This window comes from Oceanicella actignis, assembly GCF_900111545.1.
Classification (GTDB): domain Bacteria; phylum Pseudomonadota; class Alphaproteobacteria; order Rhodobacterales; family Rhodobacteraceae; genus Oceanicella; species Oceanicella actignis.
The window spans coordinates 111,150-294,313 of sequence record NZ_FOHL01000004.1; the positions used below are offsets into that span (position 1 = coordinate 111,150).

The following is a 183,164-nucleotide window of genomic DNA, read 5'->3' on the forward strand; positions in this document are numbered from 1 at the left end:
GCGGGCGTCGCCCTGGCGCGCGCCGCGTCGGCTTCGGCGCCGGACCTTCCGCCGCCTGCCTTGCGCGGGGAAGCAGCCGAGAGCTCGTCATCGCCATAGAGGCGCTCGGCGTCTTCGCGGATCAGGTCGCCGAACAGGGCGACGATGTCCACATCTTCTTCCTGCTGCTGGCGACGCCTGCGACGCATGGCCGATTCACGCTCCGAACACCGGGCCGGGGGTTCCGGTCACGACGCCACCATAACGCGAAGACGCCCGACCGGAAAAGCCCGCCGGGTCATCCGCCCGAGGCGCCGGCGGGCTTTCGCGGGCGGCGGGCGCGGGCGGGACGCGGCGGCTTGTCCGCGCCTTGGGGCTTGAAGGGCGCCATGCCCGCGCGCGCCAGCGCGTCGGCGCGCTCGTTCTCGGGGTGGCCGGCATGGCCCTTGACCCACTTCCAGGTCACGTCGTGGCGCGCCTGCGCCGCGTCGAGCCGGCGCCAGAGATCCTCGTTCTTGACCGGCTGGCGCGAGGCCGTCTTCCACCCGTTGCGCTTCCAGCCTTTCATCCAGCTGGTGATGCCGCCCTTCACATAGGCGCTGTCGGTGACGACGGTGACCTTGGCCGGACGCCCCAGCGCCTCGAGCGCCTGGATCGCGGCCATCAGCTCCATGCGGTTGTTGGTGGTGGCCGGCTCGCCGCCCGAAAGCTCGCGCTCCTTGACCCGCGCGCCGTCGCGCACGGCCACCAGCAGCGCGCCCCAGCCGCCCGGCCCCGGATTGCCCGAGCACGCGCCGTCGGTGTAGGCGAATATCTCGGTCATGCGCCGGTTTCCTCGCGGCTCTCCTGGCCGGCGGCCGCGTCGCGCAGGATGCGCGGCGGCTTGAAGCTGACGCGCTCGATCGCCGTCTCGACGGTGCGCAGATCCACCTCGTAGCGGTCGCGGAAGGCGTCCACCACCTCGTCCACCAGGATCTCGGGCGCCGAGGCGCCGGCCGTGATGCCCACCGCGCGCGCGCCCTCCAGCGCGCGCCAGTCGATCTCGGCCGCGCGCTGGACCAGCTGCGCATAGCCGCAGCCCGCGCGCCGGGCCACCTCGACCAGGCGGCGCGAGTTGGACGAGTTCGGCGCCCCGATCACAAGCAGCGCGTCCACCAGCGGCGCCACCGCTTTGACCGCCGCCTGGCGGTTGGTGGTGGCGTAGCAGATGTCCTCCTTGTGCGGGCCGACGATGTTCGGGAAGCGCGCGCGCAGGGCGGCGACGATCTCGGCCGTGTCATCGACGCTGAGCGTGGTCTGGGTGATGTAGGCCAGGCGCTCGGGATCGCGGGGCGTCAGGTGCGCGACGTCCTCGACGGTCTCGACCAGCAGAACCTCGCCCTCGGGCAGCTGGCCCATGGTGCCGATGGTCTCGGGGTGGCCCTGATGGCCGATCATGACCATCTGCAGGCCGTTCTGGTGGTGCCGCTCGGCCTCGATGTGCACCTTGGACACGAGCGGGCAGGTGGCGTCCACATACAGCATCCGGCGCCGCTCGGCCTCGGCCGGGACCGATTTCGGCACGCCATGCGCCGAGAACACAACGGGGCGGTCGGCGGGGCACTCGTCCAGCTCCTCGACGAAGACGGCGCCCTTGGCCCGCAGCGCGTCTACGACGTAACGGTTGTGCACGATCTCGTGACGCACATAGACCGGCGCGCCCCATTTTTCGATCGCCATCTCCACGATCCTGATGGCGCGGTCCACGCCGGCGCAAAAGCCGCGCGGGGCGGCCAGGTGAAGGGTGATGGGCGGTCGGCTCATGGCGCAGTCCTTCGTGCGCGCGCATGCGCCCGGCGGGGCGGCGCGTCTGACCCGATGGCATAGGGCGCGGGGGGCGCGATTTCAACCGGCGCCCGCGACGGCGCGGTGGGACGGGGGCGTCGACGGACGGGGGCGAATCGCGCGTAGAATGTGCGCGCGCGCCCGCTACGTTCGGGGACAGGTTCGCGACGGGCGCGCCCCGAATGCGGAAGGGAGGATTCATCGCGCGATGCGTTTCGTGATGCGAGCGGCGATCGGCGCCGCGCTGACGGCGGCGACGCTGGCGCTTCTGGCGCTGGCGGCGCTGCGCGTGGGCGACGCGCTCGAGGCGCGGCGCGAGGGCGGCGCGCGGCCGCAGGCGGCGGCCGAGCGCGCGCGCGTCGCCGCGGTCCTGACCCTGACCCCGACCCGGGTCCGGCCGGTCATCCGCGCCCATGGCCGCGTGCGCAGCGGGCGGACGCTGGAGCTGCGCGCCTCGGCGGCGGGCACGTTGGCCCAGCTGTCGCCCAACTTCGCCGATGGCGGCCATGTGGCGGCGGGCGAGCTGGTGTTCGCGCTGGACCCCGCGCCGCTGCAATCGGCCCTCGAGCGCGCGCGGATCGCCCGCGACGAGGCCAACGCCGCGCTGGCCGAGGCCGAGGACGAGGTGGCGCTGGCCGAAGCCGAGCTGGCCTCGGCGCGCGCGCAGGCCGATCTGCGCGCCGCCGCGCTCGAGCGGCAGCGGTCGTTGCGCGAGCGCGGCGTGGGTTCCGACGCCTCGGTCGAGGCGGCGCAGCTGGCCCTTGCGGCGGCGCGGCAGGCGGCGCTGGGCCGTCAGCAGGCGCTGGCCGCGGCGCGCGCGCGGGTGACGCGCGCGGGCATCGCCCTGGCCCGCGCACGCCTTCAGGTGGCCGACGCCGAACGCGAACTGCGCGAGGCGCGCGTGGCCGCGCCCTTCGACGGCATCCTTGCGAACGCCGCCGCGGCGCAGGGGCGGCGCGTGGCGGCGGGCGAGCGGCTGGCCGAGCTGATCGACCTGTCCGCGCTCGAGGCGGCCTTCGAGGTCTCGTCCGACGAGTTCGCCCGCCTGCTGGGCCCCGACGGCCGGCTGATCGACGCGCCCGTGCGCGTGCTGCTCGAGATGGACGGCCTGCCGCTGAGCGCCCCCGCCGTTCTGGCCCGCGCCGGAGCCGAGGTCGCGGCCGGCGGGGCGGGGCGCATGGTCTATGCGCGGCTCGATCCGTCGGCGGGCGCCTTCCTGCGGCCGGGCGACTTCGTCGCCGTCGAGGTCACCGAGCCCGAGCTGGCCGACGTCGCGGTCATACCCGCCGCGGCGGCGGATGCGGCCGGGCGCATCCTGATCGTCAACGCGCAGGGCCGGCTCGAGGAGCGCGCCGTGCGCATCCTGCGTCGCCAGGGCGATTCGCTGATCGTCGCCGACGCGCCCTTCGGCGCGCGCTACGCCGCCGCGCGGCTGCCCCAGCTTGCGCCCGGGGTCAGGGTGCGCCCCGTGTCGGCCGACGCGGCGACGGGGTCGGGCGCCGGGGCCGGGCCGGGCGCCGAGCCGGGCGCGGACACGCGCGCGGGCAAGGGCGCGGGAGGGGGCGCGGGAGGGGGCGCGGAGACGGGCGACGACACGGTGACGCTCGACCCCGCCCGCCGCGCGCGGCTGATAGCGCGCGTGCGCGCCGCGCCGCTGCCCGAGGACGAGCGCGCGCGCCTTCTCGCTGCGCTGTCGGCCGCGCGCGCGCCCCGCGCGCTGGTCGAGCGCCTCGAATCGCCCGAGGGGGGCTGAGCGATGCAGACGCGCGGCGCGGGCGCCTGGCGCGGCGGGCTTCTGGCCCATTTCGCGCGCCATCCGACGGCGGCCAACCTGCTGCTGGCGCTGATGGTGCTGCTGGGCGCATGGGGCGCCGGCGCGTTGCGCGCGCAGTTCCTGCCCGACGTGGTCATCGAGACGGTGATCGTCTCGGTCGCCTGGGAGGGCGCCGCGCCGCAAGAGATGGACGACGCGGTCGTGGCCCGCATCGAGCCCGCCGTGGCCGCGGTCGAGGGCGTGGCGCGCACGCGCTCCGACGCGCGCGAGGGCGGCGCCTGGATCACGGCCGAGTTCGAGCCCGGATGGAACATGGACCGCGCCGTGCAGGAGGTTCAAGCCGCCGTCGACGCCGTGACCGGCCTGCCCGACGCCGCCGATCCGCCCGAGGTGCGCCGCGGCGTCTGGCGCGACCGCGTGACCGACGTGGTCGTCCACGGCCCCCTGCCGCCCGAGCAGCTGACCCGCATCGCCGACGAGTTCGCGGCCCGCCTGGCCGAGCGCGGCATCTCGCGCGTCGAGGTGCTGGGCGCGCCGGCGCCGACCATCCGCGTCTCGGTCGAGGAGGCGTCGATGATCCGCCACGACCTGACGCTCGAGACCATCGCGCGCACGGTCGGCGCCGCGGTCAGCGCCTCGCCGGCCGGCGAGATGGAGTCGCGCGCCGCGCGCCTGCGCGCCGGGCTCGAGCGCCGCACCCCCGAGGCGCTGGCCGAGCTCGAGCTGCCCGTCTCGGGCCTGGGCGAGGCGCTGCGCCTGCGCGATGTGGCCCGCATCGAGCGCCTGGGCGTCGAAGAGGGCGTCGAGCTGCGCGTGGGCGCGAATCCGGCGGTGGCGCTGCGGGTCGACCGCTCGGCCGCGGGCGACGCGATCCAGATCCAGCGCCAGACCGCCGAGCTGGCCGCGCGCATGAACAAGGGCCTGCCCGAGGGCGTGCGCATCGAGCTGGTGCGCAGCCGCGCCGAGCGGATCGAGCAGCGCCTGGCGATGCTGCTGGACAACGCCGCAACGGGGCTGGCGCTGGTCGTCGCGCTGCTGTTCGTGTTCCTGAGCGCGCGCACCGCCTTCTGGGTGGCGGCGGGAATTCCGGCCTCGATGCTGGCGGCGGTCGGGCTGATGCACGCCTTCGGGCTGACGCTGAACATGGTGTCGCTGTTCGCGCTCATCATCACGCTGGGCATCGTGGTGGACGACGCCATCGTCGTGGGCGAGCACGCCGACCATCTGGCGCGCGCGCGCGGCACGCCGCCGGCGCGCGCCGCGCTTGCCGCCGCGCGACGCATGACGGCGCCGGTCTTCGCCGCCTCGGCCACGACGATCGTCGCCTTCGGCGGGCTGACGCTGGTGGGCGGGCGCTTCGGCGAGCTGATCGCCGACATCCCCTTCACCGTCGCCGCCGTGCTGGCCGCCTCGCTGGCCGAGTGTTTCCTGGTCCTGCCCGCGCACATGACCCATGCGCTGGCGGCCAAGACCCGCGCGCCCTGGTATGACGCTCCCTCGCGCGCCTTCAACCGCGCCTTCCGCGCCTTTCGCGAGCGCGCCTTCCGCCCGGTTCTGGCCGTGGCCATGCGCCTGCGCTACCCGCTGACGGCGGCCGCGGTGCTGCTGCTGGCGCTGTCGGTCGAGCAGATCCTGCGCGGCACGGTTCCGTGGCGTTTCTGGGCCCCGCCCGAGCGCGGCGCGCTGACCGTCAACGTGGTGATGCTGCCCGGCGCCTCGCGCGCCGACACCCGCGCCGCGGTGGACGAGGCGGCGCGCGCCGTCGCCGCCGCCGCCGCGCGCATGAAGGCCGAGCACGGCGTGGATCCCGTCGCCTTCGTCGAAACGCGCGTCGGCGCGCTGGCCGGGCGCGGCGTGCCCGGCGCCGAAACGCGCGACCCCGACGAGCTGGGCGCCGTCTCGGTCGAGCTGATCGACGCCGATCTGCGCCCCTTCTCGTCATTCGACTTCCTCGACGCGGTGCGCCGCGAAAGCCGCCCCCATCCCATGGCCGAGACGGTCAGCTTCCGCAGCATGCGCTCGGGCCCCGAGGCCGGGATCGAGGTGCAGCTGCACGGCGCCGACCCGCGCGCGCTCAAGGCCGCGGCCGAGGCGCTCAAGGCCCGCATGGCCGCGCTGGACGGCGTCGGCGCGATCGAGGACGACATGCCCTACGACAAGACCGAGCTGGTGATCGAGCCGACGCCGCTGGGGCGCGCGCTGGGCTTCACGGCGCAGTCGCTGGGGCGCGAGCTGTTCGCGCGGCTCGAGGGCATCGAGGCCGCCCGCTTCGCCGAAGGCAAGCGCACCGCGCGCATCGTGGTCCGGCAGGCCGAGGCGGAGACCGCCGCCGATTTCCTGACCCGCGCGCGCGTGCGCGCCCCCTCGGGCGCCTGGGCGCCGCTTTCGGCCGTGGCCGAGCTGCGCGAGGGGCAGGGCTTTGCGCGGCTGCGGCGCGAGAACGGGCTGCTGCGGGTCTCGGTCACCGCCGATCTGGACGACCAGGACGCCGCCCGCGCCGCGGCGCTGCGCGCCGAGCTGAGCGAGCGCATCGTGCCCGAAGTGGCCGACGCGCATGGCGTGGCCTACCGGCTGGCCGGGCTGGACGAGGACGAGCAGGCCTTCCTGTCCGACGCGCTCAAGGGGTTTCTGGCCTGCATCGCGGGGATCTGGCTGATCCTGGCCTGGGTGTTCGGCAGCTGGACGCGCCCGCTGGCGGTGCTGGTCGTGATCCCGCTGGGGCTGGTGGGCGCGGTGTGGGGGCACTGGCTGCACGACACGCCGCTGAGCATGTTCTCGGTGGTGGGGCTGATGGGCATGGCGGGCATCATCATCAACGATTCCATCGTGCTGATCGCCGCGATCGACGAGCACGCCCGCCGCCGCGCCCTGTTTCCCGCCGTGATCGACGCGGTGTGCGAGCGCCTTCGCCCGGTCCTGCTGACGACGCTGACCACGGTGCTCGGCCTTGCCCCGCTGCTGTTCGAGCGCAGCCAGCAGGCGCAGTTTCTCAAGCCCGCGGTCATCTCTCTGTGCTATGGGCTTGGCTTCGGGCTGCTTCTCGTGCTTGTGGTCACGCCGGCGCTGGCGCTGATGCAGCAGGATGTGGGGGCGGCGCTGCGGGCGATGCGCCGCATGGCGCGCAGGCCCGCGCGGCTGCGCGCGGCCGCCCGCCGGGGATGACGGCCGCGCGGCCGCGCGGCGATGCGGAGGACGGATGCGGCGCATCTACGCCATGGTGCTGGACATGCTCACCCCGGCCGAGCGCCGGCGCTTCGGGCTGCTCCTGGTCATGATCCTGGCGATGGGGATCATCGAGGCGGCGGGCGTGGCCTCGATCCTGCCCTTCCTGGCCGTCGTCTCGCGCCCAGAGCTGACGCGCGAGAACGCCGTGCTGCGCAGCCTATACGAGCTTGGCGGGTTCGAAAGCGACGAATCCTTCCTGGTCGCGCTGGGCGCGGCGGTGCTGGGCGTGATCCTGTTCAACCTGGCGGTCAAGACCGCCACCTTCTACGCCATGAACCGCTTTGCGCAGATGCGCGCCTACAGCATCGCCTCGCGCCTTCTGACGGGCTATCTGAGCCAGCCCTACGCCTGGTTCCTGAACCGCCATGGCGCGGATCTGGCCAAGAGCGTTCTGGCCGAGGTCGACGTGGTGGTGAACGGCGCCGTCCTGCCCGCGATCAAGGTCATCGCCTATGGCGCCATCGTGCTGTTTCTGGTGGCGCTGATCGTGGCGATCGATCCGTTCGTGGCGCTGACGGCGGCGGCGGCGGTGGGCGGCGCCTATGCGTTGGTCTACCTGGCCGCGCGGCGGCTGCTGGCGCGCATCGGCGCCGAGCGCGTGCGCATGAACCGCGCGCGTTTCCGCGCTGCGCACGAGACGCTTGGCGGCATCAAGGAGATCAAGGTGCTTGGCCTCGAGGCCCCCGCCGCGCGGCGCTTTCGCGCGCCGGCCGAGCGGCTGGCGCGCATCCGCACGCTGGTGGCCGTGATCGGGGAACTGCCGCGCCAGCTGCTCGAGGCGATCCTGTTCGGCGGCATGATGGCGCTGCTCTTGCACATGCTGCTGACGCGCGAAGGCGGCATCGCCCAGATCGTGCCCACGCTGGGCCTCTACGCCTTCGCCGGCGCGCGGCTGTTCCCCGCCATGCAGCAGCTCTATCGCGACCTGACGGCGCTGCGCTTCTCGCTGCCCACGCTCGAGGCCATGCACGCCGATCTGATGGCCACCGCGCCCCGCGGCGCGCCGCCGCCCCTGCCCGAGCCGCCCGAGCGCCCGCTGGGCCTGCGCCGCGCGCTCGAGCTGCGCGGGGTCTCCTACGTCTATCCCGAGGCGGGGCGCCCGGCGCTGCGCGGGCTTGACATGACCGTGCCCGCGCGCACCGCCGTCGGTCTGGTGGGCGGCACCGGCGCGGGCAAGACGACGGCGGTCGACGTGATCCTGGGCCTGCTCGAGCCGCAGGAGGGCGCGCTGATCGTCGACGGCGCGCGGATCGGACCCGAGCAGCTGCGGGCCTGGCGGCGCTCGATCGGCTATGTGCCCCAGCAGATCTACCTTGCCGACGACAGCGTGGCCGCCAACATCGCCTTCGGCGTTCCGCCCGAGCGGATCGACATGGAGGCGGTGCGCCGCGCCGCGCGCATCGCCGAGCTGCACGACTTCGTCGAGCGCGATCTGCCCGAGGGCTACGCCACCAATGTGGGCGAGCGCGGCGTGCGCCTGTCGGGCGGTCAGCGCCAGCGCATCGGGATCGCGCGCGCGCTCTATCACGACCCGGACGTGCTGGTGCTGGACGAGGCGACCTCGGCTCTCGACAACCTGACCGAACGCGCGGTGATGGACGCGGTGCGCAACCTTGGCCGCGCCAAGACCATCATCATGGTCGCCCACCGGCTGAGCACCGTGCGCGGCTGCGATCGCATCTACCTGCTCGAGGGCGGGCGCGTCGCGGCGTCGGGAACCTATGACGAGCTGATCGCGACAAGCCCCGCCTTCCGCGCCCTGGCCCGCGAGGGGGGCTGAGGCGGCGGCGGGGGCATTCGGACAGTTCTTGCTTCAGTTTTTCGGAGGCGCCGGACATATGGCTATTCAGATTCAGCATCATCCCGCCGACTACGACGGCCAGTTCATCCTGTCGACGCACGAGCTGCCCGCCGACCCCTGCGCCGGCGGACCCCATGGCGGAACGCGCGTGCCCATGCCCTCGCTTTTCCTGAGGGTGCACCCGGGCCTGCCCGCCCTGCCCGTCTCGGACTCGGCCGGGCGTCCGTTGGGCGCCTTGTTGGGGCATCCGATCGATCTGGAGGCGGGGCGCCTCCTGCGCGCGGAGCTGCGGCTGAACGCCGCCTGGCCCGATGGAGGCGACCCAGACGCCTTCGTCGACGCGCACATTCTGCGTCTGGGAGGCGGCTTTGCGTTCATCCTGGACGTTCCCGGCGCGCGGCGGCTCTACATGGACGCGGCCGGTTGCGTGCCGGCGGTGCATTGCCCCGAGCGCCGCATCGCCGCCAGCACGGCCCCGCTGGCGCTTGGGCCCGCCGCCCCCGAGTGTTTCGATTCCGAGCTGCACGCTGCGCTCGGGGTTCTGCATGAGGGCTGGTTTCCCGCCGGCTTGACGGCGCATCGCGGGGCCCAGCGCATTCTGGGCGGCCGCGTTCTGGACCTCGATGCGTGGCGGCTGCGCCGGGTCTGGCCCAAGGGTCCGATCGCGCCTGCGCCGCGCCCCGAAGATGCGGTGGCCCGCATCGCACGCAACGTGCGCGTCAGCGTCGACGCCGCGCGCCGAGCGGGGCCGACGGTGCTTTGCCTCACCGCCGGCGGAGAAACGCGCTTCATGCTCGCCGCCTGCCGCGAGATCGCGCAGGAGCTGGAATTCGTCACGATCGGCGCGCCGGGCGGCGAGATCGACCGCCTCATGTCGCGCCGGATCGCCGCGCGCCATGGCCTGAGCCATCGGTTTGCGCCCTACCGAGCGGCTTCGGCGGCCGAATCGGCCGATTGGCACGCGCGCGTGGGCCATTGCGTGGGCGGGGGCAACATGCACGGCTTTCCGACCGTCAGGGCGTTGTCGGAGTTCGCCTTCATGATCGGCGGCGCAGCCGGCGAGGTTGGCCGCGGCTTCTTCTGGCGCCCGGGCGACACGGCGAAGCTGCGGATCGACGCCGATGCGCTCACGCCCCGTCTCGGCCTGCCCGCGCATCCGCGCCTGCGGGCGGCGGTGGCAAGCTGGCTCGAGGGCGTGCCGGCGGGGATGGATGCGCTGCAGCTGCTGGACCTTGCCTATCTCGAGCTTCGCGTCAGCGCGTGGGGCATGGCGCAAAGAACGGCCGGCATGGGCTTGGCCCGCATCCACCCCATGGCCGCCCGCGATAGTCTCGAGGCGATGATGTCGCTGCCGGCCGAGTGGCGCGCCGAGGGGCGCATGATCCGCGAAGGGATCCGAATGCTCTGGCCCGAACTTCTGGAATTTCCGTTCAACCGCTACGGAGACTGGCGCGATCTGGCCCGCCCGGCAGTGCGCGCGCTGCGCGATCCGCGGCTGGTGGTCAAGAAGCTGCGCAAACGTTTCGGCTGAGCGACGTCGCCGCGCCGGCGTATCCGACGGCGCCCTGGCCGTCGCGGCGCCGGCGAGGCGGTTGCCCTCGGCGGCCCAATGGGCGTCGTTCGGTCGGCAGGCGTCGCGAACGCCCGCCCGCGCGGCCGCCGACAGCGGGCCGAGAAGGTCGATATGGGCCGGGCCGAGCGCCTTGCGCGCAAGGGCGAAAAGGTCGATCGCCCTGGGCGGCGGCGCATGAACCGTGCACTTGTCGGGCGCCGTCGCAAGGCGCGCCAGCTCGCCCCCCGGATCAGGTTGCGCGGGCCGCACAGCGCCTCGCGCCGGGCGCCTGGCGACGTGGCAGGCCGAAAAGAGGATCCGCCCGCTCTCGGGGCGGGCGAACAGGTCGCGCCGCGTCAGCGGTAGCTAGAGAACCTTGCCTTCCAGTCCCGCCGCCCGCGCGCGACCGATCCGACGATCTCGCGCTGCGGCGGCGCGTCGCGAAAGGCGGCCGAGCGCGGATTGGCCCGCGCGCGCCTGAAATCGGCGATGCGCACGAGAACGGCGCCAAGCCCGGCGCGCTGGGCCAGGCGGTCGATCCAGGTGGAGCTTTGGCGCGGGATCGTGAAAGAGTGGCCGAAGACCACGATCGGCGCCCGGACCTGCCCGCAGATCAGCTCCTTCAGCGTCGCGGTCCGGCATTGCCGCGAGGCGAAGACGTGCGACTCGGCCCGCCGGCCGCATTCCCGCTCGGATCAGCCCGAAATTCGCGTCAGATCGCCCACGGGCGGTCCCGGCCTTGCGGCCAGAAGGACGAAGCCGGGTCGCCGGCGCCGCCCCGAAGGTCCGGCGCGACGGGCGGGTGCGCGCGTGGAACGGAGCGCGCGACAGGAAGATCCGGTTCGTGTTCCGCGCGGCCCAGAGGATCGCGGCCGACAGCGCGATGATCGGCGCGCCCTTCAACGCCCAGCGTCCCGGCGAGATCTGCGCCTCATGGCCAGCCGACCTATGCAGCGTCTGGGCCCTCGCGCCTGGCGGCGCCGCGTGGTCGGCCGCCGGGACGGGCGCGTCCGGTCCCGCCATCGCGGCGACCATGGCGCGCGGCGTGGTTCGCGGCAAGCTGCGCAAAGAACGACACGAGCACGGCGTAGTCGCTCGGCCGGCGGCGCCTGCGCCTTCCGCGCCAGACGTCGACCAGACAGGCGCTCTGCCGGAAGGTTGAGAATGAAATCCCGAGGAAAGCGCCGGGCTCGCCAAGCGTCGATGCGCGACGCAATCGAACCGCGGGGGGCGCGCGGGCATGACAGAGCGCTGAGCCGAAGAGGGCGTCGGCGCGGCTTTCAGGCCCCGGGCGCTTCGGAGCGCTCGGCCCGCCGCCATGGCGCGGCCGCGCGGGGCAGGTTGCGCGGCAGGAACTCGTCCGGCATGGCGTGAGGCTGCCGCGCGATCATCGCGCCAAGGGCCTCGGCCGCCGCATGGGCGATGGCGACGCCGATCTTGAACCCGCCGGTGGCGGCGAACAGCCCCTGGGCGCCGGGGACCGGGCCGACCAGCGGCGCGCGCGAGGCGGCGCGGGGGCGCGCCGCGGCCCAGCGGCGGATGACGGGCGCGCCCTCCAGCGCCGGGCACAGGGCGCGGGCGCGCCCGATCACGGCCTCGAGCGCGGCGTCGGTGCGCCGATCCGCGCGCCTGCGCGTCGCGGTCGAGCCGACGGCGACGCCCCGCGCATGCGGCACGATCCACAGCCCGCGCGCCTGGATGGCGAAGGCCTCGGGCGGCGGGCGCATCGCCAGAAGGGCCGCCTGGCCGTGCTCGGGCTCGCCAGCGCCGGGCAGCCACGGCGCCAGCAGCGCGAAGCTGCGCCATCCGGCGGCGACCACCACGGCGCGCGCGCGCACGCGCCGCGCGCCGATCTGCGCCCATCCGGGCCCGACGCGCCGCGCTCGAAGCCCCGGCAAGATCCGCCCGCCTTCCTGCGCGACCGCGACGCTCAGCGCCGCGCACAGGGCGGCGGGATCGATGCGGGCGGTCAGGTCGTCGCGTTGCAGGCCCCAGGGCGCGGCGAGCGGCCATGCCTCGGGGGCGCGCTCTTCGATCCACATGCGCGCGCCCGGCCAGCGCCGGGCGGCGGCGGCGATGCGGGCCTCGGCCTGGGCGCGCTGGGCCGCGTCGGCGAGCGGCACGGCGCGTCCGATGCGGCGATAGCCGGTCGCAAGGCCCGTGCGGGCCTCGAGCGCGGCGATGCGTTCGGGCAGCGACACCAGCGCGCGCAGCTGGAAATCGGCCTTCGCGCTCCAGCGTTCGGGGGCATGGGGGGCAAGCGCGCCCACCGGCCCGCCCGAGGCGCCCGCGCCGGGCGCGCGCTCGTCGATCACGGTGACGCTCATGCCGCGCTCGAGGCAGGCCAGCGCCGTCCACAGGCCGAAGGCGCCCGCCCCGATCACAAGCACGTCGCTTGCCTGCATGCCGCGCCTCCGCCTACATTCCGGCCCGATGAGCGGGCACACAAGCACCCACCGCGCCCCGGCGCAAGACGATCTGGAATGGCGCGGCGACACGCCGACGTCGCGGCGCTTCGCCGATCCGTATTACTCGCCGCTCGACGGCCTGGCCGAGGCGCGCCACGTGTTTCTGGAGGGCGCGGACCTGACCGCGCGCATGGCGGCGGCGCCGGGCGGGCTGCATGTGGCCGAGCTGGGCTTCGGCGTGGGGTTGAACCTGTTGGCCGCATGGCGGCTGCACCTGCGGGCGGGCAAGGGGACGCTGCGCTTCACCTCGTTCGAGGCGCATCCCCTCCCGGCCGAGGTCATGGCCCGCGCGCACGCCCGCTGGCCCGAACTGGCCGATCTGTCGCGCGCGCTTTGCGCCGCCTGGCGGCCCGAGGGCGAAGCGGTTCGCGCCGCGCTGCCGGGCCTGGCGCTCGAGGTGCGGCTGGGCGATGCGCGGGCGCTGGTTCCGCGGGCCGGGTTCGAGGCCGATGTCTGGTTCCTCGACGGCTTCGCCCCGGCGCGCAATCCGCAGATGTGGGAGCCGGCCCTGATGCGGGCGGTTTTCGAGGCCTGCCGGCCGGGGGGCGCGGCGGTCACCTATTCGGCGGCCGGGGCCGTGCGGCGGGCGCTGGCGGCGGCCGGCTTCGAGGTGCGCAAGCGCCCCGGCTTCGCGCGCAAGCGCGAGATGCTGGTCGCCCTCAAGCCGCCCGCCGGCGCGCCGCAGCGATGACGGACGACGCCATCGCCCGGCTTGAGGCGCGTATCGCCGCCTGCGAGCTGTGCGCGCAGCGCTTCGCGGCGACCGCCACGGCCCATGAGCCGCGGCCGGTGACGCGCATGTCGGCGACGGCCCGCATCCTGATCGCCGGGCAGGCGCCGGGCGCGCGGGTGCATGCCTCGGGCCTGCCCTTCGACGATCGCTCGGGCGATCGGCTGCGCGACTGGATGGGCGTGGACCGCGCCGCCTTCTACGACCGCGCGCGCATCGCCATCCTGCCCATGGCGTTCTGCTTTCCCGGCTACGACGCGCGCGGCGCCGATCTGCCGCCGCCGCCGATCTGCGCGCGCACCTGGCGGCGCGAGGCGCTGGCGCTGATGCCGCAGATCGAATTGACGCTGCTGGTCGGCGGGCACGCGCAGGCCTGGGCGCTGGGCGCGCGCAACGTCACGCGCACGGTGGCCGAATGGCGGCGCCACGCGCCCGCCGTCCTGCCCCTGCCGCATCCTTCATGGCGCAACACCGCGTGGCTGCGCGCCAATCCGTGGTTCGAGGCCGAGGTCGTGCCCTGGCTGCGCGCGCGCGTCGCGCAGCTGCTGCGCTGAGGCGCTTGCACGCGGGCGCGGCGCGGCCCTATGACTTGGCGGCCCGCGCCGCGGCGCGCCGGGCCGTTCCGCCCTGGCCATTCGCAAGGAGCCGCCATGACCGATCCCCGGCCGACCGCGCTTGACGCGGCCTTCGCGCGCGCGGGGGGCGACCAGTCCGCCGGCGCCGTGTTCGATGCGCTGTTCAACTCGGAAATGCTGCTGATGCTGACCGAAGAGCCGCAGGGCGACTCGATCAGCCCGGTGTTGCTGGCGCTCGAGGCCGGCCCGACCGCGCTGGCCTTCGATCGGGTCGAAAGGCTGGCCGCCTTCGTCGATCGGCCCGCGCCCTATGCGGCGATGCCCGGAAGGGCGCTGGTCTCGCTGCTGGCGGCGCGCGCCGAAAGCGGCGCGCCGGTGAACCTTGCCGTCAATCCGGGCGTTGCGCCGTCCGAGCTGTTCTACGATGCCGAGGCGCTGCGCTGGGCGGCCGGGATCCTGGCCCAGGCGCCCGCCCGCGCCCAGGCGCAGAGGCTGACGGCGGTCGAGCCGCCGCGCGCCGCGCCGCGGGCGCTGCTCGAGGCGCTGGACGCCAAGCTGGCCGCGCTGTCGCCCGTTCTGGCCGAGGCGTGGCTTGTCGGCGTGCGCGAAGAGGGCGCGCCCGACGCCGCGCGCCTTGCGGTGGTGGCGCGGCTGCGCGCGCCGGGGGCCGAGGGGCCGGCCGCTCAGGCCATCGCCGAGACGGGGCTGCTGGCCGATCCGGGCGCGCCGCCGCTGGACGTCGCCTTCGCCGAAGAGGGCGATGCGCTCTTGTCGCGCGCGCGCGCCGCGGGGCTGGGCTTCGCCATCGCGCCGCCGCCCGAGCCGCGGCGCCCCGCCGCCCCCGGCGCCGACCCCGACCGCCCGCCGCGCTTGCGCTGAGGCTTGCGGCGCGGCTTCGCGTTTCGGATCATCCGTTGCGCGCGCGCAACGCGCCGCCGCCTTGCGCGGGGCGTCGGCGCGCACCCGTTGCCAAGGCGCGACGGGCCGGTTTGTGTTTGCGCCAAGGCATTTGAGGGAGCGGGATTTGTTTTCGGCGGGCGAGGCATGACCAACGGGCGCGAAGCCGGGGGCGAGGCCGCTTTCGCCCGGCGCCTCGGACCGGGCCGCGCGCATCTGCGCATTCTTGGCACCACGGATCTGCACGCGCATCTGGCGCCCTACGACTATTTCGCCGATCGCCCGGCGCCTCATCTGGGGCTGAGCCGCGCGGCGGCGCTGATCCGCAGTCTGCGCGCCCAGGCGCCCAACGCGCTGCTGTTCGACAACGGCGACTTCCTGCAGGGCAATCCGCTGGCCGATCTGGCGGCGCGCGAGCAGGCGCGCGACCCCGGCGCGACGCATCCGGTCATCGCGGCGATGAACGCCCTGGGCTACGATGCCGCGACGCTGGGCAACCACGAATTCGACTACGGGCTCGACACGCTGGCGGCGGCGCTGCGCCAGGCGCGCTTTCCGGTCGTTCTGGCGAATCTGGCGCGCAGGCGCGGCGCCGATCCGACGCGGGACGAGGGCTTCGTGCCGCCCTACGTCATCCTCGAACGCACGCTGCGCGACGGCGCCGGCGCCGCGGCGCCGATCCGCATCGGGGTGATCGGCTTCTGCCCGCCGCAGACGCTGCAATGGGACCACGGGCGCCTGGCCGGCCTGGTCGAGGCGCGCGGCATCGCCCAGAGCGCCCGCGCGCTGGTCCCGCTCATGAAGGCGCACGGCGCCGATCTGGTCGTGGCGCTGTGCCATGCGGGCATCGTGCCCATCGCCGCGCGCCCGGACGAGGAGGAAGGCGCGCAGGATCTGGCGTTGATCGAGGGGGTGGACGTCATCCTGGCCGGGCATCAGCACCTGACCTTTCCCGGCGCGCATCCCGCCGCCCCCGGCGTGGACCCGGCGCGCGGAACGGTTCACGGCAAGCCCGCGGCCATGGCCGGCTTCGGCGGCGCCCATGTGGCCGCGATCGACCTTCTGCTCGGGCGCGGCCGCGGCGGCTGGCGGGTGATGGCGCATGAGGTGCGTCTGGCCCGGACCGCCGCGCTGCCCGCCGAGGCCGCCGACCCCGCCGTTCAGGCCGCCGCCGACGCGGCCCACGCGCGCGCGCTGGCGCTTATCCGCCAGCCGGTCGGGCGGCTGCGCGCGCCGATCAGCACCTTCTTCGCGATGGCGGCGGACGACCCGTCGCTGCGGCTGGTCAACCGCGCCCAGAGCTGGCGCGTGGCGCAGGCCCTGCGCGGCACGCCGCTCGCGCGGCTGCCGCTTGTGTCGGCGGCCGCCCCTTTTCGCTGCGGCGGACGCGGAGGGCCCGACAACTATGCCTGCGCGCCCGCCGGCGCGATCACCATGCGCCATGTGGCCGAGCTTCATCCCTATCCCAACGAGCTGCGGGCGCTGCTCATCGACGGCGCGACGCTCAAGGAATGGCTCGAGCGCGCGGCCGCGGCCTTCAACCGCATCCTGCCCGGGCGCGAGGATCAGCCGCTGCTGGCGCCCGACTTTCCCAGCTTCAACTTCGACGTCGTCGATGGCGTGACCTACCGCATCGACCTGACGGCGCCGGCCCGCTACGACCTGTCGGGGCGGCTGATCGACCCCGGCGCCGAGCGGATCGTCGATCTGCGCCTTGGCGGCAGGCCGCTGGACCCCTGCGCCCGCCTGGTGCTGGCCACGAACAGCTATCGCGCGGGCGGCGGCGGCGCCTTTCCGGGCGTGCGCCCCGAGGCGATCGTGTTCGAGACCGCCGAGACCAACCGCGACGCCCTGCTGGCCTATCTGCGCGCGCATCCCGACATCGCGCCGCCGCGCGCGCCGGGCTGGAGTTTCGCGCCGGCGCCGGGCGCCTCGGCGCTGTTTCCCTCAAGCCCCCGCGCCGTCGCGCATCTGGACCAGCCCCACGCCGCCGGAATCGCGCCCGTCGGTCCCGGCCCCGGCGGCTTCATGCTCTACCGCCTGCGGCTGGACCCCGGCGCAAGGGAATAAGGCGGGCTTATCAAACGGTGGACTTCGCCGCGCCGCCCGCTAGGCTGGCGCGCAAGGCGGCCGCGCGGGCCGCGCAACCGGGTTCAGGGTGAGGAAACATGACGAAATTCGGCGTCTCGCAACCCGTCCGACGGGTCGAGGATCAGCGCTTTCTGACCGGCCACGGCCGCTACGTGGACGACATCGCCCCCGCCTCGGCGGCGCATGCGGCGTTCGTGCGCTCGCCGCACGCGCATGCGCGAATCCTTTCGGTGGACGTGTCCGAGGCACAGGCGGCGCCGGGCGTGCGGCTGGTGCTGACCGGCGCGGACATGGACGCGCACATGGACCATGACATCGACAGCGCCGTGGTGGTCAACCGCGACGGCACGCCCGGCGCCAAGCCGCGCCGCACCGTTCTGGCGGTGGACAGGGTGCGCTTCGTGGGCGACGCGGTGGCGATGGTCGTCGCCGACACGCCGGCCCAGGCGCGCGCTGCGGCCGAGCTGATCGCCGTCGAATACGAAGAGCTGCCCGCCGCCTTCGACACCGCCCGCGCCATGGAGCAGCCCGAGGTGCACCCCGACGTCGCGCCGCGCAACCTGGCCTTCGACTGGGCCTTCGGCGACGAGCAGGCCGCCGAGGACGCCTTCGCCCGCGCCGCCCATGTCGTCGAGCTGCCGCTGGTCAACAACCGCGTCATCGCCTGTCCGATCGAGCCGCGCGGCGCCTTCGCCGAGTGGGACCCCGAGGCCGAGCGGCTGCATCTTTGCTTCAACGGTCAGGGCGTCTGGGGCCTGAAGGAGCAGCTCGCCCGCCGCCTGCGCCTTGACCCGGGGCAGGTGCGCGTCACCAACCCCGACGTGGGCGGGGGCTTCGGCATGAAGGCCTTCCCGCATCCCGAGCATTTCGCCCTTGCGGTCGCGGCGCGGCTGCTGGGCGGCGCGGTGCGCTGGATGGCCGACCGCTCCGAGGCCATGATGGCCGACGTCCAGGGCCGCGACCACGTCACGCATGCCAGGGCCGCCTTCGACGAGAACCTGCGCCTGACGGCGCTGCGCGTGGACTGCGTGGCGAACATGGGCGCCTACAACTCGGCCTTCGCGCAGAACATCCCCTCGACGCTGGCGAAATACGTGCTGCCCGGCGTTTACGACTTCCAGACCGCCTTCTTCTCGGTCAAGGGCGTCTACACCAACACCACCCCCGTCGACGCCTATCGCGGCGCCGGCCGTCCTGAGGCGATCTACGTCATCGAGCGGCTCATGGAATGGTCCGCCCGCCGTCTGGGCGTCGATCCGGCCGAGCTGCGCCGGCGCAACTTCATCCCGCGCGAGGCCTTCCCCTACCGCACCCTGGCGGGCGAGCTTTACGACGTCGGCGATTTCGAGCGCGTGCTGGACCGCGCCATGCGAGAATCCGACTGGAACGGTTTCGAGGCCCGCCGCGCCGAGGCCGCCGCGCGCGGCATGCTGCGCGGCCGGGGCATGTGCTACTACATCGAGTCGATTCTGGGCGCGCCCAACGAGACCGCGCGGATCGAGTTCGCCGAGGATGGCGGCGTGAACCTCTATGTCGGCACCCAGTCGAACGGCCAGGGGCACGAGACCGTCTACGCACAGATCCTGTCCCAGCGCGCGGGGCTGCCCTTCGACCGCATCCGCGTCATCCAGGGCGACAGCGACCTGATCGCCAAGGGCGGCGGCACGGGCGGCTCGCGCTCGGTCACCACGCAGGGCACGGCCATCAACGCCGCCGCGGACGAGATGATCGAGAAGTTCCGCCCCCTGGCCGAGGAAGAGCTCGAGGCCGCCGCCGCCGACATCGTGTTCGAAGAGGGGGCCTTCCGCGTGGCTGGCACCGATCGGGCGGTCGAGATGATCGAGCTGGCCCGCATCGCGCGCGAAAAGGGCCGCGCCGACCTTCTGACGACCGAGCGCGAGGCGACGCTGCCGGGCCGCTCTTTCCCGAACGGCTGCCATGTGTGCGAGGTCGAGGTGGACCCCGACACCGGCGCGGCGCGCGTCGTGCGCTATGTCGTGGTCGACGATCTGGGCGTGCTGATGAACCCGCTTCTGGCCGAGGGGCAGGTCCATGGCGGCGTCGTCCAGGGCCTTGGCCAGGCGCTGAGCGAGCGCGTCGTGCATGACGAGAACGGCCAGCTTCTGACCGCCAGCTTCATGGACTACGCCCTGCCGCGCGCCGAGGACGTGCCGATGATCGAGTTCCACTCCGAGCCCACGCCCTCGACCGCCAATCCCCTTGGCATGAAGGGCTGCGGCGAGGCCGGCACCGTCGGCGCCCTGGCCGCCGCGGCCAATGCGGTGCTTGACGCGCTGGCGCCCGCGGGGGTGACGCATGTGGACATGCCCATGACGCCGCACCGGATCTGGACCTGGCTGCAGGAGGCCCGCGCGCGCCGCGCCTGACGGCGCGCCCCTGGCGACATGCGCCCGCGCGTCGGCCCGCGCATGGCCCTTCCGGCGGCGCCGCCTCGGCCCGCCGGCCGGCGGCGGCGGCGAATGGGCGGCGGCGAACGGGCGGCGGCGAACGGGCGGGGGCGAACGGGCGGGCCGGGGCCGGCCGGCGCGGCGCCGCCCATCCCCGGCCCGCGCCAGGGGCCGCATGGACCGGCGGCCCGCGTCGGTGTAGGACAGGGCCATGCTCGGACCGATCAAAAAGCTGCTGCGCCGCAGGGCCGCCTCGCCCGTTTTCGATGCGCCGATCGAGATCGACCGCCCCACCTACGCCATCGGCGACATCCATGGCCGGCACGATCTGCTGATCGCGCTGCTCGAGCGGATCGCCGACGACGCCGCGCGGCATGGCTTCGAGGACGCGCGGCTGGTGTTTCTGGGCGACTACGTCGATCGGGGCGAGGAGTCGGCGCAGGTTCTGGCCACGCTGGGCGCGCTGGCGCGCGACGGCGGCGATTCGGTGGCGCTGCTGCGCGGCAATCACGAACAGATGCTGCTCGACTTCATCGCCGATCCGGCGGCCGGCGGGCCGCGCTGGCTGTCGAACGGCGGTCTTCAGACGTTGATGAGCTATGGCGTGGGCGGGCTTGGCCCGGCCTCGGACCCGCAGGCGCTGACCGACGCCGCCGCGCGCCTGGCGCAGGCGATGGGCCCCGATCTGGACCTTCTGCGCCTGACGCCCGACAGCGCCCTGTTCGGGCGCGTGCTGTTCGCCCATGCCGGCGCGGACCCCGCCCTGCCGCCCGAACGGCAAGAGGCGCGCGCCCTGTTGTGGGGCGCGCCCGGCTTTCGCCGCACGCCGCGCGCCGACGGGCTGTGGGTGGCGCACGGCCATTGGGTGGTGGACGAGCCTTCGGCCGAGCAGGGGCGCATAGCCCTCGACACCGGCGCGTGGTTCTCGGGCCGCCTGACCGCCGCGCGCATCGCGCAGGGCGAGGTGGCGTTCCTGCAGACCTGAGGCCCGACCCGCCGGCCGGTCCGGGCGAGGGGTCGGGGGCCGGTCCCGCGGCCGATGCGGGGGCGCTCAGCCGCGGCCGGGCAGCTCGGTCGCGCCGCCATGGCGGGCCGACCATTCGAGCGGCGCGTGCAGGAAGGCCTCGACCTGATCCAGCGTCGCGGCGTCGAACGCCCCGCCCGCGCGCGCGGCGGCCAGAACGTCCCACCAGGTGGCCAGATGGTGCAGCCGCAATCCGTTGCGGGCCAGCACCTCGTGAGTGTCCTTGAAGATGTCGTAGTAGAACACGACCAGCGTATGGGCGCATTCGGCGCCGGCGTTGCGGATGGCCTGGGCGAATTTCAGCTTCGAGCCCCCATCCGTGGTCAGATCCTCGACCAGCAGCACGCGCTGTCCCTCGCGGATGTCGCCCTCGATCTGCGCGTCGCGGCCAAAGCCCTTGGGCTTCTTGCGCACGTATTGCATCGGCAGGCCCATGCGCTCGGCGATCCAGGCGGCGAAGGGAATGCCCGCCGTCTCGCCGCCCGCCACGGCGTCGAAGCGCTCGAAACCCGCCTCGCGCATCAGCGTCGAGACGGCGAAATCCATCAGCGCGCCGCGAATGCGCGGGTAGGAGATCAGCTTGCGGCAGTCGATGTAGACCGGGCTGGCCAGGCCCGAGGTGAAGCGGAAGGGCTCGTCGGCGCGGAAATGCACGGCCTCGATCTCGAGCAGCATCTTCGCGGCCAGCTCGGCCATCAGCGCCTTGTCGGGGAAGGTGGCGGCGGTCATGGTCATGTCCTTTCGTCGTCTGCCTGCGCGGCGACGTGCCAGTGCACGGGAAAGCCGGGGTCGAACACGGTCACCTCTTCGTCGCCGGCGCGGATCCTGGCGGGAAAGCGCGCGGGCTCGTCGCGCCGCTCGAGCGTGATCCGCCCGTCATTGGGGGCGAGCCTGTAAAAGGCCGGGCCGTTGAGCGAGACGAAGGCCTCGAGGCGGTCGAGCGCGCCTTCGTCCTCGAACACCTGCGCCAGGATCTGCAAGGCGTTGGGCGCGGTGAAGCAGCCGGCGCAGCCGCAGGCCGATTCCTTGGCCGAGTCGGGGTGCGGGGCGCTGTCGGTGCCCAGAAAGAACATGCGCTCGCCCGAGGTCGCGGCCTCGCGCAGCGCAAGGCGGTGGGTTTCGCGCTTGGCCACGGGCAGGCAGTAGTAGTGGGGCCGGATGCCGCCCGCCAGGATGTGGTTGCGGTTGATGACCAGGTGATGGACCGTGATCGTTGCGGCAAGGTCGGGGCCGCCCTGGCGCGCATAGGCGACGCCCTCGCGGGTGGTGACGTGCTCCATGACCACGCGCAGGCCCGGCGTCGCGCGGCGCAGCGGGTCGAGAACGCGGTCGATGAAGACGGCCTCGCGGTCGAAGATGTCGATGTCGGGGTCGGTCACCTCGCCATGCACGCACAGCGGCAGGCCGATCTGCGCCATGCGCTCGAGCGTCGGGCGCACCTTGTCGAAGTCGCGCACGCCCGAGGCCGAGTTCGTCGTCGCCCCGGCGGGATAGAGCTTGACCGCATGGACAAGCCCCGAGGCGGCCGCGGCGGCGACGTCGTCGGGGTCGGTCTCTTCGGTCAGGTAAAGCGTCATGAGCGGCGCGAAGCGCGCCCCTTCGGGCAGCGCGTCGAGGATGCGCGCGCGATAGGCGGCGGCCTGCGCGCCGGTCGCCACCGGCGGCACGAGGTTGGGCATGACGATGGCGCGCGCGAAATGCGCCGCCGAATGGGGCGCGACGGCCCGCAGCATCGCGCCGTCGCGCAGATGCAGGTGCCAGTCGTCGGGGCGGCGGATGGTCAGGCGCAAGGGATCGGGCATGGCGGCGGCTCCGGCGCTGGGACGGGTCGCCGCCTTCACTATCCGCTGGCGCGCCGCGGGGAAAGGCCGCCGTCGCCGCGGGGGGTCATTCCTCGGTCCCGCCGTCGCGCTCGGCGCGCCGGCGCGCCTCGCGGCGGGCGTCGAGGCGGGCGCGGTCGGTCATGATCTCGATGGCGCGGGTGCGGGCGAAGGCATGCGCGGCGCCCTGGCGCACGGCCTCGGCCTCGGCCTCGCGGCGGCGGGCCTCTTCGCGCAGGCGGGCCTCTTCGCGCTCGGCCCATTCGCGCCAGACGGCGGCGCGGGCCTGGGCGGCCAGGTCGGCCTCGGCCAGCTCGGCTTCTTCGCGCGCGCGCTCGGCGGCGACGCGCGCGGCCTCGGCCTCGGCGCGCTCGGCTTCGGCGCGGGCAGCGCGCAGGCGGGCGGCTTCGGCCTCGTAGACGCGCTCGGCCAGGTCGGCCAGCAGGCGCAGCTTGCGCAGATCGACGCTCATGCGCCGCCCCATCCCTGCTGGCGGGCGCGCGCGCGCATGGCCTCGGCGAAGCGGATTGCGGCGGCGACGGGGGCGTAGTGCTCGGGGGCGATCTCCTGCCCGATCTCGACCGTGGCGTGCAGCGCGCGGGCGGTGGGCGGGTCCGAGTGGATGGGAACGCCGGCCTCGACGGCCTTCTCGCGGATCATCAGCGCGACCTCGTCCACGCCCTTGGCCACGCATTCGGGCGCCGAGCCGGGCTTGCGCGACCATTTGAGCGCGACCGCGTAATGGGTCGGGTTCACGATCACCACGTCGGCCTTGGGCACCTCGAGCATCATGCGGTTGGTCGCGATGTCCTGCGCGCGGCGGCGGCGCTCGGACTTCACATGCGGGTCGCCCTCCGATTCCTTGTGCTCTTCCTTCAGCTCCTGAAAGCTCATGCGCAGCTTGCGCGCGTGGTTGAAGCGCTGCCAGACCACGTCGATGGCGGCGATGAAGACGGCGACGGCGGCGATGGCGCCCAGCAGGCCGACGCCGATGCGCATCAGCGCGGCGGGAACCGCGGCGGGAGCGGCGCGCGCAAGGCCGATCATCTCGTCGAGGCGGGCGCTCAGGAACAACCCCAGCACGGCCGAGACCGCGCACAGCTTGACCAGCGTCTTGGCGAACTCGGCCAGGCCCGTCAGGCCGAACTTGTTCTTCGCGTTCGAGATGATCGAGATGCGCGAGAGCTTCGGCGCCAGCTTGTCGGGCGCGAAGACGAAGGCCTGCTGCGCGACATACGAGGCCAGAACCAGCGCGAACGGGATCAGCAGCAGCGGCGCCAGGCCCGCCGCGGCGCGGCCGATCAGTGCCGCCGACAGCCCCGCGCCGCCCGGGCCGAGGATGCGGCCCTCGAGCCCGTCGGCGCGGTCCAGAAACGCGGCCAGCGCCGAGCCGGTCGTCTGCACGCTGACGGCGCCGAAGGCCGTGATGGCGGCCAGTAGGCCAAGATAGCCCGCCGCCGCGCCCATGTCGGTCGATTTGGGAACGTCGCCCTTGCGCCGCGCCTCTTCCAGCTTGCGCGGCGTCGGCTCGTGCGACTTCTCTGCGCCTTCGTCCTGCGCGCCGCTCATGGCAGGGCTCCGAACGGCGCGGCCAGCGTGGCGTCAAGCCGGCCCAGCCACAGGCGCAGGATCAGCGGCGCCGCAAGGGCCAGCAGCGCCAGCGCGCCGGCGGTGATGGCGGGGGCGCCGACGAAGGCGACCATCAGCTGCGGCATGGCCCGGTTGATGGCGCCAAGCGCGACGTTGTAGGCGAAGGCCGCCACCAGGAACGGCGCAGACAGCGAAAAGGCGAAGGCGAAGGCGTCGGCCGCGCGGCTCACCCCCCATTGCGCCAGGTCCTCGGCGCCCAGCGCCGCGCCGTAGGGCGCGACCTGATAGCTGAGCACGAGCGCCCGCGCCGCCTTCACATGCAGCCCCAGCGACATGGCCAGCGCAACGGCCGCGACGACCAGGATCGCGCCCATGGCCGGCATGGGGTCGGGCGTGGCGCCGGCGCCGAAGATCTGCGAGACCGACGTCGCCTGCGCCGCGATCGAGCCGGCCAGCTGCAGCGCCATCACGATCAGCCGCGCCGCGACGCCCAGAACCAGGCCGGCCAGCGCCTCGGACAACAGCGCGCGCGCCAGGCCCACGGCGCCTTCCTGCTGGGCGGCCAGCGCCTGGGGCGCCACGGCCGGCCAGACGACCAGCGTGAAGGCCACCGCCGCCGCCAGCTTGATGCGCATGGGCAGCGTGCGCTCGCCGAAGCCGGGCAGCAGCGCCACCGCCGCGCCCACGCGCGCGAACACGCCCGCCAGCGCGTAGATCGCCCCTTCGGACAGGCCCGCCAGCCCCGACAGCGCCGCGAAGAAGTCGGTCTCGTTCATCGCGCCGCCCGCTCAGGCCGTGCCGAGGAAGGCGGGCTTCACGTTGGGGCCGACCTCCTCGAAGCTGAGCACGGGGTTGCGGATGCCCTTGGCGGCCAGCACCACGCGCAGGAAGCGCCGCCGCCGGGCCGAGGTGATGATGGCCGGATAGCGCCCCTCGGACGCCGCGCGCGAGACCTTCTCGGCCACCGAGCGCGCAAGCCGGTTGATGTCCGAGGGCGGCAGCGCCACGTCCACGATGCCGTCGCCGACCTCGACCTCGTGCTTCTTGAACAGCGCCTCCCATTCGGGCCCCAGCTGGATCAGGGGCAGCGCGCCGTCGGGCTCCTGAAGCTCGGCCACCAGCTGAAAGCCCAGGCGGCGGCGCACATGCTCGGCGATCGCCTCGGTCGAGCTCATCGAGCCGCGGGCCTCGGAGATGGCCTCGAGGATCAGCGGCAGGTTGCGGATCGACACCCGCTCTTCCAGCAGCAGCCGCAGGACCGATTGCAGCAGATCCACGGGAACCTTGTCGGGAATGAACTCGTCCAGGATCTTGCGATTCGCCTGGGCGCGGGCGGGGTCCGAGACCGAGCCGAACTCCTCGAGCAGCTTGCGCAGCGCGCGGCGCGAGAAGAGCAGGGCGAAGTTCTCCTTGATCGTCTCGAGCAGATGCGTGGCCACGACCTCGGTCGGCGTGACGACGGGCAGCCCGCGCAGCGCGGCCTCCTCCTGCCGATCCTCGGGGATCCAGCGGGCCGGAGCGCCGTAGACCGGCTCGGACGTGTCCTCGCCCGCCGGCAGCTCGACCGACCCGTCGCCCTTGAGCGCCAGCGCCATGCCCACGCGCAGCTGTCCGCGCGCGCTCTCGACCCCCTGGATGCGGATCACATAGACCCCGTCGGGCAGCGACAGGTTGTCGGTCAGGCGGATCTCGGGGATGACCACGCCATAAACCGAGGCGATGTGGTTGCGCATGTTGTGGATGCGCGCGCCAAGGCCGGTCGCCTCGTCCATCACCACGGGCACCAGGTCGGCGGCGAACTCCAGATGGATCTCGTCCAGGTCCAGCACGTCGCCCACCGTCTTGCGGGCGGGCGCCTCTTCGATGACGTCGGCGGCCTCGGTCTTGCTGGCGCGTTCGGCCTGCGCGCGATGGGCCGCCCACGCCGCCGCCCCGAGCAGCGCCGAGCCCAGAACGAAGGGGACGAAGGGCAGGCCCGGGACCAGCGCGAACATGGCCATGAGCGCCGACACCGTGCCCAGCGCCGCCGGAAATCCGCCCAGCTGGCTGAGCAGCGCCTTGTCGGTCGAGCCCATCATGCCGCCCTTGGACAGCAGCAGCGCGGTGGCGATCGAGATGATGACCGCGGGGATCTGCGTCACCAGCCCGTCGCCGACGGTCAGGATGGCGTAGGTCTCGAACGCCTTGCCCAGCGGCATTCCATGCGCCAGCACGCCGATCGCCAACCCCATGAGCAGGTTGAGCAGCGTGATCAGCAGGCCCGCCACCGCGTCGCCCTTGACGAATTTCGACGCGCCGTCGAGCGAGCCGAAGAAGGTCGTCTCTTCCTGCTCGAGGCGCCGGCGCTCGCGCGCCTCGGCGTGCGAGATGGCGCCCGCGGCCATGTCGCTGTCGATGGCCAGCTGCTTGCCCGGCATGCCGTCCAGCGCAAAGCGCGCGCCGACCTCGGCCATGCGGCCCGCGCCCTTGGTGATGACGATGAAGTTCACGATCAGCAGCACGCCGAACACCACCAGCCCCAGATAGACCGAGCCGCCCATCACGAACATGGCGAAGCCCTCGATCACGTCGCCGGCGGCGTTCGTGCCCGTGTGCCCCTGGCCGATGATGAGCTTGGTCGAGCTGACGTTGAGCGACAGGCGCAGCATCAGCGAGGCCAGCAGGATCGTGGGGAAGGACGAGAAGTCCAGCGGCCGCTGGATGAACAGCGTGTTGGTGAAGATCAGGATCGCCAGCCCGAAGCTGGCCGCCAGGCCCAGATCCAGCACCCATGAGGGCATGGGCAGGATCATCATGACGATCACCGCCATCAGCGCCAGGGCGAGCAGGATGGTGGGGTGGTAAAGCTGCGCGGCCGAGAAGTTCAGGCCCAGCGTCGGCCGCGGCGTCTTGATGATGCGGTCCATCGGGGCTCCTCAGTCGAAAAGGGGGCGCGCGGGGCGCAGCAATCCGCCGCCGCGCAGGGCGCGCGCGGCAAGGCTGGGGCCGCCGAGCGGCGAGACCGGCATCAGGCTGGCCAGCCTGACCGGCGGCCGCGGCGCCGCCGAGGGCGCGGCGTCGGGCGCGCCGCCCTCGAGCGGGCCGAGCGCGGCCAGGGCGGCGTTGAAGGCCCGGCGATAGCGTTCGGCGTGCTTGGGCGTGCGCGAGTGATACCAGCCGGCCGCGGTCTCCCACGAGCCCGATTCGTCGTGCAGCGTCCTGATGAACTGCGCCGCGTAGCGGGCGTTGGCGGTCGGGTCGAACATGGCCTCGAGCGACTCGAACGCCTCGCCGTGCCAGCGCCGGTTGATCTGGAAGCAGCCCACGTCATAGCTGCGCGCGCCCTCGGCGTGGCGGGCGCGCACATAGGCCAGCGCCGCCTCGCGATCGGGGAACCAGCGGCCCTCGCCCTCCATGTTCACGGTCCAGGGCCAGGGACGGCGGCGCCCGTTCAGCGTGCGGCCGGTTTCGATCAAGGTCAGCGCGCGCATCACGCGCAGCGGAACGCCGAATTCGCGCGCGGCCTGCGCGGCGGCGCTTTCGCACAGCGCGGCGGGGTCGGCCGCGGGCGCCGGCGCGCCGGCGAAGCCGCCCAGCGCCGCCGCCGCGAAGGCGCGCGCCGCGCCCAGCATCGCCGCCGCCGCCAGGAACAGGGCGCGGGCGGCCATGCTCATTGCCCTCCGATCAGGGGAATCAGCCGGTCGCGCCAGAACGAGACGAAGGTCTCGGTCATCCATCCCATGGCGATCCAGTAGGTGATGAGGATGGCGCCCAGCTTCGGAACGAAGGTCAACGTCATCTCCTGCACCGAGGTCAGCGCCTGGAACAGGCCGATCGCCAGCCCCGTGATCAGCGCCACGCTCAGGATCGGAAGGGTGGCCAGAAAGGCGGCCCAGATCCCCTCGCGCAGCACGTCCATGATGACCGGCGCGTCCATGGCCGGTCAGACCGGCATCCGCAGGATTTCCTGATAGGCCTCGACGACCTTGTCGCGCATGGTCACCGCGGTCTGGATCGCCAGCTCGGACGAGGCCAGCGCGGCGACGACCGAATGCGCGTCCGCCCGTCCGGCCAGCCCGGCCTTGGCGGTCTCCTCGCCCTGGCGCAAGGTCTCGACGAACGAGGCGGCGGCCTTGGCGAAATCGTTCGCGCCGCCGCGCTCGGCGCGCAGGCCCGAGCGCTCTTCGCCCGGCTGCACGGCCGAGTGGATGTCGGCGTAAAGGCGCGATGCGAGACTGGAGTTGAGTTCCATGACGGTCTCCTTTCTGGAGGGAAGGGGGCGTTACTGGCGCAGCAGTCCCAGAAGGGACGAGGTCATCTGCCGCGCCTGGTCGAACATCTTGAGGTTGGCCTCGTAGCTGCGCTGGGCCTCGCGGGCGTTGGCGACCTCGGTGATCACGTCCACGGTCGAGCCCTCGTAATATCCATCGGCGTCGGCCAGCGGGTTGGCGGGGTCGTAGATCTTGCGCGGCTCGGCGGGGTCCAGATTGACGCGGCCGGCGCGCACGCCGCCGTCCTCGGTCGCCTCGAAGGGAATCAGCTTGCGCCGGTAGCCGGGCGTGTCGGCGTTGGCGATGTTCTCGGTGGTGATGCGCAGGCGCGAGCCCTGCGCGGCCATGCCGCTGGCGGCCACGGCCATGGATTTGAGCAGGTCGGTCATGGTCTCGTCATCTCCTGGCTAGGGCGATCAGCGCGCGCGGCCCAGCGCGGTGCGCAGCACGTCGAGCGACTTGCGCCAGACGCCCAGCGCAAGGTCGTGCTCGAGCCGCAGTTCGGCGGCGCGAATCATCTGATCCTCGAGGGAAACGTCGTTGCCGTTGGGCGAGGCCGCGCCGATCGCCGAGTCGCGGCGCGCGCGAAGGTCGGCGGGGTCGTCGCGCTCGACATAGCCGACATGGCCCGGCCGCGTGGCGCGCGGCGCGAAGGCGTCCTGGTCGTCCATCGCCGCGCGGGCGGCGTAGGTTTCGGAAAACGGCTTGAGATCCAGCGCCTTGTAGCCCGGCGTGTCGGCGTTCGCGATGTTGCGCGAGATCACGGTCTGCCTGGCGGCGGCGTGCCCGGCAAGCTTTTGCGCAAGGTCCAGAACCTTCAGTCCGGTCGGCATCGGGGCTTCTCCCTCGATCAGTTTCGAAAGCGAGAGTTAACCCTTGTTGGTTGATAACTCGTAACCGGCCGCCGAAGAGCGGCGCGAACCGCCGGAGAAGCCGATGACAGATCTGAGCAGCCTCGAGGCCGAGCTGGCCGCCATCGAACCCGTCCGCCGCGGGGGAACCGTGCGCCGCGTGGACACCGGCGCGCTGACGCTGCGCGGCCTCGCGCCGCGCGCGCGCCTTGGCGATCAGGTGGCGGTGACGCCCTCGCAGGTGGCGCGCGGCGCCGCACGGGACGAGATTCGCGGCGAGATCGTCGCGCTCGACGAAGGCGTGGCGACGGCCATGACCTATGGACCCACCGATGGAATCGGGCTGGGCGATCCGGTGTGGCTGGTGCGCGAAAGCGGTCTGCGGCCCTGCGACGAGTGGATCGGCCGCGTGGTGGACGCCTTCGGCAAGCCGCTCGACGGACGGCCCTTGCCCGTCGGCCCGCGCCCGGCGCCGCTGCGCCGCTCGCCGCCGCCGGCCACGCGCCGCCGCCGCCTGGGCGGGCGGCTGGCCACGGGGCTGTCGGCGCTGGACACGGTCCTGCCCCTGGCGCGCGGGCAGCGCGTGGGCGTGTTCGCCGGCTCGGGCGTGGGCAAGTCGACCCTGCTGGCCGACCTGGCGCGCGGCGTCGAGGCGGATGTGGTCGTGCTGGCCCTGATCGGCGAGCGCGGGCGCGAGGTGCGCGAGTTCATCGAGGGCGTGCTGGGCGAAGAGGGCATGCGCCGTTCGGTCGTCATCGCCGCCACCTCGGATCAGTCGCCCCTGGTCAAGCGCCGCGCGGCCTGGGCGGCCATGACGGTGGCCGAGCATTTCCGCGACGAGGGCAAGCATGTGCTGCTGCTGCTCGATTCGGTGACCCGATTCGCCGAGGCGCATCGCGAGGTCGCCCTGACTGCCGGCGAACCGCCCAGCCTGCGGGCCTATCCGCCCTCGACCGCCAACCTGATCGCCGGCCTTGCCGAGCGCGCCGGCCCCGGCCCCGAAGAGACGGGCGGCGACATCACCGCGGTGTTCACCGTTCTTGTGGCCGGCTCGGACATGGAGGAGCCGATCGCCGACATCACCCGCGGCATTCTGGACGGCCATCTGGTCCTGGACCGCGCGATCGCCGAGCGCGGGCGCTTTCCGGCCATCGACCTGCGGCGCTCGGTCTCGCGCTCGCTTCCGGGGGTGGCGGATGCGGACGAGAACGCGCTCATCGCCCAGGCGCGGCGCATGGTCGGGGTGTATGAAGAGGCCGCGCCCATGATCCAGGCGGGGCTTTACCGCGCGGGCGCGGATCCGCGCATCGACGCCGCCATAGCGGTCTATCCGGCGATCGACGAGTTCCTGGCCAGCCGCTCGCCGCAGGGCCCGGCCGAGGCCTTCGCGCGGCTGGCGCGGGCGCTGCACCCCGATTCGCCGGCCGATGACGGCCCCGAGGACCGCCGCGCGCCGCGGCGCGAAAACCCGGCGCCGGGCGGCTGAGGCCGCCCGCATGCGCTGGCCGCGAAAGCTGCGATGTTCGGAAAGGGCCGACTGGAGCGGGCGATGAGATTCGAACTCACGACCCCAACCTTGGCAAGGTTGTGCTCTACCCCTGAGCTACGCCCGCGATCTTCGTCGGATCGGCCAGTCGAATGTTGGAGCGGGCGATGAGATTCGAACTCACGACCCCAACCTTGGCAAGGTTGTGCTCTACCCCTGAGCTACGCCCGCATCCTGTGAGGCGGGGTTATAAGGATTCGCGGCGCTGGCGCAAGGGGCAAAATGCGCCCGGCGGCGCTGGATCGGCGCGCCCGCATGGGGTAGTGACGGGCCGGTCGACTTGACATGCAATGATCCGAGGTCCGCGATGCCCGCTCAAGCGCTTCTGCCAGGCTACCTTGCCGAACGTTTCGCCTCGTGGAAGGCGCTTCGCTTCGAGCCCGACCGCGCCTGGTATGCGCGCCTGGCCGAGGGCGGCCAGCATCCGCGCGCCATGCTGCTGAGCTGCTGCGACAGCCGGGTCGACGCCGTGGGCATGTTCGGCGCCGAGCCGGGCGACCTGTTCGTGGTGCGCAACGTGGCCAACCTGGTGCCGCCCTACCGGCCCGATCATCAGCACCACGGCACCTCGGCGGCGATCGAGTATGCGGTGACGGTGCTCAAGGTGGCGCATGTGGTCGTGATGGGGCATTCTCACTGCGGCGGCGTGGCGGCGTGTCACGACATGTGCGCGGGGCTCGCGCCCGAGCTGGACAAGCCCGGCAGCTTCGTCGGCCGCTGGATGGACATCCTGCGGCCGGCCTACGAGGCGGTCGCCGATCGCCTGCCCGAGGACCGGGAGGAGCGCCTGCGCGCCTTCGAGCGTCACGCGGTGCTCGCCTCGGTGCGCAATCTGGCGCAGTTCCCCTTCGTCGCCGACGCGGTCGCGCGCGGGGTGCTGACCCTTCACGGCGCCTGGATCGACATCGGCGCGGGCGAGCTGCACGGGCTGGATCTGAACAGCGAAACCTGGCGCCCGGTCGTCTGACCGCGGCGCGCGGCAAGAGGCGCCCTGACATGATCGAACAGCTTCCGCCCCCGGCCCCGCACGTATTGGCGCTGCGCTTTGCGGGCCGCATCGAGGCTCGCGACGTGGATGCGGCCGCCGAGATGCTGCGCGATCTGCTCGAGCGCGAAGAGCGGGTTTCGATGTTCTTCGAGATCGACCGCTACGAGGGCGTCTCGGCCGAGGCCCTGGCCCATGACCTGCGCGCGGGAATCGCGCTGCTGCCCGAGATCGGGCGCATCATGCGAATCGCGCTCGTCACCGATGTGGGCTGGATCGCGGCGGCTGCGCGGCTAGAGGATCGCATCCTGCCGCACGTGCATCTGCGCGTCTTCTCGCCCGCCGAGCGCGCCGAGGCGCTGGAATGGGTCGCGGTCCCGAGCGAGCCGCCGCGCCTTGCGCACGAGCCGACGGGCCCCGGGCTGCATCTGATCGAAACCGCCGATCCGAAGGTGGTGGCGTTCGAGATCGACGGCCGCCTGACCTTGGCCGACATCGATCATGTCGCCCCGATCCTGCAGGCCGCCTGGCAGGCCCATGACCGCATCCGTCTTCTGGGGCGCGTGCGCGACTGGCGCGGCTTCGACGCCGAGGTGCTGTTTTCGGCGCGCACGGCGGCGATGAAGCTGGGCGCGCTGCGTCATGTCGAACGCTACGCCTTGGTCGGCGGGCCTTCGTGGCTTGCGCGCTGGATCGAGCTGGCCGCGCCCTTCGCGCCCATGGAGCTGCGCTGGTTCCCCGCCGAGCGCGAGGACGAAGCCTGGGCATGGGTCGGAACCCGTCCCGCCTGACGCCAGCCGGAAAGGAGCGTTCATGCAGCCCGGCGCGCGGCACAAGCTCGAGAACCTGCTGCAGTCGGCTTTGCTGCTGGCCGCGATGGGTGCGTTGTCCTGGTTCAGCATCGAGGCCATCGCCGGGCCCGAGACGGCGCTGTGGGCGATGCTGGGCGTCATGGGCGGGCTGGCGCTGGCGCCGGGCGCGCCCATGCGGCTGCTGCTGCGCGCCTACGGCGCCCGCCCGCTGACCCGGCGCGAGGCGCCCGATCTGGTGGCGCTGGTCGAAGAGCTTGCCCGCCGCGCCGAGCTGCCTTCGGCGCCGAAGCTGTTCCGCATTCCCAGCGCCCTTCCCAATGCCTTTGCCATGGGACGGCCCGAGGACAGCGTGGTGTGCGTGACGGACGGCCTGCTGCGTCTTCTGACCCCGCGCGAGCTGGCCGCGGTTCTGGCGCATGAGGTCAGCCACGTGGCCCATCGCGATCTGTGGATCATGGGCCTGGCCGATTCGATGAGCCGCGCGGTGGCGCTGGTCGCGCAGCTTGGGCAGATCATGATCCTGCTCAACCTGCCGCTGCTGCTGACCGGCGCGGCCACGATCCCCTGGCGCGCGCCGCTGGTGATGATCTTCGCCCCCGTCGCGGTGTCGCTGCTGCAGCTGGCGCTGTCGCGCACGCGCGAATTCGACGCCGATCTGGGCGCCGCGCGGCTGACGGGCGATCCGCTGGCGCTGGCCTCGGCGCTCGAGAAGCTCGAGCGCGGGGTGGGCCGCATGTGGGAGGACATGTTCCTTGGCGGGCGCCGCGTGCCCGAGCCCTCGCTCTTGCGCACGCATCCGCCGACCGAGGAGCGCATCGCGCGCCTGCGCGAGGTCGCCCGGGAGATGCGCGCCTCGGCGCTGGATCTGCCGGCCGGCCTCGTCCCGCCGCCCCTTGCGCCGCCGCCCCCGCCGCCGCGCCGGCGCTGGACGGGTCTTTACTACTGAGCGCGCCCGCCTTCGCGCGGCAACGCCAGGTAGTTGAAGGCAAGGAACGGATAGCGGCGCATCGCGACGAAGGCCGACGCGTCGATCGCCTCGCGCCCATGGGCGTGGTGGAACACGGGCTTGACGTCGTAGCCCAGCTCCTGCGTCAGAAGCGCGTGCAGCGTCACGTATTTCTCGCCGGGCACGTCGGCGTCGTCATGGGGGCCGGCCTCGAACAGAACCACCGGCCGGTTCCGGGTCAGCAGCCGGCGCGCGCCGCGCACCGCTTCCAGCTCGAAGCCCTCGACGTCGATCTTGATGAAGTCGATCCGCATGTCGGGCGGCACGACATCGTCCAGCCGCACGCGCGGCACGCGGATGCGCCGCTCGCGCCCCGCGCTTGCGCGGCTGCCAAGCGAGCTGAAGCCTGGCTTGGTGAGGTTCTCGAAGAATTCCGCCTCGCCCGGCTCGTCCGAAACCGCCTCGGCCCGCACCTCGACATGCGGAAGGCGGCGGCGCAGCCAGGCGCTCTTGGTCGGGCTGGCCTCGAAGGCGATCACGCGGCCCTCGGGCGCGCGCCGCGCCAGCTCGCGCGTGATCGAGCCGATATGCGCGCCGACGTCGATGCAGTTCGAGTCGCGGCGCACGAAATCGTCGAGGCACCGGGTCATGAGCCGCTTTTCGCTCACCAACAGCCCCAGCTCGGGATGGGCGGCCAGCCTCGGCAGTTCCGCCAGCGCGCGCAGCCGTTCCAGAAGCGGGGCGGCGGCGGACGTCGCCAGCCAGTGTCGCGCCTTCAAGGGGATCACATGCGCCTCCTGCTCGTGGGCGGACCAGTGTGCGCCCTGATTGCGCCCAAGGCCAGCGCCGGTTTGGCATGATTCCTTAACTTCGCCGCGTTTGACTGAGCGCACACGGAACGATCGGTGAACGTCATGGCGCGCGAAGATTCTCCGCCTGCGCAACGGCAGGCCCCCTTGGTCGACGAGTATCGGCGGCTCTCCACGACGACGCTGCGCGACCGCGACGAGAAAGCGGTCGACGACGCCCTTGCGCCCGTCGAAGGCGCCCCCGATGAGCGGCTCGAGACGATTCAGCTTCTGCACCCCGAGGAGCCGGAGCCGGCGGCGCCGCGCTTCCGCCCCGAAGATGGCGGTCCGGCGACGCTCGACGCGCCCTCGACGCCGCAGCCGGCGCCGGCGCAGGAGCCTGTCGAGGCCTTCGTCCAGGCCGAACCGCCGGCGGCGCCCGCCGCCGAGGCGGCCGATCCCGGCGCGTCCGCGCGTCCGCGGCCCCTTCGCGCGTCCGACCCGCGGCCCGACGCCCCCGATCGGCCCGACGATCCGCCGCCGCTCGACGCCCCGGCGGCGGCCGAGGCGCCGCGCGCCGCCGCGTCCCATGTTCCGCCCCCGGACGCGCCGTCGCCGCCCACCGGCCCGGATGCGCCGACCGAGCCCGTGACGCCCGAGGCCCCGGACCAGCCCGACGATCCCGACGCGCCCGAGACCCCGGACGAGCCCGAGGATCACGAGCCGCCGCAGGATCCCGAGCCGCCCGAGCAGGTTGTCGCGCCGCTGCCGGATCTGGCCGCCGCGCCCGCGCTTGACGACCTTCCGCCGCTGCCGGATTTCGCCTTCGCGCCCCTGTCCTTCGCGTTCGAGCCGCCCGCGCCGGCCGATCCGGGCGAGCCCGTTCCGGTCGTCGCCCCGCCCGCCTATGCCCGGATCTCGCTCGCCGCGCCCGGCGGCGGGGTCGAGGCGCCGGCCGACGCGCCCGCCTGGACCGCACCCGCGCCGCTCGACATTCCGGCCGCGATCACGGGCGATTTCCCCGGCGCCGCGCGCCTGAGCGCCGATCTCGAGGCGCCGCGGCCCCCGTCCGCGCCCGTCGCGCCCGCCGAGCCCGATCTTCTGGAGGCGCCGGCCGCGCCCGAGCTTGCGCCCCTGCGCCCGACGCTGCAGGCGACCGGCGGCCTCGTCGTCTACGACGCGTCGGGAGAAGTTCTGAATCCTCCCGAGGAAACCGAGCCCTGGCGCTATCTCGACCCCTTCGGTTCGGAGGCCGTAAGACTGTCTCCCGAGCTGGTCAACGGCGCGGCGCGGATCAACTCGCTGACGCTCGAGAACGACTCGCCCGTCAGCGTCACCTTCATCGGAGAGGGCGCTGGCTACCGCAACACGCTCGGCTGGTACAAGATCGAGCCCGACGGAACGATCGGCGAGGTCAAGATCCTCTGGGCCAACGCCTCGGGGGCGAGCGAGAACGAGGTTCTGGCCGCCTGGCGCGAGGCCGGCGCGACGGATGAAGAGCTGAGCGCCATCGCCCGCGCCTATGGGCGCATCAACTCGGGCGGCGAGCTGGTCCCCGGCCAGTCGACGGTCGCGCTCGAAGGGCTTGAGGCCGGCGATTCGTTCGGCTTCTTCCTCATCCCGAACGGGTATGGCGACAGAAATCTGCGCGCGGCGCTGACCAGCGACGCCCATTTCGAATTCCGCGCCCTCGACGGCGGTCCCGCCGTCATCGAGCCCGGCATGACCGCCGCGCCGAAGCTGCACTACGCCTATGCGGACCCGGCCGGGTCGGTGCGCAGCGGCGTCGTTTCGCAGGACATCCACCACACCGCCGCTTATGGCGACACGCTCGGGCTGAACGACTCGGGCCAGCAGCAGGTCATCGCCGGCGTCGTAGGCGACGATCCGGGCGGCCTGGCCGACTGGGGCGTCGAACCGGGACAGCTCCTCATCGGGTTCGAGGACATCTCGCGCCCGCGCGGCGACGACGATTTCAACGACCTCGTCTTCCGTCTCGACGTCGAGCCCGCCTTCATCGAGAAGCTCGAAATCCAGACCGCCATGCCCGACGTCACCATCGGGCACGGCGATCCCACCGCCCTCATCGACGCGGCCTCGGTGACTTTCGAGGGCCTCGAAGGCGCGGCCTTCGCCTTTCCGGGCTGGGACGGCGAAAGCGCCGAGGGCGAGATATCGGCCGACGGCCAAACGCTGCGCTACCATGTCGAGGAGGACCCCGCCTCCGGGACCGCGCGCCTGCGCCTCGAGGCGCCCGAGGGCGCGCCGGCAGCGGCGTTCGAGGCGGTGCTGGACAACATTTCGTTCGTCAGCCGCGATCCGAACGATCAACGCCTGCCCGAGGGCGAGATCGCGATGACGATTCAGGTCGAATCGGGCGTCGCGGTCAGCGACATCGTCAGAACCGCGGTGCGCGTAGCCCATGATCCGGATCGGCCGCCGGTGGCCCCGTCGGCCGAGGTGATCGCGACCGGTCCGAGCAACGACGAGATCGCGGCCGCGAACGCGCAGCTTCTGGCCGATTGGCAGGAGCAGGTTGCGGCGGTCGAGGTCGCCAACGCCGAGATGACCGCGGCCTATCAAGAGGCGCTCGGGCGCTACGAGGCCGCCCTCGAGGCGTATTCCGCCCTGGTCGAGGCGCAGGAGGCGGCCGCCGACGCCGTGGCCGAGGCGCAGGCCCTTGTCGCGCGAGTCGAGGCTTCGGCCGACGCCGTCGACGCGGCGGGGCAGGCCGCCCGCGCCGCGACGGACGAGGCCGAGGTGGCGCGCGAGCAGCTCGCCTCCATCGCCCAGGCGCGCGAGGAAGCGGCGCAGCTTGCCGAAGACGCGCAAGGAGCGCTTGCCGACGCGACCGCGGCGGCGCAGGAGGCGGCGTCGGCCATCAACGCTCTGGCCGAACGGGTCGCGGCGACCCGGGCCGAAGCGGCCGCCGCCGTGCAGGCCTATGACGAGGCCCGCCTGAAGGTCGAATCGATCGAGGGCCGCCTGGACCAGGCCCACGACGCCGCGGTCCAGGCGCACGCCGTCGCCGACGCGGCGCGAGAGGCGGTGATCCGGCTGACCGAGCAGGCGCGCGCGTCCTTTGCGTCGCTCGAGACGGCCAACGCGGCGCGCGACGCGGCCGGCCAGGCTGCGGCCGACGCGCACCAGGCGCTGAGCGAGCGGCTCGAGGCCGCCGAGGCGGCGCGGGACGCGGCGCAGCAGGCCGCGCAGCGGGTCGAGGATGTGCGCGCCGAGGCCGAGGCGGCGCATGAGGCTTGGCTCGAGGCGCCGGACGACCCCGCCCTGGCCCTGGCCGTTCGCTCGGCCATCGCCGCCCATGCCGAAGCCCTCGAAGCCGCCGAAGCCGCCGCCGAGGTCTATCGACAGAGCCTAGATCAGGTCGCTGATGCGCGCGCCGAATATGAAAGGGCGGCGCAAGGGCTTGCGCAGGCCGACCAGGCGGTTGCCGAGGCCGAGGCGGTTCACGCGCAGGATGAGGAGCTCTTGTCGCAAGCCTCCGCCGAATTCGGCCAGGCGCTGGACGCCGCCGCCTTGGCCGATGACGCGCAGGCGCAGATCCAGTCCGAGCTTGACGAAGCGATCGCCGAGGCCGATGGCGCTCTTCAGACCGCGCAGGAACTGGCGGCTCAGCTCGATTCCGGCGCCGAAGCGCTTGAAGCGGCGCGCGCCATCTACGCCGACGCGCTTGCACCGCAGGTCGAGGCCGCCCAATCCGCCTTCGACGCCGCCGTCGATGAGCTGGCCCGGATCGACGCCGAGGCCGGGGACATGCTTGCGAGTCTGGAGGAGAAGCTTGAGGCGGCCGCCGAGGCCTCGGACGCATACGCCGATGCAGCCGCCGCGCATGCGACGATCCTTGACGAGGCGCAGTCCGCTCTCTCGGCCGCCGATCAGGCGATCGACGATCTGGCGCCCCTGCAGGAGGCGTGGGAGCAAGCGCTTGACGGCTATGAGGAGGCGCTGAGCGCCCATGATCTGGACCAGGTCGAAGCCGGCGCGGATTCCCTTGCTCAGTCGCTTGAGGCAACCGCGGATTCGGCGGACGGGCTCGAGGCGACGCTGTCCGCGGCCGATAACGAGTTGTTCGCCTTCGCGGCCGATGATGCTTCCGACGCTCAGGTCGATTCCGGGCCCATCGACATGGGATCAGACCCGGTCGAAGGCCTCGAGGCCTGGGTTTCGCCCGACGATCCCCAGGATCATGGCTCGTCGTCGGGGCTGATCTGAATACTGGCCGCCGCCAGCCATTGCCGAGGAGCGCAGGCGATGACCGTCGCTATTCCGAAGAGCGAAGTTCCGGGACTGGGTTCTCCGGGGGTCCTCCTCGCTTCGGCGGCGGCAAATCTGCTGTCGATGGCGATGCCGCTCGCCATCATGCAGATCTACGATCGCATCATACCCAACCGGGCGGTGGAGACTTTCGCGGCGCTGATGATCGGCGCGGGCGCGGCCGTTCTGCTCGAGGCCGCCCTGACGCGCGCGCGCGATTGCGCGCTGACCTGGCGCGCGGCCCGTTTCGAGCATGCGGCGTCGGTCGGACTGGCTCGGCGCCTCCTCAAGGCTGACCCCAAGGCGTTGGCCGGCATCGCGCCCGGCGTTCACACCGAACGTTTTTCCTCCGTCGCCAGGATTCGCGACGCCGAGTCGGGGCGCGCCCTCATCGCGTTGGCCGACGCGCCCTTCGTCGGATTGTTCCTGGCCATGGTCTATCTGATCGGCGGGGCCGTCGTGCTTGCGCCGGCGGCGGTCGTCGCCATAGCCATCGTGGGCGCCCTGATGGCGAACTTGCGCCTTGCGGCCAGGATGGACGCCGCCGATCGCCTGAGCCAGATGCAGGCCAATTTCGCGTCCGAGACGCTGGGCCGGTTCGCCGCCGTCAAGGCGCAGTCGCTCGAGGCGCCCATGCGGCGCCGGTATGAACGGCTGATGCGCGTTCGCGCGGCGCTCGAGCGTGCGGTAGATTCGACCGTCAACAGATCGGCGGCGTTATCCAGCGCCCTTGCCCCGGCCGCCATGGTGTCCGTGGCCGCCGCCGGAAGCGTGATGGTCATGGATGGGCGTCTGACCATCGGCGAACTGGCCGCCTGCATGCTTCTGTCCAACCGCGCGTTGCCGCCCGTGCAAAGGATCGTCGCGCAGTGGAGCGCGCTGGTTCGCGCGCGGGTCAGTCGCGAGGCCGTTCGGGAAGGCCTGTCATTGCCGCCGGCCGGCCTCCCGCGCCCCATTGCGCCGGCGGCTTTCCAGGGCGGGCTGCTGCTGCAACGCGTGGCGCTCGAGAACTGCAATTCGCCCGAACCCGTCCTCGAGGGGATCGACCTCCGGATCGAACCGGGCGAGCGGATCGCCATTCAAGGAGAAAGCGGCGCAGGCAAGACGCTGCTTCTGCAAGTCATGTGCGGCTACCTTGCGCCGGATCGCGGCCGCGTGCTTCTGGACGGGCGCACCGACATGCGGCGCGTCGATGAGGAATGGCTTCGCGCCAGGATCGCCTATGTCCCCGAGCGGGCGGCGCTCTTTTCAGGCTCCCTTGCGCAGAACCTGACCATGTTCGACGCCTGCGCCATGCCTGACGAGACGCGCGCCGAGCTTTGGCGGCGGATCGAGGCGGTTTCGGCCGAGCTTGGACTGCTCGATCTGGCCGGACGACTGCCCAACGGTTTCCATACGCGGCTCGGGCCGGGGTCCGGGCATTCCCTCCCGCAGGGCTTCATTCAGAGGATCGCCATCGCGCGGGCGTTCTTGCGACAGCCCAGGGCGATCCTGTTCGACGCCGCGAACGCAAGCCTCGACGCGCATGGAGATGTGTTGGTGCGCGAAGCCCTGGCCCGCTTCGAAGGAACGCTCGTGATCGTGTCGCAGCGGCCAAGCCTGGTCCGCATCTGCGACCGTCGTTTCCGCCTGAGCAAGGGAAAGCTGATCGAGGAGGCGGACTGCCATGAACTTGCGCGTTGACCGATCGGCGCAGGCGAAGTCCGTCGAAGCGGACGTTCTGGGCTCGGATCTGCGCATCGCCACAAGCGAAGCCGTCCGCCAGGCGCTGACCAGGATCGGCGCCGTCGGCGGGCTCGCGCCGTGCATCGGGCCTTTGCTCGAGGCGCTCGAATGGAACGGCGATCCGCGTCATGTGGTCGAGGCCGCGCCCTATCTCGAACCCGAGCTGGGCGTCGAGGATCTCAAGACCATGATGGCCGCCCTGGGCTTTCACATGCGGCTCGAGGCGCCGCGCGGCGCGTCGCGACGCGTCGCCTCGGCTCTGGCCGTTCCCGCCCTTCTGATCCCCGCCTCCGGCCCGCCTCTCGTGATCCTCGACGCGGATGAAGAAGGCGCGACGGTCTTCAACGCGGCGTCCGGCCGAACCGCGCGCATTCCGGCGCGTCTCCCGAGGGGCGAGATCTGGACGTTCGAGCGCCTCGAGGCGGAAGCCGACGAGGGCAGGCCGGCCGAAAGCGGCTCATGGATGGCGCGCGCCGCGGCGCACGCGGCGCCGATCTATGTGCGCGCGATGGCCATGACCGGAGTCGGGTTCGTCTTCGCCTTGGCGCCCGCGCTCTTCATCATGACGCTCTATGATCGGATCATTCCCGCGCACGGGCGCGACATGTTGCCCGCATTGGCCGCCGGGGCGTTGGGGGCCGTCGCGGGCGACGCCCTGCTGAGGGCGCTTCGGGGCAGGTTGATGGCCGACCAGGGCCAACGGCTGTTCCATGGGATCGGGACGGAACTGTTCGCCAGGCTGGTCCAGGCGCCGCCCGACATCGGCGCGCGCATGTCGGTCGCCGCACGTCTGCAAAAGCTTCGTCTGGCTTCGACGCTCAAGGACGCGCTGACCGGCCCGGGCGTCAACGCGTTGCTCGAGGTGCCGTTCGCCGCGGCCCTCGTCGTCGCGCTGTCGTTCCTGGCCGGATCCATGGCGATTCCGGTGATATGCGCCGCGCTGCTTTATGGAGGGCTGATCGCGGCGTTCTCCGGTGCGGGCGCCGCTCGCGCCGCCGAGGCCGCGCGCCAGGCCTTCGCGCGGCAAGAGTTCATTCACGAGATGGTCGACAACCTGAATGCGATCCGCCTCTCGGGGGGCGGCGACGTATGGATCGAACGATTCAGAAGGCTGTCGAACGACGCTGCGCTGGCCGGTTTCGCCGCGCGGCGCGCCAATGCGACGGCCGCGGCGGCGGGAAAGGCGGTCATGGCCATGGCCGGAATCGGCGCGATCACGGCGGGGGCGGTTCATGTCATGGATGGCGCGATGACGGCCGGCGTGCTGATCGCGGCCATGACGCTTGTGTGGCGCGCGCTGTCGTCGATGCAGGCCCTCTACCAGTTCGCCCTGAATGCGCGGCAGATCGCATCGTCCTGGCGCAGCGTGGACCAGGCCATGCTTACGCCTCTCGAAAGCGCCGGGGCCGAAATGATGAACGCCTTGCCGCCCGTTCGCCTCGGCCGGATCGAGCTGAACCGCGTGTCGTTCCGTCATTCGCCGCGCGCCGAACCGGCGCTGCTGGGCGTTTCGCTCGACATCGCGCCGGGCGAGATCGTCGCGGTGACCGGTCCGAACGGCGCGGGCAAGTCGACGTTCCTGCGGGTGATTCTGGGTCTGGACCAACCTCAGGCCGGCGGCGTGTTCATCGACGGGATGGACATCCGGCAGCTGCCGCCGATCGGACTTCGGCAGTCGATCGGCTATGCGCCGCAGTCCTTCGAGTTGTTCCATGGAACGCTGCTGCAGAATCTGCGGCTGTCCATGCCGACGGCCGGGATGGACGAGATCATCCGCGCAGCCCGGGCGTCCGGTCTCGACAAGCTGGTGTCGCAGCTTCCCGGCGGGTTCGAGCATCGCGTCGGAGACCATCGCACGCAGCGCCTGTCGGCCGGCTTCGTCAACGCCTTCGCCCTGGCGGCCGCATACCTGCGCAAGCCGCGCATCCTGCTGCTGGACGAGGTCGTCGACGGGCTCGACGACCATTGCAGCGCGCGTTTTCTGGAGCATCTGGAGCGGCTTCGCGGGCGCGTGACGGTCGTGATGGTCACGCAACGGCCATCGACGATGCGGCGCGCGGATCGGATCGTGATGCTCGATGGCGGCGCCGTCGCGCGCGTGCTCAAGCCGTCGGAGCTGTGACGTAGGGGGATCGCCATGCACCATTCAACCGTCGGACTTGGCCATGCGCCCCGTGCAGGCGTGAAGGCGCATCGCGGCGCCCAGCGCAAGCTCGAGCTTGAAGAGCGCCGCTCTCCGGGGGCGTTGGGGCGCGTGGCGTTGCTGCTGAGCGCCGCCATCGTCGCGTTCCTGATCTGGGCGGCCTACGCCCGGATGCCCGAGTTGGCGCGCGCCGAAGGCGAGGTCGCGCCGCTCGAGCCGATCCACCGGGTCCAGCACCTCGAAGGGGGCGTGCTTGCGGATCTGCGCGTGAAGGAAGGGCAGCGGGTGCGCAAGGGCGATGTGCTTGCGGTGATGGACGCCGACGCGGCGCGCGCCGAAATGGCTCAGCTCGAGGCGCGGCTGCTGTCGCTCGACCTTGCGCTCGAGCGGATCGCCGCGCATCTCGAGGGGCGCGCGCCGGATTTCAAGGGCATTGCGCAAAGGCATCCCGAAGGGGCCGACGCGGCCGCCGCTCAGCTCGCCCTCTTCGAGGGTGAGCGCGAGGCGCTGGCCAGGCGCCTTGCCATTCTGGACGAACAGGCGGCTGCCGGGCGCAGTCAGCTCGAGGCCGTGACGCGCCAGCAGGCGGCGGTCGCCGTTCGTCTGGGCCTTCTGGACGAGGAACTGGCCATGCGCGAAGAGCTGTTGCAGATGGGGCACGGCAGCCGCGCGCAGATCATCGAGGCCAGCGTTCGGCGAAATGTCGCGCAAAGCGAGGGGCACAGGCTTGAGGGCGAGCGCGAGCGCTTGTCGGGCGCGCTCGAGGAAACCGAGCGCCGGCGGGCCGAGTTGCTGGCCGCCGAGCGGGCCGCCTGGCTCGACCGCCGGGTTCAGACGCTGCGCGAGCGCGCCGAGGTGCGCGCCGCGCTCGACCTTGCGCGCAGCCGCGTCGAACAGGCCGTGATCCGCGCCCCGTCCGATGGCGTGGTCAGGGCCGTGTCGGTCCAGACGGTCGGCGGCGTCCTGGCCCCGGGGGCGGAGCTGGCGCAGATCGCCCCGCCGCCCGAGGGCCTGCGCATCGTGGCCCGCATCGCGCCGCGCGACATCGGGGCGGTGAAGGTCGGAGAGGAGGCCCTGATCCGTCTTCCCGCCTTCGACTACGCCAAGCCGGCCAAGATCGAGGGGCGCGTGACGCAGATCCTGCCGCAGCCCTTCGAGGATCCGCGCAAGGGGACCTACTTCAAGGCGTTCGTCGAGGTTCCGAACTGGGGCGCGCTGACCGATCTGGGGCTGGAGCCGGCGCCGGGCATGGCGGCGGGGGTCGACATCGTGACCGGCAGCAAGCCGCTGCTCGAATACCTGTTCAAGCCCCTGCGATATCTGCCCGACAGGCTCTTTTCGGAACGGTGACGGCGCGCGCCCGATTGCGCGCCGCCGCCCCGGCGGGTAGGGAGGGCGGGATCCGAACGCAAGGAGCCCGCAATGAGCGAACGCAAGCGCGCCCTCATCACCGGAGTCACGGGCCAGGACGGCGCGTATCTGGCCGAGCTGCTCTTGGAAAAGGGCTACGAGGTGCACGGCGTCAAGCGCCGCGCCTCGTCCTTCAACACGCAACGGATCGACCATCTGTATCAGGACCCGCATGAGCCCGACCTGCGCTTTCGTCTGCACTACGGCGACATGACCGATGCGACGAACCTGATCCGCATCGTGCAGGAGGTGCGTCCGCACGAGATCTACAATCTGGCCGCGCAGTCGCATGTGCAGGTCAGCTTCGACACGCCCGAATACACCGCCAATGCCGACGCGCTGGGCGCGCTTCGTCTGCTCGAGGCGATCAGGATCCTGGGGCTCGAGCGAGAGACGCGGTTCTATCAGGCGTCGACTTCCGAGCTTTATGGTCAGGTTGCGCAAACGCCCCAGTCCGAGAGCACGCCCTTCCGCCCCCGCAGCCCCTACGCCGCGGCCAAGCTTTACGCCTACTGGATCACGGTCAATTACCGCGAGGCCTACGGCCTGCATGCCTCGAACGGCATTCTCTTCAACCATGAAAGCCCGATCCGCGGCGAGACCTTCGTCACGCGCAAGATCACCCGCGCGGCGGCGGCGATCAGCCTGGGGCTGCAGCAGAAGCTGTGGCTCGGCAATCTGGACGCCCGGCGCGACTGGGGCCATGCGCGCGATTATGTCGAGGGCATGTGGCGCATGCTGCAGCAGGACGCGCCCGACGACTACGTTCTGGCGACCGGCCAGACGCACACGGTCCGCAGCTTTTGCGAGAAGGCGTTCGCCCAGGTCGGCATCCAGCTGTCCTGGCGCGGCTCCGGGGTCGAGGAGAAAGGCGTCGATCAGCACGGCGCGGTGCGGGTCGAGGTCGATCCGCGCTATTTCCGGCCGACCGAGGTGGATCTTCTGATCGGCGACGCCTCGAAGGCGCGCAGCGTTCTGGGCTGGGCGCCTCGCCGCACGCTGGACGAGCTGATCGCCGAGATGGTCGCTCATGACCTGCGGGTCGTGCGCGATGAGGCCGCGCGGCGCAACCGCGAGGGCTGAGAGGGATCAGGCGCCGGCGGCCTCGAGCAAGAGCCGTTCCATGCGCGCGCTCATCAGGCGCGAGTCGAACCGCGCGGCAACCTCGCGCGCGGCTTCCCCCATCTTGCGGCGCAAGGCTTCGTCGCGCGCCAGGATCAGCATGGCCTCGGCCTGCGCGGCCACGTCGCCGGGCGCGAACAGAAAGCCGTTGCGGCCGTGCTCGAGCTGATCGGGAATGCCGCCCAGCCGCGAGGCGACCAGCGGCAGCCCGGCGGCTCCCGCCTCGGTCAGGCTGACCCCGAAACCCTCGATGCTTCCGCCCGCCGGGGTCGAGTGCTGCACGAAGACATGCGCGCCGGCCAACAGGCGCGCCACCTCTTCCGCGCTGCGGCGGCCGGTGAGGCGCACCGCGGCGCGGGCGGGGCTGGCGGCCAGCGCGGCCTCGAGCCGGGCGCGCAGCGGCCCGTCGCCGACGCAGATCCATTCGCTGTCCGGCGCGGCGGCGTGCACGATCTCGAAGGCGCGCAGGGTTTCCATGACGCCCTTTTCCGCCGACAGCCTTCCGACCGAAATGAACCGCGCGCCTTGACCGGGGGCGCGCAGCGGCGCAGGCGCGGCCGAGAACAGCGCCACCGGCGCGCCGCAGGGGATGACCGCGCAGGGGGGCGGCGCGACCCCGGCCTCCCTGGCCATCGCGTGCAGAAGGTCGACCTGAAAGCGCCCCACGGCGACGGCCCGCGCGCACTGGCGCAGGGCCTGCCCGACGGCGCGCCGATAGGCCTTGCGGCGGGCCAGCGCCGAGACGTCGCGGCCATGGACCATGAGGACCATGGGCGGCGCCTCCGGCCAGTCGCGCAACGCGGCGGCAAGCGGTATGGCGTTCCATGCGAAGTGGCAAAGGATGACGCGCGGCCGGACCTGGGCGATGGCGTCGCGGATGGCGCGGGCCGCGTCGCGCGTGGGCGCAAGCGCGCGTGGGTCGCCCAGCCGCCCCGCCGCCCGGCGCAGCAGGCTGCGCGGCGGGGCGAAGGGCGCGTCGATCAGCCGGGCGGGGATGTCCTGCCCCCAGGCCGGCGCCGCGTTCCGCCGCCATGCGATCAGGGTCGCGGCAAGACCCGGCATCTCTCGTATCTGGCGCGCGATCCAGATTTCGGAGGGAATGCCGATCTCGGTCGTCACGACCGCGGCGGGCAGGGGGGCGGCGCCGGCGCGCGCGCTCATCCCTCAGCTCCCGGGGCCGCGGCCGAGCGCGCGCCGCACCGTCTTCCGGGCGACCATTGCGGCCAGCAGCGGCGGGTTCCGCGGGTCCTGCCGCAGCCAGCGCCAGTGGCGATCCCACGCGCCCTTGCGCAAGGTGTTCCAGCCATATTTCGCGTTCAGCTCCAGCGCCTTGGCGACGCGCAGCTCGAGCATCGCGCAGGCCTCGTCCAGGGGCAGATCGCCCAGCGGCCGCCCGGCCCTGCGCAGGGCCTCGATATGGCGGCGCGTGGCGCTGGCGATGGCGCGATAGTTGACCGGCGTCACGCTGCCCGGCGAGTATTCGCCCGTGACGCCGCCGATGCGGGTCGAGAAGGCGTAAAGCGCCTCGTGCAGCACGCCAAAGCGCACGCCGGCGGCCAACGCGCCCAGATACCCGAAGAAGTCGGCGCCGTGGCGTTCGTCGGCGGGATAGGTCATGCGGCCTGACGCGGCCAGGGCGCGACGGTAGATCGGCTTGAGCAGGCCATAGTCGAGGGGCGCGTCCGGGTCCACGGAGCGTTCGAGAAAGCGGCGGGGGGTGAGCAGCTCGAGCGCGCCGTCGGCCGGCAGCTGCCGCGGCGCGGGCTTGCCGGCCTTCAGGTCGTGGAAAAGCGGCAGGTCGGACAGCGCGTCGAACCCGTTCGCCTCGGCCATGCCGATCAGCCGCGCCAGGCGGCCGGGCAGAAAGGCGTCGTCGGCGTCCAGCAGCGCGATCCAGCGGCCGCGCGCGGCCGCGGCCCCGGCGTTGCGCGCCGGGGCGCAGCCAAGGTTGCGCGCGTGGCGCAGAACCCGCACCCGGGGGTCGCCGGCGGCCAGCGCCTGGGCGACGTCATGCGTCTCGTCGCTCGAGGCGTCGTCGATGATGATGAGCTCGACCGCGACGCCCTCTTGCGACAGGGCCGAGCGCGCGGCGCGCTCGAGAAAGGGCGCGACATTGTAGGCGGGCAGGATGACGCTCGCATCCGGGGCGTCGGTCTGGTGTGCCGGGTCGTCGGCGGCTCGGGGCACGGCGCCCTCCTGATCGTTGCGCGCGAAATCCTGCGCGGCCAGTTGTCCACAAGGCGGCGAGCGGATCAACCCGGGCTTCGGCCGCGCTGGCGGGCCAGCGCCCGCGCGGCGCGCCGGGCCAGCCGCCGCGCCGCGACCAGCGCCAGAAGCGGGGGGTTGCGCCAATCCTGCCGCAGCCAGCGCCAGTGCCGCCTCCATGCGCCCTTGCGCAGGGTGGTCCAGCCGTAGCGGGCGTTGAGCTCGGCGCATTTACGCAGGCGCTGGCGCAGCAGGGCCTCGGCCTCGGGCGCGGGCAGGCCGGGGATGTCGGCGCCCCTGGCGCGGATCTCGTCGATGATCCGCCGGGTCGAGGCGGCGACGCTGCGATAGTTCACATCCGTGACCGATCCGGGCGAGAACGCGCCGCTCAGCCCGCCGATCCGCGTTGAGAAGACATAGCCCCGCTCGTGCAGCACGCCCATGCGCGCGCCCGCGCAAAGGGCGTTCCACACGGCCAGGAAGTCTTCGCCATGGCGCGTGTTCTCGGCGAAGCGGAATGTTCCCTCGCGCGCCAGGCGCGCGCGCGTCAGCGGCTGCAGCAGCCCGTAGTCGATCGGCGCGTCGGGGCGCACGGACGCCTCGAGAAAGGCGCGCGCGTCCACATGCTCGAGCCGGCCGTCGGCGGGAATCTGCGTTGGGGCGGGCCTGTCGGCCGCCAGGTCGTAGAGCAGCGGCAGGTCGGCGATCATGTCCAGCCCGGCCTCGTCGCCCACCGCGGTCAGGCGCGCAAGGCGGCCCGGGGCGAAGGCGTCGTCCGCGTCCAGAAGCGCGATCCATTCGCCGCGGGCCGCCGCCATGCCCCGGTTGCGGCTGGCGCCGGGGCCAAGGTTGGCCTCGTTGCGCAAAAGGCGCACGCGCGAATCGCGGCGGGCCAGGGCGCCGGCGATCTCGGCCGTCTCATCGCCCGAGGCGTCGTCGATCACGATCACCTCGACGCTTGCGCCCTGGTCTTCGAGCGCCGAGCGCACCGCCCGCTCGAGGTATCGCGCGGCGTTGTAGGCCGGCACGATGACCGAAACGCGCGGCGTGCGGGGGGGCGCGGCGCTCATGCGCGGCTTTCGGCGCCTGCGGGCGCGCCGTAGCGGCGGCGGTAATAGGCCTTGTAGGCGGGCTCGAAGGCATAGCGCGCCCAATCGCGCAGCGGCCTTGACGAGCGCAGCCGCATGGCGGTCAGCGCGGCGCGCGGCGCCATGGCCGCCCGCCCGAGGGCGCCGGCCTCGGCCAGGTCCACGCGCAGGCTGCAGCGCAGGATCTCGGCCCGGCAGGCGGCTTCGACCTCATCCTTGCCCGGATAATCGAGGTCGGCGAAGCGCTCGAGGATGTGACGGCAGTTCTGCGCGCGCCAGCGGTCGAGGCGCAGGGGCGTTCCATACAGAAGCTCGCGCGGGTCGGGCGCGCCGCGTTTCCATGACAAACCGCCCGCGCGCCAACGCACGAGTTCGCGATCGACGTGAACGATTCGCCCAAGCAGCGCGGCGCGGAACGGCAGGATGGTGTCCTCGACTCCCAGCCCGGGCCCGAGGGGGCCGAAGCGTTCGTATATCGCGCGATCCCACGCGGCGGTCGCGCCCAGCACGCGCAGGCGCTCGCAAACGATGTTGCGCGGCGTCGGCTCCGAGATCAGCAGCGGTTCAGGCCGCCGGACGCCCAGTCTCCGCCCCTCGGCATCGACCACCGCCGCGGATGAATGCAGCAGCATCGCCGTTCCCTGCGAAGCATGCCAGGCGTCGATCAGCGTCTGGGCCCGGTCCGGCTCGGATATGTCGTCTCCGGCCGCCAGGATGATCAGCCTGCCGCGCGCCAGTTCCATGATGCGGTCGACATGGCCCGTCACCCCCAGATTTCGCGGGTTGCGGTTGAGCCTGACCTGGTGCGGGCCGCGATAGGCCTGCGCGATGCGGCGCATGGTTTCGAAGGTGCCGTCGTCCGAAGCGTCGTCCGAGAGGATGATCTCGAGCGGCCGCTCGGTGCGCTGACCAAGCAGCGCCGCCACGGCCTCGGCGACGGTGTGTTCCTGGCGAAAGGCCATCAGGAACAGCGTTGCTTCGGGGCCGGCGGTCATGATGGCGGCAACTCCTATGTTGGGGCGATCGGCCAGCCGATCCGCACGAAAAGGCGGTGGACCCTGCCGCCCAGCCTGCCCTGCGGGCCGATCCGGCGCCCGATTGTCCGCATGCCGGCCACGGTCGCGACGCAGGCCGCGGACAACCCGGCGATCGCGCCGGCCGACGGGCTCAGATGCGCCGCCGCCAAGGTCCCGGCGCCCAGCGCGCCGTTCAGGAGCAACAGTCTGACCGCGTCCGGCTCCCATGAGAAGCCATGAATCCGTCCGACCTGCCAGCGCGTGAAGACGACATGGACCAGCTGCGCCGCCGGAAAGGCGATTCCCGCCCCGGCAAGGCCGAAAAGGGCGATCACGCCCAGCATGATCGCCAGGAAGGACCCATTGAAGACGAGGTGAGTCGCGAAGAACAGTCGCCCGCGTTTTCGCGCGACCATGATGAAGCCCAGCGGCCAGGCGGTCAGCAGCAGCAGGTTGCCCAGCGCCTGCCATTGAAGGATCTCGATCGCGGGGGCGAAGCGCGGCGAATAGAGCAGGCTGACAAGCCACGGCGCCAGACCGATCACCCCCATGACCACCGGACCGGCAAGGCTGAGGGCCAGCGCCGTCTGATCGTTCGCCAGGCGGATCGAAGCGGGCTTGTCCTTGATGATGCTTGAAAGCTTCGGGAAGTAGTCCGCCCCCATCGCCGAGATCAGAAAAGCCACCTGATGCTGCGTCAGCGCCCAGGCGGCCTGGAACATGCCGGCGCCCTCGATGCCGAAAGAGCGGGTGAGGAGCGTGCGAATCGCCAGCAGCGTCGCCGTCGCCAGAAGCGCGCCGCCCATGAACGCCGCGCCAAGGCGCAGGAAGCGATTCCAGTGCCCCCAAAGCTGGAGCGCGCCGTCGATCGCGGCGGGCGCGGGCGCGCGGCGGGCGTAAAGAAAAGCCGCAAGCGCCGTCGCCGCCGGCGCCGCCAGCGGCAGGGCGACCAGCCCGCTTGCGCCCCAGATCCAGATTGCGCCCAGGCCCATGGCCGTGCCCGCCGTGCTGCCGAAGATCGCGACGCGCACCACGTCGCCGATCCGTTGCATTGCGCGCAGCAACGCGGTCTGCGCAGCGGTCAGAACCGCGGCGAGAACGCCGAGCCCAAGCAGCCCGGTCTCGAACGCATGAGAATCGTTCCCGAAGATCAGCTGGGACAGTTCCCCGCGGAACAGCCATATGAGGGCCATGCCCGCGGCGCCTTGGACGAGGCTGGCGATCGCCAGAGCCCGGCGCAGCCGCGCCATCCGGCGCGCATCGTCCCGGGCGGCGGCCAGCTCGCGCATGCCGCTCTGTCCGATGCCGACCCCGGCCAGTTCGGCGCCGGTCTCGACGATGTTCGCGTAGATGCCCAGCGTGCCCACGCCCGAGGGGCCAAGCATGACCGCGACGATCTTTACGCGGATCAGGCCCATCAGGATGTTGAATCCCTTGGCCCCGCCTATGAGGCCGATCGACCTCAGAAGCCCCGTCGCGGACATCCGTCAGACCCCGGCCTCGCGCCCGCCGCGGTCGCAGGCGCGCCGCGCGAAGTCCCCGGGCCGGCGCATCGTTGCTGATCTGGCTGAGTCGGGCACGGACGATCCTCGAATGGGCGGCGCGGGGGCGGCCGAGTCCGGGCCGCGCGCCGAGAACACGTCTTCCCATATCCGCCGGGCGCGCCATGTGCAAATGTCGCGCATCGCGTGGGCGGTTCAGGTCTTGCCGCCCGGTTTGCGCCCCTTCGCGCGCGGGTCTATCCTGCGCGCGCCGCCGCCTGGAGACTGCGCGCCATGAAGACGTTCATCCGCCTTGCGCTTGCGGGCGCCGTTCTGCTGCCGCTGGCGCTGGGCCTTGCGCTGATCGAGCGCGAGCCGCTCGTGGCCATGCCGCTGCGCGCCACGCCCGAGGGGGCCAAGGCCGTCAAGCGGCTGTTCCATCGCGTGCGCGCCGTCACCGTCGAGCCGGTCGCCGAGCCGACGGTCGAGGCGAGCGTGGCGGATCTTGAGCACGTCATGGCGTTCGGCGCGCGGGTCTATCCGGGCCTGCGCGGCGCAGCCGAGCGGGTGGCGCAGGGAATCCGCCTGCGGCTGTCGGCGCCGGTTCCCTTTGCGCCCGGTCTGGGCTGGATCAACGCCGAGGCCGTGATTCCCGCCTTCGACCAGGGCCCGCGCCTGGCCGCCGCCCGGCTTGGCCGGCTGGACCTGCCGCCCGAGCTGGCGCTGGGCGCCGCGCGGCTGGGCGCGAACCTGATCCTGGGCGAGCGCTTCGGCGACCGCCTTCTGGCGGCCGTGCCGCGGCTCGAGCTGACGCCCGAAGGGGGGCGCGCGACCCTGGCCATGAGCGACGCCGACCGCAAGCGCCTGTTCCGCCGCCTGGCCGGCACGTTGCGCGGGGGCGATCTGCCCTCGCCGCAGGCCGTCGCCGCCCATCTGCGCGCCTTGCAGGAGGCCGAGGCGCAGGGCGTTCTGGCGGGCCGGGGCTCGTTGACGCCCTATCTGCGCTTCATCGTCGAACAGGCCATGCGCCGAGCCCGCCCGGGCGAAGAGCGTCAGGAGCTGGCCGCCGCCATCTTCGCGCTGAACGCGGCCTGCGGCTCGCAGCCCTTCTCGGTGCTGATCGCCAAGATGTCGGGCAAGGACGCGCCGCCCCCGCCGCGCACGGCCGTTTGCCGCAAGGTCACCCTGGCCGGACAGGACGACAAGAAGCGGCACTTCGTGACCTCGGCCGCGATCGAGGTCGCCAGCACCATGCGCATCTCGCTGACCATGGGCGAATACAAGGAGCTGATGGACAGCATCGACCGCTGGGGGTTCGAGTTCGCCGACATCGCGGCGAACGTCTCGGGGCTGCGCTTCGTCGAGGCCTTCATGAACGCCGACCCGGCAAGATGGCCCGAGCTTCTGGCGCGCGTGAAGGACGAGGATTCGGTGCTGATCCGCTTCGACGATCTGCCGGGCAAGCTGTCGCGCGACGAGTTCGTGGCCCGCTTCGTCAACGCCGACAGCCCCGCCTATCGCGAGGTCATGCGCCGCATCGAGGCGCGCGCCGCCGCCTTGCCGGTGGCGCGGCCGTTGCCCGCGCCCGAGGGGTGAGGGCGCGGGCGGCGCCACGCGCGCGCCCGCCTTGGGGAAGGGCGGGCGCGCATTGCCGACCGGCCGCCGCTCCGCAGAACGCTGCGCGCGGAGGCGGCCGTGGAACGCAAGCATCGGGGGACGCGACGCATTCGGGCTGGGGAAGCGCCCGAGGCCTGCAACCTGGCGCGGGGCGAAGGCCAGGTCTTAACCATTTCAAGGCGATTGCATGGCGGCCGCGCTCGCCGAATGGGAATGTTCCCGCATGGCGAAGGGGCGCGTCGGGGCGCCCCTCAGGCGCCCCGCGCGGCGCCCGCGGCCGTTTCGGCCAGGAAGGCGCGGTAGGCGTCGGCCACGCCCTGGCGCAGGGGGCGGGCGTTGTTCCAGCCCAGAGCCCGAAGACGCGAACAGTCGGTCAGCTTGCGCGGCGTGCCGTCGGGGCGCGAGGCGTCGAAGACCGGCTGCGCCGTGCAGCCCACGGCCTCGGCGACGATCTGCGCCAGCTCGCGAATCGAGACCTCCTCGCCCGAGCCGACGTTGATCGGCAGCGGATCGGACCAGCGCCGCAGCAGGAACACCAGCGCATCGGCCAGGTCGTCGACGTGCAGGAACTCGCGCAGCGGCGCGCCGGTGCCCCACAGGGTCACGGTGCGCGCGCCGCTCTGGCGGGCCTCGTGGAACTTGCGGATCAGGGCCGGCAGCACATGCGAGCCCTCGGGGTCGTAATTGTCGCCCGGGCCGTAAAGATTGGTCGGCTGGGCCGAGATGAAGTCGGCCCCGTATTGCGCGCGATAGGCCTGGCACATCTTGATGCCGGCGATCTTGGCCACGGCGTAGGCCTCGTTGGTGTGCTCGAGCGGGCCGGCAAGCAGGCTTTCCTCGCGGATCGGCTGCGGCGCCTCGCGCGGGTAGATGCAGGTCGAGCCAAGGAACAGCAGCTTTTCGACCCCGCTTTCCCACGCGCTGTGGATGACGTTGGTCTGGATGGCCAGGTTGTCGCGGATGAACTCGGCCGGGCGCGTGGCGTTGGCCATGATCCCGCCAACCCGCGCCGCGGCCAGCACCACCACGTCGGGGCGGTTGGCGAAGAACCAGTCGCGCACGGCGCGCTGATCGGTCAGGTCCAGCGCCTCGCGCCCGGCGGTCAGCACCTCGACCGGCTCGGCCGCCAGGCGCCGGGTCACGGCCGCGCCGACCATGCCGCGATGCCCCGCGACGAAAACGCGCTTGCCGTCAAGCTGGTAGGGAATGGCCATGCCGCGCTCCTTCATGCCGCGCCCGCGACGCTTTCCTTGCGGGCCGGGGCCTGTATAACCGCTTGTCGGGCGCGCGCGAATGCATGGATGCGACGAAATCGGGGGGAAGCATGGCGCAGGACACGCCGGGGCGAGAGCCGCGCATCGCGGTGATCGTGCCACATCTCAACCAACCCGACCATCTCGAGCGCAGCCTGAGCGCGCTCGACGCCCAGAGCTTCGACCGCGCCGAGGTCGAGGTGGTGGTGGTGGACAACGGCTCGCGCGCGCTGCCGCGCGAGGTGGTGGCGCGCCATCCGGGCGTGCGCCTGATCGAAGAGCCCGAGCCCGGCCCCGGCCCCGCGCGCAATGCCGGCGTGGCGGCCACGCGCGCGCCGCTGCTGGCCTTCGTGGACGCCGATTGCGTGGCCGATCCGCGATGGCTCGAGGTCATCGCCGACGCCTTCCGCGACCCGCAGGCCGAGGCCATCGGGGGCGATGTGCGCATCCTGATGCGCGACCCCGCCCGCCCCGGTCCGATCGAGGCCTACGAGGCGATCTTCGCCTTCCGCCAGCGCGAATACATCCGCAAGATGGGCTTTTCGGGCACCGGCAATCTGGCCATGCGCCGCGAGGTCTTCGCCCGTGTCGGCCCCTTTGCGGGCATCGGCGCGGCCGAGGATGCCGAGTGGGGCCGGCGCGCGCGCGCCAGGGGCGTGGTCACGCGCTACGAGCCGCGCATGATCGTCCATCACCCCGCCCGCGAATCGCTGCGCGAGCTGCAGCTCAAATGGGACCGGCACATCAGCCACCAGTTCGCCGAGGCCGCGGCCCAGGGGCGGCGCGGGCTGGCGAAATGGGCGCTCAAGACGGCGGCGATGGCCCTGTCGCCGGCGGCCGAGATCCCGCGCATCCTGGCCTCGGACCGCGTGCCCGACATGCGCGCGCGCCTTCTGGCCTTTGGGGTTCTGACGCGGATTCGCGCCTATCGCGCGCGCCGGATGCTCGAGGCGCTGCTGGGCGGGGCGGCGCGCGGCGCAAGCGGGCGCTGGAACCGCGACTAGGGCGCGGCGCGGCGCGCGATATCGTTAACGCATTGAAAAACAGTCTTAACGCGGGGCTGCGCGGGTTGATCGGCGCGGCCATGCGTCCTTTAATGGTCGGTGAACGTGGGGCGGCGCGGAGGGGCGCCGCGGCAAAGGGGGGCGAGCGATGCGGCTGGCGGATGGCATGCGGGGCGTTGGCGGCGCCGGGCGGCGCGCGTGCGCCGCGGCGGCCGCCGTCCTGCTGCTGGCCGCTTCGGCGGAGCCGGGGCGCTCGGCGGCCATCTTCTCTCCCACCGACGCCGCGCTGCGCGGCGCAAGTACGATCGACTTCGACTCGCTCGAGGCCGGGCGCAAGCGCCGCTACGTCTTCGAGGACGAAGGCGTGGTCTTTCGCGCCAAGAAGGGGCGCCTGGCGATATCGCCGGCCACCTTCGGCGGAGTCTATGGCGGCTCGGGCATGGAGCTGTCGACCCTGTTCGTCGGCCCGCCCTACCGCTTCAACATCCGTTTCCGCCGGCCCGTCGATGCCTTCGCCATGAGCTGGGGCGCCGCCAATCCCGACTGGATCGTCAAGGCGCGCGATGCGACGGGCAAGGTGATCGCCAAGACGATCTTCGCCGGCGCGGACGGGCCGCATGCGGGGCTGGTGTCGTATTACGGGCTGGCGGCCGAGGGCATCGCATCGGTCTCGCTGCGCAGCCTCGGGGGGCAGGACTGGGTGAAGATCGACGACTTCAGCTTCGCGCGCCGGCAATACGCCCCCGAAGGCGCAACCGAATCAGCCGTTTCCGCGCCAAGCGCGGTTCCCCTTCCCGGCGCGCTGCCGCTGCTCATCGGCGCGCTTGGCGGGCTGGCCTTGCGGCGTCGGCGCTGACGCGTCGGCGCCGCGGGCCGGACGGGTCCGCGCCGGACAGAAGGTCCGGCCGGACTTGACGCTTCCAGACCTTCAATCGCCGCGCCGAATGCGCCGCCAGGCGGCGTCGACGGGCAGCACCTCGGCCCCCGAGGTCAGCGCCGCGTCCAGCGTCGCCGCCAGAAGGTCGGGGGTTGCGTCGTATGGCCCCGGGGCGGCCGAGACGCCATGCGTGAAGAAGATCAGCCACCCCTTGCGCCGCCGGTTCTCCTCGATCAGGCGCAGCGGGCGCGCGGGGTCGTTGCAGGCGTAAAGCTCGTTCGCCCGCAGCCAGTGGGTCGAGGCCAACCCGGCATTGATCCCCGGCACGCAGGAACGGGCCGTGGGGGCAAGGCGGCTCACGATCCATTCGACCCGCGTGTCGCCCGCGCCGAAGGGATAGGCGAAATGGCGCGTGGCGCCGGGGGGCAGCGCCTCCTGATTGCGGCGCAGCTGCTCGACGATCCTGGCCGAGGGCAGGTCGCGCAGATTGGGATGGGTGAAGGTGTGGTTGGCCACCTCGTGCCCGCGCGCGATCGCTTCGACCAACATCGGCGGCGTGGCCAGTTTCGGGCGCGCGCCCGACGCCATCAGCCCGGCGCAGGCGTAGAAGGTCGCCCGCGCGCCGCGGCTTTCCAGCACGGGCGCGCCGGCCTCGAACGCCGAGCGCGGGAAGTCGTCGAAGCAGAAGGTGACGATCGGCCGCGCCGGCGCGGCGCGAAAGCGCTTCTTGAACGCCGCGCGGTAGAGAATCGTCTTCAAATCGAGGCGCGCCTTCATTTGCGCCGCACTTCGTCGAATCCGGCGCGCGGCGCCTGGTTTCTTGCCGCAACGCTTGCATGATTGCCGGAACCGGCTAAGATTTTCCGAGGGGTTTTGACGGCGCGGCGCCGGATCAGCGTTTCGCCGCCCGCCAGACCGTCGGCGACCGGGCGCCGGGTGGGGCGCCGCCTGGTCGCGCAAAGCGCCGCCAGGTGGCCGCGCGCCGAGTATGCTTCCGTTTTCAAATCGGTTTGCTCGCCTTTTGCGAGAAGTTTCATTCAAGCAGTTTTCCGGCGCGTTTGGCCGGGGTCAATGGGGAAGCTGAAAATGTTTGCACAAGCGCTTGTTCGCGGCGGCGATTCCCGCCAGCTAGGCGGGATTGCCGCCATTGCGCGCGCGCATCGCGCGGGTCTGCGTCATGACGGCCGCTGAGGGCGCCGGGGGGCGCGTCGACCTCGACCAGGTTTCGGACACCGACATCGCGATCGTCGGCATGGCGCTGCATGTGCCGGGGGCGCGCGATCCGTCCGCCTTCTGGCGCAACCTGCGCGAGGGGGTCGAGTCGATTCGCCGCCTGAGCGAGGACGAGCTTCTGGCCGCCGGCGAGTCGCCCGACCGCATCCGCCATCCCAATTACGTGCCCGCCGCCGCGCCGCTCGAGGGGTTCGACGAATTCGACGCCGAGTTCTTCGGCTTCAGCCCCAAGGAGGCGGCGATCCTGGATCCCCAGCACCGCCAGTTCCTGGAAACGGCGTGGGAGGCGCTCGAGAACGCCGGCCATCCGCCCGAGCGATTCCCCGGCCCGATCGGCGTCTTCGCCGGCTGCGGCATGGGCAGCTATTTCTACTTCAACATCTGCTCGAACCCCGATCTGGTCGATCAGGTCGGCATGTTCCTGCTGCGCCACACCGGCAACGACAAGGATTTCCTTGCGACGCGGGTCAGCCACATCTTCGACCTCAAGGGGCCGAGCGTGAACATCCAGACGGCGTGCTCGACCTCGCTCGCCGCGACCCACTACGCCTGCCAGGCGCTTCTGGGCGGCGAGTGCGACATGGCGCTGGCCGGGGGCGCCACCATCGAGCTGCCCCATGCGCGCGGCTACCTGTTCCAGGAGGGCGAGATCCTTTCGCCCGACGGCCACTGCCACGCCTTCGACCACCGCGCCCAGGGCACGGTGTTCGGCTCGGGCGCGGCGGTGGTGGCGCTGCGCCGGCTCAAGGACGCGCTGGCCGACGGCGACCATGTCTGGGCGGTGATCAAGGGCACGGCGGTCAACAACGACGGCGCCGCCAAGGCCGGCTACCTGGCGCCCAGCGTGGACGGGCAGGCGGCGGCCATCGCCGAGGCCCACGCCGTCGCGGGCGTGGGCCCCGACACGATCGGCTATGTCGAGTGCCACGGCACCGGCACCTACCTGGGCGATCCGATCGAGGTCGCGGCGCTGACCGACGCCTTCCGCCGCGGGACCGACAAGACCGGCTTTTGCCGCATCGGCTCGGTCAAGACCAATATCGGCCATCTGGACACCGCCGCGGGGGCGGCGAGCCTGATCAAGACGGCGCTGGCGCTGCACGAGGGCGAGATCCCGCCCAGCCTGGGCTACGAGGCCCCCAACCCGGCCATTGATTTCGAGACCAGCCCCTTCCGCGTCGCCGGCGCGCTGACGCCCTGGCCGCGCGGGGCCGCGCCGCGCCGGGCGGGGGTGAACTCGCTGGGCGTGGGCGGCACCAACGTCCACGCGGTGCTCGAAGAGGCGCCCGCGCAGCCGCCGTCCGAGCCTTCGGACTGGCCGTTCCAGCCGATCGTCCTGTCGGCGCGCTCGCGCAAGGCGCTGGACGAGGCCTCGGCGGCGCTGGCCGCGCATCTGCGCGCCCATCCCGAGCAGGACCTGGCCGACGTCGCCTTCACGCTCAAGGAAGGCCGCCGCGCCTTCGAGAAGCGCCGCGTCCTGGTCGCGGCCGACCGCGAAGAGGCCGCGCGCCTGCTCGAGGAACGGCCCCCGCGCCGCGTCTTCGATCACGAGGCGCTGGCCGAGCCCGAGGTCGTCTTCATGTTCCCCGGCGGGGGGGCGCAATACGTCAACATGGCCCGCGACCTCTACGAGACCGAGCCGGTCTTCGCCGACTGGATGGACAAGGGGCTCGAGATCCTGGCGCCGCTGACCGACCATGACCCGCGCGCGCTGTGGCTGCCCGAGCCGGGCGCCGAGGCCGAGGCGGCCGAGCGGCTGCGCCGGCCCTCGGCGCAGCTGCCGCTGATCATGATCGTGGAATACGCGCTGGCGCAGCTGTGGATGTCCTGGGGGGTGCGGCCGGCGGCGCTGGTCGGGCACTCGATGGGCGAGAACGCGGCCGCCTGCCTTGCGGGCGTGATGTCCTTCGAGGACTGCATCCGCCTCGTTCATCTGCGCGGGCGCCTGTTCGACGAGGCCCCCGCCGGCGGCATGCTGAGCGTGCCCATCTCGGCCCAAAGGCTGGCGCCGCTGCTGGGCGAGGAGCTGGACGTCGCCAGCGTCAACGCGCCCGAGCTGACCGTGGCCTCGGGCCCGCAGGCGGCGCTCGACGCGTTGCAGGCGCGCCTGGCCGAGCTCGACATCGAGGCGCAGCGCATTCCCATCGACATCGCGGCCCATTCGCGCATGCTCGACCCGCCTCTGGCGCGCTTCGGCGACTTCCTGCGCGGCCTGTCGCTGTCGCCGCCGCGCATTCCGATCGTGTCGAACCGCACCGGCAAGGTGCTGACCGACGCCGAGGCGACCGACCCCGACCACTGGGTGCGGCACCTGCGCGGCACGGTGCGCTTCGCCGATTGCATCGGCGCCCTGGCCGAGCGCCCGGGGCGCGTGTTTCTCGAGGTCGGGCCGGGCAAGGCGCTGGGCGCGATGGCGCGCATGCATGGCGCGGTTCCCGCGCAGCAGGTCATCGACACGCTGCGCCACCCCGACGAGGCCATCTCGGACGACGCCTATTTCCTGGGCGCGGTGGCGCGGCTGTGGGCGCTGGGCGTCGAGGCAGACTGGACCCAGATCTGGGGCGAGGCGCGCCGCCGCCGCGTGCCGCTGCCCACCTATCCGTTCCAGCGCGCGCGTTATTTCATCGAACCGGGCGTCGGCGCGCATCGCGGCGGCGCCGAGCGGCCCGCGCGCATCGACGACATCGCCCGCTGGGGGGCGCGTCCCGTCTGGCGGCCGAAATTCGCCGACTGCCCCGTGGATCTCGAGGAAGAAGGCGCGCTCGAAGCCGCGCTGGCCGAGGGCGCGGCCCCGCGCAGCTGGCTGTTCTTCATGGACGAGGCCGGCCTGGCCGCCCGCGCCGCCGCGCGGCTGCGCGCCGCCGGCGCCGAGGTGATCGAGGTGCGCGCCGGCGACGCCTTCGCCCGCACGGGCGAGGACGCCTACGTCATCGCGCCAGAGCGCGGGCGCGAGGATTACGACCTGCTCGTGCGCGATCTGGTCGAGCGCGGCCGCGCGCCCCAGCGCATCGCGCATTTCTGGCTGACCACGGCGAAGGAAAGCTTCCGCCCCGGTTCGAGCTTCTTCCACCGCAATCAGGAGCAGGGCTTCTACGCGCTGACCTTCCTGGGGCAGGCCATCGCGGCCGAAGGGCTGCCCGCGCCGCTGCACATGACGGTGGTGACCTCGGGCGCGGCGCGCGTGAAGGACGAGCCCCTGCCCCATCCCGAGAAGGCCGCCGTCGCCGGCCCGGCGCGCGTCATCCCGCGTGAGCTGCCCGGCGTGACCTGCGCCACGCTCGACGTGGCCTTGCCCGGCGCGGGGGCGCGGGCGGGCGGGCCGCTGGCCATGCTGCGCGACCCCTTCGCCGGGCGCCGCGCCGCCGAGGCCGAGATGGACCTTCTGGCCGAGCGCGTGCTCGAGGACCTGCTGGCCGCGCCCGCCTGCGCCGCCGCCGCCCTGCGCGGCGAGCGTCGCTTCGAGCTGGAATGGCGGCCCATGCCCCTGCCCGAGGCGCCGCGGACGCCGATCTTGCCCGAGGGGGGCGTGTGCCTGATCACCGGCGGCTTCGGCGGCGTCGGGTTGACGGTGGCCGAGCGGCTGGCGCGCGAAAGCCGTGCGCGGCTGGTGCTGGTGTCGCGCACGCCGCCGCCCCCGCGCGAGGAGTGGGCGGCGCTGGCGGGCGCGCTAGCGCCGGACGATCCGCGGCTGCGGCGCATCCGCGCGGTCGAGCGGCTCGAGGCGCTGGGCGCGCAGGTCATGCCGGCCGCGGCCGATGTGTGCGACCTCGAGCAGATGCGCGCCGTGCTGGCCGAGGCCGAGCGCCGTTTCGGCCCCGTCCAGGCCGTGATCCATGCCGCGGGCGCGGTGCGCGACGCGCCGCTGATGACCAAGACGCCCTCGGCCATCGAGGATGTGTTCGCCCCGAAGATCCACGGACTTCAGGTGCTTCAGACGCTGTTCTTCGACGAGGCGCGCAAGGGCGCGCGGGCGCCGCTCGACTGGATGGCGCTGTTCTCGTCCAGCTCGACCATCATCGCGCCGGCCGGGCAGGTCGATTACGTCGCGGCCAACGAATACCTCAACGCCTGGGCGCAGGCGCATGCGGGCGGCCCGACGCGCGTCGTGGCGATCGACTGGGGCGTGTGGGCCGAGGTCGGCATGGCGGCCGAGGCCATGGCCGCCCGCGAGGCGGGCGACGCCGCGCCCAGGGAACCGGTCGCGGGCGCGCCGCTTCTGGACGTCGCCGCCCATGACGAGTCCGGCGCGCGGCTGTTCGAGGCCGAATGGCGCCCCGAGGACCGCTGGGCGCTGGACGAGCACCGCACCGCCGCCGGCGACGCCCTGCTGCCCGGCACGGGCTATCTCGAGCTGGCGGCCGAGGCGCTGGCGGCGCACGGCCAGGGCGGCCCCTTCGTCCTGCGCGACCTGTGGTTCCTGCGCCCGCTGCACGCGCCCGACGGCGCGGCGCCGGGCGGCGGCCTCAAGGTGCGCGTGCGCCTGCGCCGCACGGATGAAGGCTATGCCTTCGACGTGCTCGGCGCCTGCTCGGTCGAGGGCCGCCCCGCCTTCCAGCTTCACGCCCAGGGGCGCATCGCGCTCGGCGCGCCGGCCCCGGCCGCGCCGCTGGACCTCGCCGCCGTCGAGGCGCGCTGCGACGCCGCGCGGCGGGCCGATCCGGCGGGGCTCGTCTCGCCGCAGGAGGCGCATCTGCGCTTCGGCCCGCGCTGGCGCGTGCTGCGCGCCCTGGCGCTGGGCCGGGGCGAGGGGCTGGCGCGCCTGGCCCTGCCCGAGGCGGCGCGGGCCGATCTCGACGCCGGCTGGCTGCTGCACCCGGCGCTGATGGATCTGGCCACCGGCTGGGCCATGGAGCTGATCCCGGGCTACGCGCCCACGCATCTGTGGGCGCCGATCTCGTATGAAGAGGTGCGCGTGCACGCCCCGCTCGAGGCCGAGGTGGCGAGCCATGTGCGCCTGGTCGAGGCCGACGCCGACGGCGCGCGCTTCGACGTGCTTGTGGCCGATCCGGCCGGGCGCGTTCTGGTCGAGGCGAAGGGCTTCGCCATCAAGCGGCTCGAGAACGCCGACTTCGCCCGCCCGCGCCCGCCCTCGGCGCGCGAGGTCGAGTTCGACCGGCCCTCGGCCGCGGCGCGCGCGCGCTCGCCGGCCGAAGAGGCGCTGGCGTACGCGCTGTCGCAGGGCATCCGTCCCGAGGAAGGCGCCGAGGCCTTCGTCCGCGCCATGGCGGCGGGGCGCGCGCAGCTGGCGGTCTCGTCCATGGATCTGGGCGCGCTGGCCGCGCAGGCCGCCGCCGCCGCGCCCGCCGAGGAAGACGCCGCGCGCAAGTTCGCCCGCCCCGAGCTCGAGGGCGGCTACGTCGCGCCGCGCACGGATCTCGAGCGCAGCCTGGCCGGCTTCTGGGAGGATCTTCTGGGCGTGGACAGGGTCGGGGTCGAGGACAGCTTCTTCGATCTGGGCGGGCACTCGCTGATCGCGGTGCGCCTTTTCGCCCGCATCAAGAAAAGCTGGGGCGTCGATTTTCCCATCTCGACCCTGTTCGAGGCGCCCAGCGTGGCCGCCCTGGCGGCGCTGATCGCCGAGCGGCTGGGCGTGGACCCGGCCGCGGGCGACGACGCCGCGCTTGCGGCCGAGGCCCCGCGCCCCGCCGCGCGGCCCGCGCGCCGCTTCACCCATCTTGTGCCCATGCACGAGCGCGACGGCGGCGCCGGGGCGCCGATGTTCCTGGTGGCGGGCATGTTCGGCAACGTGATGAACCTGCGCCACCTGGCCCAGCTGGTCGGCGCCGAGCGGCCCTTCTACGGCCTTCAGGCGCGCGGCCTTTACGGCGACCAGCCCCCGCACGAGACCTTCGAGGAGGCCGCGCGCGACTGCATCGCCGAGATGCGCCAGGTTCACCCGGGCGGGCCGTGGCTGCTGGGCGGCTTCTCGGGCGGCGGCATCACCGCCTACGAGATCGCGCGCCAGCTGCGCGAGGCGGGCGAAGAGGTGGCGCTGCTGGCGCTGCTCGACACGCCCCTGCCCATGCGCGAGCCCCTTTCCGCGCGCGACCGCGCGCTGCTCAAATGGGGGCAGATCCGCCAGGGCGGGCCGGCCTATCTGGCCCGCTGGGCGCGCGAGCGCATCGCCTGGGAGGCGGGCAAGCTGCGCGCGCGCATGGACGAGCCCGCCTCGGACGAGCCCGTGCGCCGCTTCCATGACGAGGCCATCGAGGCGGCCTTCCTCGCCGCGCTGCCGCGCTATCGGATGCATCCGTGGGACGGGCCGCTGACGCTGTTCCGCCCGCCGCTGCGCAAGGTGCACAAGGTGTCGGGCGGGCGCTGGGTGGATGACGAGCGCGCCTATGTGCTCGAAGACAACGGCTGGACCCGTTGGGCGCCCGCGACCGAGGTGGTCGAGGTGCCGGGCGATCACGACTCGATGGTGCTCGAGCCCAATGTGCGGGTGCTGGCGGCGCGGCTGCGCGCGCGCATCCTGGCCGCCGAGGCGGCGGCGGGCCGCGCGGGCGCGCCGCGCGCCGCGGCGGCGGAGTAGCGCCATGACCGATCCGACGGTTCTGACGATCGTGCTCAACTGGCGCACCGCGCCGATGACGCTGCGCGCGGCGCGCGCGGCGCTGGCGGCGATGGAGGGCATCCCCGGCGCGCTGACGGTGGTCGACAACGACAGCGGCGACGGCTCGTTCGAGATGCTCAGCGCCGCGCTGGCCGACGCCCCGCGCGCGCGGGTCATCCGCGCGCCCTCGAACGGCGGCTTCGGGGCGGGCAACAATTTCGGCATCCGCGCCGGGCTGCCCGACGGGCGGGCGCCCGACTACGTCTACATCCTCAACTCCGACGCCTTCCCGGCCCCGGACGCGATCCGCCGGCTGCGCGACCATCTCGAGGCGCACCCGCGGACCGCCTTCGCCGGCAGCTACATCCACGGCCCCGAGGGCGAGCCGCACACGACGCTGTTCCGCTTTCCCACCATCGCGGGCGAGCTGGAAGGCGCGGCGCGCTTCGGCCCGCTGAGCCGCCTTCTGCGCGGCGCGGCGGTGCCGCTGCCGATCCCCGATCGCTCGCGCCCGGTCGACTGGGTCGCCGGCGCCAGCCTGATGATGCGCCGCGCGGCGCTGGATCGGATCGGGCTCTTCGACGAGGCGTTCTTTCTCTACTACGAGGAAACCGACCTGTGCCTGCGGGCGCGCCGCGCCGGCTGGTCGGTGGACTATGTGCGCGAGAGCGAGGTCATGCATATCGGCTCGGTCTCGACCGGGCTCAAGACCGCGCGGCGCATGCCCGCCTACTGGTTCGATTCGCGCATGCGCTACTTCGTCAAGAATCACGGCCGCGCCTATGCCGCGGCGGCCACGGGCGCACGCGCGCTGGGCTGCGCGATCCGGCGCGCGCGCGTCGCCGTGCAGGGCGCGGACACCGGCGATCCGCCGCATTTCCTGAAGGACCTGCTCCGGCACGCGGCCGCGTCCGTCGCCGGGGCGGCATGGCCGGGGCGCGCGCCCGTGCGGGGCGCGGCCGCGCCCGGCAAGGGCTGAACGCGATCGGGGCGGGGCCGGCGCCGCCCGCATTGGGGGATTTTTCGATGACTGCCTTTTCAACCGTTCTGGTCGGCGACGAGTCGCTGCTCATCCAGTGCGCCGAGCGCCTTCGCGCGCGCGGCCACGCCATCGCCGCCGTCGTGACCGACGATGCGGGCGTGCGCGGGTGGGCGCAGGAGGCCGGGCTGCGCGTTGCGCCGCGCGGACCCGAGCTTGCGCAGGCGCTTGCGCCCCTTGGCTTCGACTGGCTCTTGTCCATCGCCAATCTGCGCGTGCTGCCGGACGAGGTGCTGTCGCTGGCGCGCAAGGGGGCGGTGAATTTCCATGACGGCCCGCTGCCCCGGCGCGCGGGGCTGAATGCGCCGCTCTGGGCGCTGCTCGAGGGCGACTCGAGCCACGGCGTGACCTGGCACCTGATCGAGGGCGGCGTGGACGAGGGCGACATCCTGGCCGAGCGCGCCTTCGAGCTTGCGCCCGACGAAACCGCGCTCACGCTCAACGCGCGCTGCTACGCCGCCGCGCTCGACAGCTTCGAGGACCTGCTGGCGCAGCTCGAAAGCGGCGTTCCGGCGCGCAAGCCGCAGGATCTGTCGCAGCGCCGCGTCCACCGGCGCGCCGACCGGCCCGAGGCCGCCGCGCGGCTCGATTTCCGCCGCCCGGCGGCCGAGCTGGCGGCGCTGGGGCGCGCGCTTGACCACGGAACCTATTTCAACCCGCTCGCCAAGCCGAAATTCGTCGACGCCCATGGCCGGCTGCTTCTGGCCGGCCGCATCGAGGCGCTGCCCGACGAGGACGCCGCGCCGGGCGCCGAGGCCGGCGCGGTGCTCGAGGTCGCGCCCGATGCGCTGATCGTGGCCGTCGGGTCGGGGCGCGTGCGCCTTTCCGCGCTGACCGACGCGCTGGGCGCCCGGGTCGCGGCCGAGGATGCGGCGCGGGTCGGGGCGGTTCTGCCCTCGCTCGACGCCGAGGCGGCGCACGCCTTGACCCGGCGCGTCGAAGAGGCCGCCCCCGCCGAGGCGCGTTGGCGCGCGCGGCTTGCGGCCATGGTCCCGGCGGCCGTGCCGCTGGCCGCGCCGCGCGATCCCTCGGCGCCGGCGGCCGGGCGCGCGCCGCGCCGGCGCCGGCTGGATCTGCCCGCGGGGCTCGACGCCGACGCGCTGGCCGCCATCGCCGCCGCCGGCGCGGCGCGCGGCGGCGCGGGCGAGGCCTTCGACCTGGCGCTGCGCGAGGCCGCCCATGCCGAGGCCGAGGCGGCGACCGCCGGCGTGCTGAACGGCTGGGTTCCGGTCCGCTTCGAGGCCGATCCGTGCGGCGACGGCGCGACGCCCTTCGCCGAGGCGCGCGCGGCCTTCGCCCGCCGCCTGGCCGAGGCTCGGCGCGACGGGACCTTCGCGCGCGACCTGGTCGCCCGCGACCCGGCGATCGCCGGCCTGCCGGTCCCCGACCTTGCGCTGCTGGGCCCGGGCGCGCCGCCGCTGGCCGAGGCCGCGGCGCAGCTGGTCCTCGACCCGGCCGCGCCCGAGCTGCTGACCGATCCCGCCCGGTTGGGCGAGGCCGAGGCCGAGCTGCTGGCCCGCCGGATCGAGACCCTCGCCGCCGCGCTGGCCGCGCCCGAGGCCGAGGCGGCCCCGACCGCGCGCCTGCCCGTCCTGCCCGAGGAAGAGCGCGCGCGCCTGCTGCGCGAGTGGAACGCCACCGAGGCGCCCTTCGAGGACCGCCCGATCCATCAGCTGATCTCGGCGCAGGCGGCCCGCGCGCCGGACGCGCCCGCCATCGCCTTCGAGGACCGGACGCTGACCTACGCCGAGCTCGAGGCCGAGGCCGAGCGCGTCGCACACGCGCTGCGCGCGATGGGGGTGGGGCCGGGCGTGCTGGTCGGGCTGTGCGCGCCGCGCGGGCCCGAGCTGGTGGCCGGGGCGCTGGGCATCCTCAAGGCCGGCGGCGCCTATGTGCCGCTCGACCCGTCCTACCCGGCCGAGCGGCTGGCGCTTTATGTCGAGGACAGCGGCGCGCCGGTGATCGTCGCCCATTCAGCGACGCTGGACGCGCTGCCGCCCCATGAGGGGCGGACGCTGGTCATCGACCGCGATCTGCGCCCGGCCGAGGCCCCGGCGACGCCCCCAGAGGGCGGCGCCGGCCCCGAGGAACTGGCCTACGTCATCTACACCTCGGGCTCGACCGGGCGGCCCAAGGGGGTGATGGTCACGCATCGCAACGTGGCGAACTTCTTCGCCGGCATGGATGCGCGCATCCCGCACGACCCGCCGGGAACCTGGCTGGCGGTCACCTCGCTGAGCTTCGACATCTCGGTGCTGGAGCTGTTCTGGACGCTGGCGCGCGGCTTCAAGGTGGTGATCGCCGGCGACGACGACCGCGGGCTGGTCTCGAACGGGCCGCTGGCGGTCTCGGACCGGCGCATCGATTTCAGCCTGTTCTACTGGGGCAACGACGACGGGCCGGGGCCGAAGAAGTATCAGCTGCTGCTCGAGGGCGCGAAATTCGCCGACGCGCACGGCTTCTGCGCCGTCTGGACGCCCGAGCGCCATTTCCACGCCTTCGGCGGCCCCTATCCGAACCCGGCGGTGACCGGCGCGGCGGTGGCGGCGGTGACGCGGAACCTGAGCGTGCGCGCGGGCAGCTGCGTCGCGCCGCTGCACCACACGGCGCGCATCGCCGAGGAATGGGCGGTGATCGACAACCTCACCGACGGGCGCGCGGCGCTGGCCATCGCCTCGGGCTGGCAGCCGGACGATTTCGTCCTGCGCCCCGAGAACACGCCGCCCGCGAACAAGCCGGCCATGTTCCGCGCCATCGAAGAGCTGCGCCGCCTGTGGCGCGGCGAGGCGGTCGAGTATCCGCGCAAGGACGGCTCGATGCACGCGGTCGTCACCCAGCCGCGCCCGGTCTCGGCCGAGCTGCCGATCTGGGTGACCACCGCCGGCAATCCCGAGACCTGGCGCGAGGCCGGCGCCATCGGGGCCAACGTGCTGACCCATCTTCTGGGCCAGTCGATCGACGAGGTCGCCGACAAGATCCGCATCTACCGCGACGCGCTGCGCGAGGCCGGGCACGACCCCGACTCGCGCACCGTGACGCTGATGCTGCACACCTACATCGCCGAGGACCGCGAGAAGGCCCGCGAAATCGCGCGCGAGCCGATGAAGGACTACCTGCGCGCCGCCGCGGGCCTGATCAAGCAATACGCCTGGGCGTTTCCGGCCTTCAAGCGGCCCAAGGGGGTCGAGAACCCGTTCCAGATCGACCTTGGCGCGCTGAGCGCCGAGGAGCTGGAGGGCATCCTCGACTTCGCCTTCAAGCGCTATTTCGAGGATTCGGGCCTGTTCGGCACGATCGAGGACGCGCTGGCCCGCGTCGAGCAGGTCAAGCGCATCGGCGTGGACGAGATCGCCTGCCTGATCGACTACGGCATCGCGCCCGAGCTGGTGCTCGAGGGGCTCAGGCCGCTGGCCGAGGTGCTGGCGCGGGCCAACCGGGCGTCCGAGATCCCGGCGGACGACTTCTCGATCGCCGCGCAGATCCTGCGCCACGGGGTGACGCATCTGCAATGCACTCCGTCCATGGCGCGGATGATCGTCATGAACGACGAGGCGCGCCTTGCGCTGTCGCGCGTCAGGCATCTGATGATCGGCGGCGAGGCGCTGCCGGGCGCGCTGGCCGGACAGCTTGCGCAGGCCGGGGCGGGCGCGGTGCAGAACATGTATGGCCCGACCGAGACGACCATCTGGTCGGCGACCGGCCCGGCCGACCCGTCCGAAGCGGTGGTCAACATCGGAACCCCGATCGCCAACACCCGGCTTTACGTTCTGGACGCGCAGGGCGAACCCGCCCCGATCGGCGCGCCGGGCGAGCTGTGGATCGGCGGGGCGGGCGTGACGCGCGGCTATCTGGGGCGGCAGGACCTGACCGACGCCGCCTTCCGCCCCGACCCCTTCGCCGGGGACGGCTCGCGCATGTATCGCACCGGGGACCTGGCGCGGCGGCGCATGGACGGGCGCATCGACTTCCTCGGCCGCGCCGACCACCAGGTCAAGATCCGCGGCCACCGCATCGAGCTGGGCGAGATCGAGGCCGCCGCCGCCGCCTTCCCTGGCGTGCGCGCCGCCGCCGCGCTGGCGCGCGAGGACGCGCCGGGCGACGTGCGCCTGGCGCTTTACGTCGTCGGCTCGGCGCCCGAGGCGGCGCTGCGCGCCCACCTGGCCGCCGCCCTGCCCGCGCACATGCTGCCGGCGCATGTGATCTTCATGGACGCGCTGCCGCTGACCCCGAACCGCAAGGTCGACCGCAAGGCCCTGCCGGCGCCGGGCGCGGCGGCGGCGGCGGGCGGGGCGCCGCGCCGCGCCGAGGGCCCCGCGCCCGAGGGCGACGCGGCCCGGCGCATCGCCGCCATCTGGTCGCGGGTGCTGGGGGTGGACAAGGTGAGCGCCTCGGACAATTTCTTCGAGCTGGGCGGCCACTCGCTTCTGGCGGTGCAGGCGCATCGCGAGATCAGGGCCGAGCTGGGCGCCGAGCGGCTGTCGATCACGGACATCTTCCGCTTTCCGGTGCTTTCGGCCCTGGCCGCGCATCTCGAGGGCGCCGGCGCCGCGCCGGCCGCCGACCCGGCCGAGGACGACGCCCGCGCGCAGGCCCGCGCCGAGGCCATGGCCCGCCGCCGCGCCATGCGCGCGCGCCGCGGCGCGCCGGCCGCCTGAGCCGGCGAAGGGCGCGGGAATTTGCCCGCTGCGCGGCGGTGGGGTATCACCATGGCCGGACGATCCATGACCGGCCGAGGGGAAGCGATGATCGAGGGCGCGCGGGGTGCGGGCGGATCCGGCGGCGCGGCGGAGGCCGCCGGCTGATGCCTTACGCGCTGCATGAAGGCCGCGTGATCTTCTTCGCGCATGTGCCAAAGGCCGGCGGATCCAGCGTCGAAGACCACATGGCCGCGCGTTTCGGCCCGCTCGGGCTGCTCGATCGCGGCTGGATGCAGGGCTGGATCGACGGGCGCTGGCGCGACGGAGGGCTGGCGGTCTCGCCGCAGCACCTGGCCGCGGCGGATCTGCGCGGGCTGCTGCCGCGCACGCCCGACGCGGCGTTCGCGGTGGTGCGCGACCCCGTGGCCCGCATCGTCAGCGAGTATCGGTTTCAGGCCCGCGCCAGCCGGCCCCTGTCGCGCCCGCGCCTGGCGCGGCTGGGCTTCGACGTGTGGCTGCGCGCGACGCTGGCGGCGGCGCGGCGCGATCCGCGGGTGTTCGACAACCACATCCGCCCGCAGTCCGACATCGTGCCCGAGGGCGCGCGGGTGTTCCGTCTGGAAGATGGCCTGGACGCGGTCGCCGAGTGGCTGGACCAGGTCGCCGGCCCGCCGCCGCAGGGCCAGACGCCCGGCGGCCGCATCGGCCATGCGCTGCGCTCGACCGGGGCGCCGATCCGGCCCGGCCGGGCCGAGCTTGCGCTCATCGCCCGGTTCTATGCGCGCGACTATGCGCGCTTCGGCTATCCGCCGCCGGATCTTGACGCCGCGCCGGCGCGCACGCAGGGCGGGCTTGCGCCGCGTCCGGGATGGAGGGCGCGCCTGTGGCGCGGGGCGGGGGCGGCCGCGCGCCCCGTCGCGCCGTTGCTGGGGCCGGGGGTGGCGGCGGCCTGGCGGCGCGGGCGCATTTGACCGGCGCCGGGCGCCGAACGGCTTTTCCGTGCGGCGCCGGCGCGCTATCGTGGCCGGGCCGGCGCCGGCGGGTCGATTTCCAAGGGTGTTCTTTCATGCCGAATGCGTTCCGCGCCCAGCGCGCGCCAGGCTCGTCGCCGAGCCGCGCGCCATGAACGCGCCGCATCCCGCGGGCGATGCGGATCGTCCGCTCGTCACCCTTTTCGTCTTCGCCTACCGCCAGCAGGACACGGTGCGCGAAGCCATCGAGGCCGCCTTCGCCCAGACCTACGGCCCGCTCGAGATCCTGCTGTCGGACGACGCTTCGCCGGACGGAACCTTCGAGGTCATGCGCCGCATGGCCGAAAGCTATCGCGGGCCGCACCGGGTCACGCTCAACCGCAATGCGCGCAATCTGGGCATCGTCGCGCATCTGGACCGCATCGCCGAGATCGCGGCGGGCGAGCTGCTGGTGCAGAACGGCGGCGACGACATTTCCGAACCCGACCGCGTGGCGGCGTTGATCGAGGCCTGGCGGGCCAGCGGACCCACGCCCGAAAGCCGCGCCGCGCTGGTCCATTCCGAGGCGCTGCGCATCGACGCCGCGGGGCGGCCCCTGGGCGTGCGCCGGCCGAGTCCGGTGGTCGATTCGCGCGTGTCGCCCGAGGCTTTCCTGCGCGGCAACATGTATGTGATCGGCGCGACGCAGATGTGGGCCCGGCGCCTGCACCGGCGCTTCGGCCCGCTGTCGCCGACCGCGCTGGTCGAGGACCGGGCGCTGCCCTTCCGGGCGCTGCTGGACGCCGGAGCGGCCTTCGTCGATCGCCCCCTGCTGCGCTATCGCGCCGGGGGCGTCTCGGAAACCGAGGATGGCGGCGACCCGGCGGCCGCGCGCGTCAGGCGTTTGTTATACCGGCGCTGGTATGTCTCGTGCTACCGGACCTATGCGCGCGATCTGGACGCAGCGGGCGGGGCCGAGCTTGACCCTTTGCGCGCGATCTGCGCACAGGAGCTGCGGCTGCACGAGCTGCGCCTTGCGGCGGCCGAGCGGACGGGGCTTGCGCGGCTGGCGCTGATCCCCGAGGCTCTGCGCCTTGCCGTTCGCCGTCGGGAGCCGGAAATCGCGGCCGATCTGGCGCGCGCGATGGCCGGCGCCTGGCGCGCGGGCGCGGCCGAAGGACGAGAGAGGATTCGATGAAGCAGCAAGCGGCGAGCGCGGCGGCGCGCATGGCCCAGGCGGACCGGCTTCCGCGCCTGGCCATCGCCTTTGTCGTCTGCCTGGCGATTCCCCTGGTCTTCTACATCGGTCCTCTGCGGATGACGCCCTATCGCGTCGTGCTGGTCGCGTCCTTCGCGCCGCTGGTGGGGTTGTGGCTTGCGGGTCGGCTCGACGGGATCAAGCCGCCGGATCTGATGGCGGCCTTCTATGCGCTGTGGGCGGGGCTGTCGCTGGTGGTCAACCATGGCCTCGAGAAGGTCGAGCTGGCCGGCATCACCGCGATCGAGATCCTGGGCGCCTACCTGCTGGCGCGCGCCTCGATCCGGGGGCCGAACGGGTTTCGGGCCTTCGTGCGCACCCTGCTTTGGGTCACCTTGGCGCTGATCCCCTTCGCTTTCGTCGAGGCGGTGTTCTACAGGCGGCTGTTTCAGGAGGTGCTGGGCGGGTTGGCGCTTCCGATCTCGAGCTTCGAAACCCGGTGGGGCATGCTGCGCGCCGCCGCATCGTTCGAGCACCCGATCCTGTTCGGGGTGTTCGCGGCGTCGGGTCTGGCGATGTCCTATTACGCGCTGCGCGGCGACGGCCGCCGCTGGCCCATGGCGGCGCTGGTGGCGGGCGCGGGGGCGTTCTTCTCGCTGTCGCTCGGCGCCTATGTCGCCTTGGCCGCGCAGCTGGGCCTGATCGTCTACGACCGCCTCACCGAGGGGCGGAAGGGCCGTTGGCGCAACCTGATCATCGTGATCGGCGCGGTTTACGCGTTCTTGCTGGTCGCATCGAACCGCGGGCCGATCCTGATCTTCATCCAGACCTTCGCGTTCAACTCCTTTTCTTCCGCCGTCCGACTCCAGACCTGGAACTACGGCACCGACGTGGTGCTGAACAACCCGATCTTCGGCATCGGGCTGGACGACAACTGGCCGCGGCCGCACTGGCTGACGCATAGCGTGGACAATTTCTGGCTGCTCAATGCGATGCGCTACGGTCTGCCCGCCGCCATCGCCATCGCGGGCATGGTGTTGTGGACGCTTCTTCGCCTCGGGGCGCGTCCGATCGCCGATCCGCAGGTCGACGCCTGCCGCAAGGGGCTGTTGATGTCGCTTGTGGCGATGTGCGTGGCAGCGGCGACGGTGCATTATTGGGGCACGATCTTCGTCTATTTCATGTTCCTTCTGGGCGCCGGCTCATGGCTGTTGGAGTGGGAGGAGTCCGCCGCTCCGGCGACCTCAGCCGCGCGCGGACCGGCCTCGGCGCTGCGTCGGCGCGCGCCGGACGAGGCGCCCGCGCCCCAGCCCGGCCCCAAGCCCGCCCGCAGGCCCGTCGCATCGCCGGCGCCGCCGCGCGGTTTGCCTCTGGGCACCGGACCGCGCCGGGGCTGAGGGGCGGGGCTCAGTCGCCGCTCTCGAGCGCGCCCAGATCGCCGCCCGAGGCCGGGCGGGGCGCGCCGTTGAGGTCGCGAGGCGGCTGAAACGCCGGATCGGCGGCGCGATGGGCGGGGCCGTCGGGCCGCGGGCGATAGTCGCCGGCGGACCGGTCGCGAATGACCAGCCCCGGATAGCGAATCCGCAGGTTGCGGCGCGACAGCGTCCAGTCGGGCAGGCTGAACTTCATGGCCATGTTGTTCGCGGCCACGTTCCCGCCGAAGCGGGCGCCGTTCTTGTGCGCCCGGAACATGATCCAGGGCCGCGCCTGCGGGCCCGGGCGGCGGTTGAGGACGGTGTTGTTCACGACGCGGACGTTCTTGCCGCCCATGACCGTGATGCCGTGGTATTGATCGACGACGATGAGGTTGTTCTCGATCGTCAAGTTCTCGTAAACGCCGTCGAAAAGGCCGATGCCCTGAAGGCTGCAGGCCAGCCTGGCCGAACCGGGGCGGTCCCATTCGAAGATGCGGTTGGCCGAAAGCGTCACATCCCGCACCACCCCGCTGCCGGCGCGGCGGTTCTTTCCCACCGACCAGGACTGGATCCCGTCATCGTGATTGCCCGACCCCGTCGCGACGCAGTTGTGCACGAGATTGCCGTGCACCCGGCTGCCATCGCCCAGAACGCGGATGCCGTCGGCGCCGAAAAGGTCGATCTCGTTGTTTTCGACGACGGCGCGCGGGCCGGTGGCCTGGATGCCGAAATTGACCCCGGTCAGCCGATTGCCGCGCGCCGCGCCGTCGGGACCGTCCAGGCGGATGCCGTCGCGGGCGTTGCGCCGCCAATCGACGCCGCGGGTCCAGCGCGCGATTTCGGCGTCGGGGGCCGAGCGCATCTCGAGCTGCTCGAGCGCGACGCGCCGGGCCGTCCGGTGCGCGAGGACAAGCGGTCCGCGGCGCTTGGCGCGGGCGGGGCGCGGAAGGGGAAGGGGCGTGCCGTCATCGGCGCGCGCGATGGGCGCCGGCGCGGGCTCCGGCGGCCGGGGCCTGGGCATGACGAGCAGGTTGCTCAGGGTCAGCCCCTCGGCCTGGTGGATGACGACCTTGCCGAGCCATGCCGCGCCCCGGCCCGGATCGGGCAGGGCGGCGGCGGCCCTGGGGTCGCCCTCGCCTTCGATGACGACGTCTCGGATGATTCGTCCTGACGCCTTGGTCTTCGCATCGCGCGGGCCGGCCGCGCGGATCGTGGGCGCGCCGTAGAATCCGGGCGCCAGCGACAGCCGGTCGCCGTCCTGCAGGCGGCCCGACAGAAAGGCGGCGCGGATGCTGGCGAAGGGGCGCGCGGGCGATCCGTCTCCGCCCTGCGCCGCGCTGGCGGCGACGTGGAACGTGGCCGCCTGCGCCGCGCCGCAGATCAGCGTCGCGACAAGGGCCAGCCCCAAGGCGGCGCGCGGGCTCATCGGCGCGCCCCGCGCATCCGCGCGGCCGCCGCCAAGCCAAGCGCCTTCCACGCGCGCGGATGGGCGGGCCTCTGGCGCATGGCCCGCCACGCCCAGCGAAGCGCCGCGGCCGCGTCGCCCGTGCGCCGATGGCCGCCGGCCAGGATCACGAGCCGTTCGAACAGCGCATCGGGCAGGGCGGCGAAGGCGTCGGCGTTCTTTTCCAGGATGCGCTCCAGCGCCGCGACCCGATTGCGCGGCACGCGGGTGAGGCTGTTCGGCGAAAAGCGCTGGAGGACCAGGGGTTCGGGTTCGAAGGCGATGGGGCCGAGGTGCGAGAATCGGATGAACAGGTCCCAGTCGAGCAGGGCATCCAGGGTTTCGTCGAAGCCGCCGGCCTTTTCGACCGCATCGCGGCGGCCGACGAAGGTCTGGGTCGAGATGAGGCTGCCCGCGCGCAGGAGCGACTCGGTCAGGTCGCCCTCGAGCGCGGCGCGGCGCCTCGGGCGCGGCCAGTATTCGAGCTTCGACGGATCGTGACGGTCGGCCTCGGGCAGTCCGAGAATGATCATGCCGCAATAGGCGCCGATGGGCTCCTGCCCCGTCCGCGCGCGAAACCGGGCCATTGCGGCGAACTGGCGCTCGAGCTTTTCGGGCAGCCATTCGTCGTCGCTGTCCTGAAAGGCGACCCAACGGGCGTGCGCGGCGCGCAGGCCGGTGTTGCGCGCCGCCGCGCAGCCGCGGTTGCGCTCGTGCCGCAGGACGCGCAGCCGCGGATCGCCCAGCGCCTCGACCGCGGCCGCCGAGCCGTCGGTCGAGGCGTCGTCCACCACGATCACTTCGGTTGGGGGCAGGGTCTGGCGCAGAACGCTCCGCACGGCCCTCGGAGCCAGTTCGGCCCGGTCGTGCATCGGAATTATGACGGCTACGTCGGCGTCCATGTTGCGTCGGCGTCCATTTTTCGATTCGGCCTGCTCTGCGTGCATCGGCCGATCCGTTCGCCATCGGGCGCTCGACCGGTCACCCCTTGTTAGTGTAGCAGCATTTGCACGACATGTTGCGCGCGGATTTGGAGGATTGCATGGCGAAGGGCGGCCGGCTGGGCCTTGGGTATTTCACGATCAAGCGCGTGCGAAAGGTGCTGGTCCGCCTGCGGCTGTTGGCGCTGCGGCGCATTTGGGGGATGGACATCGACCCGACGGTCGAGCTGTCGATGTCGGCCAGCTTCGACCGCGTCTATCCGCGCGGCATCCATGTCGGGCCGTTCACCTATCTGGCGTTCGAGTCGAAGATCCTCACCCACGACATGACCCGCGGCCTGTATCTGGACACGCGCATCGGGGCCAACTGCTTCATCGGCGGGCGCAGCCTGATTCTGCCCGGGATCACCATAGGCGACGGCTGCATCGTCGCCGCGGGCGCGGTGGTCACGCGCGACGTGCCGCCGGGGTGCATCGTGGCCGGCAATCCGGCGCGCGTCGTTCGCGAGGGGATCGAGGTCGTCCGCTACGGCCGCCTCGCTCATGCCGACGAGAACGAACGCCGCATCCTGGCCGCCTGGGCCGAGGACGAGGCGAACCGGGCATGAGCGGGCAAGGCGCCGGCGCGGCGCCCGTTCTGGGCGTCGCCATCGTCACCTACAATGCCGAAAAGGTGATCCTCGACTGCCTCGAAAGCCTGCTGGCCGCCCCGGACCAGCCCATGCGGATCGTGCTGTGCGACAACGCCTCGACCGACGGCACGGTGGATGCGATTCGCGACTGGGCGGCGGGCCGGCGGGCCTGGCGGCCCTCGGATCTGCCGGGCCTGCCGCCGGCGCCCGCGCCCAAGCCGGTGCGCCTGGTCGAGTTCGACGCCCCGCCCGCCGCCGGCGCATTGCCCCTGGCCGGCCAGGGCGCGGACGAGCCGGGCATCGCCCTCATCCACTCGGGACTGAACCGGGGCTTTGCGGGCGGCGTCAACCTGGCGCTCGAGGCGCTGCGCGCGGCGCCCGACGTCGCGCTGTTCTGGGTGCTCAACCCCGACGCCATCGCGCCGCCCGGCGCGCCCGGGGCGCTGATGCGCGCGGCGCGCGAGGGCGGGCCGGGCATCGGGCTTTGGGGCGGGCGCATCCTCTATGCCGATGCGCGCGGCTCGATCAACGCCGACGGGGGCGGTTGGCTCAACCTCTGGACCGGGGTGACGGGGGGCGTCAACTTCATGCGCCCGCATGCCGACGCGCCGCCGCCCGATCCGGCCGGGTTCGACTTCGTGTCCGGCGCCAGCATGGCCGTCACGCGCGCCTTCCTCGAGACCGTCGGTCCGATGCGCGAGGACTATTTCCTGTATTACGAGGAGGTGGACTGGGCCCTGCGGCGCGGCGATCTGGCCATCGGCTACGCGCCTGGCGCCACGATCTACCACCATGTCGGCGCGTCGATCGGCTCGCCGACCCATCGGCGCGGAGGTTCGCCCTTCTCGCTCTACTTCCTGTTCCGCAACCGCCGGCGGCTGGTGAGGCGCTTCAACCCGGCGGCCCTGCCGGTCGCCTGGACCTATTCGATGGCCAAGGTCGCGCAGCTGGCGCTGCGCGGCGATCTGGCGGCGGCTTCGGCGGCCTTTCGCGGGTTCAACGGCCTGCCCCCGCCCCGCGCGGTGCGCGAGCGCATCGCTCCCGAGGCGCGGCCGCTGGCCTTTGGCGGCGAATGAAGGCCCGCGCCGCCGCCCTGACGCTGGCCGCGCTTGCGGCGCTGGGCGCCGGGGCGTGGCTTGACGGCTACGGCGCGCGGGCGCTGCTGCGCGCCGAGCGCATGTTGCAGGTCCCGCCGGCGCCGCTTGACGTTCCGCCGGATCGGCCGGCGCGGATCGTGCTGCTGGGCACGAGCCTGACCGCGGGCGGCGAGCTGTGGCTGCGCCGGGTGCGCGCGCGGCTCGAGGCATGCCGCCCGGGCGGCGTCGCCCTGACGCGGGTCGCCAGGCCGGGTGCGGCCGGCGCCTGGGGGCAGGCCCGCCTGGCGGAGATCCTTGCCGATCCGCCGGACCTGATCGCCATGGAGTTCACCATCAACGACTCGGCCCTGCATCGCGGCGAGCCGCTCGCGCGCGCCGCCGCGCGCCACGAGGCGATGCTGGCGCAGGCGGCGCGGGCGGGCGTGCCGGTTCTGCTCATGACCATGAGCCCGGCCTGGGGGCTGCGCGCATGGCCGCGCCCGGGGCAGGTCGCCTATCGCGATGCCTACAGGGCGCTGGCCGCGCAGGGGCGCGCGGCGCTGCTCGACACCATCGCGCTGTGGCGCGCCTTGCCCGAGCCGCGCCGCCGGGACATGGTTCCGGATGGCTTGCACCCGACCGATGAGGCCATGGCCGAGATCTTCGCGCCCGCTCTGGCCGACGCGTTGGAAGGGGCGCTGTGCGCCGGCTGATCCCGTGCGCCATGGGCCGTCGCATCCGAGGTCTTCCCGGTCTATGCTCGGCGCGTCGGGCGTTCCAAAGCGCATCTCGGCGGCGGCGGCCGGCCCGGGCCGGCGCCGTCCCGGACCGTCTTGCGGCGGCGTTGCTCGCCGGGCGATGGGGGCAAGACCCGCCCCGGCGCCCCTTTGCAAAGCCGAGGCGGCGCCGTGGCGCGGGCCGGCCGCGTTGTTGGGGAGAGATGGCGGCGATGACGCGCAGCTTTCGGCTCTTGCTTGCGCGCGCGCATCAGGCGCGCGCGGGGGGGGCTCCGACCCCGAGCGCAGCGGCTTGGCCGGGCGGGCGCGCCCTCGCGCGGCTTCTGGCCGCGAAGCGGCGGGCGACGGCGGGCGCGGCGGCTTGCCAGGGGATTCGCGCCGCGACGGGCGTCGGGCCGGAGGCGCGCCGCGTGGAAATCCGTTGGCGCGTTCGCAAATCCGCCGATGCATTTCGCGCGGGGGCGGCCGCGCCTCGGCCCCGCCCGCCCGGGGCGGGCGCGCCCGACGCAGGACGCGCGCCCACCCGCCCGCGCCCGGCGACAGGGCGCGAGGGCGCTGCGTCGCGCCCTTCGGGTTTCGGCCGATGAGCCCGGAAGCCGTCCAGGCGCTGGCGCGCGGCTTGTTCCCGGCGGGTGTGGCGGTGGCGGCGGCCGATCCGCGCGCGCCCGCGTCGGGCCTGTTTGGAGAAGAGGCGGCCGCCGTGGCCCGCGCCGTCGAGCCGCGTCGGCGCGAGTTCGCCGCCGGCCGCCGCGCGGCGCGGGCGGCGCTGGCGTCGCTCGGGATCGCGCCGGCCGCGATCCCGATGGGGGCGGACCGCGCGCCGGTCTGGCCGGCTGGGGCGGTCGGCTCGATCTCGCACACCGCGCCGCGGCCGGGCGCGACGGGACCCGCGGCCTGCGCGGCGGCGGCGGCGCGGGCGGACGCCTTCGGCGCGCTTGGCCTGGACGTCGAGGGGGCCGCACCGCTGGCGCCGGCGCTGCGCGCGCAGATCCTGGTTCCCGCCGAGGCGGAGGCGCTCGAAGCCCGCCCCGAGGCCGAGCGCGGCCGGCTGGCCAAGCTGATCTTCTGCGCCAAGGAATGCGCCTACAAGGCGCAATACCCGTTGACCGGGGCGCTGTTCGGCTTCGAGGGGATGCGGATCGACTGGAGCTTCGCCCCGGACGGGCGCATGGGGCGCTTCGCGGCGGTCTTCCTGCGCCCGGCCGGGGCCTTTGCGCCCGGCGACCGGCTCGAGGGCCGCTTCGCCTTCGCCGGCGGGCTGGTCGCGGCGGGGATCGCGCTGCGCCAGGCGCCGGTCAGCCGGCGCTGAAAGCGGCCCGCGCCCGCCCCGTCATTGCGCGGCCGAGCGTCTCGGCGGCAGGCCGGCGCGGATCAGCTCGCTGCGGTGGCGGAACACCGAGACGTCGTCGAACGGCGCCCCGTCGCGCGCCGCGCGCGCGAACAGCTCGGCCAGCGCGGGGCGGTCGGCGGCCAGCTGCGCCAGGATCTCGGTCAGGGCGGCGGCGTCGTTCAGCGGCGCCAGGCGCCCGCCCCCATGGTCCGCGATCAGGTCGCGGGCGAAGGCGCCGTCATAGCCGACGATGGGCGTGCCCGAGATCAGCGCCTCGATCAGGCAGCGCGGCGATTCGGGGGTCTTGTGACAAAACAGGAAGACATGGGCCGCGCGCAGGGCCTCGAGCACCGCGCCGCGGTCGGCGGCGAAGCCGGGCGTCGAGACCCGCTCGTCCAGCCCGGCGGCGGCGATCTCGCGGCGCATGGCCGCGCGCTCGGTCCCGTCGCCAAGCCAAGTTGCGCGGAAATCGACGCCGCGCGCGGCCAGCCCCGCCAGCGCGGCGACCCAGTCGAGCGGCCCTTTCATCGGGTCGGCGCGGCCGACATAGACGATGCGCAGCGGCCCCTCGGCGGCGGCGGCGGTCTTGGCGGCCAGCGCCTCGGGGGCGATATGGTCGGCGGCGGCGATGTGGATGTCGTGCACGACTTCGGGGCGGCGGCAGAAGGGGGCGTAGGTCGCGTAGGTCTCGCGGCCATGGAACAGGCCCAGATCGGCGCGCCGGATCAGCGCCCGCTCGAGCGCCGCCATCGGCCGGTGGGTGAGCCGGGCGCGCAGGCGCGCGCGCCACGGGCCCGCGCCGGCCGAGCGGCGCACGACCTCGGATTCGACCCGGTCGGTCCACACCGCGTAGGGCCGGCCCATGCGCCGCGCCTCGACGCAGGCGACCGAGCCCCAGTCGCCGAACAGCCCGCCGATCGAGAAGGACAGGTAGTCGGCCTCGTCGATCAGCGCGCGGATGCGCCGGCGCGCGGCCGGCAGGGCGCGCAGGAAGCGGTCGGGCCGCCAGGCGACGGGCATCGGCTCGATGCGGATGCGCTCCAGCGAGGGGCCGACCTCGGTCAGCGGCACCCAGTCGGGCGGCGGCGGCCCCTCGGCCAGCGGCATCATCGAGATCACGCGGGCGAAATTCTCGGCCCACAGGCGCAGGCCGTTGCAGGCCTGCCCCTCGAGCGTCAGCGCGCCGTCGGGCCGTCCGCCGGCGCGGTGAAGCGGAACGGGCGCGTAGATCAGAAGCGTATCGCCCGCCTTGGCGCGGGCGCCCTGGAAATCATCGCTCATCGCGCCCCCCAACAGCGCGCCGCCGCAAAAATCGCGGCTCGGGCGCGAAGGATGATAGCACGGCGCGCGGTCCGGCGCAGGAAAATGCCGCGCCGGGCGCGCGCGATTCGGGTTAGGATGCGGCATGAGCAGGGGCGCTTGGTTCATTTTGGCGCGGCGGCCGCTCCGCCGCGCATGGGCGCTGGCGGCGCTGGCGCTGTCGGCCTGCGGGCTGACCGCGCGCTGCGCGCCGCAGGGGCTGGATGACGCGTCCATGCGCGCGCTCTACGCGCAGCCCGCTTCCGCGCCCGACCGGCCGCTGCGCGTGTTTCACCTCGGTCACAGCCTGGTCGGGCGCGACATGCCCGAAATGCTGCGCCAGCTGGCCGACGCGGCCATGGGTCCGGGGCACGACCACGCCAGCCAGCTGGGATGGGGAACCAGCCTGCGCGAGCATTGGGAGCCGGACCTGCCCATCAACGGCTTCGAGACCGAGAACGCCCATCCCCGCTTCCGCCCCGCGGCCGAGGCGTTGGCGGGCGGGGGCTACGACGCCGTCGTTCTGACCGAGATGGTCGAGATCCGCGACGCCATCCGCTGGCATGACAGCTGGGACTATCTGCGGCGCTGGGCGGCCCTGGCGTGGCAGGGCAACCCCGACGCGCGCGTGTGCCTCTACGAGACCTGGCCCGCCCGCGACAGGGACGAGGCGGCCTGGCTGGCCCGGCTGGACGCCGACCCGGACGAGTTCTGGCGCGGGCGGATCCTGCGCCCGGCTCTTGCCGCCTTGCGCGATCAGGGCATCGAGCGGCCCATCTGCGTGATCCCGGCGGGCTCGGCGCTGGCGATTCTCGATCGGCTCTTGCGCGACGAGGGGCCGGCCGACGGCCTGCGCCGCGCGGGCGATCTGTTTTCCGACGACATCCATCTGAATGACCAGGGAAATTACATGATGGCGCTGATCCATTTCGCGGTGCTTTACGGGCGCGACCCGCGCGGCCTGCCGCGCGCGCTGCGCAAGGCCGACGGCGCGCCCGCGCATGCCCCGGGCCCGGCGGCGGCCGCCCTGATGCAGCGGGCCGCGTGGCTGGCGGTCCTCGGCGATCCGCTCACGGGCCTGCGCCCCGAGGCGGCGCGATGAGCGCGCGCCCCCTTGCCGCGCGCCCCCTTGCCTCGCGCCTCGTCGGCGCGGTCCTGGCGCTGGCGCTGGGCGCCGCCGCGCAGGCCGCCGAGCCGGCGCGGCTGAGCGTGATGTTCGTCGGCCACAGCCTGGTGGCCAGGACGCTGCCCGACATGCTGGCCGACGCGCTGCGCGCCTTCGGGCTGCGCGCGCGCGTCGATGCGCAGATCACCAACGGCGCCCCGCTTTCCTGGAACTGGGAGCGCGCCGCCGAGGCCGAGGGCGCGAACGCCCGCGCCCTGCTGCCCGCCGGCGGCCACGAAGTGCTGGTCCTGACCGAGGCCCAGCCCCTGCGCGCCCATCTGCGCTGGTCGGACACGGCGCGCAACATCGCCCGCTTCGCCGCGCTGGCGCGCCAGGGGCGGGCGCATGCGCGCGTCTATCTCTACGAGACCTGGCCCTGCCTAGGATCGGGCGCGCCCGAAGGCTGCGCCTACGACGATCACGACGACCAGCCCTGGCGCGCGCGGGTGGCGGCCGAGCTGCCGCTCTGGCGCAAGGCGGCCGCGGATGCCGGCCGTCTGGGGGCCGGGCAGGTGCTGCTGATCCCGGCCGGGCAGGCCATGGCCCGCGTCGAGGATGCCGCCCGCCGCGGCGCCGCCGCCGGGCTGGACGGCGCGCGGGCGCTGTTCGCCGACGACATTCACCCCAACGCGCTTGGCTTTTACCTTGTGGCGATGACCCACTTCGCCGCCATCGTCGGACGCGATCCGTCGGGCCTGCCCGCGACGCTGCGCGACCGCTACGGCAAGCCCTTTCCCGCGCCGCCCCCCGGGATCGCCGCCTTTTTGCAGCGCACGGCATGGGAGGCGGTCTGCGCCGAGCCGCTTTCGGGCGTGCGCTGCTGAGCGCCCTTCGCCATTCCCGCGCCAACCCGATTTCATGGAGAAGCCGATTTGAAGGACGACGCCCACGCCGCCGACAAGGCCGACGCCCCGCCGCGCCCGGATGCCGCCGCCGATCCCGCCGCCGATCCCGCCGCCGCGCGCGGGCTTCGGGTGGCTTACCTCGTCAACCAGTATCCCAAGGTCAGCCACACCTTCATCCGCCGCGAGATCCAGGCGCTCGAGCGCCTCGGCGTGCGGGTCGACCGCTATGCCCTGCGCGGGTGGGACAACCCGACGCCCGACCCCTCGGACGCCGAGGAATGCGCGCGCACGCGCCACCTGCTGCGCCGCGGCCCGGCGCCGCTGGCGGCCGCGGCGCTGCGCGTGGCGCTGCGCCGGCCGCGCCGCTTCGCGCGGGCCTTGGGCGCGGCGCTGGCCATGGGGCGGCGCGGGATGCGGCCCTTGCCCTATCACCTGGCCTATCTTGCGCATGCCTGCCGGCTGCTCGAGCTGCTGCGCGACGCGCCCGTGGCCCATCTGCACGCCCATTTCGGCACCAACGCCGCCGAGGTCGCGCTGCTTCTGCGGCTTCTGGGCGGGCCCCGCTACAGCTTCACCGTCCACGGCTCGGACGAGTTCGACCACGCCGACGGGCTGGCGCTCGACCGCAAGATCGCCGGCGCGGCATTCGTCGCCGCCATCAGCGCCTACACCCGCGCGCAGCTCATGCGCCGCGCCGCGCCCGAGCATTGGCCGCGCATCCAGGTGGTGCGCTGCGGCCTCGAGGACGCCTTCTTCGCCGACGATCCCGCTCCCTTTCCCGAGCGGCCGCACCTGTTGTGCATCGGACGTTTCTGCGTCGAGAAGGGGCAGCCGATCCTGCTCGACGCCTTCGCCGCCGTCGCGCGGGCGCATCCCGATGCGCGGCTGATCCTGGCGGGCGACGGCGAGATGCGCCCGCTGATCGAGCGGCGCATCGCCGAGCTGGGCCTGAACGCGCGCGCGACCATCACGGGCTGGATCTCGAGCGATCAGGTGCGCGACCTGATCCGCGCCTCCACCGCGGTGGTGCAGCCGAGCCTGATGGAGGGGCTGCCCGTCGTTCTGATGGAGGCGATGGCGCAGCGGCGGCCGGTGATCTCGACCTGGATCGCGGGCATTCCCGAGCTGGTCGTCGATGGCGAGAACGGCTGGCTTGTTCCTGCCGGCGATGCCGAGGCCGCCGCCCGCGCCATCGACGCCTGTCTGTCCGCCCCGCCCGAGCGGCTGGCGCGCATGGCCGAGGCCGGCTTCGCCCGGGTGCGCGCCCGACACGCGATCGACGCCGAGGCCGCCCGCCTGGCCGAGCTGTTCGCGCAATCGACATGAGCGACGGCCTCGGCCCCAGGCGCGGCGGGGCGGCGCGCGCGCTGGTCCGGCGGGCGGGAATCGCGGCGCTGGCGCGCGGTCCCCTGCCGGCGCTGGCGCGCCGCCGCGCGGCGCGCCGGGGCGCGGCGGCGGTGCTGTGCTGGCATGCCATCGGCCCCGACGGCGCCGGGCCCGAAGCCTGGACGGTCAGCCGCCTGGGCGACCTGCGCGCCCAGTTCGCCGAGCTGGCCCGCCGCTGGGAAGTGGTCCCGCTGGACGAGGCGCTGGCGCTGCTCGACGCGCCGCCCCGTCGCCTTCCCGGTCCGCCTCCGCGCCCGCTTGCGGCGCTGACCTTCGACGACGGAGACGCCAGCCTGCATGCCTTTCTGCCGGCGCTGCTGGACGATCTGGGGCTGTGCGCGACGATCTTCGTGGCCACCGCGCAGATCGAGACGGGGCGCCCCTTCTGGTTCGACCGGGTGATGAACGCGCTGCTTGCGCCGGCGCCTTTCACGCTGGATCTGCGGGCGCAGGGGCTGGGCCTGCGCCGCTTCGATGCGCCGCCCGGCGCGGGCCGCTGGCCGGCGATCTCGGCCTTGCTCGAGGCGCTCAAGGCCCTGCCGCCGGATCGGCGCGAGGAAGCCGCCGCATCCGTCGTCGCGCTTGCGCCGCCCGCGCCCCCCGGCCCGCGGCTCGGCCCGATGAGCCTTGCGCAGCTGCGCGAGCTGGCGGCGCATCCGCGCATCGCCATCGGCGCCCACAGCCACGGGCACGAGCTGATGGACCGCATCGCCCCCGAGGCCGCGCGCGCGTCGATCGCGCGCTCGCGCGCGTTGCTGGCGCAATGGACCGGGCGCGCGCCGGCGCATTTCGCCTGGCCGAACGGCAACTGGTCCGACGAGGTCGGGCGCATCGCGGCGCAGGAGGGCTTCGCCTCGGCCGCCGCGCTGGGGCCGGCGGAGGGCCGCTTCCTGCTCGAGCGCGGCGCGCGGCGGCACGCCTATCCGCGCATCGCCGTCGGCCGGTATGACTCGCTCGACCGCTTTCGCCTGCGCCTGGCCGGATTGTAGGCGCGCGGCCGCCGCCATTGAGTTCCGGCGCCATCGGCGGTAAGATGATGCGTCAAGTCCGCCCGCCCGGATTGTCGGGGCCGGCCTCATTTCATGCCTTCTGGCCGCCGTTTTCAGGCCGCGTCCCCTCGCAACGCTTGTTTCGATCGCTTGCCCCTGCGCGGGCGCGCGCAGTCGTTCCAAGCCAGGGAAAGCAAGATGATGCTTCGATTTCATAAGCTGATTTTCGCCGCCGCCGTCGGGCTTGCGGCGCTGTCCGGCGGGGCGCGCGCCGCGACGGTGGACCTGGACTTCCGCCTGCCTGCCGGCTCGTCCGAGCTGGGGCGCGCGGACAGCGTCTCGTTCGCTCAGGGCTCTCTGGCGCTGACCGTCACCGCAGGGGTGCAGGCCTTCGGCCGGATCTGGCCATGGGCCCAGGTGACGCGCGCGAGGTCCGGGCTCGGGGTGCGAAATGCGTTCATGGACGGCGGCCAGATCGACGGGCGCATCGGCCGCGATCTGTTGATCTTCTCGTTCGATCGGGCGGTGCGCATCGAGGGCGTGGGCTTCGCGCGCGTCGATTCGGACGACGACGCGGCGCTGTTCGTCGAGGGCGGGACCGGCGCGCTCGAGCGCGCGGCGGTGTTCGATCTGCCCTCGGGCGGCTGGCTGAGCACGCTTACGCTCGATCCCGCCTGGTTCGGCGACCTGTTCGGCATCGGCGCCGCGGGCTGGAACGACGATTTCCGCATCTCGGGCCTGCGGGTCAGCTTCGAGGACGGCATCTCGGCCACGCCCGGCCCCGGTCCCTTCGGCCTGATCCTGGCGGCGCTCGGCGCGCTGGCGCTGGCGCTGCGCGGACGCGGCGCGCGCGCCTGAGCGGGGCGCCGTGAGCGCGCTTGCGCAGGCCGGCCCCGCGCGCGCCGGCGCCGTCGCCCGGCCCGGCTGGGGCGCGGCGCTGCCCGCCGCCGCGCTGGCGGCGTCGGCGGCCGCCCTGTTCGCGCCGGGGTTGGGCGCGTTGGCGCGGGCCTGGTCGCAGGTCGAATACGGGCATGGCCCGGTCATCCTGATCCTTTCGGGGCTGATCTTCCTGAAGATCCTGCGGCGCACGCCCGCCGCGCCGGCCGAGGGCGGGCGCTGGCAGGGGCTGGCGCTGATCGCGCTGGCGGCGCTGATCGCGCTGGGCGGGCGGCTGGCCGGGCTGCCCGAGGTCGTGGCCTATGCGCTGCCGCCCTGGGTCGGCGGGGTTCTGCTGACCGGCTTCGGCCGGCGAGCGGGGCGGCGCTTCTGGCCCGTGGCGGCGCATTTGGTTCTGATGCTGCCCTTGCCGGGCCTGCTCTACTGGCAGGTCTCTTCGGGGCTCCAGCTTCTGTCCTCGAACATCGGGGTGGCGCTGATCCGCGCCGCCGGCGCGCCGGCGCTCCTTGACGGAAACGTCATCGACCTTGGGGTGCACAAGCTGTTCGTGGCCGAAGCGTGCTCGGGGCTGCGCTATCTGTTTCCGATCATGAGCTTCGCCTTCGTCCTGGCGGTGCTTTATCGCGGCCCGTCGGCGCACAAGGCGCTGCTGATGCTGGCCGCCGCGCCCCTTGCGGTGGCGGCCAACGCGCTGCGCGTCGCGCTGGTCGGCGTGCTGACCAGCCGCCATGGCGCGGCGGCGGCGCAGGGGGTCGATCACCTGCTCGAGGGCTGGGCGCTGTTCGCGCTGACCGTGGCCGCTCTGCTGGCGCTGACGGCGCTGCTGGCGCGGCTTGGGGGCGCGCGCTCGCTGCGGGCGGCGATGGATGTGGATCTGACGGGCGCCGGGGCGCGGCTGCGCCAGGTCGCGGCGGCGCGCGCAAGCGGGCCGATGCTGGCGGCGCTGGCCTTGACGGCAGGCGCCGCCGCCGGCTGGGCGCTGGCGCCCGAGCGCCCGAGCCGCAGCCCCGACCTGGCGCCCCTGGCCGCCTTTCCCGAGCGCCTGGGCGCTTGGCGTCTGGCCTTCGCCCGCCCGGCCGGCCAGGATCTGCGCGCCGCGCTGGGCGCCGACGAGATGCTGTGGCGCGTCTACGCCCCGGGCGCCGGCCGCGCCGACCAGGCGGTGGACCTGTTGATCGTGCGGCACGAGGATCAGAGCCGCGGCGGGCTGCACTCGCCGCGCATCTGCATGCCGGGCGGCGGGTGGGAGGTCGAGACCATGGCGCCGCGCGATCTTGGCCCCGCCCTGGGCGGGGCGGCGGGGCTGACCGTCACGCGGGCGGTGGTGCGCCGCGGGCTTGACCGGCGGCTGGTCTATTTCTGGTTCGAGCAGCCGGGCCGGCGCACGCCCTCGGATCTGGCGGCCAAGCTGGGAATCCTGCGCGACGGGCTGATGCTGGGGCGCACGGACGGAGCGCTTGTGCGTCTTGTGACCGATGCGGGGCGCGGCGCGGACGCGCTGGCGCGCGCCGATGCCCGCATGGCGCGCTTTCTGGGCGCGATGGGGCCGACCCTGGCGCCCTTCTCGCCGGCGGGCGCGCCATGAGCGCGCCGGCCGCCGATGTGGGCGTGGTCGCCATCGGCCGCAACGAGGGCGAACGCCTGCGCGCCTGCCTGCGCGCGGCCCGGCGCGACGCGGCGCATGTGGTCTATGTGGACAGCGGCTCGACCGACGGCAGCGTGGCGGCCGCGCGCGCCCTGGGCGCCGAGACGGTGGCGCTGGACATGAGCATTCCCTTCACCGCCGCGCGCGCGCGCAATGCGGGGCTGGCGCATTTGCGCCGGATCGCGCCGCGGCTGCCGCTGGTGCAGTTCGTGGACGGCGATTGCGAGCTGCGCGAGGGTTGGATCGCCGCCGCCCGCGCCTTTCTTGCCCGGCGGCCCGAGGTGGCCGCCGTGTGCGGGCGCCGGCGCGAGCGCCGGCCCGACGCCTCGATCTACAACGCCGCCTGCGACGCCGAGTGGGACACCCCCGTGGGCGAGGCGCTGGCCTGCGGCGGCGACGCCCTCATGCGCATCGAGGCGATCGAACAGGTCGGCGGGTGGCGCGACTCGCTCATCGCCGGCGAAGAGCCCGAGCTGTGCGTGCGTCTGCGCGCCGCCGGCTGGCGGATCTGGCGGCTCGACGCCGAGATGACGTGGCACGACGCCGACATGCGCCGCTTCGGCCAGTGGTGGCGGCGCTCGGTGCGGGCGGGCCACGCCTTTGCCGAGGGCGCGGCGCTGCACGGCGCGCCGCCCGAGCGCCACTGGGTGGCCGAGACCCGCCGGGCGCTGCTGTGGGGCGCGGCGCTGCCCGCCGCGGCGCTGGCGGGCGCGGCGCTGGTTCATCCGGCGGCGCTGGGGTTGCTGGCCGCCTGGCCGGCGCAGACGGCGCGCCTGGCGCTGCGCGCGCGCGGCGCGCCGCGCGCATGGCCGCTGGCGGCGTTGACGGTGCTGGGCAAGGCGGCCGAGGTGCAGGGCGCGCTGCGCTTCATGGCCGGGCGGGCCCTGCGGCGCCCGTCGCGCCTGATCGAGTATCGGCGTCCGGCGCGGGGGGCGGGTTCACCCGACGCCTGACAAGGCGCCCAGCGCCTCGCGCGCGTGCCAGAGCGCGCCCGCGCCCAGCGCCATGCCGCCCAGCGCGAAGACGGCGTCGTGCAGCGGGTCCCAGGCGCCATGCTTGCGCGCCAGCAGGGCGATCAGCGGATGCGAAGCGGCGAAGGCCAGTCCCTGCCCGATCAGCGCGCCCAGCAGCCCGCCATGCGTGGCGCCGAGCAGGATGAACGCCGTCTGAAAGGTCGCGCGCGCGGCGAACAGCCAGAAGTAGCTGCGCGAATCGCCCGCCGCCAGCGCCGACTGGTCATAGGTCATGCCCAGCGCCTGCACCATTTGCGCCAGCGCCGCCGCCGTCACGATGGCGCCGGCGGCGTGGTAGCGCGCATCATACAGAAGATCGACCAGCGCCGGTCCCGCGAAGGCCATGAGCGCGATCAGCGCCATGGCCGCCCCGCTCAGCGCGAAGCGCAGCCGGCGCAGCCGCGCGAAATTGCGCGGATCGGCCGCGGGCGGGCTGTCGCGATAGACGGGGATCATGATGCGGCTGACCACCGCGCCGGCCAGCATCATCGGCGCCGAGGCCAGGAAATAGCCGATGTTGTAGATGCCCAGCATGTCCAGCGTCAGGAAACGGCCAAGGATCGCCCGATCGCCCTGCGCGACGACGAAGCCGAGCGCCGAGCTGAGAAAGATCCACTTGCCGAAGCCGATCAGCTCGCGCGCGGCCGCGCTCTCCCAGCGCAGGCGGTTGCGCGGGCCCGGCAGCATCAGATGCGAGAGCGCCAGCTTGGCCGCCGCCGCGACCAGCGCGCCCAGCACCAGCGCCCAGACCGAGCGCGTCGCCAGCGCCAGCGCGATCATCGCGGCGGCGCCCGCAAGCTGCGCGCCCAGATCCGCCGCCATCACCCGCCCCAGCGTCAGCCGCCGTTGCGCAAGCTCGATCCGCGTCGGGTTGAACCCCGCGATCAGCAGCGTCAGCCCCGCCGCCGGCAGCAGCTGCGCCAGCATCGGCGCGTCGTAGAAGCGCGCCGCCGGCCCCGCCGCCGCCCACGAGGCCAGCCACAACAGCGCCCCGCGCATGATCTGCATGGTCCACGCGGTGTCCAGGAAGGCGGGGTCCTCGCCGCGGCGGCTTTGCATGATCGAGGGGCCGATGCCCACATCCGAGAACATGGCCAGCCCGGTCAGGAACACCGAAACCAGCGCCATCAGGCCGAACGCCTCGGGAAACAGCAGCCGCGCCAGCACCAGGTTCGACGCCAGGCGCAGCGCCTGACCGCCGCCGAAGCCCAGCGCCGTCCACCCCGCCCCGCGCGCCGCGCGCGCCAGCAGCCCGCCGCCCCCAAGGCGACGCAGCAGGCCGGCCAGACCGGCGGGGGCGGGCGGCGCGGTCATTCCGCCGCGCTCGGCGTCACGTCCAGCCAGCCGCACAGCTCGGCGTAGAACAGCGGGTCGCGCTCGGGCGGCTGGGCCATGGCGCGCCGCGCCTCAAGGGTGCGCAGATTGGCGCGCACCGATCTGCGCAGCGCCAGACCCCATGGCGAAACCTTGGTCACGGGGGTCCACAGCGGCAGGCGGGCGCGCCACTTGCGGCGGACGTGATGGTAGGCGGCGGCGAAGTCGGGGCCCAGATTGGGGTGGAAGCCGTCATTGTGGATGGCGGGCAGCGCGGCGGCGTAGCAGCGCAGCCCGCGGGCGGCGGCCTCCTGCACGATGTCCGTGCCATACATGTGAAAGCCGGGCAGGCTCTCGTCAAAGCGCAGACCGCAGCCGCGGCGCATGACCATCAGCATCTCGTCATAGCTTTGCACCGGCTCGGGTTCGGGCGGCGGTCGGCCGACGATGGCGCCGATCGAGCTGGACCAGACCGGGCCGCGCCCCATCACGTCCATGGCGACGCCGTAGCAGCCCAGCATGGCCCAGTCCGGGTCGCGCGCGGCCGTCTGCGCCGCGCGCAGCCGCAGCAGCGCGTCCCAGCCCTGGGGCAGGAACACGTCCTGATGGGCGAAGATGACCAGATCGACCTCCGCCATGGCGGGCGCGTCCATGCCGCGATTGTAGGCGACGGCGGCGCTTGGCGCGCCCTCGACGATTTCGACGGGGACGTCGCCGGCCGCCAGCATGGGCGAGCGCATCAGGTTGCGCTCGAGCGTCGCGCGGTCGTTGCAGGCCGTCACCACCCCGAGGCGGGGGGCCTTCGCGGCCGCGGCGTCGAGGGGCTCGCGGGCGGGGCGTTCGTTCATGTCGGTCTCCTTGCGCGTTCGGCCTCGAGACGCCCGGCCAGGGCCCCGGCGATCATCCAGGTCAGCGGCGTGAGCGATGCGTTCGGGATCAGATCGACCAGGTTCGCCGCCAGGATCAGCCCCAGCGCCGCCGTGGCGGGCGCGACCGGCGCGCGCCTGCGCGCGGCCAGGATCAGCGGCAGCGTCAGCAGGCCGAACTCGGCCAGATAGCCCAGCCAGCCGAAGGCGCCGATGACGATGATCCAGCGCCCGTCGGCGATGGTCAGATCCCGCCCCGTCGCCGGGTCGTATTCGTGGCTGCGGCCATATCCGCCCCAACCCAGGAAGGGGCGCAGATTGGCCCGGGCAAGCAGGACGTCCTCGTTGCCAAGGCGAAAGCCGAGCGATTGCGCGCGCTCTTCGTCCACCGCGGCGGCCAGCTCGAGCGCGGTTTGCGTCGGCGCCAGATCCGCCCCCCGCAGCATCGGATAGAGCAGCACCGCCCCGCCCCCCAGCGCGGCGGCCAGCACCTGCCAGCGCAAGGGCGCAAAGCGCACCAGCGGCGCGAAGGCCAGCGCATAGAAGGTGGCCGACAGGGTCTTGCAAAGGACGAGGACGCCCAGAAGCCAGGCCGTGGCCGCCGCCCGCGCCGCGCGGCGGCCCTGCGGCGCCAGGCGCCACAGCGCCGCCGCGGCGATGACCGCCATGGCCATGAACATGGCCAGCCAAAGCCCATGCGGCAGGAACACGACGGGGCGGAAGCCGCCATAGCGCATCTGCTGGTCGAAGGCGTGCGGGAAGAAGCCGTAGATCCAGCTGTGCAGCTGCGGGCTCATGCGGATCTCGAACAGCGCGGGCAGCGTGTAGGCCAGGCCCGCCGCCGCCAGCGCCGTCAGCAGGTCGCGATGCGCGTCCTCGTCGGCCAGCATGCGCCGCGCCAGCAGATAGGGCATGAGCAGCACCGCGTTCGTCAGCGCCGACGAGGCCGCATCGTAAAGGTTCAGCCCCGGCATGAACCGCACCCCCGTGATGACGGGGTCGGGATTGGACAGCGCCGTGGCGAATGGCCCGGCAAGATAGATCGCCGCCAGCGCGCCCATGGGCCCGCGCAGCACGCCCAGGCCGCCGCGCGCGCGCAGATGCGGCCAGCACAGCGCCAGCGCCGCGGCGGCGGGGATGAAGGTCTTGTCCAGCGCGGGCAGAAGCGGCAGGTCCACGCCCGTGCGCTCGGGCAGCAGAAGATAGCCGGCGAGCAAGGTCCAGATCAGCGCCCGCCGCGGCGCCATGCGCCGGAACATCGCCAGCGCCACGACGGGCCATGCGAACAGCGCCAGATATGCCAGGGCGTTGGGCATGGCTCAGCCCCCGCGCCGTTCGCGGGGGGTGGGCGGCGCGCCAAGGGGGCTTCGCGCGCTCACGCCCCGCCGTAGCCATAGTCGTAGCGCTTGCGCGGCAGCGACTCGCATTTGTTCAGCGCAACGCCAAGAAGGTTGCCCGCCGCCTCGATCCGCGTGGCGCAGTCCTCGACGTCCTGAACGCGCGATTCGTTCTCGGCCGCGATCAGCAGCGCGCAATCGGCCCGGCCCAGAAAGCCCGCCGCATCGTCGGCGGCCAGCATGGGCGGCAGGTCGTAGATGACCAGATCGGGGTCGAGCGTGCGCGCCATGCGCTCGAGCGACGCGCGCGTGCGCTCGTCCTGCAGCAGCTCGGCCGAGTCGCGCACCGGCCCGTGCGCCAGCGCGAAGGCAAGCCCCTCGGCAAGGCGCAGCATGGCCGCTTCGGGGGCGACGTCGCCCTGCAGCATCCGCTCGACCGGCGCCGGAGCGCGCACGCCCAGGATCTGCGCCATGCTGGGGCGGCGCAGGTCCAGCTCGACCACCGCCACGCGCGCGCCCGACTGGCGGGCCATGCTGAAGGCCAGGTTCAGGCAGGTCAGCGTCTTGCCGCAGGCCGGGGTGGGCGAGGTCACCGCCACCGAGCGCCAGCCGCGCTGGCGCATCGTCTGCAGCAGGCTTGTGCGCAGCATGTCGAAGGGCACATGCGCGGGGTCGGCCTTGGCATGGGTGACGACGCGGGCCGCGCGCAGCCGCGCGGCGTCGGGCGCGCGCAGGGGCAGGGCGCGCCAGGCGGCTTCCGCCTCGGCCGTGCGCGTGCGGCGCACGGGTTCGGGCGCGGCCGAGTCGATCTGCTTGAACAGGTTCATGACGCCCCCTTGCGCGCGCGTTCGCCTTGCATTGCGCATCTCATGGTCCCCCTTCGCGCACCCCCGCGCAAGCGCGTCATCCCAAACGCCTGCGCACCAGCTCGATCCAGCCCTCGAGCCCCGAGCGTTCGAGCGCCTTGCGCGCCAGAAGCTCGAGCGGCATCACATGCGCGTCGATCGCCCACAGCGCCGCCGCGCCGCCGCCGAAGACCGCCGCCGCGGCCAGGAGCCGCACGGCCCAGACGCGCCGGCGCTCGTTGGTCGTGGTCACATAGGGCAGCACGGCGACGGGCCGGCGGCCGATGCGCTCGAGGTCGTCGGAGCGGCGCACCACGCCGCTGAGCAGTTCGAGCAGCACGATCAGCCCCAGCCCCGCCGCCAGCCCCGCCGCCACCGAGGCGACGGCCATCTTCAGCCGGTTCGGCCGGATGGGCCACTCGGGCACGACGGGGGGCTCGATCACCTCCATGCGCTCGCCCTGCTGCTGGAACTCCAGCTGCTCGCCGGCCTGGGCCTCGGCCAGCTTGGCGCGCGCGTCGCGGTAGCGGCTTTCGGTCTCTTCATACTGGCGGCGCAGGGCGTTGAGCGCGATCTCGACGTTCGGCGTGGCCAGGATGGTGCGTTCGAGCGCGGCGCGCTGGGCCTCGAGCTCGGTCAGCCGGTTCCCGATATGCGCGATCTGGGCGTCGATGAAGGCCAGGCGGCGGCGGGCCTCGACCGCGGCGGGCGGAGGCGGCGCCGCGTCGGTTCCGGCCGGGGCCTGGGCGCGGGCCGCGCGCTCGGCGGCGACGGCGGCCTCGAAGGCCTGCACGCGCGAGCGCAGGCTGCGGATCTCGGGGTGTTGCGAGGACAGCACCGCGCTGCGCTCCATCAGCGCGCGGCGCGCCGCTTCGAGCCCGCGCTCGAGCGCCGATTGGGCGGGGCTCTCGACGCTGTCGAGAATGAAGGTCAGCGACGAGCGTTCCTGCTCCAGCTCAAGGCGGCGCAGCTCGAGCCCCGCGGCGCGCTCCTGCAAGAGGTCGAGCTGGTCGCGGCGGTAGTCGAGGCTGTCGGGCAGACTGTCTTCGTGCTCGCGCATGAAGGCGATGATGGCGGCCTCCTGGCGGGCCAGCTCGTCGGCCAGGCGCTGGGCCTCCTGCGCGAAGAAGGCCGAGGTCGTCTCGGCCCGGTCGCGGCGCAGGCGGGTGTTCTGCGCCAGGATGCGCGTGACCAGGTCGTTGACGACCGCGGCGGCGGTTTCGGCCTCGGCCGCGGTGAAGGCGACGGTGAACGCGGTGGCGCCGGCCGCGCCCGGATTCCAGCCCGGATTGTTCCCGAGCGGCGCCTGCTCGAGCACGATGGCGCGGCGCATGGCCTCGACCTTGCGGGTCGGCGAGATGTCGGCCCCTTCGGGGAACAGACGGTGGCGCTCGGCCAGTTCCAGCATGGTCTCGCGCGTCAGCAGACGCTGTCGGATGAGCGCGATGCGCTCGCCGGCGGGCGAGCTGACGGTCGAACGCACCAGATCGGGAGATATCCTCTGCGTCTCGACCAGGATCAGCGCGCGCGATTCGTAGACCGGCGGCAGGACATAGGCGACCCCCACGCCCACCAGCGCGACCGCGACCCAGACCGCGAACAGCGTCCAGAAGCGGCGCCGCGCAACGGCCAGCCAATAGGTCAGGTCGCCGATCAGGCCGGGGCCCGGGGCCGGGGCGGCGTCGATCTGGGTCATGACGGCCTCGATCCGTGCGGCGCGCGGCCGGCCCGGCGCGGCTGCGGTTCCCGGCGGCCGGCGCGGAGTCGGGCCGTGCTGCGGGCGTCGGCTGGTGGCGGGGCGAGCATGCGTCGCCGGCGGGAATTCATGTCTGGCCTTCCAATCAGGGCGCGCAAGGCGGCCCGGAGCGCAGGTGAAACGGCGGCTGACGCAAGCGCCGGGCACGCGGCGCCGGATCGCGGAACTGGGCGGAGAAACGCCGCCATGGCGCCGAAGCGAATCTGATAGAATCAAAAAACACGTCGAAAACGGAAATATTATTGCAAGGATCGTTCATGAAGGCCCCGCCTGTCAATGCGCGCAACCAAGAAAAGCGCGCGATCCCCTTGCAATGGGACATTTTTGTGACTGCCGCGAATGCCCATGGAGGAAGGTGCGCGCTGTCTGCTAGATGCTCCGGCGCTGGACAGTATCCAGTGGCCAAGAATGGTAAAAAGTGGCAAAAGCAGGCGACGGAGCGCGTAAAGCAGGCAAGAAATCTGAATAGTCGCTTGGGAAAATTCCCAAACCGCAACGCAGTTATTGACCGATGACTGGTTCGCGGCTATGCAGGTTGCTGTTTCGCGTGTTCATCGCTCTAGCGTACATGAAGGGTGTGCTGATGCCTTCTACAGAGCTTCTCGCCCAGACCGCGTCCGCGGTCGGCAACTCCAATCCCGCCATCGCCATCAACCTCTCGCCGCTCAACGACTGGTCGGTCGAGATGCCGTTCCTGGACCTGATGAAGAATGCTCGCCCGTTCTGGGCGAACCAGTCGGGCCAGTGGTCGAGCATGTCGCACGAGCAGCTCGAATCGTCCGGCTATCTGGACGAGAACGGCTGGCCCACCGCGATCCCGGCGGGGATGGAGGGGATCAACGCCTTCTGGGACTGGAGCCAGCCCGAGGCGGCCGCGACCCGCGCGGGAACCTATGTCATCACCTACAAGGGCGAGGGGCAGATCACCGTGCCCTTCGGCGGCACGATCGTCAGCTCCGAGCCCGGGCGGATCGTGTTCGAGAACCCCAATGGCGGCCCGTTCATGCTGCGAATCGTCAGCACCGATCCGAACGGGACCGGCGAATATCTCCGCGACATCTCGGTGGTGAAAGCCGAGCATGAAGAGCTGCACGAGGCCGGCGCCATCTTCAACCCCGAGTTCCTCGAGGTCGTGTCGGACTTCCGCCAGTTCCGCTTCATGGACTGGATGGAGACCAACAACTCGGTCGTCGCCGACTGGTCCGAGCGGACCACGTTCGAAGACGCCCACTGGACCGGCGAGCAGGGCCCGCCCGTCGAGGTGATGGTGCGCCTTGCGAACGAGGCCGGCGTCGATCCGTGGTTCAACATCCCCCATCAGGCCAGCGACGAGTATGTGCGCCAGTTCGCCACCTATGTGCGCAACAATCTGGACCCGGCGCTGAAGGCCACCATCGAGTATTCGAACGAGACCTGGAACGCCGCCTTCCAGCAGTATCACTGGCTCGACTCGCGCAGCCAGGCCGAGTGGGGCCGGAGCGCGCCCTTCGACTACTACGTCAAGCGCGCCACCGAGGTGGCGAAGATCTTCGACGAGGTCTTCGGGCAGCAGGCCGACGATCGCCTGGTGCAGACGCTGGGCGCGCATAACGGCAACACCTGGCTGACGGGCTATCTGCTCGACGCGCCGATCTGGCGGCAGGCCGATCCGTCCGGCTACGTCGCGCCCGCCCAGACCTTCGACGCGGTGGCCGTGACGACCTATTTCGGCGGCGCGACCAGCACCGACGCGGCCCTGACGCAGGATCTGCTGAACGCCATCAACGATCCGAACGTCAACGCCTTCGACTATCTGGCGCAGAAGCTGCTGGACCCGGATTATCCGCTGTCGATTCCCTTCTTCGAGGGTCTGCTGCGCGAGCACAAGGCCATCGCCGAGGCGGCCGGCCTGCGTCTGACCGCCTATGAGGGCGGGCAGCATGTGCACCATCTCTTCGCCACCGACGGCGCCGGCGAACAGCTGACCGACTTCATGATCGAGTTCGTGCGCAGCCCGCAGATGGCGCAGCTCTACGAAGCGTCGATCGAGTCGTGGAAGACGATCGGCGACGGCGCCTACATGCAGTTCGGCGACGTGCAGACGCCGAACAAGTGGGGTTCGTGGGGCTTCCTCTCGAGCCTCGATGATTCGACGCCGCGCGGCGACGTGATCTACGCCGCCAACGCCGAAACGCCCTGGTGGGAGGATCGCGGCGGCGTCCACTTCCAGAACGGCGTGATCCGCGAGGGCGGCGCGGGCGACGACGCGCTGACCGGCACCGTGCAGGAGGACTACCTGATCGGCGGCGCGGGGAACGACGTGCTCGTCGGCGGCGCCGGCGATGACGGGCTCAACGGCGGCGAAGGGACCGACACGGCGGTCTTCTCGGGCGCCGCATCCGATTACGTCGTGCATCTCGAGGATGGGGGCGTGCGGCTCGTCGGCCCCGACGGGTCCGACTTCTTGCGCGACGTGGAGTTCGTGGAGTTCGAGAATGGAGGCGTTGTTTCCATGGCCGACCTGACCGACGGCGCCGTGCCGGCGCCGACCGATCCCGCTCCGGCGCCGGTCGATCCGACGCCGACCGACCCGACGCCGACCGACCCGACGCCGACCGACCCGACGCCGACGGATCCGACGCCGACCGACCCGACGCCGACCGACCCGACGCCGACGGATCCGACGCCGACCGACCCCACGCCGACCGATCCGACCCCCGCGCCCGGCGGCCAGTCCCTGTCCGACGACGTTCTGATGATCGGCCACAGCCTGATCGGCACGACGCTGCCGCTGATGCTGCGCGACCTGGTCGACGACGCGCCCTCGGGCGGGCGGATCGACGCGCAGGTCATCAACGGCGCGCCGCTGAGCTGGCAGTGGGACCACTCGTCCGAGGCGCAGGGCGTGGACGGGCGCGCGGCGCTCGCCACCGGCGCCTATGAAGCCGTCGTGCTGACCGAGGCGGTGCCGCTGCAGAACCACCTGACCTGGTCCGACACCTACGGCTACGCCAAGCGCTTCTACGACCTCGCCGTCGGCGCCAATCCCGAGGCGCGGGTCTACATGTACGAGACCTGGCACGACATCCGCAGCGGAACGGGCGTGGACGTGCCCTATGACGAGGGCGATTCCGTGCCGTGGCGCGAGCGCCTTGCGCAGGACCTGCCCAAGTGGCAGGGGATCGTGGATCACGTGAACGCCAACCGCGCCCCCGGCCAGCCCGAGATGCAGCTGATCCCGGCCGGGCAGGCCATGGCGCGGATGCATGACACCATCGCCGCGGGGCAGGTTCCGGGGCTGAACGACATCTCGGACCTGTTCGCCGACACGATCCATCTGAACGACCTTGGCAACTATTTCATGGCCATGGTGCATTACGCGGCGATCTACGGGCGCGATCCGGGCGATCTGCCCGAGGCGCTGCATGGCGACTGGGGCCAGGCCTTCGGCGCGCCCTCGGCGGCGCTGGCGGACGTGATGCAGGACATCGCGTGGCAGACCGTGTCCGAGACCCTTGCGCTCGATCCCGCCGATCCCGCCGATCCCGCGCCGATCGATCCGACGCCGACCGACCCCGCGCCGAGCGATCCCGCGCCGAGCGACCCGGCGCCCAGCGATCCGACGCCCAGCGATCCGACGCCCAGCGATCCGACGCCGACCGATCCTGCGCCGACCGATCCGGAACCGGCCGATCCGCCGGCCGTGGACCCGGCCGATCCGAGCGCCGAAGCGGCGATTCTCGACATCAGCATTCCCGGCGCCTTCGTCTCCGACGCGGCCGCGGTGCGGGTGAACGGCGTGGACGGCATCCAGGTCAACGCCGTCAACGTCTGGTCCACGCTGGGACGCGAGCTGAACCTGGCTTCCGATGCCAGCGCCCGCGCCTATGTCCTGCATGCGAATGGGGCCCAGGCCACCTTCGACGGCGTGACGGTGGACGCCGGCTACTTCAGCCTCGAGGAAAACGTCGCCGCGCCGGGCGGCGCGCCGCTGGCTGACACCGCGCTGGACGCGGCGCTGGCCTTCGGCGGCGTCGTGGTCAATGCGGGGCGCATCGTGGGCACGGCGGGCGCGGACGACTTCCGCGGCCGTGACGGCGACGACGTGTTCGACGGCGCCGACGGCGACGACGTTCTGGTCGGCGGCGCAGGCGACGACGTGCTGATCGGCGGCAAGGGCGCCGACTGGATCAGCGGCGGCGAGGGCGAAGACGTGGCCGTGTTCTCGGGCCAGGCGCGCGACTACGCGGCCGTGACCGAGGGGGGCGGGGTGCGCGTCACCGGCGCCGACGGCTCGGACTTCCTGAGCGAGGTCGAGTTCGTGCAGTTCTCTGACGGCGTGCGCATCTCGATCGAGGACCTGCTGGCCGGCAACCTGCCCGATGGCGGCGGCGCGCAGCCGGATGCCGGCTCGGGCGACGGCTCGGGAGACGGGTCGGCGCCCACGGGCGGCTCCGGCTCGAGCGGCGGCTCCGACGGCGGATCGGGCGCGCCGACCGTTCCCGAGGCCGTGGTCGATCTGAGCGTCCCCGGGCAGATCGTCGAGGGCGCCGCGAAGGTGAACATCTCGGGGACCACGGGCGGCGTGAAGGTGCAGATGGTCGGCGGCGGCTCGAAGCTCGGGCAGGAGCTGGGCCTGTCGATGGACAACACCCACACCACCTACACGGTCTGGCAGATCGGCTACACGCGCGAGGTCAACGGCGTGGACGTCAAGGCCAGCTACTGGAGCGCGCACGCGAACCTGTCCATGAAGGGCGGCTTCCAGCTGGCCGACACGGCGCTCGAGGCGTCGCAGATGTTCTCGAGCCTGCTGGTCGATGTGGGCGAGATCCGCGGCACCGCCTATGGCGACACCTTCAGCGGTTCGCATGGCGGCGACGTCATCGACGGCGCCGGCGGGCGCGACCGGATCGACGGACGCCGCGGCGACGACATCCTGTTCGGCAACAACGGCCGCGACATCCTGACCGGCGGCGAGGGGGCGGACGTGTTCGTCTTCGAGGCCGGCGACGGAAAGGACAAGATCACGGACTTCTCGCACGAGGACATCCTGGATCTGACCGCCTACGGCTTCGCGGATCGGGCCGAAGCCCTGTCGTCCTTCGTCCTTCAGGCGGACGGCGATCTGGTTCTGACCCCGACGCTGACCGACAGCATCGAGCTCGTCGGCCTGCGCGAGGCGGACCTGGCCTGGATCAACGTTCTGGTCTGATCGACCATCTCCGTTCAGGATATTGATGAAAAACGGAAAGGCGGCGGTTCCCCGGAACTGCCGCCTTTTCAATCGCCCGCGATGATGTATAGTTATCTTCAGTCATTTTCATTGGCGTAGCCGCTTTTTTGTTCGCGGCTCCTGTGCATGGCATCCCGGCAGGTCGGCGTCGTCGGCTTTCTCCGCGCGGAGAAAGGCGCCTCCGGCCTTGGGCGTAAGTCCGATCGCGCCCCAGACACGCCGATCCCGGCTCGACCGCGCTCTTTCGACGGCGCGTGCGAGGTCGCGCCCGCACACATTTCCGCGTCCCCGGTTCGTTCGCAGCCAGGTCTTCACCTCCATTTCCGAGGGGACAAATGACGCATGTGATTTCATTCGACGTCGGGTCCGCGCAAAGGCGCATCGGCGTCAACGTGGCCACTTCCCGGCAGCTTTTCGCCGAGATCGACGGCCGCCTGAACGACGGCCAGGGCTTTGCGCTGGCGACGCTCAATCTCGATCACCTGGCCAAGCTGCGCTGCTCGCGCGCATTTCGCGCCGCCTACGCCGCGCAGGACATCGTCGTCGCCGACGGCAATCCGGTGGTGTGGCTCTCTCGCCTGGCCGGGCGGGGGGTCGAGCTGATGCCCGGCTCCGAGCTCATCGAGCCCATCTGCGCGCTGGCGGCCGCGCGCGGCGCCCGGGTGGCGATGTTCGGCGCGACCGAATCGACGTTGAGCGCGGCGGCGCGCCGGCTTGAACGCGCCAATCCCGGCCTGCGGGTGGCGCATCTCGAAGCGCCGGCCTTCGGCTTCGATCCCGAAGGGCCCGAGGCCGACGCAGCCATCGCGCGAATCGCGGCCTCGGGGGCGCGCATCTGCTTCGTCGCCCTTGGCGCGCCGAAGCAGGAGATCCTCGCCGCCCGCGCGCGGCTGGGGGCGCCGGCCTGCGGGTTCGTGTCGATCGGGGCGGGGCTGGATTTCATCGCCGGCGCGCAGCTGCGCGCGCCAAGGGCGATGCGGGCGCTGGCGCTCGAGTGGCTTTGGCGCCTTGCGCTGCAGCCGCGCAGGCTCGGGCGGCGCTATCTGGACTGCGCGATGCTGCTGCCGCGGCTGACGCTGGACGCCCTGCGCAACCGCGCCGCCGAGGGAGGTCCGCATGCCTTCAGGCACTGAAGCGAGAGTTCCCGCCGTCATCATTCCGGCCTGCAACGAAGAGGCCTGGATCGGCCCCTGCCTTGACTCGCTCCTGGCGCAGCGGGGCGCGCCGCCCTGCGTCGTCGTCGTGGCCGCCAATGGCTGCAATGACGCGACCGCGCAGCGCGCCCGCGATCGGATGCAGTCGTTTCAGGCGAAGGGCTGGCGCCTGCTGGTGCTGGAGCTGCCCGAGGGCGGCAAGCCGAACGCCCTGAACCAGGCCGAGGCCGCGGCGGCGGCGCTTGGGGCGGACGGCGCGCGGATCTATCTGGACGCGGACGTGACCTGCGCGCCCGACCTCATGGCCAAGCTGTGCGCGGCCCTGGCCACGCCCGAGCCCCGCTACGCCACGGGGCGCATCCAGGTCGCGCCGGCGCGCAGCTGGGTCACGCGCCGCTACGCGCAGCTCTGGACACGCCTGCCCTTCGTGCGTTCGGGAGCGGTGGGGGCGGGGCTGTTCGCGGTCAATCCCGCCGGGCGGCGGCGTTGGCTGGCCTTCCCGCCGGTGATCTCGGACGACACCTTCGTGCGCGTGCTGTTCGCGCGGCACGAGCGCGTCGAGGTGGACGCGCCCTATCTTTGGCCGATGGTCGAGGGCTTCGGCGCGCTGGTGCGCGTGCGCCGGCGGCAGGATGCGGGCGTCGCGCAGATCCATGCCGGGCTGCCGGACGCCGCGCGCAACGAGGGCAAGAGCCCTCTTGGCCTCGGCGGCGCGTTGCGGCTGTTCGCGCAGGCGCCGACGGCTTTTTGCGTCTACGCGGCGGTCAGCGCGGCGGTGCGTCTGTCGGCGCTGGCGCAGCCGGGCGCCGGAGACTGGGCGCGCGGCCGTTGAGCGCCTTGCGCGCCGCTTGCGCCCGCGGGCGCGGGTCAGAAGATGAAGTCGCTCGCGCTCAGGGCGTCGGCGCGCATGCCGGCCAGAAGCACGCTGTCTTCGCCCCAGGCGATCAGCGCGCCTTCGGCATGGTCGAGGATCGTCAGCTCGGACGCCGCCCCGACGCCCGCGTTCGAGAAATCGAGGCGGTCCTGGCCCTGGACGAAATCCGCAACGCGGTCGCGCCCCCAATCGGCGGCGAAGACGAACACATCCGCCCCGGCGCCGCCGGCAAGGATGTCGTCGCCGCGTCCGCCGGCGATCGCGTCGTCGCCCGCCTGGCCCGAGAGCGAGTCCCGCCCGCGCCCGCCGCGCAGAACGTCGTCGCCGTCGCCAGCGAACAGAACGTCGCCGCCCGCGCGGCCGCGCAGCGCGTCGTGTCCCGCCCCGCCGTCAAGCGAGTCGGCGCCGCGTCCGCCGGCAAGGCGATCATCGCCGCCAAGGCCGGCGAGCGCGTCGTTTCCGGCGCGGCCGCGCAGGATGTCGGCGCCGTCGTCGCCCACAAGCCGGTCGTCGCCCGCGGCGCCGATGCGGATCAGGCCCGAGCGGGCCTCGGCCGGATCGCCGGGCGCGGGATCGTTCGGGACGGGATCTGCCGGTTCCGGATCGGTCGGCGCCGGATCGCTGGGCGTCGGATCGCTGGGCGCCGGGTCCGTCGGCGTCGGGTCGGTCGGCGTCGGATCGATCGGCGCGGGATCGGCGGGATCGAGCGCAAGGGTCTCGGACACGGTCTGCCACGCGATGTCCTGCATCACGTCCGCCAGCGCCGCCGAGGGCGCGTCGAAGGCCTGGCCCCAGTCGCCATGCAGCGCCTCGGGCAGATCGCCCGGATCGCGCCCGTAGATCGCCGCGTAATGCACCATGGCCATGAAATAGTTGCCAAGGTCGTTCAGATGGATCGTGTCGGCGAACAGGTCCGAGATGTCGTTCAGCCCCGGAACCTGCCCCGCGGCGATGGCGTCATGCATCCGCGCCATGGCCTGCCCGGCCGGGATCAGCTGCATCTCGGGCTGACCGGGGGCGCGGTTGGCGTTCACGTATTCCACGATCCCCTGCCACTTGGGCAGGTCCTGCGCAAGGCGCTCGCGCCAAGGCACGGAATCGCCCTCGTCATAGGGCACGTCCACGCCCGTTCCGCTGCGGATGTCGTGCCAGGTCTCGTACATGTAGACCCGCGCCTCGGGATTGGCGCCGACGGCGAGGTCATAGAAGCGCTTGGCGTAGCCGTAGGTGTCGGACCAGGTCAGGTGGTTCTGCAGCGGCACCGCCTCGGTCAGCACGACGGCTTCGTAGGCGCCGGTGGCGAGCGCCGCGCGCCCGTCCACGCCCTGCGCCTCGGACGAGTGGTCCCACTGCCAGCTCAGCGGCGCGCCGTTGATGATCTGCGCGTCGATCCGCCCGCCCGAGGGCGCGTCATCCACCAGGTCGCGCAGCATCAGCGGCAGCGTCGTGCCGATCAGGCTGTGGCCGATCATCAGAACGTCGTCGGACAGGCGAAGGGCGGGCATGGGCGGGCTCCAGCAATGGGGGGCGGCTCGGCGGCCGTCGCCGCGGACGTTATCAGAGCGCCGTTGCAGCCCCAATTGGCGGTATCGCCCAAGAAATCGCCCCCCGCGGCGCGAAAATGGGGAGAAGCGGCATGACGACGCTGATCACCGGAGGCGCGGGCTACATCGGCAGCCACATGGCGCTGGCGCTGCTGGATCGGGGCGAGCGGACCGTGATCCTGGACAACCTGTCCACGGGCGTGCGGGCGCTGATCCCGGCGCGGGCCGCCTTCATCGAGGGCGATGTCGGCGACGCGGATCTGCTGCGTTGGCTGATCCGCCGCTACGGCATCGACGAGGTCGTGCACTTCGCGGGCTCGACGGTCGTGCCCGAATCGGTCGCGCAGCCGCTGGCCTATTACCGCAACAACGCCGCCGCCGCGCTGACGCTGCTGAGCGTGATGGAGGAATGCGGCGTCGAGCGGCTGGTCTTTTCATCGACGGCGGCCGTCTATGCGCCCAGCGACCGGCCCGTGGACGAGGACGCGCCCCTTGGCCCCGTCACGCCCTATGGCGCGTCCAAGCTGATGGTCGAGCGCATGATCCGCGACGCCGCCGCGGCCGGCATCCTGCGCGCGGGCGTGCTGCGCTATTTCAACGTCGCGGGCGCCGATGCGGCCGGGCGCGCGGGGCAGTCGACGCCGCGCGCGACGCATCTGATCAAGGCGGCATGCGAGGCCGCATGCGGCCGGCGCGCGGCCCTGACCATCCATGGCGACGACTGGCCCACCCCGGACGGCACCGGCGTGCGCGACTACATCCATGTGCAGGACCTGATCGAGATCCACGCCCTGATGCTGCGCCGCCTGCGCGAGGGGGGCGCGACGGCGGTTCTCAACTGCGGCTACGGAAAGGGCGCGTCCGTGCGCGAGGTCATCGGCGCGGTCGAGCGCGCGGCCGGCCGGCGCGTGCCGGTGCGGATCGGCCCGCGCCGGCCGGGCGACCTGGCGCAGGTCGTCGCGCGCGCCGATCGGGTGCGCGCGACGCTTGGCTGGCGGCCGCGAAACGACGACCTGGACAGGATCGTGGGCAGCGCGCTGGCGTGGGAGGCGCGGGCAGGCCCCGCGCCCGCCCCGGTCAGCCCTTCTTGAGCACGCGGCGGCCCAGAAGCTCGGCGATCTGCACCGCGTTGAGCGCCGCGCCCTTGCGCAGGTTGTCCGAAACGCACCACAGGTTCAGGCCGTTGTCGATGGTCGGATCCTGCCGGATGCGGCTGACGAAGGTGGCGTAGTCGCCCACGCAGTCGACCGGCGTGACGTAGCCGCCGGGCTCGCGCTTGTCCACGACCAGGACGCCGGGCGCCTCGCGCAGGATCTCGCGCGCCTCCTCCTCGTCCAGATGGTCCTCGAACTCGATGTTCACGGCCTCGGAATGGCCGACGAACACCGGCACGCGCACGCAGGTCGCGGTCAGCTTGATGGACGGGTCGAGGATCTTTTTCGTCTCGACCGTCATCTTCCACTCTTCCTTCGTCTGCCCGTCCTCCATGAACACGTCGATGTGCGGGATGACGTTGAAGGCGATCTGCTTGGGATAGACCTTGGGCGCGACCTCCTGGCCGGGCACGTAGATGCCCTTGGTCTGGTTCCACAGCTCGTCCATCGCCTCCTTGCCCGAGCCCGACACCGACTGGTAGGTCGAGACCACCACCCGCTTGATGCGCGCGCGGTCGTGCAGCGGCTTGAGCGCGACCACCAGCTGCGCGGTCGAGCAGTTGGGGTTGGCGATGATGTTCTTCTTCGCGTAGCCCTCGATCGCGTCGGGGTTCACCTCGGGCACGATCAGCGGCACGTCCGGGTCGTAGCGGTAGAGCGACGAGTTGTCGATCACCACGCAGCCGGCGGCCGCGGCGCGCGGGGCGTATTTCTTCGTCGCCTCCGAGCCGATGGCGAACAGGGCGATGTCCCAGCCGGCGAAGTCGAAAGCGTCGATGTCGCGGACGGTCACGGTCTTGTCGCCGAAGCTGCATTCGACGCCGGTCGATTTGCGCGAGGCGAGCGCGGCGATCTCGTCGACGGGGAACTCGCGCTCGGCGAGGATGTTCAGCATTTCGCGGCCCACATTGCCCGTGGCGCCTGCGACGACGACCCTGTAACCCATCTCCTTGGGACTCCTGAAAATGACGTTTCGCCGCCCGGCCCCGCGGCGCAGGGCGGACGACGGCGCGGTTTACCGCTTTCGACGCCGGATTGGAACCGCAAACGCGCCGGGCGCCGGGGTCAGAGACCCTCGACGATGGTCAGCGTGGCTTCTCCGGCGTTCTCGCGATGCTTGCGCGCGGCCTGGTATTCGGGCGAGCCGTAGCAGTCCAGCGCCTGCTGATAGCTGGCGAAGCGGATCACGACGTGACGCTCGCGCCCCTGGGCGCCTTCGAGCTCGGCATGGCGGCCGCCGCGGGCCAGGAACTCGGCGCCGTATTTCTCGAAGGCCGCGCGCGCGCCCTCGACATAGCGCGCATAGCTTTCGGGATCGGTGACGTGGACATGGGCGATCCAGTAGCCCGGTTTCTGCGACATGCGGCTCCTCCCTTGCGAATTCCCGGATGCGAGTTGTCAGAACAGCGAGCCCTGCCCGCCATCGGGCGCGGCGGCGCGGCGCGGGGCCGGGCGGGGCTGGGGCGCGTCGCCCTCGATGCGGGCGGGGCGCGCGCCGTCGTGCAGCTCGATCGCCACGCGCATGCCCGCGCGCAGCGCCGCCGCCGAGGTGACGGGCGCGCCGTCTTCGTCGCGGATCACGGCGAAGCCGCGCGCCAGCGTGCCCTTGTAGGAATAGCTTTCGAGCAGCCGCGCGGCCTTGTCCAGCCGGTCGCGCGGCCTTTGCGTCAGCGCGTCCGCCGCGCGGTCGAGCCGCCGCGACAGGTCGGCCAGCATCCGCCTCTCGCGCGCCAGGCGCGGGCTCAGCCGCTCGGGACGCGCGCGCGCCGACAGCTCGTCCAGCCGCCGCGCGGCGTCGCGCAGAAGGCGCCGCATGGCGGGGGCGCGCCGCCCGTCAAGAGCCTGCAGCGCGCGCCGGCGCTCGCGCGCGGCGCCGGCCAGCAGGGCCGGGCCGAAGCGCGCCGCCGCGCCGCGCGCCATCTCGCCGCGCTTGGCATGGGCGAAGGCGATGAGCGCGCGCGGCAGGCGCGCGGCCAGCATGTCGAGCCGCTGCGCGCGCTCGGCCATGAGCTGCTCGGGCCGGGGCAGCGCGCGCGCCAGGTCGCGCAGGCGCCGGGCGCTTTCCTCGAGCCGGCGGTTCATGGCGCGCAGGCGCCGCTCCTCCAGCCCGGCCAGGGCGGCCAGCAGTTCGGCGCGCACGGGCACGGCCATTTCCGCCGCGGCCGTCGGGGTCGGCGCGCGCCGGTCTGCGGCGAAGTCGATCAGCGTCGTGTCGGTCTCGTGCCCGACGGCCGAAATCAGCGGGATGCGGCTTTCGGCGGCCGCGCGGGCGACGATCTCTTCGTTGAAGCCCCAAAGATCCTCGATCGAGCCGCCGCCGCGCGCCACGATCAGCACGTCGGGGCGGGGAACGGGCCCGTCGGGAGGCAGGGCGTTGAAGCCGCGGATGGCGTGGGCGACCTGCTCGGCGCAGCCCTGGCCCTGGACCGCGACGGGCCACAGCAGCACGCGGCGCGGGAAGCGGTCGCGCAGGCGATGCAGGATGTCGCGGATCACCGCCCCCGAAGGCGAGGTGATCACGCCGATCACCTCGGGCAGATAGGGCAGGGGCTTCTTGCGCGCGGCGTCGAACAGGCCCTCGGCGGCCAGCGCCTTCTTCAGCCGCTCGAGCTTGGCCAGCAGCGCGCCCTCGCCGGCATAGGCCATGTCCTCGACCACCAGCTGATAGCGCGAGGCCCCCGGAAAGGTGGTCAGGCGGCCGGTGACCACCACCTCGTCCCCCTCCTGCGGCTGGATCGACAGGCGCGCCGCGACCCCGCGCCAGATCACGGTCGCGAGGACCGCGGATTCGTCCTTCAGGTCCAGATAGACATGACCCGAGCGCGGGCGCGACACGCGCCCCACCTCGCCGCGCACGCGCACATGGCCAAAGCCGCTTTCGATGGTCTTCTTGACCGCGGCGGACAGCTCGGAAACCGAGAGCTCGGGCAGATTCGCGCGCGCGGTCGGGGCTTCGAACAGGTCTGACATGGCGCGCAGACTAGCGCCGCCCGACGCGCCCGGCCAGCGCGAAAGCGCGCCTCAGACGCCGGCGCCCGAGGGCGCGCAGGACAGCGGGCGCGACGAGGCGCCGACGACCCGCAGAATGGCCGCGTCGTCGCCCTCCAGCGTGGCCAGAAGGCCCTGTTCGTCGCGCGCAAAGCGCCAGCACAGCTCGCGATCGGGCGCATCGGCATAGGTGAAGCACGCCGCCTGGCCGCGCGCCCGCCAGGCGCCGCGAACGCAGCGGCCGGCCGCATCCTGCCAGATGACCCGCCCGCCCGGCAGATATTGCTCGGCTCCCACGATGCGCGCGGGATCCTCCGCCGCGGCGAAGCGCAGCGTGCGGCCTTCGGCGAATGCGCGGAACTCGTCGGGCGAGGTCGCGCGCGGCTGCGCCGCCGCGGCCGCGGCGAGGCACAGGCTCAGAACTGTTGCGGCGCGAGACCTCATGGCGGCTCCCAGGCTGACGGCGCATTGTAGCGCGCCGCGCGGCGGCGGAAAGCCCGGCCTTGCCAGCGCCGCGCGCGGGCCTTAGCTGTGCCGCGGACGGGGCAGGAGCGCGCCATGACCACCCAACGACCCGACTGGATCGACCGATGGGCCCGCCGCGGGCCGTGGCTTGTCTTGGCCTATGTCGCGACGCTCGCGGCGCTGCGGCTGTGGCTGTCGCCCCATCTGGAGGTCGACGAGGCGCATTTCGTCGGGCAGACCGACCTTCGGCTGGCTTACGGCAACTCGCACCCGCCGCTCTACAACTGGTTGATGCACGTTGCGCTGGCGCTGACGGGCGGGGCTTGGGCGCCGGCCGCGGCGGCGGTCAAGTTTCCGCTGCTCGCCGCCTTTCACCTGCTGACATGGGACGCGGCGCGCAGGCTTGGCGGCTCGCGCGCGGCCCTGGGCGCGCTGGCCGCCTCCGCCTTCCTGCCGCAGATCGTGTGGATGTCGGCCTTGACGCTGACCCATTCGGTGCTGGTCCTGGCCTCGGCCGCGGCGGTCGTGCATGCGGGCGCGCTTCTGGCCCTGAGCCCGCCAGAGCGCCGACATCCGCGCCTTTGGCTCTGGTTCGGCGCCGCCATGGCCCTTGGCGCAATGTCCAAATACAGTTTCGCGCTGTTCCTGGGGCCTTACCTGGCGGCGCTGTGGATGGGGCGCGAGACGCGAGGGATCATCGCCGATCGCCGCGTCGCGATCAGCGCCGCGCTCTTTGCGTTTCTGGCGGGGCCGTCCCTGATCGCGGCTTCGCTTCAGATGCGCCAGACCACGGCGCGCATGTCCAAGCTGTTCTCGACCGAGGGCGCGACCAGCGGTCTCGATCTTCCCGGGATCGGGCTGGACGGGTTCCTGTCCCTGCTGCAGGCGGGCGCGGCATGGGCGGGGCCCGCCCTGATCGTGTGGTGGCTGGCGCGGCGGGGCGCCGCGCCCGCGCCCGCATTTCCCGATCGGCGCGCGGACGCCTATGTGCAGGCGCTGGGCCGGACCATGCTTGCGTCCCTGGCCGTCTTCGCGGCGATCGTTCTTGCGGGCGACATGCACCGGGTGCGCGAGCGCTACCTCACGCCCGCGCTCGCCGCGTTGCCGGTGTGGCTGGCGGCGGCGCGGCCCCTTGAAGCGCCTCGGCTGCGCGCCCTGGCGTGCCTGGCGGCGTTCGCCTACGTCATGGCGCTTGTCGGCGTCGCGGGCGTGACGACGTTCTCCGCGCACCGTCTGGCATATCCATACGACGCCCTCGCGGCGCAGATCGCCGGGCGCGCCGACGTCGAGGGCGCGGTCATCGTCGGCGCGCGCCATGTCGACGGCGCCAACCTTGCGCTCGCCCTGCAACGCCGAGGGTTGGACGTTCGGGCCGCCGAGGCGCCGTGGCCGGGCCAGCCCGAGCCCGCCGGGCGCCAGGTGCTGGTGTGGGAGGGGCGCGGCCCGCGGCCGGCGTCGCTGCGCGATCGCAGGGCCGCCGAAGGCCCGCCTTTCGTCGTCTCGGCCCCGCTCGCCAACCGATCGGGCGCGGTCGCGGCGTTTTCGGTCGAGATCGTTCCCCCAGCCGGCCACGTCAGGTGAGCGGCCCCAGATGCGCCTCCATGGCCTCGCGCATGTCGGCGACGCTGAAAGGCTTGGCCACGAAATGGTCGACCACGCCCTCGACCGCCTGATCCCGGTAGGCGTCCGACGTGGCCAGAAAGACCGGTATGCGGTTGAACACCGGATGCGCCTTGATCTTCTGCGCCAGCTCGACGCCGCTCAGACCCGGCATGTTCAGGTCCGAGATGACGATGTCGAACATCTTCGAGCCCATCATCTGAAGCGCCGCATCGCCTGACGCCGCCAACGAAACGTCGATGACGCCAAGCTTTTTCAGGCACTGGCGCGCAAGCCCGCGCATCGTTTGCTGGTCGTCGACGACAAGAACCTTGAGCGTCTTGGCGGCAGGCATGTGTTTCTCCTACTTCGCGGCTTGAGAAATGAGAGGAAGCGTGACGACGGAAACGATCTTCTGCGCTATCTCATCCAGGTCGATCTCCTCATCCACCGCGCCCAGCTCGGCCGCGGCGCGCGGCATGCCGTAAACCACGCAGCTGTCGCGGCTTTGCCCGATGCAGTAGGCCCCCGCGTCCCGCATGGCCTTCAGGCCCGCCGCGCCGTCGCGCCCCATTCCCGTCATCAGCACGCCCAGCGCGTCGCTGCCTGCACTTTGCGCGACAGAGTTGAATAGAACGTCAACGGAGGGACGGTGCCCGCTGACCGGCGGCCCATCGGAAAGCCGAACCCTGTAGTGCGGGGCGCGGCCGGACACGGTCAGATGTCGGTCGCTCGGCGCAAGGCGAATCATGCCCGGCGCAAGGACCTCGCCCTCTTCCGCAGGCGCGACGTCGCGCGAAAGCTGGTGCGCCAGACGATGGGCGAGGCGTTCCAGGTAGCCCGGCGGCATGTGCTGCGTGATCACGATCGGCGGCATGTCGGCGGGCAGTTGCGCCAGCACCGAAGAGATGGCCCCCACGCCGCCCGTCGATGCGCCGATGGCGATGAGACGTCGCCCATGCGCCGACGCCGTCGGGCGAATCGCGCTAGGCGTCGAGGGCGCGGGCCGGAACCCGGGGAGCCGGGCATGGCGAGCGCCCCGGACCTTGTCGCGCAGCGCGCTCGCAAAGCCCTCCATGTCGCTGCGTCGGGCAGGTTTCGCGACGACGTCCAGCGCCCCGGCCTGGAGCGCCTGAATCGTGGCGCTCGCCCCGCTGACGGTATGCGACGACACGATGATCACGGGCATCGGCCGCGATCGCATCAGGCGTTCGAGAAAGGTGATGCCGTTCATGCCCGGAAGCTCGACGTCCAGCGTTATGACGTCCGGAGAAAGCTTGGGGATGAGCGCTCGGGCTTCTTCCGCGTCGCATGCCGCGCCGACGACGTCGATGTCGCCGTCCGCTGCGAGCATTCGCTTCAGAAGCGCGCGCATGAGGGCGCTGTCGTCCACGATCAGGACGCGCGGCCGGGGGGAGATCGACCGGGCGCTCATTCGAACAGCTCGATTCCGCCGGCGCGTCGGGCGCTGACGCGCTCTTCGATCGCACGCCGCGCGACGGCGCTTTCGTCCATCGCCGCCGATCGCGCCAGACGTTGAACAAGAACGCGTCCGGTCGAAGGGAAGAAGAACACGCGGCGCGGCCGCTCGCCGCCAAGATCTTCGGCCAGAACGGGAATCCCCTCGGTGCTCAGATATGCCTTGACGAAACGGCCGTTGCGATCCCCGACCGTGTCGTCCTTGCCCGAGTCGACGACGCGGGCGCCGCCGAAGATCTTCGCCTCGAGCCGATCCTTCCTTCCGCCGCGGCGCAGGATCTCGTTGATCAGAAGCTCCATGGCGAAGACGCCGTAGCGCGCCGAGCGCAGATCGCCCGCCGCCTCGGATGCGGGAAGGATGAAGTGATTCAGTCCGCCGATGCCGGCGTCGCGATCGCGGATGCAGGCGGCGACGCAGGATCCGAGCAGGGTCGAGATGGCGGCGTCGCCATCGATGACATGATAGTTTCCGGGCAGGACGCTGACGACCTTGGCGTTGAGTCTTGGGTCGAAATGCGCCGCCTGGTCGGTGAGAGCCATCGCTTTCATGCGCGCCTCCGGTAGATGGTTCGGCCGACCGGCTCGAGCATGGGATGATCGGACATCAAGGCTTCCGAGTGTCCCAGATAGAGAAAGCCGCCGGGAGCCAGCTTGTGCGCGAAGCGGTCGACAAGCCGCGCTTTGTCTTCCGCGTCGAAGTAGATCAGAACATTGCGGCAGAAGATCGCGTCGAAAGCGCCCTGCATGGGCCACTGCGCGAAAAGATTAAGCTGCCGGAAACGTATGGCGTTGCGGGCAGGGCCGATGATCTCGACCTCGCCCGGGCCGACGCTGCGCATGCATTTCGAGCGCAGAGCCGGGGGCGCCTCCTCGACCTGGTCGGCGGCATAGATCGCGCGCTTCGCGCGGCCCAGAACGCGCGTGTCGATGTCCGTGGCCAGGATCTTCACGTCGAGACCGGCCTCCAGCGCCGGGAGCATCGTCATGGCGATGGAGTAGGCCTCGGCCCCGTTCGAGCATCCCGCCGACCAAAGGCGCACCCTGGGCGGGCGTTTCCTTAGGACATTCTGCAGAAGCTCCGAGGCCAGATGCTCGAAATGGTGCCTTTCGCGGAAGAACGACGTCAGGTTCGTCGTCAGCGCGTTGACGAATTCGGTGCGCTCATCGACGCCGTCCGGCCCGGAGACAAGGTCGAGATACTCCTTGAAGTTGTCGAGTCCGAGGGCTTTGAGGCGCCGCGCCAGTCGCGACTGCACCAGGCTGATCTTGTGCGGCGCCAGGACGATGCCCGCGAGCTGGCGCAGAAGCGCGGCCGCCCGCCGGAAGTCCTCTTCGGAGATCCTTGCGTCATGAGCGCATGTGCGCTCGCGGCGTTGCGCATGCAGCGCCGTCATGCTCAGAACTCCGACCAGTCTTCGTCGTCGACGACCGCAAGGTCCGCCGCCGCCGCCCCGCCTGCGCCGGGCGTCGCCTTGGCCGCGGGCGCGGCCGCGATGCGCTCGGGCTTGGCAGGTTTGGGCGAGCGCGTGCCGCCAGGCTGGGCGACGGTCTGGAAGAAGCTCACCAGGTCAAGCAGCCATTCGGTTTCGTTCTGCAGCGCGCGGGCCGATTTCGCGCTTTCCTCGGCCATGGCGGCGTTCTTCTGCGTCATCTCGTCGATATGCGCGACCGCGCTCGAGATTTCCTGGACGCCGGTGGATTGCTCTTCGCTCGCGGTGGAGATGTCATCGATCGTTTCCGCGACGCGCGCGATGGACGCGACGATTTCGCTCAGCGCTGCGCCGGTTTGCTTGACCAGCGAGACGCCCTCGTCGACATGGGTCGAGCTGTCATGGATCAGAGCAGTAATGTCCTTGGCCGCCTTGCTGGATCGCTGGGCCAGGGTTCGGACCTCGGCCGCGACCACGGCGAAGCCCTTGCCCGCTTCGCCGGCGCGGGCGGCCTCGACCGCGGCGTTGAGCGCAAGCAGGTTGGTCTGGAAGGCGATCGCCTCGATGACGCTGATGATGTCCGAAATCTTGGCCGAGCTGCTTTCGATGCGCGACATGGCGTCGACCGCGCGCTCCATGATCTGCTTGCCGCTCTCGGCCCTTTCCGCCGCGCCGCGCGCCAGTTCGGTCGCCTGTCGGGCGTTGTCCGCATTGGCCTTCACGTTGGCGGTCATTTCTTCCATCGTGGCGGCGGTTTCCTCGAGCGACGCCGCCTGCGATTCGGTTCTGCTCGACAGAGCCGCCGCGTCTTCGGCGATCTTGCGCATGCCTTCGCCCATTCCGGTGGCGCTGCGCATGATGTTCTGCACGGTTTCGGCGAACTTTTCGTTCATCCGGTTCACGGCGGCTGCCAGCTCGAGGAACGCGCCCTGGCCGGTTTCGGGCATGCGCTCGACCAGGCGGCCCGAGGCGTTCGCCTTCAGCACGCGCTCGAGGTCCGTGAAGAATGCCTGCGTGGTTTCGCAGATGCGGTTGATGCCGACGGCCGCATCCTTCATGTAACCATCGGCCTTCGCCAGATTGACCCGCCGCGAGAAGTCGCCGCGCGACACGGCGTCGATGACCGTCGCGACCTGCCGTTCCATGGCCTCGACGTCGGTCAGATCCTTCCAGTCGAGCGAATAGCCGAGCGGAACCCCGTTGCGGTCCTTGACGGGGGTGACGGCGAAGGCCAGCGATCGTTCGCCGAGACGGAATTTTCCCTTGAAGGATCCTTCGAGGGCGCTCAGCCGCTTGCGAATGGCGACGGCGTCGCGATGGAAGATGTCGATGTTGCGGCCGACGATCGAGCGCGCCTCGAAGTCGGGAATGCGCTTTTTCAGCTCGTCTTCGCATTTCTCCAGCATCGAGATGAACGACTGGTTGGCGAAGATGATGTTGAAGTCCGCGTCGGCGATGGTCACCAGCGAATCGCTGGCGTCAATGGCGGAGACGAGGCGCTGGGTTTCCTGGGATTTCTCGTGGATCACGTGAAGCGACCGAGCAAGGTCGCCAAGCTCGTCGGAGCGCTGGAGCCCCGGGGGCACGACGTCCTCGCCTTCCGCAAGGCGCGAGACCGCCGCCGCGATGCCCCTGATCGGACGGGAAAATCCGCGCGCGCCCAGCCAGCCAAGCAGGGCGACCAAGACCAGCGCCGGCGCCATCGCCATGGTCATGTCGATGATGTTCTGTCGGGTTGCCGCCAGAGCCTTGTCCAAAGGTTGCGTCGTCTGCACGAACCAGCTCAGCCCGCGATGACTTGCCGCGGCGATGGCGACGGCCGCGCTGCTTCCGTCGGACATGCTGACGATCCTGGCCGGAATCTCCCCCGAGCGGGCCTCTTCGAGCATCTGCGCGAGCGCTTCTTCGGGAACGGTGGGCTTGCCCGAGGGAGCGCGGGTCAGATACTCGCCGTCGGCGTTGCGCAGGATGACCTGAACGCCGGTCAGAACGTCGGACTGCGCCTTGACGAGCGAATTCAGATTCTCCTTCGAAAGACGCAGCACGATGGCGCCGCCGAAGCTGTTCTTCGGACCATTGACCGAGATCGCGGCGAAGCCGGCCTCGCGCGGGCCGGCAGGGTAGGCGCCGTATTCCGAGAAGCGGATTTCGCCGCCGCGTCCCGAGCCGCCGAGATCGTTCAGCAGGCTTGCAAGCGGCGACGAAGCGTATTCGGGCGCGGAAAGGCTGGCGCCCAGATCCTTGCGCGCTCCGGTCGAGAAGAAGATGCGCCCCTCCTTGGATACGAAGAGGAGATCCTGATACCCGCCAGAGTCGGCGAAGGACTTGAGCGTGTCGATGAACCGACCATATGCGATGGCGTAGGGGGAAATTCCGTCCATCCCCTGGCCCTTCGCCGCGGCGCGCAGCGCCTCGGGCCCGCCGGGCTGCTGCAGGTGGGCCGAGTAAAGCTCCTGGAAAGCCGATCCGCCGAACGGGCTCGAGGCAAGGAAAGCCAGATCCTTGTCCACGGCCGCGGCCTCGCGCTTGATCTGCGTGCGGCTGCGCTTGGCCGTGGCGACGATGTTCTCCTTCAGCTCCTGCTCGGCATTGCGTTTGGTCGAGACCACGGCGACCGCGCCGACCAGAAGGCTGCACAGCAATGCCGCGCCGGCCGTCGCGGCGGTCATCTTGGTCGTAACGTTCAGGCGGCCCAGGCGCGGGAGTCTTGCGATCATGTCCTTGCCTCTTTCACGTGCCCAGATCAGGCGGCGTTCTCGCTGTTCGCCGCGAACAGGCCTTCGAGATCCAGCAGCGAGACGAGCCCCGCTTCGGTGTTCACAAGCCCGGAGATGGCCTTCTCGTCGGCGCCGCCGACGCCGGCGGGGACGGGGCGGACGTCGTCGGGGCTTACGGTGATGATGTCGGAGACCGCGTCGACAAGAATTCCGATGGTCTGCTGGCCGATCCATACGATCACGACCACATGCGTATCGGTCGCTTCGGTCAGCGGGCCGCCGAAACGCGCGCGCAGGTCATGCACGGGCACGATGGTGCCGCGCAGGTTGAGCACGCCGCGCGTGTAGGCAGGCTGGTTGGGCAGCATCGTCGCGGGCGTCCATTGCTTGATTTCGCGGACGCTGACGATGTCGACGCCATAGGTGCGGTCGCCGACCATGAAGGTCACATATTGCTTCTGCCCGCTGCGCGGGGCGTCCGCTTCGGGCGCAGCGGCGCTGTCGGTCCTGGTCAATGCACCGTCTCCTGTTGCATGGTTCTGCGGGGAAGGCCCAGGCTTGCCAGCGAGGGCACGTCGAGGATCAGAGCGACCCTGCCATCGCCAAGTATCGTGGCGCCGGAAACGCCGTCGATGCGTTTGAAGTTCGTCTCGAGGCTCTTGAGGACCACGTGACGCTGGCCGATCAGCTCGTCGACGAGCAGCGCCACATGTCCGTCCGTTTCGGTGTCGGCGACGACGGCCATCGTCTCGGGCGCGTCCGCCGGAGGCAGGCCAAGCGTCTTGCGCAGCGAGATCAGCCGCAGATACGCGCCTCGCACGCCGATCATGCGCGAGCCGTCATGCATCTCGCGAACGTCGCAGTCCTCGAGCCTGACCGCCTCGATCACGCTCGAAAGCGGCAGCACGAAGCGTTCGGAGCCCACGCGGATGGTCATGCCGTCGAGCACGGCCAGGGTGAGCGGCAGCGTGATCGTGAATTCGGTTCCCTTGCCCGGCTCGCTGCGCACGGTGCAGCGTCCGCCGAGTGACTGGATCTTCTTTTTCACCACGTCCATGCCGACGCCGCGGCCGGACACCGACGACACCTTCTCGGACGTCGAGAAGCCGGGGTGGAAGATCAAGGCGTCGATTTCCTCGGGGGTCAGGGATTCGCCCGGACCGACCAGACCGCGCTCCATCGCCTTGGCGAGAACGCGGTCCCGGTCGATCCCGCGGCCGTCATCGGTGATCTGGATGATCACTCGTTCGCCCCGGTGTTCGGCCGAAAGGTGAATGACCCCTTCCTCGGGCTTGCCGGCGGCGCGTCGTTCTTCTGCGCTTTCAAGCCCATGATCCATCGAGTTGCGCAGCATGTGCGTGAGGGGCTCGGTAAGCTCCTCGATGACCGTTGTGTCGACCTCGGTGTTCTCGCCCGAGATGACCAGCCGCGCCCTCTTGCCCAAGGTTTCCGACAGGTCGCGGACGATGCGCGGCATCCGGCTGAAAACGCTTTTCACCGGCTGCGCCCGGATCGTCATCACGCTTTCCTGAAGCTCGCGCGTCTGACGATTGAGAGCCTCGAGCGAGTGGCCGGCCTCCAGCGTCATGGCGCCGTCGATTTCGGCCAGCTTCTGAGCCAGGACGGCCTGCGTGATGACGATCTCGCCGACGAGATTGACGAGCTTGTCCACCCGCGCCAGGTCCACCCGCAAGGAGCGCGCGACGCCGCCGCCGCTCTTCTTTGCGGAGGCGGCGGGTTGCGGCGTCGGTTGCTTCCTGGCGGCGGGCTCGGTCGGCGCCGGCGGGTCGGTCGGCGTCTCGCCGTCCAGACGCTCGATGCTGGCCGCATCGGCGCAGACATCGAAGAACGCGTCGATTTCGGCGTCGGGGCGGTCGGTGTCGAAAGTCAGCGTCCAGACGAACGGGCAGGCTTCGAAGCTCAGATCGCTCAGGGGGGGCGCCTCGCCTTCGACCTCTGCGGACATCAGTCCGAGCTCTCGAGCGGCGCGGAAGATCCGCAACGGATCGTGCCCTCGGGCGAAGAAATCAGGGCCGGGGGCGAAGCGGATGCGGATCTCGCGCGAGGCGGCCTCGCCCATCTGGGACGCGGATTCGGCCGCCGGCTCGGGTTCCGGCTGCGGCTTCGGCGCGGCCTCGGCGCCGAGCTGCGCGGCGACCTCTTCCAGTTCCGCCTTGACGCGCGGCACGATCGCCTCCGGTTCGCCGCCGCCCTGGCTGGCGAGCTCGACGAGATGGGCCATCGCGTCTCCGGCGCGGACCAGGATCATGGCGAGGTCCGGCGTGGCTTCCAGCCGCCCCGAGCGGATCCCGTCCATCACGGTCTCGAAGATATGGGCGAAGCCGATCAGGTCGGTGAAGCCGAAGGCGGCGGCCCCTCCCTTGACCGAATGAACCGCCCGGAACGCGGCGTTGATCGTCTCGGGATCCTCGTCGCCGTCGGCGATGCGGTCGAGCTGCTCCTGAAGATCGCCGAGCAGATCCGCGCATTCGGCGAAGAACAGGGCTTCGTAGTCCTCGTCTTCTTCCATGGGCGGCTCCTATCGTTCAGGCGAGGCGCGCGACCAGAGAAAGGATCTCATCGGGATCGAACGGTTTGGCGATCCAGCCCGTCGCCTTGACCTGGCGCGCGCGATCCTTGAGCTCCTGCGCCGTTTCGGTCGTCAGCAGCAGCATGGGCAGGCCGCGTCCCTCGGGCTCTCGGCGGGCGGCCTCGATGAAGTCGAGGCCGTTCATGCGGGGCATGTTGAGGTCGGTGATCACGATGTCCGGCTTGTGGGCGCGCAGCTGCTCGAGCGCCTCGACGCCGTCCGAGGCTTCGATCACGTCGTGCCCGCCGCTGCGCAGGCAGTCCACGAGCATGTTGCGCAGGGCGCGGGTGTCATCGACGGCGAGAACGAGGCTCATTGGCGAAACTCCAGCTTCATCAGGTCCTGAAAGAACCCCAGGTCGGAAAATGCATCGACGAAGGCGGGGCTGGGCTGAGCGACCGCGGTGGTCAGCCCGGCCTTCTCCCGCTCGCGAATCGCGGCGACGAGGACGACGACGCTGGAAGCGGCGATCTCCTCGACGGCGCTGGCGTCGATCGCCAGCTCGGGGTCCGCGGCGCGCGGGCGCAGCTGCGCCAGAAGCTCCTCGGCTTCGGGCAGGCGGGATTTCGGGGGCAGCCGGAGCGGCTCCGGCATCGACGTTTCCTGGCTCATTGCATCGGTCCGCTGACTTCGATCAGTTCGCGCAGCCTTGACTGCAGGACGGGGTCGGGCGGGACGGTCAGCTTCACGGCCTTTCGTCCGTCGGCGGCCCCGAGCCGACCGCGCGCCAGCTGCTTGCCGTCGCTTTCGAAGGCGAGCTCGACATCCTCGCGGCATTTCTCGTCCAAGGGGATGACGACGCCCGGGGCGAGATCCTCGATCTGGCCGACCGTCAGCCGCAGGCGCTTGAGCACGCTGCGCACGCGCACCGGCGCCTGGGCGGCCGCCCGCGCCATGTGCTCGGACCACAGGTCGGCCTTGTCGGGCTCTTCAAGCGCGGCTTCGGGTTGGGCGGACGCCTTGTAGGCGTCGAGGACGGAAAGGGGCAGGACCAGATCGAATTCGCCGCTGCGGGCCGCTTCTCCGATGTCGAGGCTGAGCCGCAGACGCAGAACGTCCGAATGCTCGGGCGCGATTCGCACCATGGTGACGTGCTGCTCGAAATGGCTGAAGGACATCTTGCCCTTCACGCCGGCGCCCAGGTGGAGCTCCAGCGCCGACTCGAAGGCCTCGATCATCGCGACGACGAAGTCCTCGCAGAGCGCCGAATCGATGGCGGTGATCGAGCGCGCTGTGGGAATCGGCGCATCTTCCGGGTCGCCGCCCATGCGCAGATCCACGACGTGGTAGACGAGGTCGCCCGAAAGGTTGACCAGCGCCGAATTCTTCGAGCCGCGCACCGGCAGGATGCCGATCATCGCGGGCACGGCGATTTCCTCGAGCACCTGCTGCATCTTGAGGATTTCGGCCTCCAGAAGGATGCCGCCGACGATGGTGCGCAGCAGGTGGCGCATTCTTTCGTCCAGAAGCTTGGCGAAGTTTTCGCCGATGATCTCGACGCCCTTGACGGGCGCGCGGCCGACGCGGCGGCCGCCAAGCTTCTTTCGGAGCACGCTCTCGGTCTGGGTCATGAATCGCCGTTCTCCAACTGATCGGCGGCCATGTTCCATTGCGGAGCTTGCGAAGTGCTTAACGCGGAAATTTTAGCGTTTGCAAAAGGTTAATGGCGTGGAAGGGGAACAGCTCGGTAACGAATGGGGGGCAGATTGGCGCTCGGGTGAGTGAAATTGCATGGGGAGCATCGCCATGGCCAAACCGGGCGATCAGGGCGTCACGATCATCAAGCGCAAGAAGGCCGGCGGGGGCGACGGGCACCACGGGGGCGCTTGGAAGGTGGCGTATGCGGACTTCGTGACCGCGATGATGGCGTTCTTTCTGCTGATGTGGCTGCTGAACGCGACCACCGAGGACCAGCGCAAGGGGCTGGCCGAATATTTCGACCCGAAGGTGCCCATCGCCAGGATCTCGGGCGGCGGCGCGGGCGTGTTCGCCGGCGACAGCGTGTTCTCTGAGGACGCGCAGGCCAAGAGCGGCACCGGCGCCACCGACCGTCGCCCGTCCGAGGAGAACGCCGCCATGGGCCGCAGCGGGGCCGAGACCCAGCCCGAGCAGAGCGACAAGACCGGCTACGGCATGGCCGAGATGGAAAACCTGTTCATGGGCATGAGCGGGGAAAGCGACGTCGAGGATCCCGATCTGCGCCATGTCCGCACTCAGGTGACGGATGAGGGGCTGATCATCGAGCTGTTCGACGTCGAGGGGCAGCCCCTCTTCGCCGCGGGCTCGGCCGAGCCCTCGCCCAGGATGCGCGCCTTGCTCGAGATGGTCGGGCATGTGGCTTCGAAGGTCGTCAACGACGTCGCCATCGAGGGTCACACCGACGCGACGCCGTTCACTGGCGGCGGCTACGGAAACTGGGAGCTGTCCTCGGATCGCGCCCATGCCGCGCGCAAGATCCTGGTCGACGCCGGCGTCGCGCCCGAACGGATCGCGCGCGTCACCGGCAAGGCCGACCGCGAGCCCGCGGTGAAGGACGATCCCTTCAGCCCGCGCAACCGGCGCATCGTCATCAAGATCCTGCGCAGCGATCTCAAGCGCTGACGTCCCGCCGCGCCCCGCGCCTTCGCCGGCGCGGGGCGCTTTTCGTCGTGGAAAAGAAACGAATGTTCATTTATAAGCCGTGTCAGGGAGGATTGGCATGGCGCGGCGAATCGGCTCGAGCGGAGCGCAGACGGCGGACAGCCTGGCGAAGGCCGCGCTGCGGCTGTTCGCGCGCCATGGCTACGCCGCGGTGTCGATGAGGATGATCGCGCGCGAGGTCGGCGTCCAGCCCGGCGCGCTCTACAACCATGTCGGCTCGAAGCAGGATCTGTTGCGCGACCTGATGATCGGTCACATGACCGAGGCGATGAAGGCCTTTCGCGCGCAGCCCCTTCCCGAAGATCCGGCCGCCGCGCTCGAAGCCTTCACGCGCTTTCACGTCCGCTTTCACATCGACCGCGCCGACGCGGTGTTCATCTCCTACATGGAGCTGCGCAGCCTCGAGCCCGAGAACTTCCGCGCCGTCGAGCGCCTGCGCCAGGAATACGAGGGAATCCTGCGCGGCATTCTCGAGCGCGGCGCGCGGGCCGGGGTCATGCATGCGCCCGATCCGCCGGTCGCCGCGCGGGCGATCATCTCGATGCTGACCGGCGTCACCCACTGGTTCCGCGAAGGCGGGCGCCTGACCGCTCGCCAGATCGAGGACATCTACACCGACATGGTGGCGCGCAGCGTCAGCGCGCGCCCGGCCGCAGACGGGGCGTCCGCGCCCGACGACACGCCCAAAGACACGGAGAGAACCGCATGTTCCACGCAAGCATGAACTTCGCCCTCGGCGAAGAGATCGAGGCGATCCGCCAGGCAACCCACCGCTGGGCGCAGGAGCGCGTCGCGCCGATCGCGCACGAGATCGACCGCAGCAACGAATTTCCGGCGCATCTGTGGAAGGAGATGGGCGATCTGGGCCTGCTCGGCATCACGGTCGAGGAGGAATACGGCGGCCTCGGTCTGGGCTATCTGGCCCATGCCGTGGCGGTCGAGGAGGTGGCCCGCGCCTCGGCCTCGGTGGCGTTGAGCTACGGCGCGCATTCGAACCTTTGCGTCAACCAGATCCGCCTCAACGGCACGCCCGAGCAGAAGCGCAAGTATCTGCCCAAGCTGATCTCGGGCGAGCATGTGGGCGCGCTGGCCATGTCCGAGGCGGGCGCGGGCTCGGACGTGGTGTCGATGAAGCTGCGGGCCGAAAAGCGCAACGACCGCTACGTGCTCAACGGCTCGAAATACTGGATCACCAACGGCCCCGACGCCGACACGCTGGTCGTCTACGCCAAGACCGACCCCGAGGCCGGGCCGCGCGGCATCACCGCCTTCATCATCGAGCGCGGCATGAAGGGCTTCTCGACCTCGCCCCATTTCGACAAGCTGGGGATGCGCGGCTCGAACACCGGAGAGCTGATCTTCGAGGATTGCGAGGTGCCCTTCGAAAACGTCCTCGGGCGCGAGAACGAGGGCGTCAAGGTGCTCATGTCCGGCCTCGATTATGAGCGCGTCGTACTGTCGGGCATCGGGGTCGGGCTGCTCAACGCCATGCTCGACCACGTCATGCCCTACATGCACGAGCGCAAGCAGTTCGGCCGCCCGATCGGCGAATTCCAGCTGATGCAGGCCAAGATCGCCGACATGTACACCGCCATGAACACCGCGCGCGCCTATCTTTACGCCGTCGCCGCCAGCTGCGACCGCGGCGAGGTCACGCGCCAGGACGCGGCGGCCTGCGTGCTCTACTGTTCCGAGGCCGCGATGCAGCAGGCGGTGCAGGCGGTGCAGGCCTTCGGCGGCGCCGGCTATCTGAACGACAGCCCCGTCAGCCGCATCTTCCGCGACGCCAAGCTGATGGAGATCGGCGCCGGCACGTCGGAAATCCGCCGCATGCTGTGCGGGCGCGAGCTGATGAAGGTCACCGCGCCGTAAGGCGGGGCCGTCCGGCGGGCGCGGGCCCAAGATCGCCCCGCCCCGCCGCCATGCGCAAACCGGGCCGCGCCCGGCCCCGAGCAGGAGAACGAGGCGCTCATGACCGTTCTGAAATCGAACTTCGCCGCCGGTTCCGAGCAGGCGCGCGCCAACCGCGCCGCGCATCTGGAGGCGCTCGAGCAGATCCGCGCCGCGGCCGAGGCCGCGCGCGCCGGCGGCGGTCCCGAGGCGCTGGCGCGCCATGTGGCGCGCGGCAAGCTGCCCCCGCGCGAGCGGGTCGAGGCGCTGCTCGATCCCGGCGCGCCGTTCCTCGAGATCGGCGCCCTGGCCGCGCACGGGATGTATGACGGCGCGGCGCCCGGCGCGGGCGTCATCGCCGGCGTCGGCCGCGTCGAGGGGCGCGAGGTCATGGTCGTGTGCAACGACGCCACGGTCAAGGGCGGCACCTACTTCCCCATGACCGTCAAGAAGCACCTGCGCGCGCAGGAGATCGCCGAGCAATGCGGCCTGCCCTGCATCTACCTGGTGGACAGCGGCGGCGCCAACCTGCCCCAGCAGGACGAGGTGTTCCCCGACCGCGACCATTTCGGGCGCATCTTCTTCAACCAGGCGAACATGTCGGCCAAGGGAATCCCGCAGATCGCGGTGGTCATGGGCTCGTGCACCGCGGGCGGCGCCTATGTGCCGGCGATGTCGGACGTGACGATCATCGTCAAGGAGCAGGGCACGATCTTTCTGGCCGGTCCGCCGCTGGTCAAGGCCGCCACCGGCGAGGTGGTCACCGCCGAGGAGCTGGGCGGCGGCGACGTGCACACGCGCCTGTCCGGCGTCGCCGACTACCTGGCCGAGGACGACCGCCACGCCCTGGCGCTGGCCCGGCAGGCGGTGCGCAACCTCAACCGCCCCAAGCCCGCCACGGTCGAGCTGCGCGCCGCCGAGCCGCCGGCCTACGACCCGGACGAGATCCTGGGCGTCGTGCCCGCCGACCTCAAGACTCCCTACGACATCCGCGAGGTGATCGCGCGCGTGGTCGACGGCTCGCGGCTGGACGAGTTCAAGGCCCGCTTCGGCACGACCATCGTGTGCGGCTTCGCCCATGTCGAGGGCATGCCCTGCGGCATCATCGCGAACAACGGCATCCTCTACTCGGAAAGCGCCGCCAAGGCCGCCCATTTCGTCGAGCTGTGCTCGCAGCGCAAGATCCCGCTGATCTTCCTGCAGAACATCACCGGCTTCATGGTCGGGCGAAAATACGAGGCCGAAGGCATCGCCCGCCACGGCGCCAAGATGGTCACCGCCGTGGCGACGACGCAGGTTCCCAAGATCACGATGCTGGTCGGCGGCAGCTTCGGCGCGGGCAATTACGGCATGTGCGGGCGCGCCTACTCGCCGCGCTTCCTGTGGAGCTGGCCGAACTCGCGCATCTCGGTCATGGGCGGCGAGCAGGCGGCCGGCGTGCTGGCCACGGTCCGGCGCGACGGCATCGAGCGCAAGGGCGGAACCTGGTCGCCCGAAGAGGAAGAGGCCTTCAAGCGTCCGATCATCGAGCAGTTCGAGCGCCAGGGCCACCCGCTCTACGCCTCGGCGCGGCTGTGGGACGACGGCGTGGTGGACCCGCGCCGGACGCGCAAGGTGCTGGCGCTGTCGCTGTCCGCGGCGCTGAACGCGCCCATTCCCGAGACGCGCTTCGGCGTGTTCCGCATGTGATGGCGGGCGCGGCGCGCGATCGCGGGGGCCGGCCGCCGCCTTGCGCGCCGCGCCGGGGCGCGCCCCCGGCGGTTTCGGCGCGCCGGCGCGGCCGACATGACCGGCAGGCGCGCCAGCCCGCGCATCGAGCGGCGCGCGGGGCGCGCAGCGCCCGCAACACGACAAGGACGAAAGGACGCCGACCATGTTCCGCAAGATCCTGATCGCCAACCGGGGCGAGATCGCCGTGCGCATCGCCCGCACCGCCCGCCGCATGGGCGTCAAGACCGTGGCCGTCCATTCGGACGTCGACGCGAACGCGCCGCATGTCGCCGCCTGCGACGAGGCCGCGCTCATCGGCCCGGCGCCGGCCGCCGAAAGCTACCTGCGCGGCGACCGCATCATCGCGGCCGCGCTGGCCGCGGGGGCCGAGGCCATCCACCCCGGCTACGGCTTCCTGTCCGAGAACCCCGACTTCGTCGAGGCGGTCGAGGCCGCCGGCCTGACCTTCATCGGCCCGCCCGCCGCGGCGATCCGCGCCATGGGGCTCAAGGACGCGGCCAAGGCCGCGATGGAAAAGGCCGGCGTGCCCGTCGTGCCCGGCTATCACGGCGCCGAGCAGGACCCCGCCTTCCTCAAGGCCCGCGCCGACGAGATCGGCTACCCCGTGCTCATCAAGGCGCGCGCGGGCGGCGGCGGCAAGGGCATGCGCAAGGTCGACCGGCCCGAGGATTTCCTGCCCGCGCTCGAAGCCGCGCAGGGCGAGGGACGCGCCAGCTTCGGCGACGGCGCCTGCCTGATCGAGAAGTGGATCGTCGCGCCGCGGCATGTCGAGATCCAGGTCTTCGGCGACTCGCATGGCGGCGCGGTGCACCTGTTCGAGCGCGACTGCTCGCTTCAGCGCCGCCATCAGAAGGTGATCGAAGAGGCCCCCGCCCCCGGCATGACCGAAGAGATGCGCCGCGCCATGGGCGACGCGGCGGTGCGCGCGGCCCGGGCCATCGGTTATGCGGGCGCCGGCACGGTCGAGTTCATCGTCGACGCGTCCGAAGGCCTGCGCCCCGACCGCTTCTATTTCATGGAAATGAACACCCGCCTTCAGGTCGAGCACCCCGTCACCGAGGCCGTCGCCGGGCTTGACCTGGTCGAATGGCAGCTGCGCGTGGCGGCGGGCGAGCCCCTGCCCCTGCGGCAGGAGGATCTGCGCATCGACGGCTGGGCCTTCGAGGCGCGCCTCTATGCCGAGGACCCGGCCCGCGGCTTCATGCCCGCCACCGGCCGCCTGCGCCGCCTGCGCCTGCCCGAGGATCGCGCGCGCATCGACGCCGGCGTGCGCGAGGGCGACGAGATCACCCCCCATTACGACCCGATGATCGCCAAGGTGATCGTCCATGGCCGCGACCGCGAAGAGGCGCGCCTGCGCCTGATCGACGCGCTCGAGGCGGCCGAGATCGCCGGCTCGACCACCAACCTGGCCTTCCTGGCGCGGCTGGCCGCCGATCCCGATTTCGCCGCCGGGCGCGTGGACACGGGATTGATCGATCGCAAGCTTGCGCAGCTGTCCGCGCCGCCCGAGATGCGCCCCGAGACGCCCGCCCTCGCGGCCATCGCCGCGCTCGGGCTGCACGAGGCCGCGCCCGCGCCGGCCTTCGACGATCGTTCGGGCTGGCGCTTGTGGGGCGCCGAAACGCGCGAGGTCGCGCTGATCGGCCCCGACGGCGCCGCCCGCGCCGTGCGCCTTCAGGCGCTGGCGCCGGACCGCTTTGCCGCCGAAGGGCGCGAGATCGCGCTCTCGCGCCATGACGGGCGGCTGCGCGCGTCGGTCGACGGCGGTCCCGCCCGGCCCGTGACCCTGATGCGCTGGAGCGACGCGCAGGGCGTCGTCGCGGCGGTCATCGACGGCCCCGCGACCACGCAATGGCGCCTGCCCGACCCGCTCGAGTCCGCGGACGACGTCGCCGCGGGCGGCGACGCGGCGGCCGCGCCCATGCCCGGCCTGGTCAAGGCGGTGTTCGTCGCCCCCGGCGACGCGGTCAAGGCGGGCGACGCGCTGATCGTCATGGAGGCGATGAAGATGGAGCATCGCCTGACCGCGCCGCGCGACGGCGTGGTGGCGAGCGTGGCCTGCGCGCCCGGCGCGCAGGTGGCCGAGGGCGCCGTGCTTCTGACGCTGGAGCCCGAGGAATGAGCGCCGCGCCCCGCATCCGCATCTTCGAGATGGGCCCGCGCGACGGGCTCCAGAACGAAAGCCGCCTGATCCCGACGGCCGACAAGATCCGGCTGATCGACATGCTGTCCGACTGCGGCTTCGACAAGATCGAGGCGACCAGCTTCGTCTCGCCGCGCTGGGTGCCGCAGATGGCCGACGCCGCCCAGGTGATGGCCGGCATCCGCCGCAAGCCGGGGGTGCGCTACGCGGTCCTGACGCCCAATCTCAAGGGCTACGAGGCCGCCCGCGCCGCCCGCGCCGACGAGGTGGCCGTGTTCGCCTCGGCCTCCGAGGGCTTCAGCCGCAAGAACATCAACTGCTCGATCGAGGAAAGCCTCGAGCGCTTCCGCCCCGTGCTCGAGGCGGCCGCCGCCGACGGCGTGCCCGTGCGCGGCTATGTCAGCTGCGTCGTCGCCTGTCCCTATGACGGCCCGACCCCGCCCGAGCAGGTCGCCCGCGTCGCCGCCGCGCTGATCGACATGGGCTGCTACGAGGTCAGCCTGGGCGACACCATCGGCGCGGGCGCGCCCGAAACCGTCGCGCCGATGCTCGACGCCGTGCTGGCCCGCGTGCCGGCCGGGCGCCTGGCCGGCCACTTCCACGACACGGGGGGCCGCGCGCTCGAGAACGTCGCGCTGAGCGTCGAGAAGGGCCTGCGCACCTTCGACGCCTCGGTCGGCGGGCTTGGCGGGTGTCCCTACGCCCCCGGCGCCAGGGGCAACGTCGCCACCGAAGAGGTGGCGCGCCTTCTGGCCCGGATGGGCTGGGAGACCGGCCTCGACCTGTCGCGTCTCGACGCCGCCGCCGCCTTCGCCCGCAGCCTGAGGAGCTCCGCCGATGCCTGAGACCATCGCCATCGACGTCGACGCCCGCGGCGTCGCCACGCTGACCCTTTCGCGCCCGGACAAGCACAACGCCCTGTCCGCCGCCATGATCGCCGAGCTGACCGAGGCCGCCGCCGCGCTGGGCGCCGACCCGGCCGTGCGCGCGGTGGTGCTGACGGGGGCGGGCGAAAGCTTTTGCGCCGGGGGCGATCTGGCCTGGATGCGCCAGCAATTCGCCGCCACGCGCCAGCAGCGCATCGCCGAGGCGATGCGGCTTGCGCGCATGCTCAAGGCGCTCAACGAACTGCCCAAGCCCCTGATCGGCCGCGTCAACGGGCAGGCCTTCGGCGGCGGCATCGGCATGATGGCGGTGTGCGACGTGTGCGTGGCGGCGCGCGGCGCGCGCTTCGGGCTGACCGAGGCGCGGCTGGGGCTGATCCCGGCCACCATCTCGCCCTATGTGATCGCCCGCATGACCGAGGGCATGGCCCGCCGGGTGTTCATGTCGGCCCGCCTGTTCGACGCCGACGAGGCGCGCGAGCTGGGCCTGGTCGCGCGCGTCGTCGAGCCGGACGAGCTTGACGACGCCGTCGCGCGCGAGGTGAAGCCCTATCTCTCGGCCGCGCCGGGGGCCGTGGCGCGCTGCAAGGCGCTGGCGCGGGCGCTGGGGCCGACGATCGACGACGCGGTGATCGCCATGACGGCCGAGCGCCTGGCCGACGCCTGGGAGGATCCCGAGGCGCATGAGGGCGTCTCGGCCTTCTTCGAAAGGCGCCCTCCGCGCTGGGCGGCCAAGGGCGGTCAGGGGTCCTGATGCGCCGCCCGTCAGGTCTGCGCAAGGCGGCCGGGCGCGGCGCGCGAAGCGAGGGCGCATGAGGGACCGGCGCGAAGCCGAGGCCGCGGCGCGGGACCTTGCGGCGATGCTGCGCGTCTGGGACGATGAGGCCGCCGGCCGCAGCCTCGCCCCCGCGCGCCTGTCGGGAACCCTGGCGCCGATGCTGGCGATGGCCGAGCGAAACCGCGTCGGCTGGGCCGCGTGCCGCGGCGTGGCGCTGGCGGTCCCGGCCATGGCGCCGCTGCTGGCTCCGGCGCAGGCGGCGCGCGAGGCGCATGCGCGGCTGGTCTTCGCGCAGCTGGCCGAGGCGGGCGCGGCGCTGGCGCGCGCGGGGGTGCGGGCGACGGCGCTCAAGGGCGCGGCGTTCCTGGCCGCCGGCGGCGCCCCGGCGCCGTGGCGCGAGATGGTCGATCTGGATCTGCTCGTGGCGCCGCGCGACCTTGCCGCCGCGGTCCGGGCGCTGCGGGCCGCAGGCTGGCGCGCCGACGAGGCCGCCTTCGTTTCGGGCGGCGACTACCATTTTCCGGCGATGTTCCCCGAATCGGGGCTGGGCGCGACCATCGAGCTGCATGTGCGCCTTGGCTGGGATGCGGGCGCGCTGCTCGACCCGGCCGCGGTGGCGGCGCGGGCCTCCGCCTCGGCGCTCGAGGGGCTGGCCACGCCCGCGCCCGAGGATCGGCTGGCGCATCTGGTGCGTCACGCGATGATCGCCGATCGGGGCCTTGCGCGCGGGGCGCTGCCGCTGCGCGGCGCGCTGGACTGGCGGCGGCTGAACGGCGCGGCGCATGCCCAGGCGCTGGCGACGCGGTTCGAGGCGGCGGGACAGGGCGCCTCGCTTCGCGCCTGGCAGGCGGCGATGGCGCTGATCTGGGACGAGCCCGCGCCCCCGGACCGCGCCGCCCGCGCATGGGCGCGCCGCGCGCTCGATTCCCTGGCCGACCCCGAGGCCGCCGCCCGCCGCGCCGCCCGCGACGCCATGGGCGCGCCGCTGCGCGCGCTGGCTTCGCCCGAGCGCCGCGCGCATCTGCTGCGCGCGCTGACCAACCCGGCGCGCGTCGCCCGCTTCGTGCGCGGCCTGCGCCGGCGTCCCGAGGATTGACCCCGAGGGCCGACCCCGGGGACTGACCCTGGGACCGACCCCGAGGCCTGGCGCCAGGGACCGCCGGCGAGGATTGCCGGCGCCGGGCCGCGGCGCCGCCGGCTTGCCCAGCGCCCCCGTCGCCCCCAGAGCGCCCGCCTGGCCGCCGGCCGAATCGCGCTGCGCCCCGCCCCCGAGCATCTCGACGCGGCGCCGCGCGGCGATGCCAGGCCGCTGCGCGCGCGGGGCGGCGCGGGGGCGGGGTCTGGCCGGCCGGCGCGACGTGCAGGCGCGCCCAGGCTCCGGCCTCGCGCGAAGGACAGGCGTTCGCGATGCAAGGGAGCGGGCCGCCGCAGCGCGGCGTCCGGTCGTGGCGCGGGAGGCGCGCCCGGCGCCCGGCGCGCGGGCCAGGACGCCGCTGCGCCGCGGCGCGATGGCGCGCAAGGCCTGCTGCCGGCGCCTTCAGAGGCGGCCGTGGGCGAAGTCCCAATAAAGCTCGCGCGCGCGGCGGGTCACAGGGCCGACGGGATACTCGCGGTCGTCGAAGCGCGTGACGGGCATGACCTTGTGCGCGTTGCCGGTCGAGAAGACCTCGTCGGCGGCGCGCACGTCCTCGACCGTCAGCACCGTCTCGCGCACCTCGATGCCGTCGTCTCGCAGCAGGCCGATCACGCGCTGGCGGGTGATGCCGTTGAGGAAGGTTCCGTTGGGAATCGGCGTCATCGCCACCCCGTCGCGCACGATGAAGACGTTGGAGGTGGCCAGCTCGGCCACGTTGTCGAGCGCGTCCAGCGCCAGCGCGTTGTCGAAGCCGCGCGCGCGCGCCTCGCGCACCATGCGCGCGTTGTTGGGGTAAAGGCAGGCGGCCTTGGCGTCGGTGGTCGCCATGGACGGCAGGGGGCGCCGATAGCGCGTGAGCGTGATCGAGAACCCCTTGAACGGCGCCATGGGCAGCTCTTCGAGGCACAGGCAGAACGCCGCGCTGTCGGGATCGGGGGCGATCAGCGCCGCGCCGCCGTCGCGCGCCCAGCACATGGGGCGGATGTAGACGGCCGCGCCGGGCGAGAAGCGGCTCAGCCCCTCGCGGCACAGCTGCGCGATGCGCTCGTCGCTCAGGGGCGGGTTCAGGCCCATCGCCCGGGCCGAGGCGTTGAGCCGCGCGCAGTGCAGCTCGAGATCCGGGGCCACGCCCTCGAAGGCGCGCGCGCCGTCGAACACGCAGCTGCCCAGCCAAAGCCCGTGATCGGCCGCGCTCGCCACCATGGGCGCGCCGCGCGTCCAGGCGCCGTCGAACCAGGTCCATGTCTCGCCGCCGGCCATGGTCATCGTCTTCTCCTCTCCCGCAAGCGCCGCCACTGTGTCGCGCCGGCCGGGCGGTTGCAAGCCGCCGGGCGCCGGCGCGGCGCGGCCCGCATTGCATTTGGCGCCGCGCGACACTAATACCCCGGAACGAGACCGCGCGAGGAACGGCGTCCATGAACTGGATCACGAACTACGTCCGCCCGAAGATCAACTCGCTGTTTTCGCGGCGCGAGGTGCCGGACAATCTCTGGCGCAAGTGCGACGCGTGCGGAACCATGCTGTTCCATCGCGAGCTGTCCGACGCGCTGAACGTGTGCCCCAACTGCCAGCACCACATGCCCATCAGCCCGCGCGAGCGCTTCAAGGCGCTGTTCGACGGCGGGCTGTTCGTCGAGGTGCCGGTTCCCGACCCCATCCCCGACCCGCTGGGCTTCAAGGACGAGAAGCGCTACGCCGAGCGTCTGCGCGACGCCCGCCGCAAGACCGGCGAGCACGAGGCCATGCTGGTCGCCGAGGGCGAGATCGGCGGCCTGCGCGCCGTCTGCGCCGGGCAGGACTTCAGCTTCATGGGCGGCTCGATGGGCATGGCCGTGGGCAACGCGATGATTGCGGCGGCCGAGCGCGCGGTCGAGCGCAAGGCGCCCCTGGTCGTGTTCTCGGCCGCCGGCGGCGCGCGCATGCAGGAGGGCATCCTGAGCCTGATGCAGATGCCCCGCACCACCGTGGCCGTGCAGATGGTCAAGGAAGCGGGCCTGCCCTACGTGGTCGTGCTGACCCATCCGACCACCGGCGGCGTCACCGCCAGCTACGCCATGCTGGGCGACGTGCAGATCGCCGAGCCGGGGGCGCTGATCTGCTTCGCCGGCCCCCGCGTGATCGAGCAGACCATCCGCGAGAAGCTGCCCGAGGGCTTCCAGCGCGCCGAGTATCTGCTCGAGCACGGGATGCTGGACCGCGTCACCCATCGTCACCAGCTGCGCGACGAGCTCGCGCAGATCCTGCGGCTGCTGACCAAGGCGCCGCCGCGCAGCCATGGCGACCTTCCCGCCCCGGGGGACGAGCAGGGCGCGCCCGCCGAAGGGGACGAGGCTTGAGCGAGGCTCCGGCGCCCGCGGCGCGGGCGGGCAGCGACGCGGCGCTGGAGCGGCTGATGGCGCTCCACCCGAAGATCATCGACCTGACGCTCGAGCGGGTCGAGCGTCTGCTGGCGCGCCTCGGCCATCCCGAGCGCGACCTGCCGCCGGCGATCCATGTGGCCGGCACGAACGGCAAGGGCTCGACGCTGGCCATGATCCGCGCCGGGCTGGAAAGCGCGGGGCGCAGCTGCCATGTCTACACCTCGCCGCATCTGGCGCGGTTTCACGAGCGCATCCGCGTCGCCGGGCGGCTGATCTCCGAGCCCGAGCTGCTGGCGCTGCTGGAAGAGTGCGAGCGCGTGAACGCCGGCGCGCCCATCACCTTTTTCGAGATCACCACCTGCGCCGCCTTTCTGGCCTTCGCGCGCAGCCCGGCCGACTACGCGCTGATCGAGGTCGGGCTGGGCGGGCGGCTGGACGCAACCAACGTCATCGCGCGCCCGGCGCTGACGGCGATCACGCCGATCTCGTTCGATCATCAGCAATATCTGGGCGAGACGCTGGCGCAGATCGCCGCCGAGAAGGCCGGCATCCTCAAGCCAGGCGTCCCATGCGTGCTGGCCCCCCAGCCCGACCAGGCCCGCGCCGTCGTCGAGGAGCGGGCCGCGCGGCTGGGCGCGCCGCTGCTGATCGGCGGGCAGGACTGGGACAGCCGCGAAGAGGCCGGGCGCCTGGTCTATCAGGATGCGGACGGGCTGCTGGACCTGCCGCTGCCGGCGCTGGCGGGCGCGCATCAGATCGTCAACGCCGGCGCCGCGGTCGCGGCGCTGCGCGCGCTGGGCATGGACGAGGCCGCCTGCGCCGGCGCCATGACCGGCGCGCGCTGGCCCGCGCGCATGCAGCGCCTTGACCCGGCCGATCTGCCCGGCGCGCCGCCCGAGGCCGAGATCTGGCTGGACGGCGGGCACAACCCGGCGGCGGGGCAGGCGCTGGCCGCGCTTCTGGCACGCATGCACGCGCGCCGTTCCGCTGCGCTTCACCTTGTCTGCGGCATGCTGGACACCAAGGATCCCGAAGGGTTCCTGCGCCATTTCGCGCCGCTGGCGCCCATGGTGCATGCGGTGAGCATTCCCGACGCCCCGGCGACGCTGCCGGCCGAGCGCACGGCGGCCGCGGCGCGGGCCGTCGGGCTGAGGGCCGAGGCCGCCGGCGACCTTGGCTCGGCGCTGGCCGCGGCGGCGCGGGCGGGCGATCCGGCGCCGCGGGTCGTCATCTGCGGCTCGCTCTATCTGGCGGGCGCGGTGCTGCGGACGATGCCGCCGCTGGATTGACGCGGAAGCGCGAGCGCGGCCGGCGCGAGGGGCGCTTGCGGTTGAGCGCGCGGCGCATTTGCGATAACGGCGGTGGGGACTGCCGTTGGGGGAAGTCGGACACCAGGAAAGGCGATCGAGTGCTCAAGCCCGTCGAACCGCGCGAAGCGGCCATCATCGGCTATGCGTGCCGCCTGCCGGGCGCGCGCAACCCCGAGGAATTCTGGTCGGTGCTCATGCAGGGGCGGTGCACGGTCTCGCAAGTGCAGTCCGACCGCTGGATCCGCGAGCGCTTCGCCCATCCCGACGTGCCGCGCGCGGGGCGGGCCTACACCTTCGCCGCCGGCCAGCTGGACGCCCCCTTCGACTTCGACGCCGGGTTCTTCGGCATCTCGCCGCGCGAGGCCGAGCAGATGGACCCCCAGCAGCGCCTGCTGCTCGAGGTGACGTGGGAGGCGCTCGAGAAGGCGGGGCTGCGGCCCTCGGCGATGCGCAAGGACCGGACGGGGGTGTTCGTGGGCGCCTCGGCCTCGGACTACTCGAATCACCTCAATTTCGACCCCACCGCCGCCGGCGCCCAGTTCATGACCGGCAACACGCTGTCGCTGATCTCGAACCGGCTGTCCTATGTGCTGGACCTGCACGGCCCCAGCTTCACGGTCGATACGGCGTGCTCGTCCGGGCTCTACGCGCTGCACGCTGCGGTCGAGGCCATCGCCGCGGGGCGCGTCGAGACGGCGATCGTCGGCGCGGTGAACATGCTGCTCTCGCCCTTCCCGTTCATCGGCTTCTCGCAGGCGACGATGCTGTCGCCCTCGGGGCTGTGCCGCGCCTTCGACGCGCGCGGCGACGGCTATGTGCGCTCGGAAGGGGCGGTGACCTTCGTGCTCAAGGACCTGGCCGCCGCCATCGCCGACCAGGACCGCATCCTTGGCGTCGTCAGCGGCGCCGAGGTCAACTCGGACGGGCGCACCACGGGCGTCTCCATGCCCAGCGCCGAGCTTCAGGCCGAGCTGCTGCGCGCCAGCTATGCACGCCTCGGGATCGATCCCGAGCGGCTGGCCTTCGTCGAGGCCCATGGCACCGGCACGCGCGTGGGCGATCCGGTCGAGGCGATGGCGCTGGGGCGGGTGCTGGGCGCGCGCCGCGCCGCGCCGCTGCCGGTGGGGTCGGCCAAGACCAATGTCGGCCATCTCGAGCCGGCCTCGGGCCTGGTCGGGCTGCTCAAGGCGCAGCTCGCGCTCGAACATGGGGTGCTGCCGCGCTCGCTGCATTTCGAAACGCCCAACCCCGACATCGACTTCGCGGGGCTGAACCTGCGCGTCGCGGCCGAAGAGGTTCCGCTGCCCGAATCGGGCGCGCCGCTTTACGCCGGCGTCAACTCGTTCGGCTTCGGCGGCGCGAATGCGCATGCCGTGCTGCGCCAGCCCTCCGAGGCCGAGCGCCGCCGCCCGCCCGCCCAGCCCGAGCCGGCGCCGCTGATCATCTCGGCGCGTTCCGAGGAAAGCCTTCGCGCCCTGGCCGGCGCGTGGCGCGACCGCCTTCGGGGCGCTTCGGCGGACGAGGCCGCGCGCCTGGCCAACGCCGCCGCCTACCGGCGCGAGCGCCTGTCCCACCGCCTGATCGTCGTGCCCTCGGCGCCCGAGGCGCAGGCCGCCGCGCTCGACGCCTATCTGGCCGGAGGCGAGAGCGCCGACCTGGCCGTGGGCCGCGCCATGGCCGGCCAGACGCGCACCGCCTTCGTCTATTCGGGCAACGGGGCGCAGTTCGTGGGCATGGGACGCGCCGCCTACGCGGCCGATCCGGTGTTCCGCGCGCGTTTCGACGAGGTGTCGGCGATTTTCGAGCGCCTGTCGGAGGTCAGCCTGACGCAGGCCCTGCACGACCAGGACCTGGAGCGGCGGCTGCGCGCGACCTCGCTGGCCCAGCCGCTGCTCTTCGCCATCCAGGTCGGCGTGACCGAAAGCCTGGCCGAGAAGGGGCTGACGCCCGACGCGGTGATCGGCCATTCGGTGGGCGAGGTGGCCGCCGCCTGGGCGGCCGGCGCGTTCGATCTGCCCGACGCGGTGCGCCTGATCCATGTCCGCTCGCATGGGCAGGAGCCCTTGCGCGGTCTCGGCGGCATGGCGGCGGCCCTGGCCCCGGCCGACAAGGTCGAGCAGCTTCTGGCGCAGGAGGGGCTCGAGGAGGTGTGCCTGGCGGCCGAGAACTCGCCGCGCTCGGTCACGGTTTCGGGGCCCGAGGCGGCGCTCGACGCCTTTGCGCGCGCCGCGCGCAAGCGGCGCATCGCCGTGCGGCGGCTGGATCTGGAATATCCGTTCCACTCGCCGCTGGCCGACCGCATCGTCGCGCCGCTGGCCGCCGAGCTGGCCTGGGCGCGGCCCGACGAATGCCGCGCGCGCTTCGTCTCGGCCACCTGGGGGCGGCCCGCCGACGGGCAGGAGCTGGGCCCGGCCTACTGGATCGAGAACATCCGCCAGCCGGTGCGCTTTCGCGCCGGCGTCGAGGCGCTGATCGAGGATGGCTGCGGCGTCTTCGTCGAGATCGGCCCGCGCCCGGTGCTGCTGAACTATCTGCGCGACGTGGCCGAGGCCAAGGCGCGCCCCGCCGCCGCGCTGCCCTCGCTCGAGGAGCGCGACGAGGCGCCCGACCTTCGCCGCGTCGCGGCCCGCGCCGCGACGCAGGGCGCGCGCCTGGCCGAGCGGCGCTTCTTCGGCCCCGACCGCAAGGCGGCCGAGGATCTGCCCGCCTATCCGTGGCGCCGGCAGACCTTCCGCCTGGCGCTGGACGACGAAGCGATCCGCATGCTCGAGCCGGGGCGGCAGAACCCGCTTCTGGGCTTCGCCGCGCGCCAGCATGGGCGCGACTGGCGCGCTGCGATCGACGCGCGCTGCCCGGCCTGGCTGGGCGATCACCGGGTGGGCGGCTCGGTGGTGGCGCCCGGCGCGGCCTTCGCCGACATGGCGCTGTCGGCCGGGCGCGCGGCGCTGGCCGAGGGACCGATCGAGCTGGTCGATCTGGACATCCTGCGCGCGCTCGCGCTCGACGACGAGGCCGGGCGCGAGACGCGCGTGCGCCTCGAGGGCGAACGCGCCGTCGTCTCGATCGAAAGCCGCGCGCGTCTGGCGGGCGAGGATTTCGCCCTGCATGCCCGCGGGCGCGTGCGCCGCGCCTTCCGCGCGCCGCCGCCGCCGCGCCCGGCGCCCGAGGCTCCGGCGACCATGGACCGCGCGGCGCTTTACGAGCGCGCGCGGCGCATCGGCATCGAGTTCGGCCCCAGCTTTCGCCGCGCCGCGGCGGTCATGCGCCTTGACGCGCAGCGCGCCTATTCGCGCCTGGACGCCGAGGGGCTGGATCTTGAGGCGCACACGATCCATCCGATCCTGCTTGACGCCGCCTTCCATGGCCTGCTGGCCATGGTCCCGGAGGCCGCGCGCGCGGGCGGGCCGGCGCGCGCCTTCCTGCCGATCCGCATCGGCCGCCTGACGCTGTTCGGCCCCGCCGACGGCATTCGCGGCGCGTGGATCGAGATCCTGCGCGCCGGCCCGCGCGAGATCGTGGCCCGCTTCACGCTTGTCGGCCATGACGGCGCCCCGCTGGCCGAGGCCGACCAGGTGCGCTTCAAGGCGGTCGAGATGACCCGCTCGGCCGACCCGCGCGCGCTGGTCTATCGCAACGCGCTCGAGCGGCTGGCCCCGCCCGAGGGCCGCGCGGCCGCGCCGCTCGATCCAGTCGCCGAAAGCGCCCGCGCCCTGGCCGCCGAGACCCCGCCCGAGCCGGGCGCCGGCGCGCTGCTGATCGACACGCTGGCGCGCCGCGCCGCGTTCGACGCGGCGGCCGCGCTTGCGCGCGAGGGGGTGATCGACCCGGCGGCCATGCAGGCCGAGGGGCGCCTGGCCGAAAACGCGCGCCCCCTTCTGTGGCGGATCCTGACCGCGCTCGAGGATGACGGGGCGCTCGTGCGCCTGCCCGAAGGCGCTTTCCGCCTGGCCGAGGCGCCCTATCCCTCGGCCGAGCAGCTGACCGAGGCCCTGCTGGCCGAGGCGCCGCGGCGGATCAACGAGCTGATGCGCATCATCGACGCGGCCGAGCGCCTGCCCCGCGCGCTGGCCGAAGGGCTTGGGGCGGGCGACGAGCCGCGCACCGCCGCGCAGCTGCGCATGCGCGCCGCCGGCCCGGCGGGCGAGGCGCGCTGGGCCGCGCTCGAGCGGCTGCTCGACGCGCAGCTGCGCATGCGCGCCGCCGGCCCGGCGGGCGAGGCGCGCTGGGCCGCGCTCGAGCGGCTGCTCGACGCGCTGCTGGCCGACGCGCCCGCGCCGGCCGCGCGGCGGATCTGCGTGCTGGTGCTGGGCGCCGCGCCCGCCGCGCTGGTCGACCGGCTGGCCGAGGCGGCCGAGGCCGGGCGCCTGGCCCGCGCCGTGATCGCCGACCCCGACCCGCGGCGCGCGCGCGCGCTGGCCATGGCCGATCCGGGGCGGGCGGGGCTGCGCTTCGCCGCCCTCGACGAGCTGCCCGACGCGCCCGATTTCGACCTTGTCCTGTGCGCCGACGCGCTCGCGCGCATGGATGCCGACGCCCTGGCCGCCCTGCGCCGGCGCCTTGCCCCGGGCGCGCTCGTCGCCGCGGTCGAGGAGGCCCCCGGCCTTGCCCTGGACCTGACCGAAGGCCTGGCCGCGCCCTGGTGGCGCGACACGCTCGACCCGCAGGCGCCGCTTGGCCTTCAGAAGGACGGCGCCGAATGGGCCGCCGATCTGGCCCGCGCCGGCTTCGAGGGCGCCGCCGCGGCCGCCCTGGACAGCGCCGAGACGCAGGCCGCCCTGCTCACCGCCCGCGCCCCGGCGCAGGCCGCGGCGGGGGCCGAACGGCCCGGCGGCCAGGCGCCCGCCGAACCCGCGCAGGGAGACGCGGCCGCCGCGCAGGACGGCGCGGCCGAGCCCGGCCTGCCGCCGGGCCTGCTTGTCGTCGCCCCCGAGGGCCGCGAGGCCGCCGCGCGGGCGCTGGCCGACGCGCTGGGCGCGCATGGGATCGCGGCGCGCGCCTCGGCGCTGGCCGATCTTGGGGCCGCGCCCGAGGGCGCCGAGCTGCTGTTCCTTCCGGCCGAGGCCCCCGATCGGGCCGACGAGACCGACGAGGCCGCCACCCGCATCATGGCGCTGCGCCGCGCGCTGACCGAGGCGCGGGCGCCGTCGCGGGTGTGGGTCGTCACCCGAGGCGCCGTCGCCGCCGGCGCCGGGCGGAGCCTGCGCCCGCTGGACGCGGCGATGTGGGGGCTGACCCGGGTCGCGGCGAACGAGTTCCCCGCTCTCGACCTGCGCCTTGCCGATTTCGACCCCGAGCTGGACGACGACGCCTTCCTCGCCGCCCTGGCCGCCGAGCTGCGCGCCCCCGCCGAGGATCGCGAGACGGTGCACGACCGGCTTGGCCGCTCGGGCGTGCGCGTGCAGCGCGCCCCCGACCTGCCCGACCGCGCGCGCGCCGCCGCGGCCGGGGGCGCGGCGATCCGCCGGCTCGAGATCGCCCGCCAGGGCGACATCGACACGCTCGAGTGGCGCGTCGCGCCGCGGCCCGATCCCGCCCCCGACCAGATCGAGATCGAGATCCTGGCCGCCGGCCTCAACTTCCGCGACGTGATGTGGGCCCAGGGCCTGCTGCCCGAAGAGGCGCTCGAGGACGGCTTCGCCGGGCCGACGCTGGGCATGGAGTGCTCGGGCGTGGTCACGCGCGTGGGCGCGGCCTGCACGCGCTTCAAGCCGGGCGACCAGGTGATCGCCTTCGCCTCTTCCTGCTTCGCCAGCCATGCCTGCGTGCGCGAGGACGCCGCCGCGCCCCTGCCCGAGGGCGTCGAGCCTCTGGCCGCCGCGACCATCCCCGCCGCATTCCTGACCGCCTGGTATGGGCTGGTGCAGCTGGCGAACCTGTCGCGCGGCGAAACGGCGTTGATCCATGGCGGCGCCGGCGGGGTGGGGCTGGCGGCGATCCAGATCGCCGCGGCGCGCGGGGCGCGGGTGATCGCCACGGCGGGCACGCCGGCGCGGCGGGCGCTGTTGCGCCGCCTGGGCGCCTGGCGCGTGTTCGACAGCCGCTCGCTCGACTTCGCCGCCCAGGTCCTGGCGGCGACCGAGGGGCAGGGGGTCGACGTGGCGCTCAACTCGCTGTCGGGCGAGGCGCTCGAGCGCACGCTCGAATGCCTGCGCCCCTTCGGGCGCTTCATCGAGCTGGGCAAGCGCGACTTCTACGCCGACTCGCAGATCGGGCTCAGACCCTTCCGCCGCAACCTGACCTATTTCGGGGTGGACGCGGATCAGCTGCTGGTTCATCGGCCCGAGCTGGCGCGGCGCATGTTCGAGGCGCTGGGCGGGCTGTTCGCGCGCGGCGACCTGGCGCCGCTTCCGCATGCGGCGTTCGATCCCTCGGACGTCGCCGACGCCTTCCGCCTGATGCAGAAGTCGGGCCATGTGGGCAAGATCCTGATCCGCGCGCCCAAGGCCCCCGCGCCGGCCGCGCGCGCCGCGGCGCCCGCGCTGCGTCCCGATGGCGCCTGGCTGGTCATCGGCGGACTGGGCGGCTTCGGCGCCGAAACCGCCGCCTGGCTGGTCGAGCGCGGGGCGCGGCGGGTGTGGCTGACCTCGCGCGGGGGGCGGCCGACCGAGGGCGCGCGCGCCGCCATCCGCCGCATGGAGGCCGCCGGCGCCGCGGTCGAGATCCGCGCCGTGGACGCCGCCGACCAGGACGCCATGCGCGCCCTCATCGCCGAGATCGAGGGCGGCCCGGCCCCGCTGCGCGGCGTCATCCACGCGGCCATGGTGCTGGAGGACGGCCTGCTGGCCAATCAGGAGGCCGAGCGCGTGCGCCGCGTGCTGCGTCCCAAGATCGCCGGCGCGCGCAACGCCGATCTGCTGACGCGCGGGCTCGAGCTTGACATGTTCGTGGTCTTTTCGTCGGCGACGACGCTGATCGGCAATCCGGGGCAGGCGGCCTATGTGGCGGCCAACGCCTATCTCGAGGCCCTGATGGCCGAGCGCCGCCGGGCGGGGCTGCCGGGTCTGGCCATGGCCTGGGGCGCGATTTCGGATGCGGGCTATCTGACGCGCGACGAGCAGACGCAAAAGCTGCTGTCGGGCCGCCTGGGCGCCGCCGCCCTGACCGCGCGCGAGGCGCTGGCCGGGCTCGAGATGGCCCTGGCCGCGCAGGATCCGGCCGATCTTTCGGCCATCGGCTATGCGCAGCTCGACTGGGCCTCGGCGCGGCGCGAGCTGGCGCTGACCGCGACGCCGCTTTTCGCCCGCCTGCCCATGCCGCGCCTCGAGGCGGGCGCGGGCGCCGGGGCGGCGGATCTGGCGGCGCTGGTGCGCGGCCTGCCCGAGGACGAGGCGCTGCGCCTTGTGATCGAGCGCCTGGCGCAGGAGGTGTCGCGCATCCTGCGCCTGCCGGTCGAAGAGATCGACCCGGCCCAGCCGCTGACGGATATGGGCTTCGACAGCCTCATGGCGGTCGATTTGCGCATGGCGGCGGAAGAGAAGCTGGGCGTCGATCTGCCGCTCATGTCGCTGTCGGGCGGCGCGACGCTGACCGACGTGGCCGCGCGGGCGCTGGCGCGGGCGCTCGAGGTCGAGGTCGCCCCGAACGAGGCCGACGGCGACGCGCGCGCCGCCGCCGAGCTGGCCGAGCGCCATGTGGCCGAGGGCGTGGACCCCGCCGCGCTGGCCGAGATCGCGCGGCGGGCGGACGAAACCGGGCGCGCGCTGTGACGCGCGCCGCACGAGCGAGGAGGAGGCGATGAGCGAGGACGGCGCGCCGCAGGACGGGCAGGGGCGTTTCGCGGCGGCGCGGCGCTCGGCGCTGCTCGAACAGCTGCGCGCCGCCCGCGCCCGGCGCCCCGCCGCCGAGCAGGCCGAACGCCCCGCGCCGGCCCGGCGCGCGGCGCGGCGCAGCTTCGACTTCTCGACCCTGCCCGCACACAAGCAGATGCGCATGCAGCGCGCCGCGGCCGAGATGATGGGCATCGAGCCGCCCTTCTTCCGCGTGCAGGAGGGCTACGCGGCCCAGACCTGCGTGATCGAGGGGCGCGAGCTGCTCAATTTCTCGTCCTACAACTATCTTGGCCTGAACGGTCACCCGCATGTGCGCGCCGCGGCCAAGGCCGCGATCGACCGCTACGGCGTGTCGGTCTCGGCCAGCCGCGTGGTGGCGGGCGAGCGCGACCTGCACCGCCGCCTCGAGCAGGCGCTGGCGCGTTTCCTGGGCGTCGAGGACGCGGCGGCCTTCGTCTCGGGACATGCGACGAACGTGACCGCCATCGGCACGCTGCTGGGGCCGCGCGATCTGGCGCTGGTCGACGCGCTGGCCCACAACTCGATCTACGAGGGGGCGCGGCTGTCGGGCGCGACGCGCATCACCTTTCCGCACAACGACTTCGCCTGGGTGGATGACTTTCTGACCCGCCGGCGCGGCGATTTCGAGCGCGTGCTGATCGCCGTCGAGGGGCTTTACTCGATGGATGGCGACGCGCCCGACCTGCCCGCCTTCGTCGAGGTCAAGAGCCGCCACGACGCCTGGCTGATGGTGGACGAGGCGCACGCGCTGGGCGTGCTGGGCGCCACGGGCCGCGGCATCGCCGAGGCGCAGGGCGTCGATCCGGCCTCGGTCGAGATCTGGATGGGCACGCTCAGCAAGACCCTGTCGTCCTGCGGCGGCTACATCGCCGGCTCGGCGGCGCTGGTCGATCTGCTCAAGGCCACCGCGCCGGGCTTCGTCTATTCGGTGGGGCTGGCCGCGCCGCTGACGGCGGCCGCGCTGGCGGCGCTCGAGGTGCTCGAGGCCGAGCCCGAGCGCGTGGCGCGGCTGCAGCGCAACGGCGCGCGCCTGCTCGAGCGCGCGCGCGCCGCCGGGCTGGACACCGGGCTGTCGCAGGGCTTCGCCGTCACGCCGGTCATCGTCGGCGACAGCGCCCGCGCGGCGATCCTGTCGGACATGGTGCGGCGGCGCGGGGTCAACGCGCTGCCCATCACCTTCCCCGCCGTGCCCGAGAAGCAGGCGCGGCTGCGCTTCTTCGTCAGCGCCGACCACGCCCCCGAGCAGATCGACCGCGCCGTCGAGATCACGGCCGCCGCCCTGCCCGAGGCGCTGGCGCGCCCGCTGATCGCCGGCTGAGCGCCGGCCGGGCGTTCAGCCCCGCGGCCGCCGGGCGGTCAGGAAGGCGCGCGCGGCGTCCAGCGCCCGGCGGATGGTCACGTCCATGTCCAGATACTGATAGGTTCCCAGCCGCCCGACGAAGGTCACGCCCTTCTCGGCCGCGGCCATCTGCTCGTATTTCAGCAGCATCGCCTTCTCGTTCACCAGGCGGATCGGGTAGTAGGGAATGTCGTCCGGCCCGCAGGCGCGCGAGTATTCGCGGAACACGATCGTCTGGTCGGGAATCCGCTCCCATGGCGCAAAGTGCTTGTGCTCGGAGATGCGGGTGAAGGGCACGTCGGGATCGGGATAGTTCATCACCGCGCAGCCTTGGAAGTCGACCTCGGGCCCCGAGGCGCGCTCGGCCTCGAAATCCAGCGTCCGGTAGCCAAGCCGCCCCTCGCGATACTGGAAGTAACGATCGATCGGCCCCGAGTAGAAGACATGGTCGAAGGGCTCGTCCAGCTCCTCGAAGGCGCAGCCCAGCCGCAGCTCGACGCCCGGAACGTCCAGGATGCGCTGGACGATGGCGGTGTAGCCGTCGCGCGGCATGCCCTGGAAGGGGTGGTTGAAGTAGTTGTCGTCGTAGTTGAAGCGCAGCGGCAGGCGCTTGAGGATCGAGGCGGGCAGCTCGGCGGGCTCGACCCCCCATTGCTTCTTCGTGTAGCCGTAGAAGAAGGTGCGGTAGAGCTCTTCGCCGACGAAGCGCAGGGCCTGCTCCTCGAAGGTGCGCGGCTCTTGGATGTCGAGGCGGGCGCGCGATTCGACGAAGGCGCGCGCCTGGGCGGGCGAGAAGGTCTTGCCGAAGAACTGGTTGATGGTGTGCAGGTTGATCGGCAGCGAATAGACCGCCCCGCGCGCCGTGGCCTTGACCCGGTTTACGAAGGGCTCCATGCGGCCGAAGCGGTTGACGTAGCGCCAGACCTCTTCGTCGGCCGTGTGGAAGATGTGCGGGCCGTAGCGATGCACCATCACGCCGGTTTGCGGATCGCGTTCGGTGTGGCAGTTGCCGGCGATGTGGCTGCGCTCGTCCACCACAAGGCACGAGAAGCCGGCCTCGGCCAGTTCGCGCGCGATCACGGCGCCTGAAAATCCGGCGCCCACGATGCAGATGCGGCCCATGATTGACCTTCCCTTGCGTTTTCAACTAGGCGTGCTGTTAACAACCCCCCATCCTCGCGTAAAGGCGGAGCGCGCAACGTGACCACCACTGCCGAACCCCGCCCGCTGGTCGTGCTGCGCATCGGCGCCGACCATCGCGTGGGGGGCTGGGCGCGGGCGCCGCGCGCGGCGCGCAGCTGGGATCTGGTGCTGTCGCCCTATCAGCGCGTGCCCGACCTGGACGCGTTCGCCCCCGACGAGGCGATCCCGATCGAGGGCGGCAAATGGGACGCGCTGCACCGGCTGTTCTCGGCGCGGCCCGACCTGCTGGAGCGCGAGCGCATCTGGCTGCCCGACGACGACATCGAGGCCGACGGCGCCACGGTCGAGCGGCTTTTCGCCATGGCGCGCGCGCATGATCTGGCGCTGTGCCAGCCGGCGCTGACGCGCGACAGCGTGTTCTCGCACTTCGTCACCGTGCAGCACCGCGGCACGCGGCTCAGGCGCACGAATTTCGTCGAGCTGATGGCCCCGATGATGGTTCCTTGCGTGCTGCGCGCCGCGCTGCCGCTGATGGAGGGGCGGCGCGGGGGCAAGGGGCTGGACTATGTCTGGCATCGCTTCGCGCCGCCCGGCGCCGTGGCGGTGATCGACGCCGCGCCCGTGGCCCATCGCCGCCCGCTCGGCCGCCATCTGGCCGCGCGGGCCGCCGCGGCGGGGGGCGACCTTGCGGCCGAGCGCGCCGCCTTCTTCGCCGCCCATCCCGAGGCGGCGGGCCACTGGCCCATGGCGCTGTCGGCGCCGGGGGCGGGCGGGCCGCCGGCGATGGCGGCGCTGTCGCTGTGGACGCTGGCCACGGACCCGCGCTTGTGGCGCCCGGACAAGGCGCGCCGCGCCGCGCTGGCCATCGGCGCGCAGCTGGTCGGCCCGCTGCTGGGCAAGGGCTGAGCCTTGTTGCCCCCGGGCGACAGCGGCCCGCCGATGGGCCGCGCGCGCGCCGGGGGGGTGACAGCGCCGCGCGAATGGTGAAAATTCCACGTCAAATCGCGCAGCAAAGAAGGCGATCAGCGTGACGAGAGGCAGGGGCGCGGCGACGCGCGCGACAGGCGCCGTTCTGGCGGGCGCCGCCGTTCTGTTGAGCGGCGCCCCCGCCCCCGCGCGCGCGCCCGGCGCGGCCGATCGCCCGTCGCTGAACCTTTACGGCGTCACCGGGCTGATCGACATGCCCAGCGCGCAAAGCCAGCCCGACGGGCAGGCCTCGCTCACCACCTCGTGGTTCGGCGGCTATTTGCGCAACACCTTCCATTTTCAGGCGCTGCCGCGGCTCGAGGGCACCTTCCGCTACGCGATCATCGACGAGTTCTACGACGGCGGCGCGGCGCTCTACGACCGCAGCTTCGATCTCAAGTTCCGCATCTCGGACGAGACCGCGCTTTTCCCGGCGGTGGCGATCGGCTTGCAGGACATGCTGGGCACGGGCGTCTATTCGGGCGAATACATCGTCGCCACCAAGCACCTGACGCCCGACGTCACGCTGACGGGCGGCATGGGCTGGGGGCGCTTCGCCGAGCTCAACGGCGTCGAGAACCCCCTGCGCTGGGTCGCCTCCTCGGCCGGCAAGCGCGAACGGCTGACCGGCGACGCCACCGGCCAGGTTCGGCTGGGGCAGTTCTTTCGCGGTCCGAACGTCGGCTTCTTCGGCGGGATCGAATGGCGCACCCCCATCGAGGGCCTGCGGCTGAAGGCCGAATACTCGCCCGACCGCTACACGCGCGAGCGCAAGTTCGGCGGCATCGAGCAGCGCGCGCCGTTCAATTTCGGGCTGGAATACCGGCCCTTCGCGGGGCTCGAGCTGGGCGCCTACGCCATGTATGGAACCGAGTTCGGCCTGCGCGCCACCTTCACCGCCAATCCCGACGCGCCGATGGTCCCGCAGGATCTGGACGACGGGCCCGCGCCCATCGCGCCGCGCCGCGCCGCCGCCGCCGCGGACGAGCGCTTCGGCCCCGTGCGCGAGATGATCGACGACCTGCCCGCCGGCCCGATGCCCGCGGGCGTGGGCGCCGTGCGGCTCGAGCGGGCCGGCCCCGCCGGGGCGCGCTGGGCGCGCGCGCGCGTGCAGGGCTATGACTGCCCCGCCGACGCCGCGCGCGCCATCGACGCCGAGCTGGGCATGGTGGATGGCGTCACCTTCGTCAGCCCCGGCGGCGCGGCGATCTGCTCGGTGGTGCTGCGTCCGGCCGGGCGCGCCTGGATCGAGGCCGCGGCGCGCGAGGCGCGGGTGACGGCGCTGACGGCGGACGTGGCCTGGCACCAGGACCCCAAGGCCCGCGCCGCCGCGCTCGAGGCCCTGCGCGCCGCGCTGGCCGAAGAGGGGCTTGAGCTGGCGGCGGCGCGTCTCGAACCCACGCGCGCGCAGATCGAGTTGCGCAACCCCCGCTATCGCCACAACGCGCAGGCCGTGGGCCGGGCGGCGGCGCGCATGGCCGCCACGCTGCCGCCCTCGGTCGAGCTGTTCGACGTCACCCTGCTCGAATCCAGCCTGCCGACGGTGACCGTGCAGCTGCGCCGCAGCCTGCTCGAGGATCAGGCCGGCGATCCCGACGGCGCGCGGCGCAGCTGGCTTGGGGCGCGTGTCTTCGACGCCGATCCCGACGCGCGCCCCGCGCCGCCGCCGGGCGCCTATCCGCGCCTGAGCTGGAGCCTGACGCCCACGGTTCCGGTCAACCTGTTCGATCCCGACGAGCCGCTGCGCGCCGATCTGCGCCTTGTGGCTTCGGGCGCGGTCGAGCTGGCGCGCGGGCTGTCCGTGACCGCCCGCGGCGCCAAGCGCGTGGTCGGCACGCTGGACCAGATCACGCGCGAGTCCAACTCGACCCTGCCGCACGTGCGCTCGGATTTTGCTCTGTATCTGCGCGAGGGCGACCCGGCGCTCGAGCGGCTGAGCGCGGATTTCCTGTTCAAGCCCGCCCCGGCGGTGTTCGGGCGCGTCTCGGCCGGGTTGCTCGAGCCCATGTTCGCCGGCATCGGCGCCGAGCTCTTGTGGAAGCGCGCCGATCTGCCCTTGGGGCTGGGCGTCGAGCTGAACCATGTGCGCCAGCGCGACTACGACCAGCGCTTCGGCCTGCTGGATTACGAGGTGACGACCGGCCATGCCTCGGTCTACTGGAAGACCGGCTGGTTCGGGCTCGAGGCGCAGGTGGATGCGGGGCGCTACCTGGCCGGGGACTGGGGCGCGACCTTCAGCCTGACGCGGCGTTTCGCCAATGGCTGGGAGGTCGGCGGCTTCTTCACCCTCACCGACGTGCCGTTCGACGAGTATGGCGAGGGCAGCTTCGACAAGGGCATCCGCGTGACGATTCCCTTCGGCTGGGCTCTGCCGGGCGAGAACCGGTCGAGCTTCCGCAGCGTGCTCAAGCCGCTGACGCGCGACGGGGGCCAGCGGCTCGAGGTCGACAACCGCCTTTGGCCGATGGTGCGCGATTCGGACCGCGCGGCGCTGCGCGAGCAATGGGGGACGTTCTGGAAATGAGGCGGCGGGCGTGGATGACGGCGCTGGCCGCGGCGGCGGCGCTGGCGGGTTGCGGTTCGGACCGCACGCCCTTCGAGGACACGGTTGCGCGCGTGCGCGCGGGGCTGAGCGGCGGCCCCGCCGCGGCGCCCGCGCCGGCGCTGACGCGCGCGCGCGCCAATGCGCTGCGCTTCGCGCTGATCTCGGCGCGGCCCGACGGCGCGCCGGCGCCGGCCTATCTGGCCGCGGCGGCCGACAATGGCGGGCATGTGACCTATGTCTCGGCCAACCGGCGCAGCGTCACCCTGCGCGGCGGGCTGGTGACGCGGGTTCGCGGGCTGGCCGAGCCGCTCGAAGGCGTCGTCGCGCAGGATGACGATCCGCTGGTGCGCCCGACCCCGCCCGAGCGCTGGCCGGTGCATTACGACCGGGTGTTCAAGCGCCGCGACGCGCTCTTGCGCATCCGCTCCGAAGCCTGGCGCTGCGCGCCGCGCATCGTCGGGCCGGCCCAGGTCGAGATTCTGGAGCTGACCTTCTCGCTGGTCGAGGTGGCCGAGACCTGCCACGACGCCGGGCGCAGCTTCGAGAACCGCCACTGGGTCGATCCGCGCACCGGCTTTGCATGGAAAACCCGCCAGCGGCTGGGGCCGCAGGCGGGCTGGATCGACATCGAGATCATCCGCCCCTATGGCGGATGAGGGGCGCGCCCCTCACTCGGCGGTGGTGTGGGTCGGCCCGTCGCCGTCGCCCAGCATGGCGGCGGCCGCCACCGCGGCGATCACGCCGATGCCGCCGATGATGGCCAGGTCCGAGCCCGAGATCAGCCAGCCGCCGACCTTGTCGTCGTCGTCCTCGTCCTTCTGGGCGACGCCGGCCGCGGGGACCTGCGGGTTGTTCTGCGCCGCCGCGACGGTCTTGACCGGCGGGTTCGCGGGCGCGGAACCCGGAACGCCGGCGCCTTGGGCCAGGGCCGAGCTTGCCGTCATGCAAAGGGCGCAGAGAAAGGCGATGGGCTTCATGTCAATCACTCCTGTTTGGCGGCAATCTACGCAATTTTCCCGCTTCTCGCAATGAAAAGCCGATGAACGGCGCGTGGCGCGCGCTCAGCGCAGCCGCGCGATCGCCCAGCGCGGCGAAACCCGGTGGCGCGCGCAGAACCGGGCCAGGCGCTCGGGTTCGGGGCGGTCGGGGTCCGCGCCAAGCTCGGCCGCCGCGATGCCGCCGGTGACGAACAGCGTGTCCAGATCCTCGGCCACGCCGCCGGCGATGTCGGTGGCGATGCCGTCGCCGATGCACAGGATGCGCGAATCGTCGGGCTGGGCGCCCATCTCGGCCAGCATGCGCCGCGCCGCGTCGTAGATCGGCGCATGCGGCTTGCCATAGCCCGTCGCCCGCCCCCCCATGGCGGCGTAGTCGCGCGCCAGCGCGCCGGCGCACCACAGGCGCTTGTCGCCCATGTCCACCACCACGTCGGGATTGGCGCACAGCATGGGCAGCCGCCGCAGCTGCGCTTCGCGCAGGATGTCGCGATACATTTCGGGCGTTTCGGTCAGGTCGTCGCGCAGGCCGGTGCAGATGACCGATTCCGCCTGGTCCAGAGGAACCCGCTCCACGTCCAGCCCCTCGAAGAAGGGCTCGTCCTTGGGCGCGCCGATATGGTGGACCTTGCGGCCCCACTCGCCGGCCTCGACGGCGGCGCGCGCGACGTCGCCCGAGGACAGGACGCCATCGTAGCAGTCGCGCGGCGCGCCCAGCCGGTCGAGCTGCGCGATCACCGCCGAAGAGGGGCGCGGCGCGTTGGTCATCAGGATGACCCGGCCGCCGCGGGCGCGAAAGTCGCGCAGCGCCGCCACGGCCGCGTCATGGGCGCGCGTTCCGTCGTGCAGGCAGCCCCACAGATCGCACAGCAGCGCGTCGTAGCGGTCGGCGATCTGCGCAAGGGAATCGATGATGGGCGGGGCGTCGGGCATGTCGGGCTCCTGAATGCTGGGGCGCATGTCGAATGCCAGCCCCGCGCCGCGCTGGCAAGCGGTCAGCGCCCGGGGGCGACGGGGGCGACGGGGGCGCGCCCGGCCGGAGCGAGGAGCGGGTCTTCCCCCGGGGCGAGGGGGGCGCTTTCCCGCGTGGCGGGCGCGCTCGCCGTCGAAGCCACCGGGATGCGTGTCAGCGCGTAGCCCTGCTCGGCTAGAAGCGCCAGCATCCCGTCCTTGCCCGGAAGGTGCAGCGCCCCCACCGCGATCAGCGCGCCGCCGCGGGCCAGCTCGTCGGCGGCCGCGCGAAGAAAGCGCGCGTTGCGCTCGCTCACGACCCGGCGCCAGAAGGCGCGCTCGCTTCGCTCGGCTTCGGCCTCGGGCAGGATCTGGCGGGTCAGGGCGCGGCCGAACTCCCAGATCATCAGGGTCTGGTCGCGCAGATACAGCGCGGCGGCGGTGCGCTGGAAATCCTCGGCCCGGTTGGCCAGCGCCAGCGCCTGAAGCAGGCCGGCGCGCTGCTCGTCGGGGCTCTGCTCCATGAGCGCGCCCAGGGATTCGCGCCAGGTTTCGAGCCCGGCCACCGGCTTGCCCAGGCCGGCGGCCGCCTCGGCAAGGCGCGCGTCCAGGACCGGCGCGCCCTGCGCCTCGGCCAGCGCGCAAGGGGGTTGGGCCAGCATGGTCTGCGCGAACCATGGCCGCAGGCGCCGGGCCATGTCCCACTCCATGCCATAGGCCGCGAAGACGCGCCTGGCCAGCGCGCGCTCTTCCTCGTTCAGCAGCGCGTCGAGGCCCGGGCCGCCAAGGTCCATCAGAAGATCGGGCCGCGCCCGCAGCGCCGCCTGCATGCGGGCGGTTTCCTCGGGCGTGACCTCAAGCATCAGCACCCGCGCCGCGCGCAGGGCGCGCAGCGCCTCGGGCGGGGGCGCGGCGACGGCGGGTTCGGCCGAGTGGAAGGTGCCGAAAATCCACGAATCGGGCGCGCCCTTGCGCGAGATGCGCCACAGCCGCCCCTCGTGATAGGGCTGCGCGGCCGCCGCGGCTCGGATGCGCGCAAGGCGGGCCGGATCGCTTGCGGCCATTTCGGCCGCCAGGTCGCGCCCGGCGCAGGCCGCGCCTGCCGGGGCTGCGTCGGCGACGGCCCAGAACCCCGCCGCCAGCGCGGCCCAGATGGCGGCGCAGAACCGGGCGGCGGCGCCGGCCCGCGCCAGCGCCCCAAGGGCCGCCCGCAGCCGTTTCGACCGCCCGAGCAGGAAAAAAATCATGCCGCCCCCCGGTTGCGGATCTCTTGACAACTCACCGGCCGCCTCCTATTTCGCAGGGCGAGTTAGCACTCACCCATCGAGAGTGCTAACAACCCAGGCCCGCGGGCCGCGCCCAATCGTGGAGAAGCCCACGGCGACAAGGCGCGCGGCGCAGGGAGCAACGAGACACGACTTGGAAACCGCATGCAAGGAGCGACTTCCATGAACTTCAAGCCTCTCCATGATCGGGTGCTGGTGCGCCGCATCGAGTCCGAAGAGAAGACCAAGGGCGGTCTGATCATCCCCGACACCGCCAAGGAAAAGCCCTCGGAGGGCGAGGTCATCGCCGTCGGCGAGGGCGCGCGCAAGGACAGCGGCGAGCTGATCCCCATGTCGGTGAAGGTCGGCGACCGGATCCTGTTCGGCAAGTGGTCCGGCACCGAGGTCAAGATCGACGGCCAGGACCTGCTGATCATGAAGGAGTCGGACATCCTCGGCATCATCGAGGACGCCGGCGCCGCCTCGAAGGCCGCCTGAGGCTCGTCTGAACGAAAACGTTTCAACGCCAAGCTGATCGCAACGCGCTGAAAGCAAGATAACAGGAGCAGACAGACATGGCTGCCAAGGAAGTCAAATTCAACATCGACGCCCGCAATCGCATGCTCAAGGGCGTCAACGTCCTCGCCGACGCGGTGAAGGTGACGCTGGGCCCCAAGGGCCGCAACGTCGTGCTCGACAAGTCGTTCGGCGCGCCGCGCATCACCAAGGACGGCGTGTCGGTGGCCAAGGAAATCGAGCTTGAGGACAAGTTCGAGAACATGGGCGCCCAGATGGTCCGCGAAGTGGCTTCGCGCACCAACGACACCGCGGGCGACGGCACCACGACCGCGACCGTTCTGGCCCAGGCCATCGTCAAGGAAGGCATGAAGGCGGTCGCCGCCGGCATGAACCCGATGGACCTGAAGCGCGGCATCGACAAGGCCGTCGCGGCCGTGGTCGAGGAGATCCGCAAGCTGGCCCGTCCGGTCAAGGACAGCGACGAGATCGCCAAGGTCGGCACCATCTCGGCGAACGGCGAGGCCGAGATCGGCCGTCAGATCGCCGAGGCCATGCAGAAGGTCGGCAACGAGGGCGTGATCACCGTCGAGGAGAACAAGGGCCTCGAGACCGAGACCGAGGTCGTCGAGGGCATGCAGTTCGACCGCGGCTACCTGTCGCCCTACTTCATCACCAACGCCGACAAGATGGTGGCCGAGCTGGACGACGCCTACATCCTGCTGCACGAGAAGAAGCTCTCCTCGCTTCAGCCGCTCGTGCCGCTGCTTGAGCAGGTGATCCAGTCGGGCAAGCCGCTGCTGATCATCGCCGAGGACGTCGAGGGCGAGGCCCTGGCCACCCTGGTGGTGAACAAGCTGCGCGGCGGCCTGAAGGTCGCGGCCGTCAAGGCCCCCGGCTTCGGCGATCGCCGCAAGGCCATGCTGCAGGACATCGCGATCCTGACCGGCGGCCAGGTGGTGTCGGAAGAGCTGGGCATGAAGCTCGAGAACGTCACCATCGACATGCTCGGCCGCGCCCGCAAGGTCCGCATCACCAAGGACGACACCACGATCGTGGACGGCGCCGGCGACAAGGCCGAGATCGAGGCGCGCGTCGCCCAGATCCGTCAGCAGATCGAGGAGACCACCTCGGACTACGACCGCGAGAAGCTGCAGGAGCGTCTTGCGAAGCTGGCTGGCGGCGTCGCGGTGATCCGCGTCGGCGGCGCGACCGAGGTCGAGGTGAAGGAGCGCAAGGACCGCGTCGATGACGCCCTGAACGCCACCCGCGCCGCGGTGCAGGAGGGCGTGGTTCCCGGCGGCGGCGTCGCGCTGCTGCACGCGGGCAAGGTCCTCGAGGGCCTGAAGGGCGACAACGCCGACCAGGATGCGGGCATCAAGATCGTGCGCCGCGCCATCCAGGCTCCGCTGCGCCAGATCGCCGAGAACGCCGGCGTCGACGGCGCCGTGGTGGCTGGCAAGGTGCTCGAGAGCTCGAGCCCGAACTTCGGCTTCAACGCCCAGACCGAAGAGTATGGCGACCTGGTCGAAATGGGCATCATCGACCCCGCCAAGGTGGTGCGCACCGCGCTCGAGGATGCGTCCTCGGTCGCCGGCCTGCTGATCACCACCGAGGCGATGGTGGCCGAGAAGCCCGAGCCCAAGAACGCGGGCGCCGGCGCCGGCATGCCCGACATGGGCGGCATGATGTAATCATGCCTCGCCCCCTTCGGGGGGCGGCCTGAAAGCCCCGACCGCCGCCGATCGAAGGATCGGCGGCGGTTTTTTCCTTCTTTTCGCCTTCTTCGCGGAACGGCCCGCCTTAACCCGCCGGAAACCGATTCGGCGCATGGTGAACGCGATCGGAACGCATCCCCCGCCGCGCTCTCCCCCAGTCTGACCGATCGGCGGGGCGGACGGAGACCGCAGAAGAAGGATCCCCCATGACCATCTCCTCCTCGCTCAACGCTGGCGTCGCCGGGCTGAACGTCAACGCCACCAAGCTCGCCACCATCTCGGACAACATCGCCAACTCGGGCACCTTTGGCTACAAGCGGGCCGAGGCCGAGTTCTCGTCGCTGGTCGTGTCCTCGCAGGGGGGCAGCTACACCGCCGGCGGCGTGCGCGTGGCCAGCCGCCGCGACGTCGAGGCGAACGGCGCGCTGGTGACCACGGAAAACCCCCTCGACATCGCCGTGGCGGGACGCGGCATGCTGCCGGTGACCACCGTCGCGGCGGTCAACGCGCAGCAGGGCGAACTGCCGCTGCTGCTGACCTCGACCGGCTCGTTCCGCCCGGATGACGAGGGCGTCCTGAAAACCTCTTCGGGGCTGGTCCTGCTGGGCTGGCCGGCGGACGCCGACGGCAACATCCCCCCGCAGCCGCGCAACGGCTCGGCGGGGCTCGAGCCGGTGAACGTGTTCTCGAGCCAGTTCGCCACCTCGCCCACCACCAAGATCTGGATGGGCGCCAACCTGCCCGCCACCGCCACCCAGGCCGGGGCCAGCGGCGACACGCTCGACATTCCCATCGAGTATTTCGACAATGTGGGCGCCTCGCAGACGCTGCTCGCCTCGTTCACGCCCACGGTTCCGGCCTCGGGCGCGTCGAACACCTGGACGCTGAGCTTCGACGATTCGGCCACCCCCGCCGCCTTGAACCCGGTCGCCGAGTTCACCATCGTCTTCGACGACACGCGCGGCTCGGGCGGCTCGATCCTGTCGGTGACCCCCGTCTCGGGCGGAACCTTCGACGCGACCACGGGCGAGCTGAGCTTCAACGTCGATGGCGGCCCGATGACGGTCGAGATCGGCGTGCCCGGAACGTCCACGCTCCTGACGCAGCTTTCGGCCGAGTTCGCCCCGACCTCGGTGGTCAAGAACGGCAACGAGGTGGGCACGCTCAGCGGCGTCGAGATCGACGAGAACGGCTTCCTCAACGCCATCTACGACAGCGGATTCACCAAGACCATCTACCAGATCCCGCTGGCCGACGTGCCCAACCTCAACGGCCTGAAGCCCGAAAGCGCCCAGGCCTTCTCGGTCACGGCGAACAGCGGCTCGCTGTATCTGTGGGACGCGGGCGACGGGCCGACCGGCTCGTTCCAGGGCTACGCCCTTGAAGAGTCCACCACCGACATCGCCAACGAGCTGACGCATCTGATCCAGACCCAGCGCGCCTATTCCTCGAACGCGAAGGTCATCCAGACCGTCGACGAGATGTTGCAGGAAACGACCAACATCAAGCGCTGACGGCGGCCCCCAGCCCTGACGGAGAAGCACCATGAGCATCAGCGGCGCATTCGCCAACGCCCTCAGCGGCCTGGCCGCGGCGGCGAAAAGAAGCGACATCATCTCGGGCAACGTGGCCAACGCGATGACCGAAGGCTATGCGCGCCAGGAGGTGCAGCTGTCGGCCGCTGTGCTCGAGGGGCGCGGGGCGGGGGTGCGCATCGAGCGCGTCACCCGCGCCACGGATCCGCGCGCAACCGCGGATCGGCGCGCCGCGCAGGCCGAGAGCGCCGCGCGCGGGGTGACGGCGAAGGCGCAGTCGCGCATGAGCGCGGTTTACGGCGAGTCCGGCCAGGCCGGCGCCCTTCCCCAGCTTGCCGCCACGCTGGAGACGGCCCTGCGGCGGCTGGCCGACACGCCCGAAAGCGAGCCGCTGCAGGCCGCCGCGCTGCAGGCGGCCAAGGGGCTGGCGCGCGGCGTCGCTCAGGCTTCGGCCGAATTCGATCGCATCCGCATGGACGCCGACGCCGCCATCGCGCGCGAGGTCGAGACCGTCAACGACGCCCTTTCCGAGATCGAGCGCCTGAACGCCGAGATCAAGGGCGTGCGGGCGATCGGCGGCTCGACCGCGGCGCTCGAGCAGCAGCGCCAGGTGCAGGTCGACAAGATCGCCTCGATCGTGCCCGTGCGCACGGTCGCGCGCGACGGCGACGCGCTGGCTCTCTACACAGCCAACGGCGCGGTGCTTCTGGACGGCCGCGCGCGCAGGCTCGAGTTCACCCCCACCGGCATGATCACGCCGGACATGACGCTGTCTTCGGGGGCTCTCTCGGGGCTTTCCATCGATGGACGCGCCATCGCCGCAGGGCGCGAGGATGAGAGCGGGCCCCTCGACGGCGGCTCGCTTGGCGCGCACTTTTACGTGCGCGACGTGCTTGGCCCCGAAGCGCACGCGCAGATCGACGCGTTGGCCGCGGATCTGATCGCGCGCTTCGAGGATTCCAGCGCCGACCCGACCATCACGCTGGGGGCGGCGGGGCTCTTCACCGATGCGGGCGGTCCGCTGGACCCGAGCGACCTGGTCGGACTTGCCGGCCGCATCGCCGTCAATGCTCAGGCCGATCCCGACAATGGCGGCGAGCTGTGGCGGCTGCGCGACGGTCTTTACGCCTCGGCCCCCGGCGACGCGGCCGAGGACGACGTGCTGCGCGCTCTGGTCTCGCGCATGACCGAGCTGCGGACGCCCGACGCCGCTTCGCTGGTGTTCGCCGATGTCGGCTTCTCCGACCTGGCGGCGCGCGCGGCCGCGGTGCGCGCCGCCGAGGCCGGCGCGGCGGACGAGGCGCAGGCCCTGTCCGCGGGACGTCACGAAATGTTCGCCGAGGCCGAAGCCGCCGTCGTGGGCGTCGATACCGACGAGGAGATGGCGGCGCTGATGCTGGTCGAGCAGGCCTACGCCGCCAATGCCCGGGTGCTCGAGGTCACGGACTCGCTGATCAAGATGCTGATGGAGATCTGACATGAAGTTCTCGGCAATCTCCGACCTTTTCGCGCACCGCCAGACGCAGATGTTCACTTCGCGCGTGTCCGAGAAGATGCGCGTCTCGGCCAAGGAGTTGTCCACCGGCTTGCGCGCCGATCAGTTGGCGGCGAGCGGAGGCGATGTTTCGCGCCTGCATGCGATAGACGCGGAATTGACGCGGATGGGCGGCTATGGAGATGCGATCTCGGCGGCGCGAGGTCGGCTCGATGCGACGCAGGTCGCGCTCGAGACCATCCGCACGGCGGGCGAGGCGATCGGGATCGACCTGCTGTCCGAGGTCAAACTTCAGGATCTGCAGGGGGCGCTTGCGCATGCCGCCGATGCGCGCGCGGCCTTCGAGTCGGTCGTGGCCACGCTGAACGCCAGCTATGGCGGGCGCGCGCTGTTCGCCGGCGCCCAGGCCGACGGCCCAGCCTTGCTCGATGCCGACGCGATTCTGAGCGCCGTCACCGCGCTGACCGCGCCGGAGATCACCCTGACCGGCGTGCAGGCGCAGATCGACGGATATTTCCTTGCGGCGGGCGGCGGTTTCGAGACGAGCGCCTATCTCGGGTCGGGCGCGGACGCGTCCGATGTCGAGGTCGCTCCGTCCGAGCGCATCGCCTTCGACGTCAGGGCGGACGCCGACGCCTTTCGCAAGTTGCTGGCTGGTCTGGCCACTGCGGTGGTGGCGACCGAAGGCCATTTCACCGGCGGCGATGCGATGGTTCTGCCGCTTTTGCAGGATGCGGCCGAGCGCGCGATGGGGGCGATGGGCGACCTCGACGACATCAGGCTGACGGTCGGCGTGCGGCAGGAGCGCGTCGAACGCGCGGCCGACCTTGTGGCCGGGCGCAAGAGCGCGCTCGAGCTGGCCCGCACGTCGATCCTTGGCAAGGATCAGTATGAGGCGGCGTCCGAGTTCCAGGCTTTGGAGTCGCAGCTTGACGCCGCCTTCACCGTCGCGGTGCGCATGTCCAACATGCGCCTTGTGAATTATCTGCGATGAACCGGCTGTTGTTCAGACTGACGGCGGCGATGCTGCTTGCGTGGGCCGGCGCGTTGCCCGCCGCGCCGGGGGTCATGCCGCCCGCTCCGGGCGTCGAAGGGCGCGGCCATGGGCCCAATGTGCGGATCAAGGATCTGGTCGATTTCGAGGGCGTGCGCGGCAACGACCTTGTCGGCTATGGCCTTGTGGTGGGGTTGGCCGGGACGGGCGACGGATTGCGCAACTCTCCCTTTACGGAAGAGGCCTTGGCGAACCTGCTCGAGCGCCTCGGGATCAACGTGTCGGGCGAAAGCTTCCGTCCGAAGAATGTCGCCGCGGTTCTGGTGACGGCGGTTCTGCCGCCCTTCGCGCGCGCCGGAAGCAAGATCGACGTGACGGTTTCGGCCATTGGCGACGCGAAATCCCTGCTGGGCGGAACGCTCATCATGACGCCGCTCAATGCCGCCGACGGCGACATATATGCAGTCGCGCAGGGCTCCATCGTCGCGGGGGGCGTGTTGGCCGAAGGGGCCGCCGCGAAGGTGACCCTGGGCGTGCCCACGGTCGCCACCATTCCCGGAGGGGCCCGCGTCGAGCGCGAGATCGACTATTCCCTGGCATCGATGCCGAACATCCGCCTGGCCTTGCGCGAGGCCGATTTCACGACCGCCTCGCGCATCGCCGAGACCATCAACAAGACCCTGCCCGGCGCGCCGGCGGTCATGCTTGATTCGGGCACGGTTCAGGTCGACGTCGCGGGCTCAGGCCTGAGCCCGGCCGCGTTGATCAGTCGGATCGAGAATCTGACCGTGAACCCCTCGGTGGTCGCACGGGTGGTGGTCGATCAGCGCACGGGAACGGTCGTCATGGGCGGCGATGTGCGCATTTCCAAGGTGGCCATTTCGAAGGGCGGGCTGACCATCCGCATCGATGAGACGCCGACGGTCTCTCAACCCAATCCCTTCGCGAAGAACGGCGAGACGATCGTCGTTCCCAGGACCAATATCGACGTGAACCAGGGCGGGCAGGGCAACCTGTTCGTCATCGACGGGAACGTGACGTTGGATGACCTGGTCGCCGGACTGAACATGATCGGCGTCACGTCTTCGGGGCTGATCGACATCCTGATGTCGCTCAAATCCTCGGGGGCGCTGCATGCCGACTTCATCGTGCGATAGCGCGTCCAAGCCGCGCGCGAATGCGCGGCTTCGACGCCTTCGCGGCCGGCTTGCTCAGGCCTGGGACATGTCCATGACGCGCAGCACGTTGCCGCCCATGATGGCGGCCAGATCCTGTTCGGCTACGCCTCGCCGCATCAGCGCGCCGACCACCAGCGGCATCTTGCGATAGGTTTCGAGCACAGGCTTGTAGTTGGCGTCCATGTCCGAGCCCAGCGCCACATGAGCGGCGCCGACGGCGTCGAGCAGAAACTCGACGCGGTCGATGAACTGCGCAAGAGAGTCGATCCCGATGCCCGCCGGCCACGCGCCGATGTAGCCGCCCGTTTCGGCGACGGCCTGCGCGAGTTCGCGGCTTACGAAGCGAGGATGGCTGAGCGTCGGCGTGTTGATGTGGGTATGCGTCAGAACGACCGGCTTTTTCGACATCGAAAGAACGTCGAACGCGGTCTTCTCGGAAGCGTGGGACAGGTCGATCATGACTCCGGCCTCCTGGATCGCGGCCACGGCCTCGCGGCCAAAGTCCGTCAGGCCGCGCGAGCCGACCGTGCCGGTCATGATGTCGCCCAGAGTGTTGTCGTGGTAGTGAACGAGCGTCAGCATGCGCACGCCGTCTTCATGCGCTTGGCGGATGCGCGAAAGGTCGTTCTCGAGGAAATCCGCGCCCTCCAACGCCAGGATCATGGCGCGTTGACCGGCGGCCTTGGCGCCCATGACGTCGGCCGAGTTCAGGCACAAGCGGACGAGCCCGTTCTGCGCGAGGGCGCGCAGATTCCGGATCTGGCGCCGGTATGAGGTCCATGCCTCGTCGGGCGAAAATTCGCGCCCGGCGACAAGGCCCTCGTCGCTCAGGGTCAGAAGCTGAACGTCGGCGACGCCGTTGAAGACCGCGCCGTCCACGCCGCCTTCGGCCATGTCCGTAAGCGTGCGTTCCTCGAAAGCGCCGCCCAGAAGCTTGTAGAGCCGAATCTTGAAGGAAAGGTTCTCAGCCTTGCGCAGAAAGGTTCTCCCGGGGTGGGCGTGGCTGTCGATGATCGGATGTCGGGCCATGAAGTCGCGCGCAGCGCGCAGGGTTTCATCGTCAAGCTCGAAGCCGACCTTGGCCGGCGCGGGATCGAGCATCGGCCGCAGACCGAATTGCCAGCCCGCGGCGCCCGCGGCGGCAAGCCCTGCGCCCGCAAGAAAGGTTCTTCTCGAAATCATGGCCGCTTCCCTCACGCCTGGGCCCCTTGCGGGGAATGGTGGCGGCGGAAGGATGCCGTGCGCGGCGGCGGCGGGCAAGCGCGGGCCCGCCGCCGCCGCGCCGATCCGCGCCCGGATAGCCTTTTGCCCAAGTGCGGTCCCCGCGGCGCAAGCGCGCCGGGGGCCCGTTGCTTAGACGTCGAGGTTCTCGACCGCCAGGGCGTTCTCCTGGATGAACTGCCGGCGCGGTTCGACCACGTCTCCCATCAGCTTGGTGAAGATCTCGTCCGCCTCGTCCATGTGGTCGATGCGCACCTGCAGCAGGGTGCGCGCCTCGGGGTCGAGGGTGGTTTCCCACAGCTGCTCGGGGTTCATCTCGCCCAAGCCCTTGTAACGCTGAAGCGAAAGGCCCCGTTCGCCCTCGGCCATGACGTGATCCAGCAGCTCGGATGGACCGCGCACCGCCACGCGCTTGTCCTTGCGGACCAGCTCCGCCGGCGCGCCGTAGATCTCGCGCAGCGCCGGGGTCAGGGCGGCAAGGCGCCGCGCCTCGGCCGAGCGCAGCGCCGGAGCGTCGAGGGCGCGCGTCTCGGTGACGCCGCGCACCGTGCGCGACAGGCGGATGCCGCCATCCTCGGTCGCCTCGCCCTGCCAGCCGCGTTCGGTTTCCGGGCTGACGAGGTCCAGGCGCTGGGCCAGGCGGGCGGCCATTTCGGGCAGCGCCTCGGCCGAGTCGGGAGCCAGCGCGCCGATGACGGCGGCCTGTTCGAGCACGAAGCGCGGGTAGCGGGTGGGGAAGGCGGCCAGCGCGGCGCGGGCGGCGCGAGCCTCGTCGGTGACGCGGCGCAGATCGGCGCCCGCGATCTGCGCGCCGTCCGCAAGCACCAGCGCCGCGCCCTCAAGCCCCTGTTCGATCAGGTAATCCTCGAGCGCGCGCTGGTCCTTCAGATACACTTCGGACTTGCCGCGCGAAACCTTGTAGAGCGGCGGCTGGGCGATGAACAGGTGGCCGCGCTCGATCAGCTCGGGCATCTGCCGGTAGAAGAAGGTCAGCAGCAGCGTGCGGATATGGGCGCCGTCCACGTCGGCGTCCGTCATCACGATGATCTTGTGATAGCGCAGCTTCGAGATGTCGAACTCGTCCCGTCCGATGCCCGTGCCCAGCGCGGTGATGAGGGTGCCGATCTCCTGGCTCGACAGCATCTTGTCGAAGCGCGCGCGCTCGACGTTCAGGATCTTGCCGCGCAGCGGCAGCACCGCCTGATTGGCGCGCGAGCGCCCCTGCTTGGCCGATCCGCCCGCCGAATCGCCCTCGACGAGGAAAAGCTCGGACTTGGCGGGGTCCTTCTCCTGACAGTCGGCCAGCTTGCCGGGCAGGTTGGCCACGTCCATCGCCGTCTTGCGGCGCGTCAGCTCGCGCGCCTTGCGCGCCGCCTCGCGCGCCAGGGCGGCCTCGATGATCTTGCCGACGACGGCGCGCGCCTCCTGCGGGTTTTCCTCGAACCACTCGGCCAGCTTCTCGGCCACCAGCCCCTCGACGGCGGGGCGCACTTCGGAACTGACCAGCTTGTCCTTGGTCTGCGAGCTGAACTTGGGATCGGGCACCTTGACCGACAGCACGCAGGTCAGCCCCTCGCGCGCGTCGTCGCCGCTCAGCGAAACCTTCTCGCGCCGGGCCAGGCCCGAGCCGGCCGCATACTGGTTGATGGTGCGCGTCAGCGCGGCGCGAAAGCCCGCCAGATGCGTGCCGCCGTCGCGCTGGGGAATGTTGTTGGTGAAGGGCAGCACGTTCTCGTGATAGCCGTCGTTCCACCACATGGCGATCTCGACGCCGATGCCGTCGCGCTCGCCGCGGATGACGATGGGGCGCGGGATCAGCGGGTTCTTCGAGCGGTCGAGGTAGCGCACGAACTCTTCCACGCCGCCCTCGTAGAACATCTCGACCTCGACCGGCTCGGGGTGGCGCTCGTCGCGCAGGGTGATGCGCACGCCCGAGTTCAGGAAGGCCAGCTCGCGCAGGCGATGCTCGAGGGTCTTGAAGTCGTAATCGCGGTTCGAGAAGGTCTCGGTCGAGGCCAGAAAGCGCACCTCGGTGCCGCGCTGGCCGTTGGCGGGGCCGACCACGCGCAGCGGCTCGACCGTTTCGCCATGTTCGAAGCGGGCGAAATGCTCTTTCCCGTCGCGCCAGATCCGCAGCTCGAGCCATTCGGACAAGGCGTTGACCACCGACACGCCCACGCCGTGCAGGCCGCCCGAGACCTTGTAGGAGTTGCTGTCGAACTTTCCGCCCGCGTGCAGCTGGGTCATGATGACCTCGGCCGCCGAGATGCCTTCCTCGGGGTGGATGTCCACCGGGATGCCGCGGCCGTTGTCGCGCACCGATACCGAGCCGTCGGCGTGCAGCGTCACGGACACGGTGTCGCAATGGCCCGCCAGGGCCTCGTCGATGCCGTTGTCGACGACCTCATACACCATGTGATGTAGGCCCGAGCCGTCATCCGTGTCGCCGATATACATGCCGGGGCGTTTGCGGACGGCTTCAAGGCCCTTGAGCACCTTGATCGAGTCCGCGCCGTAATCGGATTTGCGCTCGTTTTCAGACATGAGTGGGTCCTTCCTGGTCGCGCGGAATTTAGCCCCTGCGCGCGGGGGTGTCACGGGGCGATTGCCTTGCGCCGCGGCGCGGATCAGGCGGCGGGCGAGACCGTCGCGACGCCGTCGCGCTCGACGGTCTCGAACAGCTGGGCGCGGGCGCCGAGGCCCGCGAACAGCGCGCGATCGGCGCCCGTCATCCAGGCCTGGGCGCCCAGCTCGGTCAGCGCGTCGAACAGCGCGGCGCGGCGGCCTTCGTCCAGATGCGCGGCGACCTCGTCCAGCAGCAACAGCGGCGGGGTGGCGCGCTGGCGCGCGACGGCGCGGGCGTTGGCCAGCGTGACCGAGATCAGCAGCGCCTTCTGCTCGCCCGTCGAGCATAGCCTGGCCTCGACGCCCTTGGCCGCGAAAACGGCGGTCAGGTCGCTGCGATGCGGGCCGTCGAGCGTGCGCCCGGCGGCCAGATCGCGCGCCCGGCCGCGCGCCAGCGCCGTGCGCAGCGCCGCGGCGGTTTCGCGCTCGGCCTCGTCGGGCGCCAGGCCGTCGGCGTCGCGCAGGGCTGTGAAACGCCTCTCGCACGCGCCCTCGAGCGCGAGCGCGGCGGTGGGGAAGGGGCCGCCCTCGGGCTGCGCGCCGTTCAGCCGCGCCACGGTCTCGACCCGCGCGCGGGCGATGGCGGCGCCGGACAGGGCCATCCGGCTTTCGAGCGCATCGAACCACGCCGCGTCGCGCAGCTGGTCGCGCAGCAGGCGGTTGCGCTCGCGCATCGCCTTCTCATAGGTCAGCGACCGCTCGGCATGGGCCGGATCGAAGCCCAGCGCCGCACGATCGACGAAGCGCCGCCGTTCCGATGCCGCGCCGGTCCACAACCCGTCCATCGAGGGCGTCAGCCACAGCATCGGCGCCAACGCGCCAAGCTGGGTTTGCGGCGCGGCCTTGCCGTCGATCCTGACGCTGCGCGCGCCGCCGCCCGCGGGCGCAAAGGTTTCGACCTGGCGCGGCCCCTCGGGCGTATCGAGCAGCGCCGAGATCTTCCAGCCGATGGACTCGGGGCGGCGGGGCAGATCCTCGGGCGCGGCGCGCCGAAGGCCCCGGCCCGGCGACAGCAGCGAGACGGCCTCGAGCAGGTTCGTCTTGCCCGCGCCGTTCGGCCCCGCCAGCGCGACCGGCCGGCCGTCGAGCGAGAGCCGCGTGCGCTTGTGCGAGCGGAAATGCGACAGCTCGAGTTCCAGGATCCGCGTCATGTCCGGCCGCTCCGCGCCGCCGGCCGGCCATCGACGCGCATCACACCCGCATCGGCATCACGACGTAAACGGCGCTTTCGTCATCGCCTTCGCGCACAAGGGCCGGCTCGCCCGGCGAGTTGAACATGAAAACCGCGTTCTCGCGTTCGATTTGTCCTGCGATTTCAAGCAGATATTTCGCGTTGAAGCCGATTTCAAGGGGCTCGGCGTCATAGGCGACGACAAGCTCCTCCTCGGCGGCGCCGGTGTCGGGCGCGTTGACCGACAGCACCAGCCTGTCCTGATCGAGCTTGAGCTTGACCGCGCGCGAGCGTTCCGACGACACCGTCGCCACGCGGTCGACGGCCGCCGCGAAATCGGCGGCGTCCACCTCGAGCCGGCGGCTGTTGTGCAGCGGGATGACCCGCGTGTAGTCGGGGAACGAGCCGTCGATCACCTTCGACGTGAGGGCAAGCTCCGGGGTGGCGAAGCGGATCTTGGTCTCCGAGATGCTGACGGTGATCTCGGCCTCGTCATCCTCGAGCAGCTTCTTGAGCTCGCCCACCGTCTTGCGCGGCACGATCACCCCCGGAGCCGCCTCGGCGCCGGCCGGGACGGGCGCGTCGACGCGCGCCAGGCGATGGCCGTCCGTGGCCACGCAGCGCAGGCTGCGACCTTCGGGGCCGTCGGCGACATGCATGTAGACGCCGTTGAGATAATATCGCGTCTCTTCGGTCGAGATCGCGAACTTGGCCTTGTCGAACAGCCGGCGCAGCATCGGGGCGGGGGCCGCGAAGGTCACGTCATACTCGCTCGAGGCCATGACGGGAAAATCCTCGCGCGGCAGCGTGGCGAGCGAGAAATGCGAACGGCCGGCGACAATGTGCAGCCTTTCGCTCGCGGCGTCGTGGTGCAGCGACACCATCGCCCCGTCGGGCAGCTTGCGCACGATTTCATGCAGCGTATGCGCGCCGACCGTGGTCGCCCCCGCCTGCTCGACCATTGCGGGAACGCGGTCGACGACCTCGACGTCGAGGTCGGTGGCGCGAATCGAGGCGCCGTCGCCCGAAGCTTCGATCAGCACGTTGGACAGGATCGGAATGGTCGTTCTGCGTTCGACGACGCCCTGCGCCCGGCTCATGGCCTTGAGAAGAGTCGCCCGCTCGATGCTGATCTTCATCGTTTGTCCACCTGATGCCGCCGCCCCGGCCGCGGCGAGAAGACACGTCGCCGGGGACCGGACACATTAAGGGCTTGCGCGAGCGGCGCAACGGGTTTCGCACGCCTGAACGCCGGCTCAAAGATCCTGGCGCACGAACTCGGTGAGCAGAACGTCGTGCACCGCCGGTCCCATCACCTTGCGCGCGGCCTTCTTCAAGGCGCCCCGCAAATCCTTCATGACCTGCGGACTGGTGAAGTCGCCGTCGAAGCCGCCCGACTGCGCATGCAGAAAAAGCGCCTGGAGCAGCTCGTCGCGCAGCTTTGGCTCGCGCTCGGAAACGGCGCCCGAGGTCCCCGGTTCCATCTCGAGCGTCAGGGACAGTATCGCCAAGGCGGCGATTTCTTCGTTGCGGACGATCGGGACGATGAATTGCTTGTCCAGCTTGGCAAACTCATACGTCTTCTCAGGGTCGTGCTGTTCCTCCTCTTCGTCCGGGGCCGCGTGTTCGTCATGCGCCGCGCCCTCTGCGTGCGCTGGGTCGGCGCCGCCATGCGCTTCGGCCTTGGCGTGATCCTCGGCTGGCGGTGGGCGGAGCATCGCGCCGGCGACGGCTCCGCCCACCAGGCCGATGACCGCCAGCAGGATGGGCAGAAGCTTCTTCATGCGTGGCTCCCTCTCAGAATGGCAGCAGGATGTCGGCGATCTGCTGGCCGTAGCGCGGCTGCTGAACGTCGGTGATCTGACCGCGCCCGCCGTAGGAGATTCGCGCCTCGGCGATCTTGTCGTGCGAGATCTCGTTCCTGCGCGAGATGTCCTCCGGGCGGATGACGCCGGCGATCTGCAGGTCGCGCAGTTCGTAGTTGACCCGGATTTCCTGGTTCCCCGCGATCACGAGGTGGCCGTTGGGAAGAACGTCGACGACGGTCGCGGCCACGCGCAAGGTGATCTTCTCGTTGCGGCGGACGGACCCATCGCCTTCCGACGAGGAGGACGAGCTTAGCGACGCCGCCGGGTCGGTGCTGACTCCGAAGGCGTTTTCAATGAGCGCGGGCGCCCCGAGAAGGGCCGAGACCGCCATGTCCTCCGACCCGCTGCGCGAGCGCTTCGTCGTGTTCTTCAGCTCGGCCTTGTCGTCGATCTCGATCACGACGGTGACGATGTCGCCAAGCGATTTCGCCCGCCTGTCGCCAAACAGCGACGAGGGGCCTGACCGCCACAGCGACGCCGCCGAATAGGGTTCGGGCGACGGGCTTGGCGGAGGCGTCGCCAAGGCGACGCGGCGCGGCGCGATCGGCGGGACGGGGTTTTCGGCCTCGCCCGGCGGCGTGAAAGCCGGGGCCTTGCCCACGTTCTCGAGCCGCGAGCAGCCGGCGGCCGCAACAAGAAGCGCCGTCAAGACAAGGCGCGCGATCATCGGCTGACCTCCACTTCGCCCGGTCCGCTCACGCGCCCGACGACGGTCGCGCGCGAATCGAGGTTCATGACGGTGACCCGCTGCCCAAGGCCGCCCCGCTCCAACGCGCGGCCGTCGGCGGCGATGAAAAGCGCACCCTTGCGAAAGATGAGACGAACCAGCTCGTTGCGCTCGACGATCGCCGGATCCTGAACATGCCCGCGCATGATGGGTCTGCCGGCATAGATCGAGGTCCGCGCCTCTTTCCCGACGACGGCCTCGACGTCCGTGACCGCGCCGGGAGGCGCGGCCCGGTTCGTCGCCAGGGCGACATCCTCGGGGCCGATGATGGATCGGCTCCGGATCGTCCGCGTTGCGATGACGACGCTCTCCGGGTCCGTCTGCGCGGCGACGCCGGGGTCCGTTGCCCCGACCAAGAGAAGCATCGCCATGAAGAGAAGCTTCCGCATCACCGCACCTGAGACGTGGCCGCAAGCATCTGATCGGCGGCGGTGATGACCTTGGCGTTGAGCTCGTATCCCCGCTGCGCCTCGATCAGCTCGGTGATCTCGCGCACCGCGTCGACGGTGCTCTCTTCGAGAAAGCCTTGGCGAAGAACGCCTCTTCCGTCGGTGCCGGGCTGGCCGATGGCGGGCGCGCCGGACGCCTCGGTTTCCAGGAACAGATTGCTGCCGATGGCCTCCAGGCCTTTCTGGTTCGCGAAGGTGGCCAGCGTGAAGGCGCCGATCAGCTGGGCGTCGACCTGGCCGTTGAAGTAGGCGTAGACTTCGCCGTCGGCATTGATCGTGATGGCCCGTGCGTCGGCGGGGATGGTGATCTCGGGCGAAATCGCAAAGCCATCGGACGTGACGATCAATCCCTCGCCGGTCCTCTTGAGGGCTCCGTCCCGCGTGTAGGCCGTTTGCCCGGATGGAAGCGTCACCTCCAGATACCCGGCCCCCTCGATCGCGATGTCGAGATCGCCTCCCGTCTGCTTCAGTGCGCCTTGGCCCACATCCCGCGTAATCGCGGTGGCGCGCACTCCGAGCCCGATCTGAACGCCGGTGGGGAGAACGGTCCCGTCATCCGCCGTGACCGTTCCCGGGCGTTGCGCCTGTTGATAGTGAAGGTCGGCGAATTCGGCTCGACGCGCGCTGTAGGCCGTCGTGTTCATGTTGGCCAGGTTGTTCGAGATGACCTCGACGCGGAGCTGTTGGGCTTCCATGCCGGTCGCGGCGATGCTGAGGGCGCGCATGCGTTACTCCTTCTGAAGCAGCGGTATCGTCGGTGTGGCTCAGCTTTGGGCGCCGAGAGTTCGAACGGCGGATCTGATGCGTTCGTCCTCGGCGTCCATCAGCGACTGGCCGAGCTCGTAAGCTCTCTGGATTTTGACCATGTTGGCCATTTCCAGGACGGGCTGGACGTTGGATTTTTCGATGTAGCCTTGGTGGATCGAGAAATCGCCCGCGGGTTCCGTCCCGGAGTCTGAGACGAAGAGCGATCCATGGAGCCTCTCGAGCTTTGTTGGATCCGTTGGTCGAACCACGCCGATCACGGCGACAGGCGCTCCGTCGGCCGAGATCGTGCCGTTGGGAGCGACGCTTATGGAGCGTGCTTCCGGCGACACGAAAATCGGAGCGCCGCCTTCATCCAGAACGCGGTGCCCATCGGCGGTGACCAGCTCTCCATCCGCGTTTCGAGAGAATGCGCCGGCGCGGGTGAGGGCCTCGCCGCTCGGCGTCATGATTCTGAAGAAGCCATCTCCGACGATGGCCAGGTCGTAAACTCCGCCGGTGAGCGAAAGCTCGCCTTGGGAAAGGTCTGTGGTTCGAACCCGGGCGTCGGCCATGGAGATCGAGCCCCCCTCGACGTCGGCTTTCTTCACGAACTCTGAGAAAAGCGCGCCTTCCTTCTTGAAGCCCGTGCTCGCCATGTTCGCGATGTTCGATGCCGTGATGTCGATGAGGTTGGTCAGAGACCTGAGCCTCGTGACGGAGACGTAAACGGAATTATCCATCTGACAGGGCCTTCTCGACCATTTCCCGTGAATTCTTCGCGTGCTCGAGGGTAGCCCGGGAATGCTTAAGAGATGGTTCAGGCGGAAGATTTGCTGTGCTGGTTTCTTGCGCGCGGGCCTTCGCAAGATCCGCCAGCACCGGGTCGGGAAGGAGCTTGGCGGCTTCGCGCCAGGCGCCTGCACGCCAAGCCAGCAGTCCCCGCCTTTGAGCATCGTCCTCGCCTCGCAGCTGCGACACGGCGAGCGCCGCGGCGTAGTCGCCCGCCCGTTCCAGAACTTTTTCTCGGGTTTTGAGCGCCTTGTCGCCGCGGAGCCCTGAGAGCAGAATCAGTGCTCGTTCGGTCTCGCCCAATTCTGCGAGCGCGGCGGCAGCAACGATGCGTGCATCCGTGACCCCTCGTTCTAGGGGCGGCGCAACCACCTTCAGCGCGAGGTTCGGAAGAGCGATCTCAAGCAGCTTTGTCGCGATGTCTATCCGCGCTTGGTCAGCGCCCGGATCGCCGCCGACCAGATCGACATGCTCCGCAACGGCCGCCGCATAGGCTGCTTCTCCGACTTCCTCGGGTTGAGTGGTTGTGAAGATATAGCGCGCAGCCTTTTGAATCGTCGCGATATCTGAACTGGCATCTCTCGATTGGCGCGCGAGGATCTGAATGGCTTCCGAGAACCCATTGATCCCCGCCTTTGCGACAGCCTCGGTGACCTTCAGCTGCGCGCCCAGTTCCGTGCCGCGTGTCAGAAACGCAGCCAGGGTGGCTTCGAAGACAAAGTCTTCGGGCGGGACGCCACGTCTTGCCGCGATGCTCTCGCCCAGTCGAATCATGGCTCTGAAAGCTTCAGGGCCTCGACTTTTGGCGAGTTTTCGAAGTATTTTCTCGGCCTCCGCAGCGTTTCCTTCGGCGAGGTGGTATTCCGCCCGCGCGAGCTTCAAGAGTTCGCTTTGGGCGCTGGGGGACCGCTCAGTCACCAGAAGCAGCGCATTGGCTTCCTTAAGATGATTTGTCGCAATAAGGCGCTGGATGATTCCGGGTGCGAGCAGACCGCGCACGGCGCCCGGCATTTCAGCCAGAAGAGATCTCAGCCGTTCGAAGTCATTATTGGACATCGTGGTGAGATCGAGCAGTCCAGCAGCTGCGCGCCAAAGCATGCTCGCATCGCTACAGCGCGCGGACGCGCGCAATTCACCATTCGGATCGACGGGTTGTCCGCGAACGACGGAAGCCAGCTCATACAGGGTGGAGAGTTCGGGCGTCCGAGAATGCAGCGAAGCAATAAGCGTGTGAGCTTCTTCTCCCATGCCGGCGGCTATGTATGCTTTGGCCAAGCGAGACGCGATTTCATGTCTGGGGTTGTCAAACTCCCCGTAGAGGGATTGCCGAAGCTCCGATATTTCTTCGTGCCAGTTTCCTTCCGGCAGCCATTTCTCTCCGTCGAACCAAGCGCTCGGCGGACAGTCCTTGCGGGGCGTCCGCGGTGGCGTCTTTGGTTCCGACAGGCCATCCAAGACTGAACGGACGGCGATCTGAGGCTTGGGGTCGGAGGGATCCACATGCGTAGAGACGGCGCTGCCAATCGAGCTGAGTTTTGGCGACGGAACGTTGGAGTGCAGGTTCGTTTCCGGGGGATGGGCAGCGGCGTTTCGCGCCTTGGCATCATGACGCGTCGAATGATCCGTGGGGACTTGGCGCTTGATGATCTTTTCCTCGCCGGGCGCCCGCGAATCGGCGGGCGGGGCCTTGAATGCGACAAGGCCTTGTTCAGCCGCGCGAGTAAGTTGTTCGAGCAGGCGTGCCTGGGCTTTCTTGATCGATTCGGCCGTCGCCTCGGGAAAGCCGGAATGCGCGGCGCCGGCGCGTGGCGCCCGCTTTTCGCTTTCCTGAGGCTTGGCTTCGACCGCGTGCGGCGCTTCCTCTTGCGTCCCGCCGTTCGGTCGGGCGTGCTCGGGGCGTGGCCCGGCCGTCTTATCGCGGATGTCCAGGACGAGCATGTTCGCCCCGAACAGATAGGCATCCAGGACGCAGTCGCAGGCGAGGCCGAGGCTGAGCTCCGTTGCCGTTTCGGTCTGGCGCGTTGTCGCAAAGAGGACGCGCGACGCCTTTCTCTGCGGCGTGATCTCGGTCAGATCGAACTCGAGCTGTCGCTGTGGGAAGTTGATCGTCACGGTCCGGTCGCCGCGATCGATCTTCCACACGCCTACTGGACTCAGATCGATCGCGATGCGGCTGAATCCGGGGTGTTCGCCCGCGCGAACGCGCGCCTTTTCCGGGGATTGCTCCGCCGCCTTCGCCGCGAAGGCGGCGGCGACGAAGAGGAGCGCGGCGAACGAGCGCATCATGCCGGGGCCGCCTTCGCGCCGCGCAGCGCTTCGTTCAGGTCGCCGAAGCTGGGGCGAAGCTCGCGCGGGGTGTTCTGACGACCGACCTCTACGCAGATGTCGGGCGCGTGGTTGTGCAGGTTTGCGACCAACACTTCGCGGATAAGAGCGTAGAACTGATGATCGGCTTCGACGACCGCCTTGACCTTGGCGGCGAAGGGGCCGACCAGGCCATAGGCGAGGAACACGCCGAGAAAGGTTCCGACGAGCGCGCCGCCGATCATCTTGCCGAGGACGGCCGGCGGTTGGTCGATCGCGGCCATGGTCTTGATGACGCCCAGAACCGCGGCCACGATGCCGAGGGCGGGCAGGCCGTCGGCCATGTTCTGAAGCGCGTGGCTGGAGTGCAGCGAGTGGTGCAGCTTCTGCTCGAGCTGCTTCTCAAGAACCTCTTCGACCTGATGAGGGTCGTCATAGTTCATGGTGCCGGCGCGGAGCGTATCGCAGATCAGGTCGACCGCGGCGGCGTCCGACTGGATGCGCGGATATTTCGAGAAGATTGCGGATTCCTGCGGCGATTCGATGTGCGGCTCCAGGTCCATCGGGTTGGCGCGCCCGATGCGGATCAGTTCGAAAAGCAGACAGAGCAGATCCTGATAGTCCTGCGGCTTCCACTTCGGGCCCTTGAAGACCTTTCCGACGTCGGAGAGCGTGTGCTTGACGGTGCTCATGTCGTTGGCGAGCACGAAGGAGCCGATGGCGGCGCCTCCGATCATCGACAACTCGAAGGGCAGGGCGTGCAGGATGATTCCGAGCTTGCCTCCGGCGGCCACATAGCCGCCGAACACCATGACAAGGGTGATGACGATGCCGACGATGCCGATCATGCGAACCTCTCGTTCTCAGGCGGCTGCGAATCCCCGCAGGCCTCCGTCAATGTGCCCGCGCACCGGTTAAGAAGGTCCGAAGGTCACTCGGTCGGGACGTTCGCGTTTCGTCCGGCGACGATGACGCTGATCGCATAGGCTTTTTCGGGCGACATCGCAGCCATGATCGCGGCGGCGGCGTTCTTGTTCATGCGGGCGACGAGGCCCGCGGCGAACGTCACCTCCATCGATTCGAGCACGCGCGCCGCGTTCTTGGGCTTCATCGCCTCGTAAACGGAGACCAGGCGGGCGATATCCTTCTCGGCGGCCTTGTCGGCCAGCGCCAGGGTTTCGGCCAGGCTCGCCTCGGCCGCCTTGACGCGGGCGAGCTGTTCATCAAGTTCGGCGCGCGCCGCTTCGAGCAGCTTCTCCCGGTCGGCCAGTGCGCCCTCGCGCGCGTCGAGCTGCGCCTGGCGCTCGCGCAGCGCCGCCAGCAGGCCGCCGGGGTCGGGACAGTCTTCGGCGGCGGCCTTGGTCTGCGGCGCTCCGTGCTCGGAGGCCAGGTGCGCCGCCTCCTTGGCGATGGCGCCGTCCGGGTCCGCCAGGCGCAGGCCGGCCGAGGCCGCGAAGCACAGCCCGACGATCGTGAGCGCGCCCGGACGGTTCATCGCCGGCCCTCCGCGGCGAGCGCCTTTTCGATCTCGCGCTGAAGGGCGGCGATGACCTCTTCCCGCGATGCGAGCGCCGTCTTGCCGGGGCGGGATCGCTCGAGCGGCGCGCGGCCTGGCGCGGCCGGCCCGGCCCGGTCGGCGGCGGGCTTCGCCGCCGCGGGCGGCTCGGGGAAGACGACGGTGGGCTCTTCGGCGGGCTCTGCGGTCCGTTCAGCCGAAGCTTGCGCGTGTCCGGGCGAGGCCGCGGGCGCCTCGACCCTGGACCCCTCGCGCGGATCGGCCGACGGTTCGGGCTCTGCGGCGGCGGTTTCGGCGCGGGCGACCTCGCGGGGGGCGACCTCGGGGGCGGCGGCTTCGGCCGGCGCCTCTTTGGCCGGCCTGGCGCGCGCAGGGCGCGGGCGCGCGGCCGGTTGAGGCTGGGTCCGCTCGCGCTCGTGCAGCGTCGCGAGAAGAAGCTCCAGGCGGCCCGCGGCGATTTCCGCGCGGGCGGTGCGCTCGGCCAGCTGCTTGACCGAATCGCCCGAGGCGAGCTTCGCCGCCTCGAGCGTGCGGCGCATCTCTTCGCTCTGGCGCGCCAGAGCGGCCACGGCGGCGCCCAGCCCGTTGTCGAGGTCGCGAAGCTTGCGCAGCCTGCCCGCCAGAACATGGCAGTAGATCACCGCGACGAGAGTCGCCGCGATCAGCAGTCCATCGGCAATGAGGGCCATTCTAGCCTCCGTGGAAGATGGTCATTTCAACAGGAACCGCGTGATCAGAAGGTCGCGCACGCGGCCTTCGCCGGTCACCATCGCGATGCGCCGCAACATCTGGGCGCGGAGCTTGGGCAGGGCGCTGGGCTCTTCCAGGTCGCGCTCCTCGACCGCGCGCAGATAGGTGTTCAGAACGTCGAGGATCCGCGGCATGAGGAGCTTCACCTCGTCGTCATAGCCGGGTTCGACCTCGAGCTGGGCGGCGAAGACCAGGTGCCGCGCCTTGGCGCGGGGGCCGAGCGAGATGACGATCTCGTCGATGGGAACGAAGGCGACCGGGGGAAGATCCTTCGGCTTGGGGCGCGCGGCGGCCTCGTGCTTGGCCGCGCCGCCAATCGGCAGGGCGACCATGCCCGACCAGGTGGCGTAGAACCCCGCCCCGCCCAGGACCAGCATGGCGACGAGGCCGAACAGGAGCCCCTTGCCGCCGCCCTTGGGCTTGGCGCCCTCTTCGGTTTCGACTTCGATCTGCGCGGCGCTGGCCATTGCCGTCCTCTTGCGGAGAATCCCTTCGCCTCCGGTTGTAGGCCCGCACGGCTAATCGAAGGTTAAGATCGTCGCCGCCGGCCTTGCGGGCGGCGCGCGCCGGGGGGTATGCGTGCGAGGCCGAGGCGATCGAAAGGGGTTGGCGGATGGGCATGGAGCGGGCGCGAGCGGGGCTTGCCGCGGCGATCGGCGCGGCCGTTCTGGCGGCCGGGGCCGGCGCGTGGGGGCTGTCCGGCTGGATCGAGGAGCGCACGCGCGCGCAGGTGTCCGAGGCCTTGGCCGATCATCCATGGGTCCGCGCGCAGGTCGACGGCGCGCTGGTCCGGGCAAGCGGGCGCGCGCCCGATGAGCGCGCGGCGATGGAGGTTCTCGAGGCCTTGGCGCGGATCGGCGGGTTCACCCGCTTGCGCAGCGAGATCGAGGCGCCCCACGCCGGCGCCCGGCCCAGGGCCGAGCCCCCCAGGGTTGCCGCGCCGGCGCGCGCCGCGCGGCTGGTGCTGACGCGCCGCGGGCGCGAGGTCACGATCAGCGGCGCGGCCCCGGCGCCCGCAGCGGGCGCGTTGGGCGACGCGCTGCGCGAGGCGGGGCAGGACCTGCGCATCAGCGACGTTTCCCTGCCCGAGGCGGCGCCTGCGCCGGACGGTTGGTTGGCCGCCGAGCGCCTGGCGGCGCGCGCCCTCGCGCTGCTCGAGGACGCCACTGTCGAGATCGCGCCCGGCCGCGTCGCCGTGCGCGCCGCCGCGCCGTCGGCCAAGGCGGCGGCCGAGGCCGAGCGGGCGCTCGAGGCGGCGCGTCCCGAAGGGGTTCAGCTCGATCTGAGCATCTCCGCCCCGCCGCCGCGGCGCGCGCCGTTTTCCTTCGCCTTGCTGCGGACGGCTCAGGGCTGGACGCTCGAGCAGTGTCATGCCGCCGATCGCGACGACGCGCGGCGCATCGAGGCCGCCTTGCGCGCCTCTTCCCCCGAGGGCTTTGACGGCGCGCGGTGCGAGCCCGCCCTTGGCGCGCCGAGCGAGCGCTGGGCCGACGCCGCCCTTGCCGGGATCTCGGCGCTGGCGACGCTGCCGGCGGGGCGCTTTGCGCTGGAGGATTCGCGCGCGGCGCTCGAGGCCCTGCCGCCCACGGACGCCGACGCCTTCGCGCGCGCCGGCAGGGGGCTCTCGGCCGCGCTGGACGGCGCCTTCTCCCTTGCGCTGAGCGGGCCGGGCGCGGTCGAGCAACCGCCGGCGCCGCCCGTTTTCGCGGCCCGGCTGTCGCGGGGCGGGGCGCTGGCGCTGGCCGGAACGGCCCCGGACGAGGCCACGCGCGGCGCGGTGGTTTCGCTGGCGCGCTCGCTGGCCGGCGGGCATCCGGTGTCGGACGGCCTGCGGGCGTCGGGCGCCGCGGCGGTCGATCCGGCCTGGCGGCGGGCGGCTTTGGCGGCCCTGTCGGCGCTGCTTGCGCTGGACGAGGGCGTGGCGCGCTATGACGGCGCATCGATCAGCCTCGCTGGGCGCGCGCGCAGCGCCGAAGCGCTGGTCGCGATGAAGCGGGCGCTGGCCGAGGCTCCTGCCGACGGCCTGCAGGTGCTTTCGCGGGTGACGATCGACCTGCCCGCCGCCGCCGCCGAGCTGCCGCTTGGCCCCGCGCGCTGCGCCGAGGCGCTTTCGGCGATCGTCGCCGCAACGCCGCTGAATTTCGCTCCGGGATCGGCCGCGTTCGCGCCGGGCGCCGAGGCGACGCTCGATGCGCTGGCGGCGACTTTCCGGCGATGCCGGGGCGGCGTGGTCGAGATCCAGGGGCACACCGACTCGCAAGGCCGCGAGGAGACGAACCTGGCTCTGTCGCGCGCGCGCGCCGAGGCCGTGCTGGCGGCCATGCAGGCGCGCGGCGTGTCGTTGACGGTGATGCGCGCGCGCGGATATGGCGAGTCGGCGCCCGTCGCGCCGAACGACACCGAGGAAGGGCGCGCGCGCAACAGGCGGATCGCCTTTGCGCCTTGGGCGCCGGGCGGCGGACAGGAGGACGGGCGATGACCAGGGCGGAGCTGACGGCGGCTCTTTTCGCGGCGCTTCTGGCCGCGGCGGCGATCGGATGGGCGCTTCACTGGCTCTGGCGGCGGGCGGCGCATGCGCATGCCCATGACCCCGACCTGCATTCCGAGATGGCCGAGCTGCTGCACGCGACCAAGCTGGAACGCGACCAGGCCCGCCAGGCCTTGCGCGAGACGGTAGAGCGCATGACGGCCGAGCGCGCGCAGAGCGAGTCGCGCCTGAAGGCGCAGCTGGCCGAGCGCGAGGCCGAACTTGCCGCCATCATGGACACCGTTGGCGACCTGCGCCGTCAGATCGCCGCGCTGCGCGCAGGGGCGGGCGGCGACGCGGCGCGCGACGCGCAGGACTGAGCGCCGCATCCGCCCCTTCCGGGCGGCGTCCCGGATCGCCCATCGACGGGCGCCGCGCAAGGGGCGGCCGACGGGGCGGCGGACGGGGCCGCCGGCGCGCGCCGAGGGCAGGTTCGCGGCCGCGCCGTTGCGGGGTTGCGGGCGCCTTTCGGCGCGATTACCGTGCTGTGATCACAAAACGATCAGGACGCGGTTTTCATGACCTGCCAGACCACGAGCCTTGCCGAAGCGCTGCTGAACGCCGACCCCGACGCCCCGCCGCCGCAAACGCTGCCCGAGGGCGCGCACACGGTGGCGGTTGGCGTGGCGGATCTGAACGGCGTGCTGCGCGGCAAGCGCGTGTCGGCGTCGCATTGGCCCTCGGTGGCGCGGCGCGGCATCGCGCTCGACAACACCTTCTTCTCGATGGATGTGACCAGCCAGCTGACGCCCAACAGCTATTCAGGTCCCGAAAGCGGCTATCCCGACCTGTTCGTGATCCCGCGCGGCCCGTTGCGTCCGATCCCCTGGGAAGAGGGCGTGTGGATGACCCTGGGCCGGGCGCAGGACCACCTCGGCAATCCCGTTCCCATCGACCCGCGCCAGCCGCTTCTGCGCGCCGTCGCGCGCGCGCGCGCGATGGGGTTCGAGGTGCAGATCGGCGCCGAGCTCGAGTTCTACCTGCTCGACCCCGCCACCCGCCGCCCGCGCGAGAAGCGCATGGAGTGCTACGGCCTCGCGCGGGCGGCCGAGCTGGAGCCGGTGCTCGGGCCGATCCGCCGTCATCTCGAGGCCATGGGCGTGCCCATCGAGCAGTCCAATCCCGAATTCGCCCCCGGCCAGGTCGAGGTCAATCTGCGCTACGGGCCGGCGCTGGCCGCGGCCGACCACGCGGCGCTGCTGCGCGGCATGGTCAAGCAGCTGGCGCGCCAACATGGGCTGATCGCCAGCTTCATGGCCAAGCCCTTCATCGAGCATTCGGGCTCGGGCTTTCACATGCATCACTCGCTCTGGCGCGACGGGCGCAACGCCTTCGCCGAGGACGGGCGGCTCAACGCCCTCGGGCGCGCCTATCTGGCGGGGCTGCAGCGGCACATGGCGCAGATGTCCCTGGTCGGCTCGACCACCCCGAACGCCTATCGCCGGCGCAAGCCATACACCTATTGCCCGGTCAACGCCTCATGGGCGGTCGACAACCGCACCGTCGGGCTGCGGGTGATCGAGGGCGCGGACGCCGCCGTGCGGATCGAGAAGCGCGACGGCGCCGCGGACGCCAACCCCTATCTGCTGATGGCCGCCGAGATCGAGGCCGGCCTGCGCGGGATCGAGATGGGGTGGGAGCCCGAGCCGCCCTCGGCCGGCGACGCCTATGCCGAGGCGCGCCATGACCCCTTGCCCGCCAGCATCGCCGAGGCGCTGCGCCTTGCGCATGGCTCGACCTTCCTGCGCGAGGCGCTGGGCGAGCAGATGCTGGAGCTGCTCATCACCCAGGCCGAGCGCGAGCTGGCCAAGGTCGAAGAGCAGGTCACCCCGGTCGAGATCGAGCGCTATCTCGAAGCGATGTGAGCGCGCGGCCCGGCGCGGCCACGCGCGCCCCGATCAGCCGTCGCGGCCGCTCTGGGCCAGCTTGAGCAGCACGGCCGAGAAGTCCTTGCCCGCGCCGCCCTCGGCGACGAACTGCTCGTAAAGCTCGGTCGCCCGGCGGCCCATGGGGGTGGCGGCGTCGGCGGCCTCGGCGGCCTGCTGGCTGAGCTTGAGGTCCTTGAGCATCAGCTCGGCCGCGAAGCCGGGCTTGTAGTCGTTGTCGGCGGGCGACTTGGGCCCCACGCCGGGCGCCGGGCAATAGGTGTTGATCGACCAGCACGAGCCCGACGAGGTGGACACGACGTCGAACATCTTCTGCCGGTCGAGGCCCAGCTTGTCGGCCAGGGCGAAGGCCTCGCACACCGCCAGCATCGAGATGCCCAGGATCATGTTGTTGCAGATCTTGGCCGCCTGGCCCGCTCCGGCCGGGCCGCAATGCACCGCCTTGGCGCCCATCACGTCGAACAGGGGCCGGGCGGCGGCGAAGGCCTGCTCCGAGCCGCCGGCCATGAAGGTCAGCGTGCCCGCCGCGGCGCCGCCGACGCCGCCCGAGACCGGCGCGTCCACCGACAGAAGGCCCGCCTCCTGCGCCATCTGGTGCGCCGCGCGGGCGCTGTCCACGTCGACGGTCGAGCAGTCGATCAGCACGGCGCCGGGGCGCGCCGCGGGCACGATCTGGGCGTAGACCGATTTCAGGATCTCGCCATTGGGCAGCATCGTGATCACGGCGTCCTTGTCCCGCGCCGCCTCGGCCGCCGAGGCGGCCCGCGCCACGCCCTCGACCTCGACCGGGTTCAGGTCGAAGCCCGTCACCTCGTAGCCCGCCTTGGCCAGGTTCGCGGCCATCGGCGCGCCCATGTTGCCAAGACCGATGAAGCCGATCTTCTTCATGGCGTCTCTCCCTTCGCGTTCGCGCCCGCCCCGGCCGGGGTCAGAGCGTCAGTTCGTTCTCGCCCAGCGGCGCCAGCATGGCGTCGACCTTTTCGGGCGGCAGATCCTCGAGCCGCGCCACCTGCCAGCGCGGCGAGCGGTCCTTGTCGATGACGGCGGCGCGGATGCCCTCGAGGAACTCGCCCTCTTCGGTGCAGCGCCACGAGAAGCGATACTCGCGCGCCAGCGCCGCCTTGAGGTCGGGCAGGGCGCGCGCCTCGCGGATCAGGCGCAGGGCGCAGGCGACCGACAGCGGGCAGTTGCGCCGGATGGCGCGCGCCGCGTCCTGCGCCCAGGCCTCGTCGCTGGCTTCGAGCGCGCGCACCACTCCCAGCGCGTCGGGCGCGTCATAGGCGCGGTCGATGGCCGGGCGCAGCGGCGCGAGGGTCGCCTCGGGCGCGGGCTCGGCCATGGCGGCGATGGCGGCCGGATCGCCCGAGGCTTCGAGCTCGGCGATCAGCGCGGGCAGGCGCTCGGCGCGCATGTAGACGTCGGCGAACCCGGTCAGGATGGCGTCGCCCGCGCCGACCCGCGCGCCCGTCAGGCCCAGATGCTCGCCCAGCCGGCCGGGCGCGCGCGACAGGATGAAGGTGCCGCCCACATCCGGCACCAGCCCGATGCCGCATTCGGGCATGGCGAGCAGCGTGCGCTCGGTCACCACGCGGTGCGAGCCATGGGCCGAGACGCCCACGCCCCCGCCCATCACGATGCCGTCCATCAGCGCCACATAGGGCTTGGGATAGGCGCCGATCAGCGCGTTGAGGCGGTATTCGTCGGCCCAGAAGCGCCGGCCATAGGCGAAGTCGCCCGCCCGGCCGCGGTCATAGAGCAGCTGGATGTCGCCGCCCGCGCAGAAGGCGCGATCGCCCGCGCCGTCGATGACCACCAGCTGCACGCGCGGATCCTCGCGCCAGGCGCGCAGCGCGCGCTCGATCTCCAGCGCCATCTCGTGCGTCAGCGCGTTCAGCGCCTTGGGGCGGTTGAGCGTGATGCGCCCGGCGCGGCCCGAAACGCGGATCTCGACCTCGGCCATCAGCCCCGCTCCGCCAGCAGCGCGCGCGCCACGATCACGCGCATGATTTCGTTCGTGCCCTCGAGAATCTGGTGCACGCGCAGGTCGCGCACGATCTTCTCGATGCCGTAGTCCTCGAGATAGCCGTAGCCGCCATGCAGCTGCAGCGCCTCGTTGGCGACGCGGAAGGCGACGTCGGTGACGAAACGCTTGGCCATGGCGCAATGCTTGGTGGCGTCGGGCGCGCCCTGGTCCAGCTTCCAGGCCGCCTGGCGCAGGAAGACGCGCGCGGCCTGAAGCTCGGTCTCCATGTCGGCAAGGCGGAACTGCAGCGCCTGGAACTGATCCAGCGTGCGGCCGAAGGCCTTGCGCTCGCCCATGTAGGCCAGGGCCTTGTCAAGGCAGGCCTGCGCGCCGCCCAGGGCCGCAGCGGCGATGTTCAGCCGCCCGCCGTCCAGCCCGGCCATGGCGTATTTGAAGCCCTTCCCCTCCTCGCCCAGCAGGTTTTCGGCCGGAACCAGGCAGTCGTCCATCTGCACCTGCGCGGTGGGCTGAGCCTTCCAGCCCATCTTGCGCTCCTGCGCGCCGAAGCTCAGGCCGGGCGCGTCCGAGGGAACCAGGATGCACGAGATGCCGCGCGGCCCCTCTTCGCCGGTGCGCGACATGACCAGGTAGACGTCCGAGTAGCCTCCGCCCGAGATGAAGGCCTTGGTCCCGTTCAGCTTCCAGCCCTCGGGGGTGCGCTCGGCGCGGGTGCGCAGCGCGGCGGCGTCCGAGCCCGAGCCCGGCTCGGTCAGGCAGTAGCTGGCCACGGTCTCGAGCGCGCAGATCCCCGGCAGCCACTTGCGGCGCATCTCGTCCGAGGCGTAGGCGTCGATCATGCGCGCGCACATGTTGTGGATCGAGATGAACGAGGCCACCGAGGGGCACGCCATGGCCAGCGCCTCGAAGATCAGCGTGGCGTCCAGCCGGCCGAGGCCCGTTCCCCCGACATCCTCCGAGACGTAGACGCCGCCGAAGCCAAGGCGGCCGGCCTCGCGCAGAAGCTCGCGCGGGATGGTTCCCTGGCGCTCCCATTCGGCGGCGTGCGGGGCGATGCGCTCGGCCCCGAACTCGCGCGCCATGTCGAAGATCGCCTGTTGCTCGTCGCTGAGGGCGAAATCCATGTCCGAACTCCCATTCTCCGCCGATGTGCCGCAGGAAGGGCGCCCGCGCCGCGCGGCGGCGGCGCGGGCGCGCGCGTTCAGCGCATGGTCGGGATCGAGAACTCGGCGCCGTCCTTGATGCCCGAGGGCCAGCGCGAGGTGACCGTCTTGGTCCGCGTGTAGAAGCGGAAGGCGTCCGGGCCGTGCTGGTTCAGGTCGCCGAAGGCCGACTTCTTCCAGCCGCCGAAGGTGTGGTAGGCAAGCGGCACCGGGATCGGCACGTTCACGCCCACCATGCCCACGTTGACGCGGGCGCAGTAGTCGCGCGCGGCGTCGCCGTCGCGGGTGAAGATGGCGGTGCCGTTGCCATACTGGTTGGTCATGACGAGGTTGAGCGCCTCTTCATAGGAATTGACGCGGACGGTGGACAGGACCGGGCCGAAGATCTCTTCCTTGTAGATGTCCATGTCGGGCGTGACGTTGTCGAACAGGCAGGCGCCGACGAAGAAGCCGTTCTCGTAGCCCTGCATGACGAAGCCGCGCCCGTCGACGACCAGCTTGGCGCCCTGCTCGACGCCCTTGTCCACCAGCCCCAGGATGCGGCGCTTGGCCTCGGCGGTGACGACGGGGCCGAAATCGACGTCGTCGCCGGCGGTGTAGGGCGCGATCTTCAGCGCCTCGACGCGGGGCGCCAGCTTCTCGATCAGGCGGTCGGCGGTCTCCTTGCCCACGGGGACGGCGACCGAGATGGCCATGCAGCGCTCGCCCGCCGCGCCGTAGCCCGCGCCCACCAGCGCGTCCACCGCCTGGTCGAGGTCGGCGTCGGGCATGATGACCATGTGGTTCTTGGCGCCGCCGAAGCACTGCACGCGCTTGCCCGCCGCGCAGCCGCGCGCATAGACGTATTGCGCGATCGGGGTCGAGCCGACGAAGCCGACCGCGGCGATGTCCTCGTGATCGAGGATGGCGTCCACGGCCTCCTTGTCGCCGTTGACGACCTGCAGGATGCCGTCGGGCAGGCCCGCCTCCTGCATCAGCTCGGCCAGCATCAGCGGCACCGAGGGGTCGCGCTCGGACGGCTTGAGGATGAAGGCGTTGCCCGCCGCGATGGCCGGGCAGAACTTCCACATCGGGATCATGGCCGGGAAGTTGAACGGGGTGATGCCCGCGGCCACGCCCAGCGGCTGGCGCATGGAATACATGTCGATGCCGGGGCCGGCGCCGTCGGTGTATTCGCCCTTGAGCAGGTGCGGCGCGCCGATGCAGAACTCGGCGACCTCGAGCCCGCGGATCACGTCGCCCTTGGCGTCGGGCAGGGTCTTGCCGTGCTCGCGCGACAGCGCCTCGGCCAGCTTGTCCATGTCGCGGTGCAGAAGGCGCACGAACTCCATCAGCACGCGCGCGCGGCGCTGGGGGTTGGTGGCGGCCCAGGCGGGCTGGGCGGCCTTCGCGCCCTCGACGGCGGCGTTCAGCTCCTCGACCGAGGCCAGGGGGCACTTCTTCTCGACCTCGCCGGTGGCGGGGTTGTAGACGTCGGCGAAGCGGCCCGACGTGCCCTTCACATGCTTGCCGTTGATCCAGTGCGTGAGTTCGATGGTCATGCGTTCACCTCCCTTGGGGCGGCCCGGCGGAGGGCCGGGCGCGCGATGCGCATTGCGCCTGTGGGCAACATCCATGAAAAATGCCCATATGCAATGCGAAGATTTCGCATTCGGTTGTGCATTCATGCACAATGGCGCGGGCTGGACGAGCGCGGAGGCGCAGCATGAACTGGGATGACCTGCGCTTCTTCCTTCAGGTCGCGCGCACCGGCCGCCTGACCCAGGCGGCGCGCGCGCTGGGGGTGGACCATGCCACGGTCTCGAGGCGCATCGGCGCGCTCGAGGATGCGGTGCAGGCCAAGCTGTTCGACCGCTCGCCGCGCGGCTATGCGCTGACCGAGGCGGGGCAGCGCCTGCTGCCGGCGGCCGAGGCGATCGAAAGCGCGGCCATGTCCGGCGCCGCGGCGGTGGGCGGGCGCCAGCATGCGCTGTCGGGCGCGGTGCGGGTCGGCATGCCCGAGGGCGCGGCGTCGCACCTTGTGACCGAGACGGCGGCATTGCTGTGCGATGCGCATCCGCAGCTCGAGCTGCAGATCGTCGCCCTGCCGCGCAGCTTTTCGCTCAGCCAGCGCGAGGCCGACTTCGCCGTCGTGGTGACGCCGCCCGAAAGCGGCCGGCTGCGGATTCGCAAGATCGCCGACTATCACCTGCGCCTTTATGCGGCGCGCAGCTTTCTGGCCGGGCGCGAGCCGCGCAGCCTTGACGACCTGCGCGGGATGCGCGGGGTGGGCTACGTTCAGGACCTGATCTTCGACAAGGGGCTGGACTATGTGGCCGAGATCGGCGGCGGGCTGTCGCCGCAGCTGACCTCGACCAGCCTTCTCGTGCAGCTCGAGCTGACGCTGGCCGGGGGCGGGCTGTGCATCCTGCCCGACTTCATGGCCCGCCGCCGCCCCGAGCTGGTCCCCGTCCTGCCCGAGCAGACCTGCCTGACGCGCGCCTACTGGCTGGTGCTGCACCAGAACACGGCCGAGATTCCGCGCATCCGCCGCGTCGCCCACGCCTTCGCGGACGCGATGCGCCAGAAACTGGCCGAAGCCGAGGCTCAGCCGCCCGACAGCGCCGCGAAGGCCACATAGGGCGCGGCTTGCGCCGCCATGCCGGCCAGGATCAGCGCCCGCGCGCCCGCCGAGCGGAAGCGGCGCCAGAGCAGAGCGCTCAGCGCCGCGCAGGCCGCGACCTCGATCGGGGCGACGAGCCAGCCGAAGCGGGATGGCTCCCAGTAGCTGACGGGGCTGTGGAACACCCAGTCGCTGACCGGCCAGAAATGCGGCCGCGCATCGCTGTTGTGGAGCGGCAGATCGAACGCCAGGTGCAGCAGGCCCGCCGCGGCGAAGACGGCCAGCGCCCGACGTTCGAGCGCAAGGCCGGCGATGAGCAGGGCGCTCCACAGCGGGATCGAGTTGTCGATTGCGAAGATCCCCTGCCAGAACGCGTCGCGGTAGTCATGCTCGAAGATCCGCCGCCAGTCATGCCCGACGGCGAAGCGTTGCCACGCCACCATGACGTATAGCGAAAGGTCCGGCGCAAAGCCGCCGACCAGCGCGGCCAGGTTCCGCAGCGCGCCGCCCGGATCGGCCCGCCGCGGCGGGCGGGCCAGCGCGGCCGCTGCGAAGATCATGTGCGCCGGCGTGTGCATCCAGCCTTCTTCCCTGACGGCGCGCGGCCGCTTGCCCGGTCAAACGGCCGGCATGCGGTAGCTGACCGCCTCGGCGACATGGGCCCGGCCCACCTGCTCGGCCCCGTCCAGATCCGCCGCGGTCAGCGCCACGCGCAGCACGCGCGTCCAGCCCCGCGCCGACAGCCCAAGCCTGTCCGCGGCCCGGATCAGAAGCGCGCGGGCCTGCTCGCTGAGCCGCACGGTCTTCTCGATCACGGCGCCGTCCACGCGCGCGTTCACGCGCGCCGCGACCCCGGCCTCGCGCCAACGCGCCGCCTGCCTTTCGCGCGCGCGCGCGACCCGCGCGGCGACCGCGGCGCTGGGCTCGCCTTGCGGAAGGCGCGCCAGCTCGGAGGCCGGCTGCGCCGGAGTCTCGACATGCAGGTCGATGCGGTCAAGCAGCGGCCCCGAGATCCGTCTGCGATAGTCCTGACCGCATTTCGGCGCGCGATTGCACGCGCGCGAGGGGTCGGCCAGCTGGCCGCAGCGGCAAGGGTTCATCGCAGCCACAAGCTGCACCGAGGCCGGATAGGTGACATGCGCATTGGCGCGCGCGATCGCCGCGACGCCGGATTCGAGCGGCTGGCGCAAGCTTTCCAGCGCGGGGCGCGAGAATTCGGGCAACTCGTCCAGAAACAGCACGCCGTTGTGCGCCAGGCTCACCTGGCCGGGCGCAGCATCGCGGCCGCCGCCCGCCAGCGCGGCCATCGACGCCGAGTGGTGCGGCGCGCAAAAAGGGCGCCGCCGCACCGGCGCGCCGCGCTCCAGCAGCCCGGCGACCGAGCGGATCATGGTCGTTTCGAGCGCCTCCTCCGGCGTCAGGGGCGGCAAAATGCCGGGCAGGCGCTCGGCAAGCATCGACTTGCCCACGCCCGGGGGGCCGATCAGAAGCAGATTGTGGCCCCCCGCCGCGGCCAGTTCCAGCGCCCTGCGCGCGCGCTCCTGCCCCTTCACGTCGGCCAGGTCGCGGATCGTCTCGGGGCCGTTGTCCGGCGCGGCCGGGCTGGGTCTGGGAAGCGGGCGCTTGCCATTGTAGTGGTTGACCAGGGCCAGCAGGCTTGCGGGCGCGAGGATCTCGGCCGCCCCGACCAGTGCCGCTTCGGGACCGTTCTCGGCCGGGCAGACCAGAGGCATGTCGGCCTGGGCCGCGGCCAACGCCGCGGGCAGCGCGCCGGTGACGGGCCGGATCGCGCCGTCCAGCCCCAGCTCGCCGATGGCGGTGACGCGCAGCGCCGGGTCCGGCGGCAGAACTCCGAGGCCGGCCATGATGCAGATGGCGATCGGCAGGTCGTAATGGGCGCCCTTCTTGGGCAGGTCTGCGGGCGACAGGTTGACCACGATCTTTCGGGGCGGGATCGACACGCCAAGCGACGCAAGCGCCGCGCGGACCCGTTCGCGCGATTCCGCAACCGCCTTGTCGGGCAGCCCGACGACCGAGAACGAGGGCACGCCCGGGGTCATCATGCACTCGACCCTGATGGGGCGGGCCTCGATGCCGACGAAGGCGACGCTGTGGCAGCTTTGGGTCATGCTGGGGGTCATGCCGGCCTCCTTGGCTGGCAGCGTCGCCGCGCCTTGGTTAACGCCAGGTAAACCGAAAGCGCGCCGCCGCCACGATTTTTTGCGAGAATGGGGTTGCGTTGGGATTTCGAATCTCCTAGATAGCGCGTCACCGGCAGCGAGGGCGGCGGCGACGTCGCCTCGGGGTTGGTTCAGCGACGGCACGGATTTCGGGGCGCGTTTTTGCAAGGGAACGCACTCGGCGTCTGTCGCTCGGCTCTTTGACATTAAGACTGGAAGGGATATGCGGACGGCTGGGTTGTTTCGACGACCGGACGTCTGGATATCGGCCTCTAGGGCTGGCTTTTGGCTGGCTCGATGATGAGGTGTCAGCTTCACGCTTGGCGGCTCGGGTTTTCCGTGAGGGGACTTGAGCATGTCGAGAGTGACGATGTGCAGAGGTTCGAACGTCAAGGACGTCGCTGAGCGACGTTTCAACTTGAGAGTTTGATCCTGGCTCAGAACGAACGCTGGC

143 protein-coding genes and 2 tRNA genes (1 of these 145 only partly in view) are annotated in these 183,164 nt (G+C 72.0%); 70 read left to right on the forward strand and 75 right to left on the reverse strand.

Annotated features, from left to right (window positions below):
- From BMW67_RS08300 to ispH, 3 genes are all read right to left on the reverse strand, one after another.
- Window positions 1-188 carry the beginning of a DUF898 family protein gene (locus BMW67_RS08300; RefSeq protein ID WP_083581246.1) on the reverse strand. The gene continues 1,675 nt to the left of window position 1, outside the view, so the window shows 188 of its 1,863 coding nt (coding positions 1-188); it begins with the start codon at window positions 186-188; its stop codon lies off the left edge, out of view.
- An 89-nt stretch (window positions 189-277) separates the two neighbouring features.
- A complete protein-coding gene (gene rnhA, locus BMW67_RS08305; protein ID WP_072747071.1) occupies window positions 278-802 on the reverse strand; it encodes a ribonuclease HI in 525 nt (174 codons plus the stop codon).
- Entirely contained in the window at window positions 799-1,782 is a 984-nt protein-coding gene (ispH, locus tag BMW67_RS08310) for a 4-hydroxy-3-methylbut-2-enyl diphosphate reductase (protein WP_072747072.1), read from the reverse strand. The genes rnhA and ispH overlap by 4 nt, the downstream gene beginning before the upstream one ends.
- A gap of 229 nt (window positions 1,783-2,011) precedes the next feature.
- Here ispH and BMW67_RS08315 point away from each other — a divergent pair, with 229 nt between their 5' ends.
- Genes BMW67_RS08315 through BMW67_RS08330 form a run of 4 tightly spaced genes read left to right on the forward strand, consistent with a single transcriptional unit; the run spans window position 2,012 to window position 10,134 of the window.
- Window positions 2,012-3,556, forward strand: a complete 1,545-nt coding sequence (locus BMW67_RS08315; protein ID WP_072747073.1) for an efflux RND transporter periplasmic adaptor subunit — start codon at window positions 2,012-2,014, stop codon at window positions 3,554-3,556.
- A gap of 3 nt (window positions 3,557-3,559) precedes the next feature.
- A complete protein-coding gene (locus BMW67_RS08320; RefSeq protein WP_072747074.1) occupies window positions 3,560-6,739 on the forward strand; it encodes an efflux RND transporter permease subunit in 3,180 nt (1,059 codons plus the stop codon).
- Window positions 6,740-6,773: 34 nt separating this feature from the next.
- A complete protein-coding gene (locus BMW67_RS08325) occupies window positions 6,774-8,582 on the forward strand; it encodes an ABC transporter ATP-binding protein (protein WP_072747205.1) in 1,809 nt (602 codons plus the stop codon).
- Between the two features lie 58 nt (window positions 8,583-8,640).
- A complete protein-coding gene (locus tag BMW67_RS08330) occupies window positions 8,641-10,134 on the forward strand; it encodes a hypothetical protein (RefSeq protein ID WP_083581248.1) in 1,494 nt (497 codons plus the stop codon).
- 377 nt (window positions 10,135-10,511) lie between these two features.
- Here the strand turns inward: BMW67_RS08330 and BMW67_RS08335 are convergent, their stop codons facing one another.
- Entirely contained in the window at window positions 10,512-10,742 is a 231-nt protein-coding gene (locus BMW67_RS08335) for a hypothetical protein (protein ID WP_072747075.1), read from the reverse strand.
- A 693-nt stretch (window positions 10,743-11,435) separates the two neighbouring features.
- Window positions 11,436-12,560: an NAD(P)/FAD-dependent oxidoreductase gene (locus tag BMW67_RS08340; RefSeq protein ID WP_072747076.1), complete on the reverse strand. Its 1,125-nt coding sequence runs from the start codon at window positions 12,558-12,560 to the stop codon at window positions 11,436-11,438.
- A 28-nt stretch (window positions 12,561-12,588) separates the two neighbouring features.
- On the opposite strand from BMW67_RS08340, the gene mnmC2 reads away from it, so the two are divergent.
- The 6 genes from mnmC2 to BMW67_RS08370 all read left to right on the forward strand — a co-directional run bounded on the left by mnmC2 (window position 12,589) and on the right by BMW67_RS08370 (window position 20,309).
- Complete coding sequence (mnmC2, locus tag BMW67_RS08345; protein WP_072747077.1) at window positions 12,589-13,314, forward strand: tRNA (5-methylaminomethyl-2-thiouridine)(34)-methyltransferase MnmC2; 726 nt, start codon at window positions 12,589-12,591, stop codon at window positions 13,312-13,314.
- The gene (locus tag BMW67_RS08350) at window positions 13,311-13,907 is read left to right on the forward strand and encodes a uracil-DNA glycosylase family protein (protein ID WP_072747078.1); all 597 of its coding nucleotides are present in this window, start codon (window positions 13,311-13,313) and stop codon (window positions 13,905-13,907) included. The genes mnmC2 and BMW67_RS08350 overlap by 4 nt, the downstream gene beginning before the upstream one ends.
- Window positions 13,908-14,003: 96 nt before the next feature.
- Window positions 14,004-14,807: an SseB family protein gene (locus BMW67_RS08355; protein ID WP_072747079.1), complete on the forward strand. Its 804-nt coding sequence runs from the start codon at window positions 14,004-14,006 to the stop codon at window positions 14,805-14,807.
- Between the two features lie 165 nt (window positions 14,808-14,972).
- Entirely contained in the window at window positions 14,973-16,895 is a 1,923-nt protein-coding gene (locus BMW67_RS08360) for a bifunctional 2',3'-cyclic-nucleotide 2'-phosphodiesterase/3'-nucleotidase (protein ID WP_072747080.1), read from the forward strand.
- A 98-nt stretch (window positions 16,896-16,993) separates the two neighbouring features.
- Window positions 16,994-19,303, forward strand: a complete 2,310-nt coding sequence (locus BMW67_RS08365) for a xanthine dehydrogenase family protein molybdopterin-binding subunit (RefSeq protein WP_072747081.1) — start codon at window positions 16,994-16,996, stop codon at window positions 19,301-19,303.
- Between the two features lie 232 nt (window positions 19,304-19,535).
- A complete protein-coding gene (locus BMW67_RS08370; RefSeq protein ID WP_072747082.1) occupies window positions 19,536-20,309 on the forward strand; it encodes a metallophosphoesterase family protein in 774 nt (257 codons plus the stop codon).
- 66 nt (window positions 20,310-20,375) lie between these two features.
- Here BMW67_RS08370 and BMW67_RS08375 read toward each other — a convergent pair whose 3' ends face one another.
- From BMW67_RS08375 to BMW67_RS08425, 11 genes are all read right to left on the reverse strand, one after another.
- Window positions 20,376-21,077, reverse strand: coding sequence for an orotate phosphoribosyltransferase (locus tag BMW67_RS08375; protein ID WP_072747083.1), 702 nt, complete (start codon window positions 21,075-21,077; stop codon window positions 20,376-20,378).
- A 2-nt stretch (window positions 21,078-21,079) separates the two neighbouring features.
- A complete protein-coding gene (pyrC, locus tag BMW67_RS08380; protein ID WP_072747084.1) occupies window positions 21,080-22,150 on the reverse strand; it encodes a dihydroorotase in 1,071 nt (356 codons plus the stop codon).
- A gap of 85 nt (window positions 22,151-22,235) precedes the next feature.
- Window positions 22,236-22,640 carry a hypothetical protein gene (locus BMW67_RS08385; protein WP_072747085.1) on the reverse strand — a complete coding sequence of 135 codons (405 nt, stop codon included), beginning with the start codon at window positions 22,638-22,640 and terminating at the stop codon, window positions 22,236-22,238.
- Window positions 22,637-23,737: a flagellar type III secretion system protein FlhB gene (flhB, locus tag BMW67_RS08390; RefSeq protein WP_072747086.1), complete on the reverse strand. Its 1,101-nt coding sequence runs from the start codon at window positions 23,735-23,737 to the stop codon at window positions 22,637-22,639. Before flhB ends, BMW67_RS08385 begins: the two co-directional genes overlap by 4 nt.
- Window positions 23,734-24,534, reverse strand: coding sequence for a flagellar biosynthetic protein FliR (locus BMW67_RS08395; protein ID WP_072747087.1), 801 nt, complete (start codon window positions 24,532-24,534; stop codon window positions 23,734-23,736). The genes flhB and BMW67_RS08395 overlap by 4 nt, the downstream gene beginning before the upstream one ends.
- A gap of 12 nt (window positions 24,535-24,546) precedes the next feature.
- The gene (gene flhA, locus BMW67_RS08400; RefSeq protein WP_072747088.1) at window positions 24,547-26,664 is read right to left on the reverse strand and encodes a flagellar biosynthesis protein FlhA; all 2,118 of its coding nucleotides are present in this window, start codon (window positions 26,662-26,664) and stop codon (window positions 24,547-24,549) included.
- 9 nt (window positions 26,665-26,673) lie between these two features.
- The gene (locus BMW67_RS08405) at window positions 26,674-27,411 is read right to left on the reverse strand and encodes a lysozyme family protein (protein ID WP_125459007.1); all 738 of its coding nucleotides are present in this window, start codon (window positions 27,409-27,411) and stop codon (window positions 26,674-26,676) included.
- Window positions 27,408-27,674, reverse strand: a complete 267-nt coding sequence (locus tag BMW67_RS08410) for a flagellar biosynthetic protein FliQ (protein WP_072747089.1) — start codon at window positions 27,672-27,674, stop codon at window positions 27,408-27,410. Before BMW67_RS08410 ends, BMW67_RS08405 begins: the two co-directional genes overlap by 4 nt.
- A 6-nt stretch (window positions 27,675-27,680) precedes the next feature.
- A complete protein-coding gene (gene fliE, locus BMW67_RS08415) occupies window positions 27,681-27,989 on the reverse strand; it encodes a flagellar hook-basal body complex protein FliE (protein WP_072747090.1) in 309 nt (102 codons plus the stop codon).
- 30 nt (window positions 27,990-28,019) lie between these two features.
- Window positions 28,020-28,397 carry a flagellar basal body rod protein FlgC gene (gene flgC, locus BMW67_RS08420; protein WP_072747091.1) on the reverse strand — a complete coding sequence of 126 codons (378 nt, stop codon included), beginning with the start codon at window positions 28,395-28,397 and terminating at the stop codon, window positions 28,020-28,022.
- 27 nt (window positions 28,398-28,424) lie between these two features.
- Window positions 28,425-28,841, reverse strand: coding sequence for a FlgB family protein (locus BMW67_RS08425; protein WP_072747092.1), 417 nt, complete (start codon window positions 28,839-28,841; stop codon window positions 28,425-28,427).
- A gap of 103 nt (window positions 28,842-28,944) precedes the next feature.
- On the opposite strand from BMW67_RS08425, the gene BMW67_RS08430 reads away from it, so the two are divergent.
- Complete coding sequence (locus BMW67_RS08430) at window positions 28,945-30,345, forward strand: FliI/YscN family ATPase (RefSeq protein WP_072747093.1); 1,401 nt, start codon at window positions 28,945-28,947, stop codon at window positions 30,343-30,345.
- Window positions 30,346-30,397: 52 nt separating this feature from the next.
- On the opposite strand, the gene BMW67_RS08435 is transcribed toward BMW67_RS08430, so the two are convergent.
- Window positions 30,398-30,472: transfer RNA gene (locus tag BMW67_RS08435), tRNA-Gly, on the reverse strand.
- A gap of 29 nt (window positions 30,473-30,501) precedes the next feature.
- A tRNA-Gly gene (locus tag BMW67_RS08440) sits at window positions 30,502-30,576 on the reverse strand.
- Between the two features lie 136 nt (window positions 30,577-30,712).
- Between BMW67_RS08440 and BMW67_RS08445 the strand changes: the two genes are divergently transcribed.
- The 3 genes from BMW67_RS08445 to BMW67_RS08455 are packed head-to-tail and all read left to right on the forward strand — an operon-like array spanning window position 30,713 to window position 33,148.
- Window positions 30,713-31,372: a carbonic anhydrase gene (locus BMW67_RS08445; protein WP_072747094.1), complete on the forward strand. Its 660-nt coding sequence runs from the start codon at window positions 30,713-30,715 to the stop codon at window positions 31,370-31,372.
- 29 nt (window positions 31,373-31,401) lie between these two features.
- Complete coding sequence (locus tag BMW67_RS08450; RefSeq protein ID WP_083581249.1) at window positions 31,402-32,181, forward strand: SpoIIAA family protein; 780 nt, start codon at window positions 31,402-31,404, stop codon at window positions 32,179-32,181.
- A 22-nt stretch (window positions 32,182-32,203) separates the two neighbouring features.
- Entirely contained in the window at window positions 32,204-33,148 is a 945-nt protein-coding gene (locus BMW67_RS08455; protein ID WP_072747095.1) for a zinc metalloprotease HtpX, read from the forward strand.
- Here BMW67_RS08455 and BMW67_RS15705 read toward each other — a convergent pair.
- Window positions 33,142-33,936: an FkbM family methyltransferase gene (locus BMW67_RS15705; protein WP_072747096.1), complete on the reverse strand. Its 795-nt coding sequence runs from the start codon at window positions 33,934-33,936 to the stop codon at window positions 33,142-33,144. The genes BMW67_RS08455 and BMW67_RS15705 overlap by 7 nt on opposite strands.
- A 126-nt stretch (window positions 33,937-34,062) precedes the next feature.
- Here BMW67_RS15705 and BMW67_RS08465 point away from each other — a divergent pair, with 126 nt between their 5' ends.
- From BMW67_RS08465 to gmd, 5 genes are all read left to right on the forward strand, one after another.
- Window positions 34,063-38,166: a DUF4114 domain-containing protein gene (locus tag BMW67_RS08465; RefSeq protein ID WP_072747097.1), complete on the forward strand. Its 4,104-nt coding sequence runs from the start codon at window positions 34,063-34,065 to the stop codon at window positions 38,164-38,166.
- Between the two features lie 39 nt (window positions 38,167-38,205).
- Window positions 38,206-39,891, forward strand: coding sequence for an ATP-binding cassette domain-containing protein (locus BMW67_RS08470; RefSeq protein ID WP_072747098.1), 1,686 nt, complete (start codon window positions 38,206-38,208; stop codon window positions 39,889-39,891).
- 604 nt (window positions 39,892-40,495) lie between these two features.
- On the forward strand, window positions 40,496-42,055 hold the full coding sequence (locus BMW67_RS08475; RefSeq protein ID WP_425433830.1) for a peptidase domain-containing ABC transporter: 1,560 nt from the start codon (window positions 40,496-40,498) through the stop codon (window positions 42,053-42,055).
- A gap of 15 nt (window positions 42,056-42,070) precedes the next feature.
- Window positions 42,071-43,426: an HlyD family type I secretion periplasmic adaptor subunit gene (locus tag BMW67_RS08480; protein ID WP_083581252.1), complete on the forward strand. Its 1,356-nt coding sequence runs from the start codon at window positions 42,071-42,073 to the stop codon at window positions 43,424-43,426.
- 72 nt (window positions 43,427-43,498) lie between these two features.
- Complete coding sequence (gene gmd / locus BMW67_RS08485; protein WP_072747101.1) at window positions 43,499-44,569, forward strand: GDP-mannose 4,6-dehydratase; 1,071 nt, start codon at window positions 43,499-43,501, stop codon at window positions 44,567-44,569.
- Window positions 44,570-44,575: 6 nt separating this feature from the next.
- Here gmd and BMW67_RS08490 read toward each other — a convergent pair whose 3' ends face one another.
- The 5 genes from BMW67_RS08490 to BMW67_RS08510 all read right to left on the reverse strand — a co-directional run bounded on the left by BMW67_RS08490 (window position 44,576) and on the right by BMW67_RS08510 (window position 50,401).
- Window positions 44,576-45,769 carry a glycosyltransferase gene (locus BMW67_RS08490; RefSeq protein ID WP_072747102.1) on the reverse strand — a complete coding sequence of 398 codons (1,194 nt, stop codon included), beginning with the start codon at window positions 45,767-45,769 and terminating at the stop codon, window positions 44,576-44,578.
- A 3-nt stretch (window positions 45,770-45,772) separates the two neighbouring features.
- Window positions 45,773-46,795 (reverse strand): glycosyltransferase family 2 protein, encoded by a 1,023-nt coding sequence (locus BMW67_RS08495; RefSeq protein ID WP_072747103.1) that lies wholly within the window; start codon window positions 46,793-46,795, stop codon window positions 45,773-45,775.
- Between the two features lie 65 nt (window positions 46,796-46,860).
- Window positions 46,861-47,883 (reverse strand): glycosyltransferase family 2 protein, encoded by a 1,023-nt coding sequence (locus BMW67_RS08500; RefSeq protein ID WP_072747104.1) that lies wholly within the window; start codon window positions 47,881-47,883, stop codon window positions 46,861-46,863.
- Window positions 47,880-48,896 carry a glycosyltransferase gene (locus tag BMW67_RS08505; protein ID WP_072747105.1) on the reverse strand — a complete coding sequence of 339 codons (1,017 nt, stop codon included), beginning with the start codon at window positions 48,894-48,896 and terminating at the stop codon, window positions 47,880-47,882. Before BMW67_RS08505 ends, BMW67_RS08500 begins: the two co-directional genes overlap by 4 nt.
- 14 nt (window positions 48,897-48,910) lie before the next feature.
- Entirely contained in the window at window positions 48,911-50,401 is a 1,491-nt protein-coding gene (locus BMW67_RS08510) for an oligosaccharide flippase family protein (protein WP_072747106.1), read from the reverse strand.
- Between the two features lie 291 nt (window positions 50,402-50,692).
- Here BMW67_RS08510 and BMW67_RS08515 point away from each other — a divergent pair, with 291 nt between their 5' ends.
- The gene (locus BMW67_RS08515; protein WP_072747107.1) at window positions 50,693-51,994 is read left to right on the forward strand and encodes a hypothetical protein; all 1,302 of its coding nucleotides are present in this window, start codon (window positions 50,693-50,695) and stop codon (window positions 51,992-51,994) included.
- A gap of 272 nt (window positions 51,995-52,266) precedes the next feature.
- On the opposite strand, the gene BMW67_RS08520 is transcribed toward BMW67_RS08515, so the two are convergent.
- Entirely contained in the window at window positions 52,267-53,229 is a 963-nt protein-coding gene (locus BMW67_RS08520; RefSeq protein WP_072747209.1) for a GDP-L-fucose synthase family protein, read from the reverse strand.
- A gap of 110 nt (window positions 53,230-53,339) precedes the next feature.
- Here BMW67_RS08520 and BMW67_RS08525 point away from each other — a divergent pair, with 110 nt between their 5' ends.
- Window positions 53,340-54,272: a glycosyltransferase family 2 protein gene (locus tag BMW67_RS08525; protein WP_072747108.1), complete on the forward strand. Its 933-nt coding sequence runs from the start codon at window positions 53,340-53,342 to the stop codon at window positions 54,270-54,272.
- A gap of 148 nt (window positions 54,273-54,420) precedes the next feature.
- Window positions 54,421-55,128, forward strand: a complete 708-nt coding sequence (locus BMW67_RS08530) for a VPLPA-CTERM sorting domain-containing protein (protein WP_072747109.1) — start codon at window positions 54,421-54,423, stop codon at window positions 55,126-55,128.
- A gap of 72 nt (window positions 55,129-55,200) precedes the next feature.
- Here the strand turns inward: BMW67_RS08530 and BMW67_RS08535 are convergent, their stop codons facing one another.
- Window positions 55,201-55,926 carry a polysaccharide deacetylase family protein gene (locus BMW67_RS08535; protein ID WP_072747110.1) on the reverse strand — a complete coding sequence of 242 codons (726 nt, stop codon included), beginning with the start codon at window positions 55,924-55,926 and terminating at the stop codon, window positions 55,201-55,203.
- Complete coding sequence (locus tag BMW67_RS15450) at window positions 55,923-56,186, reverse strand: hypothetical protein (RefSeq protein ID WP_125459010.1); 264 nt, start codon at window positions 56,184-56,186, stop codon at window positions 55,923-55,925. Before BMW67_RS15450 ends, BMW67_RS08535 begins: the two co-directional genes overlap by 4 nt.
- Window positions 56,187-56,326: 140 nt before the next feature.
- Here BMW67_RS15450 and BMW67_RS08540 point away from each other — a divergent pair, with 140 nt between their 5' ends.
- The 6 genes from BMW67_RS08540 (at window position 56,327) to BMW67_RS08565 (ending at window position 72,156) form a co-directional block, all read left to right on the forward strand.
- Entirely contained in the window at window positions 56,327-62,914 is a 6,588-nt protein-coding gene (locus BMW67_RS08540) for a type I polyketide synthase (RefSeq protein ID WP_072747210.1), read from the forward strand.
- Window positions 62,915-62,918: 4 nt separating this feature from the next.
- The gene (locus BMW67_RS08545; protein WP_072747211.1) at window positions 62,919-63,914 is read left to right on the forward strand and encodes a glycosyltransferase; all 996 of its coding nucleotides are present in this window, start codon (window positions 62,919-62,921) and stop codon (window positions 63,912-63,914) included.
- Between the two features lie 47 nt (window positions 63,915-63,961).
- Window positions 63,962-68,629: a MupA/Atu3671 family FMN-dependent luciferase-like monooxygenase gene (locus tag BMW67_RS08550; protein WP_072747212.1), complete on the forward strand. Its 4,668-nt coding sequence runs from the start codon at window positions 63,962-63,964 to the stop codon at window positions 68,627-68,629.
- A 146-nt stretch (window positions 68,630-68,775) separates the two neighbouring features.
- Complete coding sequence (locus BMW67_RS08555; RefSeq protein WP_072747111.1) at window positions 68,776-69,582, forward strand: sulfotransferase family 2 domain-containing protein; 807 nt, start codon at window positions 68,776-68,778, stop codon at window positions 69,580-69,582.
- Between the two features lie 151 nt (window positions 69,583-69,733).
- Window positions 69,734-70,759, forward strand: coding sequence for a glycosyltransferase (locus BMW67_RS08560; RefSeq protein ID WP_125459011.1), 1,026 nt, complete (start codon window positions 69,734-69,736; stop codon window positions 70,757-70,759).
- Window positions 70,756-72,156, forward strand: a complete 1,401-nt coding sequence (locus BMW67_RS08565) for an O-antigen ligase family protein (protein WP_072747113.1) — start codon at window positions 70,756-70,758, stop codon at window positions 72,154-72,156. The genes BMW67_RS08560 and BMW67_RS08565 overlap by 4 nt, the downstream gene beginning before the upstream one ends.
- Before the next feature lie 10 nt (window positions 72,157-72,166).
- Here the strand turns inward: BMW67_RS08565 and BMW67_RS08570 are convergent, their stop codons facing one another.
- Together BMW67_RS08570 and BMW67_RS08575 are read right to left on the reverse strand one after the other, a co-directional pair.
- Window positions 72,167-73,600, reverse strand: a complete 1,434-nt coding sequence (locus tag BMW67_RS08570; RefSeq protein ID WP_125459012.1) for a right-handed parallel beta-helix repeat-containing protein — start codon at window positions 73,598-73,600, stop codon at window positions 72,167-72,169.
- Window positions 73,597-74,565: a glycosyltransferase family 2 protein gene (locus BMW67_RS08575; RefSeq protein WP_083581254.1), complete on the reverse strand. Its 969-nt coding sequence runs from the start codon at window positions 74,563-74,565 to the stop codon at window positions 73,597-73,599. The genes BMW67_RS08570 and BMW67_RS08575 overlap by 4 nt, the downstream gene beginning before the upstream one ends.
- Before the next feature lie 95 nt (window positions 74,566-74,660).
- Here BMW67_RS08575 and BMW67_RS16150 point away from each other — a divergent pair, with 95 nt between their 5' ends.
- From BMW67_RS16150 to BMW67_RS08595, 4 genes are all read left to right on the forward strand, one after another.
- Entirely contained in the window at window positions 74,661-75,167 is a 507-nt protein-coding gene (locus tag BMW67_RS16150; RefSeq protein WP_072747116.1) for an acyltransferase, read from the forward strand.
- Window positions 75,164-76,267, forward strand: a complete 1,104-nt coding sequence (locus tag BMW67_RS08585) for a glycosyltransferase (protein WP_072747117.1) — start codon at window positions 75,164-75,166, stop codon at window positions 76,265-76,267. Before BMW67_RS16150 ends, BMW67_RS08585 begins: the two co-directional genes overlap by 4 nt.
- Window positions 76,264-76,980 carry an SGNH/GDSL hydrolase family protein gene (locus BMW67_RS08590; RefSeq protein ID WP_072747118.1) on the forward strand — a complete coding sequence of 239 codons (717 nt, stop codon included), beginning with the start codon at window positions 76,264-76,266 and terminating at the stop codon, window positions 76,978-76,980. Before BMW67_RS08585 ends, BMW67_RS08590 begins: the two co-directional genes overlap by 4 nt.
- A 607-nt stretch (window positions 76,981-77,587) precedes the next feature.
- On the forward strand, window positions 77,588-78,313 hold the full coding sequence (locus tag BMW67_RS08595; protein WP_072747119.1) for a 4'-phosphopantetheinyl transferase family protein: 726 nt from the start codon (window positions 77,588-77,590) through the stop codon (window positions 78,311-78,313).
- A 21-nt stretch (window positions 78,314-78,334) separates the two neighbouring features.
- On the opposite strand, the gene BMW67_RS08600 is transcribed toward BMW67_RS08595, so the two are convergent.
- Entirely contained in the window at window positions 78,335-79,615 is a 1,281-nt protein-coding gene (locus BMW67_RS08600; RefSeq protein ID WP_072747213.1) for a glycosyltransferase, read from the reverse strand.
- 124 nt (window positions 79,616-79,739) lie between these two features.
- Here BMW67_RS08600 and BMW67_RS08605 point away from each other — a divergent pair, with 124 nt between their 5' ends.
- The 7 genes from BMW67_RS08605 to BMW67_RS08635 all read left to right on the forward strand — a co-directional run bounded on the left by BMW67_RS08605 (window position 79,740) and on the right by BMW67_RS08635 (window position 87,513).
- Window positions 79,740-80,735, forward strand: coding sequence for a hypothetical protein (locus BMW67_RS08605; RefSeq protein WP_072747120.1), 996 nt, complete (start codon window positions 79,740-79,742; stop codon window positions 80,733-80,735).
- A complete protein-coding gene (locus BMW67_RS08610) occupies window positions 80,732-81,622 on the forward strand; it encodes an SGNH/GDSL hydrolase family protein (protein WP_072747121.1) in 891 nt (296 codons plus the stop codon). The genes BMW67_RS08605 and BMW67_RS08610 overlap by 4 nt, the downstream gene beginning before the upstream one ends.
- A 48-nt stretch (window positions 81,623-81,670) precedes the next feature.
- Window positions 81,671-82,969, forward strand: a complete 1,299-nt coding sequence (locus tag BMW67_RS08615; RefSeq protein ID WP_083581255.1) for a glycosyltransferase family 4 protein — start codon at window positions 81,671-81,673, stop codon at window positions 82,967-82,969.
- A complete protein-coding gene (locus tag BMW67_RS08620; RefSeq protein ID WP_072747122.1) occupies window positions 82,966-84,018 on the forward strand; it encodes a polysaccharide deacetylase family protein in 1,053 nt (350 codons plus the stop codon). Before BMW67_RS08615 ends, BMW67_RS08620 begins: the two co-directional genes overlap by 4 nt.
- A gap of 201 nt (window positions 84,019-84,219) precedes the next feature.
- On the forward strand, window positions 84,220-84,876 hold the full coding sequence (locus BMW67_RS08625; RefSeq protein WP_125459013.1) for a hypothetical protein: 657 nt from the start codon (window positions 84,220-84,222) through the stop codon (window positions 84,874-84,876).
- 10 nt (window positions 84,877-84,886) lie between these two features.
- The gene (xrtD, locus tag BMW67_RS08630; RefSeq protein WP_072747124.1) at window positions 84,887-86,500 is read left to right on the forward strand and encodes a VPLPA-CTERM-specific exosortase XrtD; all 1,614 of its coding nucleotides are present in this window, start codon (window positions 84,887-84,889) and stop codon (window positions 86,498-86,500) included.
- The gene (locus tag BMW67_RS08635; RefSeq protein ID WP_072747125.1) at window positions 86,497-87,513 is read left to right on the forward strand and encodes a glycosyltransferase family 2 protein; all 1,017 of its coding nucleotides are present in this window, start codon (window positions 86,497-86,499) and stop codon (window positions 87,511-87,513) included. The genes xrtD and BMW67_RS08635 overlap by 4 nt, the downstream gene beginning before the upstream one ends.
- Here the strand turns inward: BMW67_RS08635 and BMW67_RS08640 are convergent.
- The 5 genes from BMW67_RS08640 to BMW67_RS08660 all read right to left on the reverse strand — a co-directional run bounded on the left by BMW67_RS08640 (window position 87,499) and on the right by BMW67_RS08660 (window position 93,631).
- On the reverse strand, window positions 87,499-88,887 hold the full coding sequence (locus tag BMW67_RS08640; RefSeq protein WP_072747126.1) for an oligosaccharide flippase family protein: 1,389 nt from the start codon (window positions 88,885-88,887) through the stop codon (window positions 87,499-87,501). The genes BMW67_RS08635 and BMW67_RS08640 overlap by 15 nt on opposite strands.
- A complete protein-coding gene (locus BMW67_RS08645; RefSeq protein WP_072747127.1) occupies window positions 88,884-89,735 on the reverse strand; it encodes a glycosyltransferase family 2 protein in 852 nt (283 codons plus the stop codon). Before BMW67_RS08645 ends, BMW67_RS08640 begins: the two co-directional genes overlap by 4 nt.
- Window positions 89,732-91,069 (reverse strand): hypothetical protein, encoded by a 1,338-nt coding sequence (locus BMW67_RS08650; RefSeq protein ID WP_072747128.1) that lies wholly within the window; start codon window positions 91,067-91,069, stop codon window positions 89,732-89,734. The genes BMW67_RS08645 and BMW67_RS08650 overlap by 4 nt, the downstream gene beginning before the upstream one ends.
- A 59-nt stretch (window positions 91,070-91,128) precedes the next feature.
- On the reverse strand, window positions 91,129-91,917 hold the full coding sequence (locus BMW67_RS08655) for a CpsD/CapB family tyrosine-protein kinase (RefSeq protein WP_072747129.1): 789 nt from the start codon (window positions 91,915-91,917) through the stop codon (window positions 91,129-91,131).
- 76 nt (window positions 91,918-91,993) lie between these two features.
- Window positions 91,994-93,631, reverse strand: coding sequence for a GumC family protein (locus tag BMW67_RS08660; protein ID WP_072747130.1), 1,638 nt, complete (start codon window positions 93,629-93,631; stop codon window positions 91,994-91,996).
- Window positions 93,632-93,948: 317 nt separating this feature from the next.
- On the opposite strand from BMW67_RS08660, the gene BMW67_RS15455 reads away from it, so the two are divergent.
- The 4 genes from BMW67_RS15455 (at window position 93,949) to BMW67_RS08675 (ending at window position 100,892) form a co-directional block, all read left to right on the forward strand.
- The gene (locus tag BMW67_RS15455; RefSeq protein WP_125459015.1) at window positions 93,949-94,206 is read left to right on the forward strand and encodes a hypothetical protein; all 258 of its coding nucleotides are present in this window, start codon (window positions 93,949-93,951) and stop codon (window positions 94,204-94,206) included.
- A 68-nt stretch (window positions 94,207-94,274) separates the two neighbouring features.
- Complete coding sequence (locus BMW67_RS16155; protein WP_072747131.1) at window positions 94,275-98,885, forward strand: hypothetical protein; 4,611 nt, start codon at window positions 94,275-94,277, stop codon at window positions 98,883-98,885.
- A gap of 356 nt (window positions 98,886-99,241) precedes the next feature.
- A complete protein-coding gene (locus BMW67_RS08670) occupies window positions 99,242-100,039 on the forward strand; it encodes a WecB/TagA/CpsF family glycosyltransferase (protein ID WP_072747132.1) in 798 nt (265 codons plus the stop codon).
- Complete coding sequence (locus tag BMW67_RS08675; protein WP_072747133.1) at window positions 100,023-100,892, forward strand: glycosyltransferase; 870 nt, start codon at window positions 100,023-100,025, stop codon at window positions 100,890-100,892. The genes BMW67_RS08670 and BMW67_RS08675 overlap by 17 nt, the downstream gene beginning before the upstream one ends.
- 35 nt (window positions 100,893-100,927) lie before the next feature.
- On the opposite strand, the gene BMW67_RS16160 is transcribed toward BMW67_RS08675, so the two are convergent.
- Entirely contained in the window at window positions 100,928-102,439 is a 1,512-nt protein-coding gene (locus BMW67_RS16160) for a calcium-binding protein (RefSeq protein WP_072747134.1), read from the reverse strand.
- 131 nt (window positions 102,440-102,570) lie between these two features.
- Between BMW67_RS16160 and galE the strand changes: the two genes are divergently transcribed.
- On the forward strand, window positions 102,571-103,569 hold the full coding sequence (gene galE / locus BMW67_RS08685) for a UDP-glucose 4-epimerase GalE (RefSeq protein ID WP_072747135.1): 999 nt from the start codon (window positions 102,571-102,573) through the stop codon (window positions 103,567-103,569).
- Here galE and BMW67_RS08690 read toward each other — a convergent pair.
- From BMW67_RS08690 to BMW67_RS08705, 4 genes are all read right to left on the reverse strand, one after another.
- Window positions 103,556-104,578: an aspartate-semialdehyde dehydrogenase gene (locus BMW67_RS08690; RefSeq protein WP_072747136.1), complete on the reverse strand. Its 1,023-nt coding sequence runs from the start codon at window positions 104,576-104,578 to the stop codon at window positions 103,556-103,558. The genes galE and BMW67_RS08690 overlap by 14 nt on opposite strands.
- 119 nt (window positions 104,579-104,697) lie before the next feature.
- Window positions 104,698-104,994, reverse strand: coding sequence for a DUF1330 domain-containing protein (locus BMW67_RS08695; RefSeq protein WP_072747137.1), 297 nt, complete (start codon window positions 104,992-104,994; stop codon window positions 104,698-104,700).
- Between the two features lie 36 nt (window positions 104,995-105,030).
- Complete coding sequence (xseA, locus tag BMW67_RS08700) at window positions 105,031-106,602, reverse strand: exodeoxyribonuclease VII large subunit (RefSeq protein ID WP_072747138.1); 1,572 nt, start codon at window positions 106,600-106,602, stop codon at window positions 105,031-105,033.
- A gap of 51 nt (window positions 106,603-106,653) precedes the next feature.
- Window positions 106,654-107,064, reverse strand: a complete 411-nt coding sequence (locus BMW67_RS08705; RefSeq protein WP_072747139.1) for a hypothetical protein — start codon at window positions 107,062-107,064, stop codon at window positions 106,654-106,656.
- 114 nt (window positions 107,065-107,178) lie between these two features.
- Between BMW67_RS08705 and BMW67_RS08710 the strand changes: the two genes are divergently transcribed.
- Window positions 107,179-108,666, forward strand: a complete 1,488-nt coding sequence (locus tag BMW67_RS08710) for an ArnT family glycosyltransferase (protein ID WP_072747140.1) — start codon at window positions 107,179-107,181, stop codon at window positions 108,664-108,666.
- On the opposite strand, the gene BMW67_RS08715 is transcribed toward BMW67_RS08710, so the two are convergent.
- The 10 genes from BMW67_RS08715 to BMW67_RS08760 are packed head-to-tail and all read right to left on the reverse strand — an operon-like array spanning window position 108,659 to window position 118,471.
- The gene (locus BMW67_RS08715) at window positions 108,659-109,039 is read right to left on the reverse strand and encodes a response regulator (protein ID WP_072747141.1); all 381 of its coding nucleotides are present in this window, start codon (window positions 109,037-109,039) and stop codon (window positions 108,659-108,661) included. The genes BMW67_RS08710 and BMW67_RS08715 overlap by 8 nt on opposite strands.
- A gap of 9 nt (window positions 109,040-109,048) precedes the next feature.
- Complete coding sequence (locus tag BMW67_RS08720) at window positions 109,049-110,119, reverse strand: protein-glutamate methylesterase/protein-glutamine glutaminase (protein WP_072747142.1); 1,071 nt, start codon at window positions 110,117-110,119, stop codon at window positions 109,049-109,051.
- A complete protein-coding gene (gene cheD, locus BMW67_RS08725; RefSeq protein WP_072747143.1) occupies window positions 110,116-110,712 on the reverse strand; it encodes a chemoreceptor glutamine deamidase CheD in 597 nt (198 codons plus the stop codon). The genes BMW67_RS08720 and cheD overlap by 4 nt, the downstream gene beginning before the upstream one ends.
- Window positions 110,709-111,557, reverse strand: a complete 849-nt coding sequence (locus BMW67_RS08730) for a CheR family methyltransferase (RefSeq protein WP_072747144.1) — start codon at window positions 111,555-111,557, stop codon at window positions 110,709-110,711. Before BMW67_RS08730 ends, cheD begins: the two co-directional genes overlap by 4 nt.
- 2 nt (window positions 111,558-111,559) lie before the next feature.
- A complete protein-coding gene (locus tag BMW67_RS16235) occupies window positions 111,560-114,310 on the reverse strand; it encodes a methyl-accepting chemotaxis protein (protein ID WP_072747145.1) in 2,751 nt (916 codons plus the stop codon).
- Between the two features lie 26 nt (window positions 114,311-114,336).
- Complete coding sequence (locus BMW67_RS16015; protein ID WP_245728493.1) at window positions 114,337-114,825, reverse strand: chemotaxis protein CheW; 489 nt, start codon at window positions 114,823-114,825, stop codon at window positions 114,337-114,339.
- A complete protein-coding gene (locus BMW67_RS08745) occupies window positions 114,822-116,840 on the reverse strand; it encodes a chemotaxis protein CheA (protein ID WP_072747146.1) in 2,019 nt (672 codons plus the stop codon). Before BMW67_RS08745 ends, BMW67_RS16015 begins: the two co-directional genes overlap by 4 nt.
- A gap of 16 nt (window positions 116,841-116,856) precedes the next feature.
- Complete coding sequence (locus BMW67_RS08750) at window positions 116,857-117,216, reverse strand: response regulator (RefSeq protein WP_072747147.1); 360 nt, start codon at window positions 117,214-117,216, stop codon at window positions 116,857-116,859.
- The gene (locus BMW67_RS15710; RefSeq protein WP_072747148.1) at window positions 117,213-117,494 is read right to left on the reverse strand and encodes an STAS domain-containing protein; all 282 of its coding nucleotides are present in this window, start codon (window positions 117,492-117,494) and stop codon (window positions 117,213-117,215) included. The genes BMW67_RS08750 and BMW67_RS15710 overlap by 4 nt, the downstream gene beginning before the upstream one ends.
- A gap of 14 nt (window positions 117,495-117,508) precedes the next feature.
- A complete protein-coding gene (locus BMW67_RS08760) occupies window positions 117,509-118,471 on the reverse strand; it encodes a FliM/FliN family flagellar motor switch protein (protein ID WP_072747149.1) in 963 nt (320 codons plus the stop codon).
- A 175-nt stretch (window positions 118,472-118,646) separates the two neighbouring features.
- Between BMW67_RS08760 and BMW67_RS08765 the strand changes: the two genes are divergently transcribed.
- The 8 genes from BMW67_RS08765 to BMW67_RS08800 all read left to right on the forward strand — a co-directional run bounded on the left by BMW67_RS08765 (window position 118,647) and on the right by BMW67_RS08800 (window position 128,065).
- Window positions 118,647-119,501 (forward strand): flagellar motor protein MotB, encoded by an 855-nt coding sequence (locus tag BMW67_RS08765; RefSeq protein WP_072747216.1) that lies wholly within the window; start codon window positions 118,647-118,649, stop codon window positions 119,499-119,501.
- Between the two features lie 97 nt (window positions 119,502-119,598).
- On the forward strand, window positions 119,599-120,264 hold the full coding sequence (locus BMW67_RS08770) for a TetR/AcrR family transcriptional regulator (protein ID WP_072747150.1): 666 nt from the start codon (window positions 119,599-119,601) through the stop codon (window positions 120,262-120,264).
- Window positions 120,246-121,412: an isovaleryl-CoA dehydrogenase gene (locus BMW67_RS08775; protein WP_072747151.1), complete on the forward strand. Its 1,167-nt coding sequence runs from the start codon at window positions 120,246-120,248 to the stop codon at window positions 121,410-121,412. The genes BMW67_RS08770 and BMW67_RS08775 overlap by 19 nt, the downstream gene beginning before the upstream one ends.
- Before the next feature lie 99 nt (window positions 121,413-121,511).
- Window positions 121,512-123,119, forward strand: coding sequence for a carboxyl transferase domain-containing protein (locus tag BMW67_RS08780; RefSeq protein WP_072747152.1), 1,608 nt, complete (start codon window positions 121,512-121,514; stop codon window positions 123,117-123,119).
- 184 nt (window positions 123,120-123,303) lie between these two features.
- Window positions 123,304-125,286, forward strand: coding sequence for an acetyl/propionyl/methylcrotonyl-CoA carboxylase subunit alpha (locus tag BMW67_RS08785; RefSeq protein WP_072747153.1), 1,983 nt, complete (start codon window positions 123,304-123,306; stop codon window positions 125,284-125,286).
- Window positions 125,283-126,152: a hydroxymethylglutaryl-CoA lyase gene (locus tag BMW67_RS08790; RefSeq protein WP_072747154.1), complete on the forward strand. Its 870-nt coding sequence runs from the start codon at window positions 125,283-125,285 to the stop codon at window positions 126,150-126,152. Before BMW67_RS08785 ends, BMW67_RS08790 begins: the two co-directional genes overlap by 4 nt.
- Complete coding sequence (locus BMW67_RS08795) at window positions 126,145-126,945, forward strand: crotonase/enoyl-CoA hydratase family protein (protein ID WP_072747155.1); 801 nt, start codon at window positions 126,145-126,147, stop codon at window positions 126,943-126,945. Before BMW67_RS08790 ends, BMW67_RS08795 begins: the two co-directional genes overlap by 8 nt.
- A gap of 58 nt (window positions 126,946-127,003) precedes the next feature.
- Entirely contained in the window at window positions 127,004-128,065 is a 1,062-nt protein-coding gene (locus BMW67_RS08800; protein ID WP_072747156.1) for a nucleotidyltransferase family protein, read from the forward strand.
- Window positions 128,066-128,506: 441 nt separating this feature from the next.
- Here BMW67_RS08800 and BMW67_RS08805 read toward each other — a convergent pair whose 3' ends face one another.
- Window positions 128,507-129,364 (reverse strand): branched-chain amino acid aminotransferase, encoded by an 858-nt coding sequence (locus tag BMW67_RS08805; RefSeq protein ID WP_072747217.1) that lies wholly within the window; start codon window positions 129,362-129,364, stop codon window positions 128,507-128,509.
- Between the two features lie 155 nt (window positions 129,365-129,519).
- Here BMW67_RS08805 and accD point away from each other — a divergent pair, with 155 nt between their 5' ends.
- From accD to BMW67_RS08825, 4 genes are all read left to right on the forward strand, one after another.
- Entirely contained in the window at window positions 129,520-130,440 is a 921-nt protein-coding gene (gene accD, locus BMW67_RS08810) for an acetyl-CoA carboxylase, carboxyltransferase subunit beta (RefSeq protein WP_072747157.1), read from the forward strand.
- A gap of 56 nt (window positions 130,441-130,496) precedes the next feature.
- Window positions 130,497-131,753 (forward strand): bifunctional folylpolyglutamate synthase/dihydrofolate synthase, encoded by a 1,257-nt coding sequence (locus BMW67_RS08815; protein ID WP_072747218.1) that lies wholly within the window; start codon window positions 130,497-130,499, stop codon window positions 131,751-131,753.
- A gap of 119 nt (window positions 131,754-131,872) precedes the next feature.
- Window positions 131,873-139,480, forward strand: a complete 7,608-nt coding sequence (locus BMW67_RS08820) for a type I polyketide synthase (RefSeq protein WP_072747158.1) — start codon at window positions 131,873-131,875, stop codon at window positions 139,478-139,480.
- Window positions 139,481-139,508: 28 nt separating this feature from the next.
- Window positions 139,509-140,882, forward strand: coding sequence for an aminotransferase class I/II-fold pyridoxal phosphate-dependent enzyme (locus tag BMW67_RS08825; RefSeq protein ID WP_072747159.1), 1,374 nt, complete (start codon window positions 139,509-139,511; stop codon window positions 140,880-140,882).
- Window positions 140,883-140,897: 15 nt separating this feature from the next.
- On the opposite strand, the gene glf is transcribed toward BMW67_RS08825, so the two are convergent.
- Entirely contained in the window at window positions 140,898-142,025 is a 1,128-nt protein-coding gene (gene glf / locus BMW67_RS08830; protein WP_072747160.1) for a UDP-galactopyranose mutase, read from the reverse strand.
- Between the two features lie 78 nt (window positions 142,026-142,103).
- On the opposite strand from glf, the gene BMW67_RS08835 reads away from it, so the two are divergent.
- From BMW67_RS08835 to BMW67_RS08845, 3 genes are all read left to right on the forward strand, one after another.
- The gene (locus BMW67_RS08835; protein ID WP_072747161.1) at window positions 142,104-142,952 is read left to right on the forward strand and encodes a hypothetical protein; all 849 of its coding nucleotides are present in this window, start codon (window positions 142,104-142,106) and stop codon (window positions 142,950-142,952) included.
- 121 nt (window positions 142,953-143,073) lie between these two features.
- On the forward strand, window positions 143,074-145,536 hold the full coding sequence (locus tag BMW67_RS08840; protein WP_072747162.1) for a YjbH domain-containing protein: 2,463 nt from the start codon (window positions 143,074-143,076) through the stop codon (window positions 145,534-145,536).
- A gap of 14 nt (window positions 145,537-145,550) precedes the next feature.
- Complete coding sequence (locus BMW67_RS08845) at window positions 145,551-146,213, forward strand: YjbF family lipoprotein (RefSeq protein WP_072747163.1); 663 nt, start codon at window positions 145,551-145,553, stop codon at window positions 146,211-146,213.
- Between the two features lie 12 nt (window positions 146,214-146,225).
- On the opposite strand, the gene BMW67_RS08850 is transcribed toward BMW67_RS08845, so the two are convergent.
- From BMW67_RS08850 to BMW67_RS08860, 3 genes are all read right to left on the reverse strand, one after another.
- The gene (locus tag BMW67_RS08850) at window positions 146,226-146,534 is read right to left on the reverse strand and encodes a hypothetical protein (protein WP_072747164.1); all 309 of its coding nucleotides are present in this window, start codon (window positions 146,532-146,534) and stop codon (window positions 146,226-146,228) included.
- An 84-nt stretch (window positions 146,535-146,618) separates the two neighbouring features.
- Window positions 146,619-147,485, reverse strand: a complete 867-nt coding sequence (locus tag BMW67_RS08855; RefSeq protein WP_072747165.1) for a TIGR01459 family HAD-type hydrolase — start codon at window positions 147,483-147,485, stop codon at window positions 146,619-146,621.
- A gap of 62 nt (window positions 147,486-147,547) precedes the next feature.
- Window positions 147,548-148,750: a TraB/GumN family protein gene (locus tag BMW67_RS08860; protein ID WP_072747166.1), complete on the reverse strand. Its 1,203-nt coding sequence runs from the start codon at window positions 148,748-148,750 to the stop codon at window positions 147,548-147,550.
- 201 nt (window positions 148,751-148,951) lie between these two features.
- On the opposite strand from BMW67_RS08860, the gene groES reads away from it, so the two are divergent.
- The 6 genes from groES (at window position 148,952) to BMW67_RS08890 (ending at window position 156,183) form a co-directional block, all read left to right on the forward strand.
- Complete coding sequence (groES, locus tag BMW67_RS08865) at window positions 148,952-149,266, forward strand: co-chaperone GroES (RefSeq protein ID WP_072747167.1); 315 nt, start codon at window positions 148,952-148,954, stop codon at window positions 149,264-149,266.
- 77 nt (window positions 149,267-149,343) lie between these two features.
- Window positions 149,344-150,978: a chaperonin GroEL gene (gene groL, locus BMW67_RS08870; RefSeq protein ID WP_072747168.1), complete on the forward strand. Its 1,635-nt coding sequence runs from the start codon at window positions 149,344-149,346 to the stop codon at window positions 150,976-150,978.
- Between the two features lie 230 nt (window positions 150,979-151,208).
- Window positions 151,209-152,516: a flagellar hook protein FlgE gene (locus BMW67_RS08875; protein WP_072747169.1), complete on the forward strand. Its 1,308-nt coding sequence runs from the start codon at window positions 151,209-151,211 to the stop codon at window positions 152,514-152,516.
- A 31-nt stretch (window positions 152,517-152,547) separates the two neighbouring features.
- Window positions 152,548-154,014, forward strand: a complete 1,467-nt coding sequence (flgK, locus tag BMW67_RS08880) for a flagellar hook-associated protein FlgK (RefSeq protein WP_072747170.1) — start codon at window positions 152,548-152,550, stop codon at window positions 154,012-154,014.
- A gap of 1 nt (window position 154,015) precedes the next feature.
- A complete protein-coding gene (locus BMW67_RS08885) occupies window positions 154,016-155,026 on the forward strand; it encodes a flagellin (protein ID WP_072747171.1) in 1,011 nt (336 codons plus the stop codon).
- A 74-nt stretch (window positions 155,027-155,100) separates the two neighbouring features.
- Complete coding sequence (locus BMW67_RS08890) at window positions 155,101-156,183, forward strand: flagellar basal body P-ring protein FlgI (protein ID WP_072747219.1); 1,083 nt, start codon at window positions 155,101-155,103, stop codon at window positions 156,181-156,183.
- A gap of 54 nt (window positions 156,184-156,237) precedes the next feature.
- Here the strand turns inward: BMW67_RS08890 and BMW67_RS08895 are convergent, their stop codons facing one another.
- The 14 genes from BMW67_RS08895 to BMW67_RS08965 form a co-directional block, all read right to left on the reverse strand.
- A complete protein-coding gene (locus tag BMW67_RS08895; protein ID WP_072747172.1) occupies window positions 156,238-157,386 on the reverse strand; it encodes a dipeptidase in 1,149 nt (382 codons plus the stop codon).
- A gap of 171 nt (window positions 157,387-157,557) precedes the next feature.
- Window positions 157,558-159,969 (reverse strand): DNA topoisomerase (ATP-hydrolyzing) subunit B, encoded by a 2,412-nt coding sequence (gene gyrB / locus BMW67_RS08900; RefSeq protein WP_072747173.1) that lies wholly within the window; start codon window positions 159,967-159,969, stop codon window positions 157,558-157,560.
- An 83-nt stretch (window positions 159,970-160,052) separates the two neighbouring features.
- Window positions 160,053-161,201 carry a DNA replication/repair protein RecF gene (recF, locus tag BMW67_RS08905; protein WP_072747174.1) on the reverse strand — a complete coding sequence of 383 codons (1,149 nt, stop codon included), beginning with the start codon at window positions 161,199-161,201 and terminating at the stop codon, window positions 160,053-160,055.
- 40 nt (window positions 161,202-161,241) lie between these two features.
- The gene (dnaN, locus tag BMW67_RS08910; protein WP_072747175.1) at window positions 161,242-162,360 is read right to left on the reverse strand and encodes a DNA polymerase III subunit beta; all 1,119 of its coding nucleotides are present in this window, start codon (window positions 162,358-162,360) and stop codon (window positions 161,242-161,244) included.
- A gap of 117 nt (window positions 162,361-162,477) precedes the next feature.
- Window positions 162,478-163,005 carry a flagellar basal body-associated FliL family protein gene (locus BMW67_RS08915; RefSeq protein WP_072747176.1) on the reverse strand — a complete coding sequence of 176 codons (528 nt, stop codon included), beginning with the start codon at window positions 163,003-163,005 and terminating at the stop codon, window positions 162,478-162,480.
- Between the two features lie 13 nt (window positions 163,006-163,018).
- Complete coding sequence (gene flgH / locus BMW67_RS08920; RefSeq protein ID WP_072747177.1) at window positions 163,019-163,756, reverse strand: flagellar basal body L-ring protein FlgH; 738 nt, start codon at window positions 163,754-163,756, stop codon at window positions 163,019-163,021.
- Window positions 163,753-164,205 (reverse strand): flagellar basal body P-ring formation chaperone FlgA, encoded by a 453-nt coding sequence (gene flgA / locus BMW67_RS08925; protein WP_072747178.1) that lies wholly within the window; start codon window positions 164,203-164,205, stop codon window positions 163,753-163,755. The genes flgH and flgA overlap by 4 nt, the downstream gene beginning before the upstream one ends.
- Entirely contained in the window at window positions 164,205-164,990 is a 786-nt protein-coding gene (flgG, locus tag BMW67_RS08930; protein WP_072747179.1) for a flagellar basal-body rod protein FlgG, read from the reverse strand. The genes flgA and flgG overlap by 1 nt, the downstream gene beginning before the upstream one ends.
- 39 nt (window positions 164,991-165,029) lie before the next feature.
- Window positions 165,030-165,752, reverse strand: coding sequence for a flagellar hook-basal body complex protein (locus BMW67_RS08935; RefSeq protein WP_072747180.1), 723 nt, complete (start codon window positions 165,750-165,752; stop codon window positions 165,030-165,032).
- A complete protein-coding gene (locus tag BMW67_RS15460) occupies window positions 165,745-168,087 on the reverse strand; it encodes a hypothetical protein (protein ID WP_125459017.1) in 2,343 nt (780 codons plus the stop codon). Before BMW67_RS15460 ends, BMW67_RS08935 begins: the two co-directional genes overlap by 8 nt.
- Window positions 168,084-168,953, reverse strand: a complete 870-nt coding sequence (gene motA, locus BMW67_RS08950; protein WP_072747183.1) for a flagellar motor stator protein MotA — start codon at window positions 168,951-168,953, stop codon at window positions 168,084-168,086. Before motA ends, BMW67_RS15460 begins: the two co-directional genes overlap by 4 nt.
- A gap of 83 nt (window positions 168,954-169,036) precedes the next feature.
- Complete coding sequence (locus BMW67_RS08955; protein WP_072747184.1) at window positions 169,037-169,600, reverse strand: MotE family protein; 564 nt, start codon at window positions 169,598-169,600, stop codon at window positions 169,037-169,039.
- Complete coding sequence (locus tag BMW67_RS08960; protein WP_072747185.1) at window positions 169,597-170,310, reverse strand: hypothetical protein; 714 nt, start codon at window positions 170,308-170,310, stop codon at window positions 169,597-169,599. Before BMW67_RS08960 ends, BMW67_RS08955 begins: the two co-directional genes overlap by 4 nt.
- A 21-nt stretch (window positions 170,311-170,331) precedes the next feature.
- Window positions 170,332-170,838 (reverse strand): flagellar basal body-associated FliL family protein, encoded by a 507-nt coding sequence (locus tag BMW67_RS08965; RefSeq protein WP_072747186.1) that lies wholly within the window; start codon window positions 170,836-170,838, stop codon window positions 170,332-170,334.
- Between the two features lie 152 nt (window positions 170,839-170,990).
- Here BMW67_RS08965 and BMW67_RS16165 point away from each other — a divergent pair, with 152 nt between their 5' ends.
- The 3 genes from BMW67_RS16165 to BMW67_RS08980 all read left to right on the forward strand — a co-directional run bounded on the left by BMW67_RS16165 (window position 170,991) and on the right by BMW67_RS08980 (window position 174,763).
- Window positions 170,991-172,850, forward strand: coding sequence for an OmpA family protein (locus BMW67_RS16165; RefSeq protein WP_125459018.1), 1,860 nt, complete (start codon window positions 170,991-170,993; stop codon window positions 172,848-172,850).
- The gene (locus BMW67_RS08975) at window positions 172,847-173,218 is read left to right on the forward strand and encodes a hypothetical protein (RefSeq protein WP_072747188.1); all 372 of its coding nucleotides are present in this window, start codon (window positions 172,847-172,849) and stop codon (window positions 173,216-173,218) included. Before BMW67_RS16165 ends, BMW67_RS08975 begins: the two co-directional genes overlap by 4 nt.
- A gap of 198 nt (window positions 173,219-173,416) precedes the next feature.
- Window positions 173,417-174,763 carry a glutamine synthetase family protein gene (locus tag BMW67_RS08980; RefSeq protein ID WP_083581261.1) on the forward strand — a complete coding sequence of 449 codons (1,347 nt, stop codon included), beginning with the start codon at window positions 173,417-173,419 and terminating at the stop codon, window positions 174,761-174,763.
- Between the two features lie 33 nt (window positions 174,764-174,796).
- On the opposite strand, the gene mmsB is transcribed toward BMW67_RS08980, so the two are convergent.
- The 4 genes from mmsB to BMW67_RS09000 all read right to left on the reverse strand — a co-directional run bounded on the left by mmsB (window position 174,797) and on the right by BMW67_RS09000 (window position 179,469).
- The gene (mmsB, locus tag BMW67_RS08985) at window positions 174,797-175,672 is read right to left on the reverse strand and encodes a 3-hydroxyisobutyrate dehydrogenase (RefSeq protein ID WP_072747189.1); all 876 of its coding nucleotides are present in this window, start codon (window positions 175,670-175,672) and stop codon (window positions 174,797-174,799) included.
- 40 nt (window positions 175,673-175,712) lie between these two features.
- Complete coding sequence (locus BMW67_RS08990; protein ID WP_072747190.1) at window positions 175,713-176,744, reverse strand: enoyl-CoA hydratase/isomerase family protein; 1,032 nt, start codon at window positions 176,742-176,744, stop codon at window positions 175,713-175,715.
- Window positions 176,744-177,889, reverse strand: coding sequence for an acyl-CoA dehydrogenase family protein (locus tag BMW67_RS08995; protein WP_072747191.1), 1,146 nt, complete (start codon window positions 177,887-177,889; stop codon window positions 176,744-176,746). Before BMW67_RS08995 ends, BMW67_RS08990 begins: the two co-directional genes overlap by 1 nt.
- 77 nt (window positions 177,890-177,966) lie before the next feature.
- Window positions 177,967-179,469, reverse strand: a complete 1,503-nt coding sequence (locus tag BMW67_RS09000) for a CoA-acylating methylmalonate-semialdehyde dehydrogenase (RefSeq protein WP_072747192.1) — start codon at window positions 179,467-179,469, stop codon at window positions 177,967-177,969.
- 164 nt (window positions 179,470-179,633) lie between these two features.
- On the opposite strand from BMW67_RS09000, the gene BMW67_RS09005 reads away from it, so the two are divergent.
- Window positions 179,634-180,548: a LysR family transcriptional regulator gene (locus BMW67_RS09005; protein ID WP_072747193.1), complete on the forward strand. Its 915-nt coding sequence runs from the start codon at window positions 179,634-179,636 to the stop codon at window positions 180,546-180,548.
- Here BMW67_RS09005 and BMW67_RS09010 read toward each other — a convergent pair.
- A complete protein-coding gene (locus tag BMW67_RS09010; protein WP_072747194.1) occupies window positions 180,515-181,108 on the reverse strand; it encodes a hypothetical protein in 594 nt (197 codons plus the stop codon). The two genes, BMW67_RS09005 and BMW67_RS09010, sit on opposite strands and share 34 nt — an antisense overlap.
- 39 nt (window positions 181,109-181,147) lie before the next feature.
- Window positions 181,148-182,659 (reverse strand): YifB family Mg chelatase-like AAA ATPase, encoded by a 1,512-nt coding sequence (locus BMW67_RS09015; protein WP_072747221.1) that lies wholly within the window; start codon window positions 182,657-182,659, stop codon window positions 181,148-181,150.
- Between the last annotated feature and the right edge of the window lie 505 nt (window positions 182,660-183,164).

Coding starts and splice junctions, on each gene's coding strand:
- rnhA (WP_072747071.1), bottom strand. CDS start 802: ATGACCGAGATATTCGCCTACACCGACGGCGCGTGCTCGGGCAATCCG.
- ispH (WP_072747072.1), bottom strand. CDS start 1,782: ATGAGCCGACCGCCCATCACCCTTCACCTGGCCGCCCCGCGCGGCTTT.
- BMW67_RS08315 (WP_072747073.1), top strand. CDS start 2,012: ATGCGTTTCGTGATGCGAGCGGCGATCGGCGCCGCGCTGACGGCGGCG.
- BMW67_RS08320 (WP_072747074.1), top strand. CDS start 3,560: ATGCAGACGCGCGGCGCGGGCGCCTGGCGCGGCGGGCTTCTGGCCCAT.
- BMW67_RS08325 (WP_072747205.1), top strand. CDS start 6,774: ATGCGGCGCATCTACGCCATGGTGCTGGACATGCTCACCCCGGCCGAG.
- BMW67_RS08330 (WP_083581248.1), top strand. CDS start 8,641: ATGGCTATTCAGATTCAGCATCATCCCGCCGACTACGACGGCCAGTTC.
- BMW67_RS08340 (WP_072747076.1), bottom strand. CDS start 12,560: ATGCAGGCAAGCGACGTGCTTGTGATCGGGGCGGGCGCCTTCGGCCTG.
- mnmC2 (WP_072747077.1), top strand. CDS start 12,589: ATGAGCGGGCACACAAGCACCCACCGCGCCCCGGCGCAAGACGATCTG.
- BMW67_RS08350 (WP_072747078.1), top strand. CDS start 13,311: ATGACGGACGACGCCATCGCCCGGCTTGAGGCGCGTATCGCCGCCTGC.
- BMW67_RS08355 (WP_072747079.1), top strand. CDS start 14,004: ATGACCGATCCCCGGCCGACCGCGCTTGACGCGGCCTTCGCGCGCGCG.
- BMW67_RS08360 (WP_072747080.1), top strand. CDS start 14,973: ATGACCAACGGGCGCGAAGCCGGGGGCGAGGCCGCTTTCGCCCGGCGC.
- BMW67_RS08365 (WP_072747081.1), top strand. CDS start 16,994: ATGACGAAATTCGGCGTCTCGCAACCCGTCCGACGGGTCGAGGATCAG.
- BMW67_RS08370 (WP_072747082.1), top strand. CDS start 19,536: ATGCTCGGACCGATCAAAAAGCTGCTGCGCCGCAGGGCCGCCTCGCCC.
- BMW67_RS08375 (WP_072747083.1), bottom strand. CDS start 21,077: ATGACCGCCGCCACCTTCCCCGACAAGGCGCTGATGGCCGAGCTGGCC.
- pyrC (WP_072747084.1), bottom strand. CDS start 22,150: ATGCCCGATCCCTTGCGCCTGACCATCCGCCGCCCCGACGACTGGCAC.
- BMW67_RS08385 (WP_072747085.1), bottom strand. CDS start 22,640: ATGAGCGTCGATCTGCGCAAGCTGCGCCTGCTGGCCGACCTGGCCGAG.
- flhB (WP_072747086.1), bottom strand. CDS start 23,737: ATGAGCGGCGCGCAGGACGAAGGCGCAGAGAAGTCGCACGAGCCGACG.
- BMW67_RS08395 (WP_072747087.1), bottom strand. CDS start 24,534: ATGAACGAGACCGACTTCTTCGCGGCGCTGTCGGGGCTGGCGGGCCTG.
- flhA (WP_072747088.1), bottom strand. CDS start 26,664: ATGGACCGCATCATCAAGACGCCGCGGCCGACGCTGGGCCTGAACTTC.
- BMW67_RS08405 (WP_125459007.1), bottom strand. CDS start 27,411: ATGAGCATGGCCGCCCGCGCCCTGTTCCTGGCGGCGGCGGCGATGCTG.
- BMW67_RS08410 (WP_072747089.1), bottom strand. CDS start 27,674: ATGGACGCGCCGGTCATCATGGACGTGCTGCGCGAGGGGATCTGGGCC.
- fliE (WP_072747090.1), bottom strand. CDS start 27,989: ATGGAACTCAACTCCAGTCTCGCATCGCGCCTTTACGCCGACATCCAC.
- flgC (WP_072747091.1), bottom strand. CDS start 28,397: ATGACCGACCTGCTCAAATCCATGGCCGTGGCCGCCAGCGGCATGGCC.
- BMW67_RS08425 (WP_072747092.1), bottom strand. CDS start 28,841: ATGCCGACCGGACTGAAGGTTCTGGACCTTGCGCAAAAGCTTGCCGGG.
- BMW67_RS08430 (WP_072747093.1), top strand. CDS start 28,945: ATGACAGATCTGAGCAGCCTCGAGGCCGAGCTGGCCGCCATCGAACCC.
- BMW67_RS08445 (WP_072747094.1), top strand. CDS start 30,713: ATGCCCGCTCAAGCGCTTCTGCCAGGCTACCTTGCCGAACGTTTCGCC.
- BMW67_RS08450 (WP_083581249.1), top strand. CDS start 31,402: ATGATCGAACAGCTTCCGCCCCCGGCCCCGCACGTATTGGCGCTGCGC.
- BMW67_RS08455 (WP_072747095.1), top strand. CDS start 32,204: ATGCAGCCCGGCGCGCGGCACAAGCTCGAGAACCTGCTGCAGTCGGCT.
- BMW67_RS08465 (WP_072747097.1), top strand. CDS start 34,063: ATGGCGCGCGAAGATTCTCCGCCTGCGCAACGGCAGGCCCCCTTGGTC.
- BMW67_RS08470 (WP_072747098.1), top strand. CDS start 38,206: ATGACCGTCGCTATTCCGAAGAGCGAAGTTCCGGGACTGGGTTCTCCG.
- BMW67_RS08475 (WP_425433830.1), top strand. CDS start 40,496: ATGACGCTCTATGATCGGATCATTCCCGCGCACGGGCGCGACATGTTG.
- BMW67_RS08480 (WP_083581252.1), top strand. CDS start 42,071: ATGCACCATTCAACCGTCGGACTTGGCCATGCGCCCCGTGCAGGCGTG.
- gmd (WP_072747101.1), top strand. CDS start 43,499: ATGAGCGAACGCAAGCGCGCCCTCATCACCGGAGTCACGGGCCAGGAC.
- BMW67_RS08490 (WP_072747102.1), bottom strand. CDS start 45,769: ATGAGCGCGCGCGCCGGCGCCGCCCCCCTGCCCGCCGCGGTCGTGACG.
- BMW67_RS08500 (WP_072747104.1), bottom strand. CDS start 47,883: ATGAGCGCCGCGCCCCCCCGCACGCCGCGCGTTTCGGTCATCGTGCCG.
- BMW67_RS08505 (WP_072747105.1), bottom strand. CDS start 48,896: ATGACCGCCGGCCCCGAAGCAACGCTGTTCCTGATGGCCTTTCGCCAG.
- BMW67_RS08510 (WP_072747106.1), bottom strand. CDS start 50,401: ATGTCCGCGACGGGGCTTCTGAGGTCGATCGGCCTCATAGGCGGGGCC.
- BMW67_RS08515 (WP_072747107.1), top strand. CDS start 50,693: ATGAAGACGTTCATCCGCCTTGCGCTTGCGGGCGCCGTTCTGCTGCCG.
- BMW67_RS08520 (WP_072747209.1), bottom strand. CDS start 53,229: ATGGCCATTCCCTACCAGCTTGACGGCAAGCGCGTTTTCGTCGCGGGG.
- BMW67_RS08525 (WP_072747108.1), top strand. CDS start 53,340: ATGGCGCAGGACACGCCGGGGCGAGAGCCGCGCATCGCGGTGATCGTG.
- BMW67_RS08530 (WP_072747109.1), top strand. CDS start 54,421: ATGCGGCTGGCGGATGGCATGCGGGGCGTTGGCGGCGCCGGGCGGCGC.
- BMW67_RS08535 (WP_072747110.1), bottom strand. CDS start 55,926: ATGAAGGCGCGCCTCGATTTGAAGACGATTCTCTACCGCGCGGCGTTC.
- BMW67_RS15450 (WP_125459010.1), bottom strand. CDS start 56,186: ATGAAACTTCTCGCAAAAGGCGAGCAAACCGATTTGAAAACGGAAGCA.
- BMW67_RS08540 (WP_072747210.1), top strand. CDS start 56,327: ATGACGGCCGCTGAGGGCGCCGGGGGGCGCGTCGACCTCGACCAGGTT.
- BMW67_RS08545 (WP_072747211.1), top strand. CDS start 62,919: ATGACCGATCCGACGGTTCTGACGATCGTGCTCAACTGGCGCACCGCG.
- BMW67_RS08550 (WP_072747212.1), top strand. CDS start 63,962: ATGACTGCCTTTTCAACCGTTCTGGTCGGCGACGAGTCGCTGCTCATC.
- BMW67_RS08555 (WP_072747111.1), top strand. CDS start 68,776: ATGCCTTACGCGCTGCATGAAGGCCGCGTGATCTTCTTCGCGCATGTG.
- BMW67_RS08560 (WP_125459011.1), top strand. CDS start 69,734: ATGAACGCGCCGCATCCCGCGGGCGATGCGGATCGTCCGCTCGTCACC.
- BMW67_RS08565 (WP_072747113.1), top strand. CDS start 70,756: ATGAAGCAGCAAGCGGCGAGCGCGGCGGCGCGCATGGCCCAGGCGGAC.
- BMW67_RS08570 (WP_125459012.1), bottom strand. CDS start 73,600: ATGAGCCCGCGCGCCGCCTTGGGGCTGGCCCTTGTCGCGACGCTGATC.
- BMW67_RS08575 (WP_083581254.1), bottom strand. CDS start 74,565: ATGCACGCAGAGCAGGCCGAATCGAAAAATGGACGCCGACGCAACATG.
- BMW67_RS16150 (WP_072747116.1), top strand. CDS start 74,661: ATGGCGAAGGGCGGCCGGCTGGGCCTTGGGTATTTCACGATCAAGCGC.
- BMW67_RS08585 (WP_072747117.1), top strand. CDS start 75,164: ATGAGCGGGCAAGGCGCCGGCGCGGCGCCCGTTCTGGGCGTCGCCATC.
- BMW67_RS08590 (WP_072747118.1), top strand. CDS start 76,264: ATGAAGGCCCGCGCCGCCGCCCTGACGCTGGCCGCGCTTGCGGCGCTG.
- BMW67_RS08595 (WP_072747119.1), top strand. CDS start 77,588: ATGAGCCCGGAAGCCGTCCAGGCGCTGGCGCGCGGCTTGTTCCCGGCG.
- BMW67_RS08600 (WP_072747213.1), bottom strand. CDS start 79,615: ATGAGCGATGATTTCCAGGGCGCCCGCGCCAAGGCGGGCGATACGCTT.
- BMW67_RS08605 (WP_072747120.1), top strand. CDS start 79,740: ATGAGCAGGGGCGCTTGGTTCATTTTGGCGCGGCGGCCGCTCCGCCGC.
- BMW67_RS08610 (WP_072747121.1), top strand. CDS start 80,732: ATGAGCGCGCGCCCCCTTGCCGCGCGCCCCCTTGCCTCGCGCCTCGTC.
- BMW67_RS08620 (WP_072747122.1), top strand. CDS start 82,966: ATGAGCGACGGCCTCGGCCCCAGGCGCGGCGGGGCGGCGCGCGCGCTG.
- BMW67_RS08625 (WP_125459013.1), top strand. CDS start 84,220: ATGCTTCGATTTCATAAGCTGATTTTCGCCGCCGCCGTCGGGCTTGCG.
- BMW67_RS08635 (WP_072747125.1), top strand. CDS start 86,497: ATGAGCGCGCCGGCCGCCGATGTGGGCGTGGTCGCCATCGGCCGCAAC.
- BMW67_RS08640 (WP_072747126.1), bottom strand. CDS start 88,887: ATGACCGCGCCGCCCGCCCCCGCCGGTCTGGCCGGCCTGCTGCGTCGC.
- BMW67_RS08645 (WP_072747127.1), bottom strand. CDS start 89,735: ATGAACGAACGCCCCGCCCGCGAGCCCCTCGACGCCGCGGCCGCGAAG.
- BMW67_RS08650 (WP_072747128.1), bottom strand. CDS start 91,069: ATGCCCAACGCCCTGGCATATCTGGCGCTGTTCGCATGGCCCGTCGTG.
- BMW67_RS08655 (WP_072747129.1), bottom strand. CDS start 91,917: ATGAACCTGTTCAAGCAGATCGACTCGGCCGCGCCCGAACCCGTGCGC.
- BMW67_RS08660 (WP_072747130.1), bottom strand. CDS start 93,631: ATGACCCAGATCGACGCCGCCCCGGCCCCGGGCCCCGGCCTGATCGGC.
- BMW67_RS15455 (WP_125459015.1), top strand. CDS start 93,949: ATGAAGGCCCCGCCTGTCAATGCGCGCAACCAAGAAAAGCGCGCGATC.
- BMW67_RS16155 (WP_072747131.1), top strand. CDS start 94,275: ATGCCTTCTACAGAGCTTCTCGCCCAGACCGCGTCCGCGGTCGGCAAC.
- BMW67_RS08670 (WP_072747132.1), top strand. CDS start 99,242: ATGACGCATGTGATTTCATTCGACGTCGGGTCCGCGCAAAGGCGCATC.
- BMW67_RS08675 (WP_072747133.1), top strand. CDS start 100,023: ATGCCTTCAGGCACTGAAGCGAGAGTTCCCGCCGTCATCATTCCGGCC.
- BMW67_RS16160 (WP_072747134.1), bottom strand. CDS start 102,439: ATGCCCGCCCTTCGCCTGTCCGACGACGTTCTGATGATCGGCCACAGC.
- galE (WP_072747135.1), top strand. CDS start 102,571: ATGACGACGCTGATCACCGGAGGCGCGGGCTACATCGGCAGCCACATG.
- BMW67_RS08690 (WP_072747136.1), bottom strand. CDS start 104,578: ATGGGTTACAGGGTCGTCGTCGCAGGCGCCACGGGCAATGTGGGCCGC.
- BMW67_RS08695 (WP_072747137.1), bottom strand. CDS start 104,994: ATGTCGCAGAAACCGGGCTACTGGATCGCCCATGTCCACGTCACCGAT.
- xseA (WP_072747138.1), bottom strand. CDS start 106,602: ATGTCAGACCTGTTCGAAGCCCCGACCGCGCGCGCGAATCTGCCCGAG.
- BMW67_RS08705 (WP_072747139.1), bottom strand. CDS start 107,064: ATGAGGTCTCGCGCCGCAACAGTTCTGAGCCTGTGCCTCGCCGCGGCC.
- BMW67_RS08710 (WP_072747140.1), top strand. CDS start 107,179: ATGACCACCCAACGACCCGACTGGATCGACCGATGGGCCCGCCGCGGG.
- BMW67_RS08715 (WP_072747141.1), bottom strand. CDS start 109,039: ATGCCTGCCGCCAAGACGCTCAAGGTTCTTGTCGTCGACGACCAGCAA.
- BMW67_RS08720 (WP_072747142.1), bottom strand. CDS start 110,119: ATGAGCGCCCGGTCGATCTCCCCCCGGCCGCGCGTCCTGATCGTGGAC.
- cheD (WP_072747143.1), bottom strand. CDS start 110,712: ATGAAAGCGATGGCTCTCACCGACCAGGCGGCGCATTTCGACCCAAGA.
- BMW67_RS08730 (WP_072747144.1), bottom strand. CDS start 111,557: ATGACGGCGCTGCATGCGCAACGCCGCGAGCGCACATGCGCTCATGAC.
- BMW67_RS16235 (WP_072747145.1), bottom strand. CDS start 114,310: ATGATCGCAAGACTCCCGCGCCTGGGCCGCCTGAACGTTACGACCAAG.
- BMW67_RS08745 (WP_072747146.1), bottom strand. CDS start 116,840: ATGGAAGAAGACGAGGACTACGAAGCCCTGTTCTTCGCCGAATGCGCG.
- BMW67_RS08750 (WP_072747147.1), bottom strand. CDS start 117,216: ATGAGCCTCGTTCTCGCCGTCGATGACACCCGCGCCCTGCGCAACATG.
- BMW67_RS15710 (WP_072747148.1), bottom strand. CDS start 117,494: ATGCCGGAGCCGCTCCGGCTGCCCCCGAAATCCCGCCTGCCCGAAGCC.
- BMW67_RS08760 (WP_072747149.1), bottom strand. CDS start 118,471: ATGACCCAGACCGAGAGCGTGCTCCGAAAGAAGCTTGGCGGCCGCCGC.
- BMW67_RS08765 (WP_072747216.1), top strand. CDS start 118,647: ATGGCCAAACCGGGCGATCAGGGCGTCACGATCATCAAGCGCAAGAAG.
- BMW67_RS08770 (WP_072747150.1), top strand. CDS start 119,599: ATGGCGCGGCGAATCGGCTCGAGCGGAGCGCAGACGGCGGACAGCCTG.
- BMW67_RS08775 (WP_072747151.1), top strand. CDS start 120,246: ATGTTCCACGCAAGCATGAACTTCGCCCTCGGCGAAGAGATCGAGGCG.
- BMW67_RS08780 (WP_072747152.1), top strand. CDS start 121,512: ATGACCGTTCTGAAATCGAACTTCGCCGCCGGTTCCGAGCAGGCGCGC.
- BMW67_RS08785 (WP_072747153.1), top strand. CDS start 123,304: ATGTTCCGCAAGATCCTGATCGCCAACCGGGGCGAGATCGCCGTGCGC.
- BMW67_RS08790 (WP_072747154.1), top strand. CDS start 125,283: ATGAGCGCCGCGCCCCGCATCCGCATCTTCGAGATGGGCCCGCGCGAC.
- BMW67_RS08795 (WP_072747155.1), top strand. CDS start 126,145: ATGCCTGAGACCATCGCCATCGACGTCGACGCCCGCGGCGTCGCCACG.
- BMW67_RS08800 (WP_072747156.1), top strand. CDS start 127,004: ATGAGGGACCGGCGCGAAGCCGAGGCCGCGGCGCGGGACCTTGCGGCG.
- BMW67_RS08805 (WP_072747217.1), bottom strand. CDS start 129,364: ATGGCCGGCGGCGAGACATGGACCTGGTTCGACGGCGCCTGGACGCGC.
- accD (WP_072747157.1), top strand. CDS start 129,520: ATGAACTGGATCACGAACTACGTCCGCCCGAAGATCAACTCGCTGTTT.
- BMW67_RS08815 (WP_072747218.1), top strand. CDS start 130,497: ATGGCGCTCCACCCGAAGATCATCGACCTGACGCTCGAGCGGGTCGAG.
- BMW67_RS08825 (WP_072747159.1), top strand. CDS start 139,509: ATGAGCGAGGACGGCGCGCCGCAGGACGGGCAGGGGCGTTTCGCGGCG.
- glf (WP_072747160.1), bottom strand. CDS start 142,025: ATGGGCCGCATCTGCATCGTGGGCGCCGGATTTTCAGGCGCCGTGATC.
- BMW67_RS08845 (WP_072747163.1), top strand. CDS start 145,551: ATGACGGCGCTGGCCGCGGCGGCGGCGCTGGCGGGTTGCGGTTCGGAC.
- BMW67_RS08850 (WP_072747164.1), bottom strand. CDS start 146,534: ATGAAGCCCATCGCCTTTCTCTGCGCCCTTTGCATGACGGCAAGCTCG.
- BMW67_RS08855 (WP_072747165.1), bottom strand. CDS start 147,485: ATGCCCGACGCCCCGCCCATCATCGATTCCCTTGCGCAGATCGCCGAC.
- BMW67_RS08860 (WP_072747166.1), bottom strand. CDS start 148,750: ATGATTTTTTTCCTGCTCGGGCGGTCGAAACGGCTGCGGGCGGCCCTT.
- groES (WP_072747167.1), top strand. CDS start 148,952: ATGAACTTCAAGCCTCTCCATGATCGGGTGCTGGTGCGCCGCATCGAG.
- groL (WP_072747168.1), top strand. CDS start 149,344: ATGGCTGCCAAGGAAGTCAAATTCAACATCGACGCCCGCAATCGCATG.
- BMW67_RS08875 (WP_072747169.1), top strand. CDS start 151,209: ATGACCATCTCCTCCTCGCTCAACGCTGGCGTCGCCGGGCTGAACGTC.
- flgK (WP_072747170.1), top strand. CDS start 152,548: ATGAGCATCAGCGGCGCATTCGCCAACGCCCTCAGCGGCCTGGCCGCG.
- BMW67_RS08885 (WP_072747171.1), top strand. CDS start 154,016: ATGAAGTTCTCGGCAATCTCCGACCTTTTCGCGCACCGCCAGACGCAG.
- BMW67_RS08890 (WP_072747219.1), top strand. CDS start 155,101: ATGCCGCCCGCTCCGGGCGTCGAAGGGCGCGGCCATGGGCCCAATGTG.
- BMW67_RS08895 (WP_072747172.1), bottom strand. CDS start 157,386: ATGATTTCGAGAAGAACCTTTCTTGCGGGCGCAGGGCTTGCCGCCGCG.
- gyrB (WP_072747173.1), bottom strand. CDS start 159,969: ATGTCTGAAAACGAGCGCAAATCCGATTACGGCGCGGACTCGATCAAG.
- recF (WP_072747174.1), bottom strand. CDS start 161,201: ATGACGCGGATCCTGGAACTCGAGCTGTCGCATTTCCGCTCGCACAAG.
- dnaN (WP_072747175.1), bottom strand. CDS start 162,360: ATGAAGATCAGCATCGAGCGGGCGACTCTTCTCAAGGCCATGAGCCGG.
- BMW67_RS08915 (WP_072747176.1), bottom strand. CDS start 163,005: ATGAAGAAGCTTCTGCCCATCCTGCTGGCGGTCATCGGCCTGGTGGGC.
- flgH (WP_072747177.1), bottom strand. CDS start 163,756: ATGATCGCGCGCCTTGTCTTGACGGCGCTTCTTGTTGCGGCCGCCGGC.
- flgA (WP_072747178.1), bottom strand. CDS start 164,205: ATGCGGAAGCTTCTCTTCATGGCGATGCTTCTCTTGGTCGGGGCAACG.
- flgG (WP_072747179.1), bottom strand. CDS start 164,990: ATGCGCGCCCTCAGCATCGCCGCGACCGGCATGGAAGCCCAACAGCTC.
- BMW67_RS08935 (WP_072747180.1), bottom strand. CDS start 165,752: ATGGATAATTCCGTTTACGTCTCCGTCACGAGGCTCAGGTCTCTGACC.
- BMW67_RS15460 (WP_125459017.1), bottom strand. CDS start 168,087: ATGATGCGCTCGTTCGCCGCGCTCCTCTTCGTCGCCGCCGCCTTCGCG.
- motA (WP_072747183.1), bottom strand. CDS start 168,953: ATGATCGGCATCGTCGGCATCGTCATCACCCTTGTCATGGTGTTCGGC.
- BMW67_RS08955 (WP_072747184.1), bottom strand. CDS start 169,600: ATGAACCGTCCGGGCGCGCTCACGATCGTCGGGCTGTGCTTCGCGGCC.
- BMW67_RS08960 (WP_072747185.1), bottom strand. CDS start 170,310: ATGGCCCTCATTGCCGATGGACTGCTGATCGCGGCGACTCTCGTCGCG.
- BMW67_RS08965 (WP_072747186.1), bottom strand. CDS start 170,838: ATGGCCAGCGCCGCGCAGATCGAAGTCGAAACCGAAGAGGGCGCCAAG.
- BMW67_RS16165 (WP_125459018.1), top strand. CDS start 170,991: ATGGAGCGGGCGCGAGCGGGGCTTGCCGCGGCGATCGGCGCGGCCGTT.
- BMW67_RS08975 (WP_072747188.1), top strand. CDS start 172,847: ATGACCAGGGCGGAGCTGACGGCGGCTCTTTTCGCGGCGCTTCTGGCC.
- BMW67_RS08980 (WP_083581261.1), top strand. CDS start 173,417: ATGACCTGCCAGACCACGAGCCTTGCCGAAGCGCTGCTGAACGCCGAC.
- mmsB (WP_072747189.1), bottom strand. CDS start 175,672: ATGAAGAAGATCGGCTTCATCGGTCTTGGCAACATGGGCGCGCCGATG.
- BMW67_RS08990 (WP_072747190.1), bottom strand. CDS start 176,744: ATGGCCGAGGTCGAGATCCGCGTTTCGGGCCGCGCCGGGCGCATCACG.
- BMW67_RS08995 (WP_072747191.1), bottom strand. CDS start 177,889: ATGGATTTCGCCCTCAGCGACGAGCAACAGGCGATCTTCGACATGGCG.
- BMW67_RS09000 (WP_072747192.1), bottom strand. CDS start 179,469: ATGACCATCGAACTCACGCACTGGATCAACGGCAAGCATGTGAAGGGC.
- BMW67_RS09005 (WP_072747193.1), top strand. CDS start 179,634: ATGAACTGGGATGACCTGCGCTTCTTCCTTCAGGTCGCGCGCACCGGC.
- BMW67_RS09010 (WP_072747194.1), bottom strand. CDS start 181,108: ATGCACACGCCGGCGCACATGATCTTCGCAGCGGCCGCGCTGGCCCGC.
- BMW67_RS09015 (WP_072747221.1), bottom strand. CDS start 182,659: ATGACCCAAAGCTGCCACAGCGTCGCCTTCGTCGGCATCGAGGCCCGC.